Here is a 230686-nt window from a genome sequence, read left to right on the forward strand (position 1 = left end):
GATTCCCGTGCAGTGATCGCGGGTTGCGACAACTAAATGGGATAACAAAAAAATGCACCCGAGTCGCGAAGTCGGGCGGTTTGACAATGGAGAATCTCTCGTCGCGACCGGGTGATTTTAGACGTTACCCGAATGACTGATGGCGTACTGAACGGAGCGTGACACTTGAATGCTGACAAAGCCTGAAATATGTCGCATGATTGTCGGACTCGTCGAGGTCAACGATGCGGATCTGCTTGACCAAGACGCAATCCTTTCTGCTGATGTCTGCACGCATGGTGATCGTTCCGCGTTACGGACAATTCGCGATTTAATCCATCGACTCTATCAGGACTTTAACTATTTGGAGTCGCCACGATTCACTGCCGAAACTGATGGCAAATCCGTCGCGTTCTCCAGAATGCTCAGCAAGCGGTACTCTGACCCTGTCCGACGCACAGAGTTTCGGAGTACATACGCTGTTGCTCTGGCTAAGATATTGGATGACAATGATGCCTACACCCTGACGAAGCCCGCCGATCACAAGTCTCTCGATCGATTGCGTGAAATGCTGAACTCGCTCGAAAATCCCGAGATCGGGTAACAATCGCGTGCACCGGAGTACGCGAATCGGTCGGTTTTGAAGTTGAGAGTCTTTCGCGCGTAACCGGTGACGCGTGACGTTATCGGGCAAGAGCGCAGCTCCCATGACGTTCCGCAAATCGAGCAACCAAACCGACCAGTGGCGGGCGTTCTGCGCCAAACACGATCGCTACGTGTCGCAGTTGCCTCGGCTTGTTTCCGTCTTCGCAACCGCCGATCGTTTCGATCAATTCCTTCAATCCGGTGTCTACGACGACGCCAACTCGATCCTGACGATCATGTCGCTGACCGACGACGAATGGGTGCCGTTCTCTTTGTTTGTCGATCAGTATTCGACTGACTACCAATCGTATTTCACCGACACCATGTACGTGGCGTACCACCGCGAACATGACCAACGCCACTGGCAACCGGCGACTACTCGCTTCAAACGTGACGACCTGCAGTTCCCGAGGACGATTGTCCATTTTTGGGCGAAATGGGACGCACATGACAGAACAATGGACGCGAATCTCCGACCGGCAATCGGACAATTCCTTGGTCGCGTTGAATTCCGATCCCTTGATGTCGACATCCCGCAATTGCACGACGTCTGTCGCGATGCGGGCATTGCCAATGTACCGTCGCTCGTGTTCTATACCGACGGCAACACAGACCGCTTACTTGTTGGCGTCCGTGATTCTGATGCCATCATTAACGAAATCGAAACGTGGCTCACCGAAACAAAGCCCGATAATTAAGCCGTGAACCGGAGCGGCGAAGTCGGGCGGTTTTAAAATGGACAATCTCTCGTCGCCGCCCGGTTACGGCAATCGTTATGCGGCAATAGTTGCACGCTGAATCGTGAATTCAATAAATCGCTTCAACACCGTTGAGAAACACATTCGCGAATTCTTCGCCGATCACCCGATCACGGAGCATCAATGGACACTCGGTCCAGTTCCTGAAGCGATGCCGGAGTTTCGGGTCCTGTGTGCCGCGCCCGGGAATCGGACTGGTTGCTGGACCTATCTCTCTGTCGGCGCTTCGTGCATCGAACACGAAGATTCCGGCCTGCTCGAATTCTTTATCATTTCGCCGGTTGAAGACCTCAGGAACGTCGAACTGGTCACCATGACCGCGTGGTATCATAAAAGCAAAACGCTTGGCTGGGGCCACACGTTTCCAATTGGTGAATCGTGGCTTGGTGATTCACATTGCGATCACATGCTCATCTCCACCCCGTATCCATTCGGCCCCGATCTCGAAATCTGCAACTTTCCGAACGGACACATTCATCTTCTCTGGCTCTTGCCAATCACCGAAGCCGAACGTGACTACAAGCTCGCCAATGACCTTGAATCACTGGAACAATCATTTGAAGATGCTGGACTTGAGTACTGGAATGTCTCTCGGTCATCCGTTGTCTAATCCGCGCATGGCCGCATAACAATCAAATGCACCGGAGTTGCGGGCCGGGCGTTCTCTGAATTCCAAGTCGCTGGCCGCAACCCGGTTATTTGAAGCGTTATGCCATCGGCAATTGACATCGATCTCTGTTCTGCAGAGATGCAAAGTGCTACAATGAGGTTGTCACTCACAAGAGGCCTCGCAATGTCAACTTCTCTTCCTGCACCACAGTCCGACAGGGATGCGGCCGCCGATATTATTGCGCGGCAACCGTCGGACGCTAGCTTTCAGGCGATCCTTCGGGAACTTGCCTACGCGGAAATGGTTCGACGGGGACTGGCCGACAACGACTCAGGACGCACCGTTTCGAACGCTGAAATTCGACAACGAATTAGCACATGGCAGAAATAGAGTGGACTGAAGAGGCTGAACGTAGGTTGCGGTGCGTTCATGACTATATTGCCCAAGACAATCCCACTGCGGCCGCTAAGGTTGTGGTTGAAATCTACGAAAAGATCCAGCTCTTATCATCGCATTCTCGTCTAGGGCAGCGCTATGAGCCGATTGTGGATCGCGAGGTCCGGGAGATTCATTATGGGCATTACCGCATACCCTACCTGGTTGCGTCGGACGATTTAATTCGTGTGTTGGGTGTTTTTCATTCAGCAATGGATCTTGGTCATTACCTCCAGTAGGGCATAACAGTGCCGTGCACCGAAGGACGGGAGTCGGCGGCTTTGAAGTGGTTGGTTTCTTGGCGCGTCCTCGGTGACGGCAACCGTTATCCGAATCAAGAAGAACCTCATGAGTGACCAACTTCCGCCGTCGGCGAACGGTGTCGCGAATCGCAAACGTGTTACCATTTGATAGGGTGCAGCCATTCGCATTTCAGACACTTGCATCCATAACATGGAAATCATTAGCTGGTTCTGGGAAGGTGGCATTTGCTTCATTCGCGTACCCAATGTAAACATTTCAGGTACCAAGCTGGGGCCTTCGGAAATCCATTTGTCTTACTGGGAGCCGTATTACTGGAACCGGCCTTACGGCGAAACTGAGTGGACGGAAATCGACAGCGTCGTGCGATTGCGTCGCATATCATTACTGGAGATTGAAAATCGCACTTGCTTGATTGTAGGGCGTGCGGCTTTCGTGAAGCAATGGATTGGAATTCGCTGTGTTGCAGTCATCAATTCAATCCTTCCGTGCGTGTAAACGCAGCGATTACCAATCAAATTGCGGATGACCAACGGATGCACGACGAGCGGCGGAGTTGTGCTGGTACCGAGGTGGAGTTTATCGCCTCCGCCGCCGCGTGATCCGTGACGTTATCCGCAATAAGAATCCATGGCGTATATGACATTACTGGCGAGCGTCTCGTCTGATGAGATTGCATCGATACGTGCCGATGTCAAAGCCGTGCTAAAGCCCGCAAAAAAGTCGTGCGTTTCACACTACTTCGTATCTGGGCCGAGACCGAATGACGCTGCGAACCTTGTCGCCGAAGTTCTCGACGGTGGTTTCATTCTCAATGAAGCGTTTTGGCATCCGCTCCGACCGCCGATGTTTCGGGATGTGAATGCCACCCAAACACTTTTCCAATCGCTCACATCAGATCAATACGCCTTGGATTTCGATGTGCTTCGTGCCGATGATTGGTTCCGATCGGAACTCGACCGATTGTTTGCGATTGTCGCACACGCTTCGACAAATGGACTATGTCTCGTGTCGGCAATCGAGCCGCCTGCTGACAAAGAACGTGCTGTTCACGTCCGTGTTCCGTGGGAGCAACACTCCAAAACGCATGGTCAGCCAAGCGTTCGGTCATTTTGGCAACGTATACTTGGCGGATAACAATGCCGTGCACCGAAGGACGGGAGTTGACGGTTTTGAAGTGGTTAATTTCTTGGCCCGACCTCGGTGACGCCTACCGTCACCCGATGAAGTATCTGCCATAACTAATCTCGAAATCTTACTTCGACGCTACCAGCGTGAGTCAGCGCACTTGCAACCTTCGATTGCTTCCACATTAGCAGAGGCACCCGACTGGTTCACACGCCTCAGCGAACACGCCGGTATTGTGGAACTCGAAGCTCGACTGAACGCCAGCGTCCCGCTTGAACTACAACTCTTCTACCGATTTCCGGCGTTCGCTTGCTCTCTGCACTCACGCCAAACTGACATATTTCTGAATGAATACTCGGATGGCACCAGACCTCCAGTCGTACGATGGTGCGGGATTGATCACCTTATCATTGCTGAGTTCCCTGACGCGTCCTGTGTTCAAGCCGTCGCTTTGGGATCGGACAATCCAAGAGTCGAATGGGGATACGATGGCGGCGCACAACCCAATATGAACATCGGACCCATATGTTTCGCCGACTGGATCATCAAACTCGCAAACATTAAGCTGGACGAGATGAACGGCATCAGTCGCAACCCAGAATCGAAACCTACCGAACCACGTACTTTTTGGCGTTCATTCTTTTTCCCAAACGACAACAATCTCGGGTAACAATCACGTGCACCGGAGTACGCAAGTTAGGCGGTTTTGAAGTTGTGAATCTTTCGCGCGTACCCGGTGACGCGTGACGTTATGCCTTTGAGAACTGAATGCGTTTACCAGCTATCTGCGGAATCATCGATCGACGCATTCTCGCGAACTATCGCGTGGATCCAAAGTGCATGTCCGCGGCATTGCCTGTGCCATTCCGGCCACAAATCGTCAATGGATACGCCATCGGTGGGATCTGCCTTATTCGTCTCAAGCGGGTTCGACCGAAACTACTCCCAATTCCGTGGGGAATAAGCTCGGAAAATGCGGCGCATCGGATTGCGGTTGAATGGGAGATAGATGGCCAAACCATGCATGGCGTTTACATCCCGCGACGTGATACCAACTCAATGCTCAATTCTCTTGCCGGTGGCAGGATTTTTCCCGGAGTACATCACCATTCAAGATTCACCGTGGCAGAAAAAAACGATCACTATTCCGTAACAATGGCTAGTGACGATGGCGTTGCAAACGTTCTCGTTGCCGGTTCTGTCGCCTCGGAATTTGCGGACTCATCCGTTTTCGATTCTCTCGAATCGGCCTCTGACTTCTTCGCACTGGGATCACTTGGATATTCGGACTCCAAGACCACTGGTCAATTTGATGGCCTTGAATTGCAATGCGAGAATTGGCATGTCGAATCATTGAACATTGATACAATTCGATCCAGCTACTTCGAGGATCAATCACGATTCCCGAGTGGTTCGGTCGAATTTGACTGCGCCCTGCTAATGCGAGAAATTGTTCATGAATGGCACGGTCACCCAGATCTTTGCTGTTCCGCAGAAATGACGGCATAACCATGCGATCAACCGAAGTCGCCGAGCCGGGCGACTTCGCAGTGGATACTCAACTCCCGCGACTCGGTTATCGCGATCGTCGCCAAACGAGGATTCTCTTTGCGCAATTCAGAACTTATCGATGATCTGAAGCTACAATTGCCAGCGGCGATCAAATCGAACTATATCGATCTTACCTCCGAGTATGGTGACATCTGCGGCTATGCGATTTGTACGACGCCGTACATTGAATCGATAATTCCAGCGTATCAGCGTGAATCGGAGTTACAGGCATGTGACGCCAAACGCCTCTCGCTCGCCATTCACTTTCCACCGGAGTGGAATTCGTTTGGCACACTTGAATTTGGCGACGACATCCAAGCATTGTCAACGAAACTCTCGCACCGGCGCTTTGGTATTGACGACGGAGAGGAACTTGATGCCGACACCGTTTTTGACGCAATCCTTGAAGTCTTCGCTGGTCTCGAACGTGATGGAGTGTTCGGCAAACGTTCACCAAACCGCTTCCTAACGATGTGGAGCATAGGCAACGATGAACATTGGATTCTGAAGGCATCCAAGGAACTCAACTCTGACGATGTTCATGCGACTGCATGCCAAGCGTTTGGTCGCAATCCATAGGACTTGGCGACCAATGCGATGCACCCGAGTGGCGGAGTCGACGTCTTTTGCGTTTTAGTTTCATCTCGATCGCCGCCACCAGGAGATCGCTACCGTTTCTGCGACAGACCGAAAAACGAAATGTGGAAAGAGCTTATCGCCAACCTTACCGATGAAGCTGAATTCGCTTCACCTGCAACGCCCGACTCAATTTCATCCGTCGAAACGTTGCTCGGGGTCCGACTACCAGAGGACCTCTCGGCATTACTTGCAGAGTCCAATGGTGTTGTCGGTGAGTACGGTGTCGATCGGATCTGGAACACAGAGCGAATCGAGCGCGAAAATAACGAGCTTCGAACTGAAGGCGATTACAAGTCGCTTTACATGCCTTTCGACCATCTCCTCTTTTTTGCTGATGCAGGGAATGGCGACTTGTTCGGCTATGCAATCCTCGACGGTGAGATTCGTAAAGATGACATATATGCATGGGATCATGAAGACGATTCCAGAAAGTGGGTCGCGGGATCCCTTCGTGGCTACATACAAACTTGGCTCGACGGATCACTGGAAATTTAAACCGATAAAATCGCAGAAGCAGACGATCGCTTTAGGTCAGAAGTCAAGAGGATAGGCGGCAAGCGAGCCGATTCTTCGAGCTCGCGTTAAGCCGCTGCGTTTCGAGCGCACCTTCATCCCAGAATTGATTTTCCCATTTCAGACTCGAACGTTTCAGTTGTGCATGCAAGGACGGGAGTCGCGGTTGTTGGTCTGCTTGCACGTCACTCGCCCGTCCCGCGTGATATTTACCGTTCCTCGATTGTCACAAGAATGGAGTAGAAGTTGAGCTGATGGGCAACTCGGACAACAGCGGGTTAGACATGCGAACATTGTGGTGGGGCCTGGGCGCCTACTTTACGACGCTTCTCGTTACTATGCCGCTCGCGATATCGCTTGGTGGGAATGCCATTCTTCCATTTACGGTTGGGGCCGTGAATGCTGTCCTGGTGTCACGGCCATCAAGTGGTTATCAGTCGCTCAGCAATCTTACGCTAGGACTTGGGGTCACGCTCCTTACGGCCGCTTCAATGATTTCAGTTCCGCTCCATGTTCTATACCCTGAAGTTTGGCCCTGGTGGTGGATTGGGCCCTTCTTCACCATTCTCGCAATGTTCACCGTTGGCTTCGGAATGGCTCTACGTTACCAAATGCATGGCCGTTCGAGTGGTGCGACTATTGCAGATTCAAATGTGCAGCGTCACGAACGAACCCAATGGCTTGCTACCAAAAATGAGGAACAATCCGATGCACCCGAGTCTGCGAGCCGGGGCGATTCGAGAAGTGGAGATCAACTGCGCGGACCGGGTGATCGGTAGCGTTACCCAATCACGGAAGGATGCAAATGAATCCCTACGCATCGGGCGATAGCACGATTGGTGTTGCGTCGAGTCGCCGGGGCATGCCAACCGTGTTGCCGGTGTTCGCTGCTGCTGCATTTATCCTCTATCGTTGGAATCTGAAGACCTATTTACTGGCGATTCCTAAGCCCGGCCAACCGTTCTTCAACTATGCCGAAACCTTGCACTGTTCGTCGTTCCACTGCCAGTGCTTGCGGTCCTGTGTGTTGCCTGGAAACCACTGCTAAAGCGGTGGAGACTGGCCGTATTAACGCTTTCAATTCTTCTTTTGCCATCCGCCTATCTATGGTCAGCAATGTCAATTCGGGCTCTCTGGTCTTGGGGTTTCATATGGCCCTGGACGAAAGGCGTTTGGGTCTGCATCGCCGGGGTAGCGTACGGCGGGTGCTGTCTGCATATCGCAACGGTTGGTTTACGGCGGTACATGGCTTCTAGTTCGTGGTCGAAGACCGGCGGATAACTATGCCGTGCACCGAAGGACGGCTACCGTTCACGCAAAAGCTTAGAACCAAACAGTCATGAAAAACACGGTACAAACATTCGCCAGGATCGGTTTCACTGCAGGCTTCGCACTCAACATCATTCTTAAGCTGACGTTCGCTGCGTGGCGAGAAGCAGAAGGAGTTGAGCATTTTGTCGCGATGCTGATCGTGCCAGGGGTCATTTACGGGATTATCTTCGCATTACTCCTCGTTCCAATTGGCTTTCTCTACGCGTACTTTTCAAAACCAGCCGAAGAACGGGCTGGAATCCTCAGCACAAGGCAGCAGCAGGCATCGCCTGTGCCCATTGCAGTTGCGGGGACGCTGATGACGGGATACCAAGGATTCTTGCTAACGACATCGTCGAGCCGGAGCGATGCGCATCCCGGTTGGCTTGCAGTAGCATTGATCGGCACCGTGCTTGGCACAATAGTCGGATGTCTGGTTGCCAGCCGGCGTCGTGATGAAGTTGTTGATACCGCGGGCGGTGGTGACGCCGGGGATGCATACGAGCTCGACGAACCAAGTGATGAACCGAAGACACGGTAGCTGGACGACTCAGCAATGGACAATCAATCGCCGCGACTCGGTTATCACGGACGTTCGCCGATTAGCCATGACCGAGGCCAGCGTTTGTTCCTTGCGTTCTGAGCGTGATTTTGTTACTCCCAGCCAGGAGTATAGGCAAGGACCACATCGCCTCGGAAGATTTTAAATGGATCACAAAAATAAGACTCCCTCAAATCTTAGTCGTCTCGCGATTGTATCGGCGATTCTTTTGATTGTGGCGATCTGCGGGTTGCTGGGGTTCGTGACGGTGACCTCACGCGTCTCCGGTACGGCCTCACTGCCCAACGGAACAAAAGCAATCATCAATGGTCCGTTTTCGTGTTCCTGCAATAGTCCCACGACAGAAATAGAGGCTGGTGGACACCTTTTTGCCTTCTCTCCAACAACGATTTCTGTTGATGGGAAAGCTATTGGTCCGCTCGATGCGACAGTGACTGATGTGACAATTGATGCGACTTACTGGAATGCAAGCCTGTACGTGAACGGAACGGAAGTGGCATTCTGGCGGTGATCAGTGCTTCCGCGGTACTTTTTAACAGCGGCGAACTAGGTGATGAAAACCGGGTGATGAATGGGAGTTGCGATGCTGTTCGCTATTGAGTTCAAGTTGGTTCGTCGCAACACTTTGCTGTGATGAACGCGAACAATGAAGATGAATGTTGGTCTTACGTGTTCGCACGACTCTCGGTGGTCGCGTTGATTCTTGGCGCAATTTTCGCTGTTGTCCCCGTGTCATACGTCTTTGCTCCGTTCGTCGGATTGATGGTATTCACGGAACCGCGAGTTCGACACTCAATCGGTCGCTTCCGTCTTGCGATGCCCGCTATCGCATTCGCCTTGGCTAACTTTGCGTGTTTTGCGATTCTAACGCTCGCATTTTTCGCACCCGTGAAAACCACGGACGACTATCTAAGGCGAACAATGTCGCTGCCCAAAACCAAAATGACGCTTGGTGAATTGTCCGGATTCGAAGAGCCTCCACATATGCTGTTGCATTTACGAGGTGTTTCCGTTTCCGTGCCGCAGGACGAGATCGATGTTGTGATCGAATTCTCAGCCACTGAACTTACAATGCGCCAATTCGTTGATGCCGTTGAACGGCAATCCACGCTTAGGCATCGGTTTGGTCATTGCGGCAACGGATCGACTATACTTTGGGGCGGTGACTGTAGCTTTGGGCTTCATTTGCGACGCCCTCGCCAATACTGACACCAACAAGCCAAGTAACCATGATATCCCGCGAAAAACGCGAGCCGAGCGCTTTGGCGATGGCGAATCTTTAGCGAGTCCTCGGTGAAGTCCGCCGTTCATCGGTAAAACAAATGAAACATTTGTTCCTCAACATCAGTTTACTGTTCTTTGTTGCATTACTTTGTGCGTGCTCAAGGAAAAACGACGTTGTTCGTTCGCCAGCGAATTCGGAATCGCCAGCGGAGATAACTGAAAAGCGAATTGAATATCGCGAGGCTTTGAAGCAATCAGTAAAATTGCTGGACGATAGATTCAAGGCTGGTATGGATGGATTTGGGCCTCTAATCGAAGCGCGTATCGAGCTGACGGAGATCGAAATTGCACTGGCGGATACGCAAGAGGAGCGATATGCGGCTCTTGAAAACATGCTCAAGCACGCGACCGAACTAGAAGAGTATGTTGACATTCGAATCAAGGCTGGCGCTGGCCGAACCGATGAACTCGAATTGGCAAAAGCGGGAAGGCTTCGCGCGGAACTATTGCTGCTTGAGGAAAAGCACCGAGCAAGTCCCCAACTGTCTGCCACACCCGCAAACTGAGAATGCCACGAACAATGACATCCACCCAAGGACGCGAGTTGAGTCGTTGGGTAGTGGTTGAGTCTTGCGAGCGTCCTTGGTGAAGTTCGCCGTTATCCTGAGTAGTAGAGAATCCGCGTGAGCGATACTAAATCTGAGTGGGCGTTGTCCCAAATGCAAAACGACGCGGAGAAGATTCTGTTTCGTAAAAAGCTCGCTGCAAAAACTGCGGCTAAATGCAATCCCACGACGCACGTCGTTTATCTGACCTTTGGCTGCAAGTCTGAACCCGGCGAGGTCGGATTCTACACCGAGGAGGATCAAATAACGTTGGAGAGGATCGAGGCGAACGAGATCGCAGAGTTAGAATCCAAAACCGGCGCGGAACTGGTAGCCGTAGTTTCCGCTTGGCGGATGTGTGACTACATTTTGTACTGCGAAGACGCTGAACTATTTCTTGATTCGGCGATTTACTTGCGAGATGCATATCCACAATTCCAGATTGGATGCGAGTGTAATCCAGATCCCGAATGGGAAGTTTACGATGACTTGCCGCCTGCCGCCGAGGCAAGGCAACCATGACATCCACCAAAGCAAGCGAGTCCAGTGCTTTGGCGATGGCGGATCTTTAACGAGTCCTCGGTGAAGTCTAGCGTTCCGCAGCAAATGATTGATTATTGACGAATTAAGGAAAGTCTTTGCTGTCGACAGAGCTTGAACGATGGCAATTGGTTCTCGAGCCGTGCATGGCTGGCGGTTGGGTACTGTAAATTTGGAAACACTAATTTTCACTTATACACACTAATCGATTTGTGCTGAGTAGCGGTGATCTGTGTTCCCGCGTGCAGGTGTCATTCGCGTTTCGATTGGCGCATCGACTGGGGATCCATGACTTGATGCGTTTTGGCGGCTGATTCCGGTCGGGATGGAAACGAAGCACGCAATCGCATCCGACGCCCCGGCCGCAAACTGTCCCACGGCAGTTCAAATCGGGTAGGATAGATCGTTGTTGATAAGATTGATTTACCCAGGATGATGTGGAACAAAGTGCTCGACACGAAGTCGCGGAGTCCTTGTTTAACGAATTACTACAAACTCCTTTGCCGCGACTCGGTCATCGCGGTCGCTCTGGCAATAGATTAGCTGTTGTGAAAATCAAACGTTCAATCTTGACAGTAGTTCCGTTTGTTTTCGCCGCTGTGTTTTTCATGTTTGGTTTTCGGTTCGTGCAAACTGAATGTGTGAATCGAGCGGTTAAGCAAGGCGATTTGGCAGAAGTTGACCGTTTGCTCGCTAGTGGCGCAACAGTTAATGGAACGGGTGCCAATGGTATGACTCCGCTGATGACAGCATGTGCAGCCGGAGACATCGCGGCTGTCCGGCACCTGATCTCTTTGGGAGCGGACGTCAATGGTTGCAGCAAATACAGATCTGCATTGATGTTGGCAGCTGAGACTGGCCACGCCGACATCGTGCAACTACTGTTGCTTAACGGAGTTGATACCGATTGGACGAATTTTCGAAGCGAAGACGCATATTCGATCGCTGTGAATCGTAGGTTTACATCCATCGTAGACTTGCTGGACAGGAAATAGATTCCGAATAGGAAAGACCAGCCAGAACAGTGAATTACACCGAAACACTTGACTCGGCGTTGATCGAAGTGGTTAATCCATCGCGCGTTCTCGGCGAATTCCACCCTTTGTCGAATTCTTAGTACACATGCTTGCACCAAAACTACAAGCACTGTTCGACACACTTGATCGCCGCGTGCGGCCCGAAGAAGTTGCGCAGCTTGTTGTTCAGGCGGCTACTCTAAGCGCACAAGAACGGAAGATCATCTCGAAGGCATCTTCACGTTCCAATAAATGGTCGTCGATGACGGCTGACTTTGCTCGCCCTTCCAACATGGCGCGGCAAATTTCCGTTGCCCGCTCTTTGTTTTCGAGCCCGGCCGATGTTGACCCATCCGACATGGATGCAGTGGAGGACTACCTCCGGCAAGTTGATCGTGAAATCGGGAAGAAATTCGGTGACAACGACTTCAAGAAAGACAGGCTGTCCCGGTCTCAGCGTTCTGCCAAAGGAATGGACATCTCGAAACGTCAATACAACAAACGGTTTCGGCTTGCCGCGCGAATGGAACGCAAACGACTGCGTGTGATTCGCGAGCAGCTCAAACGCAGTTTGACACTCGCAAGCAAGAGTCGGCTCGCTAGTCGCTTAGATCCAAGTCATTTCCGGGATGCGAACAGCGCTTGTTTCATCGCATATTACGTCGCACGCTGCAATGTGCGAAGCGTATTCACGAATCAATCGCAGGCACGCCCATTCGACGAAATCTGCGACATGCTTTTGAAGCGTTGCCACGATTCAGAATCTACGGATTGGGTGGCCATTGCCCATGTGTTACCGGATGCAGACGTTCTGAACAATGTATCGGCGGATGATCGCGGCAGATTGTTGGGCGATTACTTCGGCATCATGCAATCAGCAGCGGAACTTCTTCGCGAAGTTTGGGATCAAAGCAACATCAACCGCGAAACAATGGTTGTTCGTCGTGGAAACGACTCGACAACATGGAATGTCACCGCCGGAGCGTGGAATAAACTTCGATCAGGATGGTTTTCCTTGCTGTTCAGTCTTGGACTTGATTTATGGATTGAATCAATGTGCCCCGGAAAAGTTTTACGACTGATGGCTGCAGATGTTGCTGCTTGGCACCGTGCATCGGGAGGTGATCTGCACGCCGATACCGGGCCTTGGTGCGACCTTCCGTTACCATGGGAGGTGCTTCGAGGCCAACCGTGCCCAAAGAACAGGGTGTTAGAGATTTGTACGAAATGGGATGTCGATCCCGTCAAATCAGGTTGGGTTGCACCGCCGCCAGATCGCAAGGTGGCCAGATACGCGCCAACACCTGAACTCGTTCATGGCGTGGAGGTTTCTAGCCCTCAACTGGCCGCGCTACTTCGGTCCCTTGGTGTGTTTTCGGGAAAACCAATTTCAGGCACAATTGAGAATGAAATGCTGGGATAGCTCAGTGGTAGAGCGTCCGGCTCTTGGACCGGATGGACGCAGGTTCGAGCCCTGCTCCCAGCTTTTGCGTACGTCGGCGAATCATCGCATACAGGTGAGCGGCGGTGGCAAGTCGGTTTTGGAATTTTGGTCAACTCCCACCGCACGTGATGCGGGTCGTTACACGAATTGAGTTTTGCGCTGACTGACACCAACGAAACATCGGCCGTCCAACCGGTCTGGTTGATCACCGCCAGCGTTGTCGAGACGCGTCCTTATGGCGAAGGCGGAGTTGAAACCAAGGCTGGAACCAAGCACTTTCGAGCCAAGGCGAAGGTCTACATCATCGATGCTTACTGGGGCACGTGCGAGAACGTAACGGTGGTTGGACATCACCGCGCGTCCGGACGATTCGTCAAGATGGATCTACCGCTACGCTACCTTCAGAACCTGCGAATCTCATTATGTTACAGCCCGACGGTAATTGAATTGACCTCTCACCATTGGGCACAAATGCAGGGGATACCGGATAAAGAGCACTGGGAAGAGAGGCTATTGGTGTTGAAGTCATGGCCAGATTGACTCGGCCCGGTGATGGCATACGTTACCCAAATCAGTTGGTGCTGGAAGGTGAAGCCTGGTGACAGAATCACCATCACTGCGACTGAGGTCGCGGTCTACGGAATCCATTGCACAACAGAACGATCACAGCCGGGGTTGCTGCTGATTCCGTACATATCCTGGATTCCATGTTTCAACTCTTGCCAACAATTCGCCAAACGTGGTGACGTGATTGAAGCTGCCGTCCGATTTGTAGATCCGGGGACCGGCAAGATCGCTCTGACACACTGTGAGATGTTCGATGATCCTTGGGAGTCGGGTGACCTGCGCCCAAAATACTGATTCATTTGAAATGAGAGAAATCGAATAGAATCTGGCCGTCATTCCAAGGAGAAGATGGCCATGAAGAAGTGATTTACGAACGAACAGATTGCCTTTGCGCTCAAACAGGCCGAGACGGGAACGCCTGTCGCGGAGATCTGCCGAAAGATGGGAGTCAGTGAACCGACGTTCTATCGATGGAAGAAGAGGTTTGACGGTCTAGGCGTTGCCGAAGTACGTCGGCTGAGAGAGCTTGAAGACGAGAACAGGCGTCTCAAGGCACTCGTCGCCGATCTCAGTCTCGACAAACAGATTCTTCAGGATGTCCTGTCGAAAACGCTCTAAAGCCTGCCCGTTTGAGGACGGAAGTTGAGCGGGTTCGGGTCGCATACGATGTCAGTCAACGTCGCGATTGTCGCATCCGACTATTGACGATAGTGGATCTCTTTACTCGTGAGAGTCTCGCGATAGTGGTGCGTCAGCGTTTCCCAGCCGGCGATGTTGTCGAGGCACTTGAGCAGCTGCGAAGGATTCACGCACTTCCAAAATCGATTCGAGTCGACAACGGAACCGAATTCACGTCAAAGGGCATGGATCGATGGGCCTACGAACCTGGAGTGACATTGGATTTTAGTCGTCCTGGAAAATCCACCGATAACGCATTCACCGAGTCCTTCAAAGGAAGCGTTCGCACCGAGTGCCTCAATGAAAACTGGTTCTTGTCTGTGGATGATGCCAAGGAGAAGATAGAATCCTGGCGACAGGATTACAACGAACATCGACCCCACAGCGATTTGGACAACCTGGCCCCCAATGAATTCGCTTCATCTGGCCAGGCTAGCCTGGCCAGATGAAGACCTGATTCTCTCATGACCGGTGTATCAGAAAATGGGAGCGGTTCAGAAACACTAATCTTCACTTATACACACTAATCGATTTGTGCTGAGTAACGGCGATCAGTGTTCCCAGCGTGCAAGTGTCATTCGCGTTGCGATTGACGCATCGACTGGGGCTTCATGTCTTGGTGCGTTGTGGCGGCTAATCGATTGGCGACGGTTTGTGTTGCAACGTGGCCGTTGCAACATACCGCCGAACGACGTCAACAGTTTACTGGGCGGCTGATTCAGGTCGGGATTGAAACGAAGCACGCAATCGCATCCGACGCCCCGGCCGCAAACTGTCCCACCGCAGTTTAAGTCGGGTAGGATAGATCGTGGTTGATAAGATTGATTTACCAAGGATGACGCGGAACAAAGTGATAGACACGAAGTCGCGGAGTCGTTGACAAACGAATTACTGCAAAATCCTTCGCCGCGACTCGGTCATCGCGGTCGTTGCCCAATTGAGCCGGAACAAGTTTTTCATCGCACATCTGCCTGAACTCTTACCCGTCGTTTCCCCAATCTGTTTAGAATGGCAATTCCCGTTTATGCCCTTCTGTAAATTCTAGACTTCGTTTGGACTGCACACCGATGAGATTCGCGAACATTGCTTACCTGTTTTCTCTTTTTGCGCTGACCACCGGGACCTGCGCCGATGCAGCAATCATTTCATATGAATTCTCGGGTACGGTTACTAGCGTTTTTGACAATAACTTTTCAGACAGTCAGAATCTGATCTTTGGGACACCAGTGACGGTTGGTGACTCCGTATCAGGAATTTTTACGTATGACGACAACGCACCGCTGATTGGACCGATTGCGGTTCCCTCGGGCAGTGCATCTCAGTTCACACAGATTCAACCACAGTCAATCAGCGTCAGTATCGCTGGATTGCAAATTGGTTCGCTGGGTGATTTCACAACGGTGGTCGCAGACGATGTAGAGTTCGCGCCGGGGGCACCATTGGATCTGTTTTCTATCTGGGATGGGGAGCCTCAAGGTTTTTCGCCATTTACTGGAACCGAGATTATGGCGAACGGCGAAGTGGAGACGGGAGGTATTGGACTGTCATTCCAAGATACAGACGGAACCGCTTTTGGCTCTTCCGGACTTCCAGCCGCATTGAACTTGGGAGAATTTGAAACGGCCTATGGTCGGATAGACGGTAGTGAGCCGTTTCCTGGCGGGGGCGCGCCGTCTCTTTACTCGATTGATTTTTCTATCGATTCTATTTCAGTGACTGCCATTCCTGAGCCGTCCTGTATCCTTCCGCTCGCAGGGCTAGCAGCAATTCTTTGTCATTCTCGACGTAGACGGCGCAGAACTTAGGTTTGACGAGTATCAATGGGGCGACGGGGACCGCAAGTTGATGTTTTGAAGTGGCGAGTCGCTCTCGCGGCCCGGTTGAAACCTTCCATTCCCCGATTTAATTGATGAAACTGACCGCAAGGCTCAATCGAATCTTGAATGAGCATCTGGAGGGCGATCTTTCCGGCGGGTGGCGTAGTGTCTGGAAGGTTTTGGCGGAGGAGATTGATCGGGTTAATTGCCCCGACGACGACATTTTGCAGACGATTCGTAGCAAACGCCTTCCCGATGACTGCACCGAGGATCAATGGCTGATTACAAAGTTCATTCTCCATAGCCCCCTCGATCCCCTGAACGCTATTTCAGACGGCATCTGCAGAAGGATGTGGAAGGATTCCCCTTGCGAACTTGCGTTGCGTCTGTCTTTTTCGTCCCGTCATCATTGGATGGCATCGCATCTAGAAGGACATTTTGATGAGTTGTGGCGTCCAATACTGATGGCATTCGCGGCGCACGACACACAGGGTGTTTTTAAGCTTGTCTCCCTTTGGCGTGGTAGTGCTGAAAAGCCCAACAATTGTGCCTACGCAAATATCTGCAACTGCCTGCAAGCGATTGTTCTAGACAACGACGACCAGCTACGGGACTCAATTGGTAAGCTCATCAAAGGTTCTCGCCCAGGTTACATTAGCTCTGTGTGCCAAATTCTCCGCGCGATTCAATCGCGGGATCCAGATGAGTTCGCTGCCGGCCTAAACCGAATGCTTCGTAGCTATCGAAGCTATATGTTTGGCGATGATATCATGGGACTTTTAGATCCGCACGCCATCGGGATATTTGAGTTAGCAAGACAGTACGCACCAGGCGTCCTTAGTCGCTTTGATGTCGACCGAAAACTCCCTTGGGATGCGGAGTATGTTCGCTGGTTGCACAGCGTTGATGACATTCGGGACATCTATGAACCGTTTGACGCACCGGACTGGATGCAAACTACACTGTTTGATATGGCAGGTACTGAGTGGGCGTTGAATGCCCGCGACAAATGGCGACGCTAACTGCCCTTGGGATAGCAATTGATACACGACCAGCGGCGAAGTCAGGTGTGGTGAAGTGTTTGATCATTCGCCGCCGCCGCGTGATCTGTTCCATTACCCAAACTGGTGCGAAATCACGTTGACGAATCCGTATAGCCCATCAAGTTCCGAGGTCGAGCAAAGCGATGGGCGTCGCTACGTCCATCCAGACTGGAAGTGGATGGCCGCTATCACGTTCGTCATTTGCTGTTTCGCTCTACTTCTGGTCGCCGGTGTGTTTAAGTCGACCTCGACCCGGCCGTCTCTGATCAAATTGCGTTTTGCTCCATCAGGTTTCGCTGCCAGCTACCGGACGTTTCTTCTCCTTGTTCCGGTCTTGTCGTCGATTCCGACAATCGCTGTCTCATCCGCTTTTCGTTTTTACTATACTCGTATCTCCCCGACGACACGCACCACTGAATGGAACTCTCTGTTCTTGATTTGTGGGATATTCGCTTCTGTTATCCTAGCGATCTGCTTCCAGCAGGTTTACGTTTAGTTTCCCGCCGATTGGATCGGGCAACCAGGTGTTGTATACCGAGCTGCCGAGCATGGGGTTTTGAAAAGCTTGATTTCCTCACGCCGGCCGGGTGATCGCTATCGTTCTGTGAACTGAATATCAATTGACTCCAAACCCATACGAATCGTCACAAGCTACCTCGACAAAGAGCGAGGCTGCGTCTCCCTGCGCGAGACGTTTTGACATCGCTGCAATTGCGATAGTGCTCGCCTCTGTTTTCGTCGCTTACCTACTAGCACTCTTTCTGCCGACGCTTCGTCAATGGTTTATGCCACGGTTCGGACCGATAGCTGGACTCTCTCTCTTTCCCCTAAATTTCCTCATTTTGTACCTCTGGCAACCATCACCAAAAACACTTAAAGGAGCGTCGTTCATGCTATTCGCTGTCGCTCTGATTTGTGCCGCGAAGCTCGCTTGGTTGGGCACAGTTCCGGTTGCGTCAAATGCATTCAACGACCGACTTCACTCAGCGTACATCTGGTCCGTTCTCTCAATCGCATGCATGGGTGCATACGTTGGCTGGGTAGCTTGGCTTTTACGTTCCAACGTGGCGATCGATCAGAGTCCGACCCAAATTGGCGGCTAGCGATCAGATCTACCGAAGTCGGGATCTCAAGGTTTCACGAATGGAACATCAACTTTCTTTGCATCGGTGATGTCCGTCGTTTTGCGAAGTCACAGATTGAACATATGAACTCCAAGTCGACATCACGTTGTCTTCTTAAGTTACTCGCGATGATCGTCAACTTTTCCCCTTCGGTATCCTCATGGTATGCAACCTCAACTCAGGCCACCACTGGCGTTTGCTGCAACGCAAACTTCTTACAACATGCCGGAGTGGGGGCGATCCGATGAGGTTTGTCGATGAATGGGTTCGATTAAGGTGATGCGAAATGCCTCGCTTCGAATCGTCGAACCAGATAATGCGCAACGGCGTCGCCGTCGTGTCGCTTGACAGTGGTGGATCTCTCGTCGCCGCCGTGTGACTCGATTCGTTCTGCATCAAAGTACTCATGAACGCAACGATCGAAGCTGGGTTGCCGGGAACTGGTCCGCCACCAGTTCATCTTCATGCTGGTAAGCCGACCCCATGGTCAGAAGGTTGCGTCGTTCGATTTACCTCTAGATCCGGGGTTGGTTGGGTCGGCAATATCCAACGAGGGTTCGGTTACGCCACCAAACTAATCGAATGGCTCGATGCAAAGGCGTTTATCGTGATTGCGAAGGGTGCTGTTTATTTTGTTCGCCCCGACGACCCGAATCACTGGGTGTGCCTTGATCTGCTTGGCATTGATTGTAGGGTCGCGCCGCAACATGACGTGGCCCTCGTATCAACTTATACTGACGTTTTCGCCATCTCCAAGTCGGGAATAGAGTTGTGGCGTCGTACGGTCGCGATTGACGGTGTCGAAATCACCGAGATCGGAAACGCTTTGGTACGCGGTGAGGCTGGAATTGATCCGCCGGACGAGTGGCAGCCTTTCGTACTGGATATTGCAACCGGAAACGATGCAGAGCGATTGATATAACCGAGTTGCGGAATTGCTGCAATTAAAGTGATCCGTCAATCGCCGCAAATTGGTTGCGGCAGCCATTCGCCTTGCATCTACCGCTGAGCCTGAGAATCTTCGGAGTTGTTATACTCACGGCGAAACGCTTTTGAGGAATGCCGTTTTCCGACGCATTTCCTCACCGCAGGTTAATTACAGTCGTGCTTTACCTTTTGTTCATGGATCATACAGATGCCTGATCCGGGGAAAATGCCCAAACGCCCTGCCGCGATTACCGGACTCTGCTGGCTATTAATCAGTGGGGTGTTGGTCAACGTTTACTCGGTCTTGATGCTGTTTCAGAACCGTGAATTTCTTGAGAATGTAACTAGCGGAAACCGCTTCGTTCTCTTGCAACTCGGAGTAGGGTCGGTTGGATTGGTGGTGATGCTTGTATCCTCCATTGCGATGCTGCTCGGTAAGAATTGGGGGAGGTATCTGCTTGCTACATGGACAATCATCGTTGGGGTCGGGGTATTGATCGGACGACAACTCGATTTGATCACACTACTTGCCTTTCTTTTCTCGGCTTTAATCCTTGCGGTGCTTTTTCGAAAGGAATCCAACGAGTACTTCAAAGTTCATCGTGGTAAGGCGGACGTCGACCTATCGGGGGCGAACTAGACGATGGACGTGATTCGCCGAGTTGAGTCGATTGAAGTGGTGAGTCGTTAAATTTGCCACGTGCGCGCTACCGCCAGTTTTACTAATTGATGATTGACTCTCATTGTCCCATCGACCGATTTCCGAACGCTTGTCCGTGTTGTGGATATGCGACGCTCGATGAACGTTGTGGCTGGGAGATTTGTCGCATCTGTTGGTGGGAAGATGACGGGCAGGACAATCACAATGCAACATTGGTTGCTGGTGGGCCAAACTCGCACGTGTCACTTGCCCGTGCCCGCTTGAATTTCATCACTAGCGGCATCTTTCAGCCAAGACGAGATGATTTACGTGAAGCTCAAAATTCGCCGGAGGGCGTCGAGCGACTTCGTATTTTTGCTTTTCTAGCAGATAAGCAAACACTTACGGAGCAAGGAACTGATTGGAGCGTCAGCGTTGCACAGCTTGATGACGACTCCACTGCATCCTATTTCGACTCAGGTAAATGGGTGCGATACAGACGCCGCTATCTTGATTCGGCACTCTTGGATGGCATTATTGACACTGTTGAATGGGACGAGAAGTTGGAGCAATGGACGTACCGAATTCGTGACAGCGAAGGTCGCCCTGTGAACAAAACATTCACGGCGGCAGACTTCGAGCAGGGTGCAAGTGAAAACGTCGAGTAAACTAAAAGTGCACCCGAGTCGCGAAGTCGGGTGTTTGGGCAATGAGGAGTCGTTCGCCGCGAGCCAGTGAACGCGTACCGTACGTTGTAGATAAAACCACTTTGCAAGTTATGGCCGACAGCGACCAATCAGACGTACAGCGGGACTCAGGGTTCGTGTCCGCGTGGCGGATTTGTGGTTGGGTGTGTGTTGGATTCGTGCTGGTTAGTATTGCGTCTTGTGTGGTCTTGTCTGCGTTTCAAAGCGTTGCAGTTACCGAAATAACAGTGACTGCACTCGATCCGGGAACAGAGCCTAGAGATCACAATCTCCCGTTTATTAAGCAACATGATGCATTGCCTGACTATGAACTGCACCTGTTGCTTCAAAGTGGCGAAACCATACGGCTTGGGGCCAAGCCGAATGTATCCGCTGCGGAAGGCCTTACGTGGCATCTTTATAATCCAGTCGGTATACACCGAATTTCAACCATTCGGCTTCAGGAGCAAGACAAGATCATCTCCGATCCTATTGTTGAGATTGCATTCTCCGATCGCTCAGTCACACAAGGCGGGTACAGGTTTGACTTCGCAACGGAACGTTCTTTCTCAACTGGAGTTGCCGCGTTTTTCGAGCTTCCAATTGGAAAAGCGATAGCGGCTGGATTCACGATCGCAATTCTGTTGCTCATCCTTAGCTTCTTCGCCGTCTGATCAGCGTCAAGGAAGCTAATCAATTGGTGCACTGAAGTCCGCGAGTCGATGTTGGTGTAAGGTATACAGCTGTCGCTACCGTACGGCGATTCACGCCCTTAATTGATTCCAAGTTCTGGGGATTTCGACATGAGTTTTATTTCTAGGAATTGTTTGTTCATTCTGGTGTTTCTTGGATTTAGCTTTTTCTTGATGAGCAAGCATGCTAATGCAGACCTTGTTTTGGCGTCATTTTCCGGAGGCAGTTTTGGTGCAACGAATGTGAATCAGACAAATTCGTTCAATATCGTAGTTGGGCCACAAGACGTATTTATATCGCAGCTCGGCTTTTTCGACCACAATGCAGATGGATTACTCGCATCGCATGAGGTTGGTGTCTGGAACTCTAGCGGCACGCTTGTTACATCTGCAATCGTTCCGTCGGGTACCTCTGCACAGCTTGTCGGGCAGTGGCGAATGGTTGAGATTGCCTCGATTCGTCTCAAGTCGGCGGAGACCTATCTAATTGGTGCTCAGGTGTTTGGAGACCGCTATGTCTTCAATGGGGAAAATGGCGTTTACGATGATGCGGTCGGTCCTGTGAGCCCCGGAGGTTCGTTGACCAATGGAAGCGGATTGAACTTCCCGACTAATCCGACGGGTGGAAGGTTCAACGCGAATGCGACGATCTCTGCGGTGCCAGAGCCTTCGTCGTTCGTTCTGCTGGTCGCCACATCGTGTGTTGTCTTTGGAAAACGACGAAGGCGATAATCAATCGGTTGTCGCAGTGCTTGGGTCAGGAAGTATCGAGACGAAGAGGGCGAGGCCCAACTCGCATGATGGCACTGAATTGACGCGGTGGTATGTAATGTTCGCATGGATGGTTGACGTGCTTGGCAACTGCTCACCCTCTTGGACAGCTTTTGTCTTGTTTAATTCGTAGTGGTCTTTCCGGGGGCAATGGTTGCAGATGCCACTGCCAGCTGTAGATCGAAAATGATTTCACGGTTTGATGGTGTTATGCACGCCACCCAGCTGATCTCAAGGTCAACCCTCCAGGGAACCATGCAGCGAATGGTAGAGCGTGTGTAGACTTGTCCGTCTTTTGGCCTTTTCGCATGATGTTAACTGTTAACGGATTGGGATGAAGACACTTGCTTTTCTTATCGTGATCTTTGCTTCTCTTGCATCAGAAATAATGGCGAAGCCATTTCGTATTGCAACGTACAATCTGAACTGGGGGAATCGTCGCGGGGACCAAGTGCTTGACGCCATCTCGAAGGCGAAACCAGATCTTGTATGCTTTCAAGAGTCAACGCAGCAATCAGAGCGATTCTTGCAAGACAAGCTCGCTGAAGACTTTCCACACTTTGCTTCGGTCGGGCACCAAGGCCGCTACGCGGCAGAACGGTTCTCTTTCGCATCAAAGCTCCCGCTCTCGGATGTTAGATTCATTCCTCCCAGTGCCGGCCTATTTGGGTTTTGTACCGCGAACATTGTTGTTGGTGATGTGCCCGTTCAAATCATCAATGTTCATCTGACTCCGGTCGTACTGAAGCGTGGCGACCGTGTTGCCGCGGCAATGCTTGCCTTGTCCGATGCCGAGGCAAAACACGAAGTTGAGATCGCGGCGATCTCGACCGTACTGGACCCGACGCGTCCGTCTATTGTGCTTGGTGACTTCAATAGCATTTCGACATTCGTCGCACCACGTACCCTGACGAACATGGGGCTTGTTGATTCGTTTGCTGCTGTAACCACTGACGCGGATGCCAAGCCGACTTGGACATGGCCCACTCGTCCGCTGCCGATCTCACTGCGAATTGACTACATCTTTCACACGAAGCACTTTTCGACGATCGCATCGTCTATAGTTCAACGTGAAGGTTCGGATCACTCACTTGTTGTTTCCGAACTCTCACTCCGACCCACAGACGGCTGATAGCTAGAATCTGCAACTGAAGACGGATGGATGTTGTCTTCGTCTGTTTGCGAGTCGTTCGTCCGTCGTCCTTAATCAGAATTGCTATGTACCATAATCCATGCATCAATCCACGCATCGCCGTTTGCTTGCTACTGCTCGCTTTGGCACCGAGCGGCTGCGGCAAGTCTTCGCAGCCAAGTGAGCCACAGATGTCTTCTGCGGAATCGGATGACTTCCAAGATCTGCTTGAAGCCAGCATGAAAGAATTGCAGCTCAAGACCGAAGCTCACAAGGCATGGGGATTGGGGACGTTCGACCGATGGAACATCGATCAGGATGTAGGCGACCTCGTGTTCTCGAATGCGGATGGCACAACAGCAGTTGCACCGGCACAGATCATCGGTTCGTTCAGCACCAGCGACAATTCCTGGCTATGGGCTTGGGATAATCCATCGATTGACGATGATCTCAAATTCCATGCTTTGAAATTGAAGGAATACGGCGAAAAGCACGGTATCGAGAAACTGACCACGCAAAAATGGACTGGCACTGAAGACGATGCGTGGGCGATGGCCGCCCTCGCGGTAAAACTATGTGATGCTCAAGGTGCGTATCGCGGTCCTGCTGGTCCGTCGTATGTGTTCCTGACGTTCGGCGAGGTCAAAATTAGCAAGCCTCAAGATGGCTCATAGCAATCGGTTGAACGAGAGCAGCGGGCCAGGGCAACCTGACGCAGTTAAGGCTGACGAGTGTCCATCGAGCTACATGGCGACCGCATCGCGTTTGAATTCATCGGTGTAGGTGTGTAGCTCGGGCATCGCTGAGGGTTGGGGCTTCCGTGGCATCGTAGGCTCTATGAGTTCCTTTCGGTTTAAGGACTCGCGTGGGCCACGAAACCCAGGCCACCTCAGTTGCCCCACCGAAAAGGGCGGCACTTCTTGGGATCCTCGTTCTGATCTCGGTTGCCATGTATACCGTCGTGATGCTCTACACTACTTGGCTGCGATGGAAACGTTCGGCTTTCGTAGATGCGATTCTTTACCCTGCGTTCGTCTGTGCTGTTCCTCTCGTGGCATATATCACAATGGCCGTACAGAAGATCCGATCATCCAGTGGCGAAGGTCCAGGCGATCAACCAAAGTCAGTGAGTCGACGTGTGCAAAGTATTGAGGCATCCGTCGCACCTCGGTTATGTCAATCGTTCGTCGAAGAAGTTCAGTGACTCTACCAATGATTCGACAAGTAAGGCAATTTGCCAATGTGGTTCAGGATGCTTGTGTCTTTCTTGCATTTTTCGCACCTGCTTTCGTTGTGGGAATGCTCGCTGAAAAGAATTTGATGGCGGTAGAGCCACAGGATGCTCAAGAGGTAGCGAGTCCTGACTTTTCGGACTTCGATGAGTTCATTGACCGCGTCTTGCGCGAATGGAAAGTGCCGGGCGTTGCCGTTGGGGTTATCAGTGAAGACCGCGTGATACTGGCGAAGGGATACGGGGCTCGAGACATCGAAAATGACTTGCCGGTGACGAGCAAGACGTTGTTTTCCATTGCTTCGATCACCAAGCCCTTCACAGCAACTGCCGTGGCGATGCTAGTTGATGAAGGAAAGCTGGATTGGAATGACCGAGTCCACGATCATTTGCACGACTTTCAGTTGTCAGATGCAGATGCCACTGTTCAGCTTTCAGTCCGTGACTGTTTGGCTCATCGCACGGGTTTAGCGATGGCAGGTCTTCGTTGGTACGGGGTTAAGGGTTGGCCCGAAGAGCATATCACTCCCGCGCAGTCGTACCGAACACTGCGGTATCTTGAGTTAACTTCGCGGCCGCGATCGACATTTCAGTACTCCAACAGCGGTTACCTGATCGCGGGGCAGTTGATCGAAGGACTGTCAGAGCAATCCTGGGAGGAGTTTATCGAGAGCCGGCTTTTGAAACCTCTTGGGATGACAACTAGCAATTTTTCGATTCAGAATTCGCAGTCCAATTCCGATCACGCTCAGCCCTACGGCATGGTTGGAGATCAAGTGGCGCCCCGGCCGTTTTTCCCCGGAGAAGTTGTGGGACCTGTAGCTGGTATCAACTCCAATGTGGACGACATGATCCGATTCCTGCAATTCAATTTGGCCCAAGGCGAATTCAACGAGACGCAGGTTGTGTCAAAAGCCAGCATGCGAGAGCTATTGACGCCTGAGGTTGCGATGCCGGAATTTAATCGGTTCGATGAAACGACAGGTTTTCATAGTATGGGCTGGCAAATATTCCTTATTCGTGGTGAAAAGTGGGCACGACACACCGGCAGTATTCCCGGCTTCACGGCGGTCGCGGCTTTCTGTCCCAAGCGACAATGTGCCTATGTCGTACTGACGAACCTGGCTTATCGTCCGACGGCCGAACTTATCGAATTGAATATCCGCAGCCGTCTGTTGGGCCGACAGCCCAAAGACGAGTTTGCCTTCTACCGAAACTTAGAGCAAGCGGGAAGTGAGGCCTACGAGCAGGCTAGGTTAGCGCGGCGCCCTGCTCAAGTTCAAGCGACATCGCCAACGTTTCCGCTAGAGCGATACGTTGGGGTTTATTCGCATCCGGCGTTTGGGACCTTTGAAGTTTTGCTCCAGGATCGTCAACTGAGATGGCATCATCACGGTTTTCGTGGGCCGTTAGCCCATTATCACTTTGATAGTTTCGACATGGAGGGCGATCGAACGTACAACGGGATTGTTGATGACGACATTCGGCGTGAACTGGTGAGTTTTCATGCCAACTCGAATGGCGACATCGAGTCTCTGAGTCTAGTTCGTTTTCCAGTGCCCTCGCCGGTCATTTTCACCAAAGCTGATGTGCAGCGACAGTGAACCTTGCAGGAGGCTATCAAGCCTCCGTCGTCTAGCGGGACAAGGCGACAAAGGACGTGCCTGCCTTGTTGGCGCCAACGGGCCGACGAGCCATCTGGTACCAGAGAGCGGTGAAGTTGAGAGTATTGCCGTGCTTAATTTTCCCGCGCTGCTGGTTGATCGGCAATGTATGCATGGATGCTAAAACAATCCAGTATTGTTCATCGTTCACCGGCGAGGCATTTTTAATTTGAATTGTTAGTAACAGGACCCTCTGAGCTCGCGCGATACGCGTTCGCTACAACACGCAATGAAACTTTCACGTTGATCGTTTTGTCTGAGTGGCCTGCATCTGAATTCAAGGGACAGCTGGCTGCAAGTGATCAAATCGGATATCTCATTTGGGTGTTCTGTTGAAAGATTGCTGCTCTAAAATTCTTGGGTGCTGACCACAAGATGGAGGCTGGTTACCTTTGGCGATTCGAATTGGGTAAACTTTTCACAAGCGGAGTGAGGAAGGCTGTCTTCTTTAGCGCCTCACGAACCACGGTATGAACCGAAATTGTGGAGTGAAAGGCTTTGGGGTAGATTGTCAGTCGCCGCAATTTGGTTGTGCCAATCGTCCAGCTAATCCTCGACCATCTCGATTATTGCAAATGTTGCCGTCTACTCATCAGTCATGGTTGGTTTCCGGTGTTTTTGGATTCGTTGTCATTGCAAGCGGATGTTTCAGGTCGGCACCCGAGAACTCCGCTGACATTGAAGCGGTCCAGGAATTGTTTGCCGCGTACAACGCTGCATCGAAAGCAACTGTTGAGATGGCGACAGCATTGCAAAATGCACCGGAGAATGAACGCAATGCCAAGTCTCTTCAAGTCCACTACGCGATACTCGCCCCGGCCTTGGATGAGTTCGTTGCTCAAACAAATGAAATAGATCCAGCATTGGAGGAGGATTTAAAGCAGTGGCATAAGATCGCTACCGAATTGAACGAAATGTTTTCGCAGCTCGTCGATTCGGAGGACTATGATGTGCTAGATGATGAGCGATCACACTTGAATCAATTGCTGGTTTCGGAAGAAGCTTTGAGCGGGCGAATTGCTGAGCATTTCGTTGACTTTTGACACGCTTCGCGAAACGCGGAGCCATGGCCCCGCGATTGCCTGCAGCATTGATTGCTCGCAAGTTTTGCTTCTGAATGGACACAATTGGTTGCCTTGGGATCCCGGGCGTTTCCTTTGTGATAATGAGCGGTTAATCCGGAGGGTTCGAACGTGCTCAGGCGGGCACGGAGACCGCCGCAGTTTTCCACTACTGGCAAGCCCATGCCGCAAATGAATCCTTATAGGCCACCCTCGACGAGTGCTTCAGGTCCCTGTGTGTCGCTGGGCGCGATTGTCATCCTGTGGGCCGGAAACATCGGTCTCGGTTGCTTGGCTGCTGTTCTATGTGGTCTTTCGTGCTACATCGATATCGCTGGAAATGCAAAGGACGATCTTGTGGCGGTCGGGATTATGTTCGGTGTTCCATTTTTGTTCTTCGCCTGTATCGGAATATCTGCGGGCATGACTCAGCTACGTCGGGGATCCAAACTGGATCAGGTTCCCACATCTGTGTACGTGGTTGCACTGACGGCTTTGACGGGGGCATCGCTGTTTGGAAATTCATTACTTCGCTGGTTCTCAATTTTTCTTATCTGCTGTTTTGCAACCATGACGTTGTCCATTCGCTTGGCAATTCGTTACCAGTGCGTCGAAGACGAATGAAAGTGATCTTCAGACCAGGGTGAGAGCCATTCGTGCCCGTCTTCCTGCTCGGGTGTGGTGAACGGCTATTGGTCTGGTGTGGCGTGGGCATTCCGGAACTGAAACGCAATTCAGCATTGGTAACGATCTGTCGGCATTCTTTCCCGACGATCTTGGGCGGCCGATTGATAACTTCGTCCACGAGTGACTCTATTCGATGTCGCTGGTTTTACGTGCGTCGGCTGATGCGTTCTATTCAGCACGTGAGTTTTGCAAAACTTCGAATGTAAAACTTACTCCCCGATGATTTCGTTCGTGCGGATGGTTGTGACTGGTAGCCAACACCAGTTTTCAATGTTGCTGATTGCTGTGCTGGATTTTGCCCATCTGATTTCGAACGAAATTAGTTTCCTGTCAATCGCAATTGAGATTGCGGTTTGATAGATGTTTCTGATCGAAGACGTCCAACGTCTGGTATGTAGAATGCTTACTTGATGCTGATTACCTATGGCACTTCAAATGGGATGGACTTGTCGTCAGCGGTGTACTGCATACTGTCGTCGTGAGTAGCCCGCAAACCAAGGCGTGCACGCGAAGGTAGGGAGCCATTCTTTGCTGAAGTAGTTAGTCCATCGCTGGACCATCGGTGATGGCCGCCGTTCCGCAGTGGACGGTTGATTGCTGACGAATCAAAGCTTGTCTTTGCTACCGACAGAGCTTGGGCAATGGCAACGGGTTATCAAACCGTACATCGACGGCGGTTGGGTGCTTCAAATTCGGAAACACTAATCGTCACTAATACACACTAATCGATTTGTGCTGACCAGCGGTGGTCAGTGTTCCCAGCATGCAGGCGTCATTCGCGTTTCGATTGGCGTATCTACTGGGGCTTCATGTCTTGATGCGAATTTGCGGCCAGTCGATTGGCGACGGTTTAATATTGCAACGCGGCGGTTGCAACGGACTGCTGAGCAACGTCAACAGTTCCTTTTTTTGCTGATGGTTCTGGTCGTGATTGAAACGAAGGAAGCAATCGCGTCCGACGCCCGGATCGCAAATTATCACACTGCAGTTTAAATCGCGTACGATAGACCGTGGTTGATCAAGTTGATCGGCCCAGGATGACGCGGAACAAATTGATGGACGCGAAGTCGCGGGGGCTTTGTCAAACGAATTACTGCAATTTCCTTCGCCGTGCCTCGCTCATCACTGCCGTTATGTCGCAACATGAGAGCAATAGAATGTCAACTTACGATACTAATCCGTACAGAGCAGAGCCGTCGAAGGCGGCTCCACAAAGAGGCGTGCGTGCCATCGCTGCGGCTGCTGGCTTTTCGCTCGTTTTTGTATTCGCGATTTCTATCGCTCGGATCGCTTGTAAAAAATCGCTCATTTGGATTTGCGTTTTCCTACACCCGTGAGACGTTGACTGAGTCAAGTATTGTGCTGGGTTGGGTACTACCGCTGTTCATTGGCTACGCCGCACTCCACACTCAGTACAACTGCTTCCGAAGCACTCCTAAGTCGGATTTCTGGCCAGCAGTCGGTGGAGCGGCAAGTTTCCTGTTTTTCAATTCGGTATGGGACTTCACACAGGGCGTTGCTGATTTGATCAGCGAGTCTTTGGGCGGAATCGTCGATGTTGATTCAGTCCGAATGGTGATGTGCCCTCTCGTGATTGCTATAGCAATCGAAGTGCTCGGAAGCTTCTTCTTGTTTCGGGTCCAGAACGCTCGCTCGCCCGTAACCAAACAGTCGGTATAATAAAGCCGTGGACCAGAGCACTCATTCACGTGGCAATTGGATACAAAAGTCTTTCGTTTGCGCCCGGTTACGGGAGGCGTCCCATAAATGGAAATTCAATCCGTTGATAGGCTATGAACTTGCGATACGTTGATGTTCTCACCGCAGCTGCTACCACTCGAAGCATTGCGTCGTACGAGTCGACTCTTGAACTAAACGTGAGTTCCAGTCGCGGCGGATTGTGCTTCGACTCATCGTTGAAACTTCGTGATCGGGTCATCTCCGCGTTGAGAAACTCGGGGCTGTCTGAATCTGATATCCAAGAAGGCGGTGGGAACGTCGCACTTCAATTTTGGTCATCTGCTAAGTCTGTGTCGCACAGCATCATTGTGCGGAATGCAGATATGGCCAAATTGATGAATAGCATGGCTGCTATCGAGCGGCTGTTTGCATCGAGCAAACGCACATTTTGGTCTCCGATAAAGCAAACCTTCGCTTTCCAATCGCCAAAGCCCATTTACGCACCATCAGAGTCAGCGGAAAACGCGATAGCTGGTGCCATGCAACGGGCGCGAGCGACTGCAGATTCAATTGCATTTGCAAACGGTGAAATGATCGAGTCGTTGGTAAGCGTGCACGAGATTGCAGTGGCATCGCAGAGGAATATCCCCGGGCACGACGAGTTTGACGGGGATGCGGATGTGGCTTTGGACTTTTGCGAAATTGACGATTCGATTGGAGTGATTTCGTATCCATCACTCGGTGACCAGAAGGGGCGCGGGACTCGTCGATTTCGAGTTCGTTTTGCGTTGAAACCAACGACGGCGGATTAACAAAGCGTTGGACGCGGGGGCGCGTGCTGCGAGGTTGGTGACTTCTGAGTTTGTTGGCTGCGGTAAGGTGAGCGCCGGCGATCACACGAGCAAAAGTTTTTGACAGCTACTCTACGGACTAGAGGTCGATATGTATGACTTGATGCTCGCACGAGTTACGTAGGCAAGGTTCGTGATTGCGTTAGTTGCGTTGAGGCTCTTTGGGACCTGGCCTTCCAGTTCCTGTGCTGGCGATAACAACACTGCTCGCTGGGTTCGTTTTGTTTGGAGTCGTACGCGTCTACTAGAGTGGTGGTATTGCCACGCTACTCGGTTGGGCATCGTGCAGAAAGGTTCCTTCGGAGAACCATTTGCAAGATTTGGCGTCTACCCTCGAAGGGTTTAAGGTGTGCAACGATGAGTATGGCGATTGCGGAATCGATTTCATTGACCTGAGAGCTTCTAAAGGAAGGTCGGTGAATTTCGAAAAGGCCGATGCAAACTGCGATGTAGCATTTTCCATTGATGAAGTCGTCGAGATGTTTCAACACGGGAAGTTCACTTCAGGAACTGTCGAAGTCGCATCGCCAACAGAATGAAGCGATAGAACCATCCGGTGGGCCTGAAGTGGGAGTTGCAATTTTGGAGTTGAAGCTCTTTCGTGTTTGCTTGCCGGCGCACTATGTTGAACGCCTAGGTGATTCCTCTGTTACGAATCGGTCAAGGTCATCCTCGATTGTTCAGCCGTTAAGCTTCATGAACACTTCAAGCGTCATGCTAATCTTTACAGAACTTGATTTGAGAAACCTAGAGAATTCGAAGTAGCAGAGCATCGGTTGCAACGTTTTGGAGTCGGACCGAGAGTGTGTGCACCGTTTACTTTGCTGCTGCTGACTACGGACGACCCCGGGGCACAAGTATCTAGTTATTGAAGAGGACCGCGTGGCAATTGACGAACGGATCAATCGGGCTTTCCGGCAAACGCCGCGGCCGAATGGATTGAATGATGCATCAGACCCGACGGAACCTGTGAAGACTCCGGCTACACCCGGTGTCGTTGGGAGCGATGACGAGATAGCTACGAAAGAGAATCAGGAGTTGCAGGCGTCGCTGAAAAAGGTGCAGAAGATGATCGAGGGCGGCCGCGCGGTAGTTTTCGTAAGTGCTGCAAAACACCTCGAACACTGGCGAAACGGCTCGGGGATAAAAACTGATCATGCCGGCATCAGCATTCGAGAACCTGAGATCTGGCTGAAGAAAAAAGTTTGGCCGAAGTTCGTCCCGGGAGCCAACAAGCGTTTTAAAATCTGGCGAATTGAAAGGGGGGGATTCCGTGTCCATGCACTGGATTGACTCATTGTACGCAGATAGTCTAACTGAGCTTTAATTTGCATTGGGTGGATTTACAATCTGGTCTGATGTTATGGTGTCCGCTGAGTCGATTCCCCAATCAGACTGTGTAGGAGTCGTCTGCAAGTTTGAAAGGTGGGAATGTCGTGCATCGGATCGTTACAGCTGGGATTTGCTTAAGAGTACGGTCATTCCAGGTATCGGTCGGGTCGAAGGCGAAGAGCTCCGCATTCTTGAACACTACGGATACGGCAGGATGTTTGATATTGAGTTCGAAGTGTGGCAATTCAAAAATTTCGGTTTGATGAAAGAGTTCTCGTTTTAGTGACTGTTAATCGTTTGTTGATGCGTACACAGATCTTAACCGCAGTTCTGCTTCTTTCGCCCGGATGCAATCGGCATGATCCAAGCAAGCCGATTTCGAACAACCAACTCTTGCTGCGTTCGCGATCGGCAATGCATTTCACGACTGTGCAGATGCCCGAAACTGAAGACGATTCAACCGTTACGGTTTCCCAGGAAAAGATGCAGCAGCTTATAGGATCTCTGCATCCCATTTCTCGTGTCAGTCCAAGCCCCTTGATTGGCGACTGTTACACACTAGCGTATCAAGCAGGTATGGACCCAACCTGGGTCCGCGTTGGGGTGGGTGACAATGCTCTGGTCTTCGAATGGGACGATATCGTCTACATCGGTGGCAACCCCGCCGCATTCCTCGATGCTGTTGAAGCGATTGATCCAGTTCAAGAAACTGACGAATAGCTGTTGCAGGCAATCGTCATTATCAGTTCCCCGTGTTGTCCAGTGTGATGCTTATATGAATGACCAGCTAGAACTTTGTCGCTCAAACTTCTTCGGACGAGCGTCCATTAAAAAGGTTTGGGACAAATTTACTTATTTGCGTGTTCCGAAGCCAGATTGGCTGGGTGAAGATCCGTCGGATAGATTGTCAGTTCTTTTCGATAATCTTGAGATGCTCTACGCGGATGGCACGATCGTTTGGGGACGCATTATTCAAGCAAATGGCCTGTTGTTTGAATCCGGCGAAGATAATTGTCCAGGCGAAGTCGTTTACTCTTTAACGGATCGTGCAGACAACGAACCGGAGTGCCTGACGGACATCGCAGGGAGGCTTTATCAATTGAAAGGGACAACGCCAGCTGACTCAGAACTGCTAAACATAGCACGGTACTTGAGTGATGAGCACGTAAGGGTATTTGGTTTGCCTGTTCCGCATTCGGTAAACGCGTCGCTCCGCTGTAAAATTTCGACTACGTATTTCTACAGAAAGCATCTTCCAGGGGGACGACTGTGCACAATGCTTTTACCGATTGTCGTCTCTCGAAACTCGCCTCATTTCGCGATGCCTTTACCACAAAAGTATTGGCCGAAAGAATTGGTTGCGTGGTGGACACGCTGAATCGAAGTAAAACGGATAATTCGTTGGTTCACTCGTGGTCGTGAATCTGACTGGAATCTGTGGTGTCTGCGGTTATCGGAGCAATATTTAAGAGCAAGGTGATGACAAAGCAAGAAACGCTTTTCTTTTTGATTGTCTATGCGGTAACTTTCTTCCTTCCTGCAGGCGCTTTATCGCAAGATACTCTTTTGACGGATAAAACCAGGACTGCTGTCAAGCCAACCATCCAAGAGATTGAAGCGGTCATGCTTGGTAGGGAACATAAGCCGCTCAAGGATTTCGTTGCAAATGATGCGATCTTTGAAGAGGCTGATTCGCCATTGATCGACTATCTCGAACGTACGATCAGCCGTGAAGCTTCGTCCGAGACGAAGTCATTCCCGGCTAAATCGCGATTGTTTTGGGCTCCAATTTCTGAATCTCCGCTCCTGCCGATGTTCAAAAGGTATAGAAGGCTTGATCCGGATAGATCAATCCTCGTCTTTCGGGAAATCGATCGAAGTAATGGGCGTTTGAAAGCGCTTGGCTTTGATGTCCAGCAGATCGGCGGTCGTTGGAAGGTAGTATTGGCATTTGAGGGTACAGGGCCAGAAGATCAGTTATCCAGGAATGCGTCACTATTCGGATTGGGGCGTTGAACCAGATTTTGTTCGGTTCTGGTTTTCGCCAATATTCGTCGTTCAGAGATCCTCGGTTGTGAAGAAGCGCCGATCCACGTCGCGTACCGAGCAATTAGATCAAGCATTCTACTAATGGAAGATCCGCCTAGGTGATGGCTAAACCAAAGAGGAACCCAAAATGGTAGCTCGAAAACCCTATGGACTGGAAACGCTGGTCAAGGACCCTTCGGTGAAGCGTTCCCTCAAGAAAGCTCTTGATGGGGATGGCCGTTTGACATACGACGAAGTGCAATCGATCATCTATAGTACCTGCGACGGACCAGGGATATCAAAACAAGAAGTCTCTGACTTAAAAGCTATCCTCGACAACTCTCGTTCGATAGACGCCAGAACAAAAAAGCTGATCGATGAATTTGTAAAGGATCCCGCGTCATTTTTTAAGTTTCGTGGATTTCCCACGAGGAAACTTGAGACCATCATAGCGGATTTGCTGTACGCCAAGAGACTGAGTCAGCAGTGTGCGAGCAAGCTGGTGTTGTCACGTACACCGAAGGACAAGCTCGATCAGCTTTTGCGAGATACGTTCTCAATAAGTCTTAGAGAAACGGATAAAGTCCGTCAGATCCAAAGCAAGTTTTTAAGTTTCCGACCAAGGATGGAAAAGACCGTCTTTATTTACAAAGGAAACCAGAGAAAGCAACCAGGGTTCATGAGCGAGGATGCATGGGTGGTGCACGCCGAGCCATTCAATATCTATGTCGCTCAGTCATATTTTAGGAACCAGGCTAGGTACCGCGCGGCGCTGCTGATACATGAGTATATTCATCACGTCAACGACCGAAGCGGCCATCCCGGCGGGGATCAAGTCGCGTTCGGTCGAACCAGTATTGGGTTACCGTTCATTCAGGCTGTAAAAAACCCTTGGTGTTACCAATACTTTGCGATGTGGTCCAACCAGGTGTAGATCGGATGATGATTTCCATCGCTATCCAGGAGAACAATGGAAGCTTCTGAACTTCAGGCAATCGTTTCTGCAATTGTCGAAAAACGCCGGTACAAGGGCCTTCGTACCCACGAACTTGTGGATTCGATCCATCGTAAGCGGTTTCCGGCAGAGTATCTTCCGATTCTAGAACCATTGCTCGACATCAAGGATGGAGCTGTGTTCAAGTACGCCATCGATATCGTTGGCAGATTGAAGAATCCGTCACAGGCAGCGTCGGAGGCAGTCGAATCCGCATGGGAGCGTTCTTGGCAGCACGGTGTGCCACAGGCGTGTACTGAGGCGTTTCGTGCACTGATCCGAATCGGAGGTGAAGACCAGCGTCTGCTTCGAATGGTGGACAAAGCGATGGCCGTTGACAACTATGATGTCCACAAGCAATGTGCGATGACATTGATGAAGGTTGATGGCGGCAACGCGGTCTTGGAGAAATGGTCCGAAACAGTTGCCGGCCAATGTGGTTGTCACTTGCATACAAAGCTTGCGGAAAAGATTGTCTGCCACCTTCAGGCTGGATCGTAGTGTGTTGGAAGCGGAGTTGTGTTTCTAAACTGTGTCTTTGGTGATGAAGTCCTCGTGCGAAAGGGACCAAGCGAAGCGACGAGTCTGGATCGTGGAGTCTGCGTTGTTGGGGATAGCTGATTGTTCGCCGAAGCGAGTCCTATTTTCAGTTTTCAGGTTGTCCGTTCAGTGACGGTGGCTACCTTTGTTCTGATATCGGAGTGATGTATGGCAACAGATGATGAAGTGCGAGCTTTGGCCGCCAAAGGCTGGAGCGACGAGATCGATGCTCTTTTTGAGAATGGACTCCCCGATTCTCAGATGAAGATCCTTCAAGCAGCAGGGCTTTTCGACGACGACGGTGAGGATGATGGTCTGCCGCCACCACTTGACGATGACGTCGATGAGCAAGTGCAAGACGAATTGGAACGTGGCAATGACCTGATGGAAGGCTCTGATTTTCAATCGGCGCTTGAAGCTTTTGGCAACGCACTTGAACGATTGCCAGAGCCGCAGACAGAGTATGACTACGCGTTGCATGCGTACTGCGGTATGGGCGATGCGCATTTTTTACTCGGCAACTTTGCGAAATGCGTCTCTGCTTTCGAAAGTGCCCAAAAGTGTGACGGCGGGATTGGAAATCCGTTCGTCCACCTCCGGCTAGGTCAGGCCTATATGCAGGAGGGAAATTCGTCTCAGGCAGCCGATCATTTGATGCGAGCGTATATGGCGGAGGGACCTGAAATCTTCAGTGACGAAGATCCAATCTATCTCGAATTTCTGAAAACAAAGGCGAAGCTCGATTGATAGTCACGGCAATCGCCGCATCAACCACTGCATCTCTTTTATGATGTCGTGCCAAAGAAGACTTGCGTTTCTCAATTGCAGATTCGCGATTCTGAGGTGATTCAGAATATGGTGGTCGGGCCTAGAGGCTTGCGATGCCCTTGCAGGCCATTTGCCTGACTCGCTGGTGACTATCGTTCTGTGGTGGCGTCATGACGAGGCAGCTCGTCATGGCGATACACCATGTTAGCTTTCATGTCGGTCTGGATTTGAGGTCCCATGGAAGGCTCTCTATCTGACATTCAGTCCGGTGAATGAAATTGTGTGGGGTATATCGAGTTCTGCTATCCTGTGGGGGAAGATCGAATCCCAAAGAAGATAGAAGTCATGATGTCAAAGTTTTGCTCTGCGGCCGTCACCGTGTTATGTGTCGTTTTCTCGTTTCACAATTGTTATGCCGATCTGATTGTGACCGGGCCACCGGGCGATTTTACGACGGCAGGTCCAACGACGAACAACACCTACGGATACACGTTTAGGGTAGGTGCGTCCGACGTTTCACTGACTCAGTTGGGTTACTTCGACGATTTTGGCGATGGCCTCGCTGCAAGCCACGAGGTTGGATTGTGGACAGCGGGTGGAGATTTGCTGCGTAGCTCCACTGTTCCTTCGGGAGCTGTTTCCCCACTTGAAGAGTTTTACCGAATGGTCGATGTCAATCCCATCACGTTGTCAGCGAATGAGACGTACGTCATCGGCGCACAGGTATTTGGGGACCGGTATCTTCAAAATTCCACTGTCCCAATCAATGGGATCTCGTCTTTGGTCTCATCAATTGGCAATGGGATCGGCGGTGGGCTTGGGCGAATCGGATTGGGGGCGGGGCTGAACTTCCCGTCTGGAACCTCTGCATCAAATCGTTATGGACTCAATGCAAACGCCACGATTACTGCAATTCCAGAACCGTCTTCACTTTTCTTGCTTGCTTCTGTTGGTGCGATCGTTGGTGTCAGGCGTTTCCGTGGTGCTAAATGCAATAGATGACAGACGCGTCCGCTTGAACGTCGAAGTTGAAATGGTTGCGGCAAAGCGTTCGTGTTCAATGGTGAAGCTCGGAAGCTTGCCTCCTTTCTTTATCGTGTTGGTTGAATTTGCAGCTAGGTCTGTCGGAGTGATTGATATTGTTTGCAGCCTGTTCAAGGCCGTTCAATATGCGGCCCAACAATTTGCGACGTACAGTATTGAAGATACCGGGCAGTTGCGGGACATTTCACCGAAGCATATAGCGATGCGACTTGCTTCAATGGTCGATCAGCGAATTGTTCCAGGGATATCCCGGGAAATGCCCTAGGTGATTCGTGCTATTCGACCGATCATTGTCGTTGCCAACAGCCACTATATAACGGTCAGAAAAACACCAGACGGTGGTTTCATAATCGCCTGTCGAGCAGAATGGACATCGGTAAAATTTAGTTGCCTCAGCATTGCGGTGTCCGTAATGCTTTGAATTCTCCTGTATCGAAAGAGTCAAGCGGAAGTCACCCAGTGTTCAGACACATTTCTCTTTTTCTTGTTGCAGTTGTTTTCTTGTCTGCTTTGCCACAGATGGGCTTTGCGCAAACGTCTCGAGCACGCGCTGCGATGAAGGAACAGTTTCTTAAGGAGGCTGGATCGATCGAAGGTGCAATTTGGACGTTTTCGCTGACTCCGGTGCATAAAACGCCAGGGAGGGATTCTGTAATCCGTGGCGCTTACCGAGTTTCTGATCTCATTGTCTATCAAGCTGGCAAGCCTGGCGGTGAATGGACCAGTGAAATTGGGAAAAGCCAACCCGATGTGGCGAATAAGACAACGGTAGCGGAGTACACATTGCTTCGTGGGAAAACCGGTCCCAAGCAATGGGCGAAGCCGATCAAAGGCAAGGCGTTGCTATCGGTGGTTGATTTCGGAAAGCTAGAGGGCGAATTCGTCGACAGTGATGGCTACAAATGGAAGATGCGGACCATGCGAATCCGTGAATAGCATCTGTTGCGTAGAGAGGTCGAGTTCGATCGTAGCCGTATTGAGTGCTTGCTGTTTGGCGAATTGAGTGTTGGTGTCAGCTCAGACGCGCTCCATCCCGTTCTTCGACGCTAAGCTAGATGTTGAGTCGCTATCGACAGCCGGCTTATGGTTTGGAGCATGCCGAGCGGTTTCAATCGTTCGGCTATCACTACCGTTCGAAATGGCATCTTTTCAGAGGTGGGGCAAATGAGATTCCTTTTTGCGATGGCAATCGGCGCGTTCGCTTTTGCAACTTCGTTTGCTGAAGAGAGTCCGCTCGATACGCTGACGGTCACTTCGACGCGTCTGAAGTGCTTGTCTGGATTTGCCGAAATCACCTATGGATACAAGCGGGGAGCTTCGAAGGCGGCGGTGACCGAACTGGCGTTTGTTGTGATCGAGTCGGACAAATACAATTCGCGTTTTCGGTCAGTGTTTCGATTGAGCAGCAAGGTGGACGACGTGACGCCGCCGGCCTACCTTGGAATGGAACAGCATACTGAGGATCTACCTGGGAAAAACCAGGTGTATGCAATCATCGGCGGTCGGTATATGCAAGCCGATTCGGATGTCACATTAGCCGAAATCCGTGCATGGATCGATCAACCTGACATGCATGCGACTATCGAATCACTGCTGGACTTCAAGGCTAGAATGCGAGCTAGTCGAAAGGGGAATGAGGGAGAGTAGGTGTGATGGACATAGCCAGCCAGAAATCGGGTTATCAAAGGCGGCCTCGTCTGGAGACAACCCGTTCCACGCTATAGCCATCTATGCAGGGAATGAGTCAGCGACGCTGAATCGGGCCATTTTTGAACTGATCGCTCGGTAAATTGGCCGCGTCGCGTGTGATCGCGGATGCTATTTTGTTTTTCGGAATATTTGATGTCGCAACATTCCTTCAATCCTTACGAGTCATCGAGTTTGGTTCGGGCGACTGAACCTGATTGGAGAGTTCGGTATCTCGGTCTGGCGATCGCGATCTACGTCTTGGCCGCATGGGCAGCTTCATGGGCTGGTACCGCTATGTTCGTTGGTGCCGAGAACGTCTTCATGATATGGAAGATGCAACCGATTTTTGATCATTTGATACAGTGGTCCATTTTCTTGCTGGGAGGCGTTGGGTCGTTCTTTGCGATGCGTTTTCTAGTAAACGTACATCGGCCACAGCAACACATTTGGCTTTCCATGATCAGCGGTGCCGCTTTCGGGGCGATGCCTTATGCGTTTGAGCCGCTAATTGAAAAAGTTCCGACGAGCGTTATCGCGGATGCCGGAAGGTGGTTTGATTCCGTTCCTTTAGCGATCACCTCGACTCTGTTTTTCGTTGTCGCGACGTCGCTTGTTTTGGTAGGTGTTTGGCTGACCAGGTTGATCGGGCGCCGGGCCTTGCGGTGTGGATCTTGATGTCCAGAGATTGCAGTCCGCTTGACAGGCTATTGTCGGCCTTCACTCTGTGGAGGCAGCGTTCTTTCCCGTCGGCTTGCGGAGTCGCAGGAGACTCTGTGAGAGATTAACAGAGGGAGCCACCCGGCGATTTTACGAGCAGAGTCAATTGATGGCAGTTCCCTCGGCAGTTTGGAAGATTGCCTGAGGCCTACGACACATCCACAACTCTTCTATACTGATCCTATGCAAAGCAATAACAACGCCGAGTCGACTAAACTGCAAACCAGTGCCCAGTCTACATTTCCTGAGGTCTGCGTCTCTTGCGGATCTGTGGCCACGCGAACTATCAACCTCCGCTGCTTCAACACAAAGAAGCAAAAGTCAGGATTGATATTGAATTTCCTGAGCCAGCTGTTGGGGAATCTTGGTTTGGGATTACTGGTGAATGAGGTGGCGGACCATCGGCCAGTCGACTTGCGACTTCCGATTTGCGGTGGCCCTTCTTGTAAAAACGGTCGTGGTGTAGCTGGAGAGGTGCTGCATGGGGGCCAAGTTGCCCTTTCCGGCTTGAACCCCGATTTTGTTGAGGCAGTGCAGGAGCAGCTGCAAACTCAATGGGCAAGTTTGTCAGGCTCCCAAAGGGATCCTGAGAACAAGTGGGACGCTCTTGCGAATCAAGTCGACGAAGCAGAAAAAAGAAGAAGCGGTCGATGATAGGAAGTGCCGTCGCCTGATTTGCATCTGTGTCGACTGCATTCGGTGCAGCGGCCAACTAGAAATGTGGGTGTGATGGTTAGTGGATATGCTCAGCTGGTACGTGAGTTGACGACGTGTTTGGTCAAATTGCAGGGAAAGGAGAGAATGGTGTCGAGGGTCTTGCTTGCGATTTTTTTGATCCGAATCCGTTGAGCCCAATCATTGTTGGGTAGCACTATCTTCGATTGCAATTGAACGAGTTATCCTTTCGATGAAGAGCGAAGCTGCGACACTGACCAAGCCTACCATTCATCGTTTACTCGCGACCACCGCTGCCGTTGCCATCGGGTTAGCGTGTGCAACAGCATCAGAGGTTCCGCTTTCGATTCGGCTTTTGGGGATCGCATTTGGTTGTTATTGGGCGGCAACCTGTATTTTTACTTTCAGCGTATCGCTCTCCTCTCCCGCAAAAGAGTTTTGTTTCCTGTTCGGTCTGCCCCTCTACATTTGCTGCATTGTCTGTACGGCCGTTGCTTGTGCTTCCCTGATAGCCTCATTGGTGTCTTCAATCAGGCATCTGAACGCCCTGTAGCGGGCGTTGAATTTAGGGCCGATGGTTGTGGGGCGAGGTATCAAAGTCTTTCATCGTTGGTCGGTTGGCGGCACCGATCGTGAGTACGCCCGCAAGCGTTTTCTTGAGCAGCGTTTTATTACACATGCGGCTTGAAAGAGTGTTCCCTATCTTGTTTACCAGGCAACACACGATAAAACCTCTCGAGCTGAAGCATGTTGAACGATTTAGCTTGTGCGGAAGCATCAACGAAGATTTCTTTGCGACAACTTTTGGTGTGAGAACAAATGGAAAAACGCGTAATCCATTGTCCGAAATGCGAGTTAGAAATGACGGCTGGCTTCATCGCTGACTGGAACGACGCAGATGTTCGAGTTTCAAGATGGCTTGAAGGTGAGGTGTCGTCTGGCTGGTTGCAGGAGGTCAATCCACGCAAAAATCGCCAGTTCAAGATTTCGACTTATCGGTGCCCCGAATGTGGCTTGTTGGAGTCATACGCATTCAAGCCAATTGAATGAGGCTTGAAGTTGATTGATTTGCAACGTCATCAGCTCGCTGGAACGCTATTGATGTACTCGTTTGGCTATTCATTCAAACTTGGGACACACGTGCGTGACCTGAAGAGCCGTTTATGTCAGCCAGTCGCCTTGCGACTGACCAGTTGGGGTAGCTGGTGGAGCGTTTAAAAAACGTGCAGGAATTTTTGCTGGGGCTTCGATGTCGCGACCGAGCATCTTTAAACGCAGTTTACCGACGGCGACGACGATTGATTAGAATCTGCATATCCAAGTCGGCTATTCGTGATTGCATTCAGCTTCGGTTAACCGCGTCGACTCGGTGACCGTTTTCATTTTTCGATCGATGAAATGAGCATACTTGATGAGATTGCACATCCCTTCTGGGGGCGAGTGATTCGCGTGGAGGGATATGAAGGATGGCATTGTCCAATCGAAGAGAGGTTGTCTGATGGGACATTGGTTTCAATCAGAGTGGAATTCGATGACCCAGACAACGAGATCGTACAACAAAACTACACCGCGATTCGCGAACGGTGGGATCAGATTTGGGTTCGTATCCAGGAACGCATCGGTGAGATGAAAGCGGCTTATGGATACGGAGGCATTCCGATTCAAGCTGAATCAGATTGGTTTGAATTGAAGCCACCTGTTGATTCGATCGATGAAGGGGCGGAATGGAGCGTTATGCTACAAGACGATGAAGCCGGATGGCTGATCGACTTTGCTGGCTGGGGCGATGACGGAGGTCAGGGCGTTTTCTGAGATAAAAGCGCCGGATCTCATTGTTGGGAACCAAACGGCTGCATCGCGTGATAGCTTATTTAAGCTTCATCGGCGTTGTTCTGTCGTTGTGTTTCTTGCCATAACGCAGGATGTCGTGATCGAGGTGTCTTGGCCGATGCTAGTCAACAGGGATCTTGCCTGATGCTTGTAAGCGGTGTGCGATCACGTGCACTGAAGTGTGTCCTGTCTATCGGATCGGATGTGAAGGGAGATGAGGTTGGAAGAGACATGTGGCATATGACATGCTCTTCATGAAATCACCATTTCGCTTGAAGGTTTTGTGTCGCCATGCAATTCATGGAGCAACGGAATTGTGGATCGTCAGAGTTGCTAACCGATGAACGATACAAAGTGGCGCCGACTGCTAAGAGCACTTGCCCCAATTTCGCTTCCTGTGTCCTATTGGACGTTTGTGAATGAAGACGTTGAGTATCTTCGTCCGACACCGCAGCCCGATGAGATTGTTAACGGAGTCGCTGTGGGCGATACGAGTATCGTTGGCCCCTTTTACTTTCGGGATGTGAAATCAGTTCGATGGCCGAAGAGATACGAGATAGCTTATGGTCCACATGAACCCCCGAGAGCATTTACTCAGCCGGTAGAACAACTGATTGTTGCGATCAATGCTGCCGGACAATTTGACATCTGTGAAACCGAGGGCGATCTAGTCCTTTATGCCTACAGATGAATCAAGCGATTCGCCAATGTTGTGCAACCGTGAAAACCCATCCTCGACTTGCATGTGTGTCAACGGAGCCAATTTAATTTGGATTTCGCGTCGTAGAGACCAGGATCGTCTGTGTCAAAGCGTGGCATTTGCTTTTCAAGCTCCTGCGCAAGAGGGCTTTCGGAACGGCCTGAATCGAAATCAACCGCGCAAAAGATTATGATCTACTAGGTCATCTGATGCGTCACGACTGTAGATAACGGTTAAGGTCGAGTCTAATATGTCCATTGAAGACAATAGTGGCGAAATCGCAATCAAACTGAGTTCGATGTCGTTCTGTCTGGAAGCTACAGTCACAGTGCTTCTCAAAGTCGGATTGCGAAGGCGGCAGGCTATCTAAAGGGCGAGAGATATCCAACATCGACGATTTTCATCGTCAGAAATTCGTCTTCGGAACGACTCTTGCGTGTTGGTTTATTACGAAGGTTAGTGGTTGAATGCAGCAAAATCGGAACGCACTGACATTGGTAGAGTTGATTGTTGTGATTGGGATTGTCGTTGGTGTGCTGGCACTCGCGTTTCCGGCGATTCAGTATTCGCGCGAAGCGATGCGGAGAAGCCAGTGCCAGAACGGCCTCAAGCAGATTGGCTTGGCGATTCAGAACTATCATTCGATCGGAAAGCAAGTCCCGGATCTCTACAACTATTCACCTTTCCCTATCCAAGAGTTCCATAGTCATTCTTGGCGAACTGCAATTTTGCCTCACCTGGAACGCGGCAACCTATTGCAGACGTTGAATCTGAAACTGGCTTCAACAAGTCCGGAGAATCAAGACGCGATCAATGTCCGTGTTCCGTTGTTTGAATGCCCGTCGACTAGCACACCCAATGAAATCGTTCCCGATCTCAATTTATGGCGAGATGCGAATGGTGTGTTCAGCCAGCCAACAGGTACTGCAGCTCGAACTGACTATGCCGCGATCGTCGGAATGAACACCGAGTCGGGGAATTGGTTGGAGGCTGATTTTGGCGGTTGGGGTGAACCAAAGATTTCGAGCAACGGGCAGATGAGATATTCCAAGCGACGATTTTCCGATATTACCGACGGTTTGTCGAACACTTTACTGGTCGGTGAACGAGCGGGCCGCCCTGATCGTCATGGTGCTGGGAAGCCCGCAATTCCGTTTTCGGTTGCCAACCACTTGTGGGATCATCATCAGGCAGCATGGGCGGTGTCGACGTTGGGACAGCATCTTGTTCTAGCAGCAGACTATGCCGTCAATCAAAACAATGGACACGGCTTATTTTCGTTTCATGCCAATGGCGTGAACATTCTGCTCGCCGACGGGGCGGTCAAGCACCTAAGCAGTTCCACGGATATGCAAACACTCCGTTCACTGATTTCTAGAGCTGGGCATGACTGATGCCGATCCCGAGTGCGATGAACTGGCGGTAGGCTAAACGTGGGAAACGATCCAATAGGTGTGGTCGACGTTGGTCGCGTCAAAATGCATTTCCGTTCCCTTCGGGGAATGACGAATGCGTAGAATTGGTTGTCAGAGCGTCTAGATTACGCTGACTATCGCTATCCTCATTGCAGAATCGGATGTTTGAATTCGAAGGATCAAGGGCAGAGTTCCTGAAGCTGCTTGCGGAGTTTGGGGAGACTCCTGCGTTCGTGACATGTGCTCGCGCAGTTAACGCGGCATTCGATTGTTTCGTGAGGCAATGTCAAACGCATCGCGATGAAGCACTGGTCTGCTCCGTCGGCATTTTGGGCCCCGTCGGCATTTTGAAATGATGCGAAAGCGGTGCGGTGGAAATTGGGAGCGGTTTTCCGAGTACGTGGTTGAGACCAATTGGCCATCCATCTTTGCGAATCTTGATTTGCAGTTGCCATCGATAGAGTTCAGCCAGCCATCGTGGTTCTTGTCGGATCGATCCGCTTTGCGCGCATTTGTCGAATCCGGGAAGCGATTCAATTCGGAGTGGTCGCGATTCGTTGATTCGGGGATCGTTGACCAACTAAACGATCAGCGAATGGCATACAACCGAGATTATCCGATTGAAAAGGCGTGTGCGTTTGGCACGGATGCTGTTTTGGAGGACTTCGAACCGCTGCCTATGCTGACTCGCGAGTGGTTTGAGTCGCAATATCCTTTGCTATCCCTTCCCGCTCTTTACTAGAGATGCGATGTCTAGAGGGATGTCATTTCTTCGCGAGGGGCATTTTAAGGATTGTCCTGCGAGACCCTGGAAAGCTATTCCGCAAAAGCCCTGTCGACGTGGCGGGGATTCTTTTTTGAGCTGTTTTCTGTGAGCCTTTCGTTTGTCGAAGTCGAAAGTCACTTGCGGCGTCTGGGATTGATGATTGCAATCCGAGGAGATTTCACGCCCTGAATTTGTATCTGTCGAGCCTCTTTCTAGTGACAAAGAAACTCACGCTAGGGGAAGGCAATGCTCGAGAATTTACGGGACTTGGTGAAAGGGTTTGTCGCTCTCTATTGGCTGAACTTGATGGGCGTCGCTGTATTCATCTTCTGTTTAGTTCAGCTGTTCTCCATGAGGTCTTTTGAAGACGCTCTAGTTCCTGGTGTTACCGCATTGTTTGGTTTGGTCGCGATGCTTGCCCCGGATGAAGTTTCGGATTGGACCGGTCACCATGGCTGGACGTTCCAGCAATACCGTAGCAAGCCGCCTTCGGTCATTCGTTATTCAGGCATCTCAACTTTGATTCTGACTGCGATCTACTTGCTTTAGTGCGGTTGGTTGTTCAGTGCGAAAGCGAGAGGCGTTTCTTAATTTGGTCGCCTTTGATCGGAGCAACTTGGTCGCTGTTGCTTTGGTGCTTGTTCTCGCTCCTTTAGTTTGCTTTGGGCAAATGCTGTGCAAGTTTTCTGCTCGTGACCTAGGATGGGATTCGTCTCGATCGCGACTGGGTTTGGCGAACTGACGCAATGGGTTGCACAGATTCCACGCCGCAATGCAGCGTGTTTACCTGATTCACATCACTTTGAGTTCTCGAGAGATAAAACGATCGCCATCAACTTCAAAAACGGAAAGATAATTGCGTTACAATTCGGTGGAGCGTGAGTGATATGGCCGAGTTTCTTCGGTCTTCAGATCAATGTCATTACGCGTTTACGAAGCTGAGAGACTGAACTCAGGTTTGGGCAGTGTGTGTGAGTTGAAATGAATAGCATTGTTGCTCACCTCTTGTCGGAAACCGGCATCCTAGATCTGTCTCGTGTTTTGTGGGCCAGTTTCCAACGTCGATATTTCCATTGGGGAATCAATGCAATCCAGAGATCAAGTTGAAGGTGGTGGTCAGAAAGGTGCTCGCGGTTTGTTTCGGGACAAGAAGCGGCTTGTCGTTGACTTGCATGATCATCAATTCGAAAATCTATGTTTAGTCACAGGTGAGACGCCTAATGACGCCTATAAAATTGATCAGACAGTGATTCCCGCGAGTACTCAGACCATTTCGGTTCTCATTGGTGGACTGATGGGTTACTACTTAATGGCCGCGGTTCAGGGTGTGAAGGTCAAGCTAGTGATTCCCTACAAAAATCAAATGCTTGAGCGAGATCCGAAACGTTCTGCTACGAGTAAGATGATCGTTGGTGTCGGGTTCGCGATTCTCATTGTGGCAATCGCCGCGCTGGACCCGAAGGAGACGCTGGGAATGGCGGTCCTGCTGTTTGGTGTCTTCATGATTTTCAGCGGTTTCGTGCACGACGGGGTCGTTGGGTCAAAAACGACTCAGCCGTATTTGCCGTCAGACATTCGTGGAGATTATGTTTGGATTGCCGGGGTCAACGAGGATGTGATTTCTCGGTACCCGGTTTTTAGCCCGAAAGAATAGATGCTGGTAAGGTGACCAATTCGCAAGGCATGAAAGTGCCCAATGAAATGCTACGCCGGCACATGTTTAAATCCATATCGGGCCAGCGACCGATCTGGCCAGCGACCGATCTGGCCAGCGACCGCCGGCTGTTCGATCTAGCTAGTGAGAGAGTGCATTTCATTTTCAATGCGTCAGTTCGTTGTCATCTTGATCGTTGTCGTGCTTCTCGCGATTCTTGGCTACCATGCGATTGGAACCCGCCTTTCCGGTCGCGCGAAGAACGCTGCGGATGTTCCGATTGTCGGGGGTGACCTCTCGGAGCTGCACTTCTTGGTTCCCGCAGAATTTCGAGGCAACGAGCATCCTCATGGCGGCGGTGCTGTGATAATTCAAGGGGCGGTCACGAAGGAATCGATGGTAGAATTCTGTCAGGGCGTTGGGGCAGCAATCGGAGCGGGGCCTGTATTGGCAGGTCAGGATTTTGTCTTTGACCGTCGGATGGTTTTAGAGCAATTGCGCCATTTTAATATGCTTGACGATCCCATTCGCGAGACGGAGGGAACGCTGGTTCTAGCAGCGATCGGTGGTCGGTTTCGAAAGATGTACGGAACCTATGAACCGGCGACGCAGCAATTCCTTCTGTACGTGCAGTTCGATGGCACCAAGTGAGTTGGCTTGGATGTCGCCAACTGAATCCCATGACGCTTCGATCAATCGCGAACAAGCTGTCTTGAGCGATTGCGGCTAGTGCAGCGATCGTACAAAGTCGGTTGCTAAACACTGAAGCTATCATGGATCGGATTTTCAGAAGAGGATCTCAGCGAGAGATCGGGTCGCGGGATAGAATGAAGTCGATTCTTCACCCTCAATTGGATCTGTCTCATGTCTAAGTTCGCCAGGATTCCTCTGCTAGCGATTGTTATCGGTGCCTTGTGCATTTTCGATGGGAATGTATTTGCAGAGGAATCGGCAAAGCAAACGGCGACATTCGGTGGCGGATGCTATTGGTGTGTCGAGGCTGTGTTCCAACGCATCAACGGAGTCGAGAACGTCGTGCCTGGATTTATGGGAGGCCGGACGAAAGACCCGACCTACGCACAGGTGCTCCGCGGACGTACTGGCCATGCGGAAGTGATCAAGATCGAGTTTGATCCAGAGGTCGTGTCGTACGAGCAGTTGCTTCAGGTGTTCTTTAGCACGCATGATCCGACGACAAGAAACCGACAGGGCGTTGATGTCGGAACTCAATACCGAAGCGTTATTTTCTGCCACACGAAAGAGCAAAAGGCGACTGCGAAAGAGTACAAGCGTCTTTTGATTCGTCAGAAGACGTTCCGTTCACCGATCGTCACATTGATCGAGGATGCGGAAACCTTTTATCCGACCGATGTCGAGGAGCATTTTAACTACTTTAACCTGAACAAGAACAAGCCGTACTGTGTCGCAAACATCGTCCCCAAGCTTGGGAAACTACAGAAAGAGTTCGCGGACCAACTCAAGCCCGAAAAGGGTGAATGAGACTTTGCAGCCTGTTGACTGATACGAGAGAAATAAAATGATGCACTTCAGTCTTGGCTACGAGCTGCACGAGCACGGTTGGGCAAGCGCAGTGCTTCGCAATGACGAGGGAGATTTCGAAATGACTGCTTCGTATCTTCGTGACACGCTGCGCGAACTTGCCATTGCGGCCTATCAAATCTCTCGTGGTGAATCGGATCAACTGGTGGTGTTCATGGACGAGCCAGGGGAACATCAGTTGCGAATCACACAACTCGGTCGCGGTGAATGTTCCTATTCGGTTGACTGGTACGAGGACTGGCAGAGCTGGGGAATAAATTCAATCGGAAGTCGCTGCCCGAAACGAATCACGGAAGGTGTCGTTTCGTCACGACGGTTTCGGCAGCAGGTGCACACCATCTTGTGGTCCTTGTACCGTAAATTTGGGATCGATGGCTACAAGTCACGGTGGTGTGAACATGATTTTCCCAAGGCTGAAATGGAACGACTCGCGGCAGCAACGCAATGCTGAATTAGCTAGGCCGATGGCGATGGTTCAAGTGTAAATGACTCGGGATTGACAGTTGATTTTTCGTAATGTGGTAAACTGGGCATGGCAAGGATTCATAGACCAACCAGACGAATGAAAGTGTTGACTGTTTCTGAAATCAATGCGTTTTAGAGAGCGGTGGGGAAACGAGTTAGGTTGTCTTTGTTTGGTTTCATAAGTTGTATCTGACATTCAACGCTGTGGGGAGAGCGAGTAACGGGGGGGTCTTGATCAGGCGGGTTTCCAATAGGTTGAAAGCCAATAGGTTGAAAGTATGAGCGTTACTAAGAAGCGAATACTCATCATTGCGGTGGTGCTATCAGCTTGTCTTTTTACGGTTGGTGGCTGGGCTTCGATCACGATTTTTGCTTGGGTGTCCGATTTGCCCAATCGTGTTGTCGTCGATGGTGATGCAATCGCAAACGCATTTGGGCACGCAGGCATCGAGGCTTATCATCATGCCTTGCGGGAAGGCGATTCAACGGTTCGCGTGCAAATTCTTGAGGAGCAGTTTGCGGCGTTGATCGATGAAAACAGCGATGGGGCGGGTTGGGTTCAGAGCGAATTCGGCGAGGAATTGAAGTCGTTAGTAAAGTCTGACGATGCAAGGGTTGCGTCGGCCGCTGCCGAAGTCCTTTCGAAGCTTGAGGCTGTATCTCTGCAAGCGACCGGTGGGGAATGACCGTGTTTGACCGGGGTGTTAGATCGGGGATTGGTCTATCTTTTTCAACTAGAGATCAGTGATACATTGTCTTCTTTCATGGCTTTCGGAAAGGAGCGTTGTTGGATGACCGAGCGTAACAATCCGTATTCGCCGCCGATTGGTGAAGCAAAACTGACAACGAGTTCAGTTTCTGAGTCTGGCGGTTTGTTTGTGTGTCGTCGCTGCGGATATGAGCTACAGCGTCTAAAACGGCGAAGACATCGCTGGTTGCGGTGGGCGCCCGCGTGGATTGCGTCCATTGCGGTGACTTTGGTTTACATTCGACCACCGGCCAATGTCATTTTTGCTGTGATCATCGTTGTCGCGTGGACCAGAGCCGCGAACAGTCCGATCAAGTGGATCTGTCCGAAGTGTGGCCTGCGTAATTCCGTGCGGGACACGAGTCCATAAAGTATATGCCGATGCTTCTATCGATCATGATAGGGGCTTCCCAAACCGGCGTTGGGGATATGGTTTCGAGAGTTGAATTCGCACCTTGTTGGTGTCGGAATCATGTTTGATGTTGTTCGTCACGCGGGAAGGTTGGACGTGGGGATCGAACCGAATACATACTTCGCTGTCGAGTGCTCATGTGGGCATGAAGCTCTCGTGGCGACATTTCAAGCTGGGACATCGGTAAGTTGCGAGCAGTGTGGAGCAGAGCTTCGCGTTCCGAGCTTACGAGAATTGAAATCGCTTCCTGTTGTTGACGTTTCGCCGATTGGCGAATTAGAGGCTCAGATCGCTGAGCAGGAAGAGGTTTTTGACGGGCGTTGTCAGCTTTGTGATGTCCATCGAGGCGCTTATTGGCTTCCCGTATTGGTCGTGGCCTTCAGGGACAATGACGGGTATTGTCGATCTTTCGTGGTTCCTTGCATTGTCTGTGATTTGTGCTTTGGCGATTTCCGGCGGGGAGTTTGGAGTGGGCGCATCCAGGGATTGTGGAATGCCGGTGTGAAGCTTGTTCTGTTGGTGGTGGCTGTTCTTTTGGCGATCGTGATCGCATTCATTTTGCCTGTGATCGGCATTTTGGGTGTGTTGTTATTCGGCGCCTCTTTGATCTTGTATCTGTCTCGATTTGACATGAATCCTTTCATTCGAAGGCATCTCAATCGCATCTGTCGTCTTGATGAGACATTGAGTTCGGCTGATGGCTATCGAACTCGACTGGGACGATGGCATGACATTGAGTACGAGGATTGATTGAGTACGGGATTGATTGGATGTTTTCGCCTTTCAATCCGTTAATATAGGATGATTGGAATCTGTCGTTTGTTGTCAAAAAGTTAAGCGGTCGTTGGTCAATGGAAAACAGTTCGAAGTTCGTCGCGTTTCGTTTTAGTGTGAAGGTGTTGCTGGTTGTCGTCTTTGTTGCTGCGGCAGGATTTGGTGGATATCGCGAAGGGGTCGAAGCCGGTCGACGCCAGGGGCCCGTCGTACCGAAGGATATTAGCGATACGAAGATTTACTCTCGAGACTACGACGTGTCTGATCTAGCGACCTCGGAAGAGGAGTTGAAGATACTGCGTGATGCCGTCATCGGTACGGCGATGCCCGAGCAATGGGCTAGCAACGGCGGGATGGCAGAACTGAGCTACAAAGTTGATGAATCCCTTTTGCAAGTTTCGCATGTCTGGCCAGGACATATTGCAGTGGTCCGCTTTCTAAGGATCTTTCGTGAGTTTGCTCAGCAAAGCAATTCATTTGAAGAGGCTATCGAGAACACCTGTGGGAATTATTGATTGCTGTGGGGATCTTTAGTGGCTTTGTTGGGGTTCCGCGAACGATGACTCTGGGGATGTACGTACAGTGGAAATGTAGGATGGGTTTAAAACGCAGAGATGCGGAGGACGCAGAGGCGTGGTTATGGTGAGCGTTGGCTTCGGGGGATAGCGGCGCTGTGATTTGTGCACAACCGACTTTGTTTCCAATGTCGTTTGTTCATTGTGAATGCTTGATCTGAAGTTTTCTGTTTGGGATTGCCGTCGTTCCTTTTCAATTGAAACGATCATCACCATGACCGGTGTTATAGCGAAGGGAAAAATCGCGTTGGGTGCCGTCGGCTATGTCTGTGGAACATTTCCACTGGCCGTGGTCTGGCATGTGGTCCTATTTGGCGACACCTACGAATCGCTTGGATACTTTGGCGGGGAGCCTTTGTTCTTGCTGGGACTGACGGCAATCGTCACGCAAGGCATCCTATTATCGATCGGCTATGCATTTGTTTTTCATGGCAAATACACCACCGGGAACGCGTTTGGATTTGCAGCGTTTGTAGGGCTTTTCTTTTGGACTTCGCACGTACTTGCTGCGGCGGCGAAGAACCAATTCACATCAATCACCCAGTTCATTTTGCTAGAGTCGATTTACATGGTGCTGCAGTTCGCGATATTTGGCTGCGTGATCAGCCTGCTTTATCGTGGTCGACATCGGCACTGAAAATGGCGAATCCGTATCAATCACCCAAGCTGGATCGCGACGAACAAGCGACGTCCAGCAGCAATCCGGCAATGCCATTGCTGTGTTTAGTGGGTGGATACCATGTCGTGACTGGGATGCTGGCATTTTTGTCAGGTCTTCAAGCCGGTTTGCACATCATTGGGATTGGGATCGCCATGGTCCTCCTTGGAAGTGCGACCGTCTGGATCGCTCTGCGGCGTTATTCCCAGCCGCTTCGAATCGCAACGATTGTGTGGGGGACCATTCTGGTCGCGGTGTTCAGTTTCGTTGGATGGAAATCGATCAAAGACGCGAGGGACGTTGCCGCGATCTATTTCCTGCTTGAACTCGTTGTCGTCATTCCGATTCCCTTTTTGGCGTATCGAGTCAGGCCGTCCGAGGTTGGGAAATGATTCGCACAAACTGTCTCCTTTGACACAGCGAGAATAATTGAAACTCGCTGATCGAGCGTAAAAGTCCACTCTATTCGATATCGCTCGCCAACCACAAAGCTCGCTAATCGACTCGGCCATCAAGCTGTGAGTTGAATTTGGAGAGCCGACTGCAATAGTTCGCTAGTGCTTTCGTACGGGTTCGAGTTGTCAGCCGACGGGCAGTAGCCGCGGTTGTTGCATTGAAACCGTGGCTAACGCCATGCGGCTGATCCCGAAGTTGCTTGGAGTGAGAACCGTGGCTAATGCCGTGCGGCTGATTGCGAAATCGGTTTGGGGTGAGAACCGTGGCTAACGCCATGCGGCTCATTGCGAAATCGCTTGGAGTGAGAACCGTGGCTAACGCCATGCGGCTAATCCCGAAATCGGTTTGGGATGAGAACCGTGGCTAATGCCGTGCGGCTGATTCCGAAGTCGCTTTGGATTGCCGTTGATGATCTGTACACGTGTGCTGGTCGCGATTTGCGGTTTGTCTTGTTGTCCTTCATCGAAAAGTTGACATGTCGAACTATGACTTGCAAACCATTAATGCGAAGAACCCGATCGCACGGTATTCCCACCGGACCCGAGTTCGTCACTCGATTGAGCTTGCGAAAGGCCGGTTGGCGTCGGGGCGGATTCTGGATTATGGGTGTGGGTCTGGGGTGTTCGTCAATGAAATGAACCAGATCCGTTCCGGCATCGCGTATGGGTACGAGCCTTACTTGAAGGATCGTACCGCTGAAAACCTTCCGATCTATCGCGATTTCGAAGATGTAAAGGCGTTCGGCCCATTTTCGACAATCACCCTGTTCGAAACTCTGGAGCATCTTTCAGCAACCGAGTTGGACGAGTTTCTCGAGCGGTCGTCACAGGTGCTCGATGGCGAGGGCCGGATTTTGATCAGCGCCCCGATTGAGATCGGACCGGCGTTGATTATGAAAGAGCTGAACAGGACGTTCCTTAAGTTCAAAAAGTCAGAGCATCACTTTTCGGAATTTGTCAAAGCAGCCGTGTTCGCGAAGCCTGCCAGACGAGCACCCAACATCAAATACAGTCACCGTGGATTTGACTTCCGTCAAGCGATTCAGGAGATTGAGTCGCGTGGTTGGAAGGTCACTATCCTGTCGTTCAGTCCCCTGCCTGTGATCGGCTGGTACGGGAATTCGCAGGTGTTCATGTCGGTCGCCAAAACCACGTCGCTTGATGATGTTCCTGTGGCAGACGATGCGAACCTTGTGAAGACCGGCGACCGATCAGGTGCAGTGTCGGTTCAATAGAGTTCGCTGACCAAAACTTCGGGACGTTCTACATCCGAAGATGCTGCTGGCGATTCAGTCGAAGGGAGCACGGCGATTCGGTCCTTTGAATCAATCTCGCGGAGGTGATCCAAAAGGATTCGCCGGACTTCAAAGATCGCTTGGCCGGTCATGTGGATTTTGGTGTGTTCGGCATCAACGACAAGCTCGCTTTCCGTGTCGGCCATTGTGGCACTGTCGTAAGCAACGACTCCGTCTCCGCGGCCCACTTTCTTTTGGATCAGAGTTGGATCCGAGAGCACACCGATGATGTTGTGATAATGTACTTCCGGAGAGTACTTCGCTCGCATCATCACCGGGAAGATCGGTGATTCGGGAGCCAGCGAATCGATCGCGTTTGCCATCGTTAGCAATTCGGTGTCACGAAAGAAGTTGGGATTCGTATCCACCAAGGTTTCGCCGGTTGCCGTGTTGATCTTGGGAAGCTTGATTACCTTGCGTGCCAACCAGCGGGTCACATCATTTGCGAATCGGCTGCCGCGATGTGGCGTGCCAATCGTGATGACGCGTTTGACGGATTGATTGGGTTGGAAGTACAGGGTGCTGACAAGCTTGTCACGCTGTTGTTCTTCCCCATGCAGTTTTTCTTTGGGTTGATCACTGACGATTCGCCAAAAGTCATCTCCACTGTCGATGGTCTGCATTCGACTGACCAAGCCACCCATGCTATGTCCGACAAGGACCATCTGGTCGATCGGGGCGTCGCGTTTCATTGGGTCAAACGTTTGCCGCAGGTCTTGCAAATCGCTGCGAAGCTGAGTGGCACTGATCCAAAAAGGCTGACCGGATGGATAGAGATAGAACCAAAATTGGTACCGTTCACGGATCTCTGCAAAGCTGCGAAGGTCGTTGAACATGTCCATCCAAGTTCTTGGACTGGACCAAAGCCCGTGGACCATCAGGACCGGGATTCGATTCGGATCGTAGGGTTCCAGCATATAGACACCACGATTTTTTGTCGCGCCGGCTGGATTGATCAAGCCTTCGGTTTCTTGATTGCGTTCGCGGAACCGTGGTGTATCGAGAAAGAATGCAAGCGGTGTGGTCAGGTCTGTTTCGAGCGGAACCCAGTGATTGGCAAGCTTGACTTGGTTTGCTTTGAGGGGATCGAAGAACTCCAGCACGCATGTGTTCGCGCCGCCTTCACCGTCTTCCGGTTTTGTACAACGCATCATCGCGGTGACAGCATAACTAAGGCCTTCGGGATAATACTTCTCGCGTGGGTCGCGTTCGCTGTCGCTTTTTCGTACGGCGATCATGGGAACGCCGAGTCCGAACGTGGTGTGTTTGCTACGGAGTGTCTGAATTTCGTAGTCGCTCACGAATTCATAGTGATCAAATTCGTCCGGGCTCCACTTGCCACGCATCTGGGTTTGGATGACGAATTCTTGGTCGTTCGCTTTAACGCGATAGCTTTGCCCCGGCTTGATATGGCGTTCTTTGCAAAGCAGGCGAAGGGTGTCTTCAAGCGACTCGTTGTACAGGTCGCATGTTTCACGGAACTGTGGATCGTAGTGGTTGCGGGTCTGACTAAGTTCTTCAGAAAACAGGTAGTCGTAGCTATTCGTTAGCGTGACGCCAAAGTGTGCAAGGGCGTCACTTTCCCGGCCGTCTGATTCGGCTTTCTTGCCTTCGACATACGACAATTCGGCCAATGAGTGGATCAGTTCAGGATCGCGATTTTCTCGAATGGTTTGTTGTATTTTTTGAAGGCAGACGCTGGAGTCGTCCGTGTAGCCTTCACGAAGCCCGTATCGGCGGAGCGTGTTCCAGGTGCGATCGCTGATATGAGGCCCGGATCGGTTCATCAACCGCAGTGATGCAGTCAGCGGATTTTCGCGAACATCGCGGGGCGAAAGATAGCGGACTGTCGAGCAACCGGAGCAGGCGATTTGCAGCAGCAATATGCAAAGCACTAGCGACGCGTGCGGTCGATTGACCGTCGCGTTTAGCGTTGAGTAGACCGGCTGTTTCTGGTCCGTGGCAGGCATCCTAGTCGTCCGTCATGCAGAAATCCTGCGCAATCCTGGCGCAGCGTCGGAGACGGTAGAGTTCATGGCGTGGTCGTGTCAACGTCTTTCAGGTTTCACGGAAACGTGTTTCACGGCAGAGATTTCCGCTCACGAAAAACAGCGCGGGCTATCCGATTACGATAAACTGACCCTTTCGATAACTCTTGGAGAGGTGGGCTCGCCAAGGCGTTGCTGAAGTACCCTGCTCTGCTGCCCGGTGGATAGAAAGTTTGATGGCTCGCTCGACCGCGTCGTTGGTTTTCATGTTGATCGTTCTGGCGCTAGCGATATGGATCGTCCGTGGCAGCGACACTTCATACAACGACACTCCATACAGCGATACGAGAAACATGAACGCCGTTCAGGCGTTGGATTCAGGATCAGAACCGGATTCGTCTGCCACCTTGGTCGGTAAAGAAACTTGTGCGGAATGCCATCGAGAGAATTTTGATTTGCATGCGAAGTCGGGTCACGCACAAACATTTCACAAAGGGAATTCGCCTCGAGTTGTCGAGCACTTTGCCGGCAAGACCGCTGCGGCTGGAGATCCGTTTGGACATTTTACCTACGTTGCTGGTGAAGGCGGACTAAAGGTCCTACGCCATGATGACCCTGACCTTTCCAAACTATCACCAGGCAACGTTGACGAAGAACTATTCCAGTTTGGGCTCGGTTCGGGGCAAAACGCGATCACGTTGATCAACTTGCAGGAAGACAAGGCGGGCGTTCCGAATCTGTTGGAGCACCGCGTTTCGTGGTTTCAATCACACGCCGGTTTCGGGCTGACTCCGGGCCACTTGCATCATCAACCCGACGGGGATCGTGAGTTGTTTGGTGAATTGATCAAGGATCGATCGCTGCAGCAATGTATCTGGTGCCACACGACATCTGGAACGGTGGTCGGTGGCCATATCGAAGACTTGGTTGCCGACGTGAATTGTGAAAAGTGCCATGGTCCAGGAAGCGAACATGTTCGATTGGCACGTATAACGGATAATCCACCGCCGTATTCGGTTGGTAAGTCCGATTGGGATTTTGAATCTGAGCTTCAGCTCTGCGGAAGCTGCCATCGTCTGCCACGCCATGTGGATCCGAAAGACATTCGAGACTACATCCCAATGATGTTGCGATTTCAGCCGATCGGTTTAGTACGCAGTCCTTGCTACCTAAAGGCTGACGGCAAGTTGATGTGTTCGACTTGCCATGATCCGCACGCTCATTTCAAAACGAAGTCGGAGCAGCAGTACATCGACGACTGCATCGGTTGTCATCAACCAGAGAATGATCAGCATACGATCTGTCCAGTTTCTTCAGCCGACGGTTGTATCGAGTGCCACATGCCGGCAACAACAGTTGAACAGGGAATGGTTTTTCATGATCACTGGATTCGGGTTCGAAAGTGAGAGCGATGGCTGCTGAATTCCTGGTTCGCGTCCGATCGGTTCAAGCAATGCAGAGGTCTGTTTTGGTGATGCCTTTTCGGTGCCTCGACGCTGCGTTGCTGATCGCCATCGTTGGTTTTGTTAGTGGATGTTCGCGATCGGATAAAACCGAACAGCCCAAGCCTATTGTGGTTTCGACGCCTGATGTTGCAGGCAACTCAGGCCAGGCAGAAGCACCCAAGTCCGATGATCAGGCGACGGAAACGAGCCATGATGATCCGAAGCCGATCAAAGAAGAACCACCAATTGACCCGATGGTTGCGGCCGAGTTGGCATCGTCGGCGCTGGCAAACGAACAGTTCGAAACGGCGTATCAGCAAGCGAGAATTGCCTATCGCCAAGCACCCGAAGATCCCTCCGTCATGTTTGTGATGGCTCGCGTTCTGGGGCAGAGGCAAAGGTATCCTGAGGCGATTGGCTTGTTGGATAAAGTGGTGTCGAAAGACCCACAAGCAACGTTGCCTGCTTTAGGTCAATCGTCTGAATGGCTCATTCAAGATGGTCAGTGGGGCGAAGCTGAGAAACGGCTACTGAAGATTCTTCAAATGGTACCGTCGGTCGCGATGGTACAACGGGAACTGGGAAAGTTGTACTTGCGTGAAGGTAGGCGTTTTGAAGCCGCGAAGTATCTGCGTTCACTTTGTCAGCAAGGTGAACTGTCAGTGAAGAACCTGCGATCGCTAATTCGGTTAGCTCTGGAGCTGAAGGGCGAGCCTCCTACTGAAGCCTATGAACCGATCGGGCGTTTAGGCGTGGCACGACGTCAAGCGGTTGAGCGAGGTTATCAGGAGGCATTGAAAGTTCTTGATGGTCCCGTTCTGAATCGCTTGGTGCTAGCCGATCGCGAGGCTGGTTTGCGAGGCCGTTTACTGGCCTATCAGAAGGATGCGGAAAGGCTAGAAGCCTGGGCGGCAGAATTTAGCGAATCGATCAATCCGAAAGCGTTTCCGGATGCATTGTTCGCTCGTGGGCACTGGCATTATCAAAATGAGCGTTGGGAGAAGTCGATTGCAGATTTCAAATCGGTTGTGCTTGCGGATCAAACCGATGCTGAGGCTTACTTCATGCTGGCGACATTGTTCGAACAATTGGATGATGAAGCCAAGGCAAACGCATTCAAGCAACGCGCCGAATTGATTGTCGAGACAAGACGTCAGGCTGAAAGCACTGTCGGACCTGAGGGGATTCAGATTGCGGCGATCGATTCGTTAGCTTCCACATTGCGAGAACTTCATCGTGTTGACGAAGCCCTTGCGTGGCAAGCACTGAAAATCGCCTACGATCAGCAGCTTTCCAAGGATGAACGGCAATCCGCGATGGAGTCGGTAAACCAAGCACGTTTACAGTTCCTGAAGACTTCGCAATCCGAGCCGTCTCGTTCGTTCATTTTGTGCGAGATCGAAGACTAGCCGCCCAAAAGCATCAGACGACCGTCCTGGTCCGCTGCGATTCTGAAATGATATAGGTGTTCAAAACGAATCGCGATGCCGCTTGGGCAGTGCACCGATGTAAGTCGTCGGGCAGTCGTGAAATCGCTTATTCCCACGATCTTGTCTGGCTCGTGTAGAATGGGCCGCATGTTCAATCTTTCTGCATCTCAAACCAATGCAGGCATGCGATGGATCGACGCCAATTTTTAAGCTCTGCTTCCGGCGGTGCGAGTCTCTTGGCCCTTTCATTGCTCGACGGTCAGGCCGCCGTTGGTGCGACTCATTCGCCAGCCCCTCATTTCACGCCTCGGGCTAAACGGGTGATTTGGCTGTTCATGCACGGTGGGCCGAGCCATGTCGACTTGTTCGATCCGAAGCCGGATTTGCAGAAGTACGCCGGTAGTGCGTTGCCCGAAAGTTTTGGCAGCGTGATGACACGGCGAAAGGTTGCGAAGAATCCTTTACTTGGGCCGATCCGTCCTTTCCGACCTCGTGGTGAATCGGGGATCGAGATTTCTGATTTCTTGCCCGAGATATCAACCGTTGCTGATGACCTTTGTGTGATTCGATCGCTTCATGGCGACAGTGTGAATCATCCACAGTCGGTCTATCAGATGAATACCGGCAGCATCTTGATGGGGCATCCCAGTTTTGGCAGCTGGCTGTCGTATGGGTTGGGAACCGAAAATGAAAACATGCCAGCGTTCGTTGTGTTGCCGGATCCGGGAGGCGGATTGAAAGGCGGGCCGGCCGCTTGGGGAAATGGATTTTTGCCGGCGTTGTATCAAGGGACAACGATGCGGCCGGGAAAGGCACCGATCCTAAATCTGAATTCACCCCAAGGCATCAGTGATGTGCGGCAACGCTCGACACTTGATTTCTTGAACCAATTCAACCGGCGGCACATCTCTCAGCGGGACTTTGATGACGAGCTTGCTGCGCGAATGGAATCGTATGAACTTGCGTATCGGATGCAGTCAGCAGCTCCGGAAGCGGTAGATCTGTCGCAAGAAACGGCGGAGACGTTAGCTCTTTATGGAATCGATCAGCCGGAAACGAGGGATTACGGTCAGCGGTGTTTACTCGCACGCCGTTTGATTGAACGCGGTGTGCGGATTGTGCAGGTCTATTCCGGTGATACCAACGGTTGGGATGCGCATCAGGATGTTGATAAAAATCATACCGAGTATTGTGCTCGGACAGACAAGCCGGTCGCGGCCCTTATCAAGGACTTGAAGCGATCGGGCTTGCTAGACGACACCTTGGTGATTTGGTGCGGCGAATTCGGACGGATGCCAATGAGCGAACAAGGCAAAGGTCGGGATCACAATCCCTGGGGCTATTGCGGTTGGCTTGCGGGGGCTGGGATTCAGGGTGGGCGAACCTACGGCGCGACTGACGAGATCGGTCTGCGTGCTGCCGAAGACACCGTGCATGTCAATGAATTTCACGCGACGCTACTGCACCTGATGGGACTGAATCCTTTGGAGCTTTCATATTCGCACAACGGTCTGGATGAGCGACTGATCGGCCCTCAAGATGTTGATGTTGTCGAGGGGCTGATTTGATGTTCCAGCGATCAACGATTTACTATGCACGATGGTTTTGGGCGACGTCCTACGCAATCTTCTTTACCGTGGTCGCTCCGGCAGAGGAGACCAGCGAGTCCAGCGTGGTGGTGATCGAAGAGCAAGAGATCACCAAGTACGATCGTGACCACTGGGCTTTCCATTCGATCACGTTGCCTGATATTCCGAAGACGTCGAATCCCAGTTGGTGCAACACAGCGATCGACCGCTTCATTTTGGCAAAGCTGGAATCCGAAGGTATCCGCCCTGCCCCAAACGCTGATCGTTCGACTTTGGTCCGTCGGATTTATTGGGATTTGACAGGTCTGCCTCCGAAAGCAAGCCAGGCTCAGGCTTTTGTTAATGATGATGTCTTGGGTCAACAAGAAGCCTACGAAAAGCTGGTCGATCGGTTGTTGGCTTCGCCCGATTACGCACAACACACAGCCCAGTTCTGGCTGGATTTAGCTCGCTTTGCCGAAACGGATGGTTTCGAGCACGACAAGATTCGCCCGACAGCTTGGAAGTATCGAGACTGGGTGATCAAGGCATTGGGACAGGACCTGCCCTATGATCGTTTTATTCAGTGGCAGATTGCTGGCGATCAATTAGAGCCACAAAATCAGGATGCGCAATTGGCAACCGCATTCTGTGTTGCGGGGCCTGACATGCCCGATATTAATTTGATGGATGAACGTCGGCATGTGTTGCTTAATGAGATGACGTCCACGGTGGGAAGTGTCGTGATGGCATTGCAAGTGGGGTGTGCGCAGTGTCACGATCACATGTACGACTCCATCAGCCAAGCTGACTTTTACCGTTTGCGAGCGTTTTTTGATGACGCCGTCAAGCTTGAAAAAAACAAGTCGGTCACCATGTTGACCAGTGTCTCATCAGATCAGCCCAGCCGTTTGATGACGCGAGGTGACTTTCGTCGCCCGGGACCGGTCGTGCAAGCTTCGTTTCTGCGACTGTTGAATGCTGACGAACGGCAGCCGCAAAATGACGCTGCCAAACGAGCCGCCTTAGCCAAATGGTTAACCGATGGCAGGCATCCTTTGACCGCTCGAGTGATCGTCAATCGGATTTGGCAGATGCACTTTGGGCAAGGATTGGTCGCGACCCCAAATGATTTTGGGGTGCTAAGTGATTCCCCTTCGCATCCCGAATTGTTGGACTACCTTGCTGCACAACTGATGAATAACGGTTGGAGTTTGAAATGGTTGCATCGCGAAATTGTTCGATCAAGTGTTTATCAGATGGCCAGTCGGTTCAGTGACGGCGTTGTATCAAGGCAGGATTGGGACGAATCGCTAGAGGTTGATACGGCGAACCGCTTGCTGTCTCGCTATCCGAGACGAAGGTTAACGGGCGAGGCAATCCGAGATGGCATGTTGCAACAGAGCGGGATGATTAACTCGACAATGGGAGGGCCCGGCTTTCGACCGCCTTTGCCATCGGACATGGTCAAGACGCTATTAAAAGGACAATGGAACGTGACCGAGGAGCCTGCCGAGTTTGGGCGACGCAGTGTCTATCTATTTGCTCGGCGCAACTTGCGATACCCATTTTTCGCGACGTTTGATCGGCCTTCGGCTGACCAGCCATGTGCTTGCCGCAACGAATCGACCACAGCGGTTCAGTCACTCACGCTTTTCAATTCCGATTTGAGCATGTCAGCCGCTCGAAGGCTTGCGGAGGAATTGGGGAACGAGTCTAGCGATATTCAAATGCAGATTGATGATTTGTTTTGGAGACTATTTTCGAGGTCGCCTGAGCGGACAGAACGTCAAATGGCGGCGGAGTTTTTGCAATCTCAGCAGCAGTTGATCGAACAGCAAAGTGACTCGATTGGCGAATCTGAAGCTGCATATTTAGCGATGGTGGACCTTTGTCGAAGCCTGTTCAATTCGAATGGGTTTGTCTACATCGAATAGCTTTTCTAGGCCTCGCGTTTCCGCAATCCGTTCCGCGATCCGACCTTTTTTCGATTGAAATCGTGGCGATTTGGCGATCTGCAGCTTGTTTTGATGCGCAATTCGTGGGGCCAGATGCCTGAAATTGATGGTGGCGTTGCAGGCCAGCTGCGGAGAGGTTGAGTTCGACATGGGAGCCACAAAGGCGGCTATAATGCTGACCCTTCCATCTTCCTACTTCCTCCCTTCCTTTTGGGAACAGCCATGTCTACAACGCGTCGGCAATTTATAAAAACGACCGCAGCAGCTTCCGCGATCGCCACGACCGCACTGTCATCTACAGAATCGGTTCAGGCTCAGGAAGATTCCGGAAAGTTGCGACTTGCATCGATCGGTGTTGGTGGCTCACGTGGACGTTACAACCGCGGCGGCCAGATCGCTCGTGAAGCGGCACGATTCGCGAATATGGTTGCGGTCTGCGACGTCGACAAATTGCATACCGAAGAATTCAACAAGTCTTTCGGTGGCAAGTTGAATGAGTACACCGACTATCGGGAAATGCTGGAAAAGGAAAAGCCACAGGTTGTCACCATCGGCACGCCGGACCACTGGCATGTGCCGATCGCGATCGCTGCCCTGCGAAGTGGCGCCGATGTCTATTGTGAAAAGCCGCTGACGTTGACGATCGACGAAGGCAAACAGATTTGCAAAGTCGTCGAAGAGACCGGGCAAGTTTTTCAGGTGGGAACACAACAGCGAAGCACGAAAGACAAATTCTTGACTGCTATCGCGATGGTCCATTCGGGACGACTGGGTAAGAACGTCAATGCTTATGTCGCGATCGGTGGTGCCCCAGGCGACGGGCCATTTGATTACACAGAGGCTCCCGAAGGTCTCGACTGGAACATGTGGGTTGGGCCGGCACCCGATGCGGATTACTGCGAACAACGGCGTCGCATGTTCCGATGGTATTTCGATTATTCCGGCGGCAAAATGACCGACTGGGGAGCCCACCACATCGATATCGCTCAGTGGGCGCTTGCTCCAGGTGAGACCGGCCCTACGCGAATCAAAGGCACCGGCACGTTTCCGAAGATCGTCCCGAGCGATTTTGACTGGGCGAGTTACTTGGATGGCGAAGCGACGTTGCCAAACGGTTACAACACCGCGACTGAGTTCAGTATCGATCTGAAGTATGACAACGGTTCATTGATCAATGTGAACAACCACTACAAACGCGAAAGCGATAATGTGGACTTCCCCAACGGCATTCTGTTCGAAGGTGACAAAGGTCGGATCTTTGTCAACCGTGGCAAACTAGCTGGGGCTCCGGTGGACGCATTGACTGATGCTGACAAGCAGGAAATCGATGAGTACATCACTGAGCTGTGCAAAGGCAAACGGCCTGGCAATCACATGGGCAACTTCTTCGATTGCATCGAAGATCGAAGCAAACCGATTTCAGATGTGTGGTCACACCATCGCACGATGACCTCCTGTCACCTGTGCAATATCGCTTTGATGACCGGGCGAGAGTTGCAATGGGATCCGAAACAGCAGATGTTCATCGATGATGATGACGCCAACCGATATCTCAGTCGCAAGTCGCGGCAATTCGATACCGTCGCGTAATCTAAACCGCGTCATCCAAACATCGACAGAACGTCAATCGCTAGAAGAGCTTGGGCCGTCCCAAGCTCTTTTTTCAATTTGCAAGTCGTCTGTACTAGTGCGTCTCTGGATCAGAAGGTCGCAAAAGGTTGATGCAGTCTTTTCGAAATCGAAGGTATCCGACTGTGACTGTAACTGCACAAAACGCAGCGATCGAGATTTCGTGTGCGCCGGCATTGATCAGCCGGGCCGTGTCCAACAGTTGGTCGCCGGCAAACCATGCAAGCGTCAAATAGGTGCCGTTGGCAAGGATACAGAAATCGGCGATCAACCACGCGTACCGATTGCGAATCAGACTGGCCAAAACCACTGGCCCGATGACGCCGAAGATCGGTCCCATCCAAAGGGTGATTAGTGGAACCGGATCTGGTTGGTGTAAAGAGTACGGTAGTCGCCAAGGGACGATGTCGTAGCGAACCAATGACGCGCCGGAGAGCCAACCGCCCAGGATGTGTCCAAGCTCGTGCGTGACGACCATGATCGACCAAGCGATTGGCAGAACGATCGCCAGTTCTATGACTCGTCGTCGGCGTGTCCGCATGACATCAAATGTTCAAAGCATTTCGGGCATTGTTCGATGTCGCATTCGGGAACATGAAGTTGCCCCTTTAGGACTCCGCAATCGCCACAATGTTCCATTGTTTCGATGGGCATGTCACGTTCACTGCCAAAGCGAATTCGTTTAAAGACCTCGCCCTCAAGTTCGATCGTTTCGATCGACTGCGCCGCTTCGATTTCGGCAGGCCACTCTTCGTCCATGATGACACCGTTGTAGATCACCTCGCCTTCACCAGGTTCGTGATCATGGTCATCGAAATTGACCGTTTCCCAATCAAATAATGGAGCCAAATCTTCACCATTCAAGAATGCCGCAAAAGCTTGGCAAACGTCCTCGATGGTGGTTGAGTCTGGATCGATTCCGTAGTGTTCGTCTTCGGAACCGTTGCGATATTCCAAGCACCACGCGGATTCATCATCGCGTCTGGTTTGTACATAGACCTCTTCTTTACTTTCGAGGATCGCGTACTCTTCGATACCGAGGTTTTGAAGTGCTTCAAGCACCACTTCTTGACTCGGTGAGCTAATCAACTTGGAATCGTTGACGTTTAGATTCATTTTTGACTCTTGTGAAGAAAAGATAGCCGCCGCGGCTGCAACAGACAGGCCAAGCGGGAGATTTTCGTACACACAAGTCTATTTTGCAATCGACCAATCAGAGGGATTGGATGTATTCGATCAGAGCTTCAATCTGTCGCGGGGCAATTAGGTTTTCAAATCCTTCAGGCATGATGGAAATACCAGAGTTCTTCATCGATTCGATGTTTCCGCGACGAACTTGCAACCTGGTTCCGTCCGCTTGGGCAAGGTTAAGAACGTCTGCGAGTTCGGATTCGATCACACCGGTCAAGACACGTCCGTCCTGCGTCTCTATTAGATAGGATTGGTACTTGGGATCCAGCGCGCGATTCGGATCGAAAATCGCGGGCACAATTGATTTTGCACTGCGGTCAGACAAGCTAGCGAGGTTAGGCCCAATCGCCAGTTGATCGTTCTTGGGTTGGTGGCAGACGGCACAGTGTTGATTGAACAGCTGCTTGCCTACATCGAGCTGGTCGGCTCTTTTTTCCGTCTGCGAGACTTCCTTGAGATACCTTTGCACGACGTCTTTGCGTTTTGCCGAGTCTGGATTTCCGAGCAACCGAGACGCTCGAACTTTCGACGATCTGCTTCCCGATTGGATCAATTGCTGTTGGAACGCCAGCGGGATGTCGTGTACCGAGATGCGTTTGGATTCTAAAGCGTCCAGTAAGAGTGTGGGGCCTTTGCGGTGTTGCAAGACTTGAGCCAAGAAATTGGTGCGCACTTCGAGTGACATTGAATCCAATTGGTCGAACAATAGATCGAGCGACGACGGATCTTGATTTTTGGCGAGTTGACTGATTGCGGCACATTGAACCGAGGAGGGTTCATGTAGCGAGATCAGTTGAAGCAACTTCGCGCGAGTTTGCTTGGATTCATCGAGCAGCCGGATCGCATCACATCGCAAGTTGTCATCACGGCTACGGTCGGTCGCAATCGATTGGGCTTGCGATTGCAGCTTTATTATCGCCTGACTGATCGTCGATCGCTGTGACTGCGACTTGTTGATTAAAGAGTCAGCCAGACGGAATCGCACCTTCAAATCAAGCGTCGATTCGGCAAGGACTTGAGTAATCAAGGTAGCGGAATCTTCACTGATTTCAGATCGCATCTCAATCAGTTGTTCTATGAGACTAAGACGCGGTTGGCTGACGGTGACAATCTTTTGAATGATCGATTGAAGCACGTTTTCCAGTACCGTGGGGGATACATGGTTTGCTGAACTAGCGATCGCGGTCACGAGCCAATCATCCAAGTCGGTGCGTTGGGCGGCGAGTGTAAGAGCGTTCGCCTGGGTGTCTTTATCTTTCAAGTCGCCAATCGCCAGCACCGCTTGCAGGGCAACGTCAAGCGATTCATCTTGAACAAGTTTTGAGAGAGCATCATGGTAAGGAGATGCGGTATTTGGGCTTTTGGCGATCGATGCTCGCAAGACGCGTATGGATGCAGACCTGAGTTGGGGATCGGTGTCAGCTAGTGTGCTTTGAAGGAACCCTTCAGGCAGTGCGTCCAGGTGCAGCAAAATCCAAAGCGAATGAAGTTTGGAATGGGAAGTTGAATTTGGGGCGTCGAAGGATGCTTTGAGCTGTTCGATGCAGCTATCGGCCTGGCGTTTGTTGCTTGCCAATTCAATCAGCTTTTGCTGGGCTAGATCACGTCTAGGTCCAACGGGAGAACGCAAGCACTGGATCAATTCGTCGATGGAGTTTGGGATCTGCCGCGAGGTCGTTATCGAGCGTTTCGAGGAATTCGGTGTTGCCTTCGGAACGATTCGGTAGATTCGGCCGCAGTCGTCACCAGCACGCACGTTCAGGCTCGCTTGCCATGAGTCAGGTATCCATTCGGGATGCTCAATCACGGCGCGGTACATATCCACGACCCACAGCATGCCATCGGGCCCAACGGTGACTCTTACTGGGCGAAACCATGGATCTGTCGATGAAAGGAATTCCGACTGCTGTTCACCAGGCGAACGTCGTGCTTTGAAGGTTGGGCCCTGAACAACGAGTTCGGAACGATGAACCAAATTGTGTACAGGTTCACAGACAAAGATTGATGGGTTGCCGGATGAATCGAAGGCGGGCGACTGTGCGACGATGCTGCTACACGCCGAGGTGAATCGATTCGCCGCAAATAGATCGTTGAAACGTTCTTCGGCTGATGATCGTGGAAAGACTGGCGGTGCAATCGCGGGAGTAAAAAGGGAATGCGTCCCCTGGCCAAATGATGCGTTTAAGTTGCGGCTTAGGTCGGCATCTTCGATCGGATAATGGTACATGGGATTGGAATTATGATTCCCAAACCAATGCCCCCAGTCATCACGGCTTCGGATGTACTGGGTACGTCCGCTGGTCGTTTCGATATTTCCGGTATCGGGAAAAATCTTGATGTCATGCCCTGAGGCGTTGATGGTTTTGCCGGTGATATGACTGGATAGTTCGCCAAGGTTGTCACCTGCCGAGAGGTGGTAGCTGTGATCGAGACCGTAGGAAAATCCACCGACGCGGTGTTGTGGATTGGCGAGGCGAAAATTATCGTAAAGCGTTTCCGTATGGTCTGCTTGACCATCGCCGTTGGTATCGCGAGCGTACAGGATTTGGGGGGCAGCGCAGACCAATGCGCCGTCTTTGTATGGCAGCACACCGGTTGGAAAGCTCAGTCCATCAAGAAAGGTTATGGCGTGATCAAAAATGCCATCACCATCTCGGTCCTCCAAGATACGGATCCGGCCGTCTTCTTCGGTTTCGGGGTAGCCACCCATTTCCACAACCCAGACTCGGCCGGTCGTATCAAAGGCCAAGTTGATTGGATCTTTGACAAGTGGCTCGCTCGCAACCAATTGAACTTCATAGCCTGGGCTGACCTGGATCTTCTGCGCAGAATCGTCAGGGGACAATGCTTCGGCACGGCCGCCATGATTGACCAGCTTCGCGACTTGATTGATCAAAAGGTCTTCGCTACCAGATGCCCAGGGCCCAGGCAGTCCATAGTAAATTCCCGACCGATCGTATTCGTATCCGCCTTCGGCACGCATGCGTTCACTGGCAACGTATCCCATGACGTCATTCGAATAGGCTGAAATCCAGAGGTTATTGGCGTTGATCGTGCTGCGCAATCGATTCGCATAATCGACAACGACTTCCCCACCAAGGAAGACCATGCAGAGCTGGTCGCCAAACTGCCAAGCTTGAATTGGAACTGGGTAAGTTGCCGGCAGTCGACCCTTTTGTTGATAGGTTTTCAACAACTGCTGAGCGTGACGCCGAGCTTGGGGATTACTCTCGCCGAGTCGCAGTTCGAGTTCTTCTTTCGTCGGCAGGTCAAATGACAAGGCGGCATAGTCAAATCCAGTGATCAGCGATTGATCGATCGTCTGCATCATATCTGTGGAAATGACTCGCTGGACTTCACCTGCCAATGTATCACCGTGAGCCTTAGCCAGCTGCACGGTCCCACGAGGGCTGGGATTGGCGTCAGCACCGCAACCGATCGTGCACAAGGCGATCACGCCTTCGTTTGCGTTTTCAATGTTGGTCGTCGCGTAGCCTGCCCAGTCAGCGTTGATTTGGTAATAGTCTCCACCAAGAGTGGTGCAGTGGCAGGCGTAATTGAACACCACGCCACGTAGCTGATTGTCTTGGCCAGTGATTTTCAAAACGGGGACTCGATGATCAACCGGTCCATTGGCTTGAACACCAAACCCGGTCCAGCGTCCGTCTTGCAAAACACGGCGGTTGGCTGCGAAGGTGGCTTGGCCTTGTGCGTACGAAAGCTTGGCCGGTGACAAATCTGCGATCGCTCGGTTGGCCGCTTCGACGACTTTGGCACGCAACGTCGTGACGTATCGAGAAACCACTTCACTTTCCGATTCTGTCAGTGGCGTAGAGAAAATATTCGCCAACTTCTGGTTCAGACTTGGGCCAGCATGCGTATGCGTGCAGGAGATCGCGATTCGATTTCGCGGGATGTTGTGTCGGGCTTTAATTGCTGCGGCGACTTCATCACTAAGTTTTGCCGAGAAACCGATGTTATCGACCGTGATCAGGATCGCCGGCGAGCCAGAGGGATTGTCTTGTTCGGCAATCGCGATCGCGCGTGCAAACAAACGTGTTTGGATGCCTTCGCTGGGATGATCACGGTTGCCGTAGCCAGACATCCGAATGCGTTCGGATGGTGTAATGTCAACTTTAGCCAAACCGACTCGGAACACCGTGTTGGATTGCGTTGCCGATTGCGACCAGACGTGAGAGCCGGTCACAACGAACACGAAAAGTACGCAACCAAAAAGCAGTCGAGGCTGAGGCATGGCCGATCTCCGGTTTGTGATTCAACCGGAAGTGATGCCAGCCTTCCCGAGCGGAGTTACTTGTGGGAGCCGGTCAACCGGTTGGGGAATGCAGGATCCAGTTGCCAATTCGGTGGGGGAACGAAGCCTTTATTGCCTTGGGAATATTCAGGTACGCTTCGTTCGGGTTGCAGGGATCGATATTCTACCAACATCGCGCCTAGTTGGTCGCGAATGTCTGTATGGTCTTTGACCAAGTTGGCTTTTTCGTAGGGATCTTTCTCGAGATGGAATAATTCGGCCCGGTTGGTCCCATCGCTCAGTTGGTCGACGGACTTCAAACGCGGTCCGTTGACCTTCAGTTTCCAGCCGCCGGCGGTAACGGACAGGTGCTCATCGGCCTCGCCTCCTTGACCATGATAAGAGAACCAAGGGCGGTCAAGCGGATCGGGTGTCGCAGTCGAATTTGGATCCTTCATCGCGTGAAGCAAGCTGACGCCGTCGAACGGATGGTTCGACGAGCTACCAACATCTGCTCCGGACACATCCAGCAAGGTTGGCATGATGTCGATGTAGCCGCAGGTTCGGTCGAACTTTTGACCGGCGGCGATTTTTGCAGGCCATTTGATTGCCGCGGGAACACGAATGCCGCCTTCGTAGACGGTTAGTTTGCTTCCACGAAGCGGATCGTTGTTCTCACGGATGTTTCCGACACCGCCGTTATCGCTGAGGAACCAAACGATTGTGTTGTCTTCTTCACCCGATTGGCGAATGGCATCCAGGATTTGACCAATCCCTTTATCCATTTCCCAAATCATTGCGGCATAGATTTGTCGACGGGTCGGTTCTTTTCGATCGGCGGGGACTTTCAGCGAGGCAAATTTCTCGATCGCCTCGTCAGGTGCTTGGAAGGGCGAGTGTGGGGCGTTAAATGGGATGTAACAGAGGTAGGGTTCGTCTTCCGCTGCGACCGTCTTGATCCAGTCAGATGCGTCTTTTGCGATCAAGCTGGTCGCGTAACCTTGTTCATCGGAGGCTTCGTAGTTGTCGTGCCAGTCACGGACGTCTTCGCGCGAGAGTTCGAAATAGTCGATCGCGCCGTTGTAGTGGCCATGGAAATGAGTAAAGCCACGTGCATTGGGATGCCATTTGGCTCGGCGATGACCGAGGTGCCATTTGCCAAAGATGCCGCGATGTTTATAGCCCTCTTTGCCGAGTGCTTCCGGCAAAGTTGTTTCGTCTGTTGCCAAGCCAAAGTCACGATAAGGTGGAATCACCGCGCGAGCCAATCCGTATCGGATCGGGTAGCGACCGGTCATCAGTCCAGCACGTGTCGGCGAACACATCGGGGCGACGTAGAACTGATCCAGTTCCATCCCCGATTGAACAATCGAGTCGATGTTCGGTGTGATGTACTGCGAGTTGTGATAGCCGACGGCATTCCAGCCCAGGTCGTCAGCTAGCAGGATCACGATGTTCGGCTTCGTCTGTTCCGCCATCAGCGCTTTGGTCACGACGTTCGAAACAGTCAGTATTGCTAGGAAGGCAAACGAATAAGAAAAATTCAAACGGGCGGAAGGCATTTTTGTTTTGACCAAGCGGGAGATCATCAAAGTTGGAAGGAGGAAACGTTCGAATTGGCTGCCGAAGCAGGGAAATTTAAACGTCCCCAATGATACCTCGTTCAACTCCTGATTGCTCTTGTGATCGTGCGGAAAGGTTCTTCGCTTGGTGCCGCGAATTCTCAGCAATTCAGGGAAGCGATCGTTTGTTATTGATTCCCGATTTAGCCGTTTGGGTCGGCGCATAAAAAAACCCGATTCCAAAATCTTGGAACCGGGCTTTGTACAAGCGGAATCCTGTCGTGGCGGACTACAGTTCGGGCGTCGTGTAAGGTTCGACGTCGCCAACCATGTGGAAGTGGTTATGGTCGATGTAGACCACTTCAACCGCTTCACGATCATGCAATGTGTGTGGCACGGGATAGCCGATCGTGGTCTTCTCTTCGAAGTAGATCGTGCACTTGTAGTGTGCGTGGTGCAGTTGTGCCGGTCCGATCAAAGGATAGAAACGCGGTGGGTCAATATAGTCGGCGATCTTTTCTTTGATGATGCGGACGTCATTGCGTTGTTTTTCGTACAGCAATGGAACGCCGCCTTGAACGGGACGGGCATCTTCCAGAGCGTGCATGATTTCGTCGTCACTTGGTGGGTCCAGTGCGACAGGAGCTCCGCCAGAAGTCGTTGGCCCTAGGATCGGCACGCGTTCGTAACGCTCATGCTTCCAGAATTCTTCTTCGGCTTTGTGCTGGTAGTAAGGGCTGACAGGAATTGGGAATCCGAGGAATCCCAAGCTGTATCCGCCGCTGACGCCATAGCAACCGGTCGATGTGACGGCGGCAACAGCCATTGTTGCCAATCCGAGTTTACGAATAAGTGCCGTCAGGGCACCGGTTCGTTGACAGTTCGTCTTGATGGTCATCCGAGCAACCTTCCATGGTGTTCGTTAACAGGGCCGTTGTCTCCAGACGGCTCTTTCCGCTTGTAGAGTCAGTTATCGTGTGAACTTATATGGATCTTGCGGGTAATTCAGGACTTTTGCCGATTCGCCGTAGACTTCACGATCACCGCAGCGTGGAACAAAGGATTTCAGGCAAATTCGCGTGATCCCTTCGGTCGGGGCCGGATTGAACTTGAGTCGTTTTATGATTTTTCTTAGCCTCCGCCGCGAATACTTCGACATGTCGGCTCGATGCGACGAAAAACGCGATTCAAGGCGAATCGCAACGCATCAGCAACTTGCTCGCTGTCCCCTCAATCATCTGCTAGCAAAACAGTTGCAGATAACGCGGCACGCCATCGAGACTGGCAGTGTCTGGCGAAGGCGGACCGCGTGCAATCGTCGAAAGACCCACCTTATTACCGAAGATCTCGATAGACAGCGATTCAAAGGAGTGATCGTTATGGTCCAGCCTCTCCGGCCTCTCGCAATCAAGCGGACGCTTGCCATCGTTTTGGGCGCGTTACTGTTTGCTAACACCGCCGGCCAGCGTTTGGCTCACGGCGAAGAATCTAACCCTGTTGTTGCCGTCGTAAACGCGGATCCCATCACGCGGCAAATGTTGGCTGATGCCACTTTGGAGCGGCATGGCGAGCAGGTGTTGGACAATGTCATTATTAATCGCCAGCTGATTTTGGAAGCCTGCAACGAACGCGGCATGCAAGTCAGCCAGGCCGAAGTCAGCGAAGAAATCGGTCGCTTGGCGACCAAATTTGGTTTCAGCGTTCAAGACTACTTGAAGTTGTTGCAAGACGAACGTGAAATCGATCCAGGTCGATATGGCCGTGAAATCATCTGGCCGATGTTGGCTCTGCGAAAGTTGGTGGCCGACCAAGTCGAACCGACTGAAGAAGAGTTCAACCGTGCTTTCGTCGCTCAATATGGTGAAGCGGTGAAGTGCCGAATGATCATGGTCGGCGATCAAAACAAAGCTCAGATGCTGCATCGCGAAGCGAACGCCAATCCGGACAACTTCGCCAACCTTGCCAAGCAAAACAGTGACGATGAAGCCAGCGCCAGCGTCGGAGGATTGATTCATCCGATTCGTCGCTACATGGGTGATTCACGCCTCGAGGAAGCTGCATTCAGTTTGCAGGCCGGCGAGATCTCACCGATCTTGCAAGTCGGCGATCAATGGATGTTCGTCCAAGTTGTTCGACGTATTCCAGCGACCGTTCCAAACGCCCAAGCGATGCCGGCAATTCGTGAGCAAATCAATGATCGCATCCGCGATCAAAAGATGAAAACAGCCGCGACCGAGCTGTTTGCTCAGCTACAGCGAGATGCAAACGTAGTCAAAGTCTTCGGAAACCCCGAGCTTGAGAAACAACATCCGGGTATTGCGGCAATCGTCAACAACGGACGTATCACCATCGCTCAATTGGCTGCCGAGTGCGTTAAGCGACACGGCAAAGATGTTTTGGATGGAGAGATCAATCGTAAGTTGCTGACGCAAGCTTTGTCGAAAGCGAAGAAGCAAGTTTCCGATGCGGACCTCAACTCGGAAATCGAACGCGCCGCCAAAAGCTATGGCTTCATCAAGGCCGATGGTTCAGCGGATCTAAAATCGTGGATCGATTCGGTTACCAGCGATGGCGAAACGACCTACCCGCTGTATGTGAAAGATGCCGTTTGGCCAAGCGTGGCGCTGAAGAAGCTGGTCGAAGATCGCGTACAGATTACCGAACAAGACTTGGAAGTCGGTTTCGAAAGCAACTTTGGACCGCGCGTCGAAGTGCTTGCCTGCGTTTTGGGCGATCAACGCACCGCACAAAAGGTTTGGAAGATGGCACGTGACAATCCTTCCGAAGAATTCTTTGGTCGATTGGCCGAAGACTACAGCGTCGAACCCGTTTCGGCCAGCAACAGCGGAAAGGTGCCTCCGATCCGAAAGTACAGTGGTCAACCGACGATCGAAGATGAAGCGTTTGACCTGAAGCCGGGTGAGTTGAGTGGCGTTATCAGCGTTGGTGACAAGTACATCTTGCTGAAGTGCCAAGGTCGGACTCAGCCATTGGTCAGCGATCGCGAAGCCGTCCGAGGCGAATTGATCCGTGATCTGACCGAGCGAAAGTACTCTGTCGAAATGGCCAAAGCGTTTGACAAGTTGAAAGACACCGCCGAGATCGAAAACTACTTCACCGCGGTCAAGGAAATCGCTTCGGCAGCTCGTGCGAATGCGGCTAAACGCTAGCCGACGGTCGCTGCTAATCAACGGCTACTGGTACCAATCGAAATTAGAACAGCCGCGGGTTTTGACTCGCGGCTGCTTTTGTTGAATGTCTTGTCGCTTCGCTGTGGTGTTTCGCGTTCCGATCCGCGTCAACCAACCATCGCAAAGACAATGATGGGCCGTTCGGTCGCTGGGATTGGTTTACTTCATTTGCGCAACCGCAGCTTTGATTTTGCTGACGATGCCTGAGTCCAAATCGCTGACCAACGGAAGAATCGGGCCAGTGTTCGCGATACCTGCTTCAGCAACAGCGTGATGCAAGACGCGAATGGGGCTGTATTGGTTGCGAAGGTCCTCCAGTGGCAAGAACCATTCGCGGATCTTTTCGGCCTTCTCGAAATCGCCTTCGTGAATCGCGTGCATCATTTCCATACTGCGATTCGGAGCGACACAAACGCATCCACTGGTGAACCCGGTGACGCCGAAGTCACGGAGGTGAACGATGGCGGGTTGTTCCCCGATGCCGCTGACCATTCGGTCGCTCGGGAAGATATCGGTCAGTGATTTTAGGTATGGATCGTCAGACGGGTCGTCCAGCACGACGGCATATTTGATCCACGAAATCACGCCATCTTTTTCAAGAGCTTCGACCAGTGACGGTTCCAGCCAACGATCGAATTTGATGTACAACACCAAAGGTTTACCCAAACGCTCGGCCAATCGTCGAATGCCGGATGCACAGCCTTGTTGATCAATGATGTCGCGGGAAGGCAGCAGCATCGCGGTTGAGTATTCGAACTCGCGCAAGATATCGACCTGATCGCAGGCGAGTCCGTACGCGGGGCCGATCGAAGGGACGACAGTGGTTTCGTCAGCAGACTCTTCGGCCAGCATCGAAAGCGTCGCAGCAAACTCGCTTAGGCGAATGTGATAAAAGAGCGCGTTTCCTCCGTACAGCAACGAACGCACTCCACCGTCTTCGAGGAAGCGGATGATCTTGCGATTTTCTTCTCGACAGACTTCGCCTTCGGCATTGCGAGCCAATGGTGGAACGGCAAAGACACTGGTGCGGAGATGAGCGGGGTCGAATTCGGACTTAAGCATGATTTGAGGTGGGGAGTGATTTGGATACTTGGGATTCGTGACGCCAAGTATTCAAAGGCGGGTGTTTTTATTAGCGGTATCAGACGATCGTGTACTGCGTGGCTTTGTTTCCAGGGGCCAAACGGACACGTCAGGCGTCGAGCCGAGCAGGAGTTAGTGCAGCCCAGCGATCGGCATTTGAACCTTGTACAAGCCGGTGCGTGCGGTGACGAACATGGTTTTCCAGTCTTCACCACCGAAGCAAACGTTGGCTGGCTTTTGTGGGATCGAAACCAATCCAACCAACTTGCCTTCGGGCGAATAGATTTGGATTCCCAAATCGGTTGTGATATAGACGTTGCCTTCGACATCAAGCGTGATCCCGTCTGCTCCTGTACCTGACTTGCCGTCGGGTTGTTTCAGCGAGCAGAACGTTTTCGCCGGACTGAGTTTGCCCGGGCCGAGTACATCGAATACCAACATCTCCGATTGAGCGCTCGGGCACACGTAAAGCTTGTCGCCTTTGGGTGAAAGCCCGATGCCGTTGGGAGCCTTGATGTCAGAGCTGACACGTGAGACTTTGCGTTCTCCCGCGATTTCGGGAGCGATGTAATAAACCGCTTGGATCGTTTGGGGTAGCGGTGTGGGGGCGCTAAACAATGGGTCGGTGAAATAGATGCCGCCTACCGAATCGACGATGAGGTCGTTGGGAGCGTTGAAGCGCCGTCCGCCAAACTTCGATGCCAGCACTGTGGCTTCGGCGGTCTCGTAATCGTACTGAACCACTTGCCCGTCCATTTGACAGGCTCGCAGATTTCCGTCCACCGCGATCAGGATTCCATTGGTATGGGCCGATTGATCGGTGAACTTGTCGATCGTTCCATCGGGACGAAGGCGATGAACGGCGGTGTTGGGAATATCTGAAAAGTACAGCGTTTTCGATTTTGGTTCCCAGGCCGGGCCTTCGGTGAACGTGAAGCCGTCTTGAACCAATTCAACTTCGCCGACCGCTTTGATCGATAGCTCATCGCTTGGTTCTTGAGCAACACAGCAAGCTGACAAAACAATCGCCTGCATCGCCGCCAAGTTCCTCATCCATCGAAACGACAACATGCGTGTACTCTCCAATTGGTTTTAGTTAGACCGCTAAGTCAATAATTCTTCGCGAACGCGTTCAAAGTAGTCCAGGATCGGCCTTGGGAATCCCTCGGCGTTGATTACACCGGAGTGGGCTTGGACGTGTGGTTCGTTGTCTGCCCAGCCATCCCAAACGATTCCATGAACAACTTGCTTGGCCAACAGTGTACGGACTAATGGACCGGCCGTGCGGAGTTGGTTGGCAGCTAATTCTGCTTTATTGTCACCAACAATCAGCGTTGGGGTTTTGACCTTGGCGTTGGTGTCTTCTCCGCAGTCACCTGGGATTGTCAATTGCACCAACATCGGGATGCCAAGTGTTGCCCAGCGATCGATCATTTGGCCAAAGTCCAGTGCCGATCTGGGGAGCGTCGCGTCGCTGCCGTAGTTCAGGCGAACGTCGAGGCCAATCCCTGCCATTCCGAGTCCGCTGCGGGCGATCGCGTCGGCAAAATGCAAGGCCGAGATCCCGTCGCGGTGCTTTGCCAGGTATTCACCAAAAGGTTGATCGAACGAGATGATTGCGGGTGTATTGGGGTCGATGCGACGGACCGTTTGCAAGATCGCCACGGCAAGCCGCATCACTTGTTCGTCGTCCAAGCGGATCGGCCCGGGGGTATTCAATCCGGTGGCGCAATTCCAAAGCTGAACCGAACCACGATATCGGCTGACCACGCGTTCGGTAAATTGCGTGACCGAGGACAGGAACGATTCAAAGTTATCTTCGATCAGATAGAACCAAGGCGGCATCATCTCATCGCGGAAATCCAACAGCGGCCCACAGAGAATTTTCATTCCTTGTTCGGCACACCATTGAATCGTCCGATCGCTCTTATCAAATTCGTAGCGTCCGGCTTCTTCTTCGATCATGCCCCAGTTCAGCCGGACGGCCGCGGTGTTAAATGCTTTTGCAAAACGCGCCGAGTGTTGCGAGCGTGTGGGAGCAGGCGGAACGACACTGCCGGCCAGCAATGTGTTGAGCTGTGGTTCGCGTTGTTTGCGATAGGCAATCGATTGCAATGCGAAGGATTCGCCAAGGTCAGCGATCGCATTTTCCAATGTCGCGATCGCTTGCAGTGCCGATTGTGAGCAGGCACTTAAATCGTCTTGCTGTTGGACCGCGTCGAGAAACTGATCGGTGCCACGTTGAAGCAGTTCACCGAAGCGATCGCCAAGTGAAAGTCCCGCTCGTTGCCAAGTGTCCGATTGCACGCGTGCGCGGTAACAGCTGCCGCGAGCCAGTTCCAGAAACAGCGGATACGGCTCGGACGAAGGCATCAGCGTGCAAGTCGAGAGCGTTCGGTATCCCAAGCCTTTTGTCGGGCAGGTGAGGTACAGCTTGCCCGACGTTTCGACAGGGCGGCTGATTGAGAGAATGCCCTTCGCTTTTTCTTGCCTGCATTCCCAGGGGACACCTTCGATCCCGCAAATATAAGCATCCTTCCACAGCGTCTGCTTTAGCAACAGCGTCGAATCAGGGGGGACGGCGAAGTGAAATTGCCCCATGGGTGCGCTGAACGATCCGAGACTGAAGCAGGTATTGAAAGATCCGAATTCGGGGTGCTCAGTTTACCCCGACTCCGACATCAACGCGACTGGTGGAAAGCGTTCGCGATTAAGCCACGTGAACGTCGCGTCTGCGCTGCTGAACTCATCCGCGAAAACTTGGTCATCGGGCCGGAAATCGTGCATGTATAATTCATCGCTTCTTCTCAAACGACGCTCGCGCTAGGCCCCTGATCGCAACCAATCGCGCTGGCGCGTCGACGGAAATGCGACGCTTGGGATTTCGAGATGAATCACGGTTCGTGTGTAACTCAAAAGAGGGGATCCCAGGTGGGGTCGCCCGTGACTCGGTGTGGTTGTGAAGCTGAGGCAGATCACCAACAATGCCCGAATTGATGTCCGCGGATGAGTGTTTGCAGATCTCTATTCGCCGGGCCTAGCTGGCTTCAAATTGAAGTCACCTGAACGGTCGCCTTTAAACCTGTGGTGAATGATGTCGAGTTCGGCACTTTATAAATTCGACGCCCTTGGTGCGCTGCTGGAAACCGAATTGCCATTGCCCAGGCGTAGTGGCAAAGTGCGGGATGTCTATGAGTTGGGCGATTCGCTGCTAGTTGTCAGCACCGACCGAATTAGTGCTTTCGATTACATCCTGCCGAGCGGAATTCCTGACAAAGGAAAGCTGCTAACTCAGATGAGCGTGTTCTGGTTTGGTTATCTGGATGTCGAGCATCACCTGATCTCCACTGAAGTACCGGCTGAACTGGCCGAGCGGTTTGATGTCCAGCCACTCGTTGGCCGCGTCATGGTTGTTAAAAAAGCGAACGTGGTGCCTTTTGAATGCGTCGCTCGCGGCTACTTGGAAGGCAGTGGCTGGAAGGAATACCAAGACAACCAGCAGGTTTGCGGCAACAAGCTTCCCGAAGGCCTGACGCAATGTTCTGCGCTTCCCGAAGCGATTTTCACTCCGGCGACCAAAGCCGAAGAAGGGCATGACGAGAATGTCACGATCGGTCGAATGATTGCCGATGTCGGAAGCGACCTGGCGTTGCATCTACGTGACGAAACGTTGCGTTTGTATCGTCAGGCAGCCGAGTATGCGAAGTCACGCGGCATCATCATTGCGGACACCAAATTCGAATTCGGACAGGTCGACGGCGACACGCCGATTTTGATCGACGAAGTCCTGACACCCGACTCTTCGCGGTTTTGGGATGCCGCAACCTACGAAGCCGGGCACTCGCAACCATCGTTTGATAAGCAGTTCGTACGTGAGTGGTTGATGGCGTCCGACTGGGATCGCAATTCACCACCCCCGCCATTGCCCGAAGAGATTATTCGGCAAACGGCGGCAAAGTACCAAGAAGCGTTTGATCGCTTGGCAAACTGAGTTGATCCAAGCGGCTCGGCGCTACACGAGGGCGACCGGCACTACACGACTTTGCAGTGGTGCAGGATTTCATTCGCGGTGGCTCGATATCCGACATAAAACGGGCCAAATTCAGCGTACTTGGCACTCGCTTTGTCGAATCGCATCTTGTAGACGATATCCTTCAGATAATCTGGGTTACGTCCCCACAAAGTCACCATCCATTCCCAGTTATCGAGGCCGACGCCAACGGTGATCAGTTGTGAGACTTTGCCAGCGAAGGCGATTCCGCTCTGGGCGTGTTCGGCCATCATCGAGTTGCGATCGCTAAACGATTCCATGAACCAGTTCGCGTCAGGCACGCGAGACTTATTCATCGGATAGAAGCACGCCGCTGGCCAATCGGGAAACTCGGGACGGAGCCGCTGTTCGTTCATCATCGGCAAGCGTCGTTCATAGGCGGCGACTTTTGCGTTCAGTTCATCGCTGCCTTCGGCGGAGCCTTCTTTGATCAGTCGTTCACGGTACTTTTCGATCGAGGGGACGTACTCGCTGACTTCGCTGATCGAAACGAATGACCAGACCGGTGTGATGAATTGTCCCAAAGGCGGCGCGATCAGGGCTTGGTGAACCGCGTCGACTTTTGCAGGGTCTGGGTCCATCACGACGATGGCAAAGTCTGCCTCGTGACCACTGATCCAGTACGCAGCCAGTCGTTCGGGCTTTGTCTCTGGGGAAGGCGAAAGTGCCGAGCGAAAGCTTTCGGCGCAGCCCGGTGACAAAACGTGTGGCATCGCTTCACGACGGAACCGGTACAGAAAGTGGCCGCAGTGCCAGCCTTTCTCTGGAATGGTCGATGGTTCGGGCAGAGGCGTAGCGTGGGGGTTGGGTCGACCGGACATCAGCAATGCAATCCTTGAAGGTAAAGTCTGGCATGGTTGTCGAAACAGAATCCGCGCCAGCGATAAACTCAAATGGTACTGCGTAGCATCCCATTTATCACGGTGCCGCGCAAGGTGTGGTCAGAACGGTGCTGGGCGACCAAAAGGGCATTTCGCGGAAGCCGTCGGTCGGTTTTTTTTGCCGATCCTCTTGAGGAAATTTCGGATCAATCTGGAAAACAGACATTCAGGGGTGCTAAAAGCGGGGTCCATGCGTGTTATTGCAAACACGACGGCGATTCCCTTTCCCTTGGCATGATCCATCTGGCGCGATTGTTGGGTTGATCGGGAAGCAAACGGTTGGTCCGAATGAATGCTCGCGCGTGGAACCACTTATCTTTCCCCGGCAGATGCGGCGATACGAATCCCAGGTCGAATTTCCGGATTCTCGAGCACGCAAGGAAGCAATCGGGATGCAACGACGTCAATTCCTCTCCCTCACGGGATCGTTCGCAGCGGCTGCAGTCGCTAACCAGGCATTTGCGAAGCCTCCGCACTTGGTCGAGCCTGTTCACCGGGTTGCCAATGCCAGTATCACACCCGCAGCGCCGGTCAAGATATCGACCCTGGACGCAGCGATCTCGCAGGCACGGCAGTCATTGGATTTATGCCGCGATAGCGTATCGGATTACACCGCTCTGTTGGTCAAACGCGAGCGTATCGGCGATACGCTGGGGCCGCACGAATACATGTCGGCCAAGATTCGTTGCCGCAAGGTCAACAACGGCCGCGTGGTGCAGCCTTTGAGCGTTTACCTCAGCTTTTTGAAGCCTTCGACTGTCAAAGGTCGTGAGGTGATCTATGTGGAAGGTGCCAACGAAGGCAACATCATCGCTCACGAAGGTGGCTTTAAAGGCCGCTTCTTGCCGACCGTTCAGCTGTCGCCCACCGGTGCATTGGCGATGCGTGGTCAGCGCTATCCGATGACCGAAATCGGTGTCGAGAACTTGCTCGTTAAGTTGATCGAACGTGGCGAGCAGGCTCGCCAGTTGCCCGACGTTCAAGCAGAAATGCGGCGCGGCATTAAGATCAACAATCGACCTTGCATGTTGCTAACCGTGACGCAGCCTTCACGTCGTCCCGACCTGCTGTTTTATCAAGCGAAAGTCTACATGGACGAAGCTTTGAACCTGCCGATTCGCTACATCGCGTACGATTGGCCAAAGCCGGGTCAGACTGATTTAGAGGTGCTTGAGGAGTACAACTACCTCAATCTCAAAGTCAACGTCGGTCTGACCGACAAAGACTTCGATCCGAACAACAGTTCGTACAACTTCTATTAATCTGCAACACCGCTTGGCGGTGGGTTTAGACGGGATTTGCAGCGGCAGCGTTGCTGTGATCCCAATTGTCGCCCTTCACTACGTGAAGGTAACGTACGTGCCCGCTGGTTTTGCAGGTTGTTAGCCCAGGACTGGTGGAACGCGGAAGCATTCTTCGTCGGAGGCTGGGGCATTTCCCAGTGCGGCTTCTCGCTCGAGCCCTTGGACGAGCTCGTCCTCACGCCAGCGATTATCCACGTCCAGGGCCGTTGTCATTGGCTCGACATCTGATGTGTCGAGCTCGGACAATTTGTCGATGAACCCGAGGATGCTTTCCAGCTGTGGTGCCAGCCGCTGAAGTTCCTCCTGTGAAAGCTCAAGTCGAGCTAGGAGGGCGAGCTTCGCGGCATCTTCGGTAGTCAAAGCCATGTGAGAAATCCGATCACGCGGCCAATTTGGCGCTGGAGGAATTTGGCACTTGAGATTTGGCAACGGTTCGCAGTGCAAAGTTGCACAATGCGGACGCGTTGCTTCCCGGCGTCGCTGCTACTTAGCGCCGCTAACATCAAAGGGCTTAGTCTTCACCGTTTTGCGGATCGCGCCACTGCGGATGCACTGGACGCAGACACGCATCGACTTGTTTTCACCTTCAGGGGTGGTGACGTGTACTTTTTGCAGGTTGGGGACAAACTTGCGACGAGTGATACCGGTGATTTTGGTACCGACACCACCGAGGTATTTCGCTTTACCGCGGGTTTCGATGCGGTTGCCCATTTGAACTTTCTTTCCGCAAACTTCACATTGACGTGCCATAGCACCGCTCCCCGTCGAATTCGACGGGTCTCCTCGATTCAATCGTTAATCGTGTCTGTCTGAAGCACCCGGGCAGCATGCTATGCCGGGAAAGCTTGTCACTAAAGTGTTCTGTATAAACAGTTTGCAGCAATTCAAGCGTGGCCGGAAAAGCCCGGATTCGCTATGCCGCCTGAAGGTGGAGAGAATCGGGATTCTCGGATTCGACACCTGGCGGAACACTGCAGAGCGGCAAACTATACAAACCTTGGCCTTTCGGCGAAAGAACCATTCTTGTGACGTATTTGAAGCTTGGGTTTCTTGAGCGAATCGGTAGAGATTCATAAAGAATCCGAAAACACAGGCCGAATAACTTTCCTAGGCCCTCAGCTCGTTTGGAAACGAGTCCACTGCCCGAGATCAACCGGGGCCAGGAGATCGGGCTTCCCCCCTGATGCGAAACATGATGTCGACCTACCGAAATCAGCTTCTCTGCTCGATCGCTTTGCTTGTTGCCTGTTGTAATTTCACTGGCTGCTCCTCGTTGAAGACGCCGGGGGCAAAATCTGTGGATTTGATGTCGCCCAGCACCAGCTTGCTAAATCCCTTCGCAAAGAAAAAGTCAAAGTTTCGGATGGCTGACGGCTCAGAAGCCAATCTCGGCTATGCCGCGAGCGGATCGATGACGATGGAGACCTATCAGAAAATTCGCCAAGCAAAGGCACAGAACGCGGTCGTATTACAGGTGGCAAATGACAGCGAGCCGATTCGCGTCCTGCCGTTGCCACCGGGGGAGAAGTCAGCGTTTGTCAGCGAACTTTTGACTCAAACTGGCTTGCTAAGCAAACTCGATTCCATCGAAGCAACCGTCTACCGTCCGACTCCAGATTCGATCGAAGGGGCGAAGATGGTGGTGCATTTCACCGACGAAGACACGATCGATCCGACGACCGACTACTGCCTGCGTCCGGGAGATCGCATCCAAGTGACTCAGGTATCGACCACGCCTTGGGAAAGCTTGGCCAACACCATCATGCGTCGCTAGCGAGACTCTGCCCCGCGGTCAGTGGGTGACTGAGTTCGGGCCGTCGCGAACAGGCTGTCGCGAACAGGGTTGTCGCAAACAATGCTGCTGCGATCTGTGTTTTGGACGGCAGCGACGACACCGTTTGCAATGCTTTCTGTTTGCAGTGCGTGTTGTTGACGACGCCTGCTGCTTTCGATGCCGGTTGTTATCATAGAAGGGTCGCCGCCGTTGACAGTTTCCGGCGTATTGTTTGATCCGCTCAGTTGTATTGCTCCATGTCGCAAGTTGTGCATTGTCCCAAGTGTCACTCCGCCGTCTCGATCCAAGCGGAGCAGGCCGGAATGCGTGTGCAATGTCCGAGCTGCCAGAAAGCATTTCTGGCTCCGGCGATCTTAGATAGCCATGGTTCCGGTGCACCACGCGCTAGCGAAGAAGACGAGGATTGGCTGAGCCTTGGCGACAGTACTGACAAGGCACCGAAGGCTGAAGAGCCACTGGAAATCGGGCAACAAGACATCGTTTCTGATCCATTGAGCACACCCGCACCGCAGAAGCCTTCAAAAGAACGACCCGATGACATCGAAGTCATGGATGTCGATTCAGACAACCCGTTTGAATCAATCGACACGTCAGGCTTAGGAGCACAACCATCTGCCGATGCCAGCGATGACGATCCATTCGCGATGGCTCCGCTTGTCGATCGCCCGGCGGCTGACAATCCCTTTGATTCGATCCCTGATTTAGAAGCTTTCGAAAAGCAGTTTCCGGCTGCGTCATCATCTCTGGGATCATCATCTCCGGCCGCTCAACAGTCGGCGCCAAAGGTCGAATACGAAAACGAGTTTCGAGTTCGCTGTCCGGTCTGTGAATCGATGATCTCGGTCAATGCCTCGCAAAGCGGCAAAACAGTCAAGTGTGGTGATTGCCATTCGGAGTTCAAGGTCGGCAAGCCACCGCGGAAAAAGAAGGAAGCACCTAGCCTCGAAACCGCAGCGACCTTCCGATTTACTAACAACGATTCGCCGAATCGCCCGGCGGACCCGATGGCACGTAGCGCCGAAGAGCTTTTAGAAAACGCGGCCCGAGAGGAGCCTGACGAAGAGCAAAAGCTGGCGATGGATTTCGACACCATCAGCACGGCAAGTTGGTTGAAAAGCGTGTTTGGGATCTTTCTGGATGTCGGCGTAATCGTTCACCTGTTGGGCCTGTCGGTAATTTTGGCCGTGCCGGCCGCGTTGATTTCGCCCTACCCCAAGCTGTCGATCTTGTTGATGCCGCTGGGGCTATTCGGGATCACGCTGACCGTTTCATGTGGCTTTGCGATCCTGTTTTCGGTGGCGAACGATACCGATCGTGTCGAGGATTGGCCTACCGTCGACCCTACGTCGTGGTTCGAAACACTGGCATTGGTGATAGCGGCGACGGCGATCTCGGTCGGCCCGGCTTACGCGATATCGATGCTCTTCAGCGTTCCGACGATCATGACGTTGTCGCTGGTGATGTTCTGCGTCTACGCAGCATTTCCGATTATCTTGCTTTCGATGCTGGACATGGGCACGGTCACGATGCCCTTTTCGCCTGACGTGTCGAAAAGCTTAATGCGATGCCAAGAGGATTGGGGCATCTTTTACTTCGCGACCGGCGTGCTGTTTGCAACCTTGTACGCCTACTTTGTCTTTTCATCAGGAGGCCCGGTTGCGGTCGGGCTGGGCGTTGTGCTGTCGATCATCGCGGCATTTTTGTACTTCGCGATCTTGGGCAGGTTGGCGATCGCGATCAGCGGCGTTGTTGAATTGACAACCTTAGAAAAACCCGACGCTGAAGAAGAATAGTCCGGCTGAAGTTATCAGCCGACGGGCGTTAGCCCCGGTTATTGCACTGAAACCGTGGCTAATGCCATACGGCGAATCTTAAAAGCGAGTTGGAACGAAGCACTCGTAAGAAGTTATCTTTCAGCCTCGTAAGCTGCCCGCCTGTATTGAGTCCAATGCTGTCCTATTGATAGGGACGTGTGCTGATGACCCCTTCGGTCGGACTTGAAGCGGTGCCGTAAAGTCGCTTGGGAATTCGCCCAGCCAAGTAGGCATGCCGACCTGCGATCGCGGCGTGCTTCATCGCTGTTGCCATTTGGACCGGATCACGGGCGTGTGCGATCGCGGTGTTTAGCAGCACGGCATCACCTCCCAGTTCAAACGCTTCGCTAACGTCACTGGCCGTACCGACACCTGCGTCAATGATGACTGGGTAATCCGGATCGTCCTCTTTGAGGTATTCCAGAATGATGCGAAGGTTGTTTGGGTTCAGTAAGCCCTGTCCGCTGCCGATCGGGCTTCCCGCCGGCATGACACTCGCCGCACCAGCTTGCTTGAGCCGCTGTGCTGTGACGGGGCAGTCGCTGGTGTAGCAAAGCACTTGGAATCCATCTTTGAATAGCTCCGTGCATGCGGCGACGGTTTCGGCCGGGTCGGGAAGCAGCGTTTTACTGTCCCCGAGGACTTCTAGTTTGACCCAGTCGTGGCCAGGATTTCCGAGTGTACGAAGGATTTCCCGGCCCAGACGTGCTGCGCGAATCGCGTCCGCGGCGGTGTAGCAGCCGGCGGTATTAGGCAGCAAGGTAAAGCGATCCAGGTCGATGAAGTCCAGGATGTTCTTGCCGCCACGCTCGTACAGCCGCTCGCGTCGAACCGCGACGGTGACACAATCAGCGCCCGACGCATCCAAGCTGTCGCGCATCTGTTCCATCGTGTCGTATCGCCCCGTTCCCACGATAAGTCTGCTGCTCAATTCGTGGTTGCCGACCCGCAGCACGGATCCTGACGAGGGCGTGTCGTCAGCGGATTGGGAGTGATCGGGTTCGGTTGGCTGTGCGAGCGACACGGAAATCTGGTGATTATTGGGAGTGGATATCTGGCTCAGCCGCCACCGACCAACGTGACGACTTCGACGTCGTCGCCGTCACGCACGGTAACGCTGGAGTAGTTTTCGCGGGGAACAACATCCGCGTTGACTTCGACGGCTAAATAGTTTGGTGGAACGTCGACGGTGTCAAGCAACTGCTCGACACTCATTTCCGATTCCAGCTCCACCGCTGAACCGTTGACAGTAATTTTGATCATGTGAATGCCTGCAGATTCAGAAACACAGTTGCGGCAGCCGGTGCATTTTAAGCCTTTGAATTTAAAACGGCCGTCGCCCAATTGATATCGACTGAATCTGTCGATTTCGACGAGGCGGACAGCCGTTTAAAGTCTTCGAACGCATTTCACATTGACCGTCTCCAGGCAACCGCTTTTGGGGCGGTGGGTACCGGATTAAGGCTATGGGAAAGCGTTTTCAGGTTGTGGCGTCACGTGCCTGCGGGACATGTGTTCGCAGGGCACGCGTGACGACGATCAGTCGTTTGACTCGTCGAATGCCGCATCGAAGGCTCGCGTGCTTGGCGAGAAGTCCAGCTTCTTGGTGAATTGGCAAGCTTCGGTCGCACCGAACTCACGATCCATTCCGCTGTCTTCCCACTCGATCGACAGTGGGCCTTGGTAGCCGACGTCGTTGAGCGCGCGAATGATTTCTTCGAAGTTCACACCACCGCGTCCGGGGCTACGGAAATCCCATCCGCGTCGGGCGTCGCCAAAGTTGATGTGGCTGCAGTTGATACCGCTCATCCCATCGAGTGTGACGATCGCGTCTTTGATATGTACGTGGTAGATGCGGTCGGGGAATCGGCGAATGAATTTGACGGGGTCGACACCTTGCCAGATCAGGTGGCTTGGGTCGAAGTTAAAACCGAATTCGGGACGGTGGTCGAGTGCTTCGAGGGCGCGTTCGGCGGTGTAGATGTCGAACGCGATTTCGGTCGGGTGGACTTCCAAGGCGAAGCGGATTCCACATTCCCCGAAAACGTCCATGATCGGATTGAAGCGTTCGGCTAGCAGGTTAAAACCGTCGTCGATCATGCTGGGGGGAACCGGTGGGAACGAATACAGCAGGTGCCAAATGCTGCTTCCGGTAAATCCGTTGACGACTTCGACGCCGAACTTCTGTGCCGCACGGGCGGTGTTCATCAGTTCTTCACAGGCTCGCTGGTTCACACCCGCTGGGTCACCGTCACCCCAGACGTAGTCCGGCAGGATGGCTTGGTGACGCTCGTCGATCCGGTCCAAGACGGCTTGGCCGACCAAGTGGGCACTGATGGCGTGACATTGAAGTCCGGCATCGTCGAGAGCTTTTCGTTTGTTGTCGCAGTAATCGTCTTCGGCGAGCGCTTTGTCGACTTCGAAGTGATCACCCCAGCAAGCCAATTCGATCCCGTCATAGCCGAAACCCTTGGTCTTCTCCACCATCGTGGTGAACGGAAGGTCTGCCCATTGACCGGTAAAAAGAGTGACGGGACGCGCCATGGAGAACTCCGATGTAATAACGTGAAATCTTGGACGAGGGGAGGAAAACTTGCCGCGTATTGTGCGCTGGATTCAGCTCAGCCTGCAACAACCCTCGCCCATTTGCCGAAATACAGTGAAAACACTCCACCGGTTTTGGGGTATCGTGGGGTGCGGTCCCGGATCAAACTCGCGCTAATCCGCGTAGATTCACGTTCGAGTCGCCAGCGAAATTCGTTGAGTAACGGATCGCTTGGCCTAGAATGGGGATAATGATGCATCCGGACGCCTCCGAAATCGGACCTCGATGCGTTCGGGCTACCGGTGGGACGTCGTCCATCGGCATGAAACCTTTTACTTGACTGACCGCTGAAACTCTTTGAAACGGCTTCGCGGCAATCTTTTCGCTATCAGCAACATAAGACTACATGGCTCACAAGAACGGCAAATCAGCCCCTTCGGCTCCTCGCGTTTCACAACCGACAACGATGGAAGCCGTTAAGGATCGTCTGCGTCAAAGCTTGCTGAAAAAACGCGATGCTTTGGAAGTCGACAAGTTCTTCCGCGCGTTGGTGAAACTCGAGGGCAGTGACTTGCACATGAAAGTCGGCCAGCCTCCGATGGTCCGTGTCGGTGGCGAGCTGAAACCGCTCAATCGGGGACCGATCGACTCCGAAGAAATGGTTGACTTGCTGCTGCCAATGATGGATCAGCGAAACCTGTTGATCTTTGAAGAAGAAGGCGGGGCTGACTTCGCGTACCTGTGCGATGTTGACGGGACACGCTGGCGATTCCGGGTCAATATGCTCAAATCGCTCGGCAATATCGGTTTGGTTGCCCGTCGAATTAACAACTTCATCCCTGACTTTCGCGGCTTATTCCTGCCCGATTCGATCGAGCAGCTGTGCCACTTTGAACAGGGAATGGTGCTGCTCGCCGGGGTGACCGGTAGTGGTAAAAGTACCACGATCGGTTCGATGTTGAACTACATCAACTCGCTGTACCGGAAACACATTCTGACCCTTGAAGACCCGATCGAATTTATCTTTACCGAGGATAAATGCCTGATCAACCAGCGTGAAATGGGGCAGGATGTCAAAGACTTTAACATCGGGATGAAGCACGCCGTTCGTGAAGACCCCGACATCATTCTGGTCGGTGAGCTTCGTGACGAAGAGACATTTATGACCGCGATTCACGCGGCAGAAACCGGACACTTGGTCTTCGGGACGATTCACGCTGCGAGTGCGTCGACCACCATCGGTCGTATTTTGGACTTGTTCCCCGAGGAAATGCACAACGCCATTCGCAGTGCAATCGCCTTCAATATGAAAGGCATCGTCGCTCAGAAATTGCTCAAGAGCATCAAGCCAGGCGTTTCGCGAGTCCCGACCTGCGAAGTGATGACCTTCAATCCGACCATCCGAAAGTTGGTCCTCGAAGGCAAAGACGAAAAGCTGCCCGATGCGATTCGGATCGGTGCCGAAGACGGTATGCAGGACTTCACGATGAGTCTGAAAGGTTTGATCGACGACGAATTGATCGATCGCCCAACAGCTTTCGCCGTCGCGCCAAACAAGGATGCCTTGAAAATGGCCCTCAAAGGCATCGACGTTAAAGCGCCAGGGATTCTGTAACAGCCTGCGCTGGGCTTTTCCAACAGCGATCGCTCGCTGTCCAAGGCAGACGGCTCTGTATCATCCGCCAATTAGGCACAGGCCCGTCGCCAAATCGACGGTGCGTTTCTAGCGAGATGAATTAGAATAGGCGGACATTTTCCGGTTCTTCAATGTTCGGATGTCCGCTTCGATGACGCCGCTCCGGACGGTAGGTTATGGTTTAGAACGCCGACCGTTTCTGCGTGGAAAACCCCCGTTGAGGTCATCGGACCCCATGACGGTCGCTAGATCCATGCTGGTCGCTCGACGCTCGGATTCACCAGCGGTGCTACTCGTTTACTTTCGTTCCCTTTTCATCGATTCTGTCTTTAATGCCACAAGATGTTCAGCCACAGCTCTGGCAATCGGTCGCGCCGGTCGAATTCACCCCAAAGCTGAGTGACAATTCGCAAGCTCAGGCACTTCTCATTGGAGCTCGCCAAGGAGCCGGTTTCGCGATCGCGGCCGGTCAGGTGTCGCACGCGATTCAGTCTCGGGCGACTCAGGTGCTCTTTGACTTTACCGCGGCCGGCAGTTCGATTCGCTACATGATCGATGGTCAGTGGGAACAGTTGCCGCCTCTGGATCGGGAAAGCAGTGACGCGATGCTGATCGCGCTTAAGCAGGTCAGCTTGATGAACCCTGCCGATCGTCGCAGCGCACAATCGGGATCGGTGAAAGCAAAGCTGAAAAAGGAAAAGTTCGACATCCTGTTGCAGTCACAAGGTGTTCCAACTGGCGAACGCGTCTTAATGCGTTTGGAAGCCATGCAGGTGCCATTTGAAACGCTTGGCGATTTGGGCATGCGTGACAAAATGGTCGCGACCCTGAAGCAGCACCTTAACTCCGATGGCGACATCGCCTTAATCACCGCTCCGAAAGGCGAAGGTCTGACGACGACTTGGAATATTGCCATCGGTGCCGCTGACCGTCTGGTGCGTGACTTTCAATCGTTCGAAGAACAGTCTCGTCCCGAGCCAGAGATCATCAACATCAACCCGAACTTCTACGGCGGATCGACCGGGATCACCGCTTCGGAAGCTTTGCGAAAGGCGATCCTGAAAGAGCCTGACGTCTACATGTTCCCCGAGAAGGTTGACTCCGACACCTTCAAGATGGCGCTCGGCCAAGTTGAAAGCTTGGACAAAAAGATCATCACTCGATTGGTCGCCAGCAGCGCTATCGAAGGGTTCGCGCGATTGGTAGCTGCCTATCCGGATCACCGGCAAGACATCGCAACCAAGACGGCATGTGTCTTGAGCCAGCGACTTGTTCGTCGGCTTTGTGACAACTGCAAAATCGGTTTCCAGCCTCCGCCACAGTTGCTGCAGCAATTGGGAATTCCACAGGGTCGGGTCGCGCTGTTGTACCAGCCATTCATCCCGCCTCCACCAGAACAGCAAGTCGACGAAAATGGTCGTCCTGCACCAATCACCCCGTGCCCGATGTGCCAGGGACGCGGCTACTTCGGCCGGATCAGCATCTTTGAACTTTTGGTCCCGGGGCCACAACTGCGTGACGCGATCACCAAAACACAGGACATGGCTCGGCTAGCTGCGATTGCGAAATCCGAAGGGTTTCACAACGTACAGACCGAAGCCGTACTGACGGTTGCCCGAGGCTTGACCAGTCTGGATGAGCTAAAACGGGCGTTCGCACGCAAAGCGAAATAGCCTGCGGCACATTGCTTGATTGCAAGCGTCCTCTGTAGTGACGCTTGCAGATTTGGATCGAGCGAAATGTTTGATCAACGATTCGTCCACTTCGCAACCACCGTCGGTGGTGCCGGTGGAAGCTGCGGTGTGTTGGCATCCAGCAGGATCTCAAAGCCGTGATCACGAAGGCGATCCGCGAGCCAGACCGAGCGGTGGCATTCGTAAGGATTGCCATGAGCCGCCCCCTGCTCCATCGCGTCATCAGGTGTGATTACGATCAGTGATCCGCCTTCATTAACGATTTGCTTCATGCCTTCCAGGACGGCTTCGGCGTCTTGATCGACAAAGTGTTCGATGACATCCCCGATGATCACTAAGTCGTAGGACAAGGTTTCCAGGGCAAGGTGCTCGCGTATGTCACGGACGTAGATGACGTCGTAAAGATCCCATGCGGGATTTCGATAGGTACCCCAAACCTCGACACCCGCCAAGCTGGTTTTCCATGGCATCACGCCAAGGTCAAGCCACTGACGAACCGCGATTCCCATCATTCCAAAGCCCATGCCCAGGTCTAAGACGCTGCTAGGCCGTTGATGTATCAGTTCGGTTGCCAATGTCGGGATCGCCATATAGCTACCGATTGGCATCGCTTGCCGCCTTTCGTTTGAGCCAAAGTTTGGAAAGTAGGTCCTCGTATCCTCGGGCCATCTCGCTGGCGTAGCCATATTTCTCGGCTAGCTCGATACCGCCTTGAATGATCGCGTTTCGGTACGTCGGAAACGATCTAAGTTTTTCGATCGCGGCTGCGATTTCGCCGGCATCCGGTGCGACCACGGCACCGTTGACACCATCGGTGATCAGGTCGGCGACCATGCCGTATGGGGTGCCGATGACCGGAACGCCGGCCATCATGGCTTCCATGGCGACCAACCCATAGCCTTCAAACCGAGACGGCATCACAAAGGTATCCATCGATGCATAGTAGTCGCCCAGGTCGCCATTTCCTTCAGTGATGACGAACCGCCCAGGCAAACGTTTCATGGCCTGTTCGAGCAGGCTATCACGCATCGGCCCATAACCGATCAGAAGGGCTTTGCATTGGCGTGGAAGCCTGGCAAGCGCGCTGAGGACTAGATCGGGATTCTTTTCTTCACTGAACCGACCGACAAAGCCGACGACAAAGTCATCGTCAGAAAAGCCCAAGGCTTCACGCGAAACCGAACGTGGCTGCGTCCGTACCAGTCGGTGTGGATCGACGCCATTGAGGACCACAGAAACCGGCCAGCCTTCGCAGACCTCTTCTCGCACGTGTTCGGTGACCGCAATGATATGGTCGACCGCTTCGCCGACTTTCGATAGGCGGTCGCGGGTGTAGTCGGCATCGCCATGCGCAATGAAGATGGAGATTGGCGGAGGCGACTCTTTGAGCCATTGGCAGACTTCATGCGATCTTGGTCCAGGGTCCGAGATAAGCATGATGTCGCAATCTTTGGCAGCCCGCATCACGCTTTCGCGGCCTCCGATTTCCACCGGCATACCCATTCTTGAGATCTGTCGTGGGTCGACCCAGTTGGTCACGACGACACTTCGCAAAAATTGCAAACGCGCGGGGTTGCTGTAGCGCGCCAGGGACGCCAGCCAGTATTCGATTCCGGCAGGAATCAATGCGGCATTTAGGTGGGCGATCCGCAGCGGTCGACCGATGGGCCAGCTTTCGTCATGATCGGATTGCCCCGGTTTGGTTTTTAAACCTTTCGACTCGATGAGCTTGGGGGAGTAGATGGTTGTTCGTTGGATACCCGCACCTTCCGCCGCGAACGTCTGACCCGAGTACATCGAAGATTGGACATACATTGCCGATCGAAGATACATCGCCGGTTGTGCCAAAATTGGTCCCTGAGCTAGCTCGGTATTCGGGTACGGCGGGTAGCCTTGTTCATGCAGGAAGGGGGCCTCTTGGTAAAAGACATTCGATTCCAGTTGAAATGCCTGAGCCTCCGGATAGAAGACTCTCGAGTCTGGCGAAAAGGCTTGAGCTTCGGGGTAGAAAATGTATGAGTCCGGAGAAAACGCTTGAGCTTCAGGATAGAAAATCCGGGAGTCAGGAGAAAATGATTCTGCTTCCTGGTAGAACACGCGAGCTTCTGGAGCGAGCGGATTTCCTTGAACATTCAAGGCATACATCGATCCTTCTAGGTCTCTTGCGGAGCCATACATTGCCGAGTCCACATAGATGGAATCCGTTGGCCCTGGGGGGCCGTCCTGGACTCTAGGGTCGTCGGATTGCGATAGACCTTCAGCCGGATTACTGTTTGTGATTTGCCAGGACATGTTGATCGTCAATGATGTAGGAAATCGACTCGACAGGCTCCGTGTGAAAGCCAAATCCCGTTAAACAACGGCTGATTTACTCGGGAAAAACATCGGGATGCCGCTCAATTTTTATCTCAATTCGGTGATGGAAATTGTTGGCTCAGGATGTGTCGGCTATGAATTCGTTGGATTGAATTCATTAAGCCAACTTTCGACGTTAAATCAAATGGATTTCAAACGGAGCGTACCCGGACGACGTGTGGCTGAAGAACCACGTTTGCCAGACGAAAGACAGCTCAAGGCTTAATAAGCGAAGCTGATAGGAGTATTTCAAAGGCGAATGTTCAAAAGGCCGGTAGGTGCTCTCGTTCCCAGGAAGCACTTTGCCGACTCGATCGCATTGTCATCACAGAAGCTAAGAACCTTTCTTTCACATCAGAACGGCAAAACTGTGGTTCAAAGCGTGATTGCCTTTTCAAACTCCAGTTAACTATGTCTACATCTGGCAGGTGCCGTTCGGCTACTGCTGCAGCATAGTCTAACGAGCTTGCGCGTAGACGCCCGAAATATTCTTACTTTTAGATTCGATCGGGACTAAATAATCGGGTGAGTCTTTGTCGAGCGACTTAAATTCATCCGGTTTCATGATCGTAAAGTATTCGCGAATCGCCGGTTGCAGAATTGACCGGGTTTCAACCCATTGATTTTCTGCGCACCACTGAAAATACCGGTCCACGTTTCCGCTGATTGTTTGACACGTGGTCGCATCGGCAATCAAGTTGTCATCGAAGCGGACGTCTTGATCGAGCTCAGAGTCGTTTAGAAACATCGCTATGTCAACGTCTGCGAATGTGTTGTATCGGACATTGATTTGTTGGGCGCATTGAGCCACTGGAAATCGGAAGCTAAATCCGGCTTCACCTTGCGACATCCAATTTCGTTCGACGAGCACCGAACGAACCTGGCCTTGGATCACCATCGGAATTCCGTAGTGGCTCTCATCATTGCGAAGATGGTTTTGATGGACGAGAACATGCTGAACGGGAGCTTCTGACACGTCGTGCGATCCGACCACAATTCCGACTGCACCGGCATCAAATTCACAGTGATGAATCTGCATCGGTGATTCGTCGGTACCGGACGCCCCGAAGTCAAACCGTACAAGTTCACAGCCGTGCGATTCGGTGCTCTTGGCTTGCAACTGAGAATTCTGCACGACCAATCCCGGGCAGTTGCCGGAGACGTGAAGTCCCATTTGTACGTCACTCGCTGAGATTGTCAGGCCATCGATGGTCACGTTTGCGACATCGACAACCCTGACGACAGGGCTTGCGAGAGGGCCTTCTAATCGGGCGCCTGAGGAACCGATTAACTTCAATCCTTCAAGTCGCTCCCTATCGGTGATATCGAACGGCCCTTGGTGAGTTCCGGGGCCGATGCGAATCGTCGTCCCCGGGGTCGCCAACGCGATCGCTTCACGCAACGAACTGACTTCTCCGCCGATCAAGTCAACGTTGATGATTCCATCTTCCAACGGATCTTCTGAAAGTGAAATAGGAGACGTCGACGAGGTGTTGCCTGGCGAATCACCTTGGTTCCATTTCCAGCCGGCTAATCCGATTGCCAGACATGCCAATACCAGCAGCACCGCTGAGAACGACCGAAGCCAGCGGTCGGAATGCAAGACCGAGCTGAGTGATCGCCGCGGAAGAGGCACAGGGAGATGGAACGAGGTCAAACGTTGTTGGTGCGAATGAGCGGACCAGCTGAGCAACAAATCGGCGACCTGCTGTGCTGACTTCGGACGTCCCTTGGGATTCTTGGCCAATAGCGTTGTCATCAACTGGTCAAATTCCGGTGGGATCCCATCAATGAATGACGACACCGGTGGCGGTGCGAAGCTGCGAACACGGGCGGCGCTGGCGTACGACGACCCGGCGTGAAAGGGACTTCGTCCATGGAACATTGCGTACAACACACAGCCGAGACTGAATAGGTCGCTCGCTTCGGTCAGCTCTTCGCCTTCGACCTGTTCAGGCGACATGTATGAAGGTGTGCCAACCATGTCACCAAGGCTGGTCAGATCAGAGTTCTCGACAAGCAGACGCGCCAAGCCAAAGTCGGATAATTTGACCCGCTCGATGTTGTCTTCCAGCATGACATTGCCGGGCTTGATGTCACGATGGATGATGCCGTGGCGATGCGCGGCAGCGAGTCCGGAAGCGATTTGCGCCCCGATGCGCAGCACATCCTCATAGCCCATCGGCGAATCTTGCGTGATTCGATCGGTCAGCGTTTGTCCTTCAACAAACTCCATCACCAAATACGGTGCGCCGTCTTTTTCGGCAACGGCGTGAATGGTGACGACGTTTGGGTGATTAACGCTTGCGGCCGCGCGAGCTTCGCGCAGAAAACGTTTTTGGGCTCGTTCGCTTGTGGTCAACCGTTCGGACATGACTTTGATGGCAACATTGCGATGCAATTGCTCATCAAAGGCTCGAGCGACAACACCCATGCCGCCGTAGCCGACAATATTTAGGATCTCGTAGTGCCCTAAACGTCCAATGGAATCTTCTCGCTGAGCCGGTTCCAAGTCGACTGGCATCCGCGTGGGCCGTTTGTACTTGTCCGGTTTGACGACTTTTGTGCGTTCGCTTCCTTCGTCTAGGCCCGATGTTGCGGGAGAGAGGGGGCTGGAATGCTGAGTTGAGTGTGCGCGGGACTGCAAATCAAAGTCGTCACTTTGTTCCAAACGGGAGTTTTCTGATTCGTCGATTGGTTCACTCATGTTCCTACCCTCGACGGGGAAAAGGTCTCGCTGTGCATCAGCGCAAGACGAAGGGGAGGCTTGCTGGGGGTGATTATATCCATCTCCAGAAAGATAGTAGAGGGATAGAAACGCGAACCCGGTGAATGAAAGACGCAACCAGCAGCTGGGTGACATCGCGTTTGGAGCGGAAATACCGGTTTTAGGCCCTGATTCACCGGTAAAACGGCAAAGCACCGGTGGGGCGGTTGACGAACAGGAAAGTTTCTCAGAAACTTCTCCGTCCAGTCAGCACGCGGCCGTGGCGGAACTGGCAGACGCGCTAGGTTGAGGGCCTAGTGGGAGTTAATCCCGTGGAGGTTCGAGTCCTCTCGGCCGCATCGAAGAAACCCCGTGACCAACGGGGTTTTTTCATGCGCGGATCGGATTCGGCAGCGAATGCTGAAACGAATTCCGCCGATCTACCTACCGATCGATCGCGACGTTGATCTGGAAACAGAGCGGTGGCCCTTTATCTGTCCGAGCCCCGTTCCGTTTATCTCTTTGGTTCCCTTCGCCCCGCGTGCGGCGAGAAAGGCTGGGGATGAGGGGCAAAGCCAGGCGTTCATGCAACTGACCCGCTCTGGCCAACAAGACCACGCAATATCGCTACCCTGTGGGAGCATCACGGCGGAGTGTGATGGGTACAGTTGGGACGCATCACGGCGGAGTGTGATGGGTACAGTTGGGACGCATCACGGCGGAGTGTGATGGGCACGATTGGAATGCATCACGGCGGAACGTGATGGGTACGATTGGAATGCATCACGACGCAGCGGGATCAAAGTTCTGCCAAAATTCTTTCCGATTCTCTGTCGGATGATCTGGAAATAGAGCGGTGTCCCTATTGACGCCTCGGCTCAGTTTTTTGAGTGTCACCGAATCAGGCGTTGTTTGCGTTCGTTCAGATTTTGTTTTGCTAGGTTGGTTGGTACACGATGAATCTTCGCCAGAAAAAACTTCCGATTGCCGCGTTGGAGCGGATCGATGATCGCTGTGCCGAATTTGAACGGCTTTGGCAAGCGGATCAGCCGCCGACAATTGAATCCATCCTGTCGGACGACGTCTCGGAATCCGAACACGATGTTTTGTTGGCTGAGCTGGTAGTCTTGGAGATCGACTATCGCCGTCGACGTGGTGATCGGCCAACCAAGCAAGAGTATTTAGAACGTTTTCCTGAGCAAGCGGACGCGTTGGGTGACGCTCTTGAGGAGGACGAAAAGCCTGCTCGTCCATTTGCACCTCCGACGATTGCCCGGATGGCGGACCTGTTTCCGAATCTGGAGATCATTGATCTTCTCGGTGCTGGAGGCATGGGCTCCGTCTACAAGGCACGTCAAAAAGGACTCGACCGGCTCGTCGCATTGAAGGTGCTTCCGGAAGAGTTTTCGCATGATGTTAAGTTTGCGTTGCGGTTCACCCGCGAAGCACGGACCCTAGCCAAGCTGAACCATCCGAATATCGTCTCCGTTTTCGAATTCGGAAAGGTTGAGGATACCTATTACTTTCTGATGGAGTTTGTTGACGGGTCGACGCTGCGCGACATTGTTGCCGGAGGTCAGTTGGCTCCCGAGCAAGCTCTGCAAATCGTTCCGCACTTGTGTGACGCGTTGCAATACGCGCATGACCAAGGCGTCATTCACCGCGACATCAAACCTGAGAACATTTTGATGTCCAAAGAAGGCAGCGTCAAAATTGCCGACTTTGGCTTGTCACGTATTCTTGGGAATGAGAATCAGGTGACGGACTTGACCGCCACACATCAGGTGATGGGTACGCCTCGGTATATGGCTCCGGAACAATTTGAAGGTGCTCACGGCGTTGACCACCGAGCCGACATCTATTCGTTGGGCGTCGTCTTCTATGAAATGTTGACGGGTGAATTACCGATCGGCCGGTTCGCTGCTCCTTCACGAAAGGTGCATATCGATGTTCGGCTCGATGAGGTCGTGCTGCGAACGCTCGAGAAGGAACCACAGCGACGTTATCAACGGGCAAGTCAGATCAAATCTGATATCGAGTCCATTTCGTCGATCGGTGATGTCTCTTTGGCACCAACGATGGATCTTGATGGAGCGGACCTATCATATGACAGTGGCTCCGCGATTCGGTCTTCGGCCGATGACTTGAAACATCAGACGCTTGCGGCGCAGTTGTTTCTGACACGTCGTGAATTGATGGAACGCGTCAAAGCAACTTTGCGTCCGTTGTTCCGCTGGCAATTGGTGCAAATCTTTGTCGGGGTGTTGATCATCGTTCTTGGAGCACAGTGCTGGGCTCGCAACACGCACGTCATGCCACGATTGATTTGCGGCGTAACACTGCATGTCTATGGAATGCTGGTCATCGCGGCCGGAGCTGCGGTATGCACTCGTTTGAATCGGATCGACTATTCCGAGCCCGTCGAGGAAATCGGCAACAAGCTTGGTATCGCCCGCGATATGTATTTGAAAGTCGGCGCGGTCGTCGGGTTTCCATGGTGGTTGATGTGGATTCCCGCGACTGTGGCGCTAGGTTTCGACATCGTATTGGAACCCAATTCATTTATCCCATCTTTGATTCTTGGGGCGATCGGAGTGGTCGTGTCTTATTGGTTGTACCTGCGTGTTCAACGAGACAGCTATCCGACATCCAACGCTTGGCGGAAACGGTTTGCCGGCCAAAGCTTCGCCGATGCTTACTCCCTTCTTGATGAGATTGATCAAGCACAAATTCGTTAGCGTTCTGACGCGATCTGATCTGTGCATCTTCAGCGATTGATATCCCCCGATGGCAAAACCAGATAGCGAAGCCTGACGGGAGCATCGCGTATTTAAGTCCTGCCCCTTTTGAGCAACAGTTGGCGAGCAAAGTCAGCTGAGCGATGAAGGTACGGATTGACCTAACCGCGGATGGATCCGCAATTCCTTTTCTTAGCTACTGCCAACGACCTGGAGAAAACGAATGAGCACTGTTATAGAATCCGACGTACCGATTCAGGGGCGATCCAAAAAGCATGTCTCACAGTTAAAGAAGCCCATGCAGACAACTTCAAACGCATTCCAACGGCGGCATGACTTGGACGCACTTCGGGCGATCGCAATGTTGTTGGGCATTGTGCTGCACGCGGCGCTGTCTTTCTCGCCGATCCCTTGGACGGTCAACGATTCGCGGCAGAGCGATTTTTACTCCGTCATGTTTGCCGCGATTCATGGCTTTCGGATGCCATTGTTTTTCATGGTCAGCGGATTCTTTACCGCGATGCTGTGGCGGAGACGTGACCTTGGCGGATTGATCAAGCAACGTGTCAAGCGAATCTTGCTGCCATTGCTACTTGGCTGTGTCACCATTGTGCCGGCGATGTGGGCGGTCAGCTATCTGGCTCGAATGCCATCGCCTTCGGGAAGCCCCAATGCGTCTGTCTGGGAAGCTGTCGTTGCAGGCGATGTCCAGCGTGTCCACGACGCAATCCACACATCAGAAATCGCGACCGACGCTGTCAGCCAGGATGGAGCGACATTGTTGACCGTTTCGGTTTTCTTGGGCCACACCGAGATGGTAAAGATGCTTTTGGACGAAGGTGCTGACATCAAGCAACGAAACGGTGACCAAGGAACGGCGTTACATAGCGCAGCCTTCATCGGACGTGCAGAAGAGGCCGCATTGTTGCTTCAAGCGGGGGCCGACCCCGATGCTAAAGACGCCAACGGACAGACACCAAAGGATCTGCTGAAGATTGATTTTGGAACGTCGAACTACATCGCATCATCGTTCGGCGTGCCACTCGAAGAAGAGACACTGAAAGCAGGTCGAGCAGGCATCGCAAAACAACTTGGTGTGGACGAGTACCTGGGATCGGGAAACAGCGACGCCTCGGGACTTAGTGCAGACGCGATCAAAGCCCTGTTGTTCCAGATGCCCGTCTTTATGCATCTTTGGTTTTTGTACTTTCTGTGCTGGTTGGTCGCCGCATTCGTTCTGTATGCGGCACTAGCGAATTCAATCGGAGGTGCGATCAAAGGATTGAAAATACCGAAGTGGATTGTTTGCACGCCACTTAGCCTGCTATGGCTCGTCCCGTTAACGATGTTGCCACAGTCATTCATGAGTCCTGGAATCTTTGGTCCGGATTCATCGATCGGATTGTTGCCAATCCCTAGCGTGCTCGCATACTACGCGGTGTTCTTTTTCTTCGGTGCGATCTATTGGGACATGGATGACTCGGGAAATCGGCTCGGTCGCCACTGGGAAATCTGCTTGGTTGTCGCTGCCGTTGTGATCTTTCCGCTCGGATTGGATCTGGTGACAGGAGCCTTTGGGATTGTGACCGCATTTGCCGATCCCACCACTCACTCAACTGTGTCGGGGGGCGCACAGGCATTGTTTACATGGCTGATGATTTTCGGATCGATTGGGGCCTGCCATCGGTTGTTATCCAACGAGAGCAAGTGGATGCGTTACATCTCTGACTCTTCGTACTGGCTGTACCTCGCGCACTTGCCGTTGGTGTTGCTGGCGCAGTGGTTGGTCAAAGACTATGCCGTGCCATCGTTTTTCAAGTTCGTAGGAATTACTGTGCTGGTATCGGTGTTCCTATTGGTGACCTACGAATATGGAGTCCGCTACACATTCATCGGAAGGATGCTCAACGGTCCAAGAAGCAGGAAAGAACCCAGCACTGCTTGATCGGTTGAAGCCGATCTGTCTGGTCTGTTCAATGACGAGCATGCGGAAACGAATCCGCATACTCGGGGTGTGAATGCCGTGGCCTGAATGCTCTGGCCTGAAAACCTTGGCGGCGGACACCCGCGATATTAGTCACGATCGAAGTTGAAATCCAAAGCGATTGGACATGCAACCGTTTGTTAGGTGAGGATGTGATCGCCTTCTAGTTTCCAATGTCGTGTCGCGACGATGCGATTGCTTCTGGCCGTATCAATGATGCGGCCTTGGAACAGAAATTTTTGGCGGATCCGAAGGCCTGGTGGCCGCCCGGTGCGATCAAGCAATCCGACTCCATCGGTGCAGCGATAGGTGTGGCCGTGGGCTTGATTGGGACTGTAGCGATCTTCGGGGGTCGTGTTTGTTTCGATACTTGCTGGACTTGATCGGTATCCATAACGTTCGATAGTACCGTCACGCTTGACAAAGCCGTCTTCTCGGTACGTTGTAGAGGAAAGACCACCGGGGATTTGAAACGCGCTCTTTCGATCGTTCAAAGTACCGGTTGCGACCCAGTTAGACATGCTGGGGGTCGAGCCCGTGAACCGACCTTGTTGAGTCGTCGCGGTACCTTTGATGAACTGACGGTATTCGTATCGCGACGCATCGATTGCTGGATCGAAGCGAATGATCACGCGGAACTTGCCTTTGCAAATCCATCCGCTGCCAAGGCTTTCGAGTGTGATCGGCCGAACCCGTAGCGCACGGAACTCAAGGACGAAGTCGTCTTCGCCAGAGGACGCACCAAAGTCGTGGTAAGGGAATCGCTTTGCCATCGCGACTTCTTCGGTACGTCCAGTGGCTTCAAGGGATTGGATCAGTTTGCCGAGCGACTTGGGGCCGAACATGCCATCGGCATTGATACGAGGCCCGTTCTGATGTTCTTGCCAGTTGTACACTGCCGTCGCTGTGGCGCTGCTCAGGTTTCCGTTTTCTTGTGATCCGACCTCGCGGCGAATGACACGGATGAGTGGTGATGAATAGCCACGACTTCGGTTGTAGCTATTCGCTGCGTTAAGATTGAGGACCATCGCTTTACGTCCAGACAGAGTTGACAAGTGAATGCAACCGTTCTCGTAATCGCAGCCAAAGTGTTACGCCAATTCTCGTCGTTTTTTAAAACAAACTGCCCGCTGGAGAGGCCAAAAATAAAGCGATGTGATCCCCTGTTTTTTGTGCGCGAATCAAGTGAAAAACACGCCTTATGGCATTTTCCGATTTTCGACTTTGCTGCCGCGTTTTGATTCCTGGAAGCAGTGGTTGTAATGGCGGCAAGACCTCAGACGATTGCCTTGCGACCTTCGTCAATTCCAGAGGGAAATCCAATTTTCTGAAGTCGGGCAAAGAAATCGTTGGAGCCGTTTGCTCGATAGAACGAGATCTCGGACGCGTAAAGTGGAAAGATCTGATAGAACGCGAACGTTTGCCCATTGGGAAAGTCACAGCGTGTTAGCTCATTTTCACTACATCCGTACAGCCATCCCGTGAATTCTGTGTCGAACGAGAATCGCTGTGGCGGTTCGCCATTCGGGATGACTCCGGCGTAGTCATTGAACTCAATCTTGCCATCGCCGAGGCGTGATGCGAGTGTGGCAAAGCAATCCTGTGGCCATGAAGTCGCTTGCTCGCCGGAAAGACTCGAAAAAGATCTCGAAGTGTTCCCCAAGTCCAGCAGTAGCTCGAATCCAAGATGGTTTAAACCCATCGTAAACAACATGTCACCGCTGTGATCCGTGCTGTGCTCGTCACTTGCCGGGATCAATCCGATGTGTACGTGATCGCCGCTCGTCTGGCATTCGATTTCTGACAGATCACTGTCCAGCGGAGTGCCAAAGTTTTTTTGGAGGTGGCTCAAGATGTCGGATTCAATTTCGCCCGAGGTGCGGTTTTTGATCCTGGCGTCTGCTTGATGTGGTAGAAGGGCACCGTGGTTTCGAAGCGTCTCGACCACAAGTGGTTGCTCATCCATCATTGCACGCGTCAATGCGTTTCTAGTGGGCATGCCCGGCACTTTTAGCGGCTGATTAACGTCGCCACCAAAGTGAATGAATTGACGCAGGATTTCAGTCGCCTCTTCTGGTTGTGCCTGCGACAAAAAATATAGAGGTGAATGCAAGTTCGGGGCAGCTCCATGTTCTAGCAACCATGTCACATTAGTGACGTTGCCCTTCCGGATAGCCCAAGACAATGGCGTGTCACGATTAGCGTCTGCTTCATTAACATTCGCACCGAGTTCACATAGCACTTCGAGAATTTTGGGACTCGAGTAACTCGCCGCGTGGCAGAAGAGTTTCACCCCCTCCTTTCTTCGCAAGCGTGGGAAGTCAGTTAAGATCTGCCGTGTCTTTGCGACATCATCTTGTTCAACCATCGCTTGGTAGATTGCGACACCTGGTCGGTTGGAATACTCGAAGTCGTTACTACTTGGCAAATTCATCGGTGCGGGACAGTTGATACGAGGGTGATTTGAACGTTGTCGGTTTTCTTAGGAGCGTTATCGTCGGTTCGTCAGCTATATTTGGGGCTCTTCAGAGTGTTCCCAATATTGGTCCAAAACCATCGAGGTTTCAGTTAATGTTGAGTCCTGTTAAGCGGTATTGTTTGCCGTTGTTGATTGTTACCGTTGTCGGCTTGGCGTCTAATGTAGCGAACGGACAAACGGCCGATGTGAAAGCGGATTATCGGTATGCCGCGATCACCTGGCTGCAAAAGTCGGCTGAATATCGTTTGTTGACCGAGCAGATCTATCGGGCCGCTTCATTCCAGTTGCAGATGGGTTTGCAGGATCCCCACTGGTCAGCCGATGAGGTACAGCTAGCGAGCGGACGGTTTCAGAACAAGCCGCCAGCGATCATTCTTGATTGTGATGAGACCGTACTTGATAACTCTTCCTACAACGCTCGAAACATCGTCGACGGCAAAGAGTATTCGACGGATGAGTGGAATGAGTGGTGCGACGAACGAAAAGCGAAGGCGATTCCAGGATCCGTTGACTTTGTAAACGCTGCCGAAAAGCTTGGTGTGAAAGTCTTTTTCATTACCAACAGGCGTGACGTCGTCAAAGTGGCCACGATCGCTAACCTGCGTGCCCTTGGTTTTCCTGCATCGGAAGACACAGTTTTGACCAGAAATGACGATCAGAATCGGGGGAAAGACAAAGTCTCACGCCGCGCGATGGTCGCAAAAGGCCATCGAATTGTTCTCTTGATCGGGGACAATATGTCGGACCTTTGTGGCGGACTTCATGAGAAAAGCGACGACAGTACTGATGCGACCGAAACCAGGAATGCAATCTCGCAAACGAAGCAAGCTTTGCTGGGTAGTCGTTGGGTCATGCTTCCAAACCCAGCTTACGGAGACTGGCAGCAAGCTTTGCCCGAGGGTGACGCGGCGCTCGACCTACAGCGATAAGCATCGCACCGTTTCATGAGTCCCTTTGCATCTTGTCGAGATCGAATGCGGCCGTTCGACTATCGGTGGGCTGAAAACGCATCGATTGCCACTTCAGTTGACCTGGCCGCAAATGAGTTGTTGATTTTCAGGTTCGGTCTTTAGTGATCTATCCGGCTGCGTCACAAAACCGGCGCGAGTGAAAGCGACATTCGTCAATCAACAAGCCGCAATTTCTTTTTCAGAATAATGTCGATCTGTCGATCGGAACTGCGACCACCTAGCAGAACGAGCATCGGATCTCGCCCGCGTGAGATCGCGCGTTTTGGGATGTACGGTTTTGAGATGCACAGTGGTGAAATCACGCAAAGGTGAAATTGAAATGAATGCTTTGGAAATCGTCCGGCTAAATCTTGAAATGAATCAGATGCATGTCGCTTTCTTTGAAGACATGCGAGATGCGGCTATGACACAGCCGACCAGTTCTGGTGGCAACCATCCGCTTTGGGTACTTGGGCATTTGGCTCTTGTCGATGCAAGCTTTCGCTCAATGATCACGGGCGAAGCAAACTCTTTGCAACATTGGTCTTCATTGTTTGGAGCAGGGACGACACCGTCATCCGATCCATCAACCTACCCTGCGTTTGATGACGTGATGGCGGAGTACCATCGGCAGCGGGCACAGTTGATTGCACTGCTTGACGATGTCGACGAATCGTTTTTGGAGCAGCCGCTAAAGTTGCCACCCGATGGCATGTCCGAAGAAATGATTCAGCAGTTCTTTCCAAACGTAGCGAAGACGCTGTTGCTCGTCGCCAACCATCATGCATTTCACTGCGGACAGGTTGCCGATGCACGCCGAGCTGCCGGAAGAGCTCCCATGTTCATGTAGTTCGTCGGGAAAACTAAGCCTGAGCGATGACGAGCGTCTTCTTTAGGAAACGCGTCCTCTTGTAATGACTTTCGAATATCTAAAAAGGAAACCTTGATGGCCGGTTCAAAGATCGCACTCTGCATCTGGTTTGACGGTCAGGCTGAGGAAGCTGCAAACTTTTACACGTCGTTGTTTCCTGATTCGGAAGTTGAGTACGTGATGCGATCGCCGATCGATTGGCCTGGCGGAAAAGTTGGGGATGTTTTGTTAGTTGGGTTTTCGATCGCAGGGCAAAAATATCAGGCACTCAATGGAGGCCCACAGCAGGAGTTCAACGAACGAATCTCCATCTCGGTTTCATGCGAGGATCAAGCAGAAGTCGACCGCTACTGGGATGCATTAACCGCCAACGGCGGCAGTGAGATTATGTGCGGCTGGCTGAAGGACAAGTTTGGCGTCCGTTGGCAGATCGTCCCAGAACCCTTCACCGCGATGCTTTTGGAGGGCGACGATCAATGTCGTAAGCGGGCAATGGACGCGATGGGAGCCATGAAGAAGCTGGATCTAGCCCAACTTCGGTCCGCGTTTGAGGGGTAGCCACAGGAAATTCCGTCGCGGTTTGACGAGCGTTGGTTGGCACGAATTTGCTCAGAGATGGTGTTTCACGGACTTTTCGATGCAGTTTGGTTTTTTCGAAGTTTTTGTTGAGGTGTTTGAGGGGCTTTCGCACAGGTGTTTGTGAATCGAGGAGATCGGCAAAGCGGCCGACAAAGAACAAAACCTTCCAAACCAAGGACCCCAGTCATGTCTCTGCTGAAGAAAATCACCATCGTCGCTCTGGTTGTTGTTTGCTCACAAGTCGCTGCTCCACAGGCGAAGGCTGGAAACCCATTGGAAAAAATGTTCGCCAGTGCGGGAAAGAAAGTCGTCGGTGGTGCGTACAATTCAGTTCAGAAGAATGTCACGCAGAGCACGAAGCTGATCTTGAAAACGGCACCCTACGCGCTGCTTCAAGGATCTCGATCGGGCAGCAGTCGGACCAAAGCGTTCAGTGGTACCAGCAGCAACGCCGTAAAGCAACTCGGCACATCGACCTTCAACAAGGCGAAAACGCAGTGGCGTCCATCTGGAAATACAAGCAGCTTCGGACGCAAAATTTTCTTTAGCCCCGGATTCCGTCGCTAGAAAAGCGACACTCGGCAAGACGGCTATTGGAATGACGTAACCCAGCGACGATTCGTCGCCATCAGGTGATGAACAAGTTCCATGACTTCCTCTTGTTCAACTTCATCGTGTTCCAGTTCATGTTCGAGCAGTTCCAGTTTCTTGCGAATCAGGTAGCCCTGCATCTGTTGATAGGGGCGAAGTGGTCCGCTTCGCAAGAACGTGCCGACTTCCAGTTTGCGGCTCCAATCTTCCCAAACCGGAAGCCAGAACAACGCGTGGTCCACATCACCGCTCATCGAAGCAGAAAGGCATTCGGCGCGAGCCAACGCGATTTCATCGAGACATTCATCAGCCGGCGGATAGTACGCGAAACAGGCAACGATGCTCAGTGAGACAAGGCCAGCGATCAATACCAATCCCAAAACGCCTCGTGGCACGACCATTTCCAGTCGCGAGTGAATTCGATTGGTGGGCGTCGGTTGGATGAAGGATGTTTTCTCGGGCGAAAGATTTAGCCCGCGTGCTATCAGTCCGAACAGTGAGATCATTGCCAATCCGATCCCTGCAGCGATCTCGGGAAAACCAATGTTTTTAGAGAGCACTTCCTTTGACGTTCTCCAAAAGTTTTCGGTATGAGCCGATATCGGATTGGTGTAGATGTCGAATGCGTGAGTATGGCCAGCCGGCTGGATTCCAGGCGGAATGAGCGGCTGATTTATTCCATAAGCGAAACCTAGCACAATCGCCAACATTGCCGCGCTCCACATCGCGGTTGGCTTCCATCCGAAGTGGTATAGAAACCATGCGATGGTCGCAAAGTTGACCCCGGTTCCCAGAATCATCAAGGCGAATGCCGCACCAGGTGAATTACCGTGTTGAAACATCATGCCGAGTTGACTCATCGCAAGCATCGGAGTCGCATAAATGGGGATCGAAACGGCGGTCATCGTTAGCGGTGCCCAAAGATCTCCCTGTTCAACACTGGTTTGCATCGAACCGAAAGGCAACACGGCGGCAAGGAACGCTAAGCCAGACAATGCGATCATGGCAAGCAACAATGTGACGCCAGTAGCTTGGCGCCCGAGATGAATCACGGTTGCACGCAAGCGATGAAGTCCGATGACGTCGCTTGATGGATCGGTATCAATTTCGGAGATCGAATGTGTTGATTCATTCTTGACCGCTGCGTCCCAAATCATGCCAAGGAATGTCACGATGAGAAGTGACCCGACGGCGAACATGATGATCACAAGCGGGCGACTTAGGGTCAGGCCGTACAGGAGCGACAGTGGATTGAACAACGGCGCTGACAGTGCGAACGCAGCCATTGCACCGGGCTTGATCCCGAATCTTCGCATCTCTCGTAGAATCGGCAGGACGCCGATCGAGCAGACGGGAAGTAACATGCCAATGAGCCAAGATTGAGGCAGCCGACGGATCGAATCACCGCCGAATAGTTTTCGCGTGCCCTCACGCCCCAAATAGAAGCGAAGCACAGTCGCGATCAACAGCCCGACGATCAAGGTGGGGGCGGCAGAAAACAAACCTTGCACGAGTCGAAGAAGCCCGCCGACAAAGATCTGATTGAACGTATTCATTTAATTCGTTTCAGCCAATTGCGATTCTTTCGACCGTTTTGCGTTGGTCTTTTCGATCAAGTCACACAGGTGCAATACATCGTTTCGTCGTTGGTTTGATAACTGGTGTTCATCGTCGCCAAGCTGTCTTGAAATACCGTCCGATGTATTTGCGATTGAGATCCACTGTTGCTCGCTTAATTCGCTATCCGCAGCGATTTCGGGTGTCCAGTTGATGATGTCACGTAGCCGGCCAATCGATTTTTCTTGATCGTCACGTTGATCGTCGATGGTTGCGATTTCAGCTCGCAGTTTGGCCACGACATCGTCCAGGTCATCGGGCCAGTGCGCGGCGACGACATGATCGTGATCGAAGTGAGAATCATGATTCGGTTCTTTTGATCGGCATCCTCCCAAATAGCAAATGATGAGCGATGCGATGATCGTTCTGGCGAATCTGATCGGTTCAAGGAAGGTGCGTTGACGCATTACTTGTACTCCGGCGTCGGGACACTTTTTAACACTCGGTCAATGACGTCATCGACAGCTTCGCCGTGTGTTAGCAACCGTACCGATAGGACTGGGCGAGCGACGTTGATGATGTCGGTTGGTGTTACAAAGCGTCGAGCATGTAGCATCGCCCAGCCTTGAGCGATCGCTTGCCAAAGCAGCATTCCTCGTGGGCTCACCCCTAGTTCAATTGCCGGATCTGTCCGAGTCGCTTCCACAAGGTCAATCAAGTAGTCCGCAACACGTGGGTGAACCTCGATCGATTGTGCTTCATCTTGAAGCTGACGCAGTTGATGTAGCGACAGTGGTGACTCGTCCGGCAACGTTAGGTTTTCATCCGTAGTGAGAGTCGAACTAATCTGCCGCCGCAAAATTGCTTGTTGAGCTTGTCGATCTGGATAGCCAAGACGCAATTTGATTGAAAACCTATCCAGTTGAGCTTCTGGTAGTGGATAGGCTCCAAGCGAGTCGATTGGGTTTTGCGTGGCGATGACAAAAAAAGTTGATGAAAGCGTGTGGGCATGGCCATCAATGGAAACCTGGCGTTCGGCCATCGCTTCCAGCAATGCGCTCTGTGTCCGAGGCGTTGTTCGGTTCAGTTCATCGGCGAGCAAAATATCGGAGAAAACCGGCCCCGGATGAAATTCGAACTCGCGAGTTTTTTGATTAAACACGCTGTATCCCGTGATATCCGAGGGCATCAGATCGGGGGTGCATTGCACACGAGACAGTCGCCCGTGCAACGCAGCGGCAATCGCTTTGGCCAGAGTCGTTTTTCCGGTGCCGGGAAGGTCGTCTAGCAACAGGTGGCCGCGAGAGAGCATGCAGGCAACAACCAGATCGATTTGCTCCCGTTTTCCCAATAAGACATTGGATAAGCGACGGCGTAGTTGCTGCAGCACCGCCATCGTTTGTGAGACTGGCCGTGTTTCGGTTTGCAATAGCTGGTTCATAGGGATGGCTGTTGAAGGGTTTTCCATAGTGTTCGACGGTCCAACAGCCGAACGAGGCCGGCGGCTGATTCGGCGTAGTCAACTTCACCAAACCCGAAATAGATCGAGTCTGCGGTTTCACAAAACTGAATCGCAGTGATGCGGACCGATTCATCTGCGGACTGTGTCAGGGTGTCAATCCACTGTCGCTGTGTTTGGCCCTTTGGTCGTTTATGGCCTAGATGTTTAGCCCTGGATTCGATGACAATCGTGGCCAGTCGGATCCTGGTTTTAGTTGACCGCCAGAACGAAGACTTCCAAACAAGAAAGAGAGCAAGATCGATGAAACGAAAACGAAAGATCCAAAACGCGAGGCTGAGACCAAGCGTTGTTGCCGCATAAGGCCAGTTCGCCGCGGCATAGCGTTTTGCTTGAAGCCACCATGATGGTTTGTAGATTGGGGGTGCGTATCCCGGTGTCGACTCAATCTCGATCCAGCGACCATCATCAAGTCGGACCTCGGCCCAGATGTGAACGTCCAACGGATGAATATTACTATGTCCTGCCGAAAAATCGAACGCATTGGGTCGAACATAGAATCCCGTAACTAAACGAGATTTCAACCCAAGTTGCCTTGCCGCTAATGCAGTCGCGGTCGCAAAAAGGTGGTCTCCGCCGCGTCCGGATTTCATGAACTGCTCAACCGGAATTCCATCTTCCTGTGATGCTTCACGATCAAATCTAAATTGAGTTCTAAGATGCTCAACGATTGCGGAGAGTTTGTCGTAGTTGTCCGAATGGGGCTGCGCAACAGTGCTAACGAAGTCTTGTAGAACGCCTGGAACAGTTCCGTTGGTCGGATAGTGGTAAGAAAGGCCAGCGCGAATTTCATCTTCAGTCGCGGTGAAACTGGCCAAATGAAAAACTGTCAGCGGAGGTAGCTTGTCACGTCCAGGCATGAAAAAACAATCGTCGCTACCGATGTCAAAGAAATCGATCCGGTCAACGTCTTTGATATGGACTCCCGCCGTTAACATTGGTGAGGGGATACGATCGGAGTCCAAGCGTAGGACTTTTAGGAGTCCGACTGATGCGGATTGGTCGGTGATCCAACCTTCGAATGTTCGGTCGAAGAACCAGTGGTTGTCGTCGATTTTGCGTTCGATCAGGTGTTTCGAATCAGTTTCTTCGCTGCATCGCCATGTAATCCCATCAAATAGGTCGTAGCGGTGCATGGCCAAGCGGATCCCGGTGGCCCCTTCCCACTGCAGCACGCTATCACTGACTGTATCCCCAAATTCGTGATGTTGTGTTGGAGGCAATCGGTCAGTCGAAAACGACTGGCTTCCTTTTTCACTTCGAGCTGTTCGCTGGTGAGATGGAATCAACGATTGATTCGCAAGAGCTTGCCGTTGTTCATACTTGGTTTTTGTTTGCGGTTCACCCACCATGTCATTGAACATGTCAAACAAGGATGATTCCTTGGACTCAATAAAGACATTGGTGTCGACCGCACCGAAGGAACTGGCATGGTCCTTCGCTGCGATGGCGGCATCACCTGTTCCCACGCCATTTCGAGCCGCCGGGTCGGACCATTTCGATCCACCGCTGGTCGGCATGAAACCAGATGAAAGGGGCTTGGATTGCCAAGTATGGTCCTTGACCATGTAGAACGCTGACAACAGCAAAATTACCGATAGCACGCGAGTCACAAGACGGCTGGTCTGTGTAGGTACAACTGATTCAGCTTGAGCCAGCTCAAGACGCTCCCACCGATTTGCGATCAGGTGCCAGACGCATATCAATAGCCAAGTGATAGGAAAGCCGATCGCCAAAGGGTGATCGCTGATTGAACTGGCAAACAGCACAGAAAAGCCACTGATCACCAGTGATAATGATCGCAGCTTTGTTGACAAACTGTTGCAACCCAGCGCGAGTGCTGTCGTTGCGAAGGCTGTCAAGGCAGATAGCTCGAAAGCCGTTGCATGACCTAACCATCGTGCGATAACGCCTGCTGCGATTGGGATGAATGGCAATGCGCCACGACCTGCCCAACGGATACGCGGTGAACCGACTAAGCCTAGGGATGTCGCGATCACAATGGTTGTGAATTCGATTCCCAAAAGCCATCGGTTCTCGGCGCCAAAGCGTATTTGGGCTACCGCAACCAAGGGGACGAAGGCCAGCGTGATCGTCTCGATTTGTTTACGCGACTTTTGAAACATTCCTTTGCTCCGCCCAAAGGATGGCCAGTTGGCTCGCCAGTTCCAGCTGCCGATCGATCACTTGATGATGATGACCCATTTTTGAACGCGACTGCATTTCGGGGTGAGAGACGCAAACAACAGGATTTCCTTTCGAGTTCGATGAAATGATTACCGTGGCATGGGCGAAGCTTGGCTTCGTTTTTGCGCTCGCTTCCATGCCGGACGCGGGAACCTCGGCGAGCAAATCCAATAATTCAGCTAACCCGACGTCTCCGCGCTTTGAGGTGACAGTTCGTCGTCCGACGTGGACACGCATGGGAACTTTCGATTGATGTAAGTTCGCTAGGATGCTTGCCGCGACGCGCATCCGGTCAGAAAGATCATCTGCGGAATGTGGACAGTCGACATCGATATACATGTCAAGTTGCGGGCATTGCGGAGCATTTCGTTCGGTGACGATCAAACGATCTGTCTTTGCCGTTGCGATCCAGTTGACTTGTTTAATTCCGTCACCGTGCCGATAGTCACGGACACCGATGAAATCCCCGGTTGAGCCTTGGCGATGACCCTCGCCTTGGTTGGTCGATAGGCGTCCCGCGATTTCGCACTGTCCCACGATCGGAAAAACTCTTGGCCATACGGTCACACGTGAGCATTCATGTAAAGGACGACTTGCAGTCCAGATTCCAAACGGGAACGAACAGGTAATCTGTGGTGCGGTAACGGGGTAATGGCCGCGAAGCTGTGGTGTGGATTTGAATCCGTAAATACTTTTCGCCATGCCCGGGACAAACGCAAGCGCAGCACTGGGAAGCGAGTATTCGAGTGATTCGTTTGGGCGATGATCCAGAAACCCTTCGATCGCGATTCCCCAGACTGGGATCGGAAACCGGTTGAGAACCGAAAGACTGAATTTACAGGTATCGCCTTCGTGAATCTTTTTCGTCTCGGGATAAAGCGAGCATTGAACGGAACGTACAGCGAACCAGGGCCACAAAATTCCGATACACACGACTAACAGCAAGCTTGCCGCAATCGTCCAGCCGATCGGTGCAACGAATTGTCCGATTGAGGCGCTAGCGATGGCGGCGGAGATAAACCAGCCAACGGGCTCTTTCAGCCAATAAACAAAACGATTGATGCCAGGGCAAAAGTCGGTGGTTAATAGGCGCATCAACCAACCTTTCCCCTTTGGCGCATCATGGACAATCGCCATGACAACGGACCTCGGGTAATAGACGCAATCAATAAAACCAATCCCACGCAAATGGCTAGACGCGCGGTGGTCCTCGAACAAGATTGCACAGGCGGAGTGATGGTTTCACCACTACATCGCTAGGCCATAGACCTAGGACTGTCGGATTGCGAAATCCGATAAAGGCGAAACTTGGTTGGAAGAATGCCGCCAAGCGAGAAACGTAGAAGTTTTGGCAAATGCTGCACTCATCCGAGTTATGTCCGGACGATTGCGGGGATGCCGCTGAATCCACGGTGGTTTGTGCCGAGGAAGCAGGCACCCTAGATTTATACCGAACGCTGTGCGCATTGCATTTGCAATGGTGATGCGAAGCCTGACCGTCATTCGTTGCGGAACGTTGCGGGAAGGTAAGCGTGCGATTGGGAATCAACTCGTTTGAGTTGTGGACGCAGCAATGCGAAGAAGATTCGCAGCCCACATGAACAAGGCCCATTATGTTGCTCGTGAGCAACACGATGGCTGTCAAGAATGACGTACATGTTCGAGATGCGTTCACAGGTCGAAGCCGAATCGGGAGGTAACAGCAGTTACCCAACGTGGTGTTGAAGAATGAGATTCGGTCCGACCAAGGATTCACATATTCTTACGCCTCGATACGGAGCGTCAACAAGTCCGGTTCGTCGGTTTTGCCTGAAGACTGAAAATTCACCCGTTCTTTATCACCCTCGTGCACCCTTTCTAGATCAGTAGCGATTGTCCTCCATCGATCCAAACAGGTGTGCCTGTGATATGGCTGCTGCAATCGCTGAGGAGGAAGGCGGTCAATTGGGCGACCTGCTCCGGTTTACCGTAATCTCCTCCAGTTAGTGGAATATCACCTTCGGGATAGACCGCCGGGGTTTCGATCTTCTTTAAGTCCTCACGTTCGGTTTTTTGATGGATGCCCGAGACGATCGCCCCCGGACAAACTACGTTGACCCGTATTTTGGATGGGGCAAGTTCAAGTGCGAGCATTTTTCCGAGCGCGAACTGCCCTGCTTTGCTCGATGCATACGCGGAAGCACCTTCGTTGCTAAAGGTGCGCGTTCCGTTGATCGATGACATGATCACGATACTGCCGTGTCCGACCTTTCGCATTTCAGGGACACAGTAGTGAATCGCCAGATAGGTACCTGTCAGGTTGATGTCGATGGTGCTCCGCCACTCGTCGGGTGTCATTTCATCGATAGGTGTCCAAGTTCCATTGGTTCCAGCGTTGGCAACCAGAGCATCAATTCGGCCGTACTGATTGACGACCTTTGCGACTGCCGCTTGCATCTGATCTTCTTTTGTAACGTCAGCAACAGCGAGCATCGCATCGCCACCGTTTTGCTTGATTGAGTCGACAACGTCTTGCAGTTCGTCTTGGTCCCGAGCAAGTACCGCGACTTTTGCACCGCAGCTTGCACACAACTCGGCAATGCCTTTCCCAATTCCTTCGCTGCCACCGGTGATCAGCACAACTTTATCTTTCAAATCAACCTGCATGAATTCTTCTCACTTCATTGTCGTGGGTCTATTTCAGAGCAGCCAAGTACTACCGGTCGTGCTACCAGGTGTTGCGAAAGTCAACCCTGCATGACGAGCATCCGCTGTGGAAGATTCATGCGGATGCCCGATTTCCGTTTCTCATTCGCTTCGGCGAAACCTAGCAGTTGCAGGACGATTCGAACTCTTTGACCTGTCGCTCTGCTTCGTCCTTTGCGATTCCATAGCGCTCTTGGACTTTGCCGACAAGTTCTTCGCGGCGACCATCGACACGGTCAAGATCGTCGTTGGTCAGGTCACCCCACTTTTGTTGTGCTTGACCTTTGACTTGCTTCCACTTGCCTTCGATTTGATCCCAATTCATAGCCTTACCCTCCGGTACGTGGTAAACGAAACTTACGGGGCTTCGAATCGACTTCTCCGTTCGGACCCCGGTACGTCGTCAGGAAGGTTGCATTTCGCGGACCGTTGCGGCACGACAAGAAGGACTCGCATGCGAAACCGAAGCAAAACGCATCAATTACCGCTGGAAAAGTTCAGTCGCTCTTTTCGCGACATTGGATAGCACATGTTGCGATCCATTTAACTCCACGCACAACGGCCAAAAATCAAACAGGTTGTTGTCGCTACGGCCATTGTTTGAGTCGCCTTGAAGCCGGACGGGGAACCGCTTCACCGCGAAACGATCGCCCGTTTGTCTTGTGTGAGGGTGTTCCGTCACCGAACTAGGAAATCACATTTGCCCGAACTAATCTTCCATTCGTCAGCTGGGGAGTTCGGTTCGCCGTGACTGCCCCACTTCGGCGGGCCTCCCAGCTGGCATCTTTTTTCTCTACGCCTGGTGCTTCGTTCGATATGAAAATACGGGTTCGGGTCATCAGCCGACGCGCGTTAGCCCCGGTGATTGCGCTGAAACCGTGGCTAACGCCATACGGCTAATTCTAGAATCGAGCGGGGGCGGGTCATCAGCCGACGGGCGTTAGCCCCGGTTATTGCACTGAAACCGTAGCTAACTCCATACGGCTAATCCTAATATCGAGTTGGAACGAAGGACTAGCGACCCAATGGCTTCAGTCTCTAGTACCTGACTGCGATGTCCTGTCTGGCATCGAAGCAGCGGCGAAAAGGAATTTGCCGAACTGGAAAATCTCTTCCGCTGCGAAGGCGGGCTAGGCCGATTGATGAATCGCGGATTTCTAATTCGGTCGCTATTTTCCGCCGATTTTTGCGTTACTCGCAGAACTTAGGTTGGGATTCAAGATTTAAGCATCATCTGGCACAAAGTGTGCCTTCGCGAATGACGTTCGTCTCCCTTGACTGGATTGGTGTGCCCAATCGGTCTGGGCAATCAGGCTTTGCGTCAGCTGGCTGGTGTTTTCATTCTTGACCTTCAAAACCTAACTCTGCACGAGTCTCACTTGAAACTGGAACTTCGTTGGCGTCGCCTTGTGATGGCGTTGCCAGTGACGATTGCGGTGTCCGTCCCTGTCAGTCTTGACGCCGCAGATTGGCCTTCGTGGCGTGGGCCAAACCAAAACAGCCATTCCAGTGAAGTCGGACTGGTCGAACGATTCAATCCACAAGGCGGTATCGAAGACGGCGTGCTTTGGAAAAGCGAAGTCGCCTCGGGGATTTCGACCCCGGTGGTTATGCACGGTCGACTGTTCACGATTGTGCGACACCAACCTGGAACCCCTGCCGAATCGGAAAAGATTGTTGCCCTCGACGCATCGACAGGGCAGCAACTTTGGGAGAACAACTACAACGTCTTCTTGACAGACTTTCCGGCTGAACGGATCGGTTGGTCAAACGTAGCGGGAGATCCATCGACCGATCGAATTTATGCTCTCGGGTCATGTAGTCTGCTTCAGTGTATCGACGCGGTTGATGGCCAAACCCAATGGTCACGATCGTTGTCGGAAGAATTTGGCATGCTTAGCACATACGGCGGCCGAACCAACACTCCTGTGATCTATGACGATCTGGTGATCATCTCTGGTGTAACAACCGGCTGGGATACAACGGCACGTCCTACCCATCGTTTCTTCGCCTTCGACAAGTCTGATGGCCGTTTGGTTTGGATCTCAGAAACCCGGCCTCTTCCCGAAGACACCACCTACAGCACACCCATCGTCCGCGATTTCAATGGCCAAGTGCTGCTGGTTGGCGGCGCTGGGGACGGTGATATCTATGGGATTCAAGTTCGAACGGGTAAGACCGTCTGGCATCAGCCGATTTCGCGGCGAGGGATCAATACGTCACCAACGGTATCTACAGAGGGCACGATTTTTATTGGTCACGGTGAAGAGAACCCTCAAGGGACTGCAATGGGAGCGGTCGTTGCGATCGACGGCAATGCGGCTGCCGCAGGTTCTGAAAATGTCGAACTTTGGCGGACGCCTGAGATCATGAATGGCAAGAGTTCACCGTTGCTTGTCGAAGACGCTGAATTGGGGAGTCGGCTGTATGTGGTCGAGGACTCTTCGAGATTTCATATCTTGGACGCTGCTACGGGTGAAGAGATCGGGCGTCCGATCAAACTCGGAACCGCGATGAGAGGAACTTTGCTTTATGCCGATGGCAAGATCTACGCGGCAACTTCAACCGGCCAAGTTCATGTGCTTAAACCCACTGTTGATGGCGTCGAAACCGTTTTCAAAACGCGATTGCAAACGGGGACCGAGGTAGGCGGTTCGATGGTCGCAGCCGGCGGTCTGGTTTACCTTCCGACGACCAAGGGTTTGTATTGTCTTGGTCAGAAAACAAATCTGAATTCAAGCCAGGGTTCATTGCCAATCGATGGGAGCAGAGCTCCTGTTGCTGCCGAGGCTGACAATGAGGTTGCTCAACTGCAAATCGTTCCCGCAGAAGCGATCGTTCATCCCGGCAAACAAATCATTCTCGAAGTCCGTGCGTTCAACAGCCAAGGCGAGCGAGTTGCTGCACCAAACGATGTGACATTTCGCGTGCAGGGATCCGCTCAAATTGTGGACGGTGTATTGGTAGCCGATGAGGACGCGGGGCATCAATCGATCTCGGTTGTTGCGACGTATGCATCCGTCGAAGGCCGGTCACGCTATCGATGCGTTCCCTCACTGCCTTGGTCATTTGGTTTCGACGACCATGAGGTCCCCGTGACGTGGATCGGCGCTCGATATCGTCATGAGGCTCGCGAGGTGGGCGGAGAACCCGTGATCGTCAAGATATCCACCATCCCCAAAGGGACGCGAAGTCAGACTTGGTTTGGGTCAACAGAGTTGCATGACTACACCATCACGGCTGACTTGTTCGCAGCATCGGGAGGCGATGGGTTGCCGGATATGGGAATCATCGGGCAACGCTACGTGCTTGACCTGATGGGGCAATCTCAACAGTTGCAGATTCGGACATGGGCAGCACAGTTGCGGATGGCACAAAGCGTGCCGGTGCAATGGAAGGCAGGCGTTTGGTACCGATTGAAGCTGCAGTCTGAAACCGACTTGGAAAAACAGTCAGTCACTTTACGAGGCAAAGTCTGGCCTCGCGATGAATCGGAGCCCAACGAATGGACCGTCACCGCGACAGACTCTTCACCTAACCTTTCTGGCAGTCCCGGCCTGTTCGGCAACGCGACTCGTTCTGAAATTCTGATCGACAATGTGAGCGTGCAATACTGATGATTTCAACAAGAACGAAGTGGATTGTTTGTTTCATCGCGGCGCTGGGATTCGCGTTTGACATCTATGAACTGCTGATGCTGCCGTTGATTCTGCGTCCGGCATTGGCTGAACTGGGTGGCATCGCACCGGGGACGCCTGAATTTGAGTATTGGCGCGGGATGATGTTTTTTGTCCCTGCAATGATCGGAGGCATCGTCGGCTTGGGCGGCGGATACCTGACCGATACGCTCGGTCGTCGCCGCGTATTGACGTTCAGCATCTTGCTTTATGCACTGTCAGCAATGGCATGTGGTTTCGTAACGACGTTACCAATGTTGCTGCTTTTTCGTTGCTTGGTTTTCATTGGGGTTTGTGTCGAATTTGTTGCCGCGGTCGCTTGGCTTGCCGAATTGTTTGATGACCCGAAACAACGCGAGGCGGCGCTCGGCTACACCCAGGCATTCAGTTCGATCGGAGGATTGTTGGTTACCGCAGCAAACCTATTGGCGATCCGATATGCGATGTCATTGCCCGAGATTGCGGGCGGTCACGAAGCTTGGCGGTACACGGTGATTTCTGGTGTCATACCGGCACTACCATTGATTTTGGTTCGTCCGTTTTTGCCCGAATCGCCTAAATGGCAAGAGAAGAAGGCTGCCGGGCAACTTCGCCGGCCAAGTTTGAAAGAGCTGTTTTCGCCAGGATTGCGGAAGACAACTATCGTGACAACGTTGATGTTCGCTTGCAGCTACGGTGCTGCGTTTGGTGCACTACAGCAAACGCCTTCGATCGTTCCAGGATTGCAGGACGTGAAAGATCAAACGGAGTCTTTGCCGGTTCCAAAACGCAAACAATTGGAACAGCAAATCGCGGCGACCGTGAATGGATACCAAGAAATCGGTGGATTGATTGGCCGATTCGTTTTCGCGAGCCTGGCGATCTTTGTTGTCAGTCGGAGATCCCTACTGCGGATGTTTCAGTGGCCTGGCTTGATCGTCGTGCCATTGGTCTATTTCTTTGCCGTTGGCCAAGGATTGGACGCGCTCAAGATGGGGATTTTCGTTGCCGGATTGTTGACTGTCGCTCAGTTCAGCTTCTGGGGCAACTACCTGCCGCAGGCTTTTCCGCTTCATTTGCGAGGGACCGGCGAAAGTTTTGCAGCGAATATTGGTGGTCGAATGATCGGAACATCCTTCGCCGCCGTGACGGCTTGGTTGATCACGGTGATACCATCGCATCATCCCGCAACGGCTGCAGGCATCGTTGCACTGCTGACCTATCTCGTGGGCAGTCTGCTTTCGTTCTTTTTGGATGAACCAAAAGACGTCGAGACAGAGTAGCCAAAGGCTATTGATGTGTATCGTTGTCGCGAGGTGGCAAATACCGAATTAGGTTCGGCCACTTCGCGATCTTTGGAATGCGCAGTTAGAGCCGATAAGCTGCTTTATGCTTCGCTAATCACCGCGTACTGGCGGCGACCGGCTTTGCCGATCCAAAGTGTGATGGGATGTTCGCCGCAGGTTCGGTATCGACGTTCCAGAGCGTTCGCATCGCTCGATGAAGATCGTGTTTTCACCCGTTGCGGAAAGCTGTTCATCTGACGCAAGGTCTTTCTGAGTTTCCGGTCGTCACTGCTGCCGGTCCAAAGCACTTGTTTACTGATAACTGCAGGGTTTTCTAAATCAGTGTCCGATGTCAGAAAACCTGTGGGGCCCCCGAGCATGCTTAGATCATGCTGCTGCGCAAAGCTCTCTGTTAGGGTCGCGGCGCGAATGGCGGCGTCGGGGTCGATGATGAATGACTTGGGTGTTTGAACGACTTCGGCAGTCGCGGTTTGAAAAATGTCAGCGGTAATATGGAATACGGAAATTGAATCACTGCGCAAGCTGATCGCGCTGCGTCCGCCAGGTTTTATTAAAGCAGCTGGTGACTTTTGATCCGGTGACTTGGCAGCCAGTAACTTTGCGGCAAGCGTCTTCTCGGCCAGCGAGATAGCTTCGCCTGACAAGATTGTTTGTTCACGAACGCTGCCGTTGAGCGAGATCCAAGCCCGGTGCCTTTCGGGATGCTCGTCTACGATTGAAGCTGGCGCGATTTTGACAAGCGCCGCTGTCGACTGATCGAAGCACCTTTCGGCGAATGACCAAGGCGGTGAATAGCAATCGACCTGAGTGGTGCGTCGATTATCGCTGCGGCGGTCTGGATCTAAGTGCAACGCCGCGTTTGCAATCACGATGTCTTCGACGTTCTGTGCTCGAACGATCGCAGTGCTTGCTGAAGACCCATGGTTATCCAGATTGCGCCTCGCCATTGCCGCAATGGTTGGGTCCAAGTCAACGAGCTGCAATGTGGAATCGTGTGCTTGGGAATTTGAGAATGCGATCCCATCTGCGCCGATACCACAACAGAGATCGAAACTGTCGCCGCTGGGTAGCCAAGAGGACTTCAGTTCGGCCACTGCAGATGGTGTTGACTGCGCCAATGACCTTTCGTCACACCACCAAAACCCGTCACCCAGTTTACGCCTCGCTTTCGTCTGAAGCTGAAGAACATGGGCGACAAACATGACTTCATCAGAAGGCACGGTTTGTCGAAGGATGCGTTCGACGTCAATCGCGGATCCTGCCAAGTCATCGTCGAGCTGCTCCAGCGAGTGTTCCAGCTGTTGAAGCTGATCAACGCGTCGACGGAATTGATCTTGGGGCGGTATTGTCACGACGAACGCCTAGGGGAAGACAAGCAGCAACGTCGAATTTTGCGAAGCAGCCAAAGAAAAACGCCACCCTGCCAGCTGTCGAGTCCATAAGGAGTGACAGCCAAGTGAGGCGGCGTTGCGACGGTCATCTAGTTAGACCAATGCAAATTCGGCCGAAGGGGAACTAACCTTCGACTTCGATGCCCATGCTGCGAGCGGTGCCTTCGATCATGCGAATGGCTTGGTCCATGCTGCGTGCGTTAAGGTCAGCCATCTTTTTGGTGGCGATTTCTTCGCACTGTGCGCGAGTGACTTTGGCAACCTTTTCGATGTGCGGCACGCCGCTTCCCTTCGCAATACCAGCAGCTTGCTTCAGCAGCGAAGCAGCTGGAGGGCTTTTGGTGATGAATTCGAAGCTACGGTCGTTGTAAACGGTCACGATCACGGGGATCGGAGTTCCGTTGTACTCTTTGGTGCGATCGTTGAACGCTTGGACGAATTGTCCGAGGTTAACACCGAACTTACCTAGCGAGGTACCTACAGGAGGTGCTGGAGTTGCTTGGCCGCCAGGAACTTGGAATTTTGCTTGGCCGGTGACTTGCTTTGCCATGACTGCTTATCTGTCTTCTAGACGTTGTGTTTATTTTGGAGGGGCCGATAGGTTAACTACAGTGGCTCAACTTGCCAGTGGTGTAATTCCATCGGAACGCTCCGACCAAAGATATTGATGATCACGGTGATGCGACCGTTTGCTTCGTCGACGGAATCGACATCGCCTTCTTGATTCTCGAAATTGCCTTCCTTGACACGGACGCGATCGCCCACTTTGAAGGGGATGCCGACCTTGATTGGCGCGTCCTCTTCATCCTCGGTTTCGGGACGGTTGATAAAGCGATCGACATCAGCTGGGTCCATTGGCATCGGTTTGCCGGCGGATCCGGTGAAATCGCTGATCCCGCCCGTTTCACGAACGAGGAACCATGTGTCGTCGTTGATTGCCATCCGAGCCATGATATAGCCCGGCAGCAATTTGCGTTTGGTAATCCGTTTCTTGCCGTCGCGAGTGAACGTGGCAACGTCTTCACTGGGAACGACGACGTCTCCGAAGAATTCTTCCATGCCTTCCATGCGGATGCGTTTTCGCAATGCATCGGCGATGGAATCTTCGCGGTTGAACGCAACCTTCAGGATGTACCAATCCATGTCGACTTCGGGCGACGAACCTTGATCGCCATCGGACGATTCGACTTCGGCTTCTTCGGCCGCCGCGGATTGATCGGCGTCCGATGAAAGTTCGGGGTCATCGGATTCGATGGGTTGCGGTTCTTCCGACATGTGATGGATGCGTGTGCGTTGTGCGAATTAGCGGGTGGCGAATATTAAATCGCCTAAGTTCTTGATTGGCAAGCGTCTAGGCAGTTGCCCAGAGCAGATTGAAGAAGGCTTGCCAAAAGATGTCAAACAGGAATAGCGAGACCGCGAGAATGACGATGGTCAAGATCACGACGATGGACGCTCGCTTGACTTCATCACGAGCGGGCCAGGTGACCTTCTTCATCTCGGCTTCGACCGCAATGAGAAAGTCCGCGAACACGGGCCAGTTGACGAGTCGAAAGGCGAACCAGAAGCCAACCAAGACCAGTGCAAGCGGCACACCAACGACCAGCACGTTGTTGCTGGAGGTGCCGTTGAGGGTCGAGTAAAGTGACCACGCACCGAGTGCGACGATCAGCCAGATCGACAAAGCGGTCAACTGGCGAACGATGCGACCCTGGTTTGGCTTGAAGACGGTCGCGTGGAACAGTTCACTGACAAGCGAACTGCCGCTGGCAGTCGAATTCGCGTTGTTCCCGGCGATATCTCGAGACACGGTATGTCCTTGTGTTGGTAGTGGCCGCTTCTTGGCCGACGGAATAATTGCCGACAAGTCTTGACCGCGATGACAAAAACCGGGGCGTCCGAGGGGGGGCGTTTCCTGGGTGGCCGTCAATCGGCGGCGAAAACTGACGCGCCAATGGCGCTAACAGGCTCATCGTACTGGCAACCCAAGTCTTGGCACCAGACCAGCACGAAGGCTGTTAAAAAGCAGGAGTGGAGGGACTCGAACCCCCAGCCGCTGGTTTTGGAAACCAGAGCTCTGCCAATTGAGCTACACTCCTTTGCCAAAGCGGTAGCAGATGCACACCACTTCGGTGAAATATTCTAACGCAGAGAACCAACGACCCGACAGACGGTTCGTTGGCTCTCCGGTGGATTTCTTCAAGATTTGACCGGTGGGCACCGGCCCCATCGGTCAGCCGAGATTACTCGACGATCTTGGTGACGACGCCCGAACCGACGGTTCGGCCACCTTCGCGAATCGCGAAACGAACACCGTCGTCCATCGCGATTGGCTTGTGCAGTTCGACGGTCACTTTGACGTTATCGCCTGGCATGCACATTTCAGCGCCTTCCAAGTTTGCAGTTCCGGTCACGTCAGTGGTACGGAAGTAAAACTGTGGGCGGTAGCCGCTGAAGAATGGGGTGTGACGTCCACCTTCGTCTTTGCTCAAGCAGTAAACTTCAGCTTCGAACTTGGTGTGAGGGGTGATCGATCCTGGCTTCGCCAAAACCTGACCACGTTGGATTTCTTCACGCTTGACACCACGCAGAAGGCAACCGACGTTGTCACCAGCGCGACCTTCGTTCATTTCCTTGCGGAACATTTCAACGCCGGTACAGGTGGTTTTTGCCGAGTCGCTCTTCAGGCCGACGATTTCGACTTCTTCGCCGACTTTGATGACACCACGCTCGATACGACCGGTCGCAACAGTACCACGACCTTCGATCGAGAAGACGTCTTCGATCGCCATCAAGAATGGCTTGTCGTCTTCACGGACAGGCTCAGGAATGTACTCGTCCAGTGCGTCCATCAGTTCGCTGATGCACTTGCTGGCGTCTGGGTCTGCTGGGTTGTTGTATGCAGGCAGTGACGAACCTTGGATGACAGGAACGTCATCACCTGGGAAGTCGTACTTGCTAAGCAGTTCGCGAGCTTCCAGTTCGACCAATTCCAGAAGTTCTGGATCGTCGACCAAGTCGCACTTGTTCAAGTAAACAACGATGTAAGGAACACCAACCTGACGAGCGAGCAGAACGTGCTCTTTCGTTTGAGGCATAGGTCCGTCAGCAGCCGAAACGACGAGGATCGCTCCGTCCATCTGAGCAGCACCGGTGATCATGTTCTTGACGAAGTCAGCGTGACCGGGGCAGTCGATGTGTGCGTAGTGACGGTTGTCGCTTTCGTACTCGACGTGAGCAACGGCGATCGTGACGGTCTTGGTCGCGTCACGAACGGTACCGCCTTTAGCGATATCCGAATAACCCTTCGCTTGAGCCAGTCCCTTTGCTGCTTGGACGGCTAGGATAGCGCCAGTGGTTGTTGTTTTACCGTGGTCAATGTGTCCAATGGTGCCGACGTTAACGTGGGGCTTGGTCCGTTCAAATTGTGCCTTGGCCATTTCTTACTCACCTGTGTTCGGCGATCTGCTACCAGCCCGAGGATACGCCCCAGGCGAGCCCATCAATACGGCGGCCGCGTTCACACCCACGGAAATTCGCCCTACCGACGGTCGCAACGACCGAACGTTTTCTTCTAAACAGACAGAAAATCGTATCCACGAACGTCCACCACGGACGCTGTGGTAATTGCTTTGCATGGGCCGGATAGTGGATCATTCTTGACCACCACCGGCGAGGGTGCGTAGTTGTTGCGAAAAGTCTTGATTCTTGCAATTGCTGATTGCAAAAAATCAGAAAGATCGATAGGAACTTTCTGGATTTCACATTCCGGAAAGTTGACCTAAGTCTTGCCCAGACGACAAGCTGCTGATGGGACTTGAACCCATGACCTCTTCCTTACCAAGGAAGTGCTCTACCACTGAGCTACAGCAGCGACAATCGTTTTGTTGGCAAGTGCCAGCCGTACCCTTTGAGCCGCTGTGCTATCAGCGGCAATTGAAGAGCGGGTGAAGGGAATCGAACCCTCGTATTCAGCTTGGAAGGCTGCTGCACTACCATTGTGCTACACCCGCTTTCCGGAAGGCTTTCTCGCGATCGATGAAGTCAGAGATCAGCTCTCCTGCCTTCCAGCTCATCGACCGCAAATGGGGGCTACTGGATTCGAACCAGTGTAGACATAGTCAGCGGATTTACAGTCCGCCCCCTTTAACCACTCGGGCAAACCCCCTTCCGTTTTCCTCTCGGCGATACTCTTGGCTGTCGTCTTCTTCGATGCTTCCGTTAGGAAATCAAATCCGTCTTCGTCAGGTCTGCCGTTTGGGCCCAGCTTTGTTCCCCGCTTCGCGGTTCCCGCCACCGAGTTCGATCAGCTTGTTCAATTAAGCCAAGCTGGTCAAGCTAGCGGAGGGACTCGAACCCACGGCCGGCTGATTACAAATCAGCTGCTCTACCAACTGAGCTACGCTAGCAATGGTTCGTCGCCAAAGCCGACATTCCCGATCACAGCCAGTGCGATCGCTTGGGAGAGGCAGAGTTTAGCAATCGATCGTTTTGGGGCAAGCCGGAATTAGGCCCAACTGTCCGCAATTGCGATCACCTTTTTTTCTCTGCACTATTCTCCCTAACCGACAGCCTGTTAATGCTTGTGGTTCGGTAGGTACGCAATCATTCGGCAGGATCCCTCACACGCATGAGAATTCTTGTGGCGTTTTTGTTCCAAACGTGTGCCGACCGCAGGCCCTGAACCCACCTTCGCTTCTCTTTGCGAATCAGCGGCAAACCCGTGTTTTTAGGGGTTTTCTGTTCATCTTCGGTGCCATTGAACGCTGGGCCAAAACCAAATTGCCACACCGAAAAAAAGTGATCGTACAGTGACCGTGCTATGGCCCCAGGGAGTGTTCCACGCGTTGGAATCGTTGTTCGTCCCGCATCGAAGGGCATCGACTCCCACCTGTGGCGGGCAAATCACGTTAGGCGTCCACGGCGGATATTTTCTCAGCGGCCGCCGATTTTTTGAAGTTCTGCATTCGCACACGCACCACAGGACATTGCCCATTCCACTCAAGTCGCCAAGTTGCGTTTCATTCGCTTGTGGCGGTGATAGTAGGCTGCCACTAGTGCTTCGATCCGACTCGCTTTTGGGATTAGCCGCATGGCGTTAGCCACGGTTTCAGCGCAATAACCGGGGCTAACGCCCGTCGGCTGATGACCCGAACCCGTTTTTTCATATGGAACGAAGCACTGGGAAATTAGTTGCCAAAGTGAACTAGCATCCGGTCTTCAGCAAGCGAGGACTGGATCGAGGTTGATCGCAATCCTGCTATGACGTCGTCCAGCATCGCCGATGGATTCGGATCGATCGGATTGACGTGAGTCAGCAAAAGCTTTTTGGGGTTGGCGAGTTTCGCAATTTCGGCCAATCGCGAGCAGTAAGTGTGACCTGTCTTTTCAGCTTGGTCTGCCAAGTGATCCTGAAAATAGCACTCGTGCATCAACAGGTCCGCATCCGCATTGAACTGCTTTGCCCGGTCATCGATCTGCCCTGTCGTGTCTGTTAAGTAGACCAGCGTCGGTCCCGATTTCCATTCAAGGCGGTATCCCAAGCTATTGCCGGGATGCGGCTGCGTACGCCAAGTGATCTCGCAATCGCCGATCGATATCGATTCTTGGTCTTCGATGTCGCACCACTGGGCATCGAGTTCGACCGGAAAGATCAGAGACGAGAAGAGATGCTTGCGAATTGCCGCGATTTTCTCTCGCTCACCCCAGATTCGTACGCGTTGAACGTTCTTTTGGTAAAGCACGTCAAGCAAAAAGGTCAGTCCGGCGATGTGGTCCAGATGAGCATGACTGAGCAGGATGTCCAACGTTGGCGTTTCAATTAGCTCTCTGATCCGAAACAGGCCTGTTCCCGCATCCAGGATGATGCCTTGCTGCGGTAAGAAGTAACAGCTTGTCTGTCGATCTTCGTTGGGGTGGTAACCGGCGGTACCAAGGCAATGCAGCAGCATGAGGTCGGACGGTTGGAGTAATAAAAAGCCGCGGTTAATACGCGAAGATGCAGCGGAGAGTATGGTGATACGGCTGGGCAGACATTGCCAGGAGTCGTCTTATTCGCGTTCTAGTAGAAACGTTTAAATCTTGCCGGGCCGTTTGGGTGAGTCGGATTGCGCGATCGCCGATGGTTCGGCCACTGTTGTCGGGGGAACTGTTTCCCAAGGTTTCGACAGGCCATGCATCAGGATGGCGGCGGCAACGGACACGTTCAGGCTATCGAGCAATGGCTGGCCTTGATGCGTCGGTCTCATCGAGATCCTGACGCGATGGCTGCAGGCATGCTGGACGTCTACTGGTAGCCCGTCGCCTTCGTTGCCGAGCACCAAAACGCAAGGCGGACGCTGCTGATTGTACCGCGTCACGTACTCGTCCATCGAGACTGAATCGTCGGCCAGTGTCGCGGCCAGGCAGTGGAAGTTCCGGCTGCTGAGCATTGCTAGATCGCTGACGATGTCGCTGGACTGGAAAACCGTCATCGTCAGGGCCGCTCCCATGCTGACACGCAGGCAGCGGCGAGAGTATGGGTCGACCGAACGTGTGTCGATTAACACCTGCCGAATTCCAAATGCGGCGGCAGATCGCAACATACTGCCAACGTTTTCCTGGTCGCTGATACCGACGAAAGCGAGCGACAGTTCGTCGGGGGCGAATTGGTCGATTGGTTGAAAGTTTGGCCGATCGGCGCTGGCGAGAACGCCTCGATGGAAATTAAACCCGGCGAGCTGACTGATCTGATCGCTGCTGAGTTCGTAGATCGGAAAATCGGTTTCTTCAAGCGGCAAGCATGCCAAGTCAAAACCTTGTTCGACGACCAATGAACGGATGCGGCAGCCGCTCTGAATCATTCTCGCACATAGTTTTCGGCCTTCGGCAACGATAAATGGTTGCCCGCGATGCCGACCTTGGGGATGTCTCGCCCGCTGGCCGGCTTCAATGCTCTCCGAGTGACTGCTCTGCAGGTTTGGCTTAGAAAACTTGAGGTTGCGGAAATCGGCAAGTTCTGGAGCTTCGGTCGCAGAGCCAAGTAGGGTCGTTCGAGCGATCTGGGTCATCGGATACGCTGGATCATTGCGGGTTGGCCTTCGGTGGAAACCCAGATCCTGCCGGAGTCGTCCACCGCGATTGCCTCGATTTGCTTTAACTTTGGAAGTTCCACAATCGTTGGCATTTGACCAAGTCGCGTAAAGAGGTCCGCCCCAGAACTCTTTTTGACTTGGTAACCATTAAGGTAGCTGCAAATCCAAAGGTCGCCCGTCGTTGGATTAAGTGCCATCCCGGTGGCCATTGGGATCGGGATGTTGCGGATCGCTTTGGTTTCCAAGCGGATGGTTGGCAGCCCATCACCGTCTGCTTCGGTATTGAGTTTGGGTTCGGGTAGTGGGATCTCGTGAAAGGTTGCCACAAACGCGGACTTGCCAAGCAGATAGATTTTTCGATTTGAGACGTCAACGGTTATCGATTCACAGTTCTGCGAGCCATTGGCGTAGCTAACTTTAATACGCAGATATGGTGTGACCTTTGAGTCCGACTGGGGATCGGGTTCATCCAAAAGGTAAAGCGACACGGAGTCACGTCGGTTGTCATTGTCACCGACATCGGCGATCAAAAGTTTAGGCCCATCGTCATCGAAGGCCGCCATGTCTTCCCAGTCTTGGGCACCGGCATGTTTTAGTGTCGCACGACCACAGGCCTTTCCCTTTTCATCGAAAGCGAAAAGACGCGCCGAGTCACCGGAGTCATTGTGCGTCCAAACACAGTGGGGATTTCGCAGGGAAAACGCTAAGCCGCTGCTTTCGTTGACCTGGTTGTCATGCAGCTGCAGCGGGGCGCTTCCGCTGGTGATCGCTTCAGCCGGTTCCCATGCGAACGCGCGAGCGCCAATCGACGACAATGCAAAACCGACAAGCAGAATACTTTTGAAAAGAATCGATCGCTGCCAGAAAGCGAAGCGGGTGTTCATAAAGATGACGTGTAAACGCGTTTCGGCGGAGGAGGTGCTTGGAAACCATGTAAATGGCAAGCCAGAGTCAGCAAGCTCTGAACGAAAAAGATCAGAGTATTGGCATGGTTCTGAGCATAGCCTACCCGCCGCGTCAATCGGCGCGAGAACTTTTCGCGTTCAGCCCGCTTCGCGTCCGATTGTTTCCGGCACTACTGTGTCCAACACTACTGCACACGAAGCTGTGACAGCACTTGAGCGACAATCGTTTCGACTTTGCCCGCATCAAAAGCGGCTTTGGGAGATTCAACATAGTCGCCTAGTAACGCATCGATTTGGCGCTGGGCACTGGCGACGGCATCTTTTTGTTGTTCCGAAAGGGGCACCCGGCCCGGACCCAAGTCCCAGCCTCGGCTTCGTGCTCCGGCGCGGAAACCTTCGGGGAATTCTCCGATCGAAATCATCGCGTCGAACAACGGCAGTAACTGGTATTGCAACTTCATTGCTTGTTTGATGTCGCCGGCGACGACGGTGCGATGGATCGCTCGGGTCAGCTCGGGGACCACGCCACTGGTCGCATTGGTGCCTCCGTTTGCACCCGCGACAAGCATCGGTACCAACGCGGCATCCCAGCCGGTCAGGAAGCAAAAGTCATCTCGCATCGGGCGAATCTGCGAGATCATCCGCATCATGTTCGGCAAATCGCCGGAGCTGTCTTTGATCCCGACAACGCGTGGGCATTCCGATGCCAAGCGGACAACGGTGTCGACAGAGATGGGCGAGGCGAATAACGGGATGTTGTACAGCGTCACATCCACCGAAACCGTGTCTGCAATCTCGCGAAAGTACGCGTACACGCCTTGGTCGCTCAGTCGGTAATAAAACGGCGCGACGATCGCGACCGCTCGCACTCCCATCGCCCCGTATGCTTCACAGGCTTCGATGGTTTCTTTCGTGTTTGCTTCGGCCGCACCCGCCAAGATGGGAACCCGTCCAGCCGTCTGTTCGGTGACGACTTGAACGATGCGCCGGCGTTCTTCAGGAGTGAAGCGAACAAATTCTCCCGTGCTGCCGTTAGGGTACAGCCCGTCGACTCCCTTTTCAATCAACCAGTCAACGTACGCTCGCAGGGTGTCTTCATCAACGCGACCCTGCTTATCCACTGGAGTGATGTTGGGCGTCAAAATCCCTGAAATCGGTGCGCTCATAAGTCGGTTGATCGAGTTGAATTGAATAAGACGGCCAAAAAGATCGGATGGTGACTGAATCGTAGTTCGCCGTTTGGTGAGATGTATCTACCCACCTTGGCGATCACAGAAAAGTCGCCGATCTGGAAGAGTCGATAATCACTACAGCAGATTCGGCGATTGGTTTTAAGCCAGTATTCCACGGACGACATGCGCCGGTTCGACACCGGTGAGTCGCTGATCAAGTCCCTGGAACTTGTAGCTCAATCGCCGATGATCAAACCCCATTTGGTTCAGGATCGTCGCATGGAGGTCTCGGACGTGGACCGCATTGTCGGTGACGTTAAAACCGAAATCATCACTTTCGCCGTAGGTAACTCCCGGTTTCATTCCTCCGCCTGCCATCCACATGGTGAATGCGTTGGGGTGATGATCTCGACCGTCGTTTCCGCCGCCTTGGACCATTGGGGTTCGTCCGAATTCACCTCCCCAAATGACCAGCGTGTTTTCCAGGAGCCCGCGTTGTTTCAGGTCTTTGATTAACGCCGCACAGGCTTGATCGGTGTCTTGGCAATTCTTTTTCAGGCCGTTGACCAAATTGCCATGCTGGTCCCAAGCCTCGTGGAACAGTTGCACAAACCGAACACCACGCTCCACCAGTCGTCTGGCAAGCAGGCAATTCTTGGCGAACGATGGCTGATCCGGATCGACGCCGTAAAGGTCAAGCGTTGACTGAGTTTCGCTGCGAATGTCCATCAGTTCCGGAGCCGAAGACTGCATCCGGTAAGCCATTTCAAACGAGCTGATTCGCGTCGCGATTTCAGGGTCACCGGTCTCTGAGAGGTGCCGTCGATTCAGCTGCCCGATCGCATTGAGCGCGTCTCGCTGAGCCTTGGCGTCAATGCCAGGCGGATTGGAAAGGTACAAAACCGGATCACCAACGCTGCGGAGCTGAACGCCAGAGTAAACCGTTGGTAGATAGCCGCTGCCCCAATTGCTGTTGCCGCCACTAGGGCCTTTACTGCCGCTGCTAAAGACAACAAATCCGGGTAGGTTTTTCGATTCGCTGCCCAGCCCATAAAGCGACCATGAACCCAAGCTGGGTTTGCCAAAAAGTTGACTGCCCGTATTCATCATGATCTGAGCAGGAGCATGGTTGAATGCGTCGGTCTTCATCGACTTGATAATCGTCAAGTCGTCAGCCATCCTTGCGGTATGCGGAAGGATTTCGCTGATCTCCGCACCGCATTGACCATGCTTGGCAAATTTAAATTTAGGTCCGAGCAACTTGGAGTTGGGATTGATAAACGCAGCTCGGTAACCGTTCAGCAGGTCAGCTGGCGGAAGGGTTCCGTCAAACTTAGCCAACTGCGGTTTGTTGTCGAAAAGTTCAAGATGGCTGGGAGCACCGGCCATGAACAAGTAGATGACGTTTTTTACTTTGGCCGGGAAATGCGGTTGCCGGACATCCAAAGGGTCCGATGGGCTGTTGCTGTTGTCAGGCAAAGTGGCTGCTGGTCGTGCAACTGCCGGTTGGCCAGCAGTGGCACGTTCATCCGCCATCAACTGCGCAGCGGCGATTGCGCCCAGTCCGACGCCACAATCTCGCATGAACCAACGACGGGAAACCGAGCGCGCGATCTGTTGTTGCTGCTTTTGAAGATTAGTACTGTGCATCGCTGTTTACTCTCGCGTGATGGTTTCGTCGAGGTTCAAGATCACTCGGCATAGCAACGTCCACGTCGCCAATTCGTTGCGATCGAGTCCTTCCAGGTCTAGCAGTTTCCCTGCGGTCAGGATGTCGTCCGCGGACAACTGTTCTGCGTCGACACGCTCGCGTTGTTGTTGCAGAAACTCAGTCAGCAACGTTTGCTCATGTTCCGATGGAGCACGCCCAAGACATCGCAATGCAGCCGTTTGAATCCGCGTGGCGTCGACATTGGACGCATCGTTGACTTGCCGTAGCAACTTTGCCGCTAACGCAATCGAGCACTCCATAAACAAAGGCTCGTTCAGTGACGTCAGTGCTTGCATCGGCGTATTGCTGACGCTGCGGCGAACGCATGAAAGATTCCCCGGAACCGCATCGAAGTTTTCCAACATCGGATAGGGGACGCTACGAAAACGGAACGTGTATAACGCTCTTCGATAGCGATTGTCGTCGGTGTCTACATTCCAGACTTTGGGGCCATAGCTGACTGGTGGAACAAACAGGAAATCTGGCGCGGGCGGATGAACACTAGGCCCACCGACATGGTCATTCAGTAGCCCGCTTGCAGCCAGAGTGATGTCGCGTACCGTTTCGGCGGGAACGCGGAAGCGGGCGCCTCTGGCGAGTAACCGATTGTTCGGGTCTTGGGTCAGTAGCTCTTCGGTAACGTCTGATGACTGGCGATAGGTTGCGCTGGTGACAATTAATCGATGGATCGCTTTTAGGCTCCAATCTTGCTGGACCAATTCGGTTGCCAAGTAATCCAGCAGTTCAGGGTGCGTTGGCGGAGATCCCTGCGTGCCAAGGTCATCGCTGGTTTCGACGATGCCGGTTCCGAAATAACGTTGCCAAATACGATTGACGATCGAGCGTGCCGTTGTGGGAGATTCATCCGAAGCGAGCCATCGTGCCAATTGCAGGCGTGCCGGTTCGTCGGAAGGTTGCAGCGGATGCAAGAATTCCGGCACGTGAGGCTGGACTTCTTGTTGAGGATTTAAGAAATCACCACGGGCAAGCAGATGTGTTTTGCGGTGATCGGTGCGACTGGCCAGCGTCAATTGGGTTGTCGATTGCGGATGATCTTCCCAAGCCGCTTGAATTTGCTGGTACCACGCGTTTCCTTCTGGTTCGATCGATAGCCAGTGGGTGAAGACGATGTCACGCTGAAGGTCGTTCCATTTTTCAGATGGTTGTTGTAAGACTTCTTGTACCGCAATGGGCAGCGGATCTGACTTTGGCAGCGGCTCACTGGTTGCCGATACTCGGAACCGCCCGATGTTAAAGGTCTGGTTGTCGTCGCTATTCCAGCCACCATGTCGTTGGGCTAAGTGGACAATGATCGTCGCATGTTGGCCCTCGGGAATTTCGATCGGTTCGGCAAGTTCGAACCATGCCGTTTGAGGAATGTTGCTTTGCGGCGAGTCGACTTCATTGGTCCATGCCGTTTTGGAATCTCCGTCGATGGCGAATTCGATTCCTCCGGTGACTCGTTTGTCTTTGCCGCGATTGTCGTAATGCGGTTTAAGGTCAGCGGTAGCCGGAGATCGGTCCGCAGCAGCTCGGCTGAATTTTAGAGGGATGGTTTTGTCCGGCGTTCCCGACAGAATCGCTTCGGCCGTGAATTCGCTTAACGCCCAAGTCCCTTCGATGCTGCGTCCCGGGCCACCTTTGGGGAGATTCGGATGCTTTAAAAGTTCAAGTCGCAGCGCCGTGATCCGCTCGCCGGAGTAAACGCCAGTTCCTTGAGGATTGAAGTTTGTTGGCGCGTAGCTTTGGCAAAGGAATGAACCGTCGGGTTGAAGAAGAAACTTGGATCCGCCGATTGTTCTGTCCAAAAAATCGAGTTGCAGTGTTTGCCAAGTCGATTCGGGAAGTACGACTGCCTGCTTTGCCCACAGGTCTAATCGTGTTTGCCAGCCATCGATCGAATTTTTGGCGTCTTGGCGAATGTTTTCGATCCGCTGCAAAACTTGGTCACGTTGGTGTTGCTGTTCGTCGGTGTAGACGGGGATGATCGCGTCGTGGGTATCATTTAAATATGCGAATAGCCCGTAGTACTCTTCGTGCGTTAGCGGGTCATACTTGTGCGAATGGCATTGGCCGCACTGAATTGTCAGTCCCAGAATTGCTTTTCCAACAGCGTCCATTCGATCGAACATCGCTTCCATTCGGAACTGTTCTGGATCGGCGCCGCCTTCTTCATTGACCATCGAATTGCGTAGAAAGCCGGTCGCGACAAAATCATCTTGGGTCGCTTCGGGAAGCAGGTCGCCAGCGATTTGCCGGATCAGAAAGTCATCATAAGGGCGGTCTTGATTTAACGAGTTAATGACCCAGTCGCGATAGAACCAGGCTTCACGCGGTTTGTCTTTCTCATATCCGTCGGAATCGGCATAGCGAGCGGCGTCGAGCCACATACGTCCCCAATGCTCGCCGTAATGTTGGCTGCCAAGTAGATGTTCAACCAATTCGAGGTAAGCATCGTTGCCACGAGTTTTCAATTGACCGGTCCAGTGCCGAACGAATTCCGGTTCCGGTGGCAATCCTGTTAAGTCCAGCGATAAACGCCGAACCAATGTGGTCGGTGAAGCAGTTGGCGATGGATGGAGACCTTCTAATTCCAGTTTTCGTAAGACGAAGGCATCGATCCCATTGCGTCCCCATTGTTTGTTTTCGACTTCAGGCAGCGTGGGACGAGTGGGGTTGCTGAATGCCCAGTGCGATTGAAACGTGGCACCCTGCCGCAACCATTGACGGATGATTTCGGTCTGCTGGGCGGTCAGTTGTTTCCCTGAGTCCGGAGGTGGCATCTTTAGATCCGGATCCGGCTCTAAGATTCGCAGCAACAGTTCGCTTTGATCGGGAGCGTCGTGGTCGATTACTGCGGCGGCGTCATCAGCAACATCAAGACGCAACCCGGCTTTGCGGCCTTCTTCGTCCGGGCCGTGGCAATGGAAACAGGCATCGGCCAAAATTGGCCGGACATCGCTCGCATAGTCCAACTCTTGTACGTTCGGTTGGTCGTCCGAAAATGCCGGTGTCGTGATGAAGCAGATGCCCAGCAATCCGATTGAAAACTGTGACATTGAAAACGGCGACACTGAAAGCCGAATCATTGATTGAGCCGGTTTAAGCCATGCTGGCATGGAATCGGCGAATGCAAGTGTCAAACGCTTCATCAGCAGTCGATAAGTTTGAAGGGGGAAGGACTTCGGTCGCTGTCTGAAATCTTGCTGCGGATAGTTTTGGCGATCAGCGGCCCAGTAAAAGCAGCATTGATCGCGATCAAGCGTTCACGACCAATCGCCTTGTGCTGGCAAGTATCAGTGAATCGTTTCAGACGGCACCTGAGGTGGGACCTGTATTGTAACAGAATCAAACTCAATGCCGGATGTTGCTGCCGACATTCGTCCCTATTCGTTTGTCTGTTTCCTTGTCCGTTTATCTGTCGAATCGACAAAGCAGTAGGGTGCGATCGTTTTCACCGTCTTCTCGCCGATCCCTCGGATTCGTGTTAGCGAGTCCAGGTTGTCGAAGTCCCCGTTTTTTTGGCGATCAAGAATAATGCTCTTCGCCGTCGATGTGCCGATCTGCGGCAGAAGCAAAAGTTCCCGTTCGGTGGCACGGTTTAGATTCAACGAAAGCTGAGGTGCCGGCAACGTTGATCGCGGCGGTTCTTCGTTGGTGATTAACCAATAGCAATAAATCGCTGCGATCAATATCACGCAGGCCACCGGAACGATGCGGTGCAAATCGGGGCTGAGAATCGGCGGCGTCGGTTGTGGAGGCAGCGGGGACATGGTGTAGCTGCGGCGATCCGATGTGAAACGTGTGTAAAATCCAATTCATCACCAGAGGGGGCTTTAATGATTCGGCTTCACGACAGACTCTGCAAGCGGCCCGCTCGTCAGTCCGAGCTTTTTTGGGCAAAATGAAAACACAGCTGACTGTTCAATGCCCGTCCCCGTGCGAACCCCAACGACTTTTGATGCAAGACTATGTGACCGTGACCGCTGACGACGCACTCGAAAATGATGTTCGTTTGTTGGTCCGTTTAGCGATCGCCGAAGACTTGGCCGGATCGATCGATTGGACAACCGTTTGCATGGTGGATGCGGACCAGAAAGGTGGATGCCAGATTGTTCCCCGTGGCGATGGCGTCTGTGCCGGGATGGCAATCCTGCCTTGGATCGTTGATGAATTTGATGCCGATCTTGAATTCGAAACGCTGTTGGCTGACGGACAGCGATTCACGCCAGGGCAACCGATTGCAAAGTTGCGTGGAAACGTTCGTGACTTGCTAACCAGCGAGCGTACGATTTTAAATTTGATTTCGCGAGCGAGCGGTGTTGCGACATTGGTCCGCCAATATGTCGATGCGATCGAAGGTCTCAAAGCGAATGTTTACGACACTCGCAAGACGACGCCGGGGTGGCGATTGTTAGAGAAGTACTCTGTCGCGTGTGGCGGAGGACGCAACCATCGACGCGGTCTGTACGATGGTTTTTTGATCAAGGACAATCATCTTCAGTTGGCTGGCAAAGATGGTTGCCCGGTTTCGCCTAGTGAGGCTGCAAAGAAAGCATTGCAGTGGCGGGGCGGGCAGGTCGAGCATTTGACGGCTCCGTCAATCGTCGAAATCGAAGTCGACTCGCTGGAGCAACTTCGCGATGTGCTTCCCGTTTCGCCGGATATTGTCTTGATCGATAACTTCGCGATCGAAGACATCCATGCAGCAGTCAAATTGCGAGACGAACTGAATCCCCAAGTGGAACTGGAAGTTTCAGGAAACGTCAAGCTCGATACGATCGTCGAGATCGCTAAAACCGGTGTGGAACGGATTAGCAGCGGTGCCCTGACCCACCAAGCGACTTGGTTGGACTTGGGACTCGACTGGTTGGACACACGTGGGTAGTCGAACGTCGCTGTGACTTGTCCTGGTCGCTTTGACTGGGTGCTCCGACTGGGCGATTCTGATCGAGCCGTTATTTGCGGGCTTATCAGCTTCAATCGCTGGCCTCAGCAGGCTTGTGGATCAAGCACTTTGGCAATTTCAAGCACGTGTCTTTGAAAACGTGCGACTTTGCGCCAATCCCAAAGCCGCTCAGTTAAACACTGAGCTAGGGTTCCCTGACGAATGCTATTCGACGCAAACAAAACTCAGGGGGGCAATTGGCTGCCGATCATACGGCGGTTCAGGCCGAAGGTGTCTCTCAAACGCGGTCGACTAGATCCCCGAATGTGCACCACGGTTTCGATTATTAAGTCATGCCAGTTCGACAGTTTGATGGCCGCTCTCCTATTACCGGCGAGCGTCGGTCGTTAGATCTTCTACAGCCCACGATGGATTCCGCAGCCATTGTCGGTTCTTTGTACGCGGTCAAGTATGTCGCTCGAGGCGGAATCGACGATGCCGGCGTGATGCTGGGGCTGATCGCGGCAATTGCGTTTTTGATTCTTTCAAAAGTATCTGGGCTTTCACGAAGCAACAATCGCGGCAACGCCAATCACGAAGTCACCGCGATTTTCTTGACTTGGCTTACCACCATCATGGCGCTGGCTATGATCGGATTTGCCACTCGCTACGGTCAAGTGTTCGCACGTAGCATCATGTTCGTTTGGGCCGTGATCGCACCAATGATGATCGCGCTATCGCGAATGATCATCCGGATCGTTATGCAGTCTGCGCTACAGCGAGGCTACGGTGTCCGCCGTGTGGCAATTGCGGGAATGAACGAACTCGGGCGGCAAACCGCTTCGAACATTCTGGATGAACCCGGACTGGGGTACAGCTTCGTCGGTTTTTACGATGACCGTTCGACCGATCGTCCAACGAAATCCGTTTCAGACAGCAAAGACGACTTCGATGAAAGCGGCCGCCACATGCATCGGCACACGCTTGAAGGCAACTTGGCGGAGATGATCTCTCGCTGTCGCGAGGGAAAAATCGATACCGTGATGATCACTCTGCCAATGCGTGCGGAGGATCGGATTCGGTTTCTTTTGGACCAGTTGAGTGATTCGACGTGCTCGGTCTATATCGTTCCTGACTTCTTCGTTTTTGAACTGCTGCACTCCCGCTGGACCAATATGGGTGGACTGCCCGCGGTCAGCGTTTTCGAAAACCCATTGTTTGGCGTCGATGGAGCGGTCAAGCGAGTCACGGACGTTCTGTTGGCGACAGCAGGATTGGTCGTCGCCGCGATTCCGATGTCGTTGATTGCGATGGGAATTAAGCTTACCAGCAAAGGTCCGGTCTTTTTCCGACAGAAACGCTACGGTTTGGACGGCAAAGAGATTTTGGTTTGGAAGTTCAGGTCGATGCGGACGTGTGATAACGGTTCGGTCGTAAAGCAAGCCACCAAAGATGATCCGCGAGTGACGCCTTTGGGGCGGGTTTTGCGAAAGACCAGTCTGGATGAACTTCCCCAGTTGTTCAATGTGATCGAAGGCACCATGTCATTGGTTGGGCCACGTCCACATGCCAGTGCACACAACGAACAGTACCGTGGTTTGATCCGTGGCTACATGTTGCGTCACAAAGTGAAACCTGGCATCACCGGACTAGCGCAGGTAAACGGTTGCCGTGGTGAAACCGAGACCATCGACAAGATGGAAGAACGGGTCCAGTGGGACCACCAATACATTCGCCGCTGGTCGATCTGGTTGGATCTGAAAATTCTGTTCAAGACCGTGATGGTCGTGTTGAAACAAGACGCCGCCTACTAATTTCACTTCGCAGTGTTCTCTGAAGCACTGCTTTGTGAAGCAGTGTGAGAGACATCTGTCGGTTGTGGTATTGGTTTCTCACCGAGGCACTAAGGCACGGAGGTTAGTTCGTAGTGAGTTCTGCGAAGAATGCTAATCGTGCTCTGGCCAAGCAAAATCGGTGTGGGTGCCACCGACCCACATCGAATAGCCCTCCGCTAAAGGCAGTTTTGCGAAGTCGCCTTTTTCTCGCATTTCGATCATTAGGTCGCGAAGCATTCGACCGATATGAATATCCAAGTCGTTGTCGTCTGCTTCTGGATCGATCGACATCTTTGATCCGTCATGCAAAGTCAGTTGAAGCGTATCGCCATCCTCATTCATCCGTTCGATGGCGTCGTACCAAGCGTCGATGTGAAAGATGTGTTCGGTGCCTTCGATAAAGTCTCTCTTTCGAAGCGACTCGGGACGGGTGTCGAAAATTAAATCGACGTAGCCTTCGTATTCGATATCGAACAACATCGAGATCGCCGTGATCGAGTCATCGGCGTTACCCGCATCTGGTTGCGGCGACTTTCGGTAGCTCTTGATTCGCTGGCGGACGTAGCGGGCAATCTTTCCCATATCGGTTTTTAGGCTCACGCGAAGCGTCTTCGATCGCGTGAAGTCACGTAGTGTCAGGTCCAAGCAGTCTTCTTCGCCCTGATTGCGATAGTACTTGAAACGCTGATGTGCCTCGTGCCGTTTGGCTTCGTCCCAGCGATTGAAGGCGGATTGAAAGGTCTTCAGGCGTTTCCCGTCAAGTTCCTTGAACGCTTTTTCAAACTCGTTCTCGGGTTCTTTCGTCAGGATCATGACGGCAAGATCCTTCTGCTCGGCTTGTTGGCTACAGCGTGTCAGTTCCGTTAACACATTCAAGGCTGAAGCTTTATCCGACGGTGTCGCGCCGTCTGCAGCCAACCATGGATCGACGATGCCTTCAAAGGCGTCTGCGTCAATTCCGGCGAGTTCCTCTTGGAAGGGTTTTGGGATCATCGCCAGGGTTCTTGCAGCGATCGTTTTGTGCTCCGAAAAGTTCGCATAAACTTCCCGCCGGACTTTCCACCAAGCTTTGCGATCATCCAAGATGTCACGATGGGCCGAAATGATGATGACAACATCATCAATCGTGATCTCAAGATCCGGTGTCCTAATCAGCTTGAGCTTGCCTTTGGTATCTTTCAGGATCTTGTCGAACTGGTCTGCAGACGCGAGAAGCAAATCGTTGCTTGCGGACATAGGGTGCGTGCAAAAGAGAAAAGGAGCGACGGTGTTGAGAGGCTGTGCTTGATGATGGCAAGCCAGGCATCAACGAAGTCGGTGAAGTGCGATGTATTCTCGTGAGATACCAAACCATCGTCATTAACGAGAGCGTTCGGCGTCGACGATCAACGCGAGTTCCTGTCGAAGTTCGGCGAGGACTTCGGTTTCTTGGTCGATCAAGTTCTTCGTTTCACCCAGGTCGGTATCCAGGTTGTAGAGCTGACCTTTGTACGGAGCGTTGCGATCAAGCTTCTTGCCTCGATCGCTAAATCCACCTGAACCATCGCCTTCGATCAGCTTCCAAGGGCCTCGCCGATACGTCATCAAACCTCGACCGCTTTGCAGTGCGAGCGATTGGCGTTTGGGGCGATCGGACTTCGTGCCTGTCAGTTCGCTCAGGAAACTGAAACTGTCTGGTCCTGCTTCAGAGTCATCACCGACGCAACGTTTTGAACCAACAAGCTCATCCATCGTCGAAACGAAATCGACAAAGCTGATCGTCGCATCGGATTGTGAACCTGGTTTCACCACACCTGGCCAGCGTACAACCATTGGCATACGGTGCCCCGCTTCCCAGGCATCAGCCTTCATGCCACGCAGGCCGGCGGCGCTATCGTGATTGAATTTGTCAACGTCTTTGTCGTACCAGGTCGGTCCGTTGTCGCTGGTAAAGATCACCATGGTGTTTTCTTTCATGCCGGCCGATTCCAGTTCGTCGAGCACACGCCCGATCATCGAGTCGACCATCACCATAAAATCGCCATAGAGACCCGCGCCCGACTTGCCCTCGAATTCGGGTAAAGGGAGCCACGGTGTGTGTGGCGAAGGGTATGCCAAGTAGAGCATCAATGGTTCTTTGTGGTCTTGATGCGAGCGGATGACTTCACAAGCCTCTTCAGTGAATTTGGGAGTGACGTCCACCAGGTTCAATCCTGGGGCGATTCCACCTGCCCGCCAAAACGCCCCTTGGATTTCATTCCAATGCCCTCCGCTTTGGTTTGCTTCGATGGACTCTGTTGGTGGGGCAATCGCTTGGCGGTCTCGGATGTAAAAGTATGGCGGGATATCAGTCGAGGCTCGGATGCCGAAGAAAGAATCAAATCCACGATCTGCAGGTCCACCACGGAGGGGGCGGTCGTAACCTTTTTCTTCAAATCCGACATGCCACTTTCCGACCATGCAAGTGCGATAGCCGGCATCCTGAAGGACGGATGGCAATGTGACTTCGCCCTCATTGATCAGCGGCTGCTTGGGCCATTTGCCGACGTTGATCCGGAACGGATATCGCCCCGTCATCAGACCGTATCGCGACATGTGACAGAGCGGACCGGACGCATGGGCGTCTGTGAATCGCATTCCTTCGCTAGCCAGGCGATCGATATTTGGGGTCGGGATTTTGCTTTGGGGATTAAAGCAACCCGGATCGCCATAGCCCATGTCGTCCACCAAAACGATCAAAATGTTGGGCAATTTTTCGTCAGCGAGCGCGGGGGCTGTGCCGATGGAAGTGAACGCTACGGCAAAAACAACAAGCAAAGGCAAAACGATCGAAATTCGCATAGATCTATTTCTTGGGATTCGTCCCATCGGGTCAGCCGGATAACGCAGAATTAAGCCAGAATTGTACGCCGAAGGGGTTCATGGCGTTTGCCCACCTTCAACCAGGTAAGGAAAAGACGTTAAACTTTTCGGTTCGACAACATTTCAACCTAAAACCCAAGGATGCTCATCATGTCCGCCGAAGAAACTCTGATGGATGCCGAAGAACGCATGGAAAAGGCGATTGCCGTGTTGGGAAACCAGCTTTCTGGCATTCGTACCGGTCGTGCGACCCCCGGGTTGGTTGATTCGCTAAAAGTCGAAGCTTACGGTTCGACTTCACCGCTGAAGCAGTTGGCTTCGATTGGGGTTCCCGAGCCTCAACAGATCCTGATTCGTCCTTACGACGCCGGGACAATTAAAGACATCGAGAAAGCGATTGTCGGAAGCGATCTCGGTTTGAATCCGCAAAACGATGGTCGCGTGATTCGCCTGAATGTTCCCGCCTTGTCGACCGACGTTCGAAAGAAAATGGTCTCGCGAATCAAAGAGCTGGCCGAAGACGCTAAAATCTCGATTCGAAACATTCGACGCGATGCCAACAAGCATGCCGATCAACTGGAAAAAGACAAAGAACTGTCTGAAGATGATCGTGACAAGCTGAAAGACGACATCCAAGAGTTGACCAAGAAATACGAGGAACAGGTCAACGAGATGGCGAAGGCTCGCGAATCAGAAGTCATGGAAAGCTAGTTCCGATTACTTATTGATCGGACGGAACCTCGAGAAAGGCCAAAGGCACGGTGACGGCGGATCAAAGTAACGGCTCCAGCAATCGAAGTACTCCGAAAACGCGTATCAATCCGTTGGCGGTGATCGCCGGGCCCGCTGGGGCCGCCGCAGTCGCCGCTTTGGTGACTTACTACGGGCATGAAGCGCCCGTTGCGATCACATCCGCCATCGTGGTTTGGTGCGCCATTTGGTGGATCACCGAACCGATCCCGATCGCGGTAACTTCACTGCTGCCCTTGGCGATATTTCCCGCGACCGGTGTGCTCAGTTCAGACCAAGTCGCCGGCGCGATGGGGCACCAGCTCGTCTTGCTTTTCATGGGCGGGCTGATGTTGTCGATGGCAATGGAACGCAGCGGCGCTCACCGGCGTCTCGCGTTGGTGATGGTCCGATTCTTTGGTGGGCGTGATCAAGCCGGCGCGAATCCGCGTCGTGTCGTGTTCGGTTTTATGGCTGCCGCTGCCGTCCTCAGTATGTGGATCTCTAATGGCGCCACGGCTCTGATGATGCTGCCAATCGCTTTGGCAGTGATCGAGCGTTCGGACAGCAACAAACTCGGCTCCTGCCTATTGATGGGCATCGCCTTCGCGGCCAGCGTTGGCGGGACTGGGACGCCGATCGGGACACCGCCAAACCTGATCTTTATCGACAACTACAAAGATATCGGTGGCGAACCATCGTTTATCCAATGGGCCGCTTGGACATGGCCAATCATCGCGCTGATGTTGCCCGTCCAGGCATTGTGGCTAACGCGGCGATTGAAAAGCAGCGAACGCTTGACGATGCCCGAAGTCGGTGCCTGGCGACCGGAAGAAAAGAGAACTCTGATCGTCTTCGGTATTACAGCCATGCTTTGGGTGACGCGCACTGCTCCGTTTGGCGGTTGGGCTCAGTGGGTTGGGTTGCCCTCGGCTCACGATTCCGCGGTTGCGCTGCTGGCGGTGATCGCGATGCATTTGATTCCCAATGGCAAAGGCGAAACGCTACTGACGTGGAATGATGCTGTTCGGATTCCTTGGGGCATCCTGCTGCTCTGTGCTGGCGGATTTGCGATCGCCGAAGCGTTTCGTTCGACCGGAATCAGTTTGATGATCGGACAGCAACTGACCGGGCTAGGCGATTTACATCCGTTCTGGATCGTCGCGGTGGTTTGCTTGGCGGTTACGTTTTTGACCGAAGTCACCAGCAACACGGCGACTGCGAATCTGCTGCTGCCAATCTTGGCGTTGGTACCGGCTGAAGATCCTAAGTTGATCATGATCCCGGCGACGATCAGCGCAAGCTTCGCCTTTATGATGCCGGCGGCAACGTTCCCCAACGCAATTGTGTTTTCCAGCGGCAAGATCCGCGTAAGCGAGATGATGCGAGAAGGCTTTGTGCTGAACTTAGTCGGTGTCGTTATCGTGACGGCAGTTTGCTTCCTAATCCTCTAACCCGAGCTAGCAATCTTGTCGCCGCCGGGTGTCCGGCAGGTTACACTTGGACCCGTCTGCTGATCTGCGGACCGCGTTTTACATTGGTAATGTCGTTGGTTGGGGCATCGCGGATTGGTATCGTTTCGTGCGGCATTTACCAATGCGACGCCTCGTGAGTGTATCATCAGTCTTGAAGTGGACCTCGATCAAAGGCCTGTGCCTTGAACCCTTCATTTGAATTTCAGCAGTCAAATCCTTTTGCGACGCGATTTGTCTCGCCGTCGAACGTGCGTTACCGATTTACGCACGGCGTCAGCGGAGCCAATCCGCAGACGATCGATATGTACCTGGAAGGGTTGCTGACTACTCTTCGCCAGACTCGGCGCGGGATTATCCTGGGGCCACATGGGACAGGTAAGTCGACACTGCTGCACACGTTTTTGCCAAAGCTACAGCGAAGCTTTCCGCGAGTCGCGTTTGAGCAAATCAACAACGATCCTTCATTGGGAATGATCGGCCGACTAAAAGAACGGCTCCGGGCCAGCAAGCGGATTCGCAAAGAGTTGCGTAGTCTGCCGCGTGAAGGGTTGCTGATCGTCGATGGGCTCGAGCAGCTCTTTCGCCTTTCAAGAATGCGCATCTTGAAAACGGCTGCCACGAAGAAGATTACTCTGCTGGCAACCTCGCACCAGCGAATGGCAGGTTGGAATGTGATTCATGAAACCAAGCCCACGCAAAAGTTGATTCAGTCACTCGCCGGTGATCTGCTTCAGGAGACTTCGTTCGAAATTCGGAAGATGGTTGACAGTCGTTTGAAGGACTGTAGGGTGACGCCGAAAACCAACGTTCGCGATTTGTGGTTCGAGATGTACGACTTGGTCGAGGATGCTCAATCCGCCGGTCCAAAGTATTCCGTCTGAATTTCCGGCAAGCCAAACGGCCTTCAATCAATGCGTCTCCCTGTCATTCTTGTGCAAAATCCACCTGCCGCTGGCAGTGCTGTCGCCGAAGCGCTGGTCGCGAGTCTCATTGGTTATCCCGGTCTGGATCTAACGCTGGTCGATCGTTTCGATTCGCTCGGTCCTGAATCGACCGACCGCATGACGCTGGCTGGGATTACGGTCCCCGCCGCGGTGCTGGATTGGCGCTTGCCAGAGGAATTGATTGAGACCCTTCGATCAATCGATTTTGATGGCTATCGGTGTGCTCATCGTTTGGACCCGGAAGCAAACGATCAGTCGATAACGCATCGGCGAAGGCTGTTTCTTTTTGATCTGCAACAACACCGTGATGCCGAAGTGATCGTGAATGAACTAGACCGATTGCGGCAATCACTGAGCGTCAAAACGGTATCACTGGGGGGGATTGGTGGGCCTGGTCGTCGAACTGAAACTTCCTCAGAGGTGTCGTCTGCCGTCGCGACTGAGTCGACTTCTGTTGGGGCTGTCGAGCGTCGTCCGGATTCGGAGAGCTCGACTGCACACCCGCGTATCAATCTGGGCAGCGATCCCAGTGACGACACTCTTGATGAACTGCTCGATCAACTCGACGATCTGGATGTCTAGCGAAGAAGCTTGACTAGACGTAGTGAAAGTCGATCGGGGCGTCGATATCTGGATGGATGCTTTGATGAACCGGGCAGTGACGCGCTGCCGTCTCCAATCGAGTTCGCATCGCTTGATCATCGATCACGTTGGCCGGAATTGTGACGACGCAGCGCAGTGCCCCGATCCGCCGAACCGGCTTCTGGATCATTTCTTTAGTGACCTGGACGTTGACTCCAGCTAAGTCCAGTTCGTGACGTTCACCAACGAGCGCAAGGATGGTCAAAATGCAGGTCCCAAGTGCGGTCGCGACCAAATCGGTCGGCGAGAAGGACTCACCTTTGCCTCCATTGTCGACGGGAGCGTCCGTCACGAGCTGTTTTCCACTAGGACCATGAGTGGCTTCGCATCCGAGTGTGCCGGTATAGACCGCTTTGATTTCCACTGCCATGACGAGGACTCTCCTTGCTGAGGTACGGTGACGGACATCGTTTTTCTAGCGATCTGGCAATGATCGCATTGACGGGGCCAGGCCGAAAGGTGCTGCCATTGAGCTGTCCGAAGACCCCTGCGTTCAAAAGCAGAAAAACTGGACCCAATCGGAACGGAAACTGCTAGTTACGACAAAAACATTATTTTTCTGGTGGATTTTCCGAACATCTGATTAGCGTTAAGTGACGATTACGGTTGTTGTTGGCGCATTAAGTGTTTTTCGATAACTGGAACTTGGATTGTCGATTCATCTCGACGCTTGCGATTGCTCCTGTTATCACTCCGCCCCAACTTAGTCCCGTTTATCCAGAAACATCCTTCGGCCCGATTCGCTGAGCTAAAGCGTCAGGAACTGAATCTCGCCGACCTGGAGAAAGGCCGATGGCTACTACAATCACACGCGATGGGCGTACTGCCCAAATGATCTGTCGAATTGATTCGGTGTTGTCCAACCACCGTGATCTTGCACAGTATCGGATGGGGTTAGACATTACCCTGGAAGGTTCCCGGATCGTCGTCCGAGGACACTTACCATCGGTTGCATTAAAGCAAGCGTTGCTACCAGCGATTCGGCAAGCCGGCGTTTTAGGCCAGGTTTGCAATTGCGTCGAAGTCAGCTGACTCGCGAGCCGCGTCGCTGCTCCTGGTCGCAAGAGGGCTTGGGCCGGTGAGGTTCTGTGGGGCGTCGAGTACGAGTCCGGCGGCGTCTTTTCCGAATCGTACTCGTACTCAGGCTTCAGCCGGTGCTCGTTTCATCGTACTCGAATTGCCGCTGTCTGCTCGGTTCTTCCGGCGTGGTTTTATGGGGGCGTCGAGTACGAGTAGGAGTCCCGCTTCGCTGAGTACGAGTAGGACGGTGTTTTTTTAAAATCGTACTCGTACTCAGGCTTCAGCCGGTACTCGTTTCTTCGTACTCGAGATTTCCGCTGTCTGCTCGGTTTTCTTCGGCGTGGATTTTTAATGAGCGTCGGAGTATGAGTAGGACGGGATTTAGGTCTGGGGCCACCACCGGGGCGCACTCAACGACTAAAATCGACTACAGTACAACAGTCAATTCAATTTTCTTTGCTTGGCAGCCGTCGCAATCTTCTTTCAATTCGGACGAAGCGATGATGAAGCAGCCGATCTTTGATCATGACCGTCTGGATGTCTATCGCCTCGCGATCGACTACGTTGCATCATCATTTTCAATTGCGAAAGAATTGAATGGCTGCCATCGACATGCTCGTGACCAATGGCTTCGTGCGGCGCAATCGATTCCGCTGAATATTGCCGAAGGGAATGGGAAGCGGAGCCTCAAGGATCGGAGTCGGTTTCTTGATATCGCACGAGGTTCCGCATTAGAGTGCGTTGCGATTCAAGATGTTCTGGCTGTCACGGAAGGAATGTCGGCTGAAGATCATCTTCATTTGAAACGAATGCTTCATCGTCTCGTTTCGATGATCACAAGATTGATTGCAAGGTCGGAGACCGTTTCGGAAAGCTCGGCGGAATATGAAGTTGTGACTGCTTAGAATCGAGCAAAATTGGCCTGGATTCCCAGGGCGTCTTTTCCAAATCGTACTCAGGCTTCGGCCGGTACTCGTTTCTTCGTACTCGAGATTTCCGCCGTTGGCTCGGTTCTTACCGGCGTGGTTCTATGGGGCGTCGAGTACGAGTAGGAGTACCGCTTCGCCGAGTACGAGTCGGACGGCGTCTTTTCCGAATCGTACTCGTACTCAGGCTTTTGCCGGTACTCGTTTCTTCGTACTCGAATTTCCGTAGTTGGCTCGGTTCTTTCGCATGGTTTTGGTGAGCGTCCATGAGCAAATTGCAAATGGAACCAAACCGACCCCGTTCTCAGCGTCAACGATCGAGAAGACTGACAATCGGTCATTCACTTCTTTTTCTCGCCGAGTTTAGATCGATCGCCGCAGAGCTTTGATCGTGCATATGGAATTTATTGTTGCTCTGGGGTTCATCTTTCGAGACCCAGGTTGGAAAACTTTGGATGTCGATCGTTGCAGAAATGGTTGCGTTTTGGACCTGCGGTGACGTGCATTTCTATATGTATGGAACGGGTGGTTCGCATTGGTTTACTATTTATTATACTGACGTTTTTTCTAGGGCGACTACGTCGCGTTCGTCGATCACCATTGTAAGGATCACAACTGGGGCTCCATGAATTCTTTGTCCATTGATTGTGCTTGTGGCAAACGTCTGTCGGTGAGGAAAGATTTAGCTGGGAAGCGAGTGCGTTGCCCGAACTGCAGTTCTGTTGTCACGGTACATGCCAACGCACCGACACAATCCAAAGCAACGGCGCAGGCAACCGTTATCACTTGTCGATGCGGACAGCGGATGAGCGTTCCAGATAACCTGCAAGGCCAACAGGTTCGCTGCCCGAAATGTTCCCAGGTGGTGACGCGACGCACCAATGTTCCGTCTCCGGAAGTCGCCGATCCATTTGCTAACTTGGAAACGTCCATTGGTACGCCATCACCATTTATGGCACCGGCTTCGACGCCTACTGCAAAGAAAACTAGTCCTTCACGAACTTCATCGTATTACCGAAGCTATGCCGAAGTTCCTTGGTTACGGAAGTCCGGCACCCATACGGTCTTCTTCGTTCTGCATTTGCTTTCGTTTGGCATCTTGCCATTTTTGCTGATCACGTGTGTTGTTCTGGTGACCGGTCCCGTTTTCTACAATCAGCAAGAAGCCAACGGGACTCTCAAGACATGGAGCTCAGCGAACACGATCGTTGCATTCTTGTTATTAATACCGTCATTGCTTGTGATAGGGCTCTTCGGAGTCGCTTTTGTCGGTGGCGTCATGAGAGCTTTTGCAAGTTAAATGCAAAGCCGTCGATTGTCGTTTCCATGAGCTGACGTTTATGCTGCGGCACGGGATTCGATCGGATCCACTTCATCTTAATGAAACGGCAGTGGCTTCGACGTCATTCGTGCATTCATTCACTCAGGGTGCCTCATTATCGATCTTTTGCCGGCAAGGTTTTTTGGTTGTCGAGTATGGGGCGGAGTCCCGCTTCGCTGAGTATGAGTAGTACGGTGTTTTTTTCCAATTCGTACTCGTACTCAGGCTTCGGCCGATACTCGTTTCGTCGTACTCGAATTTCCGCAGTGGCTCGGTTTTCTTCGGCGCGGTTTTATGGGAGTGTCGAGTACGAGTAGGAGAACCGCTTCGCTGAGTACGAGTAGGACGGCGTCTTTTCCGGATCGTACTCGTACTCAGGCTTCAGCCGGTACTCGTTTCTTCGTACTCGAATTTCCGCAGTGGCTCGGTTTTCTTCGACGCGGTTTTATGGGGCGTCGAGTACGAGTAGGAGTCCCGCTTTGCTGAGTACGAGTCGGGCGGCGTCTTTTCCAAATCGTACTCGTACTCAGGCTTTTGCCGGTACTCGTTTCTTCGTACTCGAATCGCCGCAGTTGGCTCGGTACATCGGGTTTGAAAACACTTCGGCGGCGAGCTATTGCAGCATCCTGCCGACTCCGGCGGTGCGGTCTTTTCGTTTGGGTTCTCGTGGAGGATTCATTCCTTCGAAAAGCTTCTCGAAGCGAAGGCCGACGTTCTCCAACGCTTTTCGTTGAATACTGGGATCATTGACCGGGCCACTGACTTCGACAGTCCACAGTGTGTATCGATCAGCTGCAAGCGGCCGAAGGATTCTGGTAAACGTGTTACGCGGCGAGACCCGGGTATTGAACGTCAGATCAATATTCTTTCGGCGGTCCATCGTACCGCTGCCGTGAAGAGCGATCAGGCTTCCCCAGATCTTCAAGTTATTGAACTCGACTTGATCTTCGATCAGTGTGTAGTCGATTTCAGCATTCGTGAACGCAGACTCTTCGTTCGGGGTGATCGATAGGACGTTCAGTAGCTGTACCAGAACCGGCAGCTGATAAAGATTGGCACCTTCAATTGTGGCTTTACCTCGGCCACGAAGAAGGTCACGAGTTCCCAGGAGACCTTCCAAGTTCATGTTCGCGTTCAATGTGCCGGTCAGTTCTTGCTCTCCCTGACCAATGTCGGAAAGGACAACGGGAACCGAAGCACCGTCCAATGCAAGCCGGACATTGAAACTAGCGTCCGAGAGCGTCATGTTGCCATCAAGCTGAAGCACACCGTCAAACAACTGTCCTTCGATCGGCCTCGCATCGAGTTCGCCATTTTGCCGAACCCCAAGTCGCAATCGTTCATCGCGAATTTGAAACGGACCTCGGATTTGCGTGATCTGCAAATCGTTGACATGCATCGAATCGATTTGCACTTCGCCCTGTGCCGAGATCCCGGTGGAGTCTTTGCGGCCACGTATATCGAGTTCACCTCGTAATGAGTGAACCGGTCCGACGTCACCGATGCGGTTGCCTTCGAGTTGTAGCTTCAAGTCCCATCCGAAGATCGGTTCGGGATGAGTCGCGTCGGACAACAGGGTTTCCGTCAGACCGCTAAGTCCGACAGGGCCACGCAAATTCAGCTCTCGAACGGCAGCTCGCATTTGTTCGGGCAAGGCCGCTGCAAACTCGGCATCCGGGACAAGTCGGCTTCCGTTGTGAACATCGATCGCGAGTAACCATCGGCCGTCGGCGATCCGCTTGCAGCTTCCGTCGGCCGAAACGTTCGAACCGCCATGTTCGGCTTGGACCGATTCGATGTAGACGCTGTCCTTTTCATAGCGAACGGATCCTTGAGTAATATCCAGTCGATAAGGCAGCGACTTCGGTTGTAGCCGCAGCGTTTCCGAGCCGATTTGGTGTTGGTCGTACTGCCTAGCGATCACACTTAAATCGAGTGGAGTCGTGTAGCCATCGCGTTTGACAGCGATCTTCAGATGATCAAGAACACCACTGGGGGCCAAGTTATCCCAGGTCTCTTGAGAGGGTTTGGGCAATGCTCGTCGAAGCGCTTCATCCAACGCGACGTTCATGGCATCAAAGTTAAGTACCATGATGTCGGTCTGCGGGACGATTCGATCTTCAGCAAGCGAATCCGGCGGGGGCGGAAGCACATAGTTCCCGTTGCACTGAATGACGCCACCGTTGGAATTGGCTGCGTTGAATTCGCGAAGGGTCACTAGGTCGTCGTTGATCTGAACTTTGCCAGTCAGATTGTGCAGCGGATAAGGAAACAGGTCAAAACGAAGCGTCCCATCACTGATCGCCAATTCAACATCCCGATGTTTGCTTCCATCTGCATCGGTTCGCAGCGTTCCACGGACGAGATGCACGCCGCCGAGTGGATTGAGAGAGCGAATGAACTGTTCTAACTTTGTCGTCGATTCACCACGTGGGGTGAGCGCATTGAGCAGGTCATTGTTAATCGCAATCGGGCCATCCATCGCGACCGAAAAGACCTTGGGAGAATCCGGCAAAGGTTTGGTTGGAACATCAAACAAACACTGCATCAAACGGCCGCCAACCCGCCCGCTCATCAAGGAGCTTTTAAGCCGTCCGTCGCTGACCGTCACGGCACCACTAAGTTGCTGCACCGGGTAAGGAAACTTGTCAAAGTTCACGTCGACGCCTTTGCAGCGAATTTCTGCATCGGTTTCGACTTTGCCGTTCACCAAGTCAAACCTGGCTCGCGGAATGTCAACAATTCCGCTCGGTTCAAGTTTCTTCCAGCCTTCTTTCAGTTTTTCAGGGATGACCGCAGCGAATCTTTGGTCGAGCACGAGGTCATAGACCGAAAGGTCCAGTCCACCTTCCAACATCACCAGGGACTGATCGCTGTTGCTAGTCGGTGAAATCGCTGCGGGAACGGACGGTGAAGTCTTTGGTGAAAGGCTTTGTTGAACAATCAGGCCAGGAATCTTGATTGGCGTTTTGGTCTTCACATTTCCGCTGAAAACCATGCGGGCTTCGCCCCAATATCCTTGGCAGGCTTCGAGCCTGACTTCGGGAATGCCGCTTGAATCAATCGATGCGGTCACCATGCCTCGGATGCCTTGGACCGGCATGACAGACGATGGATGCTGGAATGAGCCTTCGTGGATTTTGCTTTGCGAAGTCAACTGCGCGAGCTGTCCAGCTCGCAGCGTTGCTGAGATTTTTGTATCGGAAAGTAGGTGAAGGCCGCGGAGATGATCCAGTTGCTTAAGACGTTCGCGGTAGGGAGCGGGAACTTGGTCGATCAAGTTTCCGTCGACGCGAGCGCCATCAATATCACAGGTCAGTGTTCCGCTACTACCGACCAGTGACATTTGAAGCAAAAAGCTATCTGCCAACGTGGAAGATCCGACGGCTTGAAACGCGGTCGAGCAGGCTGCTCTGTCGGACGTCGGTTCAGCAGCGTTGGCTTGTACGGCATGCTTCAACATGACCGCTTTGGAGATTTCAAGTTGCAGTGGCCTAGCGCCTTCTTGCTGCGACTCAAATGTCACCTGAGCATTGCGAAGTTCCATTCGTGGACAGATCCCATCACCAAATTTTGGTGCCGGCAACAATCGCTCAAGCGAGATCTTTCCCGATGGATCAACCCAAGCGTGTCCACGAAGTCCGCTGACCAGAACACGTTTGGTGACGATCGGATTTTGCTTGTCCATCAATTTGGCAAAGTCCGCTTTCGCGAACACGACAATACGATCGATCCGCAGCAACTCGCGCGAGGGGCCATTGGAAAGGCCAAGTTTCTCGATCGCCCTTTCGATCGCCGGTGCCGCCGATGGTCGATCCGGCGGAACGCCAAATCGGACGTCTTCCAGGATCAAACCGATATTGGGCTCAACACGGCCATGCCCGATCGTGACGTCCAGGTCTGGATACTGTTCACTGAGCAATTGTTGAACGTGTCGGCGGACTTGGTTGCCGACCGTTTGTGGACCGATGAAGCGCACGACGAAGACGATCGCGGCGATCAGCAAGACACCCACCATCCATCGAGAGATCTTTCCCGGTGGCGCAGGCTTCTTCGTTTCGGCTTCCTTGCCGTTCACGTGATGACGTCGATACCAGCTGAATGACGAGAGATGTGGTGAGCCGAATGACCGTCGTCATCCGGTTGCCGGTGACACGATTTTTCGCGCACCATCAAACACGGATACTAGTTTTCTCATCCGGTCACAATCCAGCCCAAAAACGTCCAGAAGCGGTATAGCCAGGGAGACTGCCAGGGACTGTTGAGTGCTGTCGACATCGAAATGATGCTTGATGCTAGCAATGCGAGGCCCAGTGCCCTTCCCCAAGTTCGCTCGGCTAGCCAGTTTGCCGGCTGGGAACAGGCAAACAACCACAGCGGGGCGAACCACAGCATCCAGCGGAAGCAAACACTGACACCGCCGTAGTTTCGATCGATCTCTGGTCGCATGACATAAAACGCCAAGCAGACGACTGTCGCAGTGGTGATCGCTGCTAGCAATAGCATGTGTTCGCGTTTCCCAGCCGAGAACGCACCGGCGAATCCGATTGGGACCAGAAACCAAATCGGGGTCAGTGAAAATAGGCCGTAGTGACCGATCGTCATGTTCGCAAAGTAAGTCAATCGCGACGGTTCACCTCGGTCAACGCCTTGTCGCCTTCCGTCGACCCAGTAGCTACCGGGGTAGTCATACCAGTCGTCCCATGCCCGGATTTCTCGCGAGCCGTTTTCGTTTTCGATCAGCCCTAGCTGTGTTTTTCCGTCGACAAGGACTCGCTCCCGATTTTCCACACGTGAAGGGAAGCGTTGAACTGTTGAAGTATCCGTTGCCAAACCCTGCTCCACCAGCAGAGCTTTTAGCCTATCGGTTTCATCACCGATCTCGCCGATGTCGGCGACAAGCAATTCGCCATCCCCGCGGTGTGTGTAGGGTGGTCGAAGACTTTGGTGCGCGATCCAATTCGTCGAAAAGAACGCTATGGCGATGATCGCGACGCCTAGCGAGTAACCGAGGATGCCTTCGCGGCGAACCAGCAATAACAGCCCACCGAAGAAGACCGTCATCGAAAGTGCGGGCAGTTCGTTAGCTGCCAATAATCCTCCCGCGAGGCCGGCGAGTAGCCACCAGCCAAAGCCCTGTTTGTGATCGAACGATCGGACAAACACGTATAGAGCGGTAGCCGCGCAAGCTGCGGCCGGCAAGTGATTGTTCAGCGCGATCGTGAAAGGAACTAACATCGTTCCCAAGCAAGTTGCGGCGGCCAGAAAGCACTTGGCCCAAGCGTTCGGCGTGACTCGATCGATTGAAGCGATTGTCGCCAATAGAAAGATCAGCAGCGTCGGTACATTCACCAACCAAAGGATGATGCGAGCGATGTAGATCGGTTGATCGCTGAGCCACATCCCCATGGTATTGGCAACGCAGTAGTAAACACCGGCGTAGATGGTTGGCAACAAAGGCGGCTTGCTGCTGTAGTAATGAAGTTTTCCGTCTCTGCCTTTGTGACGTACCAGATCGATCGTTGACCAAGGACGGCGGTTGCGTTTCGCACCACGTCGATTCAGGTATCCGTCGATTTCATAGCTGCCGTGTTCGACAAGGGCCGCGATGGTGCACCAGCGAGACCGATCGTTCGCACTTAAAAAAGCAGTGTCGCCTTCGCGGCTGATCACGACCGCAATCCGACCGGAGACGATCGAGAGCGTCGCGACAATCAACAGGGCGTAAACGCTTCGCGTCCAAGTGGCATCGGAACGGAAATCGCTCATTCGGCCGACTCCGTTTCTTCGGCGATGCTGTAGGGCGATTTTGTTTGTTCGGACAAGGAGACAATCAATTCAGACAACAAGCCAGCTAAGAACAATTGTGATCCCAACAGTAACGCGGTGATGCAGTAGTAAAAAAGAGGTGACCGATGGAGGTGAAAGTCTTCCATCGCTTCGATCTGCCAAGACAGAACACGGTGAATCGAAAGGTAGATCATGCCGAGACCACCGGTAATGAAAAACAGCATGCCTATCGCACCGATGAAGTGGAATGGGCGTTTTCCAAATGTGGTTAGGAAAAAGATCGAAAGCAAATCCAAGAAGCCTTTCGCCAACCGCGACACGCCATATTTGCTCTGACCGAATTGCCGGGCGTGGTGAACCACCGAAACTTCGCCAATCTTCCAGCCACGCGCGGCCGCCAGAACCGGAACAAATCGGTGGCGTTCGCCATAAAGCGTGACGTCTTTGGTAACCGGCTGGCGGTAGGCTTTGAAACCACAATTGTGATCGTTTAGCTTGACCCCGGTTAAACGGCTAACCAATCGATTGAACACCTTGCTGGGCATTGTCTTGTCTAGCGGGTCATGCCGCTTTTGTTTCCAGCCACTAACGACGTCGTATCCTTCGTCCAGCTTGGCCAGGAACTTGGGGATCTCAACAGGGTCATCTTGCAGGTCGGCATCCATCGTGAAAACGATATCGCCTTGGGCACGGGCGAACCCGGCGGCCAGAGCGGCTGCTTTGCCAAAGTTTCGGCGAAAGCGAAGTCCAACGACATGGGATTTCTCCCGCGACAGCGAGACGATTCGAGGCCATGTCTGATCGGTCGACCCATCATCAATGAACAGGATATCGTGCGTCAGCCCCAAGCCATGACAGACTTCGTCGATCTTTTCGACCAGGGTTGCGACCGTGTCCTCTTCGTTCATCGTGGGGATCACGAAAGTCGCCGATCCCGGTGTAGCATTCATTGGTTCTATCTGTCCCGCCTGAGCAATATGAAGTGCTCATCTTATCTTGGCGGCGAGACCACGGAAACAATGCTTTCAGGTGCAAAGACAAACAGGTAGGTGTTTCGGCCATCGACAATTTCGACCGATTGGCGATGCGGGGCGGAAAACGCACCCCCGTCGGGGCCTAAGCCAGAAAGATCAACACTGTGCTCACCGATAGGCAATTCGGCACGGAGAACTTGAAATTCACGTGGCAGCATGGACCAACAGCGGGTGTCGGCATGTTCGGTCGCTGCCCACGCGTTGACGGCGGCAAACTGAAAGACCGAAGCCGCGTTGCCATTGAGCCCGAGTGCTCCTGAAGCTGTCGAAACACTGGCTTCTTTGATCGCCCGTCGAGCTACTGCCCGGCCGATGATCCACGGCATCTCTGCTTCCAAGCGTTCGCTCGCGAGGTTCGCCACATCCGTCAACGGCTGAGTCGCCCCTAGGAAAGGGCCGCCGCCGAGCGAAACGCCGACGGCCGCGATGGGGCTCGGTGGGACGTAGACCTGTGGGACCTTGACCTCGGCGATCGTGGGTAGAACGATTGTGTCGTCATCCTCGTCGTCTTTCTTATTCACACTCGCATGGCGTACCAAGGTGGATGCGATTTGCAATGATTGCGTCGTCGTTGGGGCAACCGATTCGATCAGTTGGGGGCCCACCCCGACAAATGCGATGACGTAAAGCACGCCGTGCCCGGGCCGACTGTGAACGCCTTCGCCGACTCGCTGAATGTCTTCTGCGGCGGGAAGAAAGCTTGGCTGGATCGCACTGACCAACTGAAATGAACGCAGCGCGTCGTCGTAGTTCTGATGAGTCGCTTCGCGGAGTGTTCCGTGCAGGTACGGTGCTAACGCGACTGCCAAGGTGTTCGCTTCTTGATCAGATTTCGCAACATCGACGAGGTCTCTTGATCGCGTTTGGGCCTGCAAGCAGTACGCGGAAGCATCACCGCTGCCTGAGGCCAGTGACGTGACGGCAAGCATCGAACGCAGGAGGACTTGCTCATAACCGGCGAGCTGAAAATCTCGCTTGGTATCATCGGTTGCAAGCGACGCGGCGTCGTCCAGGCCAACTCCGCCAACCGTGTCAAAGTGATCGCGGAGCTTTCGCAAACGCGACTCGGCTTGCCCGCTATCACCTTGAGCCAGATTGACGATCGCCAAATCAAGCTCACTGACAGACCGTGCTTTCTTCCTTCCGTCACTCAATTTTTCAAGTGTCGTCGCTGCAGCGGCTAAGTTGCCTGTCCGAAAAGCCGCATGCGCGTCGGCAAGCTTGGGGCCGTTAGTGCGACAGCCTACCAGCAGCGCGCAGACACACGCGGTCGACCAAGCGATTGTCGGTCGATGCAGCGATAATCTTCGCGTCGATCGCTGAAGCAAGTTGTGTGTGCCTTCTTTCGCGTGTATCCAACAGGTTCAACTTTGGTCGGACCGGGGTGCGCCTAGGATTTGCCGCATGGCGGTAGCCACGGTTTCGGTTCAATAAACCGGGGCTAACGCCCGTCGGCTGATAACTCGAACCCATCTTTTCATGTCGAACGAAGCACTAATGCCTCGTTCCAACTCGATTTTAGGATTAGCCGCATGGCGTTAGCCACGATTTCGGTTCAATAACCGGGGCTAACGCCCGTCGGCTGATAACTCGAACCCATCTTTTCATGTCGAACGAAGCACTAGGCGTGATCTGACACCGGGGGCCGCGTTAAACCTGCTTGGACGATCTATCCCGACCTGCGGATATAACCTGTTTGCGGTTCGATCAACCATCTGCTTGGTCGAAAAAGCCGTAGTTCCACCATTTGCCGGCGCGGGACTTGGAATAGCCTTTGCGGATCTTGGCCGATTCCTTCAAGAAGTCGCCGGTGTGAACATTGACCATTTCCAGGGTCAGCAGGTAGTCACGTTGGCTTGACTTATTGCGGTCGGTGGTGCCTGTCGTGATGGTCGCGAACAACAGGTAGTCCACAGGCGAACCACTGCGGCCAAGCGTCGCGGTGAACGCGTCACGGTTGGCGGGCAAGAACAGCGAATCTGGACGGAGCCGGCATTCACGCAGTGCCGTTTCGACAACTCGTCGGCTGATCGCGCGATACGAACCGGAATTAATCTGGCTATCGATTTGTTCGTACAACTGGTCTTTGAAGTCGCCCAATTCTTCGGCGCTCTTGTTTTCGATGCCAACGAAACAGATCGTCGAAGGTCCGCCGGAGGCAAGTGCCGCATTGATCGCTTGGGGATCCATTGGCATATCGTCAGAAACTTCGAAAGCCACCGGTTGGACATTGGGTGGGCAGCGGGACAGCAGCTGTGCGACCGACTGTTCGACAAGGGGGTTCCAGGTCGCCGCACCAGCGGCATGACTGCCGACCAGATCCTTGTCTTCATTGGCCAGCAAATGACCGTACTGTCGACCTGCGCACCCTGTGATTGCTGTCATAATCATCGCAATCGCAAAGTAGGTGCAGGCATGGGCCGATACCGGCCGGAAAAGCATGGCCGCGAGCGGCTTATTCGGCGATACGAGGCGGGACAGCCGTTTGATTCGTCGATCCATGACGTGTGCTTCCTAACGAAGGTGGCTAAAACACTCCGATTTTGACCCAATAGGCTGGCGTGACAGCGTTGTGAACGCGATCAAAAGCCGCCAAAATCTCGTAACGGGATGAAATTTCGGTAGGGTCACTTGCCGGAACCGGCTTAGGTATCAAAATGTGCGTCCATTGGACTAGGCTGATCTGCGTCATGGGTAGCCGGCACCTGGGCCATGACAGATCGGACGTCAGTCCGTACCCGTAACGGACTATCGGCATCGTGGCCAGTCTTTATCCACAAGTTACGGCGGCGAATATCAGTCGCCCGTGCTTGCCTGCACACCCCTGAGATGACGGATCGGTGCCGCGGCATTTCGACCCGTCGGCCGATCCACTTGCGGCTTTCGAACGGTCAACTGGTTCCTTCTGGTCCCGGGACAACTAAATTACCCGCTTCCATTCCCCACAATTATTTGTAACTCCGGTTTTTTGATGAGTGTTGCCCTAGCCGATTCCGTAGCTGAACAGCTGAACCCACTGACGTCCGTCAGCCCGACCGTGGGCAATGTTCCACATTGGCAAACAGGTGGGATCGTCAAAAATCCAGCCGTCTCTGGGGATATGGACGACGACGATGACGACGACATGGACGATGACGACGACGGCGATGGCTTCGACGACGACATGGGCGGCGAGGAAGTCGATGACGAGTTCAACGACGGGCTGGACGACGACGACGATTTAGATGACTTCGACGACATCGACGAAGATGACTTCGATGACGACTTCGACGATGACTTCGAAGAAGAACTCAACGACGACTACGAAATCGAAATTGACGACGAAATCAGTGACGAATTCGGCCTCAGCACCGGCAAGGACGACGAGGAACAAGAAGACGTCGAACTGGATGATTTCGAAGACTTCGACAACGTCTAGATCCGCTTCCCCCACCAACGGCGATCGAACGAATCTTCAGCACCGATCGAGTGCCCCGGTTCGTTCCATCTAAAATCTAAAGCCTCATACGCCGTTGTTTTTTAGCCGATTCGCGGTGTGTTTCGATCTACTTTAGGTCGCGATACGCCGCGAATATCTGAGCCGATCTGGGGCGATTCTCTAGACGCCCCCTAGGGAAATGCTCTGCACCGAGGGCGAAAACGATGTCCTCGGGAAAAAGTTTTTCTTTTCGCGTAACAGTTTCGTTGCAGCTCCGCTTGTCTGTTCGAGACGCCAAAGCGTCTTTCTTTTCTACGACAACTGGATTTACACAACATGCGAAAACACAGCTGCTACCGAATCGGAACCGGACTTCAAAACTTGGAATCACGCCGACTGCTGGCTGCCGATGCGTTCGACTTCGAAGACCTGAAAGATTCGGTGAAACCTGAAGCCGCGGAAGTTTCGAAAGTCGAAGTCTCGACAGAAATCGATCTGAAAAATGGTCTCGACGCATCGAAAATCGTCGAAGACCTAGCCGGAAAAATCGCTGGTGAAAACGTTGACAATTTTGGAAGCGGGAAGCTGGGCGGGATCAGCGATACGTTCGAAATTTCGCCCGATGATTTGGGGCTAAACAAAGGTCAGGACAATCTTAATTCGGAAGCCCTAACCGGGGCCAAAGCCGGGACGTTGACGACCGAAATGGCAGAACGACAGGGGCGAGCGCAGGAGGAGCAAGCCGATCAGGAAAATGTCGGACGCTACCACGGTAATCATGGTTCGAATGTCGCTTTGCATGATGCGAACAATGCAGCAGATAGGGCCGCGCAGACCGAATCGAAGCAGCATGAGGACGAAACGGACAATGCGTCGAACAATGCCGAAGTCTTTCTGTATCTGACCAGCGACGAATACGATGAAGATGGCAACCCAATCGATGATGGTAGCGAGGGCGACACAGGTGACGAGGGCGATGCCGGTGATGATGTTGACTCCGGAACCGAAATGCCCAACCCCGACAATGATCGCGGAGATGGGAACGAACCTTTTGGGGCTCCGACTGGCGGAAAGGCCAGCGGTGGCGAGGCATCACCTGACAATGATCCGCTAACGCGTAACGATCTGACTCGTGATCCCGTTGGTGAAGAAAGCAATTCGAAAGAGCCTGCCCCAGAGGTCGGTTCCAACAACGGTGGTCTTGTCACCAACCCATCACCTGACGGAAAGGATGAAGGAGGCGTCATCGTTGGAGCACTCGCCGGTGAACGGGCTGTTGATATTGTCTTCCACAACTACAACGGCACCTACGATCCACTACCCGGCGACCTGATCTAAGAAGTCAAGCCAAAGCTTGCAACGCCAACGCAAAACGACTGCCGCACGATCACGTGTGGCAGTCGTTTATGTGTTATGCCGACGTGTCTCGTAACGCTTGGCAAACTTCATGGGATGCACTTGCATGGAATTCAGCCGCTACTTTTCATCCGACAAGTTGTCGCAATCGCTCGTCGATTTCTGCGGTTGTCTGGGGGTTTGTTAGGTGTTGGATTCTTGTTTGGCAGGTGGCCGAATAGGTTGTGCGTTTTTCGGGGGCATGAAGTGATTCGATGAGGTTGGCGGCTTCGTTGATCGTTTGGAAACGCAGGGGATCGGGGACGTATTCGGGATATGCCAGCCCGTTGGGCACGACGGGAACGGCACCGGCCCAAATCGCTTCGCACATCGCGATCCCAAAGAACTCGTGGTCAGCGGTCGACACGACTACGTCGATCTCTTGTAGCTTTGCGTGGTAATCGTCTTGGCTGTCAGCATAGCCATCGAAAAGAATCTGATCTTTGAAACGTGAAGCGATTTGGTCATGCGATTCGACTTCGCGGCCACGTTCTCCTAAAAGAATCAGTTCAAACTCAAAGGACCTTTTCTGTAGCTCAACAAGGAGATCGAAAAAGCGATCGGGCCTCTTGTCCGCTTCAAATCGACCGACCCAGCCCAGTCTCAGGCCGCGGGGACGCTGCTCATCAGTGCGGTTTGTTTCGAAGGTCGTAAACCCAGGGTAGAAAACGCGACAACGTTGCTCGATGTAATCCAGATCGATCGCGTCGCGATCGTCCGGCATACGCCTCAGAAAGCGACGAGAATGCTGCAGAAAGGTTTCTCTGTTGTAGCGAGAGTTAAACCAACATTCCGTGCTTAGTGCTGCGGTCAGCAGGTTTGTAAAACCGTAGTGATAGTCTGGCTGGGACCTCGGAGCTGTCGGATAGGCCCATTGGTTTTCGTGATAATAAGTCACGATCGGAACCGCCGAGATCCATTCGTGAAAATACTGCAAACGCGCAACCGATCCAAGGAAGACTGGCAGGTCCAGCATGTCGCTACAGAATATTACATTCGGGGGCGACTGGTCCGACAACTTGTCCCGAAGTTGTTTCGCCAACACCATCGGTGCCGAACGCATACGCCATTTCCAGTGTCTAGCTGGCAGCGTTGCGAGAGTCCATTGGTGGATTGAATTTCCAGCGACTGAATCAATGAAGACGCGATGGCTGCCACCGTAGTACGGTTCAATCGCTAGGACGTTCAGGCACATCGGTGAGATTGGCGGACTAGTTAGGATTTAAGTTCCACTCGGGATGTTTACGCCGAAGTTTCGCAAGCCCGCTGGCGGAAACCGATGTTCCACGCACGTCAATCGTTTCGATACGAGGTAGCCCGGCGAGGTCAACAAGTACGGCGTCAGTCACCACCGTGTTGGTCAGCCATAGTGTTTGAAGTGACTTTAGCTTGTTCAAAGCTTGGACGAGGGGGTCACCGCAAGCGGTATTGGTGACATCAAGCTCTTCAAGCGAGGTTGCTTTGGCAATCCAGCCAGCAACTTGATTGTCGATTTTGCATCCTTCCAAAGAGAGTTGTTCAAGCTTCGAAGGCTCTGGAACGAACGACAACAATTGGTCAGACTCGATCGGCAAACCGGAAAGGTCCAGCCAGCGGAGCTGCGTTGACTGTCCGATCGACTGGAGGCCTTTGGGCCCGACCATTGTGCCGCGAAGGCATAGTTCTTCTAAATTGCGATCAACCGGGTTGGACACGAGATGTGAATCGTCAACTCGCAACAGACCGACCAATCCACGTTCGGGGCTGCCTGAATCAAACCCTGGCGAGTCGACTGTGATCCCATCGGCAAGAGGGACTTCCGTTCGGATGCGATACAGACTGGCCAGTCGAGCATATAGCCATCGCCGTGCCGAATCATTTTCGCCGTCCATCATCCAGTGCGTGTAACCGATCGCAAAGGCATAAAACTGAGCGAGATCACCACGCTGTTGGACGGCGTCGCGTCCATCAGGCCGCAGTTCATCCAAGGGAACGATTTGCTGGTTCGCGAATATTCGATACCTCGCAAACTGGATTCGTGGACTGTCCCAGCCACCGACGGTCGCATAGCCCTTTGAAAAGTGAAGCGATTCAAAATAGCCCGCAATGCCTTCGATCAACCAAAAATCAGCCGACTCGCCCGCGATATCTCCGCTTAGCGAATTCCGTGTCGCTTCACGAAATAGCTGGTGCACCAGTTCATGTCTTCGTGAAGCGATCCCATCGCTCTTGTCGGTTGGGTAAAAGAAAGATGTCCTTCGTTCGGAGCTATAGAAACCTGTTGACTGCGACAATGATTTGACAGAGCCGCCGGTCAGACGTGCCAACGTTCGGCCGTAGTCATCAGCGTCACGCAACAAGACGACTCGCATTTTCTTTCGCGACGAAAGTCGACCTCGGGCCTCTTGCAGTAGCGATTCGATCGGCTTGTTCGTGTCATCGCCCAGATGCAGAGCCACTTGGGCGTTGCTATCCCAGAGCGGAAAAAACAACTGCGTCCACACCCAATAGCAGCGTTCAAGATCTTCGGCGACTTCCGTTGTGCGTTCTCGGTCGGACCGTGAAAAGATTTGAAAGTGTGGCGTGTCTACTTGAGCGTAGCTACCCGGTTTCCAACCAATCCACGATGGTGCACTACGTCCACGGGACGCTTTGATTGCAGCCAATGAAAGCTTCGCTTCGTCACCAATTGGCAAACTGAGGAACTGCCGTATGGACTGATTGTCAGGATCCGCAGCCAAAGTGGACCACAGCCGCATGTAGTTTACCCAGCCTGGAACATCCCATGCGGGAAGATCACTTTGCGGTTGCGCGGCGCAGGCACGTGCGGCCGGGTCGACAAAGTGATCGGGCACAACAGGATCGGGATCGATCGAGTACGCGAATGTACGATCGGCTGCTGAAGCAAACCTTGGTGCAATTGCGATCAGACACAACATCGCGAACACCGCGATCATGCCTGATGATCCGGCCAGGCCAGCGCTGTTCGTTCGGTTCGGTAGCTCGATGAATCTGCCCATGAAGTCAGTCTAGCTGACGGGTTCGCCGAGTTGGGGCACTGCGAAAAAGAAACTCAAACGCTCGTCCCGGCTGGGTCAGTAAGCTCCTCGAAATAGCGGGTTCGAAGAGCTTACTCCGGGACGAGCATTTGAAAAAAGGTATCTCGCAATACTGCTCTAGCAGTGATGAGGTTTGCGAGACAGCGGTGGTCGCTTCGGACCAACCGGGGGCAGTTCGATTGCCCCACCTAGAGATTCATCGGTGATCGACGAAGGTCAATCAGTGACGTTGGTTTTGGTCACGAGCGGCCAGTTGGAAGTGGCCGTAGAGCGTTTGTTCTCGTCGAACGATGTAGAACTTTGCTCGAGGGCCTTTCTTGATATCGGGATGATCCAAGATGCCGGCCAAGTCAGACAAGCTTGCGGTCTGCCAGTTGTGAATGCCCAGCAGTACGTCGCCAACTTGGATACCCTGCTCGGCCGCTTCCGATCCACTGCGTACCGCGGTGATCATCAGTCCGCCGCGATACGGGGTTCGCATCCGAGCATTCAGCCGGTTCATAGCTGATTGACTAATCGGCTTCGCTCGAACTCCGATGACTGCCCAAGCGGAGTCATTGGGGCCTTGAGTGTTGTGACCGGACGAGGAAGTGGCGAGAGCGAGTTGCAGAGCTTCGCCGTTCCGTTCGACTTCGATCGAAAGATCCTGTCCTGGGTTTGCATGAAGCATCGCCAGTGAATAATCCAATCGGTCGTCTACCGTTCGAGTCCCAACGCGGACCACGCGGTCACCCGGCTTCAATCCGTCCCGTGCGGCTGAACTGCTAGCGGAGACATGGGAAATGGTCACTCCATCGCCATCGCGTGGGCCACCCTGGGTACTCAATCCGGTATTGAATCGATTCGAGTTATGCTCCTCGATCATCGATGTAACAATACTTACAACTTGATCGATGGGAATTGCAAAGGCAATTTGTTGAGCACCGACGCGAACGGCGACGTTCACACCGATAATTTCGCCTTCGATATTCAGCAGCGGACCGCCCGAGTTGCCCGGATTGATACCGGCACTGATTTGGATCAGGTCTTGATAGTCTTGAGTGTCGTTCACCGGAACGTCGCGATGCAACGCACTGATGATCCCTTGCGTGCAGGTATGGACATAGCCATAGGCATTGCCGATCGCGATCACGCTTTCACCGACCATCAGATCACTGCTGGTGCCACGCGGAATCGTTGGCAACGGTTGATCGGTGTTGATCTTGACCAACGCCAAATCGTTTCGTGGTCGCGATGCGATCAGTTGAGCGGTCGTGACCGATCCGTCTTGCAGCGTGACGCGGATGTTATCAACGTCTTCGACAACGTGGTAATTCGTGATGACGTACCCATCGGGGTCGATGATCACGCCGGTTCCCATGCCGTTGACATGTTTGAAACCACCGTCGCCTGATCCGCCAGCCATTCCGGCTGCGGTCGAACGAACAGTTTTTTGACCATGAAGGTTCACGACGGCTGGGCTAGCGCGGCGAACGGCCAAGACGGTGGGAGTCTCACGATTGGAATCGGTGACTCGCCCGACAGCAACCGATGGTTCGAATGATGTCAGCCGTGATTCTTGTGCCGACGCGTCGGCAACACAAATCGCGGAAGCTATCGAGAACGTCAGTCCGTACTTGGTGAGTCGCTCGAACCATCGTTGGGTCTTCCGTCGTCGACGGCCGATGGCCGGGGAAAGTTGGATCGGTCGCATTGGTCCCCGTACCCGGTGGAGCAAAACTGGATGCGTCCGTCACTTAACCAAACTCTGCGGGATGTTCGGTGTTGACGGCAAAGCCGGAGTGCCCGGCACGAGAGTGTGAATCGGAACAACCGCTACGATCCCTTGACGGCTGAATATCGACGCCGCAAGGTTTACCAGCCTTAACAATCGCCCTACCCCTCAGGCCGGCCGAGCTGGAAAACCCGGGGGTTTCCGGTGCTGCGGAAATTCGACTTGGACTTGCGAGCGTGAAAATGATGTGTGGCCACGCAAAAAATTTCCTAAAATCGCGCGCCCATTACCAAGGATCTCCAGCTGCCGGCGAAAATGTTGGCAGCTAGCATTTTCGAATTCCAACAGACAACCTCTGTTTCACAGTGATTGTTATTCAGATTTCGGATCACACTTGCCAAAATCGGCACTCGCAGCAGACTCACCACTGCCTTCGCAGCTTGCCCAAAGTTGTGGACTTAAACAGGTTTTGTCGCTGTGAGCGAGAGGCTTCAATCCGCGGTTTCCTTTTCTCCAGTCATGGGCGTTGGTCGTGAACGAATCATCCATCCACGCTGCCAGCTTGATAGGGCCAATACAGTACGACACTGAAGCTCGACAAAGCAAAACGAACAGGGCTCAAATCGCTGATGCCGCCCCAGCCAGTGCGGCCGCAGGCAGTATCACTGCTGATAGTATCACTGCCGATAGTCATGCAGCAGAGCGTTCGTCTGATGAGCTGCCGAAACGTGGGGTTATCCGCCGGGGAATTGGCTTTCTGACCTGGGGGATTTCTGGAAGCTTTGCCATCGTTTCGATGATCGTATGTCTCGCGTTTATCGCCGCGGTGCCGATCCTTCAATTGGTCACATTTGGGTATTTGCTTGATGTGGCTGGCGGTTTAGCCGGTGGGCGAAAATTGCGTGATAGCCTGCCCAAGTTGGAATCCTTCAAGCGAATTGGGATCGTTGCCGGTGCCGTTGTCATCGGGGCGATTCCGGTGCAAGTCCTTGTGCATCTTGAAAGTGTGGCGGCATTGGTCGATCCGGGATCCAATCAAGCCGGTCGCTTGAGAACATTTGCGATGATCGCTGCCATCGCCGCGATGTTTTATCTGCTTTGGGCACTGGCCCGAGGGGCGCGACTGATCGATTTTCTATGGCCACAACCGATCGGAATGATTCGACGAGGATGGCGTCCGAGCACCTATCGAGAGTTGCCTGACCGACTGTGGAGTTTCACGCGATCACTACAGCTTCCGAAGTACTTTTGGTTGGGACTGCGAGGTGCGATCGGGACCCTGATTTGGCTTGTGCCCGCGATGATCATCATCGCGACTAACCGTAATGGCGAAACCGGTCTGGCCGGTCTGGTGGGGATTCTAGCTGGCGTCGCTCTAGGGATCGTGCTGATGTATCTGCCAATGCTGCAAGCACATTTCGCCGCAGAAAATCGGTTTCGAGCATTGTTTGAAGTCCGCAGGATTCGCCGCTTGTTCTGTTACGCACCTTGGGCATGGTTCGGTGCGATGTTGCTTAGCTTAGTGCTGTTTCCGATCCCGCTGTATCTGTTGAAGATTGAGGCCCTTCCTCGTGAAGTCGCTTGGTTGCCGACCTTGGTCTTCGTTGCGTTCATCCTACCGGCGCGACTATCGGCTGGTCTGGCACTTCGTCGAGCTAAACAGATTGCGGCGAATTTCGAAGACGGTGCGTTGAAGCCACAAACATGGACCAACTTTTGGTCACGTTGGACCGTGCGTTTGCTCATGCCAGTGATTGTGGGCATTTACCTCGCGTTTGTCACATTAAGCCAATACACGAGTTGGGATGGATTGCAGACCTGGGTTCAGCAGCACGCCGTTTTGGTCCCGATCCCGTTTATCAACGGCGTGTAGCTCAAGCAACCGTCGCTAGCGCGAACACGGTTCAGTTGGAGCAATCGCCTGAGCCGCTTTGGCGTCAGCCGCGGTTGAGTGTTTAGCAGACCCTTTTCGTCATGGTAACCACGAGCTACGGTCATCGCCTGGTTGAAACAGTGATGATCCGTCAGCCGCAATCGCGCCAGCGTGCGGTTCTCTTGCGGTTCTGCTCTACCTTCTTTCCCGACTGCTTGCACCCTCACCCCCAGCCCCTCTCCCTCAAAACCTTCGCGGGGAGATCCATTGGGATTGCAGCGTCCCTACCGCGAAGGTTTTGAAGGAGAGGGGAGCCAGAATGGTTTAGGGTAAAGCGGTAGTGGACGAAGCGATGAATCCATACCCCTGGCTTTTGAGCACACCCTCTGAGCCGCGTCGCATACGATGTCTTGCGGGCTCTGCCCGCCGAAGAAGTTCGAAGTTCAAGAAACCGGATCACAGCTCAGTTGGAGCAATCACCTGAGCCGCTTTGGCGTTAGCCGCGGTTGATGCACGCCATGACCTCAACCGATGCCTTATCACGCGGCCATCGTTGGTGGTTCTTCTTCCGATCGGATCACACCTAAACTTCGACGCCGAGGCTCCGATTCGGGCTGCATCTTGTCAAAAAGATTTCCCAACAGTTTCGGGTGATAGCAAATGAACGCCCAGAAAACACCGAACGAGGCACCGCCGAAAATATCGCTGGGAAAGTGTGCTCCACAAGCGAGTCGCTGAAGCACCGTCCCAAAACAAATCAGCCCAAATAGGATGCGGCCACTTGGCAATGCCATCCACAAACCGATTGTCAACGCGGTTGCCGTTGCCATGTTTCCGCTGGGAAAGGCACGTGTGCTGGCGTCGAAAGTCGCGACTTGGGAAAGCGTCCAGTCAAACGCCCAAAGCCAAGCCGAGTCGATCGACGCGACATCAAGGTTTAGCCCGGTGGGTCTTGGGCGAAGTACAAAAATTCGACCGAGGGTTGCAAACGCTCCCGCGCCAACCGCCAATGTGACAAGCCGTGGGAGCTGCCAACGGCACTGCGGGGCCATCAAAAAGATTCCAAACAGAACAAGGAAGACTCCACTGCCATGCGAGAATACTCGCATCAGTTCAACAGCGTTGTAGACCTCACGCGGCAACGGATCGCTAGCAAACCATCGTGCGATTGGCACGTCGATCAGTGTCACGATGGGGACACAAAGCAGCAGCATCAATCCGATTCCGAAGAGCGTTGACAATCGGAATCGATAGTTCAGCAGCGAAGGCTTGCATGCTGCCGAGCCGGTGCTAGAGACAGAAAGTCCGACAACGTCTTCTGTCTCGCACGCATCCTGAGTTGACTCGTTCATCGGAATCGTTGCTCTCATTGCATCCATGCAGTTATTTCGCAAGCAAGTTCTTTGCAGACCTGCTTTGTCGCAGGCAGAGCTCGCCCGTGGGCGAGAGGTCCATTCCATTACCGCGGAGCGTATCGAATTTTGACAGGGCGGCGAAAGCGCATTTCCCATGAGAAGATTGTCACCGAATCGCTTTGCCCAAAATTAGTCAACTTTGACGATTAGGTTGACGATGACAGTTACCGGTGAGGTTACGGACGTCACATGGATCGCCCTTTGTCGATGGGCAAGACGAGTTTCACGGAATCGAACGATATGTCACGCGGTATAGGATTGTTGTTGCTCGGGTGCGTCGCATTCAGCCTTTGTGGATGTGTTGGCCCCATGGGCATGAACTGTCAACTACAAGGATGCGGAGACGCATGCGACTCATGCACCGGGTGCGGAGAACTCTATGTCGATCCGTGGGTCAATCACCCCGCCGATTGCACCGACCCCTGCGATTCCTGTGGGAACTTCAACGGCCAGAGCTGCGGGAAGTGCCGACCGACGCTTTCGGGCGTGCGTAGCTTGTGGGGATATTATTGCGGATGCAAAACCGGTCCAGGTGGTCATACCAATCGAGGATTTGCCCCGACACGTGGTCCTGTTTGCGGCGGATGCGATGGCGGTTGTGACGGATGCATGGTCGAACCGGCTTGCGGATGTGAAGGTCCTTGCAGTTGCGATTCGTATGTCGAACCTGGGTGCGGAATGGAACCAGCTTGCGGGTTCGAACCGGCATGTGGCTGCGAAGGTGTTTGCAGTTGCGAACCGGCATGCGGTTGCGAAGGCGGGTGCAGCTGCGGAAGTTCGTCCAGCTATGGACCCGTTTATGACGGCACCGTTATCGAAGGTGACGTGATCGAATCGGAGCAAGTCCTGATGCCACCAGTGATGCACGATGACATCACCTATGGACGACCGATTGAAAAAGCTTATCAACCCCAACGTGAACGCAAGATCTTCAATCCGCGTTCCGCGTCTAATCGCGGCTTCTTAAACGAATACCATCGATAGAAGATTGGTGCTTGAAGCCGAGTCCGACTCTGCGATGAAGTCGGACTCGATTGAAAACACGGCAACCAAGTGACGATCGCGAACTAGTGGATGCCCGGTTCTTGGCCGGGAGTTCGTCCGGTTAAAAAGTCAAAATCGCAACCCAAGTCGGCTTGGGTCACATGTTTGGCATACATATGCCCGTAGCCACGCGGCGGGACTACATCCGGCCTTTCAATATTGGCGGCTCGGCGAGTGATCTCGTCTTCTTCGACGTGCCAATGGATACGGCGATTGGGAACATCAATTTCCACGATGTCGCCGGTCTTTACCAATGCCAGTGGGCCACCGGCCGCACTTTCTGGTGCGATGTGCAAGACACATGTGCCATAGCTTGTCCCACTCATTCTTGCATCGCTGATTCGCACCATGTCGCGGATGCCTTCTTGCAAAAGCTTCTTTGGAATTGGCAACATGCCCCATTCGGGAAATCCTGGTGCGCCCAGAGGTCCAGCACTGCGCAAAATGATGACGCTGTCCGATGTGACATCCAGTTCTGGATCGTGAATTCGAGCTTTCATGTCAGGATAGTTCTCAAACACAACGGCAGGGCCTTTGTGTGATAGCAGATTTGGATCCGCAGCGAGCGCCTTAATAACGCATCCCGACGGTGCCAAGTTGCCTCGCAAGACGCAGGTGCCGCCTGCGTGGGAAACCGGATTCTCACGAGTGCGAATGACCTCATCATCGATGACTTCGCATCCGGCGATTTGATCACCAAGAGTGCCACCGAGGACTGTCTTCGCATCAACGTTTAGCAGGTCACGCAGCCTTTCGAGCATCGCAGGAAGACCACCGGCATCGAAAAAGTCTTCCATCAAGAATCGCCCGCCGGGACGAATATCGGCAAGCACCGGAGTGATTTGAGAAAGTTCGTCAAACCGTTCCAGTGTTAACGTGTGATCTAAACGCCCCGCGATTGCGATCAAGTGGACGATCGCATTGGTGCTGCCGCCGATTGCCAACGCGGTCATGACACCGTTATCGATCGACTTTTCGTCCAAGATGTCCGATGGCTTCCAGTTCGCCCAAGCCATCTGAACGGCATGTCGACCCGTTTGCGTCGCAAGCCGGCTGTGGTCAGCAACGACCGAAGGGGTGCAGGCGGCACCTGGCAGCGACATGCCCATCGCTTCGGTGACACTTGCCATCGTGCTGGCCGTTCCCATGGTCATACAAGTTCCGGCCGAACGACCGATGCAGTTCTCGATCCCTTTCCAATCCTTGTCGCAGAGATTGCCGGCAAGTCTTTCGTCCCAATACTTCCACGCATCGCTGCCGCTTCCCAATGTCACGTTTTTCCAACGAGCCTTCAGCATCGGGCCGGCGGGCAAAAAGATGGACGGGATGTCGGCACTGATCGCACCCATCAACATCGCCGGAACGGTTTTGTCGCATCCGCCCATCAGGACAGCGGCATCGATCGGGTGACACCGCAAGACTTCTTCGACTTCCATCGCCAACAGATTGCGATACAGCATGGTCGTTGGCTTCATCAACATTTCACCAAGCGACATCACAGGGACTTCGACCGGGAAGCCGCCGGCTTGCAAGATTCCACGCCGAACCTCGTCAGCACGATTCCTGAAATGTGAATGACAAGTATTCAGTTCACTCCAGGTGTTCAGGATCGCCACGACCGGTCGATTCTGAAAGTCGACGTCATCAAATCCCATTCCTTTCAGTCGTGACCGGTGACCGAATGAACGCATGTCATCGGGGCCGAACCAGCGATGCGATCTTAGTGATGTGGGGTCTTGGTTCTGCTGAGACAACTGAGAAGTGAATTCAAGATTCATGGTGGGGCTATCGGCGGGAGAGGCGGCAGGTCGGTTGGCTGGACAATCGGTGGAGATAAGTTGCCGCGTAGTTTAACGACTCGCACAATGCGGCGGTACGTCCGCCCAGACAGTTCATTAAAGAGGCATCGCCGCGCAGGGATGTATTTGAGTTGAGCCGCAGTTGGATAGAGCGGCTCGCCCATCGAGCAAGCACCAGATTGATTGACCTTCGCAGATCGTTGTTATTCCGAGGCGAATAGCCGGTCAAAGATCTTTCGAGTCGACTGCTTTGCTTCGTTTAAAGTCATTTGAATTTCTTGCGGGTCGTGCTTATGCATCAAGTAAGCCAAGTCACGCAGTCGCGATTCGGATTCAGGAAGCTCGTGCCTGGCTTCATTTTTCATCAGACACAAGTTCGCTTCGATACCACGCAAAGTGCGGTAGTTTTCCGACAAGATTTTACAGTCGTCGGTCGACAACAAACCAGCGGACGCCAGCTTTTGCAAGGATTCCAGCACACCGACACCAAGGATTTCACGCCCGTGTTCGCGAATATGTGCCAAGGTCAACATCTGGGTAATGAATTCGATGTCGACTGTACCGCCGATACCACTTTTGGTGTTTTCGTCGCTCGCCGTTTCTTGAATACGCAATCGCAATTCTTTTAGCTCCGACAACATCGACGGTCGCCACTGAGTGGATTCAAGAATCGATTGCAGCAATTCATTCGCCATCGCACGTTTACGGCGTCCTCCGGAAATCGCACGTGCTTTGCAGAGCGCGATCTGTTGCCAAAGCGGTGAAATGCCGCGACGGAATCGAGTCGCGAATTGATCAAGCGACACCGCCAAGACACCTTCTTCGCCAGCGGGGCGAAGCCGCCGATCAAGTTCGTAAAGTTGGCCGAAGTCACTGGGATCATTCACACGGCGGATTAATGCTTTGGTCAGCATATTAAAGAACTGAGCATTGCTAACGGTCTTGCGCGGGCCGCCCACTCGACGCTGGGTTTCTCCCTCGTCGGTATACAAGAACACGACATCGAGATCACTTCGATAGTTGGGTTCGCGGCCGCCAAATTTTCCGATCGCGACTGCGATCAGATCTGCAGGTTCGCCTTCGGGATCGACGGGGTCACCGAACCGTGCCGCCAGTTGTTCGTGCTCATGTTCGATCGCACGCCGCAAGCAAGCTTCGGCAGTATCGCTAAGAGCACCGTGAAGGGCTTCCAGCGATTCTTTGCCCAAGATGTCGTGAACTCCGATCATCAGATGCGCGCTACTTTTGAAACCATGTAGTACGACATCGATATCGTTCGCACGCCGGCATAGGTCGATGGACTTCGCATCCAGCCGTTCCGGTGACGGCAGTCGATTCATTAGCAGCGAGTCGATCAGTTCATCAATCATCCCCGGCATTTCGACCAATAGATCGCTCAAATATGGCGTTGCGGCACAAAGCCGAACCATTAGTTCCAGCGTCGCACGGTTGGTATTGAGCAATTCCCAAAGGCTAGATTTCCCGCCCAGTGAATCGGCAACTTCCGCAAGGGTCTGAAGCGTCCGATCGGGTGCCGGTGTCTTGGCAACTTCAGACAACAACTTGGGCGCGAGCGAGGCAAAGAAATGGTGGCAACGTCGTCGCGAGAGGAAACGAACCGATTCGGTCGACAACGCGCGAATGTTAACCATCGCTTGATCGATGTCGGTCAGCGAATGCCGGAGCAGGGTTTGGCGAACGAGTTCTTCATCCGGTGACGGGTCGAGCACCAGTTCCGTTTCGGCGGCGAAGTCTTTTAAGTCATCGACGTCGTCCCCTTTCGGAGCATCGACCATCAAGTGGTTGAGCACCTTGCGGTTCAGTTCGAACGTTTCTTGCAACTGCGATTGGAATCGCGAAAGGTCACCGACGGTGCCGTCATCAGCACGAACACCCAGATGCCAAGCCAGCCGGCGCCGCATCGATTCGTCGTGCGGGAGGCAACTGGTGTACCGCCCAGTCATAACCGACAATAGATGTTGCAGTCGGCATAACCGCGCGTACCCGCGGGTCAGCAAGCTTGATTCCTGGTGCGTCAAGCAACCTTCACGTTCCAGGTTCGCGATCGCTTCGTAAGTGTTTTCGGCGCGAACGGTTTGGATTTCGCCACCGTGAAGCAGTTGTAGAAACCGCATCATCAGTTCGACATCGCGGCGACCGCCAGGAGCCAGATAGACGTCTTCACCTTCGATGCTTTTGGATTCAAAGCGTCGTTGAAGCTTTCGCCGCAATGCTCGAATGTCGGCGAAATCACGACGACTCATGAAGCGACGATAGATCCAAGGTTGCAGTCGAGTGATCAGTTCATTGCCGAGGTCTTCGTCACCAGCAACGACGCGGGCTTTGATCATCTCAATTCGTTGCCACGTCCGTCCGTCCGATTCCAGACGCTTGGCGACCAAGTCGCCGCTGCCGATAACCGTTTCAACGCCGAGCGGGCGAAATGATGTGTCGACGTGAATGCTAAGAGCGGCAGATTCTTCAGAGTCGGTTAGTGCGATCACGTCGGAGACGACTTGATTGACAAAGTCACGATGTGAATCGCTCTTCTCTTCAATCGCGTCGTACAGAAACATGATCTCCAATGGGCTGCCGTAACCCATTTCGGTTCCTCCGAGTTGTCCGAGCCCGATGACGGAAAACTTGATCGGTTTGCCGTCGCTTCGGATCGGCGAGCGACCTTGGGAACGCAAGTTTTGCAGCGTGAACGACAATGCCGCTTCAAGGATCGCGTCGGCAACGAAGGCCAACTGTTGTCCGACATGATCCGGACTCATATCGCTGACGAATTCGCCGTAAGCGATTCGCGCGGTTTCGCGGCTGGAAAACTTTCTAATTGCAAGCGCGGCACGGCTGCGGCTATCGATTGTGCTCAGTTCGGCGACCAATTCGTCGACCAGGTATTCACGTTCGGCAGGTTGACCGTCGCTAGCGCGCAATAGGTCAAAGCTTTCCGGATCGGCGATCAACCGGTTGGCGAGCGTTTGACTTGTGGAGAAAACCTGCAGCAGCGTCGAAAGTGCCTTTTCATCTCGCTCAAAAAGAGACAGCAGCGATGTTGGCGAGCGGCTTGCCGCGATGAATCGATCCAGGTTGGAAACCGTCGCGTCAAAATCGACAAGGTCCGGCAACTGTTGCAGCAGTCGCTCGCGCAGCATGTCCAGTAGGTCTGCGGGTGCACCACACCGCCAGATTGATTCCAGGTGATGTCGGGCGGTCGACCAATTCGAGAATCGGCTCGGATTAATCCAAGCGAACTCGTCTTCAGATGAGTGGCCGTTGGAATTGGCGGATGAACGTGGGGGCGACTGCACGGACGCCTCGGCGTAGCGAGTAGAGCGGACGGTAATTGATGATTTCAGTTTAGCTGTCTGCGCCACGACCCATAGGTGGCCGAAAACAAACGCATGATCTCGATCGGCTAAAGCCAATCGTGCTCACACGCACGTCTCCTCGAAGACAACGATTGATTCAATAACGGGCCAAAACCTACCGCCCAACCGAATTGATCTCCGCCGCGGTTTTCCAGTCGATGCCCGTAAGCACAGAAAACATTTGCAGGGGAACTCTAATCCGGACTTCTAGTCTAAATCGTTGAGGGTTTTCCGTTAAGTCCGTGTCCGATGACCTACGTTTCACTGCCACCGACTTGAACTGAGTGAATGACGCAATCGCGTCAAAGGTGATCTAGCTCGACCGTCGATTGTTCCCCACACCGACGAGTTGTCGCCTCTCAGGTTGAGTAATTGCAACAACGGAACGTGGACTTTTCGAAACATCTTGCGTTCCTGCCAGTGGCGTTTTTCTCGCCTAAACCATTTACCCACAACAGGTTGCGATGATTGTTGCCAGCCCCAGCAACAGTGTCGGCATTGCGGATGCTGAAACCCTCCCGGACCAAATCGAGTGTTCTAGTCCGGCATCAGAGGAAATGTTCATGGGTAACAGGATCAGCGGCCGCAGCTTGCAAGATGACGCTTTCGCAGCAGAAGAATCGGTCGATCGCCGATCTCGCGTCATGGGTGAAGAATTCGCAGACCAACACGCCGAAGAAAATTCCGTGGATACACGCGGAATGGGCGACGAGTTGGACATGGATGCTGACCCCACCGAAGACCCGGTTCGAATGTACCTCATGCAGATGGGCCAAATCCCATTGCTGACGCGTGACCAAGAAGTGTCCGCGGCAAAGCAGATTGAGCACACTCGTGAAAAGTATCGCCACTGCATGTTGGCGACGGATTTTATGTTGCAGGGTTCGTTGAAGCTTTTGCAGCAGGTTCGCGATAAGCAACTTCGCTTGGACCGCACGATCGAAGTCAGCGTAACCAACGCAGCGGAAAAGAAAGCGATCATGCAGCGAATCGTTCCAAACGTTCGCACCTTGGAAAACCTGCTCAAGCAAAACAAGGCAGATTACTTCACCGCGATCAACAAGCGATTGCCACTGCGTCAACGCCGTGCGGCTTGGAAAAACCTGGTCGTCCGCCGCAACAAAGCGGTCCGCTTGGTTGAAGAAATGAACTTGCGAACCGGCAAACTGCAGCCGATGTTCGACAAGTTGAAGAAAACGACACGCCGCATGGTCGAAATCCATACGCAACTGAAAGGCAACGCCGCTGAAGTTCTTGGTGGATCCAGCGAAGCGGAATTGAAAAGTGAACTGCACTACCTGATGCGAATGACTTACGAGTCGCCGCAAACGTTGCATCGCCGTGTCAACAAGTGCGTCGCACTGCGTGACGACTACGAAGCCGCAAAACGTGTTTTGTCAGCTGGAAACTTGCGATTGGTCGTTTCGATCGCCAAGAAGTATCGCAACCGTGGTCTGTCGTTCTTGGACTTGATTCAAGAAGGCAACACCGGACTGATGCGTGCGGTTGATAAATTCGAGCACGCTCGTGGTTACAAGTTCAGCACCTATGCGACATGGTGGATTCGTCAAGCGATCACCCGCGCTATCGCTGACCAAAGCCGAACCATTCGCGTTCCGGTTCACATGATCGACACCATGAACAAGATTCGCCAAATCACGCGTGATCTGGTTCAAGAAAACGGTCGCGAACCCACCGCCGAAGAAGTTTGTGCACGCAGCGGATTGAGCTTGGAAGACACTCGTGTGATCTTGAAGATGAGCCGCCAGCCATTGTCGCTTGATCAACCGGTCGGTGATCACGAAGACAGCGTATTCGGTGAATTCCTACAGGACCATCGTGACGACGATCCATTGTTGGAAACCAACCGCCAAGCGTTGAAAGCACAAATCAACCAAGCGATGGAAACACTGAACTATCGCGAACGTGAAATCTTGCGTCTGCGTTATGGCTTGGCCGACGGCTATACCTACACCCTCGAAGAGGTCGGGCGTATCTTCCAAGTCACCCGTGAACGCGTTCGTCAAATCGAAAGCAAGGCCGTTCGCAAGCTTCAGCAGCCTTATCGTTCGAAGTCGCTTGCGAGCTTCTTGGACGGTGTTGACTACGCAATGATCGAAGGTGGCGAAACCGTCTAGGTAGAATTTAGGAAGCTGCCCAGAGGCTTCACACTCGATTTGGCAATCTAGCTTTTGGGCTTCTTCCTGAAGGCACTGATCACGGTCGAAATCGTGATCAGTGCTCCTACCATTGGGATCGCAGGGATCAGCAATCGCGGCTGAGCGGCGATCACAATCAACGCACAAACGCCGATCACCGGCACACTGGCAGGCAACCATGTCGCCGGTTTCTTTAGCGATGGCCAGGCCAGCCACAATGCGGCAAGTACCAAGCCGACTCTTCCCAAGGCCGCACTGAAAAACGTTCCCGAGCTGGATTCTCCAAACAGGTACGCAGTGAGAGCCACCGCCAATAGGACGATTGACGCAATCAGGGTCATCATCCTTCGCACATCGATCTGATCGAGCCGCTTAGCCATGACCTTCAACAGGATCGGGAAGCGTATCGGTATCAATCATTTTGTCCCACAGCAGGAAGAGTGCACCGACGACTGCATAGCCGGCGGCAAATTCAAAAACACGTGTTCGGAATGCTTCTGCCAGTACCAAGTCACCCCAGCTGTCCGGTCCAAACGGAACGAACAAGCGGTTGCCTTGAAGTGGCGAATGCATCAGCCCGACCAGTGTAAACAAAGCACAGACCCAAAACACGATTCCTGCGATTCGCAGTTTGCGATCGATTACCGCGGCGAGTCCCCAAGCCCACAAAAGACTGGTCAGGATGAATCCGCTCGCCAGCATCGTTACCACTCCGTACGCATCCTGAAACGGTGGGCTAAGATCCGCCAAGGAAATTGAAGCTTTATTCAGTGCCGAGTCCGTCAGGATTCGATCGCAGAAATTGAACACCAAGGCAGCCAGTGCCGGTAAGCAGGCAATTGCGACCGCGGCGTAATGTTTCTTTGGCGTCGCAGCAAAGCTTTGTGCGGTGATTTCTAGCCCGATAAATACGAGGATCGGTAAGACCGCAGGCTTGGGAATCACATCGTTCAGAAACGTGAAATAACCCAGCAGACCGGCACTGCCAATCACCAATGCCGTGCCAAGCGTATAACCTGCTCGACCTCCCATCGCCTTGTAGGCGGGATGACCGATGTAGGGTGTCGTTTGAATGACGCCACCACACAGACCCGCGATCAAGGTCGCCACGGCTTCGACGCCCACAACCGTTGGCGTGTGATAGTCATCGCCGGCCGCCGCGGCGCTTTCGGTGCAGTCGATACCGCCGACCACAGTTGCGATGGCAAATGGCAATGCGATTGGTAGGTACGGCAACGCATCGGCAAACGAACCGAGCCAGCTGCCGGTGGTCGCATCAAGCCAGCGGGTCGGTAGCCATTCGATCGGGCTGATAGCCGGGAACTGATAGCCTTCGACACCAAGGCCACACATCACATAGAAAACGATCCCTGCCGCGATCAAGGCTCCCAAGGTGCCGGGGACATTTTTAGGTAGCGGAATGCCGGCGATCAGCGTGGTCAGGACGATCGATAACGCCAAAATCCCTGGCAAGGGCTGAGCGAAAATTTCAGTCAGCGGAAAGAAACTGATCAGCGCCAGTGCGATCGCGGCAAGAGAACCCAACAAGCCGGCTCTGGGTACAACCCGTCGAACCCAATTGGTCGCCGGAGCCATCGCCAGTTTCAGCACGCCGCTCATCACGATACACCAAATGCCGATGTGCCAGGTACGGACCGCCGCATCCTCAGGCGACAGACCCAGTGATTCAACACCTTGCAAAAACGATGGCCCAAGGATCAGCAACGAAACGCCAAAAACGCTTGGCGTATCGAGCCCCAGCGGCATGGCGGTGACATCACTCGAGCGTTTTTGTTTTGCCAGTCGAAAGGCAAAATAGACGAATGCCAAATCGCCAATTAGCACACCCAGGGCAGTGCCTGGGACCAGTGCCGAGATCGCAAAGTCGGTCGGGAATCCAAAGCCAGCCAGTAGAATGACCACCAAAAAAAGGCCGGTCAGGTTGTCGAGCATCAGTCCAAAGAATGCGTTGACATCACCCGCCGTCAGCCACTGGTAACCATCCCAATCGCCACTGGGGGCAGAGGCGTCGTTGTTATTGGGGGGGCTCTCGTTCCCGGAATTCATTTCGGGTTTCGAATCGCTCGACAAATCCAAGGTTCAATCTCTTTGTCTGGTGCCACGTTGACCGAGCTTCTTTGTTGGCGTCCGTTGGATGCAAATGGCAAATGAAACCAGCCGCCACCGATTTTGCCTTTCGTATTCGTTCACGCCTTGTGCACGGGCGAAATTTGTTTTGCTATCGCGTTGTATCTTCGATCTCGCCATTCAACTAGGCTTGCCCTCCCAAGAGTCTGACTAAATCCGAAAAAATCGTTTTGACGATCGAGCCATTCGACGAGATAATGCGTAGCAAAGGGAACCAGAAATCCGTGTTGATAATGGCGGTCTCTAAGAACACAAAACGCGTTCTGTGGAGCACTGGTTTCCCTTGCTGAAGGTTTTCTTATCAAAACACGGCGATTTTAGGCTTTACGCACCTAGGCGATTCAATGTCAGCTTCATCAGCTTTGCACCATTCGACGACCGCAACGGAATCGGCGTTGGATAAGCAACCCGCACAGCCACAAGAAGAACTGTGCGACGAAGCGCTGCTGGCGGCTTATCGAGAGACTGGTAACCGAGCCTTTTTTAACCAGCTGATGCAGCGATATCAGCGGGAAATCTATAGCTACTTGCGCCGTTACATCGGTAGCGTCGAAATGGCTGAAGACGCTTTTCAGGGCACTTTTTTGCAGGTGCATCTGAAGTCACACCAATTTGACAGCTCGCGACGATTCCGGCCTTGGCTGTACGCAATCGCCACCAACCAAGCCATCGATGTCCAACGTCGAAACAAGCGTCACCGGATGGTTAGCTTGGATCGGACCCCCAACGATTCCGAACAGCGAAATGCCAGTTGGGCCGAAAAGTTGGTCGGCGGAACGCCTGATCCCCTCGCGGCCGCTTCGAATCAAGAGAACGGCAATTGGATGAAGGAGTCGATTAGGACACTGGGCGAGCCAATGCAGCAAGTGATTCAGCTCGTCTATTACCAAGGGTTGAAGTACCGCGAAGCGGCCGATGTGCTGGGAATCCCGGTCGGAACAGTCAAAAGTCGACTTCACGCCGCCGTTCAACGCTTGGGCGTGATGTGGGAAGACACTCACGAAGCCAACGCTGACTCATAAACGTTCGCTCCCATAGACCGGCGATTCGGTTCATCGCCGCAAATTTCGCTCTCTCTAAAACATTCCGAGACGACCTGATCGCCATCGGTCGTTTTTGACTTTTCGGGCCCCGTCAACTCCGGGGTGACTCGATCGCGCGCAAGTCGATTTCACTGATGCATTTCACTGCGCAAGTGAACTCGCAAACGTGTAAAATTCAGTGACAGGCGTCAGACGCAGGTTGATCAGCGTGTGTTCGCTGGAAATCCGTTCCGCCGCCTGGTGGTTAATGCAAAGCATCCGATTGGTCGAAAATGGTTCCTAGAACTGTTTGATTTGCAGATCTGTATGCTGCCTTAATCTCACAGGATTCGTTTTCAAGCCGGGGAAATCCCTTTGCTTGCGAACCATTCACTTTAGCAACACGTAACACCATCCAACCCTTAGTTTCCGTAATTCTGCTACGTCAACGCCTGAGGAATCAATCGATTGGTCTTTCGCAGTTTGTCGGCAATCCGGCGTAGACTGCGGAATTCGATCTTGAGATTGCCAGGTTAGCCTACCTTCGTATCCCACCATTTCGTTCGATGCACGAAGACCTGATCGGTTACCTTCTCGGTGCTCTTGAACCCGAAGAGATGCAACGCATTTCAGAGTGGCTCAAAGACAATCCGGAAGGACAAGCTGAATTGGCTCGGTTGGAGAAGAGTTTGCGTCCGTTAGAAGACGGCTTTGAAGCAATCGAAGCACCTAGCGATGATCTGCTGGCTAGAACTTTGGCGGCGATTCCCGACGGAATTCCTCCTTCATCGGAAAGTCCAAAAAGCGACGATCACAAAGTGTCGCTAAGTGATGTCGAGTTGTCTCGAGAGTCGATGCGGCCGCCAAGTCGGTGGAGCGTGATGGATTCGATCGGCGGTTTGCTTTCCGTGGCAATCTTGTTGGCTCTTCTGCTGCCCACTGTCGCGGCGGGACGATTCGAAGCTCGGAAGACCGCTTGCCAAGATAATTTGCGGTTGCTCGGTACAGCTTTGATGCAGTACGTCACGCGTGATCATCAAGGGCGGTTGCCACAGGTCAGGCCGAGTGGCCCGGAAGCTTTTGCGGGCGTCTATGCGATTCGCCTAAACGATGCTGGGCTTTTGCCAGAAGGTCAGCCTCAGTGGTGTCCTTCAATGACGCCGCTCAAATTGGAAAAGAACGATCCGCATCACTTGTTGGAAGACGCTTCCTACCAATTGCCCGCAGCGAATCAATTGCGCGAACTATCGGTCAATGAGCTGCAGTGGCTGCAACGTTATGCCGGTGGTCACTACGCATATACGTTGGGAGTGATCGGTGACCACGGCTATTCATCGCCTCAGTATGAAGGACGCGATTCGTTTGCTGTGATGGCCGATGCTCCCATTACCAGCCTTGATGCCGATGGCACAACTGTGACTCGATACGCACATGGGGGTAAAGGCATCAACGTTCTGTACGAGAACGGTGCTGTGCGTTTCGTTTCTCTCGATGCGATCGACTCCATGCGTGACAACCCATTCTTGAATCACGCTGGCGCCGCCGAAGCAGGTGTCAACATCGATGATGCAAGCCTCGCACCGAGTTATCTGCCACCGTTCAAGATTTCGGTTCAACGATAGCCGCTGCCGTTCTTCTTACCGCCTTCGCTTCTTTCCCGGTTTCGCAATGCATGTCCCGGATGGCAATGCAATGCAGTGCGTTATTCGGTAAGTGTCCAACGGTGTGAAATAAAAAGTCGGGTGTAGAGACACTCGATCAAACTGGCCCTTCGTTTTGCTTGGCATTGCACCCGCGGGGGCAATTGCTTGAACAGCAAACCGTTGCCAGAAGGCGAACTCAAACCCCTGGCATCGAAGCGCTTGCTCGACAAGCCACGATGCAACGCAAAGGTCGACTTAGGAACCAATTTTCACACCCAAATGCCTTCGCCATCGATTTCCTGCGCAGGTCATTCTAGGAATCGATGGCGGAAAGCGAAGCATCTCTACACCCGGAAAATGGTTTGTTAGGCGGGTTGTGCATGTGGGATTTGCATCGACTGAAGTGCTTTGTAAGCCGCAATCGGAGTTGATAAAGTCGGTTCGAATCCTTCAATCGCTTGGATAACCGGGCGGACAACTTCTCGCTGCAGGCCGTTCTTCTCCATGTCTCGAAGCGCGTGATGAGCAGCACGACAGAAGACCGATGATGGGGCTTGGCGCGTGAGCCCACTTAGCAGTGCCATCAATCCTGATTCGCCAAGTTGTGCGACTCCCTCAGATGCGATCCACCGGATGTTTTCGTCTTCATCATCCATCGCATGGACCAAGGGGATCGCGGCAATCGGGTCTGCGATCGACAGCAAGCACTTGGCTGCTTCCCAGCGTACCTGTGATCTTGGGCTGAGAAGCTTACCGATCAGAGCACGCGTAACATCCGGGCCTGCCAAAGAGATCAGCTTTTCGCGTGCACGGGTTCGCTGGACCCCGTCCTGTGATTCCAGTTGATGCAAAAGCGAAGAGGTGTTGTGATGATTCATTGGACTAATCCTTTATGTTGTTGTTGAAGGTGAATCATGTTTGGCGTCCGGACTCAAACGCATGTCATGTGCCGATCGGCTGCGGAGGCCTCGCGAAATTGATCGCGGTACCCATCCGACGCAGCAGATGTAGTCATTCAAGGCGACCGTTCTTTGCTTGATTGCCATGGAATTTGGGGGCGCGTCTGCGTGAAACGTCACCGCGAAAACACATCCAAAATTTTGGTGCCGTTGACTGCGCCCACCCACTCAGTCGCCGGCAGACCATCGGTACAAGGGAGTCGGCGCGCGCAATCCTTGCTCGGGGTGAACAAAATATTGGTCAGTCATTGCTGATCACTGAGGTCGATCGCGTTCATTCACGTTGATCAGCGTCGAGGCTTGTAATCGGTAGCCAGATTTGAAGAGCGAATCCGTTCGAAAACGCCTCTCTGGCATCGTCACTAGAGCTGCCGATGGCAATCACGAGGCCAGACGCAAGTTCAGAATTGGCGTGGGAAGCCGTTTAGGAAGTCATCAAGAAACGGTTTGGTACGCAATTCGCTTTCTATAGTGAGGGGGGCGTTGCGGTTCGAATTCGCCGCCAGATCTTGATCGTGTTCTTAGTAGATTGGCGACAATGAGCATTTGCGCCACCTTGTCATGAGGGGCTAGCGACGAACCGACGATTCAGTGGGTCGCTCCTCTCGCCTACAGTGCAAGGTTTTGCACGAGCAATTATGTAAGCGTCGGCCGACATCCGGCGGGCATAGATAAAACTTTACGAACGACAATTTTATGAAAACAATCATCGCTGCTAGCGAGCCAAAAAGCTTGTCAGGGTCCCTCGCGAGCGTGCTCGGATGAACGACGATCGGAATAGCTATTGGCTACCTGCCGCGATTGCTTTGGCGTTTGTCGCCATCGCAATCTTTGGCGTGGTGACGTTCCATAACACCATTGCGGTGCGTGAGGGCGAGCAAGAGATCGCCCGGTCCTACATCATTCGCGAGACAACACGCGAGTTGCTCTCGTCGATGAAAGATATGGAGACCGGGCAGCGAGGTTTCTTGATCACTGGCAACGAACTCTACTTGGATGCCTATTTTCGCGGGTTAGAAAATGTTGAGCTCAACTTCACGCAACTGAAAGATCTGATTCACGAGAACAAAGTACAGCGCCAGCACCTCGAGCAAGTCAAACATCTCAACGAGGATCGAAAGGCATACTTGGCGGAAACAATTCAGCTCAGACGTGATTCGCCCGGTCCGACGATCCCCACGGCTGTGCTTGAACTTCTTTCTTCAGGACGCGGCAAAGAGAAGCTTGACGAGATCCGTGTGATCGTCGAGCAAATCTTGAGCGAGCAGCAACGTCAGCTCGTTCAGCAAGAAGCCGTGTCAGAAGAACGCGCGGTTGCTTCAGAGTTTTTGATCGTCGCAGGAAATTCGCTGGCTCTGGGGCTATTGGTCGGTGCGGGGGCGATCGCACATCTGGACCGGAAACGACGTGATGACGCTGAATCACAGATGTTGGCGAAGCAGGCCGAACTGGTGTCGATCATCAACTCGTCTCATGATGGGATCATTACGTTTGGGCATGACATGCAAATACGTTTGATGAATCCGACGGCGGCTTCGATCTATCGAGTTGATCCCGAACGGCTTGTCGGCATGAACGTGCTGGCGCTCTGTCCGTCGGCACGCAGGTCCGAAGCGGAAGCAAAGATACGCCACTTTTTGTCTTCAGATGATTCGATGGCATTTATCGCCGAAGCGATCGGACTTCGTTCTGATGGGCATGAATTTCCATACAAAGGCACGATGACGAAGACCATCGCGGGTGATGAATTTGTCACTTGGATGGTTCATGATTTAAGTGAATCGAAAGCCAACGAAGCGAAAATTCGCGAGCAGGCATCAATCTTAGATCAGGTTCGCGACGCGATTCTTGTCTGTGACATGGAAGGGCGAATTCTGTTTTGGAACCGCGGTTCTGAACAGCTCTTCGGTTACTCATCTGAAGAAGCTTCGGACCGCAACGTTGTCGATCTGCTGTTCAAAGAGATCGCCGATTTTTGGACTCGCGGACAAGAAACTCTTGCAGACACCGGCGTCTATCAGACCGAAATCAATCATCAAAACCAGGACGGAAGCCTAATCGCGATCGCTCACCGTCGGACATTGATCCGCAATGAGCAAGGCATTCCCTACGCTCAGCTGTGCTTAAATTTTGATGTGACCGAACGTAAACGGGAGGAGTCTCGTTCCCGGCGTTCACAGCGTTTGATCAGTATCGGCACTCTGGCCGGAGGTATCGCACACGACCTCAATAACTTGCTGACGCCGATCTTGATGGGGGCCAAGTTGTTGATGCGGGAAGGCAGTGACCACCAGCGGTTGGCCAAAACAATTCTGACGAGTGCAGAACGTGGTGGTCAGATGATTAAAAAGTTGTTGGCGTTCGCAGGCGGCGAGGACGGTCCGCGAGCAAAGATCGATATCGCAGACGTGCTCAACGAGGCTCACGGCATTCTGCAACACACCTTGCCCAAGTCGATTGATCTGACGGTTGCTGGCGACGAACACCTTTTGTCGGTGAACGGCAACGCGACCGAAATTTCGCAAATCATTATGAACTTGGTCATCAATGCGCGTGACGCGTTGCCAGACGGCGGCCGGATCGAAATTACTGCCGAGAACGCGTTTGTCGATTCTGTGAGGGCAAAACAAAGTGACGACTTAAAGAAAGGCCCCTACGTGTTGATTCGTGTTCGTGACAACGGTGAAGGTATCGAAAAGCATCATATCGATCACATCTTCGATCCATTCTTTACAACCAAAGAGCAAGGAAAAGGCACCGGTTTGGGGCTTTCGACGTCGCTCGGGATTGTGCGATCTCATGGCGGAGACATTTACGTCAACAGCGATCCGGGCAAGGGAACGACCTTCTCTATCTATCTGCCCTGTGACGATGCGGATGTCGAAGCAGGCCCCGAAATGATCCTTGTGAAAACGCCAACGGGAAATGGCGAGTCAATTCTGATTGTCGACGACGAATCCCTGATCTTGGAAACCGCCGCAGAAACTCTCCGTACCAATGGCTACGAAGTGACCACGGCGACGAGCGGACGCAAGGCTATCGAAACCTTGTCCGAACGTCAGGACGGCTTCGATCTTGTTATCGTAGACATGATGATGCCAGGGATGGATGGGATGGCCACAAAAAACAAACTGAGACAGATTCAACCCGAAATTCAAGTTGTAGCCAGTAGCGGATTGCGACGCCCAAGCAGCGATGGTGTCCATCTGAGTGACTTCGATGCGTTTTTATCTAAGCCCTACTCCGACGAAAACTTGCTACAAACCGTTCACCGAGTCTTGCAAAAATAAAGGTTTGCGATGCGACTGCTTGTCATAGACGATGAACCCTTGATTCTTGAAGCGATCAGCATGACGTTTCCTGATGACGAAGTGGTTACTTGCGAAAATGCAAACGAAGGCATCGAAGCCTTTGTCGAACAGACTCCCGATGTTGTGCTCTGTGATATCCGAATGCCCGAAATCACTGGCATGGAGATATTCGAAAAGCTGCACCGTATCGAGTCCAGGGTGCCGATCATTTTGATGACCGGACAAGGCACCGCGGGAACTGCGATCGAAGCGATGCAGCGTGGCGCGTTTGAATATGTACTGAAGCCGCTTGACCCGGATACGTTGATTCCACTGATCGAAAACGCGACCGAGACCAGCCGCATGGCGCGAGTTCCGGCGGTTGTTCCCAACAACGACGAGCACTCTGTCAGCTCCGACGATTCGGATCTGTTGATCGGGTCATGTCCACAGATGCAAGAGGTTTATCGATCGATCGGGCGAGTGACTGCGCAAGACGTAACGGTGCTGATCCTAGGTGAAAGTGGTACGGGGAAAGAGGTCATCGCCCGGGCGATTTATCAATACAGCTCACGTGCTAGCGAGCGGTTCCTTCCAATCAATTGTGCCGCGATTCCAGAAAACCTTCTCGAAAGTGAACTTTTTGGGCACGAGAAAGGTTCGTTCACCGGAGCGGATCGAAAACGAGTTGGCAAGTTTGAACTCTGCAACAACGGTACGCTGTTTCTTGATGAAATCGGCGACATGACCCCGCTGATGCAGACAAAGATCCTACGAGTGTTGCAAGACCAAACGTTTGAGCGTGTGGGTGGCGCAGATACGATCCACACCAATGCAAGATTGATCGCGGCGACGAACGTTGATCTTGAACAAGCGATGGAAGAAAAGAAGTTTCGCAGTGACTTGTTCTACCGCCTAAACGTCTACACCATACGCTTGCCACCACTAAGAGACCGTGGCGATGACATCCTGGAACTGGCAAACTACTTTGCGACGCGGTTTTCCAAATCGATCGGGAAAGAGTTTGGTGGTTTCGCCAGCGAGGCTGTCGACCTGTTGATGGGCTATGCGTGGCCTGGCAACGTTCGCGAATTGCAAAGTGCAGTGAAACATGCGTTGCTGCAAGCGACAGCGCCGGTGATCGTTCCTGCCTTTCTTCCCGAATCGATTCGAAAGGTTCATGGTGGTCCCGTCGCCAGTCGAGCAAATCCGAGTGAAAATGCGATCGATTTCGCAGCGTTAACACGTTCGCGATTGAAGGCCGGGGCCAGTGATATTCATCGCGAATTGATCAGCATGGTGGAGCGGCAAATCTTTGCCGAGGCACTCGAATACTTCGATGGAAACCTGACTCAAGCGGCCAAGCGTTTAGGCATCACGCGAACGACATTGCGTTCTCGGTTGGAATCTCTGCAAATGTCGGTAGAGCGGCAGACCTCGATCCAGTCGAAGTAGGCTGGTGCTGAGTCACAATCGAGATCTCGCTCACGCTCAGGCGACGCTGCAATCCCGCGTCCGCGATCACCGATCAGTTTGGAGCAATCACCTGAGCCGCTTCGGCGGTAGCCGCGGTTGAGTGTCTGGCAACGTTCAGTTCAAGCAACCGTCGCTAGCGCGATGACGGCTCAGTTTGGTGCAACGACCTGAGCCGCTTTGGCGTTAGCCGCGGTTGAGCGTTTAGCAACGTCGGATTCAAGCAACCGTCGCTAGCGATTACGGCTCAGGTTGGAGCAATCGCCCTGAACCGCTTTGGCGTTAGCCGCGGTTGAGTGTTTAGCAACGTTCAGTTCAAGAAACCGTCGCTAGCGCGATGACGGATCAGTTTGGTGCAATCACCTGAATCGCTTTGGCACTTGCCGCCTGTTGATCTCCATTGTCGCCCATCACTCCGTGATGGCAGCGTTCATACCTGCGTGGCTTGCGCAATGGACCGCGACGTTTAGAAGGACTAAATCTGGAAAACAACACGTCGCCAACAGTCACTCTATCGGCACTCAACTGTCGCACGAGCTTAGGGCAAATACGGGAACATCATGGCGATTTATATCACATGAATACGTCGTTCCAGAATGCGTTCCCAAGGTCAGTGATTCGTGGCTTTCGGAGATTTCTCTGCAGAATTTTGTAGCCCTGTCTGCAAACCTTTGCAGATGCCACCCGGCCAAATCGTGCACGCCCGAATAGATCTTGCTCGGGACGGATAAATCTTGATCGGAGCTCGCCTAGATTTGCCTGGAATACACGAAATAACGTGTTTTTGCAGGTTCAGATTGTTTAGTGGTGCCGACAACTCGATGCAGGCGGCAAACGGAAACTTTCAGGACCATAGCCGATCGAAGTCACTTTGCCAGGTCGCGCAGCTGGCTGGTGTAAGCTTGGAAAGTGAACGGCACAGGTGAGATTGGCGCGACATTTGCCTAGAGGTGTATCGACTGAGATTTTTCGGAGGGATCACCGAACCTTAGCCGCTTGCCGAGAAGGCCATGAATTGTCCTACGGCAGGAAAATGTCTGCGGATGACAAAGGTGTGTGCCGGCCAGCTACTTAAAGCGAAGTGCGTTCAATACGGGCGCTCTGCCGGATTGGATCCCATCGATAACTTCCCGATTGAATCAACGATACCGAGTCAATACATCCCTATTGGATCCAGCCCGCAAGTAGCGACACGATGAAAGCATCACCCATTCCGATCCTTCTTCTGATTTCCTCTGCCCTCTGCCTTCCCGCCTGCACCCGACTTGAAGCTCAGCACGCCGAAGGCCATCACGAGCACACCCACAAAATTGTCGTCACCCGTCCTGAAGTGAAGGACGTCGTCAACACGAAACAGTATGTCTGTCAGATCCATTCTTGCCGACACATCGAAGTGCGAGCCCTTGAAGGCGGTTACCTGGAACAGATCGCGATTCGCGAAGGCCAAGTTGTCAAGAAAGGCGATACACTCTTTGACATCGTTCCGACGTTGTACGAAGCACGCTTGGATTCGGAAATCGCTGAAGCACAGTTGGCACAAATTGAGTTGAGCAACACCCAAAACCTGTTCAACCAAAACGTCGTCTCAAAACAGGAAGTCGCACTTGCTCAGGCGAAGCTTGCCAAAGCACAAGCGAAAGTCAACTTGGCCAAAGCCGAACTGAACTTCACTAACGTCAAAGCTCCCTTTGATGGGATCGTTGACCGGTTGCACGAACAACAGGGAAGCTTGATTGAAGAAGGTGCGATGCTGACAACGCTGTCGGACAACAGCGTGATGTGGGTGTATTTCAATGTTCCTGAAGCTCAGTATCTGGAATACATGGAAGAAATGCAGCAGCATCAAGAAGAGCTGCAGGTGGAGCTGATGTTGGCCAACGGTCAAAAGTTCTCACAGACGGGCAAGATTGGTGCTATTGAAGCTGACTTCAATAACGAAACCGGCAACATCGCATTTCGTGCAGATTTCTCGAACCCGAATGGTTTGTTGCGGCACGGTCAGACCGGAACGATTCTGATCAGCCGTGTCGAAAAGAACGCGGTGGTAATTCCCCAGCGTGCAACTTATGACGTGCTGGCGAAGAAGTATGTGTACGTCGTTGAGGATTCCGACGGTTCGTCGCTAAAGTCCGCCCACGGTGGCGAGCATGGCGAAGAAGGCCACGCAGCAGATAGCCACGCTACTCACGAATCGGCTACTGCAGAACATGCAACTGCCGAGCACGCTGTAGCGGAACATCACGCGGACGAAGCTCATCATGACGGTCACGAAGCTGCCGAGCACTCGACATCACATGAAGCAAAGCCCGGACATTACGGGATCGTTCATCAACGCGAAATCGAGATTCTGAATGAACAAGAGGATGTCTTCCTGATCAAAGGCGGATTGGGCGAAAACGACAAGATCATCTTGGAAGGCGTTCAACAAGTTCATGATGGCGAAGAGGTGGAGTTCGAGTATCGGAGCCCCGAAGACGTCCTCAGCAACCTTAAGTTTAAGGCTGAGTAGGGAGCGTTTTCATGTTTGCGAAGTTTCTTCATCGCCCCGCGTTGGCGATCGTGATCTCCCTGCTCATCGTGTTTATGGGCGGGCTAGCGATTAATACGCTACCGATTTCACAGTTTCCGACAGTCGCCCCACCTAGCGTTGTCGTTTCCATTTCGTTTCCCGGTGCGAGCGCGAAGGTGCTCGTGGAATCGACAATGGTGATTTTGGAACAATCCATCAATGGTGTTCCAAACATGCGTTACATGACTTCCGACGCGACTAGCGCTGGCGAAGCGACGATTCAGGTTATTTTTGAACCGGGAACTGACCCCAACGTTGCCGTTCTAAACGTCAACAACCGAGTTCAGGCGGTAAAAAACAACCTTCCGCCAATTGTCGAACGCGAAGGCATCATCGTCATGCAGAACATGTCCAGCATGTTGATGTATGTGAATGTTTTCAGTAAAGACAAGAACGTCGATCAGAACTTTCTGTACAACTACGCCAACGTCAACATCTTGCCCGAAATCAAGCGGATCCAAGGTGTCGGACGGGCATCGATCCTTGGCAACCGCGCGTACGCAATGCGGGTCGAGATGAACATGGAGAGGCTTCGCGCCTACAACATGTCTGCCGAAGACGTGATGGAGGCGCTTGCCGAGCAGAGCATGATCGGGTCGCCAGGTCGTCTCGGTCAAGCGACCGGTCGAACATCGCAAACGATCGAATACGTTTTGACTTGGGTCGGGCGATACAACAAACCAGAGCAATATGAAAATATCATTCTGAAGTCGAATTCCGAAGGCGAGATTCTGCGGATCAAAGATGTCGCGACGGTATCACTGGGGTCGTCTTTCTACGATTTGTATTCCGATATCGATGGAGACCCCTCGGCGGCGATCGTCTTGAAGCAGACTCCCGGTTCGAATGCTGCGGTTGTCATCGAGAATGTAAAAAAGAAGCTCGAAGAGATCAAAGAGGCTTCGTTCCCGCCTGGGATGGACTTCGAAATCAGCTATGACGTTTCTAACTTTTTGGACGCGTCGATCGAAAAGGTACTGCACACCCTTGTCGAAGCTTTCGTGTTGGTCGCCTTAGTTGTATACCTGTTTCTCGGCGATTTTCGTTCGACGTTGATTCCGACACTTGCGGTGCCGGTTTCGTTGATCGGGACGTTCTTCTTTATGTTGATCTTCGGAATGTCGATCAACTTGATCACCCTGTTCGCCTTGGTGTTAGCCATCGGGGTCGTTGTCGACGATGCGATCGTTGTCGTCGAAGCGGTCCACGAAAAGATGCATAGCAAGCACCTGTCACCCTACGCGGCGACAAAAGAGGTGATGCATGAAATCAGCGGCGCCATTATCGCAATCACGATGGTGATGACCGCGGTATTCATTCCGGTGACATTCATCCCCGGTCCGGTCGGCGTGTTTTATCGTCAGTTCGGGTTGACGATGGCGATGTCCATCGTGCTCTCAGGTGTCGTCGCGTTGACATTGACACCTGTGCTATGCGCGATGTTGTTGAAGCCGCACGATCCAAACAAGAAACCGAGTATGAGTCCGCTGGCAATCTTTTTGCGGATTGTTGACCGCGGGATCGTCAAGCTGACTGGAGGATATGGCTGGGTTCTTAATGGACTGGTCACGCAGCGATTGCTTTCGGTCGCCGTGATTGTCTTGTTCAGTTTCGGAATTTTGGTCGTCAACAAAGTCTTGCCATCGGGGTTCATCCCGCTGGAAGATCAAGGGATTATCTATGGGATCATCCAGACGCCACCAGGTTCGACGCTGGAATACACCAACTCAAAATCGCACGAGCTGCAAGCGATTTGCGAAGAGCTCGATGAAGTCACATCGGTTTCGTCGCTAGCCGGTTACGAAGTGTTAACCGAGGGACGTGGATCGAACGCGGGCACCTGCATCATCAACCTCAAGCCATGGGCTGACCGGAAGCGGACTTCGAAACAGATCATCGAACTGTTGGAGGAACGCGGCCAAAAAATCGCCAACGTCAAGCTTGAGTTTTACGAACCGCCAGCGGTGCCCGGATTTGGTGCTGCGGGGGGCTTTTCGTTAAACCTTCTCGATCAGACAAACTCTGGCGATTACGAAAGGCTTGACAAAGTTACCACCGATTTCATGAATGCTCTTTCGGAGCGTAAGGAACTGAAGGGGTTATTCACGTTCTTCAACAACAAATACCCTCAGTACGAAATTGTCATCGACAATGATGTTGCAATGCAGAAAGGGGTGTCGATTGCAGATGCGATGGACAACCTTTCCATCGTCGTGGGAAGTACCTGGGAGCAGGGCTTCGTTCGATTCGGACAGTTTTACAAAGTCTACGTTCAGGCCGCTCCGGAGTTCCGGCGCTACCCTTCTGACTTAGACAACATGTTCGTCAAGAACGAAGCCGGTGAGATGGTTCCGTACTCCGCCTTTATGAAGCTGAATAAGCGACAAGGCATGAACGAGATTACTCGATACAACCTCTATCCGACTGCTTCGATTCAGGGTGCACCTGCCTCTGGATACAGCACCGGTCAAGCCATCGCAGCGATCAAGGAAGTCGCCGCGGAGACTTTACCACGCGGGTTCGATATCGGTTGGCAAGGGCTCTCCTATGACGAAGCACAGAAAGGAAACACAGCGACCTTTATCTTCCTGATCGTCGTCATGTTTGTTTACCTCGTGTTGGTCGGGCAATACGAAAGCTTCCTACTTCCGTTGGCAGTCATTGTGTCGCTGCCGATCGGATTGTTTGGATCGTTTGCCTTCCTTAACGCGATGGGACTTTCCAATGACGTTTACGCCCAGATCGGGCTGGTCATGCTTGTTGGTTTGCTGGGCAAGAACGCGATTCTGATTATCGAGTTCGCTGTCCAGCGACGGCAAGAAGGCTTGTCCCTGAAGGACGCCGGTCTCGAAGGTGGGAAGTTAAGATTCCGGCCGATTTTGATGACATCATTTGCCTTCATCGTCGGTCTGATTCCGTTGGTTCGGGCAACTGGGCCCGGTGCTATCGGAAACCGAACCATTGGTACCACCGCAGTCGGTGGGATGCTGGTCGGTACGTTAATTGGGGTGCTGGTTATTCCAGGACTTTATTACCTGTTCGGCAGGATGGCCGACGGGCGTCAACTAATCAGGGATGAACATGATGAACCGCTCAGCGAGCTCTTCGAAAGACAGGGACACGCATAGGCATCGATCACGCGCCGACGCAAAGCGTCGCGTTTTCGCCGCTGCCATTACATCTGGCTTGATGCTGGTCATACCAGCTTGTGGGATTCCACAGCTCTGCTGTCCACAGCCGGGGCCAGTCATGCCGGAGATGTATAGCGACGTTTACAACTCGCCTAACCAGCCTTCGGATCCGACCGTGGAGCCTGTTCAACAGGTTTCCACGTCGGAGTCGGATGATGCCACTACCTTCGCAAGCTTTATCGAAGCTGCCGATACACAAGAACTGAACGAAGTTCCTGCGTCGCCGGTTTCGGAGGTTGATCAAGCTGTCAGCACCGAATCCTCAGCCGACAGTGCTTATGAAGAGTTGCTTGAATTTGAAGACGATGGCGTTGTTGATTTCGATGACGAAGTCGTTAGCTGGGAAAATTCCGCACGAGTTTCGTGGTGGGAATTTTTCAACGATCCAAATCTGAGCGGGTTGATCAATCAAGCCTTTGCGGGCAACCAAGAATTGAAAATTTTGGCGCAGGAAATTCGCAAGGCCTGCTTGGAAGTTCAAGCTCGCCAAGGTGAATACCTTCCGTTCGTCACCGCCGGAATGGGCGCGGGGCTGGAAAAATCAAGCCGCTTTACTCGCGAAGGCGCCGTCGAGGATCAGCTTACCGCTGCTCCTGGACGAGGCTTTCCCGAGCCGCTGCCGGACTTCTTGCTCGGTGCCAGCGTGACTTGGGAAATTGACATTTGGAAGCGTTTGCGAAACGCCAAGAATGCGGCCGCCTATCGTTACCTTGCGACTCGCGAAGGTCGAACCTTCGTGATGACACGTTTGGTTGCCGAGGTCGCGGAAAACTACTACGAACTGCTTGCGCTTGATAACCGGTTGCAAACGATCGATAAGACGATCGAGATCCAGCAGCAGAGTTTGAAGATTGCCGAAGCGAAAAAGGAAGCCGGACGCGGTACCGAATTGGCTGTCCAGCGATTCGTCGCCGAAGTCAGCAAGAACGAAAGCGAAAAACTGATCATTCAGCAGGAAATCATCGAAGTCGAAAACCGGATCAACTTCCTGCTGGGACGCTATCCACAACCTGTGGAACGTCATGCAGAAGATTACGTCAACTTGTCGATGCACGCATTGAGTGTTGGGGTTCCGTCGCAACTGCTTCGCAACCGCGCCGATATTCGTCAGGCCGAACGAGAGCTTGCTGCGGCAGGTTTGGACGTGAAGTCCGCGCGAGCAAGATTTTATCCGTCGTTGGCTTTAACAGCCGGTGTTGGATATCAAGCGTTCAACACGAAGTACCTTTTCTCCAGTCCTGAATCGTTGATCTACAACGTCGCCGGAGATTTGGTCGCGCCATTGATCAACAAGAAAGCCATTCGCGCTGATTATCTTTCTGCAAACGCGACCCAGTTGCAGAAGGTTTACGATTACCAGCGAACGGTGTTGAATGCTTTCACCGAAGTGATCAACTTGATGGCCAAAGTGGATAACTATGGCAAGAGTATCGAGATCAAGAAGCAACAGCTCGCTTCGCTCGAATCATCCGTCGATAACGCGACCAAGTTGTTCCAGAATGCTCGTGCCGAGTATATGGAAGTTTTGTTGGCGCAACGTGATTTGATGGAGGCCAAGTTGGTCTTGATCGAAACGAAGCAAGAACAGTTGTCCGCGGTCGTCAATGCGTACCAAGCATTAGGTGGCGGACAGTTCTAGGCTGAGTGAATGTTGATTCGTGTTAACCGCGGCTAGCGCCAAAGCGGCTCAGGGTTGCGGATGACTCTGAGCCGTAATCGCGCTAGCGACGGTTGCATGAATCGAATTTGATTGATGCATTAACCGCGGCTAACGCCAAAGCGGCTCATGGTTGCGGATGACTTTGAGCCGTACTCGCGTTAGCGACGGTTGCATGAATCGAATTTGATTGATGCATTAACCGCGGCTAGCGCCGAAGCGGCTCATGGTTGCGAATGACTCTGAGCCGTAATCGCGCTAGCGACGGTTGCATGAATCGAATTTGATTGATGCATTAACCGCGGCTAACGCCAAAGCGGCTCATGGTTGCGAATGACTCTGAGCCGTAATCGCGCTAGCGACGGTTGCGTGAATTGAACTTCTTCGGCGGGCAGAGCCCGCAAGACACTACATGTGAGGCGGGAGCCTTGCACGAGCTGGCTTGAACGGCTCCTGTCTTGTGACGCACTGATTTGAGACCTCTGGCTGCGAAAAATCGCGGGTATCGTATAGCGGTTCAGGGGTATGGACTCATCGCTTCGTCCACTACCGCTTTGCCCAAAATCATACTGGCTCCCCTCGCCTTCAAAACCTTCGCGGTAGGGACGCTGCTATTCCAATGGATCTTCCCGCGAAGGTTTTGAGGGAGAGGGGCCGGGGGTGAGGGTGCAAGCGTCCGGGAAAGAAGGTAGGGCTGATCCGCGAGAGAACCGCACGCTGGCGCGATAGCGGCTGATGGGGCATCACCGTTTCGCCACTGGTCTGGACATGAAACCGCGGCTAGCGCCAAAGCGGCTCAGGGACGCGGATGACTCTGAGCCGTGATCGCGCTAGCGACGGTTGTGTGATTCAAATCGCTAACCCAATAACGCTCTTGCCGAATCGCACAACTCTTGTGCGGCTGCTTCCGATTCTGCTTCGGCGATCAGCCGAACAATGGGTTCGGTATTGCTTCCGCGCACTAACAACCAACGACCGGGCCAAGCCAAACGCAACCCATCGCCTTCATCACAAGTCGCTTCGGGATATTGTGTTTTCAATTTGGCGAACAAGTCTGGCAACCCATCGGCGGACACAGACGCTTTGTCCTTAACGATCGCAAACTTTGGAATCTCGGCCGCCAGTTCCGCGATCGATTTTCCGGTCGAGGTCATCAGGTCCAGGATCTGCGCCATACCGACAAAACTGTCTCGCACGTATCCGACTCGTGGATCGATCGGGCCGCCGTTGCCTTCACCACCGTAGGTTGCCTTTTCAGCGATCATTTTATCGGCAACGTTTGCCTCACCGACAGCGGAGCGGAATGTTGGTTGTCCTGCCTTGGCCGCGAGATGTTCGCTCATCGAACTTGTCGCACCATTGATCACGATCGGTCCGCGAGTCCCGTCGTGAGACATCGCTCGCTGAACGCACAACGCCAGGGTGTATTCTTCGCCCACGTACTTTCCATCGCCATCGATCAAAGCGAGTCGATCGGCATCGGGGTCTTGGCAGAATCCGACGGCACATTTCGATTGCAGCACCAGATCGGAGATGCAGGCCAAGTTCTCTTCGGTCGGTTCGGGGACGTGTTCAAAGTTACCGTCTGGGGTATCGCCGAATGCGACAACTTCGCAGCCAAGAGCGTTTAGCAGGCGAAGTCCGAGCAGCGATCCTGCGCCGTGGTTGCTGTCCAGCAGCACGCGGTGCTTTGCTGCACGGATGGCATCGACGTCGACCGTTTCTAAAACCGCTTTGAGGTGATCCGCATGTGGATCGTCGTGGACTGTCGACGAGCCGATCTTGTCAAATTCACACCAAGCCGCTGTTTCTTCATGGTAGGCATCGCGAATCTTCGCGCCCGTGACCGCATCGAGAACGCGGCCGTCGCTGCCGAATAACTTGATCCCGTTGTAGGGAGGCGGGTTATGGCTGGCCGAAATCTGGACCGCACCGGCCGCTCCGCTGGATTGGACCAGCACACCAATCGTTGGCGTCGCCGCGACATCGGCATCAATGACTTCCCTGCCACAGGCTCGTAGTGCCGCGACAATGGTGTCACGCAGCATCGGTCCGCTGCTGCGTCCATCCCGACCGACGATGATCGGACCGTCTGGTAGGTGGGCCGCGAAGGCGGCAACGAATCTCGCTGCCACAACGGGGGTCAGTGACTCGCCGATGATGCCGCGAAGTCCGCTGACACTGATGATTAGCTTGCTCATGGTGACTCTGTCGATCAGAACGGTGTGATACGAGGGAAAGGTCGGGGCTGCCCTCGTTGCAGGATCAGGTTGCCACACAATAGAATCCCGTACCGATGTTCCTGGCAACCAGACCACTATTTTCTCCTGCGAACACAATCGTTTATGAACGCCACCGAGTCACTTGCTGCCGTTTCCCAAGCTGCCGAAGACGGGAAAATCACCTCCACTGCTGTTGAAAACATCCAGCGTTGGCTGACAGAAGACCGCTATGCGGACTACCGAGACCAGGTGGCAGCAGAAATTGAGTCGGGCAACTGGCAAGCCCTCGACGATGCTTTCTGGACCATCATTCCCTTCGGCACCGGTGGCCGCCGCGGACGGATGTACCCAATCGGTTCCAATGCGATCAACGACCGCACGATCGGTGAAAGCGCCCAAGGACTGGCGGACTATGTCACTGAATACCACAAGGGTGCAAAAGAACTCTCGTGCGTCATTGCCTATGACACTCGCCACAAGTCGCGCCACTTCGCCGAGCTATGCGCCGGAATTATGGTGGCGGCGGGATTCAAGGTTTACTTCCTGGACGACTATCGCGCAACGCCACAGCTTTCTTTCGCCGTGCGGCACAAGGCATGCGACTGCGGAATCATGGTGACAGCCAGCCACAACCCGCCGAGTGACAACGCGGTCAAAGTTTATTGGTCCAGCGGCGCACAAGTTTTGCCGCCGCACGACAAAGCAATTATTGATCGCGTGATGAATTGCCAGGAAATCAACCAAGTCCCATTCGAGGACGCACTTCGCGACGGGCGAGTCGAAATCGTTACCTCCGAAATCGACGAAGAGTTCCTGAAAGTCACCAAAGCACAGGCTTTCGAAGGTTCACGTGACGTCAAGATTCTCTACACCCCGCTGCACGGTGTCGGTGCCGAAGCCGTTATTCCTTTGCTAAAGGCTGACGGGTTCAAATCTTGTGAAGTCTACGGGCCGCACGAAGAAAAAAGCGGTGATTTCCCCAACGTTCCTGGGCACGTTTCCAACCCCGAGAATACCGCGGTTTTTGAAAAGCCGATCGAATACGCCAAAGCCAACGGGTTCGACGTTATTTTGGCAACCGATCCCGACTGCGACCGCCTGGGTGTCGCCGCACCGGTAACGACCGATCCGTCTGGCGAGTGGGCGACTTTTAATGGCAACCAAATCGGTGCATTGCTGGCGAACTTTATCCTGGACAAACGCAATCAAGCTGAAACCTTGTCTCAGGACCATTACATCGTCAAAACGCTTGTCACGACCGAGTTGATTCGCAGTATTGCGAATTCGTACAACGTCAAAACGGTTGGCGATTTGCTGGTCGGTTTCAAGCACATCGCGGCCGCGATGGACGCCAACGGTCCAGAAAAATTCGTGTTCGGTACCGAAGAATCGCACGGTTATCTCGTCGGCCAATACTGCCGCGACAAAGACGGCGCGGTCGCATGCATGTTGCTTAGCGAATTGGCCGCGGACCTGAAGCAGCAAGGGGTTTCGATGCACGAATACCTCGCATCGTTGTACCGCAAACATGGTTATCACAAGGAATACTTGATCAACCTGGTGATGGAAGGCAGCGAAGGAATGGCCGCGATGCAGCGACTGATGAAGGCGTTTCGCGAAACGCCTCCGGCATCGCTTGCCGGTCTTCGTGTGAGCCAAATTCGTGATTATCTCAATAGCACGAAAACCGATACCGCGAGCGGTGATTCACAGCCATTGGGTGATCCCGTCGGCAACTTGATCATCATGGATTTGGAAGAGGACGGGAACTACGTCGCGGCCCGCCCCAGCGGCACCGAGCCCAAGATCAAGCTTTATGTGTTCACAAAGCTTCCCGAAAATGAATCGCAAGATTTGTCCGATGCCGAAGCAAAGCTGGGTGAACGATTGAAGTCGCTCGAAGCGGATATGCGAGCGTTCGCTAAAGCCAATAGCTAGAACAATTGCGAATGAATCCAATGCGGTGAATTCAGCCGCATTGGGATTGGTCATTTGGTGTAGTTGATTTGACCGCAGCTATCGGGATGTTGGTTTTCTATTGTCGCCCTTCACTCCGTGAAGGTAGCGTTCATTGCCTCTGGTATTGCGGAGTCGAACGCGACTACGTCTAGCGACGGTTCCCTGAAGGATGGCTAGTTTTTCAACCGCGGCTAACGCCGAAGCGGCTCAGGGATGTGGCTTGGGCTGCGCCGCTATCGCGCTAGCGACGGTTGCTTGAATCGAATTTGATTGTTGCATTAACCGCGGCTAGCGCCAAAGCGGCTCAGGGTTGGCGGATGACTCTGAGCCGTTATCGCGCTAGCGACGGTTGCATGATCATCGAACTTCTTCGGCGGGCAGAGCCCGCAAGACATTGCATGCGAGGCGGGAGCCTCGCACGAGCTGGCTTGAACGGCTCCTGCCTTGTGACGCACTGATTTGAAGCCTCTGGCTGCGAAAAATCGCGGGTATCGTATAGCGGTTCAGGGGGATGGACTCATCGCTTCGTCCACTACCGCTTTGCCCAAAATCATACTGGCTCCCCTCGCCTTCAAAACCTTCGCGGTAGGGACGCTGCTATTCCAATGGATCTTCCCGCGAAGGTTTTGAGGGAGAGGGGCCGGGGGTGAGGGTGCAAGCGTCCGGGAAAGAAGGTAGGGCTGATCCGCGAGAGAACCGCACGCTGGCGCGATAGCGGCTGATGGGGCAAAACCATTTCAGTAATTGTCTGGACACGAAACCGCGGCTAGCGCCGAAGCGGCTCATGGTTGTGAATGACTCTGAGCCGTGATCGCATTCGCGAGGGTTTCTTCAATCGCTATGGCGGCAACACGTTCGGCTTACCGAGGTGCTTTCTGTTGTCACCCTAGCAAAAAACGCCGCAAGCAAAGCTTGCGGCGTTGTCTGTTCTTTCAATCGGGCGATTCGGGTTTAGAAACCTTCGGGCTGATAACGATTGAAGCCTGTTTCTTCATCAATCGTATCGTAGAAGCCTCGCTGGATTTCTGTGGCTTCTGGGTTTGGCATGAACATCGCCATGATTCGTTGGCCCGGTTGCTTGAAGATTGCTCGCAGGTCAGAACTTGCTGGCAACAAGTTCTGACGTCGGATGACGTAGTAAACTCGTTCAGCTTGGTTTGGAGCGACAACAGCTTCGTCGTCTTCCGATGTAAAGACTGCTTCCATGAATCGAGGACCGATGGAGTCTAATTCACGAACGTTTCCGAGTGCGAACTGCCCAAAACCGGCCATGTTGTACCAGCTGAACGGTCCCAGTTCGGTGTAGTAATTGTCTTTGCGGTCTTCTGGAATCAGCTCTTCGAGTGATTTGCCATCGTTGACTTGCTTGGCGATCGAATCGGCTTCTTGCTGAGCAAGCTTGCGTGCTTCGACGACTCGAATGGCTTGGACAACCTCGTCGCGGATCTCTTCAAGTTCCGGGACAAAGCCTTCCTTTTCCTCGGTTTTCCAGGTCAGGTAGTGCCGCTCGGCACCCAGGTCGACGGTGTCGATTGGGCGGAAGAGAGGCTGCTTGATAACCTGTTCACCCAAGCCAAACATCATGATTCCAAACGGGATCGCTTGGCGAGTCAACGCGGTCGATTCGTCGACCGAGTCGTTAATGGGCTCATTTCGCAGCGAAACAATCGTGTGAGGGCCAATCTTGCGATAGGTGAGTCCGAGTTCGGCTGCGAGTGATTCCAGGTTTGGGCGAGCGGGCGGTTCGCGAGTGGTGTCGCCGTCGTTCAATGCTCGTTCGTTGAAGTATTTCTTCATGACGCCACGTGCTTTGGCCAGAGCCGCATCCCGTGCGATTCGGGCTGGTTCCTCGACCATCGATTCGACGAGCTGCTCACGAACGTCTTCGAGTGGTTGGTAGCGTGGTTCTTCAGTCGCAGCTTCTTCCGCCGGTGCACCATCGCCTTCGGCGGGTGTGTTTTCAGCGGACTCGGTTGCGGTGGTTTCTTCGGAAGTGGATTCCGTCGAAGCGTCTGCTTGCATCGCAACGAGGCGAACGGCTCGATCGCTTGCGTTTTGGGATTGGTCTTCCTCAGCAGGCTCTTCAGTTGATTCTTCCGCTGGCGGGTCTGATGCAGGTTCTGGTTCGGTGCTTGGCTCCGCAGTTTCCCCCGGCTCCGCTGTTTCCTCGCCGGATTGAGCCGGATCGGCGTCAAGCTTTTCTGCTGACTGAAGCTCTTTCTGGAACGACTCGATCTGGTTCATTCGCTGTTCCAGCTCGGCGTCGTTCTCTTCCGTAGCAGGTTCGTCGGTTTCCTCGGTCATTGCCGGCTCTGTTGCTGCTGCTGGTTCAGCTGCAGGAGGCGTTGCTGGTTCTGTTGTCGAGGTCGATTCTGATGCTTCTTCGGTCGCTGGCTTCGACTCCATTGGCGCTTCGGCGGCGTTTTCCGCAGCCGGCTCGTCGACAGTGGGTTCCAAAATCACATCGGGAGGCAACACGAATGCGCCGCCAGCTTTGCGACGTTCGTATTCCGCTGCGATCTCTTCGTCGGTCAGCTTTTTCGCTTCCGAATCGCGGAACGACTGCAGTTCAGCGAGTAGGTATTCGAAACTAGCTGATTCGCGGCGGCGGAAGCCTGGTTCGGGCGACAGGTCGTTCGGGAAGACGTCTTTGCCGGCTTCGTAGACCGCTTGAATGTCGGTTTCAGATGGGTTTTCATCGGTTTTTTCGATGAAGTCATTCACCAACACGCCGTAGGTGTTGATGGTCGCCTGTTGGTTCAGTTTCAGGAAATTGGTCCAGTGATCCAGAGGCGAAAGGATTGGCATCCCGCCAGCACTAACCGACGCGTTGGCCGCTTGGAAATAAAGCTGAGCAAGAAGTTGCTTGCGAAGCATATCCAGCAGCTGGTACTCACCCATTTGGTTGTTGGTTTCGCGGCGAAGCAATGCATATCGCTCACGTTCGGTAACCAATCCGCTGGTGAATTGATCCAGCCAGGAACGGATCGAGGTGTCGTCTAGTTCCAGCCCTTTTTCTTGGGCGAGTGACGAAAACTGCAGTGTCCGGATCGAAAAGTCCTCGCTGGGGCTCTGTTCAATTCCGACCGATTGAATTTGTTGGCTTTGTGGATCGACGGAAAAGATCGTTGGTGTTCCACCGCGTGCGAGCGTCAATTGTGCCAGTTTTCGCAGGAACTGGATTGTCGCGTAGTGATTCCGAGTGAAAGTTGCTACTCGGCTGGACGTTAGCGAGATCCCTTCGAACTCGGCGACAACCGGATCGGTCATGCCGGGGCCAGAGCTGCGCATGTACTGAGAAACTGCCGGCAGCACGACGAAGGCAAACATGGCCAGCAGGATCAAGCCGGTCATCATGACCTTCTGATTGCGTCGAAACAGCTCCAGGGGATTCATAGCGGGACTTTTCAAGGGTGAAATGGAAGCGGACGAATTCAATCGAAGCGGAAAGCGTATCGCCGCCTGTTTTCGAGGGTCAAGCGGGAATTGGGCCAAAGTCGCCCTTATCGGCACAGATCCACCGGTTTCGTAAGTGTTCCAACTTCACTAGTCGTGGACAGTTTGTGATACTTGCCGACTTTCCAAACTTTTTCCAAGTCGTGGGCCATAATTGCCGACGAGTCGAAAAAACGCCGGTGTTTCTCCGAGAAACGGCTGTGTTTAACGAAACCTCTCTGGCCGAAAGCGGTCCGTCTGGAGAATCTTATTCGGAAATAGCGGATTGACGAATCGATGTTTGTCTCGCTACCACTAAACCGACCGGGTCCGTTCTACCGTATCTGAGCAGAGCATCTTTTTAATGGCCAAGAGCAGCGGCAAGAGTCTGGTGATCGTCGAATCGCCAGCAAAAGCACGAACGATTTCCAAATTTTTGGGCAGCGCTTACCAGGTCGAAGCCAGCATTGGACATGTTCGGGACTTGCCCGAAGGTAAAAAAGACGTCCCCGAAAAATTCAAGGACAAGCCTTGGGCCTACTTGGGCGTGAACGTTGACGAGGGCTTCGAGCCGCTTTACATCGTTCCGACGGACAAGAAAAAACAGGTCAGCAAGCTTCGTGCGGCTTTGAAAGAAGCCGAAAACCTTTATCTCGCGACCGATGAAGACCGCGAAGGAGAGGCGATCAGCTGGCACTTACACGAGTTGCTCAAGCCGAAAGTCCCGGTCCACCGCTTGGTATTCCACGAGATTACCAAGGAAGCGATCAGCGACGCGCTCGAACATACTCGTCAGATCGACGAAGGATTGGTTCGTGCACAGGAAGCCCGTCGGATCTTGGATCGTCTTTATGGCTACGACATGTCACAGCTGCTGTGGCGCAAGGTCGGCAGCGGCACATCAGCCGGACGCGTGCAGAGCGTTGCCGTTCGATTGATTGTCGAACGCGAACGCGAGCGAATGGTGTTCGTTCGCGCGACCTACTGGGATATTGACGCGACGTTCAATACCGAAGCGGGCGAGTCGATGTCCGCCACTTTGTCGCGGTACCAAGGCAAGCGTGTCCCGAGCGGTAAAGACTTTGACAGCACCACCGGAAAGCCGAACCGAGATGACATGCTGTTGCTTTCCGAGCAGGAAACCAACGAGCTTGCCGAGAAACTTCGCGAAACAGATTTCGCCGTCACCAAGGTCGAGGTCAAGCCTTTTTCGGAGCGTCCACGTGCTCCGTTTACCACCAGTACGCTGCAGCAGGAGGCCAACCGAAAGTTGGGCTTCGGTGCAAAACGCACCATGAATGCGGCTCAAAAACTGTACGAAAACGGTTACATCACCTACATGCGTACCGACAGTACGACGCTCAGCAAAGAGGCGATCTCTGCGGCGCGTTCACTGGTGCGCAGCGAGTACGGCGAAGACTATCTGCACCCCGACGTTCGGGTTTACAAAGGCAAAGTCAAAAACGCTCAGGAAGCTCACGAAGCGATCCGGCCTGCGGGAACATCGTTCCGCACACCAGAATCGGTTCGCAGCAAGCTCGATAGCGACCAATTTCGTCTGTACGATCTGATCTGGAAGCGAACGGTGGCTTGCCAGATGGCAGACGCCAAAAAGCAGCGGATCAGCGTGGTCATTGAAGGTGGGCAGGCCGTCTTCACCGCCACGGGAACCAGCATTCTATTCGAAGGTTTCTTGCGGGCTTACGTCGAAGGCAGCGATAATCCCGAAGCGGAATTGGCTGATAAAGAACGGTTGCTGCCGAACGTTAGCGAGAACGATTCCTTGGCTCCGAAGGAAATGGAGCCCAAGAGCCACACCACTCAGCCGCCCGCACGCTACACCGAAGCTTCGCTAACGCGGACGCTTGAAGAGAAAGGCATCGGCCGTCCCAGTACGTTCGCGTCGATTATCGGCACGATTACGGACGAGCGACGAAACTATATCTACAAGAAGGGCAACGCGTTGGTGCCCAGTTGGCGTGCCTTCAGCGTCACCCGATTGATGGAAGAGCATTTCGGCACTTTGGTGGACTATCAGTTTACCGCCGACATGGAAGACTTCTTGGATTCGATCAGCCGCAGCGAAGGCGTCGCCGAAGCCTACTTGCGTCGCTTTTACTTTGGTGATGACAGTGCGCCACCGCCAGAAATTGCGAATCTGAAGGTTGATCACAACGTGGCTTTGAAGCCGCGTTTGGAGAAGAAGCTAGAGGAAATCGACCCGCGCAAGACGGCGAAATTTTTGATCGGGATTCCCGACGAAGGTGAGTTCCGCGAAGAGGTTTTCGTTCGAGTTGGCAAGTACGGTCCGTTTCTTGAACAAGGTGAACGCAAGGCACCAATTCCAGACGGTATGCCGCCGGATGAATTGGACTTGGCCAAGGCACTTGAGCTTCTCGAGGCCGGGCAGGTTGAAGACGAGCCATTGGGCACGCATCCCGAAACCGGTAAGCCGATCTACGTCAAAATCGGGCGTTTTGGGCCTTACGTGCAACTTGGTGAACCCGACGATCCGGACAAGAAAAACCAGTCATTGCTGAAGGGGATGACGGCCGAAGATCTGACGCTGGAAACGGCGTGCAAGCTTTTGGAGCTGCCGCGGACGTTGGGGAATTTCCCGGACAACGACCAGCCCATCCAGGCATTCGACGGTCGCTATGGGCCCTACGTGAAGTGCGAAAAGGAAACCCGTTCGCTGCCCGATGGCATGTCCCCGCTTGAGGTCACGCTTGAAGAAGCGATCAAATTGCTCAAGGAGCCTAAGCGACGAGGTCGTGCCGCACCAAAGGAGCCACTGAAGATCTTCGAAGAGAAATCGCCAGTTACCGAAGGCGAAGTCAAGGTTCTTGACGGGCGGTATGGTCCCTACGTGACCGACGGTGAAACCAACGCTTCGTTGCCGAAGGGGACCGAGCCGAAGGACCTGACGATCGAAACGGCGCTGGATCTGTTGGCGGAGCGGGCCGCCAAGGGGGGCTCGAAAAAGAAGAAAAAGAAGAAAGCCACCAAGAAGAAGGCGACGAAGAAGAAAGCGACCAAGAAAAAGGCTGCCAAGAAGAAAAAAGCAGCTAAGAAGAAGTCGACGAAGAAAAAAGGGGCCAAGAAGAAGGCTTGATCCGCGGATACCGAGTTCCGTCGGAGCCGAAAACTGTCTAAACTTCGCGGCCCGAACAGAAATACATCATTACGAACCCAATTTTATTGGAGCCATCCTATGCCAAGTGGCATCGAACGACGCCGTGAGATCCGCCGCCTACGAACACGCCGCAAGAAAGTTGCCAAACTGTTGGCTCGAGCCAAGACCGGCAGCATGGAAAAAGGCGAAGTTGCACGAAAGTTGCGTGCGTTGACCCCCGGCGCTGATGTCATCATCGAGCGTGAAGGCCTGAACGCCTAATTTCCTTTCCGTGTTACCTGATGGGCGACACGGTTGGATGGCCGATCGGTTCTGCAGCCCGCAGGTGGTTTGAATCGCCGTAAACGCCTCGGTTCAGCGAACCTGATTGCTTGCGAGTGATTGGTATCGCGATAAAGCGACTGAACAACCCGGTCGGTCAGATCTGTGGATCCGATCGACCGGTTTTTTTGTGCCCTGCGTTCTTACTTCAGAAACTCAGTCCTTGGTTTTTGGAAACACTGTCCTCTGTGAAATCACAGTGGCCTGCCGGGCCAGGGTGAAAAGTGGGACGCGTTTCATGAACGCTGCGTTCGCTTTTGCGATGATCCGCTGTTCGGCATGCTGAAAATGGCATCGTTGGGTAGGTGGATTGGTTTTGCGAATTGCGGTTCGCGTGAAATTGCCGGCGATGTTCATCCGATGCCCTGCTCAGTTTGGACACCCTTCTCTGCTGGGGGATTGGCTTCTTTGGGTGAGTCTGATGTCCGATTGCAGATTCGTCGAAACTCTCTAGCTTTACAGCCAGAAAATCTTTCTTGCTTTGGCTGAACCTTCGTTAGTCGTCGGGCGTACGTGTCGCCTAACGTCTGAATCTAATTCCACACTATAGGACGATCATGTCAGAGAACGATCAGCGGCGTCCAATGATCGAGGCCGATGGACTGAGTAAGTTCTATGGCCCGTTTGCTGCCGCACGCGAAGTGACGTTTTCCGTGATGCAAGGCGAGCTGGTTGCCTTCTTGGGCCCCAACGGGGCTGGGAAGAGCACGACGATGAAGATGCTGACCGGCTATATCGCCCCAAGCGAAGGCGAAGCACGCATCGCGGGCAACAACATGATGCGTCATCGCATCGAAGGCAGTCGCCACTTGGGATACCTTCCCGAGAGCGGCCCGCTGTACATGGAAATGACGCCATCGGGGATGTTGGATTTCTTTGCCGAAGCTCGTGGCTTGACCGGCGCACGAAAGCGTGACCGGATCGAAGCGGTGATCGAGATCTGCGATCTTTCGTCGGTGGTCTACAAGCCGATCAGCAAGCTTTCCAAAGGTTTCAAACAACGGGTTGGGATGAGCCAAGCGTTGCTTCATGACCCTGACGTTCTGATCCTTGATGAGCCGACTGCGGGCTTGGATCCGAACCAGATCCGTGGCGTGCGTAAGACGATGCGGAAGCTCGCCGAGACAAAAACGATCCTTCTGTCGACGCACATTTTGCAGGAAGTCGAAGCGATGGCGAATCGCGTCGTCATGATCAACGAAGGACGACTCGTGTACAACGGAGACGTCGAAGGCTTGCGCGTGCGTGGTGACAATGACCTCGACGAAGCATTCTACCGTTTGACACACAGTGCCGATCATGCGGCTGCCGAAGCGACTTGATCCATTGCCAAGAAACGATCGTGACGCTTTGGCACCGAATGCGTGCGATACGCTGATCAACATGCAATCGACCGAACGACGCCATCGTCTTGTTTAGTCGTCAATCAACCTGAACCACTGCCCTTCCCCAATCATTCTCTGCTCGATTCGACATGAACGACAGTCTTTTTGCGTTGCTGAATCTGGTCATTATGGATGCCATCTTTATGTGCATCGTGTTGGCCATCTTTGGATTGTTAGCAGGAACCAAGCGTGCCGCGTTCGCGGTGATGAAACGTAACTTTATCGGGTACTTCAGTAATCCGACCGGTTATGTGTTTCTGTGCATCTTTGTGTTTCTCACGTCTGTCGCGGCGTTTTGGCCGGACGAGTTTTTTAATCAGAACTTGGCGACACTCGATCAGCTGAACTATTGGTATCCGTTGATCATGTTGGTGTTCATCCCCGCCATCACGATGAGCATCTGGGCTGAAGAGAAACGTGCCGGAACTGATGAATTGTTGCTGACACTTCCCGCCGACGACTTTGACATCGTGATCGGTAAGTACATGGCGGCGGCAGCCATTTTCACGGCATCGCTGTTGTTCAGCCAATTAAGCACCTTCGTAACGCTGACGGTCCTGACCGAAGGCAGCTTGGATACAGGGCTGATCTTTTCAACCTACATCGGATATTGGTTCGTCGGAATCACGATGATCGCGATCGGGATGGTCGCTTCATTCTTGACCGGCAACCTGACGGTCGGCTTCATTCTCGGTTCGCTTTTCAACGCGCCATTGGCATTCGCGTCGTTGGCAAAGTCAATCATGACCGAACGCGAAGTGTTTGGTTTAAATTTGTCAGATCTTGTTCAGGCGAGTGGCATTGCACGTCCGTTTGATGATTTTGGGCGCGGCGTGATCAGCGTTTCTTCGGTCGCCTACTTCGTTCTGGTGACAGTTGTTGCGCTTTATGCCTGCATGGTGTTGATCGGACGCCGGCACTGGACCGGCGGCAAAGACGGCAACACGATGGCCTATCACTATCTGGCTCGCATCATCGCGCTGTTGGTGATCACGACCAGCGCTGTCGCGTTGTTCCGCCAACGTGACCCGAAGCGTTTTGACATGACCGAAGGCAAGGTCAGTTCGCTTGCCCCGGCAACAAGTAAACTGATTCGCAACTTGGAATCCGATCGGCCGATCAAGATCGATGCGTTTATCAGTAAAGAAGTCCCCGAGATGTACGCGCGGACTCGTTACGAATTGATCAACCTGCTGAAGGAATTTCGCAGCGAAGCAGCTGCGAATGGTCGAACGATCGAAGTCAACTTGCATGACGGTATCGATCTGTTTAGCGAAGACGCGGCGCTCGCATCGGAGCGGTTTGGCATCGAGCCAGTCACTCGAATGGTGCGTGAACAAGGATCGTTCCAACAGAAACCGTTAATCATGGGGGCCGCGTTCCGGGCCGGTTTGGAAAAGGTCGTGGTACCGATTTTTGAATACGGTATCCCTGTCGAATACGAATTGGTTCGTTCGATCAACACCGTCGCTCGCGGTGATCGAAAGCGTCTTGGTGTCGTCCGAACCGATGCCCAGTTGATGGGCGGTATGACGATGTCAGGAATGCAGATGCGTCGCATCGAAAAGCACCCATTGATCGAAGAACTGAGCAAGCAATACGAAGTCGAAGAGATCAATCTGGATGCACCAGTGGATCCCGAGATTTACGATGCCCTTTTGGTCGTGCAGCCTTCTTCGCTGGCGCCTCCGCAATTTGAGCGTTTAACCGATGCGGTCAAAGCAGGTGTACCGACAGCAATCTTTGAAGATCCGTTCCCCGCGTTTCGTCCCGAGATCACTGCGACCGGCGATCCGAAGCAATCCGGGGGCGGTATGTTCGGCGGCGGTGGCCAGCAGCCCAAAGGTGACATTCGAGAGCTTTGGGAAGTCCTGCAGCTGCAAAGCAAAGGAAAAGCCGGTGTGCCTTATTACAACTGCGACATCGTTTGGCAGGATTTCAATCCCTACCCAAACTTGGAGATGAACGCAGACCTGTTCTGGACTTTCATCGACGAAAATGCTCCCGGCGTTGAAGCTGGTAAGGCATTAAGCTCCGAGAGTCCGATCACCGATGGACTTCGCCAGGTGCTCGCTCTGTATGGCGGAACAATCAGCCCGACCGAGAATGCGACTCTCAAGCACACGCCGTTGCTTAGTACCGGTGCGATCAGTGGAACGCTGAATGTCGACAAGCTGAAGCAGTTGCTGGGCTCGGGAATGAACGGCTTGGCAAATGCCATTGACGGTGCCGATCCAAACCAAGTGATGGCGATGACGATCGAAGGCGAGGCATCTGCCGCAGCCGGTGAATCTGCTGGTGAAGACTCGCCGGCAAAAGAAAAGCCGATCAAGGCGGCATACGTCGCTGACACCGACCTGATGCTGGATATTTTCTTGCGGATTCGTGCCGACCCCAACCAGGCGGCCGAAATGCGATTCCAGTTTCAGAACGTGACCTTCCTGTTGAACATTATCGACTGGTTGACCGGCGAAACAGATTTCATCGAAGTGCGGAAGCACGAGCCACACTTCGCCAGCTTGCGAATGATTGACGCCGAAAAGGAAGAAGCCAGCGGCGAAGTTCGCAAGAAACGCAAGGAGTTCCAAGAAGAGAGCAAGGCTGCCGTTCGCGAAGCACAGGAAGCGATGGATCGCGAGATACAAGATCTGAGAGAAGAATCACGCGAGATCGAGAGGAAAAGTAAGGACGGCACGATTCCTCAGTCTGTCTCGAAAGCGAAAATGATTGAGTTCCAAACGATTCAAAGTCAGTTGAATCGTGCTTTGGACGTCAAGCGTGCGAAGGCCGAGCGTCAAGCGGAGCAAAACATTGCCAGAATTCAGCGGGAATCGGACCAAAAGGTCAAAGCGATTCAAAACCAGGTGAAGTTCTACGCGGTGCTTTTGCCATGTATTCCACCACTGGCGGTTGGGATCTGTGTCTTTGCCTCGCGACGACTTCGAGAACGTGAGCACATCAGCAAGGCTCGACTGAAGTAGTTTTTATCCGGCTGCTGCGAGAACCCCGGCGATGCATTGGTGCTGTGTCGCAGCCGGGTTACCAGTTGCCGGAATTAATCGAGACATCCACTACAGATTCGCTGGCGTTTGGTCGGCGAATCGTTCAAGCAAAACAAAAGTTAAACGATTCAATCAAGAGAATTGACGGTGAACGAAACCAAGAAAACTGGGATCTTCTGGGCCGTTGCTTGCGTGACCGCCATTGTCGCCGCGGCAGTTGTATGGCCCACGAGAGACGCCGATAGCGAACGTGGCAATGACGCTCTTATCGGTGAATTGTTGTGCCCCGAGTTCAAAGACGCACTCGCCGCGTCCAGCTTAAAGATCGTGACGTTCAACGAAACGCTGGGCGAGATGAAGAATTTTGAAGTCCGTAAGGATTCCGAATCTGGTATTTGGACGATTCCGTCCAGGGGTGGCTACCCTGCCGACGCGGTCGAGCAGATGAAGAATGCCGCCAATGCGTTCGTCGGACTGAAGATCCTGGACGTCCCGACTGACAATCCCGAAGATCACAGTGGAATGGGCGTTGTCGAACCAAAGCTAGAAACGCTGGACGTTGGTGACGAAGGTGTCGGTCGTTTGGTGACCTTCAAAGACAAGACACAGAAGGAATTGGCATCGATCATCATCGGCAAAGAGGTCAAAGACCAAGAGGGACAGATCTACGTTCGTAAGCCCGGGCAAGATCCTGTTTATGTCGTCTCCCTAAACGATGCTCCATTGACCACTAAGTTCCAAGATTGGATCGAAGAAGACCTGTTGCAGTTGTCCAGCATCGATGTCCAAAACATCGAAGTCAACGACTACAGCACCAACATCGCTTTGGAAGGCGTGACGTTTGTCGGCAACTACAAAGCCGAGTTAGAAAAAGACGGTACCGATTGGACGTTGGCTTCGATCAAGGAATACACAAAAAAGAATTCGTTGACCGATTTCAAAACGGTTGAGGTCGAACCGGGAAAAACACTGAATGCCCAAAAGCTAAAAGACCTGGAAAACGCCTTGGACGATTTAAAGTTCGTCGACGTTGTTCGTAAGCCCGAAGGTATCAGTGCCAATCTAAAAGCTGACAAAGATTTTGCCTCGGACCGTGAATCGTCCGCGCAGTTGATTTCACGGGGATTCCTTCCTGTTCCGATTGGCGAGAATGGGGAAATCGAGCTTCTGTCTGCCAACGGAGAATTGACCGCGACGACAAAAGGTGGTGTGCAGTACATCCTTCGGTTCGGGAACATCAGCGGCACCGCGGATAGCTCCGACGAAGAAGATCCGGAAGCCACGGTTGGTGGCGTCAACCGTTACCTGATGGTCAGCACTGTTGTGAATGAATCGATGTTCCCCGTTCCCGACTTGAAGCCGATTCCGCAGACCTTAGAAGATCTCGATGCGATGGATCAAAAGGAAGCGGAAGAGGCAATCAAGAACGCTCCGCCGGAGTTGAACACGCCTGAAATGAATTCGCCTGAAACACCTTCAGATGCAGAGCAGCCCTCCAATACAGAAGAGCAGCCTGAGGCAGATGCTGCAGAAAAAAGTGCCGAGGCTGAAGAGATGCAAGAGGAAGCTGCAGCGGAAACGAGCGAAGCGGTAACCGAAACATCCGGCGAAGATGCCTCATCCGAGGGCGAGCAAAGCGGTGATGCGGAACCGACCGGCGAAGCGGGTGAAACCGAAGCCAGTGGTGAAGGTGAGTCGACAACCATCGGTGAAGGTCAAGAACCGTCGGACGATACGAACGCCGATTCGGAAGCTCCTGTCGCCGACGATGCAGAAGCTCAAACGCCGGCAGCTGGTTCAACCGAGGCACCTGCAACTGATCAGCCGATTGCTGAAACGGAAGAAGAAAAGCTTGAACGGCTTGCCGCGATTCAAGAGAAAATCACCAAGGAGAACGAACGCAAGCTGGAAGAGCGTAAGGAGAACTTGCAAGAAGCTCAGCTGCAAAGCAAGTCGCTCAACGAGCGGTTTGCAGATTGGTACTACGTGATCCCCGAAGAAACCTACTCGAAACTGCGGGTCGAGCGGGATGACCTTTTCCAATCGGAAGCGGCTCCAGGCATGCCTCCATTCAATCCGGCAGCAGCACCGCCTGGGCTTCAGATCCCACCAGGATTTGGGAACTAAGGCGATCCGTTCGATCGGACAATTTGCGAGATAGCGAGTTGTTGCCCCTAGGTTGCAACTCGCCGCAGAGTTGCTGGCTGCAAGCTGTTTCGGCGATAGGGCATCGCCCTGCTCTGTCTTGCAAAGTCGAAACAAAAAAACCGATGAGCCATGAAGGCGCATCGGTTTTTTATATTGAACATTGCCAATGTTTCCGTGCTGCCAAATCAGCGACTTAGCAGTTCGGAAAAGGATCAGGCCGTTTTGGTCTTACTTGGCAGCTGCGAAACGTGTCGCAACGGCGTCCCAATCGACGACGTTCCAGAACGCCGAAATGTAGTCAGGACGGCGGTTTTGGTAGTTCAGGTAGTAAGCGTGCTCCCATACGTCCAAGCCCAAGATTGGAGTTCCGCTGATGCCAGCCACGTCAGCACCCATCAAAGGGCTGTCTTGGTTGGCTGTGCTGCCGACCTTCAAGCTTCCGCCTTCGACATAGAGCCATGCCCAACCGCTTCCGAAGCGGGTCGCTGCAGCGGCTTCGAATGCTTCTTTGAATGCATCGAAGCTACCGAATGCGCTATCGATCGCTGCGGCCAAATCGCCCGATGGCGCGCCGCCTTTTCCTGGACCCATCACGCTCCAGAAAAGCGAGTGGTTAGCGTGTCCACCGCCGTTATTACGGACAGCGCCAACCTTATCAGCTGGGACTGCCGAAAGGTCTGATACCAGTTCTTCGACCGATTTCGAGCCTAGGTCGGTGCCTTCGATTGCCGCGTTCAGCTTGGTGACATAGCCGTTGTGGTGTTTGCCATGGTGGATTTCCATGGTTTTGGCGTCGATATGAGGCTCCAAGGCGTCCTTGGCGTATGGCAGTTCGGGCAATGTGTAAGCCATCGAAGCTTCTCCACTGTTGATTCGGGGAAATTGCTAAATTTGTTTTTTGGGGCCCGACTAAATCGGGGACCGTGCTTCATGAAACGATAGCGACAGTGGCAAGTCCGCGCAAGGTGGCTGATTCGAACCCAGCCTCCAGACGTGGTAGAATGAGTGGGCCGTTGTTCCATTGGCCCCGCCTACAGTGCCGGTTAACGGCGTCAAACTTCCCGCCTCGACACCTTGTCAACCAAAGTCAATTCGTGCAAATCGGCTCGACCCTAGCCCGGTCGCCGTGCGCACCTAGCCCAGCCGCCGTGCGCAATTTGCAAGTTCCCGATTTCGTTGACCACACTTCTCCTATCGAAACGTTTGTAAATCTTATGGTCAAACATTCGATCGCGATCAGTCACTTCACCAAAGTTTTCGTCTCCGCCTCGGCGATTGTTGGGTTATTTCTAAGCAGTATGGTGGTCGCTGCCGATGAAGCGGCCTTAAAGCCAAGCGGCAATACCGTGGATTCACCCATCGGCGAGTCGGAGGCTATCTTTGTCCGCCGAATCGAAACGCTGATCCGAGATAAATGTCTCGGTTGCCACGGCGCAGATCAAGACGCGATCGAAGGCGAACTCGATCTGCGCAACCAGCAGACGGCGTTTGCAGGGGGCGAGAGCGGTGAAGCTGCTGTCATTGCGGGACATCCTGAGAAGAGTCCCTTGTACCTCGTGATGACACGGACCAGTGATGATTGGTCCGCGATGCCTCCTAAGGACGCCGAGGCGGTCACCGAGGAGCAACTCGGCTATGTGCACCGCTGGATCGAAACGGGGGCAGTTTGGCCCAGCAAAGATAGGATCGCGGAAATTCAGCGAGTCAACGATTCACGTTGGTCCGTCGAAGATGGTGTCACTGTGAAGACTTCAGGTGGGCTCGATCAAGCATGGACGAACCGTCGCTACCAACCCGAATCACTCTGGGCCTATCAACCGTTGCAGAAACCGGACATCGCTGACGGACCGATCAACCCGATTGATCAGCTGATCAATCACGCGATGCCAGACGGGCTGTCACCTGCCGGAACAGCGGATCGCCGAGTCTTCATCCGTCGTGCGACCTACGATTTAACTGGATTGCCGCCGACGCCAGAAGAAGTTCAAAGCTTTCTTGACGATTCTCGATCGGATGATCTCGTTGTTGCTGATCTTGTTGATCGTCTGTTGCGATCGAAACACTATGGCGAACGGATGGCTCAGCATTGGTTGGACGTCGTCCGCTACGCGGATTCGTCAGGTTTCGCGAATGACTTTCATCGTGGTGGTGCGTGGCGATACCGGGATTATGTGATTCGATCATTCAACCAAGACAAGGCATATGACCGTTTTGTCATGGAACAAATCGCTGGCGACGAATTGGACCCGAACGATCCAGAAATGCGCATCGCAGTTGGTTTTCTACGGATGGGGCCATGGGAACTGACCGGGATGGAAGTCGCCAAGGTCGCTCGTCAACGATTTTTGGATGACGTAACCAATAGCGTCGGCGAAACCTTCCTTGCTCATTCACTGCAGTGTGCCAAATGTCATGATCATAAGTTTGATCCGGTACCCACACGTGACTACTACAGTATCCAAGCGGTCTTTCAGACAACTCAGTTGGCCGACCGACGAGCGGAGCGTTTGCAAAATGAGAACGTTCACGGCTTCGATCAAAAACGATATCTCGATTTGCGTCGAGCTGACTATCAACAAGCCGCGGCGCAGTTGGACGAAGCGTTACTCGCCAATGCGATTGAATGGTACAAGGAAAACGACCTCGACGATTCGCAGTGGCGGCAGATCGTTTCGGAGTTGAAGGACCAAAGGAAGTCTTCGATCTTCAATTCGGCTAGGAATCAAATCAAAAAAGGTTTGCGTGAAGATGAGTATCCGCCAAAGTTGGTCGGGTTTACTCCGCAGCAGTTCGGGCTGGAGCGAGTCGCACGCAAAGGGCTGCAAGCGTTGGCGTTTGAAGAGGACACTTTTAAACCGTTCGCACTGTCGGTTTACAACGGCCATACGCCCGATGTCAAATCCATCAGCTCTCCCTTTCGAGTACCCAGCGATACTTTGAAAGGTGAGTTAGAAAAAGGGCATATCCTGACTGGAGGTGATCCGTTTTCGCCTGGCCAGGCCGTTTCGCCAGGAGTGCTCAGTGTGCTTGGCGACTTGCTAGACGAGCCGATCGAGGATTCCGTAGGCGGACGACGGCTCGGATTTGCCAAGTGGGTTGCGAATCCGAAAAATCCATTGACCACACGTGCAATCGCGAATCGAATTTGGATGTGGCACTTCGGTCAGCCGATCGCCGGTAACCCAAACAACTTTGGCTCAACCGGAAAGCTGCCCACCCATCCAGAACTGCTCGACTACCTAGCGGTAAAGCTGGTGGAAGATGGCTGGTCGATCAAGACGCTGCATCGATTGATTATGAACAGTCAGGCCTACCGCCGTTCGAGTGCTCATCCTGACACCGAACGCTTAGTAAAGTTGGATCCCAATTTAAATCACTATGCAGTTTTTCAGCCGAGACGTCTGACGGCTGAAGAGATTCGAGATTCAATGCTGGCGATGACTAATGAGCTGAATCCCGAGATGGGTGGCGTACCTTGTCGCCCGGAAATCAACCTCGAAGTCGCTCTACAGCCTCGTCAGATCATGGGGACGTTCGCGGCAGCTTGGCAACCCAATCCATTACCCGCAGATCGGCACCGTCGTTCCATTTACGCATGTCGACTTCGTGGGCTAGCCGATCCGGCGCACGAGGTTTTCAACATGCCTGGTCCTGACTTTTCCAGTGAGAAGCGAGACCAGTCGAACGTGACACCACAGGTGTTTGCGTTACTCAACAGTGAACGTTCACACAAACGGGCGTTGGCGCTCGCACATCGTTGTTTGAAGGAAACTGAATCAGACGGAGAGGCAATTGATCGCTGCTATCAGCTTGTGTATGGACGTTTGCCAAATGATCGAGAACGTCGTTTACTGCTGGAACATATGCAGACGGTCGAACAAATGCTTCCTGACAAGCCAGTACCATTCAAACAGCAACCGACCGAGATTCGTCGTGAAGCCGTTGAAGAAAACACCGGCGAACAATTCAGTTTTGTCGAAGTCCTCCATTCCAATGAAGACTTCGTGCCAGACCTTCAGCCCACCGATGTCGATCGACATACCCGCGCATTCGCTGATCTTTGTTTGGCGATATTAAATTCGAACGAGTTCATCTACATCTACTAGAGAACGCCAAAATCCGTTGTTGCGCAAGCAAGCGATTGGAGCCGGATCCATGCAATTACGATGGACGAGTGAACGATGAAACGAATCAAGCAAGCAAGCTCTGTCATGCGACGTGATTTTTTGTATGGACTGGGCGCCAGTCTTGGGTCTGTCGCATTTACTGCAATGATGGCCGATGAATTGGCAGCCGGGAATTCGGTTGGGCCAATGAAACCGAAACCACAGCAAGTTCCCGCACGGGCAAAACGTTGTATCTTCCTGATGATGGAAGGTGGGCCATCGCATATCGACACCTTCGATCCAAAGCCGAAGTTATCTGAACTACATCTAAAAGAATTCAATCGAAGCGGTAAGCAAAAGTCCGCGATGGAAAGCGGCAAAAGGTACTTCGTGCAAAGCCCGTTTAAGTTCATTCGAGCGGGACAGTCCGGCGCTGACATGGCAGAAAACTGGCGGCACCTTGCGGGAGTCGCTGATGACTTGTGTTTTTATCGTGGATGCCAAGTCGATAGCGTGAATCATCCGACTGCGATGTATCAGATGAATTGTGGGAATCGTTTCGGCGGTGATCCGGCAATGGGAGCGTGGGTGACCTATGGACTCGGTTCGATCAACCAGGATCTTCCGGGATTCGTGGTGTTGCCGGCTGTTTCGTATCCCCAAGGTGGATCGGCCAATTGGAGCAACGGATATTTGCCAGCCCATTTTCAGGGGACTGCTTTGCGGCCTAGCGGATCACCGATTTTGGATCTCGATCCGCCCGAGGGAGTCAGTCGGCAGCAACAGCGGTTGAACCTGGACTTGATCGCCGAACTGAATCGTCGACATGCGGCCAAGCATCCCACGCATCAAGACTTGTCTGCAAGGATGTCCAACTACGAGTTGGCATATCGGATGCAAATGCAGGTACCCGATGTTTTAGATATGGCGGATGAAGATGAGCGGACGCTGCAGTTGTATGGGGTGAACCGCGAGCCCACACACACGTTTGGTCGGAAATGCCTGCTGGCCCGAAAGTTAATCGAAAGTGGAGTTCGGTTTGTGCAGCTATACCATGGCAGTTGGGACAGCCATGACTACATCGAACGTGCCCACGGCAGCTTGGTCAATGCGGTTGATCAACCCATCGCAGGTTTGATCCGCGATTTAAAAGATCGTGGGCTTCTGGATTCGACCTTGGTTGTCTGGTGCGGCGAATTTGGCCGTTCGCCTGACAACGGAGTTCGTGGTGGAACCGCCTATGGTCGGGACCACAATCCGAACGCGATGTCGATTTGGCTTGCAGGCGGTGGTGTTAATGCAGGGAACACAATCGGTGCTACCGACGAGACCGGTGCCGAAGCTGTTGAAGGCGTTCATCACGTGCGTGATTTGCATGTGACGCTGCTAAGATTGCTTGGCCTTGATGACAACAAGCTGACGTTTTACCACGCGGGACGATTCAAGCAGCTTAGCCAATTCGGTGGCAAGGTAATCGACGAACTGATTGCTTGACCAGGGATCGATTCGCACTAGGTCAGACGAGCGACATCGCAAGGACGAGCATTCGTTAGTCAAATTTCATTCGACGTTGTTGTTTCTTTTGGCTCTTTTGAATTTTGGCTTCTTTGCGGCGCCGTTTGCTTCCCAAAGTCGGACGCGTGGCTTTGCGTTTTTTGGGTGGCCGACGCGTTTCGGTAAGCATCTGCACTAGCCGTGCGCGTACCTCAGCCAAATTTTGCATTTGGTCACGATGTTGGTCACTTTGTAGAACGAGTTGGCCATCGCGATTGATTCGATTGGAATAGGAACGTCGGAAACGATCTTTCCATTCGTCTGAAATCGATTCCGATTGTTCGAACGCCCAATGCAAAATGACCTTTGAATTAACTTTGTTGACGTTTTGGCCTCCAGGGCCACTGCTGCGTGCATTGGTGATGGTGAATTCAGAAGCCGGTAGCGTCAGGTGTGAACTGACGATCAAATCGTTCATGCGAATCGAAGTAAAATTGACAATGTCGAGTGGTTTCGTTTCCAAATGATACGCCAACAGCAACCCATCGTCATCAATGGCGTGAATTCATCTCACGGGCGTTTTCAAACGTCAGCGTTATTTGGGGGAATCGCCGATCTGAGAAGAAGGCTGACAGTCTCTGGTAGAGCAACGAAACACGAGCAAATTCGCATTTCCCAATGACGCACGCCACTCTTTCGATAGTCGCGAAGTTCAGCCAAAGCATATGAATGCAGAAAAATCCACAGCGAATTCATTGGCAGAAAGCAAACGTGCCCGCAAACGTTGGCGTCGCTGGATTTTGTTTTCGGTCGCACTGATCGTCATCCCTGGTACGTTTGCCTATATCGAATTTGTACTCTCACGCCCCATCGGCGAAGGTCCAGCAGGTCCCCACGTCGATGTGTCTGCATTTGACCAAGTCTGGACTCAGGAACCTGTTCGAGTAATCGGCGTGGGCGACAGCGTTACCGCCGGACTCGGTGCCCGTGGGCCAAGTCATACATTCTTCAATCGCGTTTTGAAAAATCCTGCTGATGAATTTCCGGCAATGAAAGGAGCGTGTTTGGAACAGGTTTTGCCAAATCTAGAGCATGAGATCTTTGCGATTTCTGGATCTGAATCGAATACACATCTTGAGGTTATTCGCCAATCGATTCCAGCTTATGAAGCGGAGTACGGAATCGTTTTGATGACTTCCGGTGGCAACGACTTGATCCATAGCTATGGGCGAAGCGATCCACGTGAATGTGCGATGTACGGGGCCACCGTTGAACAGGCTCGTCCTTGGATCAGCCGGTTTGCCGTTCGGCTGGGGACAATGTTCAGCGAGTTGCAACAGCGGTTTCCAGCCGGATGCGAGATCTATATTGGCGATATCTATGATCCGACAGATGGCGTTGGCGATGCGCCGAGCATCTTCTTGCCGGACTGGCCCGATGGATTGGCGATCCACGCGCTATACAACGAAGCGATCCGATCGGTTGCGGCAAGTCATTCAAACGTCCATGTCGTACCGCTTTATGAAACCTTTCTCGGCCATGGATCGCACTGTCGGCAGTTTTGGCGGTCAAGTTATGACGCTGATGATCCCCATTATTGGTTCTTTACCAATATCGAAGATCCGAATGATCGTGGCTATGACGCGATTCGCAGAGTGTTTCTCAATAGCATCGTTGAGAATACGAAGTTGATTTCTCGTTGAGCAAAGCGGTTCATGGGGGCTTAATCTGAGCCGACAACGCGCTAGCGTCGGTTGATGGACGCTGGGTCGTTAGTCACTTAACCGCGGCTAACGCCGAAGCGGCTCATGGGGGATGGGGCTGAGCCGTTAACGCGCTAGCGTCGGTTGTTGGAATGTTGGGTTGTTGATCACTTAACCGCGGCTAGCGCCAAAGCGGCTCATGGGTACTGAATCTGAGCCGATAACGTGCTAGCGTCGGTTGATGGACGCTGGGTTGTTGATCACTTAACCGCGGCTAGCGCCAAAGCGGCTCATGGGTGCTGAGTCTGAGCCGTTGACACGCTAGCGTCGGTTGTTGGAATGTTGGGCTGTTGTTCACTTAACCGCGGCTAGAGCCGAAGCGGTTCATGGGGGCTTAATCTGAGCCGTCAACGCGCTAGCGTCGGTTGATGGAACGTTGGGTTGCTAGTCACTTAACCGCGGCTAACGCCAAAGCGGCTCATGGGTGATGCGTCTGAGCCGATAACGCGCTAGCGTCGGTTGATGGGACGCTGGGTTGTTAGTCACTTAACCGCGGCTAACGCCGAAGCGGCTCATGGGTGATGCGTCTGAGCCGTTAACGCGCTAGCGTCGGTTGATGGAACGTTGGGTTGCTAGTCACTTAACCGCGGCTAGCGCCAATGCGGCTCAGAGTATTTGGCAATCGACCGACTATGGTCGATCGCGAAAGCTCCACTCGGGTGTTCCCTTGGGATCAGGATAATGCGGTGCTTTTCCGATCGCGAAATCTTCAGGCTGGATGCCTAGATTCTTCCAATATCCTTTTTCACGAATGAACCCGTAAAAGGTTGGATAGTAGGCATCAACAAAGGCAACGCTAGCTTTCTCGGGAACGTCTCGGTCGGTTAAAAAGTAAACCGAATTCACGATCAGTCGACGTAGGTCTTCATCGACGAAATCGACGCTGGCACCACCGGTGGTGCAAAAGGCTTGGCCAGTCGCGCCGCTGGGTGATTGATATTGATGCACCCATGCAAAGGGCTGCATTGGTGAGTTCTTTTCGCCATCAATGTTTTCGGACGAAGGATCGAGCGATTCCGTCACGGCAGCACGTAACAGGATTTGATCTTGGTCTGTTAGGTGGACGACGCCATAGACGTCCGATGGTGTAAACACCTCTCCGACCGATCGCAAAATTGGGTGATCGGCACCTGCGTCCACGACGACACTGCGGCCACCTTGTTGCTTGTGTTTGCCGTGGTGATTGACCCATTGTTCGCCGAGGATTTTTAGTCCGAATGCACCATAGGAAAGTTCTTTACCAAACTGGCCGTTGCCGTTGAATGCATGCGTCGATGTACGGAACCCGATGATCGGTTTGCCCGCATCAAGAAACTTGGTGACATGAACGGCGTCATCCCGGGACGGTTGCCGGAACCTTGTGCCGATGATCATCAGGTCCGCATCATCAAGCTCATTCCAGCCAACGACACCCTGTGAATTGTTTGGGTCGACGTACGAAAGGTCTTCGCTCATCGAGAACAAAACAACACAGTCATAGCCATGGTGAACCGAAAGTATTTTGGCAAGCATCGGCATCGATTCTTCGGTGCGATACTCTTCATCACCCGAAACAAGGACGACCTTGCCATGGGATTCACCCTTGGCAGGGAACTTCAAAATTCCAGATTCGGCGTGACCATTGGCAGAGCCAACCGTCATCAATCCAATCGTGGCCAGAAAACAGAGAAGAGACTGGGATAGGGAACGCAGAGGATTCGCGGGCGAGCAATTCATACCGGCAGCAGAAATTGGGAGGGCGGGATCTATTAAGACTGCTGCCAGTTTATCTTAAATCGTTTGCAGCAATCGTGCCCAACGCAATAAATCGTCGATTCCCAATTCTCCCCCGAGTGTGATTGGGTAGCCGGATTTAGAAAGTGGCGATAACCATGTCGGTCCGTCGTCCAGCGATTTTATAGGCATCAGGATTTGAAGTGAGCGATCCGGTTCGTTTTCGCGCAGACGAACTGCTGGGGGCCGAGCCTGATCGGACACCGCAATGCCATCGAAGTTTTTGCGGTCCGAAAGTGCCATCGCGATAACCATGGAATCCGCTGCCGTCGGTTTGCCATCCGCCGTGGCGGCTGTGGATGCGATCGCTGTCGCTGCAACCGGGACTCGTTGGCCCATCATCGTTGTCATTCGCGAAACGACATCGATTTCCGTTGGCTGCCAGCGTTGTTCGTCCTCGCTGCAGATCGCAAGCACAACGACTCCATTTTGAGTTGCTGACTTTCGATAGGCTTCCAATGCCGTTTTGGGATCGCGCTGATCCGGTGGAAGTAGCAGTACCAACAGGGCGAGACCGTCGATGTTTTCGTCCGGTTCAGGTGCGGCATAGGCGCCTAGGTTTGGAACATCAGGCAGACGCAGTTCCTTCGTGTCCCAGGGATCCGTTTCACCGGATGCTTCGCTCCACTCGAGAAGGTTTGCATCGGTCAGGTCGCCAGCGATAGACGTTGGTGTGACGGTTACTTGTTGTGATTCGCCATTGCGAGAAATCTGAAAAGCGATGTCCGTATCGGGCTCGGCAGTCACAAGTTTTCGTCGCAGCGTCGCGAGTGAATCAATTTCCGCATCGTTCATACGTTCGATCACGTCGCCTGATGTTAGTTTGCCATCGCTAGGCGATTCCGGGAGGACTCCGGCAACGGCGACGCTGGTACTCGCTTCGTCGCCTTCGCCAGTTTCGCGTTCGATCGCCCAAACACCGATGTACTGGGGGCTGAGCGGCGGAATCGTTTCTGCAAGTGTTACACGTACCGATTTGGTTTCGTCGCCCCGCCTGTATTGGATTTCGATTTCATCACCGGCATCGTAGGGGCCCAGTGCCTGCTTGACTTGTTGAAACATCGAAACGGGTTGTTTGGCGACTGACAGAATGGTGTCGCCCGCTTTCAAGCCAGCCTTTTCGGCCGGCGATCGTGTCCGGACCGCAGCCAGTTCGGTGTCCTGTTCCAATGGATCTTTGGAACGTGGAACAATGCCGATCAATCCTTTCTTGATGTCGGATCCATTTCGCAGACGTTTTAACTTTTCGGCAACGACCGGCGTCGGAACGGCGAAAGCGATTCCGCTGTCATACCAACTGGTGTCGTCTGGGGCGCCACCCGGTGCGACGGCAGGCACAACCAAGCCGATCGCATTGCCATACAGGTCGACCAACGGGCCGCCATAGTAAGTCGGTGATACACGGGCGTCGGTTTGCAGCATGGTGCCTTCGAGGCGACCGCTGGCACTGAGGATTCCGCTGCTGACCATTGGCGATTGATCGGTACCATAGCGACCGACGGCGACAACGGTTGAACCGACCGGTGTCGATACTTCGCTCGGCAGTTCGATTGCGGGCAGTTTTTGGTCTGTGTTGACTTGTAAAAGCACCAGCCCACGATGCTGATCACGCGCAACAACTTTTGACGCAAGACGTGTTTGGTCGGGTAGTACGACAAGCAGACTTGCCGAAGGTCGCCGCAAGATGATGTCCGACGCGATGACGAATCCCGAAGAGTCCACGATGAGGCCGCATGATGGCGCGTCGTTGGAAACTTCGCTCGATTCGGACCTTCCTGTCGTTTCCGCAACGCCGATGACTTCGATCGAAACAACCGATGGCAAGACTTGCTGTGCGGCGTTGCGGATAGCCATCGCCATCTGTTGCCGCTGTTGTGGTGTTTGACCGTGTGCAGGCGTCGCGACGATCGCCAAGCAAGTAGCGATTGCCAGCTGTATGAATCGTGAGATGCAAAGTTGTTTCACAGAATATGCTCTATTAGGGAACAAGCCGGACGGGCAGTACTTCGCTCTCACGTTGGATCGTCAGTGAGATCGCATCACGCCGATCGATTCGTCGAAGCAGTTCGGTAAAAGATTTTTGATCGCCAACACGGATGCCATTCAACAACAGGATCAGATCGTCGGGGCGTAATTCGGCTTTTTCGGCGGCGCTGCCTTTGGTCACTGTGTCGACATACACCGGCGTGTTTTCGAGAACATCGGGGACCAGTACCAATCCCAATGTCGCCAAGTTGTGTGAACGCTCGCGCGGTAGCACCGGGGTTTCCTCCGGTGGAGTCGTTGTGGCACGTCCCGCGATGATATCGCCAATGGCTTTGCGAAGCGCATCGATTGGGATCGCATAGTTCAGCCACACGCCCGTATTGGCATCGCGAAGTTCCTTTCCTAGCATGCCAAGCAGTTTCCCACTATCGTCAACGACAGCGCCACCTGCCGCACCGGGATTGTTGGCAATGAGGTCCAAGACAAGAATCTTGCCACGATAAGGCGTCTTAAAAACGCCTCGCCTAGCATCCAGATTGGTGATGCCGGAAATGACTCCTTGCATCAGGCTCGCCGGTTCATTCCCAGAAGCGATATTGAATAGGTTGCTTGCCGCTAAGATCGGATCGCCCCATTCGGCGTTTAGCTCTTTACCGACTTCAAAATAAGGCAAGTCCGATGCCTCGATCTTTAAAACGGCGAGTTCGAGAGATGGTTCGATCCCGATAATTTTGGACTCAAACCGTCGTCCGTCATCCAGAACCACGATGGGTTCCACATCCAAGACATAGCTCCAGACGGTCGCGATGTGTCCTTCCGGCGAAACGACAAAGCCACTTTGATAGGCTTCCAAGCCGCGGACACCGCCGGCACCATAAATCTTGGCGATCTTCTGTTGAATCTCGCGTGTCGCAGATGTTTGTTGGGCACTGCAAACGCCAACGAGGACTTGGGCTGTGAAAGCGATCGATAATAAAAATCGCATCATTGCGCTGATACCTCCTCACGCTCCCAACGGTTGACTTGAACGGTCAATTTTGTGTCCAAGCCGTACTTCAATTCAAGGCTTTCGATTTGATCGCCTTTGTGGTTGATCCATAGCTCGGCAGGATCGGAATCACGATCGGCAAAGACTTCGACGCATTCCACCATGCCGGAATCTGGATGCATCAACCAGCGAATTTCCATTTCGCCATAGATGCCGACCGTGCAGTCTCGCAGGGGACGTTTGCCACCGAGCGGCATTGTGCCGTGGAAATAGGCTTCGCCAAATTTGGTCGGCCCAACTTCGATCATCTTTCTCCAGCCATCCAACGCCGCCAAAATACCACCGACCGCGTCTCGATCGACCGCTTCGAATAGATCCGAAGGGTTCTCTGCGGTTAGCCGTGTTCCGCCCACGGTCATGGCCAAGCTTGCGTCGCTGACTTCCAATAAGATAGCGTCGCCGTCAGCATTCTTGCCTTCAATCGTCCACCGATAGCCTTGGTTGGGCTCGTCCTCGCTGGCGTTGGCCGGGAACTGTTGCCGCAGTCGATTGATAAATCGATCTTGCTGCTGTTGGTTGAAGTAGTAGTTAGCGAAACCTTTGCGATCGATGATCAGTTTCGATGCGGCATCGGGAATGCCGCTGCCGGCGTGAGCGGTTCGCTTCTCTTTCGATGGTGTGTCTTCGGATGGGGCGGCATCTTCATTGGGATTCGATTCGTCACCTTCCGATTCATCACCCTCAGACGGTTCAGATTTTTTTGGTTCGTCTGGAACTGGTGGTGGCGGTGGAAGCGCGGACTGCATCTTCGCGAGCAGTTCATCGCGACGATGAACGCCCATCAAACGGACCGGCACACGAAAAGTTTTGCCGGCTTCGCGGAACGCTATTTCGACTCGCCAACCGTTTGGCAGCGTCCCCAGGACGTTCTGAACATCATTAGCGGTTGTCACGACCCGGCCGTCGATCTCCAGTATTTCCGAGTTGAATCGCATGCCGCGCCGAAATGCGTCGCTGGATTCAAGAATGTTACTGACAACGACTCCGCCATCTGGATCCGTTGAAACGGTGGCCCCTAGTGTCGCGTGATCGACAATTCGACCACTGCGAAGATACCCTAGAAAATTCTTGGCTTGATTGATCGAGATCGCATACCCAACCCCAACATTGACTCGGCCACGCTTTTCGAATGAGCACCGACCGACAATACCCAGCAACTGCCCTTCACTGTTGTAAATTGGCCCGCCGGAATTACCAGGATTGATCGAGGCATCGGTTTGTAGGCAGTCTGCATATTCCAGCAGCGTTCCCGACGGGTATTGGTAGCGACCAACTCCACTAAGCATTCCCCACGTCACCGTCGGTTGTAGGTTTGTCGCCAGCAAGAAAGGGTTGCCAATCACCATGCACCAATCGCCGGCTTGTGCTTTAAGACTGTCAGCCATCTCGGCGACGGGGAAATCGTCGCGACCGAGTAACTTGATCATTGCCAAGTCACCGACCGGATCAAGTCCGACCAGCACCGCATCGTAAACACGGCCATCGCTAAGCCCGCAACGCATGTACGATCCGGCGGGACTCGTCACGTGAAAGTTCGTCAGCGCGTAGCCTTCGGGTGAAATCAAAACGCCGCTTCCGCCGCCTCCGCCGCCAGGAACGAAGACGCAAACAGCACTTGGTTTAGCCTTTTCGATTGCCGCGATCCGCGTTTGTTCTAGCGATACCAAGTCTGGTGGAAGCGACAAAGGTTCCGCTGCCTTCGCCAATCCCGTTGTGGACGCCAGTGCGATAACAGCGATTGTCACTAACGCGAGGGATGGGACCCATGTGCCAGTTCTAAAAAAGGAGACCGTGCCTGCGAGAACGCTTGTAGGACCGATGAACGCTTTGACCAATTGATAATTCACCATTACTTCAGCAGTCTCGGTTTAAAGAATCGAACAAGGTCACCGATATCGCCATCGTTCGTAGGCTGGACCGATAGTTTGATGCGACGAGCGCCCGCGACCGAAATTTGAAACCCGGCTAACTCGCTGTCTTGGACGTCTTGTTCCCAGCGGACCTCATCATCGACAACGATTTGAATTTTGATTTTACCTTTGCCTTCTGATTCGGACGCGCGGGAGACGCTGCCGGTGAAGTTTTCAAAACCCGATTCGATGCGGTATTCGATTTCGCCACCCGCGGCAGCGAGGATGTCGTCCTTATCCGACGATGGCGCGAACCATGCGTCAAACAATGATTCAGAGATTCCGGTCTTTAGGTATGGTTGCATGCGTTTGGATGCAGGTGGCTGACTGGCAAGCATCTGACGCGCACTGGCGAATTGGATTCGTTTGATCTGATTGACTGGGACGTCATGCTGGACACCCGCTTGAAGAGTCAACTGAACATCTTGGCCGTCATTGGCGAGTCGGATTCGGCTGGCCACCATACTGGATCCAAATACCGTTTCGACGCGCGTGCCGGAACTAGAGTTTTCGAGGATGTTGCGAAACAGGACGCCTTCGAGACGTTCAACCGGGGCTTCGATTTCGTCGCCATCAAGTTCGAAGTTGACGGTCTGTGCGCTGATCGACAAGATCACTCCTTCGACGGGATCAAGTTGATCGTTGGCGCGGCGAATGACCAGAAGGTCGGATCGCAATTCCTTTTCAAACAGTCCCAGCCACTGTGCGTCCGTCGCTGCGGCCGATGGCCGAAAGCGGATCGACCGAACGGCTTCCAAGGGGAACCCGATAGGCATTCGCTTGACCGGTGTCGCCGTCACATCGGACTCGTCTGAAATCACCGACGTTATTCGCAGATTTGATCCGTCGACCAGCGTTAGATTGATTGCCGGTGGGATCGCATCGCTTTGATTTGCCAAAGGACGCAGGCTGATGACCTGTGACAATTCATGGGGCTGAACCGGATCACCAATTGAAATCGACTCACCATTAATCGAGGTCCACTGACCTTGAACCTTTTCTCCAGAGCTGAGTTCGACTTCAACATCTGCAGCAAGTGCCGCATTAAACGTCAAAGCAACGGTGATGTTGACCACCGCTAGAAGTACCGTTGTCAGCGGGAACAATCTCTCTTGAGATAACTTCTCGAAGAACAACGGCCGGCAACGGTTTCGGCGCATGGCGTAAAGGATCTTGGGTGCGAAGCGAAATGGTTTGCCGCAGTTTACCATAGCTGACAAGTTACTATAGCTGGCAAAGAAATCCGGCTTGTCGAAGACGCCTCAGTTCGGCGAGACATTGTTCGGCGAATTGCTGTTCAGCAAATTACTGACCGCCCGCAAAATTACTGACCACCCGCATCGCGAAAAACGCATCCTAAAGCTCTCCGCGAAGTGCGAGAGATGGCACCCAGAAGGGGTGGCTTAGGCAGTTTGCGGCTTGCCCGGGATCGCTCGTCGACTTCTTCAGGTCACCCAGGATTTCTTCAGGTTGACGAGCGAAACGTCGCGGACCTGTTGGAATTGCTAGTATTCCACGTGAAAGAAAGCGTGGATCGGCGAATGCAATAAAGCGGACGGGGGTTGTCTGGCGGCTGGCATCACCCAGGAGAAAGCTTTGTTTTCTCGATTCTCGCCGTCTTATCGCGTCATGCTAGAAAGGAGTTGAAAGGATTTCGCTAGTCGTCCAAAGCAGAAGAAAGGGCGACATCATGGCGTGGAAAACCTGATTTCGCTGCCGGAACCCGCGATGAGGGACATGCGATCCGGCTGGCGAAACCAAATTGATTGACCAAGCTTACTCAGCAGCTTCTTCAGCTTCTGGAGTTTCAACAGCTGGGGTTTCTGCCGCTGCAGTGGTGTTTGCAGTGGTGTTGTCGCTAGCGACTTCTTCGGTCTCTGGCGCTGGTGGCTTTGGAGGTTGGCAGCCGGTTGAAACGAGTGCCAAAGCGACGGTCGAGATACCGAGCAGGTTGCAAAGAACTTTCTTCATTTGCCTTGTTTTGTAGGTTGGTGGGAAAAACAGAAACCTGATTTGCACTTTCGATTGTTGGCACGAACGGGCAATTGCACCATACCCGGCAGCCAGAAATCTCTGTTCAGAGGCCTTAATGGGGATCTAAACACCCTCATTGCGAAAAAACCGGTATGACCGGTCCTCGCCAGGCCGGAATTCCCCGTGGATGTGTGAAAACCATCAGCGCGAAGGTTGAACAGTGCCGATAGGCACGTTGGCCATCCCTCCATCTCACAAATCCGCACCTACCATGAAGATTACCTCAATTGATTGCTTTCGACGCATCGCCATCGTCGCAGCCGCCACTGTCTGTGTGACAAGCGTCGCCTCGGCTCAATATCCAAAGCCGGGAACATACGAATCCAATGAGGCGGCACCACGACTGTTTAATTCGTCGCTGTACGAAGGCAGCGAAAATGTTTTCGAAGACGAGTTTCCTGTCTTCGCTGACGATGCACAGTCAGCAACAGAGATTGCCGAAGCGAACGCGTTGATGAATAGCGATCAGCCCGAGACGAAGTCGGTGGCGGCCGCTTCGATCGCGCGAAACTCAATCAAACAGGCCCCGGAAAAGGTTCTGCAGAAGCCACAAAGTGCGCCAATGGGTGTGCTCGTTGACGATGTGTCGAGTTCATCGGACCGTTCGTTCGATAAGCCAACGGTTTCAGAACTACGTCAGGCACGAGCACAACTACGCGAGAAACAGCGTCTGCAGCGGATGGAACGCAACTTGTGGTACGGTTACGAGCCGCTGCGTCCCAACTGGAATGCTGTTCCAATGACGCACAGCCGATACAACTATCGATCGACCATTGTCGTTCCCGTCTACTACGGTGTTCGCTAGTCGCCGCGACAGGTGACTGAATCGATCTGTCAGGAATTTCGATCTGACAGTTGATACAGGAACACAAGAACGGAACGCTCATCCTGCGATTCAGCTGGCCCGGAAATCACAGTGGATGAGCGATCGATAGGGAAAACGCACAAAGCAACGTCCGTGAACCGGGCGTTGCTTTTCTTTTTTGGGGGTACCCTTGAACCGGTCACCGTTTGATATCGAAGCTTCGACAAGCGGCATAAGTGATCTCTTGTCGTTGACTTGATCGATTGTGACGAATGTTGTGATTCCGGAATCCCTATCTTTCGTAGCGAACAGACCTGGGGAGGTTGAGCCTCGTGCAGTGATGCACACAACGGTTCTTATCGCGGGCGGGTCGCTCTGCCGATAGCGTTTGTATCGGGATCAACGCGGTTCGCGAAATGCATTGGCACGACGCAACCTTAGTACTGATCCTGTGGCGAACTTTACCGATTGTCGTCTTGCCTCTGGCGATACTTTTCATGGACAAAGAAATCAACGTTCTGGCTCTAGTCAAAGGGGAAGAAAAATTCATCTTCCTATTTGATGACGCTAATCGCGATCAAACCCTTCGACAGTTGGCTCGCTATGCGGCCAACCCAGAATTGGATTTTTCTTGGTACGACGCCGCAATGCTAAGCCGCAAAATTCGTGATGCGGTCCCAACCGATGATGATCTGATGATCGACAACGAGTTGGATAATCTATCGCTCGAAGATTTCAAATAATCGAGGCGCGCAAGCTCTTTTCCGACGACAGGTTCGCATAGAAAGGATTCGATGAACTCGGCCATTGCACAGTTCTTGCGTTATTTGGTCAACGAACGCAACGCGAGTGAGTTGACGATCAAATCCTATCGCGAAGATCTCTTTTCGTTCGTCGAATGGCTTGAAGCGACACACGGTCGTGTTCCCCACCCTGCTCAATTAACCCCGCAGGATTTGCGAGCCTTTCAGTCGGCACTACAACAAGCCGAATACGCTCGCACAAGCATCGCTCGAAAGTTGGCCGCATTAAGAAGCTTCTATAAGTTTGCGATGCGAGAGGGTATCGCGAACAGTAATCCGGCAAAACCACTTCGCAATCCACGTCGACAACGGAAGTTGCCTCACGTGCTGACTGACGATGAGATCGGTCGTCTGCTGCTGGCGCCGCCTGCTGATAAGGCCGACGGGCTACGCGATCGAGCGATCTTGGAAACGATGTATTCCGCAGGGCTTCGGGTAAGCGAGCTTGTCGGGCTGCAAGACGGCGATCTGGATATGGCCGAAGGGATCGTGCGTGTACGTGGTAAAGGGCGCAAAGAGCGAATTTGCCCTCTAGGGTCGTTCGCGATCAAAGCGATTCAGGCGTATTCAGGCAAACGCGAACGCAGTCCAGAAGCGAACGCCTTGGGACGCAAAGCACCGGTCTTTGTCAATCGGTTCGGCAACGGACTGACAACACGAAGCATCGGTCGGATGTTGGAAAAGCACCTTGCGATCGCCGGGCTGGATTCAAGAACGAGCCCTCACACGCTCCGTCATTCCTTTGCGACACATCTGCTGGACCGAGGGGCTGACATTCGCAGCGTTCAAGAGTTGCTCGGTCACAAAAGCTTGGCAACAACGCAAATCTACACGCACGTTAGCGCTGCGAGCCTGCTGCAGGTCTATGAAAAGGCTCACCCGAGGGCAGTCTAAAAAGAGGGCGGAATAAAAACACGCCTGTGATCACGCGAAGATGCCCTAGCCTTCGCCTATTGCTTCGTTCCATATGAGAATACGGGTTCGGGTCATCAGCCAAAGGACGTTAGCCCGGTTATCGCACTGAAACCGTGGCTAACGCCATACGGCTAATCCTAAAATCGAGTTGGAACGAAACACTAAACCCCTGTTTCCATTTCGTCGTTCGGCGGAATGATTTCCGAAATCGTCGATCGTAGCTCTCCATTGCTCAAGACGGTTCGGATCGTGTCACCGATAGCCAGTTTGGACGCGTCCTGCACCGCTTGGCTTTCGTCATCCAATGTCACGCTATAACCCCGTGCCAGTGTTGACAAAGGCGACAAAGCGGAAAGGGTTGCGGCTAACTGGCCAACAGCAGCTTTTGACTTGTCGACTTTTCTGCCGATGGCATTTTTGGCACGCTGATCAAGTTCGTCTAGCATCCGAGATCGCAAGTGAACCATTTCCATCGGCTTGGCCAAAGCCGGGTGGCGTTGCAAGTTGGTGAGCATTAACCGTTTGTGTTGCAACTGCTGTGCGATCGCGCGATGCATTCTCGTTTCGAGCTCTTGGACTCGACCGACCGTCGCGGATCGGTCTGGGAAGACACGAGTGGCCGCATCGGTTGGGGTCAACGCACGCATGTCCGCGGCCAAGTCTGCCAGGGTGACGTCGACTTCGTGACCGACAGCAGAGACCGTTGGGATCGGACATTCGGCGATCGCACGTACAACACGCTCTTCGTTAAACGTCCAAAGGTCTTCTAAGCTGCCGCCACCGCGGGTGACGACGACAACTTCCAGTTTCGG

At 53.0% G+C, this 230686-nt stretch carries 184 protein-coding genes, 7 tRNA genes and 1 pseudogene (1 of these 192 cut by a window edge); 119 read left to right on the plus strand and 73 right to left on the minus strand.

The window, feature by feature from the left end; translation table 11 throughout:
• The first annotated feature begins 196 nt into the window (after positions 1-196).
• From LOC67_RS16980 to LOC67_RS17140, 33 genes and pseudogenes are all read left to right on the plus strand, one after another.
• Positions 197-583 carry a hypothetical protein gene (locus LOC67_RS16980; RefSeq protein WP_230263835.1) on the plus strand — a complete coding sequence of 129 codons (387 nt, stop codon included), beginning with the start codon at positions 197-199 and terminating at the stop codon, positions 581-583.
• Between the two features lie 103 nt (positions 584-686).
• A complete protein-coding gene (locus LOC67_RS16985) occupies positions 687-1322 on the plus strand; it encodes a thioredoxin family protein (RefSeq protein WP_230263837.1) in 636 nt (211 codons plus the stop codon).
• Between the two features lie 103 nt (positions 1323-1425).
• On the plus strand, positions 1426-1992 hold the full coding sequence (locus LOC67_RS16990; RefSeq protein ID WP_230263838.1) for a suppressor of fused domain protein: 567 nt from the start codon (positions 1426-1428) through the stop codon (positions 1990-1992).
• Positions 1993-2175: 183 nt separating this feature from the next.
• Positions 2176-2382, plus strand: coding sequence for a hypothetical protein (locus LOC67_RS16995; RefSeq protein WP_230263839.1), 207 nt, complete (start codon positions 2176-2178; stop codon positions 2380-2382).
• The gene (locus LOC67_RS17000; RefSeq protein ID WP_230263840.1) at positions 2370-2666 is read left to right on the plus strand and encodes a type II toxin-antitoxin system RelE/ParE family toxin; all 297 of its coding nucleotides are present in this window, start codon (positions 2370-2372) and stop codon (positions 2664-2666) included. Before LOC67_RS16995 ends, LOC67_RS17000 begins: the two co-directional genes overlap by 13 nt.
• Before the next feature lie 661 nt (positions 2667-3327).
• Positions 3328-3825 (plus strand): hypothetical protein, encoded by a 498-nt coding sequence (locus LOC67_RS17005; RefSeq protein WP_230263841.1) that lies wholly within the window; start codon positions 3328-3330, stop codon positions 3823-3825.
• Positions 3826-4584: 759 nt separating this feature from the next.
• Positions 4585-5325, plus strand: coding sequence for a DUF2071 domain-containing protein (locus LOC67_RS17010; protein WP_230263842.1), 741 nt, complete (start codon positions 4585-4587; stop codon positions 5323-5325).
• A 99-nt stretch (positions 5326-5424) separates the two neighbouring features.
• The gene (locus LOC67_RS17015; protein WP_230263844.1) at positions 5425-5946 is read left to right on the plus strand and encodes a DUF4303 domain-containing protein; all 522 of its coding nucleotides are present in this window, start codon (positions 5425-5427) and stop codon (positions 5944-5946) included.
• A 120-nt stretch (positions 5947-6066) separates the two neighbouring features.
• The gene (locus LOC67_RS17020) at positions 6067-6501 is read left to right on the plus strand and encodes an SMI1/KNR4 family protein (RefSeq protein WP_230263845.1); all 435 of its coding nucleotides are present in this window, start codon (positions 6067-6069) and stop codon (positions 6499-6501) included.
• An 823-nt stretch (positions 6502-7324) separates the two neighbouring features.
• Positions 7325-7567, plus strand: coding sequence for a hypothetical protein (locus LOC67_RS17025; RefSeq protein WP_230263846.1), 243 nt, complete (start codon positions 7325-7327; stop codon positions 7565-7567).
• Between the two features lie 291 nt (positions 7568-7858).
• Entirely contained in the window at positions 7859-8371 is a 513-nt protein-coding gene (locus LOC67_RS17030) for a hypothetical protein (RefSeq protein ID WP_230263847.1), read from the plus strand.
• Positions 8372-8537: 166 nt separating this feature from the next.
• On the plus strand, positions 8538-8903 hold the full coding sequence (locus LOC67_RS17035; RefSeq protein ID WP_230263848.1) for a hypothetical protein: 366 nt from the start codon (positions 8538-8540) through the stop codon (positions 8901-8903).
• A 122-nt stretch (positions 8904-9025) separates the two neighbouring features.
• Entirely contained in the window at positions 9026-9601 is a 576-nt protein-coding gene (locus LOC67_RS17040; RefSeq protein ID WP_230263849.1) for a hypothetical protein, read from the plus strand.
• 113 nt (positions 9602-9714) lie between these two features.
• A complete protein-coding gene (locus LOC67_RS17045) occupies positions 9715-10182 on the plus strand; it encodes a hypothetical protein (protein ID WP_230263850.1) in 468 nt (155 codons plus the stop codon).
• 117 nt (positions 10183-10299) lie between these two features.
• Entirely contained in the window at positions 10300-10743 is a 444-nt protein-coding gene (locus LOC67_RS17050) for a DUF695 domain-containing protein (RefSeq protein WP_230263851.1), read from the plus strand.
• Between the two features lie 659 nt (positions 10744-11402).
• The gene (locus LOC67_RS17055) at positions 11403-11756 is read left to right on the plus strand and encodes an ankyrin repeat domain-containing protein (RefSeq protein WP_230263852.1); all 354 of its coding nucleotides are present in this window, start codon (positions 11403-11405) and stop codon (positions 11754-11756) included.
• A gap of 127 nt (positions 11757-11883) precedes the next feature.
• Positions 11884-13200: a hypothetical protein gene (locus LOC67_RS17060; protein WP_230263853.1), complete on the plus strand. Its 1317-nt coding sequence runs from the start codon at positions 11884-11886 to the stop codon at positions 13198-13200.
• A tRNA-Lys gene (locus tag LOC67_RS17065) sits at positions 13191-13263 on the plus strand. The genes LOC67_RS17060 and LOC67_RS17065 overlap by 10 nt, the downstream gene beginning before the upstream one ends.
• A gap of 105 nt (positions 13264-13368) precedes the next feature.
• Positions 13369-13761, plus strand: coding sequence for a hypothetical protein (locus LOC67_RS17070; protein WP_230263854.1), 393 nt, complete (start codon positions 13369-13371; stop codon positions 13759-13761).
• A 12-nt stretch (positions 13762-13773) separates the two neighbouring features.
• Positions 13774-14082: a hypothetical protein gene (locus tag LOC67_RS17075; RefSeq protein WP_230263855.1), complete on the plus strand. Its 309-nt coding sequence runs from the start codon at positions 13774-13776 to the stop codon at positions 14080-14082.
• 87 nt (positions 14083-14169) lie between these two features.
• Positions 14170-14915, plus strand: a pseudogene (locus LOC67_RS17080) (integrase core domain-containing protein).
• 618 nt (positions 14916-15533) lie between these two features.
• Entirely contained in the window at positions 15534-16271 is a 738-nt protein-coding gene (locus tag LOC67_RS17085) for a hypothetical protein (protein ID WP_230263856.1), read from the plus strand.
• 104 nt (positions 16272-16375) lie between these two features.
• Positions 16376-17305, plus strand: a complete 930-nt coding sequence (locus LOC67_RS17090) for a hypothetical protein (RefSeq protein ID WP_230263857.1) — start codon at positions 16376-16378, stop codon at positions 17303-17305.
• Positions 17306-18856: 1551 nt separating this feature from the next.
• Positions 18857-19372 (plus strand): hypothetical protein, encoded by a 516-nt coding sequence (locus tag LOC67_RS17095; RefSeq protein ID WP_230263858.1) that lies wholly within the window; start codon positions 18857-18859, stop codon positions 19370-19372.
• A 213-nt stretch (positions 19373-19585) separates the two neighbouring features.
• Positions 19586-20017 carry a hypothetical protein gene (locus tag LOC67_RS17100; RefSeq protein ID WP_230263859.1) on the plus strand — a complete coding sequence of 144 codons (432 nt, stop codon included), beginning with the start codon at positions 19586-19588 and terminating at the stop codon, positions 20015-20017.
• Positions 20018-20106: 89 nt separating this feature from the next.
• On the plus strand, positions 20107-20685 hold the full coding sequence (locus tag LOC67_RS17105; RefSeq protein WP_230263860.1) for a CPCC family cysteine-rich protein: 579 nt from the start codon (positions 20107-20109) through the stop codon (positions 20683-20685).
• 266 nt (positions 20686-20951) lie between these two features.
• Positions 20952-21377 carry a hypothetical protein gene (locus tag LOC67_RS17110; protein ID WP_230263861.1) on the plus strand — a complete coding sequence of 142 codons (426 nt, stop codon included), beginning with the start codon at positions 20952-20954 and terminating at the stop codon, positions 21375-21377.
• 192 nt (positions 21378-21569) lie between these two features.
• The gene (locus LOC67_RS17115) at positions 21570-22127 is read left to right on the plus strand and encodes a PEP-CTERM sorting domain-containing protein (RefSeq protein ID WP_230263862.1); all 558 of its coding nucleotides are present in this window, start codon (positions 21570-21572) and stop codon (positions 22125-22127) included.
• Between the two features lie 373 nt (positions 22128-22500).
• A complete protein-coding gene (locus LOC67_RS17120; protein ID WP_230263863.1) occupies positions 22501-23298 on the plus strand; it encodes an endonuclease/exonuclease/phosphatase family protein in 798 nt (265 codons plus the stop codon).
• Positions 23299-23384: 86 nt separating this feature from the next.
• A complete protein-coding gene (locus LOC67_RS17125; protein WP_230263865.1) occupies positions 23385-23972 on the plus strand; it encodes a DUF6882 domain-containing protein in 588 nt (195 codons plus the stop codon).
• 538 nt (positions 23973-24510) lie between these two features.
• Positions 24511-26133, plus strand: a complete 1623-nt coding sequence (locus tag LOC67_RS17130; RefSeq protein ID WP_230263867.1) for a serine hydrolase — start codon at positions 24511-24513, stop codon at positions 26131-26133.
• 635 nt (positions 26134-26768) lie between these two features.
• Positions 26769-27236, plus strand: a complete 468-nt coding sequence (locus LOC67_RS17135) for a hypothetical protein (RefSeq protein ID WP_230263869.1) — start codon at positions 26769-26771, stop codon at positions 27234-27236.
• Positions 27237-27446: 210 nt separating this feature from the next.
• Entirely contained in the window at positions 27447-27878 is a 432-nt protein-coding gene (locus LOC67_RS17140; protein ID WP_230263870.1) for a hypothetical protein, read from the plus strand.
• A gap of 1228 nt (positions 27879-29106) precedes the next feature.
• Here the strand turns inward: LOC67_RS17140 and LOC67_RS17145 are convergent.
• Positions 29107-29250 carry a hypothetical protein gene (locus LOC67_RS17145; RefSeq protein ID WP_230263871.1) on the minus strand — a complete coding sequence of 48 codons (144 nt, stop codon included), beginning with the start codon at positions 29248-29250 and terminating at the stop codon, positions 29107-29109.
• Between the two features lie 32 nt (positions 29251-29282).
• Here LOC67_RS17145 and LOC67_RS17150 point away from each other — a divergent pair, with 32 nt between their 5' ends.
• The 31 genes from LOC67_RS17150 (at position 29283) to LOC67_RS17295 (ending at position 53506) form a co-directional block, all read left to right on the plus strand.
• A complete protein-coding gene (locus tag LOC67_RS17150) occupies positions 29283-29621 on the plus strand; it encodes a hypothetical protein (protein ID WP_230263872.1) in 339 nt (112 codons plus the stop codon).
• Positions 29622-29818: 197 nt separating this feature from the next.
• Complete coding sequence (locus tag LOC67_RS17155; protein ID WP_230263873.1) at positions 29819-30433, plus strand: hypothetical protein; 615 nt, start codon at positions 29819-29821, stop codon at positions 30431-30433.
• A 921-nt stretch (positions 30434-31354) separates the two neighbouring features.
• Positions 31355-31765: a hypothetical protein gene (locus tag LOC67_RS17160; RefSeq protein ID WP_230263874.1), complete on the plus strand. Its 411-nt coding sequence runs from the start codon at positions 31355-31357 to the stop codon at positions 31763-31765.
• Positions 31766-32107: 342 nt separating this feature from the next.
• The gene (locus LOC67_RS17165; protein ID WP_230263875.1) at positions 32108-32524 is read left to right on the plus strand and encodes a hypothetical protein; all 417 of its coding nucleotides are present in this window, start codon (positions 32108-32110) and stop codon (positions 32522-32524) included.
• Positions 32525-32579: 55 nt separating this feature from the next.
• On the plus strand, positions 32580-33182 hold the full coding sequence (locus LOC67_RS17170) for a hypothetical protein (RefSeq protein ID WP_230263876.1): 603 nt from the start codon (positions 32580-32582) through the stop codon (positions 33180-33182).
• Between the two features lie 101 nt (positions 33183-33283).
• Positions 33284-33820, plus strand: coding sequence for a hypothetical protein (locus LOC67_RS17175; RefSeq protein ID WP_230263877.1), 537 nt, complete (start codon positions 33284-33286; stop codon positions 33818-33820).
• A gap of 160 nt (positions 33821-33980) precedes the next feature.
• Positions 33981-34766, plus strand: a complete 786-nt coding sequence (locus LOC67_RS17180) for a hypothetical protein (protein WP_230263878.1) — start codon at positions 33981-33983, stop codon at positions 34764-34766.
• 36 nt (positions 34767-34802) lie between these two features.
• Complete coding sequence (locus LOC67_RS17185; RefSeq protein ID WP_230263879.1) at positions 34803-35327, plus strand: hypothetical protein; 525 nt, start codon at positions 34803-34805, stop codon at positions 35325-35327.
• Between the two features lie 207 nt (positions 35328-35534).
• The gene (locus tag LOC67_RS17190) at positions 35535-36113 is read left to right on the plus strand and encodes a hypothetical protein (protein WP_230263880.1); all 579 of its coding nucleotides are present in this window, start codon (positions 35535-35537) and stop codon (positions 36111-36113) included.
• Between the two features lie 366 nt (positions 36114-36479).
• The gene (locus tag LOC67_RS17195) at positions 36480-37136 is read left to right on the plus strand and encodes a DUF4082 domain-containing protein (RefSeq protein ID WP_230263881.1); all 657 of its coding nucleotides are present in this window, start codon (positions 36480-36482) and stop codon (positions 37134-37136) included.
• Between the two features lie 13 nt (positions 37137-37149).
• Positions 37150-37443, plus strand: coding sequence for a hypothetical protein (locus LOC67_RS17200; protein ID WP_230263882.1), 294 nt, complete (start codon positions 37150-37152; stop codon positions 37441-37443).
• A gap of 290 nt (positions 37444-37733) precedes the next feature.
• Positions 37734-38114 (plus strand): hypothetical protein, encoded by a 381-nt coding sequence (locus LOC67_RS17205; RefSeq protein WP_230263883.1) that lies wholly within the window; start codon positions 37734-37736, stop codon positions 38112-38114.
• A 228-nt stretch (positions 38115-38342) separates the two neighbouring features.
• Positions 38343-38825, plus strand: coding sequence for a hypothetical protein (locus LOC67_RS17210; RefSeq protein ID WP_230263884.1), 483 nt, complete (start codon positions 38343-38345; stop codon positions 38823-38825).
• A 195-nt stretch (positions 38826-39020) separates the two neighbouring features.
• On the plus strand, positions 39021-39542 hold the full coding sequence (locus tag LOC67_RS17215) for a hypothetical protein (protein WP_230263885.1): 522 nt from the start codon (positions 39021-39023) through the stop codon (positions 39540-39542).
• Between the two features lie 1536 nt (positions 39543-41078).
• Complete coding sequence (locus LOC67_RS27765; RefSeq protein WP_410001153.1) at positions 41079-41309, plus strand: PF20097 family protein; 231 nt, start codon at positions 41079-41081, stop codon at positions 41307-41309.
• Between the two features lie 3 nt (positions 41310-41312).
• Positions 41313-41477 carry a hypothetical protein gene (locus LOC67_RS17220; protein WP_230263886.1) on the plus strand — a complete coding sequence of 55 codons (165 nt, stop codon included), beginning with the start codon at positions 41313-41315 and terminating at the stop codon, positions 41475-41477.
• A 180-nt stretch (positions 41478-41657) separates the two neighbouring features.
• Entirely contained in the window at positions 41658-42071 is a 414-nt protein-coding gene (locus LOC67_RS17225) for a hypothetical protein (protein ID WP_230263887.1), read from the plus strand.
• 358 nt (positions 42072-42429) lie between these two features.
• Positions 42430-42780, plus strand: coding sequence for a hypothetical protein (locus LOC67_RS17230; protein ID WP_230263888.1), 351 nt, complete (start codon positions 42430-42432; stop codon positions 42778-42780).
• A 476-nt stretch (positions 42781-43256) separates the two neighbouring features.
• Entirely contained in the window at positions 43257-44183 is a 927-nt protein-coding gene (locus tag LOC67_RS17235) for a DUF1559 domain-containing protein (protein ID WP_230263889.1), read from the plus strand.
• A gap of 373 nt (positions 44184-44556) precedes the next feature.
• Positions 44557-44946: a hypothetical protein gene (locus LOC67_RS17240; RefSeq protein ID WP_230263890.1), complete on the plus strand. Its 390-nt coding sequence runs from the start codon at positions 44557-44559 to the stop codon at positions 44944-44946.
• Between the two features lie 270 nt (positions 44947-45216).
• Entirely contained in the window at positions 45217-45519 is a 303-nt protein-coding gene (locus tag LOC67_RS17245) for a hypothetical protein (RefSeq protein ID WP_230263892.1), read from the plus strand.
• A gap of 535 nt (positions 45520-46054) precedes the next feature.
• The gene (locus LOC67_RS17250) at positions 46055-46624 is read left to right on the plus strand and encodes a hypothetical protein (RefSeq protein WP_230263893.1); all 570 of its coding nucleotides are present in this window, start codon (positions 46055-46057) and stop codon (positions 46622-46624) included.
• A gap of 168 nt (positions 46625-46792) precedes the next feature.
• Positions 46793-47275, plus strand: a complete 483-nt coding sequence (locus LOC67_RS17255) for a hypothetical protein (RefSeq protein WP_230263894.1) — start codon at positions 46793-46795, stop codon at positions 47273-47275.
• A gap of 213 nt (positions 47276-47488) precedes the next feature.
• Positions 47489-48124 carry a peptide-methionine (S)-S-oxide reductase MsrA gene (msrA, locus tag LOC67_RS17260; protein WP_230263895.1) on the plus strand — a complete coding sequence of 212 codons (636 nt, stop codon included), beginning with the start codon at positions 47489-47491 and terminating at the stop codon, positions 48122-48124.
• Between the two features lie 37 nt (positions 48125-48161).
• Complete coding sequence (locus tag LOC67_RS17265) at positions 48162-48635, plus strand: hypothetical protein (RefSeq protein ID WP_230263896.1); 474 nt, start codon at positions 48162-48164, stop codon at positions 48633-48635.
• Between the two features lie 292 nt (positions 48636-48927).
• Positions 48928-49335, plus strand: a complete 408-nt coding sequence (locus tag LOC67_RS17270) for a hypothetical protein (protein ID WP_230263897.1) — start codon at positions 48928-48930, stop codon at positions 49333-49335.
• Positions 49336-49869: 534 nt separating this feature from the next.
• The gene (locus LOC67_RS17275; protein WP_230263898.1) at positions 49870-50559 is read left to right on the plus strand and encodes a hypothetical protein; all 690 of its coding nucleotides are present in this window, start codon (positions 49870-49872) and stop codon (positions 50557-50559) included.
• Between the two features lie 101 nt (positions 50560-50660).
• The gene (locus LOC67_RS17280) at positions 50661-51098 is read left to right on the plus strand and encodes a hypothetical protein (protein WP_230263899.1); all 438 of its coding nucleotides are present in this window, start codon (positions 50661-50663) and stop codon (positions 51096-51098) included.
• Positions 51099-51372: 274 nt separating this feature from the next.
• Positions 51373-51795: a hypothetical protein gene (locus LOC67_RS17285; RefSeq protein WP_230263901.1), complete on the plus strand. Its 423-nt coding sequence runs from the start codon at positions 51373-51375 to the stop codon at positions 51793-51795.
• Between the two features lie 2 nt (positions 51796-51797).
• A complete protein-coding gene (locus LOC67_RS17290; protein WP_230263903.1) occupies positions 51798-52208 on the plus strand; it encodes a hypothetical protein in 411 nt (136 codons plus the stop codon).
• A 539-nt stretch (positions 52209-52747) separates the two neighbouring features.
• Entirely contained in the window at positions 52748-53506 is a 759-nt protein-coding gene (locus tag LOC67_RS17295) for a class I SAM-dependent methyltransferase (RefSeq protein ID WP_230263904.1), read from the plus strand.
• Here LOC67_RS17295 and LOC67_RS17300 read toward each other — a convergent pair.
• On the minus strand, positions 53500-55536 hold the full coding sequence (locus LOC67_RS17300) for an esterase/lipase family protein (protein ID WP_230263905.1): 2037 nt from the start codon (positions 55534-55536) through the stop codon (positions 53500-53502). The genes LOC67_RS17295 and LOC67_RS17300 overlap by 7 nt on opposite strands.
• Before the next feature lie 254 nt (positions 55537-55790).
• Here LOC67_RS17300 and LOC67_RS17305 point away from each other — a divergent pair, with 254 nt between their 5' ends.
• From LOC67_RS17305 to LOC67_RS17325, 5 genes are all read left to right on the plus strand, one after another.
• Positions 55791-56960 (plus strand): multiheme c-type cytochrome, encoded by a 1170-nt coding sequence (locus LOC67_RS17305; protein WP_230263906.1) that lies wholly within the window; start codon positions 55791-55793, stop codon positions 56958-56960.
• 5 nt (positions 56961-56965) lie between these two features.
• Positions 56966-58408, plus strand: a complete 1443-nt coding sequence (locus tag LOC67_RS17310) for a heme biosynthesis protein HemY (RefSeq protein ID WP_230263907.1) — start codon at positions 56966-56968, stop codon at positions 58406-58408.
• Between the two features lie 209 nt (positions 58409-58617).
• Positions 58618-59997, plus strand: a complete 1380-nt coding sequence (locus LOC67_RS17315; protein WP_230263908.1) for a DUF1501 domain-containing protein — start codon at positions 58618-58620, stop codon at positions 59995-59997.
• Positions 59997-61934 carry a DUF1549 and DUF1553 domain-containing protein gene (locus LOC67_RS17320; protein WP_230263909.1) on the plus strand — a complete coding sequence of 646 codons (1938 nt, stop codon included), beginning with the start codon at positions 59997-59999 and terminating at the stop codon, positions 61932-61934. Before LOC67_RS17315 ends, LOC67_RS17320 begins: the two co-directional genes overlap by 1 nt.
• A 243-nt stretch (positions 61935-62177) precedes the next feature.
• A complete protein-coding gene (locus LOC67_RS17325) occupies positions 62178-63545 on the plus strand; it encodes a Gfo/Idh/MocA family protein (protein WP_230263910.1) in 1368 nt (455 codons plus the stop codon).
• Between the two features lie 94 nt (positions 63546-63639).
• Here the strand turns inward: LOC67_RS17325 and LOC67_RS17330 are convergent, their stop codons facing one another.
• From LOC67_RS17330 to LOC67_RS17350, 5 genes are all read right to left on the minus strand, one after another.
• Positions 63640-64125 (minus strand): hypothetical protein, encoded by a 486-nt coding sequence (locus LOC67_RS17330; RefSeq protein ID WP_230263911.1) that lies wholly within the window; start codon positions 64123-64125, stop codon positions 63640-63642.
• Positions 64098-64700 carry a hypothetical protein gene (locus LOC67_RS17335; RefSeq protein WP_230263912.1) on the minus strand — a complete coding sequence of 201 codons (603 nt, stop codon included), beginning with the start codon at positions 64698-64700 and terminating at the stop codon, positions 64098-64100. The genes LOC67_RS17330 and LOC67_RS17335 overlap by 28 nt, the downstream gene beginning before the upstream one ends.
• A 97-nt stretch (positions 64701-64797) precedes the next feature.
• Positions 64798-69030, minus strand: a complete 4233-nt coding sequence (locus LOC67_RS17340; protein ID WP_230263913.1) for a neutral/alkaline non-lysosomal ceramidase N-terminal domain-containing protein — start codon at positions 69028-69030, stop codon at positions 64798-64800.
• Between the two features lie 56 nt (positions 69031-69086).
• Entirely contained in the window at positions 69087-70523 is a 1437-nt protein-coding gene (locus LOC67_RS17345) for a sulfatase-like hydrolase/transferase (protein ID WP_230263914.1), read from the minus strand.
• 358 nt (positions 70524-70881) lie between these two features.
• Positions 70882-71418 carry a hypothetical protein gene (locus tag LOC67_RS17350; RefSeq protein WP_315861078.1) on the minus strand — a complete coding sequence of 179 codons (537 nt, stop codon included), beginning with the start codon at positions 71416-71418 and terminating at the stop codon, positions 70882-70884.
• A 553-nt stretch (positions 71419-71971) separates the two neighbouring features.
• Between LOC67_RS17350 and LOC67_RS17355 the strand changes: the two genes are divergently transcribed.
• Complete coding sequence (locus tag LOC67_RS17355; RefSeq protein ID WP_230263916.1) at positions 71972-73762, plus strand: peptidylprolyl isomerase; 1791 nt, start codon at positions 71972-71974, stop codon at positions 73760-73762.
• Positions 73763-73942: 180 nt separating this feature from the next.
• Here the strand turns inward: LOC67_RS17355 and LOC67_RS17360 are convergent, their stop codons facing one another.
• The 3 genes from LOC67_RS17360 to LOC67_RS17370 form a co-directional block, all read right to left on the minus strand.
• Complete coding sequence (locus tag LOC67_RS17360; protein ID WP_230263917.1) at positions 73943-74845, minus strand: dihydrodipicolinate synthase family protein; 903 nt, start codon at positions 74843-74845, stop codon at positions 73943-73945.
• A gap of 153 nt (positions 74846-74998) precedes the next feature.
• Positions 74999-75937 (minus strand): SMP-30/gluconolactonase/LRE family protein, encoded by a 939-nt coding sequence (locus LOC67_RS17365; protein WP_230263918.1) that lies wholly within the window; start codon positions 75935-75937, stop codon positions 74999-75001.
• Positions 75938-75970: 33 nt separating this feature from the next.
• Positions 75971-77467: an endo-1,4-beta-xylanase gene (locus LOC67_RS17370; RefSeq protein WP_230263919.1), complete on the minus strand. Its 1497-nt coding sequence runs from the start codon at positions 77465-77467 to the stop codon at positions 75971-75973.
• A 490-nt stretch (positions 77468-77957) separates the two neighbouring features.
• Between LOC67_RS17370 and LOC67_RS17375 the strand changes: the two genes are divergently transcribed.
• Positions 77958-78857: a phosphoribosylaminoimidazolesuccinocarboxamide synthase gene (locus tag LOC67_RS17375; protein ID WP_230263920.1), complete on the plus strand. Its 900-nt coding sequence runs from the start codon at positions 77958-77960 to the stop codon at positions 78855-78857.
• 41 nt (positions 78858-78898) lie between these two features.
• Here the strand turns inward: LOC67_RS17375 and hemQ are convergent, their stop codons facing one another.
• Entirely contained in the window at positions 78899-79738 is an 840-nt protein-coding gene (gene hemQ, locus LOC67_RS17380) for a hydrogen peroxide-dependent heme synthase (RefSeq protein WP_230263922.1), read from the minus strand.
• 452 nt (positions 79739-80190) lie between these two features.
• Between hemQ and LOC67_RS17385 the strand changes: the two genes are divergently transcribed.
• Positions 80191-81060: a DUF1571 domain-containing protein gene (locus tag LOC67_RS17385; protein WP_230263923.1), complete on the plus strand. Its 870-nt coding sequence runs from the start codon at positions 80191-80193 to the stop codon at positions 81058-81060.
• A gap of 120 nt (positions 81061-81180) precedes the next feature.
• Here the strand turns inward: LOC67_RS17385 and gatC are convergent, their stop codons facing one another.
• Both gatC and rpmB read right to left on the minus strand, forming a co-directional pair.
• The gene (gatC, locus tag LOC67_RS17390) at positions 81181-81468 is read right to left on the minus strand and encodes an Asp-tRNA(Asn)/Glu-tRNA(Gln) amidotransferase subunit GatC (RefSeq protein ID WP_230263924.1); all 288 of its coding nucleotides are present in this window, start codon (positions 81466-81468) and stop codon (positions 81181-81183) included.
• Positions 81469-81585: 117 nt separating this feature from the next.
• Complete coding sequence (rpmB, locus tag LOC67_RS17395) at positions 81586-81852, minus strand: 50S ribosomal protein L28 (RefSeq protein ID WP_094411023.1); 267 nt, start codon at positions 81850-81852, stop codon at positions 81586-81588.
• A 556-nt stretch (positions 81853-82408) separates the two neighbouring features.
• On the opposite strand from rpmB, the gene LOC67_RS17400 reads away from it, so the two are divergent.
• Together LOC67_RS17400 and LOC67_RS17405 are read left to right on the plus strand one after the other, a co-directional pair.
• Positions 82409-82876, plus strand: coding sequence for a hypothetical protein (locus LOC67_RS17400; RefSeq protein WP_230263925.1), 468 nt, complete (start codon positions 82409-82411; stop codon positions 82874-82876).
• A gap of 257 nt (positions 82877-83133) precedes the next feature.
• A complete protein-coding gene (locus LOC67_RS17405; RefSeq protein ID WP_230263926.1) occupies positions 83134-84690 on the plus strand; it encodes an MJ0042-type zinc finger domain-containing protein in 1557 nt (518 codons plus the stop codon).
• Between the two features lie 163 nt (positions 84691-84853).
• Here LOC67_RS17405 and LOC67_RS17410 read toward each other — a convergent pair whose 3' ends face one another.
• The 3 genes from LOC67_RS17410 to LOC67_RS17420 form a co-directional block, all read right to left on the minus strand.
• Positions 84854-85666 carry a thiazole synthase gene (locus LOC67_RS17410; RefSeq protein WP_230265072.1) on the minus strand — a complete coding sequence of 271 codons (813 nt, stop codon included), beginning with the start codon at positions 85664-85666 and terminating at the stop codon, positions 84854-84856.
• A gap of 104 nt (positions 85667-85770) precedes the next feature.
• Positions 85771-85974 (minus strand): sulfur carrier protein ThiS, encoded by a 204-nt coding sequence (gene thiS, locus LOC67_RS17415; protein WP_230263927.1) that lies wholly within the window; start codon positions 85972-85974, stop codon positions 85771-85773.
• A 276-nt stretch (positions 85975-86250) separates the two neighbouring features.
• A complete protein-coding gene (locus LOC67_RS17420; RefSeq protein WP_230263928.1) occupies positions 86251-87255 on the minus strand; it encodes a sugar phosphate isomerase/epimerase family protein in 1005 nt (334 codons plus the stop codon).
• A 407-nt stretch (positions 87256-87662) separates the two neighbouring features.
• Between LOC67_RS17420 and LOC67_RS17425 the strand changes: the two genes are divergently transcribed.
• Positions 87663-88871, plus strand: coding sequence for a type IV pilus twitching motility protein PilT (locus LOC67_RS17425; RefSeq protein WP_230263930.1), 1209 nt, complete (start codon positions 87663-87665; stop codon positions 88869-88871).
• Between the two features lie 353 nt (positions 88872-89224).
• Positions 89225-90565 (plus strand): ATPase, T2SS/T4P/T4SS family, encoded by a 1341-nt coding sequence (locus LOC67_RS17430; RefSeq protein WP_230263931.1) that lies wholly within the window; start codon positions 89225-89227, stop codon positions 90563-90565.
• A 74-nt stretch (positions 90566-90639) separates the two neighbouring features.
• Here LOC67_RS17430 and LOC67_RS17435 read toward each other — a convergent pair whose 3' ends face one another.
• The 3 genes from LOC67_RS17435 to LOC67_RS17445 form a co-directional block, all read right to left on the minus strand.
• Positions 90640-91176: a methyltransferase domain-containing protein gene (locus LOC67_RS17435; protein ID WP_230263932.1), complete on the minus strand. Its 537-nt coding sequence runs from the start codon at positions 91174-91176 to the stop codon at positions 90640-90642.
• Between the two features lie 4 nt (positions 91177-91180).
• Positions 91181-92878, minus strand: coding sequence for a glycosyltransferase family 4 protein (locus LOC67_RS17440; RefSeq protein ID WP_230263933.1), 1698 nt, complete (start codon positions 92876-92878; stop codon positions 91181-91183).
• Positions 92879-93398: 520 nt separating this feature from the next.
• A complete protein-coding gene (locus LOC67_RS17445) occupies positions 93399-95648 on the minus strand; it encodes a serine/threonine-protein kinase (RefSeq protein ID WP_230263934.1) in 2250 nt (749 codons plus the stop codon).
• Positions 95649-95922: 274 nt separating this feature from the next.
• On the opposite strand from LOC67_RS17445, the gene LOC67_RS17450 reads away from it, so the two are divergent.
• From LOC67_RS17450 to LOC67_RS17465, 4 genes are all read left to right on the plus strand, one after another.
• Positions 95923-96007, plus strand: a tRNA-Leu gene (locus LOC67_RS17450).
• A gap of 58 nt (positions 96008-96065) precedes the next feature.
• Entirely contained in the window at positions 96066-96377 is a 312-nt protein-coding gene (locus LOC67_RS17455) for a hypothetical protein (RefSeq protein ID WP_230263935.1), read from the plus strand.
• A 227-nt stretch (positions 96378-96604) separates the two neighbouring features.
• Positions 96605-98386, plus strand: coding sequence for a serine/threonine-protein kinase (locus LOC67_RS17460; protein ID WP_230263936.1), 1782 nt, complete (start codon positions 96605-96607; stop codon positions 98384-98386).
• A gap of 223 nt (positions 98387-98609) precedes the next feature.
• Complete coding sequence (locus LOC67_RS17465) at positions 98610-100331, plus strand: acyltransferase family protein (protein WP_230263938.1); 1722 nt, start codon at positions 98610-98612, stop codon at positions 100329-100331.
• Between the two features lie 179 nt (positions 100332-100510).
• Here the strand turns inward: LOC67_RS17465 and LOC67_RS17470 are convergent, their stop codons facing one another.
• Both LOC67_RS17470 and LOC67_RS17475 read right to left on the minus strand, forming a co-directional pair.
• A complete protein-coding gene (locus LOC67_RS17470) occupies positions 100511-101425 on the minus strand; it encodes a hypothetical protein (RefSeq protein WP_230263939.1) in 915 nt (304 codons plus the stop codon).
• 221 nt (positions 101426-101646) lie between these two features.
• Positions 101647-102804, minus strand: a complete 1158-nt coding sequence (locus LOC67_RS17475; RefSeq protein ID WP_230263940.1) for a suppressor of fused domain protein — start codon at positions 102802-102804, stop codon at positions 101647-101649.
• Between the two features lie 137 nt (positions 102805-102941).
• Here LOC67_RS17475 and LOC67_RS17480 point away from each other — a divergent pair, with 137 nt between their 5' ends.
• The 4 genes from LOC67_RS17480 to LOC67_RS17495 all read left to right on the plus strand — a co-directional run bounded on the left by LOC67_RS17480 (position 102942) and on the right by LOC67_RS17495 (position 105816).
• Positions 102942-103778 carry a 5'-nucleotidase, lipoprotein e(P4) family gene (locus LOC67_RS17480; RefSeq protein WP_230263941.1) on the plus strand — a complete coding sequence of 279 codons (837 nt, stop codon included), beginning with the start codon at positions 102942-102944 and terminating at the stop codon, positions 103776-103778.
• A 334-nt stretch (positions 103779-104112) separates the two neighbouring features.
• Positions 104113-104649, plus strand: coding sequence for a DinB family protein (locus tag LOC67_RS17485; RefSeq protein ID WP_230263942.1), 537 nt, complete (start codon positions 104113-104115; stop codon positions 104647-104649).
• A gap of 96 nt (positions 104650-104745) precedes the next feature.
• Positions 104746-105228, plus strand: coding sequence for a VOC family protein (locus tag LOC67_RS17490; RefSeq protein ID WP_230263943.1), 483 nt, complete (start codon positions 104746-104748; stop codon positions 105226-105228).
• A 207-nt stretch (positions 105229-105435) separates the two neighbouring features.
• Complete coding sequence (locus tag LOC67_RS17495; RefSeq protein ID WP_230263944.1) at positions 105436-105816, plus strand: hypothetical protein; 381 nt, start codon at positions 105436-105438, stop codon at positions 105814-105816.
• A 23-nt stretch (positions 105817-105839) separates the two neighbouring features.
• On the opposite strand, the gene LOC67_RS17500 is transcribed toward LOC67_RS17495, so the two are convergent.
• The 7 genes from LOC67_RS17500 to LOC67_RS17530 all read right to left on the minus strand — a co-directional run bounded on the left by LOC67_RS17500 (position 105840) and on the right by LOC67_RS17530 (position 114113).
• Complete coding sequence (locus LOC67_RS17500) at positions 105840-107396, minus strand: permease (protein WP_230263946.1); 1557 nt, start codon at positions 107394-107396, stop codon at positions 105840-105842.
• On the minus strand, positions 107397-107864 hold the full coding sequence (locus tag LOC67_RS17505) for a hypothetical protein (protein ID WP_230263947.1): 468 nt from the start codon (positions 107862-107864) through the stop codon (positions 107397-107399).
• Complete coding sequence (locus LOC67_RS17510; protein ID WP_230263948.1) at positions 107864-108838, minus strand: AAA family ATPase; 975 nt, start codon at positions 108836-108838, stop codon at positions 107864-107866. The genes LOC67_RS17505 and LOC67_RS17510 overlap by 1 nt, the downstream gene beginning before the upstream one ends.
• Positions 108835-111042, minus strand: a complete 2208-nt coding sequence (locus LOC67_RS17515) for a transglutaminase-like domain-containing protein (RefSeq protein WP_230263949.1) — start codon at positions 111040-111042, stop codon at positions 108835-108837. The genes LOC67_RS17510 and LOC67_RS17515 overlap by 4 nt, the downstream gene beginning before the upstream one ends.
• Entirely contained in the window at positions 111023-112240 is a 1218-nt protein-coding gene (locus LOC67_RS17520) for a DUF58 domain-containing protein (RefSeq protein ID WP_230263950.1), read from the minus strand. Before LOC67_RS17520 ends, LOC67_RS17515 begins: the two co-directional genes overlap by 20 nt.
• Positions 112241-112960: 720 nt before the next feature.
• Positions 112961-113749, minus strand: a complete 789-nt coding sequence (locus tag LOC67_RS17525) for an SDR family oxidoreductase (protein ID WP_230263951.1) — start codon at positions 113747-113749, stop codon at positions 112961-112963.
• Positions 113750-113909: 160 nt separating this feature from the next.
• The gene (locus LOC67_RS17530) at positions 113910-114113 is read right to left on the minus strand and encodes a CsbD family protein (RefSeq protein WP_230263952.1); all 204 of its coding nucleotides are present in this window, start codon (positions 114111-114113) and stop codon (positions 113910-113912) included.
• A 961-nt stretch (positions 114114-115074) separates the two neighbouring features.
• Here LOC67_RS17530 and LOC67_RS17535 point away from each other — a divergent pair.
• Both LOC67_RS17535 and LOC67_RS17540 read left to right on the plus strand, forming a co-directional pair.
• Positions 115075-117405: a PQQ-binding-like beta-propeller repeat protein gene (locus tag LOC67_RS17535; RefSeq protein WP_315861066.1), complete on the plus strand. Its 2331-nt coding sequence runs from the start codon at positions 115075-115077 to the stop codon at positions 117403-117405.
• Complete coding sequence (locus LOC67_RS17540) at positions 117405-118727, plus strand: MFS transporter (RefSeq protein ID WP_230263954.1); 1323 nt, start codon at positions 117405-117407, stop codon at positions 118725-118727. Before LOC67_RS17535 ends, LOC67_RS17540 begins: the two co-directional genes overlap by 1 nt.
• 104 nt (positions 118728-118831) lie before the next feature.
• On the opposite strand, the gene LOC67_RS17545 is transcribed toward LOC67_RS17540, so the two are convergent.
• From LOC67_RS17545 to LOC67_RS17625, 17 genes are all read right to left on the minus strand, one after another.
• Entirely contained in the window at positions 118832-120103 is a 1272-nt protein-coding gene (locus LOC67_RS17545; protein ID WP_230263955.1) for a class I SAM-dependent methyltransferase, read from the minus strand.
• Positions 120104-120266: 163 nt separating this feature from the next.
• Entirely contained in the window at positions 120267-120692 is a 426-nt protein-coding gene (rplK, locus tag LOC67_RS17550; RefSeq protein ID WP_230263956.1) for a 50S ribosomal protein L11, read from the minus strand.
• Positions 120693-120748: 56 nt separating this feature from the next.
• Positions 120749-121417 carry a transcription termination/antitermination protein NusG gene (nusG, locus tag LOC67_RS17555; RefSeq protein WP_230263957.1) on the minus strand — a complete coding sequence of 223 codons (669 nt, stop codon included), beginning with the start codon at positions 121415-121417 and terminating at the stop codon, positions 120749-120751.
• Between the two features lie 76 nt (positions 121418-121493).
• Positions 121494-121952 (minus strand): preprotein translocase subunit SecE, encoded by a 459-nt coding sequence (gene secE, locus LOC67_RS17560; protein ID WP_230263958.1) that lies wholly within the window; start codon positions 121950-121952, stop codon positions 121494-121496.
• Positions 121953-122168: 216 nt separating this feature from the next.
• Positions 122169-122241: transfer RNA gene (locus LOC67_RS17565), tRNA-Trp, on the minus strand.
• Between the two features lie 144 nt (positions 122242-122385).
• Complete coding sequence (gene tuf, locus LOC67_RS17570) at positions 122386-123582, minus strand: elongation factor Tu (protein WP_230263959.1); 1197 nt, start codon at positions 123580-123582, stop codon at positions 122386-122388.
• A gap of 362 nt (positions 123583-123944) precedes the next feature.
• A tRNA-Thr gene (locus LOC67_RS17575) sits at positions 123945-124016 on the minus strand.
• A 68-nt stretch (positions 124017-124084) separates the two neighbouring features.
• Positions 124085-124155 (minus strand) — tRNA-Gly (locus tag LOC67_RS17580).
• A 73-nt stretch (positions 124156-124228) separates the two neighbouring features.
• Positions 124229-124310 (minus strand) — tRNA-Tyr (locus LOC67_RS17585).
• 168 nt (positions 124311-124478) lie between these two features.
• A tRNA-Thr gene (locus LOC67_RS17590) sits at positions 124479-124551 on the minus strand.
• Positions 124552-125331: 780 nt separating this feature from the next.
• The gene (locus tag LOC67_RS17595) at positions 125332-126093 is read right to left on the minus strand and encodes an MBL fold metallo-hydrolase (protein WP_230263961.1); all 762 of its coding nucleotides are present in this window, start codon (positions 126091-126093) and stop codon (positions 125332-125334) included.
• Between the two features lie 123 nt (positions 126094-126216).
• A complete protein-coding gene (locus LOC67_RS17600) occupies positions 126217-127191 on the minus strand; it encodes a TrmH family RNA methyltransferase (RefSeq protein ID WP_230263963.1) in 975 nt (324 codons plus the stop codon).
• On the minus strand, positions 127188-128099 hold the full coding sequence (locus LOC67_RS17605; RefSeq protein WP_230263965.1) for a hypothetical protein: 912 nt from the start codon (positions 128097-128099) through the stop codon (positions 127188-127190). Before LOC67_RS17605 ends, LOC67_RS17600 begins: the two co-directional genes overlap by 4 nt.
• A gap of 206 nt (positions 128100-128305) precedes the next feature.
• Entirely contained in the window at positions 128306-129286 is a 981-nt protein-coding gene (locus LOC67_RS17610; RefSeq protein WP_230263967.1) for a dihydrodipicolinate synthase family protein, read from the minus strand.
• A 165-nt stretch (positions 129287-129451) separates the two neighbouring features.
• Entirely contained in the window at positions 129452-130942 is a 1491-nt protein-coding gene (locus LOC67_RS17615; protein WP_230263969.1) for a DUF1501 domain-containing protein, read from the minus strand.
• 6 nt (positions 130943-130948) lie between these two features.
• Positions 130949-134155: a PSD1 and planctomycete cytochrome C domain-containing protein gene (locus LOC67_RS17620; protein WP_230263971.1), complete on the minus strand. Its 3207-nt coding sequence runs from the start codon at positions 134153-134155 to the stop codon at positions 130949-130951.
• A 234-nt stretch (positions 134156-134389) separates the two neighbouring features.
• Entirely contained in the window at positions 134390-134776 is a 387-nt protein-coding gene (locus LOC67_RS17625; RefSeq protein ID WP_230263973.1) for a ComEA family DNA-binding protein, read from the minus strand.
• Positions 134777-134964: 188 nt separating this feature from the next.
• On the opposite strand from LOC67_RS17625, the gene nadC reads away from it, so the two are divergent.
• Both nadC and LOC67_RS17635 read left to right on the plus strand, forming a co-directional pair.
• Positions 134965-135891 carry a carboxylating nicotinate-nucleotide diphosphorylase gene (nadC, locus tag LOC67_RS17630; RefSeq protein ID WP_230263975.1) on the plus strand — a complete coding sequence of 309 codons (927 nt, stop codon included), beginning with the start codon at positions 134965-134967 and terminating at the stop codon, positions 135889-135891.
• Positions 135892-136244: 353 nt separating this feature from the next.
• Entirely contained in the window at positions 136245-137705 is a 1461-nt protein-coding gene (locus tag LOC67_RS17635) for an undecaprenyl-phosphate glucose phosphotransferase (RefSeq protein WP_230263976.1), read from the plus strand.
• A gap of 132 nt (positions 137706-137837) precedes the next feature.
• Here the strand turns inward: LOC67_RS17635 and LOC67_RS17640 are convergent, their stop codons facing one another.
• Positions 137838-138962 (minus strand): hypothetical protein, encoded by a 1125-nt coding sequence (locus LOC67_RS17640; RefSeq protein WP_230263978.1) that lies wholly within the window; start codon positions 138960-138962, stop codon positions 137838-137840.
• Positions 138963-139085: 123 nt separating this feature from the next.
• On the minus strand, positions 139086-140546 hold the full coding sequence (locus tag LOC67_RS17645; protein ID WP_230263979.1) for a sulfatase family protein: 1461 nt from the start codon (positions 140544-140546) through the stop codon (positions 139086-139088).
• 171 nt (positions 140547-140717) lie between these two features.
• On the opposite strand from LOC67_RS17645, the gene frr reads away from it, so the two are divergent.
• The 4 genes from frr to LOC67_RS17665 all read left to right on the plus strand — a co-directional run bounded on the left by frr (position 140718) and on the right by LOC67_RS17665 (position 144297).
• Positions 140718-141278, plus strand: coding sequence for a ribosome recycling factor (gene frr, locus LOC67_RS17650; RefSeq protein WP_230263980.1), 561 nt, complete (start codon positions 140718-140720; stop codon positions 141276-141278).
• 50 nt (positions 141279-141328) lie between these two features.
• Positions 141329-142750, plus strand: a complete 1422-nt coding sequence (locus tag LOC67_RS17655) for an SLC13 family permease (protein WP_230263981.1) — start codon at positions 141329-141331, stop codon at positions 142748-142750.
• A gap of 203 nt (positions 142751-142953) precedes the next feature.
• Positions 142954-143652: an ATP-binding protein gene (locus LOC67_RS17660; protein WP_230263982.1), complete on the plus strand. Its 699-nt coding sequence runs from the start codon at positions 142954-142956 to the stop codon at positions 143650-143652.
• A 30-nt stretch (positions 143653-143682) separates the two neighbouring features.
• Complete coding sequence (locus tag LOC67_RS17665; protein WP_230263983.1) at positions 143683-144297, plus strand: hypothetical protein; 615 nt, start codon at positions 143683-143685, stop codon at positions 144295-144297.
• Between the two features lie 13 nt (positions 144298-144310).
• On the opposite strand, the gene LOC67_RS17670 is transcribed toward LOC67_RS17665, so the two are convergent.
• Positions 144311-144727: an OsmC family protein gene (locus LOC67_RS17670; RefSeq protein WP_230263984.1), complete on the minus strand. Its 417-nt coding sequence runs from the start codon at positions 144725-144727 to the stop codon at positions 144311-144313.
• Between the two features lie 422 nt (positions 144728-145149).
• Between LOC67_RS17670 and LOC67_RS17675 the strand changes: the two genes are divergently transcribed.
• From LOC67_RS17675 to LOC67_RS17685, 3 genes are all read left to right on the plus strand, one after another.
• The gene (locus tag LOC67_RS17675; protein ID WP_230263985.1) at positions 145150-145389 is read left to right on the plus strand and encodes a hypothetical protein; all 240 of its coding nucleotides are present in this window, start codon (positions 145150-145152) and stop codon (positions 145387-145389) included.
• 488 nt (positions 145390-145877) lie between these two features.
• Entirely contained in the window at positions 145878-146282 is a 405-nt protein-coding gene (locus LOC67_RS17680) for a four helix bundle protein (protein WP_230263987.1), read from the plus strand.
• A gap of 826 nt (positions 146283-147108) precedes the next feature.
• Positions 147109-147603: a hypothetical protein gene (locus tag LOC67_RS17685; RefSeq protein ID WP_230263988.1), complete on the plus strand. Its 495-nt coding sequence runs from the start codon at positions 147109-147111 to the stop codon at positions 147601-147603.
• Positions 147604-148237: 634 nt separating this feature from the next.
• Here LOC67_RS17685 and LOC67_RS27620 read toward each other — a convergent pair.
• The 5 genes from LOC67_RS27620 to LOC67_RS17710 all read right to left on the minus strand — a co-directional run bounded on the left by LOC67_RS27620 (position 148238) and on the right by LOC67_RS17710 (position 156950).
• A complete protein-coding gene (locus LOC67_RS27620; protein WP_230263989.1) occupies positions 148238-151702 on the minus strand; it encodes an AsmA-like C-terminal region-containing protein in 3465 nt (1154 codons plus the stop codon).
• 116 nt (positions 151703-151818) lie between these two features.
• On the minus strand, positions 151819-153393 hold the full coding sequence (locus tag LOC67_RS17695; protein ID WP_230263990.1) for a hypothetical protein: 1575 nt from the start codon (positions 153391-153393) through the stop codon (positions 151819-151821).
• Positions 153390-154364, minus strand: a complete 975-nt coding sequence (locus tag LOC67_RS17700; protein WP_230263991.1) for a glycosyltransferase family 2 protein — start codon at positions 154362-154364, stop codon at positions 153390-153392. Before LOC67_RS17700 ends, LOC67_RS17695 begins: the two co-directional genes overlap by 4 nt.
• A gap of 41 nt (positions 154365-154405) precedes the next feature.
• Positions 154406-155602: a hypothetical protein gene (locus tag LOC67_RS17705; protein WP_230263992.1), complete on the minus strand. Its 1197-nt coding sequence runs from the start codon at positions 155600-155602 to the stop codon at positions 154406-154408.
• Positions 155603-156155: 553 nt separating this feature from the next.
• Positions 156156-156950, minus strand: a complete 795-nt coding sequence (locus LOC67_RS17710) for a penicillin-binding protein activator LpoB (protein WP_230263993.1) — start codon at positions 156948-156950, stop codon at positions 156156-156158.
• 469 nt (positions 156951-157419) lie between these two features.
• Between LOC67_RS17710 and LOC67_RS17715 the strand changes: the two genes are divergently transcribed.
• Both LOC67_RS17715 and LOC67_RS17720 read left to right on the plus strand, forming a co-directional pair.
• Positions 157420-157866: a hypothetical protein gene (locus LOC67_RS17715; RefSeq protein ID WP_230263994.1), complete on the plus strand. Its 447-nt coding sequence runs from the start codon at positions 157420-157422 to the stop codon at positions 157864-157866.
• 336 nt (positions 157867-158202) lie between these two features.
• Positions 158203-159204 (plus strand): hypothetical protein, encoded by a 1002-nt coding sequence (locus LOC67_RS17720; RefSeq protein WP_230263995.1) that lies wholly within the window; start codon positions 158203-158205, stop codon positions 159202-159204.
• Positions 159205-159349: 145 nt separating this feature from the next.
• Here LOC67_RS17720 and LOC67_RS17725 read toward each other — a convergent pair whose 3' ends face one another.
• The 3 genes from LOC67_RS17725 to LOC67_RS17735 form a co-directional block, all read right to left on the minus strand.
• On the minus strand, positions 159350-160456 hold the full coding sequence (locus LOC67_RS17725) for a DUF3524 domain-containing protein (protein ID WP_230263996.1): 1107 nt from the start codon (positions 160454-160456) through the stop codon (positions 159350-159352).
• 16 nt (positions 160457-160472) lie between these two features.
• A complete protein-coding gene (locus LOC67_RS17730; RefSeq protein ID WP_230263997.1) occupies positions 160473-162260 on the minus strand; it encodes a leucine-rich repeat domain-containing protein in 1788 nt (595 codons plus the stop codon).
• Between the two features lie 259 nt (positions 162261-162519).
• Entirely contained in the window at positions 162520-163992 is a 1473-nt protein-coding gene (locus LOC67_RS17735; RefSeq protein ID WP_230263998.1) for a trypsin-like peptidase domain-containing protein, read from the minus strand.
• Positions 163993-164545: 553 nt separating this feature from the next.
• On the opposite strand from LOC67_RS17735, the gene LOC67_RS17740 reads away from it, so the two are divergent.
• Positions 164546-165886 carry a DUF4013 domain-containing protein gene (locus LOC67_RS17740; protein WP_230263999.1) on the plus strand — a complete coding sequence of 447 codons (1341 nt, stop codon included), beginning with the start codon at positions 164546-164548 and terminating at the stop codon, positions 165884-165886.
• Between the two features lie 539 nt (positions 165887-166425).
• Here the strand turns inward: LOC67_RS17740 and LOC67_RS17745 are convergent.
• The gene (locus tag LOC67_RS17745) at positions 166426-167238 is read right to left on the minus strand and encodes a phosphatase PAP2 family protein (RefSeq protein WP_230264000.1); all 813 of its coding nucleotides are present in this window, start codon (positions 167236-167238) and stop codon (positions 166426-166428) included.
• Positions 167239-167979: 741 nt separating this feature from the next.
• Between LOC67_RS17745 and LOC67_RS17750 the strand changes: the two genes are divergently transcribed.
• Positions 167980-168285, plus strand: a complete 306-nt coding sequence (locus LOC67_RS17750; protein WP_230264001.1) for a hypothetical protein — start codon at positions 167980-167982, stop codon at positions 168283-168285.
• 83 nt (positions 168286-168368) lie between these two features.
• Here LOC67_RS17750 and araD read toward each other — a convergent pair whose 3' ends face one another.
• Both araD and LOC67_RS17760 read right to left on the minus strand, forming a co-directional pair.
• A complete protein-coding gene (gene araD / locus LOC67_RS17755; RefSeq protein ID WP_230264002.1) occupies positions 168369-170123 on the minus strand; it encodes an L-arabinonate dehydratase in 1755 nt (584 codons plus the stop codon).
• 224 nt (positions 170124-170347) lie between these two features.
• Positions 170348-173458, minus strand: a complete 3111-nt coding sequence (locus LOC67_RS17760) for a glutamate-ammonia-ligase adenylyltransferase (RefSeq protein ID WP_230264003.1) — start codon at positions 173456-173458, stop codon at positions 170348-170350.
• A gap of 524 nt (positions 173459-173982) precedes the next feature.
• Here LOC67_RS17760 and LOC67_RS17765 point away from each other — a divergent pair.
• Positions 173983-175656, plus strand: a complete 1674-nt coding sequence (locus LOC67_RS17765; RefSeq protein WP_230264004.1) for a sigma-70 family RNA polymerase sigma factor — start codon at positions 173983-173985, stop codon at positions 175654-175656.
• 47 nt (positions 175657-175703) lie between these two features.
• Here LOC67_RS17765 and LOC67_RS17770 read toward each other — a convergent pair whose 3' ends face one another.
• Positions 175704-176021: a hypothetical protein gene (locus tag LOC67_RS17770; protein ID WP_230264005.1), complete on the minus strand. Its 318-nt coding sequence runs from the start codon at positions 176019-176021 to the stop codon at positions 175704-175706.
• Positions 176022-176049: 28 nt separating this feature from the next.
• The gene (locus LOC67_RS17775) at positions 176050-177744 is read right to left on the minus strand and encodes a permease (protein ID WP_410001154.1); all 1695 of its coding nucleotides are present in this window, start codon (positions 177742-177744) and stop codon (positions 176050-176052) included.
• A 425-nt stretch (positions 177745-178169) separates the two neighbouring features.
• On the opposite strand from LOC67_RS17775, the gene LOC67_RS17780 reads away from it, so the two are divergent.
• Both LOC67_RS17780 and LOC67_RS17785 read left to right on the plus strand, forming a co-directional pair.
• Entirely contained in the window at positions 178170-178847 is a 678-nt protein-coding gene (locus LOC67_RS17780; RefSeq protein ID WP_410001155.1) for an RNA polymerase sigma factor, read from the plus strand.
• 566 nt (positions 178848-179413) lie between these two features.
• Positions 179414-180469: an anti-sigma factor family protein gene (locus LOC67_RS17785; protein ID WP_230264006.1), complete on the plus strand. Its 1056-nt coding sequence runs from the start codon at positions 179414-179416 to the stop codon at positions 180467-180469.
• Between the two features lie 386 nt (positions 180470-180855).
• Here LOC67_RS17785 and LOC67_RS17790 read toward each other — a convergent pair whose 3' ends face one another.
• Entirely contained in the window at positions 180856-181368 is a 513-nt protein-coding gene (locus LOC67_RS17790; protein WP_230264008.1) for a HEAT repeat domain-containing protein, read from the minus strand.
• A gap of 842 nt (positions 181369-182210) precedes the next feature.
• On the opposite strand from LOC67_RS17790, the gene LOC67_RS17795 reads away from it, so the two are divergent.
• The 5 genes from LOC67_RS17795 to LOC67_RS17815 all read left to right on the plus strand — a co-directional run bounded on the left by LOC67_RS17795 (position 182211) and on the right by LOC67_RS17815 (position 193611).
• Complete coding sequence (locus LOC67_RS17795; RefSeq protein ID WP_230264010.1) at positions 182211-184739, plus strand: CHASE3 domain-containing protein; 2529 nt, start codon at positions 182211-182213, stop codon at positions 184737-184739.
• Between the two features lie 9 nt (positions 184740-184748).
• On the plus strand, positions 184749-186194 hold the full coding sequence (locus tag LOC67_RS17800; RefSeq protein ID WP_230264011.1) for a sigma-54-dependent transcriptional regulator: 1446 nt from the start codon (positions 184749-184751) through the stop codon (positions 186192-186194).
• 1213 nt (positions 186195-187407) lie between these two features.
• Positions 187408-188721, plus strand: coding sequence for an efflux RND transporter periplasmic adaptor subunit (locus tag LOC67_RS17805; RefSeq protein ID WP_230264012.1), 1314 nt, complete (start codon positions 187408-187410; stop codon positions 188719-188721).
• Positions 188722-188732: 11 nt separating this feature from the next.
• Positions 188733-191909, plus strand: a complete 3177-nt coding sequence (locus LOC67_RS17810; protein WP_230264013.1) for an efflux RND transporter permease subunit — start codon at positions 188733-188735, stop codon at positions 191907-191909.
• Between the two features lie 61 nt (positions 191910-191970).
• Positions 191971-193611: a TolC family protein gene (locus tag LOC67_RS17815; protein WP_230264014.1), complete on the plus strand. Its 1641-nt coding sequence runs from the start codon at positions 191971-191973 to the stop codon at positions 193609-193611.
• Between the two features lie 875 nt (positions 193612-194486).
• On the opposite strand, the gene glmM is transcribed toward LOC67_RS17815, so the two are convergent.
• Complete coding sequence (gene glmM / locus LOC67_RS17820) at positions 194487-195830, minus strand: phosphoglucosamine mutase (RefSeq protein WP_230264015.1); 1344 nt, start codon at positions 195828-195830, stop codon at positions 194487-194489.
• Between the two features lie 144 nt (positions 195831-195974).
• Here glmM and LOC67_RS17825 point away from each other — a divergent pair, with 144 nt between their 5' ends.
• Positions 195975-197789 (plus strand): phospho-sugar mutase, encoded by a 1815-nt coding sequence (locus LOC67_RS17825; RefSeq protein ID WP_410001156.1) that lies wholly within the window; start codon positions 195975-195977, stop codon positions 197787-197789.
• 972 nt (positions 197790-198761) lie between these two features.
• Here LOC67_RS17825 and LOC67_RS17830 read toward each other — a convergent pair.
• Positions 198762-201206, minus strand: coding sequence for a hypothetical protein (locus LOC67_RS17830; RefSeq protein ID WP_230264016.1), 2445 nt, complete (start codon positions 201204-201206; stop codon positions 198762-198764).
• A 403-nt stretch (positions 201207-201609) separates the two neighbouring features.
• Between LOC67_RS17830 and topA the strand changes: the two genes are divergently transcribed.
• From topA to LOC67_RS17855, 5 genes are all read left to right on the plus strand, one after another.
• Positions 201610-204360, plus strand: a complete 2751-nt coding sequence (gene topA, locus LOC67_RS17835) for a type I DNA topoisomerase (protein ID WP_230264018.1) — start codon at positions 201610-201612, stop codon at positions 204358-204360.
• A 99-nt stretch (positions 204361-204459) separates the two neighbouring features.
• Positions 204460-204642, plus strand: a complete 183-nt coding sequence (locus tag LOC67_RS17840) for a DUF6800 family protein (protein WP_094415516.1) — start codon at positions 204460-204462, stop codon at positions 204640-204642.
• 617 nt (positions 204643-205259) lie between these two features.
• The gene (locus LOC67_RS17845) at positions 205260-206024 is read left to right on the plus strand and encodes an ABC transporter ATP-binding protein (protein ID WP_230264020.1); all 765 of its coding nucleotides are present in this window, start codon (positions 205260-205262) and stop codon (positions 206022-206024) included.
• A 152-nt stretch (positions 206025-206176) separates the two neighbouring features.
• On the plus strand, positions 206177-209068 hold the full coding sequence (locus tag LOC67_RS17850; RefSeq protein ID WP_230264022.1) for a Gldg family protein: 2892 nt from the start codon (positions 206177-206179) through the stop codon (positions 209066-209068).
• A 168-nt stretch (positions 209069-209236) separates the two neighbouring features.
• Entirely contained in the window at positions 209237-211216 is a 1980-nt protein-coding gene (locus tag LOC67_RS17855; RefSeq protein WP_230264023.1) for a DUF4340 domain-containing protein, read from the plus strand.
• A gap of 249 nt (positions 211217-211465) precedes the next feature.
• On the opposite strand, the gene LOC67_RS17860 is transcribed toward LOC67_RS17855, so the two are convergent.
• Complete coding sequence (locus tag LOC67_RS17860; RefSeq protein WP_230264024.1) at positions 211466-212089, minus strand: superoxide dismutase; 624 nt, start codon at positions 212087-212089, stop codon at positions 211466-211468.
• 362 nt (positions 212090-212451) lie between these two features.
• Between LOC67_RS17860 and LOC67_RS17865 the strand changes: the two genes are divergently transcribed.
• Positions 212452-215343: a PSD1 and planctomycete cytochrome C domain-containing protein gene (locus tag LOC67_RS17865; protein ID WP_230264025.1), complete on the plus strand. Its 2892-nt coding sequence runs from the start codon at positions 212452-212454 to the stop codon at positions 215341-215343.
• Between the two features lie 75 nt (positions 215344-215418).
• Positions 215419-216837 carry a DUF1501 domain-containing protein gene (locus LOC67_RS17870; protein WP_230264026.1) on the plus strand — a complete coding sequence of 473 codons (1419 nt, stop codon included), beginning with the start codon at positions 215419-215421 and terminating at the stop codon, positions 216835-216837.
• A 55-nt stretch (positions 216838-216892) separates the two neighbouring features.
• Here the strand turns inward: LOC67_RS17870 and arfB are convergent, their stop codons facing one another.
• Complete coding sequence (gene arfB, locus LOC67_RS17875) at positions 216893-217315, minus strand: alternative ribosome rescue aminoacyl-tRNA hydrolase ArfB (RefSeq protein WP_230264027.1); 423 nt, start codon at positions 217313-217315, stop codon at positions 216893-216895.
• A gap of 247 nt (positions 217316-217562) precedes the next feature.
• On the opposite strand from arfB, the gene LOC67_RS17880 reads away from it, so the two are divergent.
• Complete coding sequence (locus tag LOC67_RS17880; RefSeq protein WP_230264028.1) at positions 217563-218540, plus strand: SGNH/GDSL hydrolase family protein; 978 nt, start codon at positions 217563-217565, stop codon at positions 218538-218540.
• A gap of 690 nt (positions 218541-219230) precedes the next feature.
• Here LOC67_RS17880 and LOC67_RS17885 read toward each other — a convergent pair.
• The 6 genes from LOC67_RS17885 to LOC67_RS17910 form a co-directional block, all read right to left on the minus strand.
• The gene (locus LOC67_RS17885) at positions 219231-220241 is read right to left on the minus strand and encodes a hypothetical protein (RefSeq protein WP_230264030.1); all 1011 of its coding nucleotides are present in this window, start codon (positions 220239-220241) and stop codon (positions 219231-219233) included.
• Between the two features lie 129 nt (positions 220242-220370).
• Positions 220371-222338: a PDZ domain-containing protein gene (locus LOC67_RS17890; RefSeq protein ID WP_230264031.1), complete on the minus strand. Its 1968-nt coding sequence runs from the start codon at positions 222336-222338 to the stop codon at positions 220371-220373.
• 13 nt (positions 222339-222351) lie between these two features.
• Positions 222352-223347 carry a S1C family serine protease gene (locus tag LOC67_RS17895; protein ID WP_230264032.1) on the minus strand — a complete coding sequence of 332 codons (996 nt, stop codon included), beginning with the start codon at positions 223345-223347 and terminating at the stop codon, positions 222352-222354.
• Entirely contained in the window at positions 223344-225257 is a 1914-nt protein-coding gene (locus LOC67_RS17900; protein ID WP_230264033.1) for a S1C family serine protease, read from the minus strand. The genes LOC67_RS17895 and LOC67_RS17900 overlap by 4 nt, the downstream gene beginning before the upstream one ends.
• Positions 225257-226477 carry an NPCBM/NEW2 domain-containing protein gene (locus LOC67_RS17905; RefSeq protein ID WP_230264034.1) on the minus strand — a complete coding sequence of 407 codons (1221 nt, stop codon included), beginning with the start codon at positions 226475-226477 and terminating at the stop codon, positions 225257-225259. The genes LOC67_RS17900 and LOC67_RS17905 overlap by 1 nt, the downstream gene beginning before the upstream one ends.
• 616 nt (positions 226478-227093) lie before the next feature.
• Positions 227094-227288, minus strand: coding sequence for a hypothetical protein (locus LOC67_RS17910; RefSeq protein ID WP_230264035.1), 195 nt, complete (start codon positions 227286-227288; stop codon positions 227094-227096).
• A gap of 274 nt (positions 227289-227562) precedes the next feature.
• Here LOC67_RS17910 and LOC67_RS17915 point away from each other — a divergent pair, with 274 nt between their 5' ends.
• From LOC67_RS17915 to xerC, 3 genes are all read left to right on the plus strand, one after another.
• A complete protein-coding gene (locus LOC67_RS17915) occupies positions 227563-228156 on the plus strand; it encodes a hypothetical protein (RefSeq protein ID WP_230264036.1) in 594 nt (197 codons plus the stop codon).
• Between the two features lie 416 nt (positions 228157-228572).
• The gene (locus tag LOC67_RS17920) at positions 228573-228899 is read left to right on the plus strand and encodes a hypothetical protein (protein ID WP_230264037.1); all 327 of its coding nucleotides are present in this window, start codon (positions 228573-228575) and stop codon (positions 228897-228899) included.
• A 51-nt stretch (positions 228900-228950) separates the two neighbouring features.
• Entirely contained in the window at positions 228951-229853 is a 903-nt protein-coding gene (xerC, locus tag LOC67_RS17925; protein WP_230264039.1) for a tyrosine recombinase XerC, read from the plus strand.
• A gap of 182 nt (positions 229854-230035) precedes the next feature.
• Here the strand turns inward: xerC and xseA are convergent, their stop codons facing one another.
• Positions 230036-230686: the 3' portion of an exodeoxyribonuclease VII large subunit gene (xseA, locus tag LOC67_RS17930; protein WP_230264041.1), read on the minus strand. 606 nt of this gene lie beyond the right edge of the window; the window shows 651 of its 1257 coding nt (coding positions 607-1257); its start codon lies beyond the right edge, outside the window; its stop codon occupies positions 230036-230038.

It is taken from the genome of Stieleria sp. JC731, assembly GCF_020966635.1.
GTDB lineage: Bacteria > Planctomycetota > Planctomycetia > Pirellulales > Pirellulaceae > Stieleria.

Bases quoted from the DNA above. Each gene is read 5' to 3' on its own strand.
- LOC67_RS17365 (WP_230263918.1), bottom strand. From the start codon at position 75,937: ATGTTGTCGTTTCGATGGATGAGGAACTTGGCGGCGATGCAGGCGATT.
- LOC67_RS17725 (WP_230263996.1), bottom strand. From the start codon at position 160,456: ATGTGCCTGAACGTCCTAGCGATTGAACCGTACTACGGTGGCAGCCAT.
- LOC67_RS17905 (WP_230264034.1), bottom strand. From the start codon at position 226,477: ATGCGCCGAAACCGTTGCCGGCCGTTGTTCTTCGAGAAGTTATCTCAA.
- tuf (WP_230263959.1), bottom strand. From the start codon at position 123,582: ATGGCCAAGGCACAATTTGAACGGACCAAGCCCCACGTTAACGTCGGC.
- LOC67_RS17250 (WP_230263893.1), top strand. From the start codon at position 46,055: ATGCAATCCAGAGATCAAGTTGAAGGTGGTGGTCAGAAAGGTGCTCGC.
- LOC67_RS17780 (WP_410001155.1), top strand. From the start codon at position 178,170: ATGTCAGCTTCATCAGCTTTGCACCATTCGACGACCGCAACGGAATCG.
- LOC67_RS17215 (WP_230263885.1), top strand. From the start codon at position 39,021: ATGTCGCAACATTCCTTCAATCCTTACGAGTCATCGAGTTTGGTTCGG.
- LOC67_RS17305 (WP_230263906.1), top strand. From the start codon at position 55,791: ATGGCTCGCTCGACCGCGTCGTTGGTTTTCATGTTGATCGTTCTGGCG.
- LOC67_RS17355 (WP_230263916.1), top strand. From the start codon at position 71,972: ATGGTCCAGCCTCTCCGGCCTCTCGCAATCAAGCGGACGCTTGCCATC.
- LOC67_RS16985 (WP_230263837.1), top strand. From the start codon at position 687: ATGACGTTCCGCAAATCGAGCAACCAAACCGACCAGTGGCGGGCGTTC.
- LOC67_RS16980 (WP_230263835.1), top strand. From the start codon at position 197: ATGATTGTCGGACTCGTCGAGGTCAACGATGCGGATCTGCTTGACCAA.
- LOC67_RS17190 (WP_230263880.1), top strand. From the start codon at position 35,535: ATGGCAACAGATGATGAAGTGCGAGCTTTGGCCGCCAAAGGCTGGAGC.
- LOC67_RS17180 (WP_230263878.1), top strand. From the start codon at position 33,981: ATGGTAGCTCGAAAACCCTATGGACTGGAAACGCTGGTCAAGGACCCT.
- LOC67_RS17500 (WP_230263946.1), bottom strand. From the start codon at position 107,396: ATGAATACGTTCAATCAGATCTTTGTCGGCGGGCTTCTTCGACTCGTG.
- LOC67_RS17605 (WP_230263965.1), bottom strand. From the start codon at position 128,099: ATGAACACCCGCTTCGCTTTCTGGCAGCGATCGATTCTTTTCAAAAGT.
- arfB (WP_230264027.1), bottom strand. From the start codon at position 217,315: ATGAACGATTTGATCGTCAGTTCACACCTGACGCTACCGGCTTCTGAA.
- LOC67_RS17335 (WP_230263912.1), bottom strand. From the start codon at position 64,700: ATGAATCTAAACGTCAACGATTCCAAGTTGATTAGCTCACCGAGTCAA.
- LOC67_RS17490 (WP_230263943.1), top strand. From the start codon at position 104,746: ATGGCCGGTTCAAAGATCGCACTCTGCATCTGGTTTGACGGTCAGGCT.
- LOC67_RS17735 (WP_230263998.1), bottom strand. From the start codon at position 163,992: ATGCGACCGATCCAACTTTCCCCGGCCATCGGCCGTCGACGACGGAAG.
- LOC67_RS17520 (WP_230263950.1), bottom strand. From the start codon at position 112,240: ATGGCGATTGTCCATGATGCGCCAAAGGGGAAAGGTTGGTTGATGCGC.
- LOC67_RS17695 (WP_230263990.1), bottom strand. From the start codon at position 153,393: ATGAGCGATTTCCGTTCCGATGCCACTTGGACGCGAAGCGTTTACGCC.
- LOC67_RS17120 (WP_230263863.1), top strand. From the start codon at position 22,501: ATGAAGACACTTGCTTTTCTTATCGTGATCTTTGCTTCTCTTGCATCA.
- LOC67_RS17310 (WP_230263907.1), top strand. From the start codon at position 56,966: ATGGCTGCTGAATTCCTGGTTCGCGTCCGATCGGTTCAAGCAATGCAG.
- LOC67_RS17730 (WP_230263997.1), bottom strand. From the start codon at position 162,260: ATGGGCAGATTCATCGAGCTACCGAACCGAACGAACAGCGCTGGCCTG.
- LOC67_RS17445 (WP_230263934.1), bottom strand. From the start codon at position 95,648: ATGAGTGAACCAATCGACGAATCAGAAAACTCCCGTTTGGAACAAAGT.
- rplK (WP_230263956.1), bottom strand. From the start codon at position 120,692: ATGGCAAAGCAAGTCACCGGCCAAGCAAAATTCCAAGTTCCTGGCGGC.
- LOC67_RS17320 (WP_230263909.1), top strand. From the start codon at position 59,997: ATGTTCCAGCGATCAACGATTTACTATGCACGATGGTTTTGGGCGACG.
- msrA (WP_230263895.1), top strand. From the start codon at position 47,489: ATGTCTAAGTTCGCCAGGATTCCTCTGCTAGCGATTGTTATCGGTGCC.
- LOC67_RS17885 (WP_230264030.1), bottom strand. From the start codon at position 220,241: ATGACGGTTGGCTCTGCCAATGGTCACGCCGAATCTGGAATTTTGAAG.
- LOC67_RS17090 (WP_230263857.1), top strand. From the start codon at position 16,376: ATGAAACTGACCGCAAGGCTCAATCGAATCTTGAATGAGCATCTGGAG.
- LOC67_RS17610 (WP_230263967.1), bottom strand. From the start codon at position 129,286: ATGAGCGCACCGATTTCAGGGATTTTGACGCCCAACATCACTCCAGTG.
- LOC67_RS17510 (WP_230263948.1), bottom strand. From the start codon at position 108,838: ATGAACCAGCTATTGCAAACCGAAACACGGCCAGTCTCACAAACGATG.
- LOC67_RS17745 (WP_230264000.1), bottom strand. From the start codon at position 167,238: ATGAACGAGTCAACTCAGGATGCGTGCGAGACAGAAGACGTTGTCGGA.
- LOC67_RS17400 (WP_230263925.1), top strand. From the start codon at position 82,409: ATGTCGCCCAGCACCAGCTTGCTAAATCCCTTCGCAAAGAAAAAGTCA.
- LOC67_RS17675 (WP_230263985.1), top strand. From the start codon at position 145,150: ATGGCTACTACAATCACACGCGATGGGCGTACTGCCCAAATGATCTGT.
- LOC67_RS17505 (WP_230263947.1), bottom strand. From the start codon at position 107,864: ATGCGTCAACGCACCTTCCTTGAACCGATCAGATTCGCCAGAACGATC.
- LOC67_RS17175 (WP_230263877.1), top strand. From the start codon at position 33,284: ATGACAAAGCAAGAAACGCTTTTCTTTTTGATTGTCTATGCGGTAACT.
- LOC67_RS17295 (WP_230263904.1), top strand. From the start codon at position 52,748: ATGTCGAACTATGACTTGCAAACCATTAATGCGAAGAACCCGATCGCA.
- LOC67_RS17825 (WP_410001156.1), top strand. From the start codon at position 195,975: ATGAACGCCACCGAGTCACTTGCTGCCGTTTCCCAAGCTGCCGAAGAC.
- LOC67_RS17795 (WP_230264010.1), top strand. From the start codon at position 182,211: ATGAACGACGATCGGAATAGCTATTGGCTACCTGCCGCGATTGCTTTG.
- LOC67_RS17075 (WP_230263855.1), top strand. From the start codon at position 13,774: ATGGCATACGTTACCCAAATCAGTTGGTGCTGGAAGGTGAAGCCTGGT.
- LOC67_RS17710 (WP_230263993.1), bottom strand. From the start codon at position 156,950: ATGGATCGACGAATCAAACGGCTGTCCCGCCTCGTATCGCCGAATAAG.
- LOC67_RS17775 (WP_410001154.1), bottom strand. From the start codon at position 177,744: ATGAATTCCGGGAACGAGAGCCCCCCCAATAACAACGACGCCTCTGCC.
- LOC67_RS17100 (WP_230263859.1), top strand. From the start codon at position 19,586: ATGCCTGATCCGGGGAAAATGCCCAAACGCCCTGCCGCGATTACCGGA.
- LOC67_RS17025 (WP_230263846.1), top strand. From the start codon at position 7,325: ATGAATCCCTACGCATCGGGCGATAGCACGATTGGTGTTGCGTCGAGT.
- LOC67_RS17165 (WP_230263875.1), top strand. From the start codon at position 32,108: ATGCGTACACAGATCTTAACCGCAGTTCTGCTTCTTTCGCCCGGATGC.
- LOC67_RS17420 (WP_230263928.1), bottom strand. From the start codon at position 87,255: ATGGCGCGTCCCGTCACTCTTTTTACCGGTCAATGGGCAGACCTTCCG.
- gatC (WP_230263924.1), bottom strand. From the start codon at position 81,468: ATGGCTTTGACTACCGAAGATGCCGCGAAGCTCGCCCTCCTAGCTCGA.
- LOC67_RS17125 (WP_230263865.1), top strand. From the start codon at position 23,385: ATGTACCATAATCCATGCATCAATCCACGCATCGCCGTTTGCTTGCTA.
- LOC67_RS17350 (WP_315861078.1), bottom strand. From the start codon at position 71,418: ATGGCTGTTGCCGCCGTCACATCGACCGGTTGCTATGGCGTCAGCGGC.
- LOC67_RS17270 (WP_230263897.1), top strand. From the start codon at position 48,928: ATGAGCGTTACTAAGAAGCGAATACTCATCATTGCGGTGGTGCTATCA.
- LOC67_RS17790 (WP_230264008.1), bottom strand. From the start codon at position 181,368: ATGAATCATCACAACACCTCTTCGCTTTTGCATCAACTGGAATCACAG.
- LOC67_RS17880 (WP_230264028.1), top strand. From the start codon at position 217,563: ATGAATGCAGAAAAATCCACAGCGAATTCATTGGCAGAAAGCAAACGT.
- LOC67_RS17765 (WP_230264004.1), top strand. From the start codon at position 173,983: ATGATTGTTGCCAGCCCCAGCAACAGTGTCGGCATTGCGGATGCTGAA.
- LOC67_RS17915 (WP_230264036.1), top strand. From the start codon at position 227,563: ATGAAGATTACCTCAATTGATTGCTTTCGACGCATCGCCATCGTCGCA.
- LOC67_RS17225 (WP_230263887.1), top strand. From the start codon at position 41,658: ATGAGCATACTTGATGAGATTGCACATCCCTTCTGGGGGCGAGTGATT.
- LOC67_RS17540 (WP_230263954.1), top strand. From the start codon at position 117,405: ATGATTTCAACAAGAACGAAGTGGATTGTTTGTTTCATCGCGGCGCTG.
- LOC67_RS17515 (WP_230263949.1), bottom strand. From the start codon at position 111,042: ATGTTTCAAAAGTCGCGTAAACAAATCGAGACGATCACGCTGGCCTTC.
- LOC67_RS17105 (WP_230263860.1), top strand. From the start codon at position 20,107: ATGATTGACTCTCATTGTCCCATCGACCGATTTCCGAACGCTTGTCCG.
- LOC67_RS17465 (WP_230263938.1), top strand. From the start codon at position 98,610: ATGAGCACTGTTATAGAATCCGACGTACCGATTCAGGGGCGATCCAAA.
- LOC67_RS17140 (WP_230263870.1), top strand. From the start codon at position 27,447: ATGAATCCTTATAGGCCACCCTCGACGAGTGCTTCAGGTCCCTGTGTG.
- LOC67_RS17330 (WP_230263911.1), bottom strand. From the start codon at position 64,125: ATGCGGACACGCCGACGACGAGTCATAGAACTGGCGATCGTTCTGCCA.
- LOC67_RS16995 (WP_230263839.1), top strand. From the start codon at position 2,176: ATGTCAACTTCTCTTCCTGCACCACAGTCCGACAGGGATGCGGCCGCC.
- LOC67_RS17460 (WP_230263936.1), top strand. From the start codon at position 96,605: ATGAATCTTCGCCAGAAAAAACTTCCGATTGCCGCGTTGGAGCGGATC.
- LOC67_RS17255 (WP_230263894.1), top strand. From the start codon at position 46,793: ATGCGTCAGTTCGTTGTCATCTTGATCGTTGTCGTGCTTCTCGCGATT.
- LOC67_RS17900 (WP_230264033.1), bottom strand. From the start codon at position 225,257: ATGGTGAATTATCAATTGGTCAAAGCGTTCATCGGTCCTACAAGCGTT.
- LOC67_RS17205 (WP_230263883.1), top strand. From the start codon at position 37,734: ATGAAGGAACAGTTTCTTAAGGAGGCTGGATCGATCGAAGGTGCAATT.
- LOC67_RS17865 (WP_230264025.1), top strand. From the start codon at position 212,452: ATGGTCAAACATTCGATCGCGATCAGTCACTTCACCAAAGTTTTCGTC.
- LOC67_RS17430 (WP_230263931.1), top strand. From the start codon at position 89,225: ATGCCACAAGATGTTCAGCCACAGCTCTGGCAATCGGTCGCGCCGGTC.
- LOC67_RS17135 (WP_230263869.1), top strand. From the start codon at position 26,769: ATGTTGCCGTCTACTCATCAGTCATGGTTGGTTTCCGGTGTTTTTGGA.
- LOC67_RS17455 (WP_230263935.1), top strand. From the start codon at position 96,066: ATGCTGAAACGAATTCCGCCGATCTACCTACCGATCGATCGCGACGTT.
- LOC67_RS17240 (WP_230263890.1), top strand. From the start codon at position 44,557: ATGATGCGAAAGCGGTGCGGTGGAAATTGGGAGCGGTTTTCCGAGTAC.
- LOC67_RS17920 (WP_230264037.1), top strand. From the start codon at position 228,573: ATGCATTGGCACGACGCAACCTTAGTACTGATCCTGTGGCGAACTTTA.
- LOC67_RS17680 (WP_230263987.1), top strand. From the start codon at position 145,878: ATGATGAAGCAGCCGATCTTTGATCATGACCGTCTGGATGTCTATCGC.
- LOC67_RS17085 (WP_230263856.1), top strand. From the start codon at position 15,534: ATGAGATTCGCGAACATTGCTTACCTGTTTTCTCTTTTTGCGCTGACC.
- araD (WP_230264002.1), bottom strand. From the start codon at position 170,123: ATGAATCTTGAATTCACTTCTCAGTTGTCTCAGCAGAACCAAGACCCC.
- rpmB (WP_094411023.1), bottom strand. From the start codon at position 81,852: ATGGCACGTCAATGTGAAGTTTGCGGAAAGAAAGTTCAAATGGGCAAC.
- hemQ (WP_230263922.1), bottom strand. From the start codon at position 79,738: ATGTCCGGTCGACCCAACCCCCACGCTACGCCTCTGCCCGAACCATCG.
- LOC67_RS17830 (WP_230264016.1), bottom strand. From the start codon at position 201,206: ATGAATCCCCTGGAGCTGTTTCGACGCAATCAGAAGGTCATGATGACC.
- LOC67_RS17035 (WP_230263848.1), top strand. From the start codon at position 8,538: ATGGATCACAAAAATAAGACTCCCTCAAATCTTAGTCGTCTCGCGATT.
- LOC67_RS17195 (WP_230263881.1), top strand. From the start codon at position 36,480: ATGATGTCAAAGTTTTGCTCTGCGGCCGTCACCGTGTTATGTGTCGTT.
- LOC67_RS17615 (WP_230263969.1), bottom strand. From the start codon at position 130,942: ATGCACAGTACTAATCTTCAAAAGCAGCAACAACAGATCGCGCGCTCG.
- LOC67_RS17800 (WP_230264011.1), top strand. From the start codon at position 184,749: ATGCGACTGCTTGTCATAGACGATGAACCCTTGATTCTTGAAGCGATC.
- LOC67_RS17315 (WP_230263908.1), top strand. From the start codon at position 58,618: ATGGATCGACGCCAATTTTTAAGCTCTGCTTCCGGCGGTGCGAGTCTC.
- LOC67_RS17600 (WP_230263963.1), bottom strand. From the start codon at position 127,191: ATGACCCAGATCGCTCGAACGACCCTACTTGGCTCTGCGACCGAAGCT.
- LOC67_RS17005 (WP_230263841.1), top strand. From the start codon at position 3,328: ATGACATTACTGGCGAGCGTCTCGTCTGATGAGATTGCATCGATACGT.
- LOC67_RS17870 (WP_230264026.1), top strand. From the start codon at position 215,419: ATGAAACGAATCAAGCAAGCAAGCTCTGTCATGCGACGTGATTTTTTG.
- LOC67_RS17020 (WP_230263845.1), top strand. From the start codon at position 6,067: ATGTGGAAAGAGCTTATCGCCAACCTTACCGATGAAGCTGAATTCGCT.
- LOC67_RS17010 (WP_230263842.1), top strand. From the start codon at position 4,585: ATGCGTTTACCAGCTATCTGCGGAATCATCGATCGACGCATTCTCGCG.
- LOC67_RS17040 (WP_230263849.1), top strand. From the start codon at position 9,026: ATGAACGCGAACAATGAAGATGAATGTTGGTCTTACGTGTTCGCACGA.
- LOC67_RS17625 (WP_230263973.1), bottom strand. From the start codon at position 134,776: ATGTCCCCGCTGCCTCCACAACCGACGCCGCCGATTCTCAGCCCCGAT.
- xerC (WP_230264039.1), top strand. From the start codon at position 228,951: ATGAACTCGGCCATTGCACAGTTCTTGCGTTATTTGGTCAACGAACGC.
- LOC67_RS17845 (WP_230264020.1), top strand. From the start codon at position 205,260: ATGTCAGAGAACGATCAGCGGCGTCCAATGATCGAGGCCGATGGACTG.
- LOC67_RS17030 (WP_230263847.1), top strand. From the start codon at position 7,859: ATGAAAAACACGGTACAAACATTCGCCAGGATCGGTTTCACTGCAGGC.
- LOC67_RS17145 (WP_230263871.1), bottom strand. From the start codon at position 29,250: ATGAGCGATTTTTTACAAGCGATCCGAGCGATAGAAATCGCGAATACA.
- LOC67_RS17525 (WP_230263951.1), bottom strand. From the start codon at position 113,749: ATGCAGGTTGATTTGAAAGATAAAGTTGTGCTGATCACCGGTGGCAGC.
- LOC67_RS17385 (WP_230263923.1), top strand. From the start codon at position 80,191: ATGCAACGACGTCAATTCCTCTCCCTCACGGGATCGTTCGCAGCGGCT.
- LOC67_RS17895 (WP_230264032.1), bottom strand. From the start codon at position 223,347: ATGATGCGATTTTTATTATCGATCGCTTTCACAGCCCAAGTCCTCGTT.
- LOC67_RS17475 (WP_230263940.1), bottom strand. From the start codon at position 102,804: ATGAATTTGCCAAGTAGTAACGACTTCGAGTATTCCAACCGACCAGGT.
- LOC67_RS17060 (WP_230263853.1), top strand. From the start codon at position 11,884: ATGCTTGCACCAAAACTACAAGCACTGTTCGACACACTTGATCGCCGC.
- LOC67_RS17685 (WP_230263988.1), top strand. From the start codon at position 147,109: ATGAGCGTTCCAGATAACCTGCAAGGCCAACAGGTTCGCTGCCCGAAA.
- LOC67_RS17340 (WP_230263913.1), bottom strand. From the start codon at position 69,030: ATGCCTCAGCCTCGACTGCTTTTTGGTTGCGTACTTTTCGTGTTCGTT.
- LOC67_RS17850 (WP_230264022.1), top strand. From the start codon at position 206,177: ATGAACGACAGTCTTTTTGCGTTGCTGAATCTGGTCATTATGGATGCC.
- LOC67_RS17130 (WP_230263867.1), top strand. From the start codon at position 24,511: ATGATTCGACAAGTAAGGCAATTTGCCAATGTGGTTCAGGATGCTTGT.
- LOC67_RS17860 (WP_230264024.1), bottom strand. From the start codon at position 212,089: ATGGCTTACACATTGCCCGAACTGCCATACGCCAAGGACGCCTTGGAG.
- LOC67_RS17275 (WP_230263898.1), top strand. From the start codon at position 49,870: ATGTTTGATGTTGTTCGTCACGCGGGAAGGTTGGACGTGGGGATCGAA.
- LOC67_RS17700 (WP_230263991.1), bottom strand. From the start codon at position 154,364: ATGAATGCTACACCGGGATCGGCGACTTTCGTGATCCCCACGATGAAC.
- LOC67_RS17000 (WP_230263840.1), top strand. From the start codon at position 2,370: ATGGCAGAAATAGAGTGGACTGAAGAGGCTGAACGTAGGTTGCGGTGC.
- LOC67_RS17210 (WP_230263884.1), top strand. From the start codon at position 38,343: ATGAGATTCCTTTTTGCGATGGCAATCGGCGCGTTCGCTTTTGCAACT.
- LOC67_RS17425 (WP_230263930.1), top strand. From the start codon at position 87,663: ATGGCTCACAAGAACGGCAAATCAGCCCCTTCGGCTCCTCGCGTTTCA.
- LOC67_RS17640 (WP_230263978.1), bottom strand. From the start codon at position 138,962: ATGTCCGCAAGCAACGATTTGCTTCTCGCGTCTGCAGACCAGTTCGAC.
- LOC67_RS17095 (WP_230263858.1), top strand. From the start codon at position 18,857: ATGAACGCAACGATCGAAGCTGGGTTGCCGGGAACTGGTCCGCCACCA.
- LOC67_RS27765 (WP_410001153.1), top strand. From the start codon at position 41,079: ATGGAAAAACGCGTAATCCATTGTCCGAAATGCGAGTTAGAAATGACG.
- LOC67_RS17840 (WP_094415516.1), top strand. From the start codon at position 204,460: ATGCCAAGTGGCATCGAACGACGCCGTGAGATCCGCCGCCTACGAACA.
- LOC67_RS17815 (WP_230264014.1), top strand. From the start codon at position 191,971: ATGCTGGTCATACCAGCTTGTGGGATTCCACAGCTCTGCTGTCCACAG.
- LOC67_RS17720 (WP_230263995.1), top strand. From the start codon at position 158,203: ATGCGAAAACACAGCTGCTACCGAATCGGAACCGGACTTCAAAACTTG.
- LOC67_RS17635 (WP_230263976.1), top strand. From the start codon at position 136,245: ATGCCAGTTCGACAGTTTGATGGCCGCTCTCCTATTACCGGCGAGCGT.
- LOC67_RS17405 (WP_230263926.1), top strand. From the start codon at position 83,134: ATGTCGCAAGTTGTGCATTGTCCCAAGTGTCACTCCGCCGTCTCGATC.
- glmM (WP_230264015.1), bottom strand. From the start codon at position 195,830: ATGAGCAAGCTAATCATCAGTGTCAGCGGACTTCGCGGCATCATCGGC.
- LOC67_RS17325 (WP_230263910.1), top strand. From the start codon at position 62,178: ATGTCTACAACGCGTCGGCAATTTATAAAAACGACCGCAGCAGCTTCC.
- LOC67_RS17620 (WP_230263971.1), bottom strand. From the start codon at position 134,155: ATGAAGCGTTTGACACTTGCATTCGCCGATTCCATGCCAGCATGGCTT.
- LOC67_RS17715 (WP_230263994.1), top strand. From the start codon at position 157,420: ATGAGTGTTGCCCTAGCCGATTCCGTAGCTGAACAGCTGAACCCACTG.
- LOC67_RS17480 (WP_230263941.1), top strand. From the start codon at position 102,942: ATGTTGAGTCCTGTTAAGCGGTATTGTTTGCCGTTGTTGATTGTTACC.
- LOC67_RS17115 (WP_230263862.1), top strand. From the start codon at position 21,570: ATGAGCAAGCATGCTAATGCAGACCTTGTTTTGGCGTCATTTTCCGGA.
- LOC67_RS17375 (WP_230263920.1), top strand. From the start codon at position 77,958: ATGATGTCGAGTTCGGCACTTTATAAATTCGACGCCCTTGGTGCGCTG.
- LOC67_RS17245 (WP_230263892.1), top strand. From the start codon at position 45,217: ATGCTCGAGAATTTACGGGACTTGGTGAAAGGGTTTGTCGCTCTCTAT.
- LOC67_RS17810 (WP_230264013.1), top strand. From the start codon at position 188,733: ATGTTTGCGAAGTTTCTTCATCGCCCCGCGTTGGCGATCGTGATCTCC.
- LOC67_RS17285 (WP_230263901.1), top strand. From the start codon at position 51,373: ATGACCGGTGTTATAGCGAAGGGAAAAATCGCGTTGGGTGCCGTCGGC.
- LOC67_RS17495 (WP_230263944.1), top strand. From the start codon at position 105,436: ATGTCTCTGCTGAAGAAAATCACCATCGTCGCTCTGGTTGTTGTTTGC.
- LOC67_RS17235 (WP_230263889.1), top strand. From the start codon at position 43,257: ATGCAGCAAAATCGGAACGCACTGACATTGGTAGAGTTGATTGTTGTG.
- LOC67_RS17785 (WP_230264006.1), top strand. From the start codon at position 179,414: ATGCACGAAGACCTGATCGGTTACCTTCTCGGTGCTCTTGAACCCGAA.
- LOC67_RS17370 (WP_230263919.1), bottom strand. From the start codon at position 77,467: ATGGGGCAATTTCACTTCGCCGTCCCCCCTGATTCGACGCTGTTGCTA.
- LOC67_RS17770 (WP_230264005.1), bottom strand. From the start codon at position 176,021: ATGATGACCCTGATTGCGTCAATCGTCCTATTGGCGGTGGCTCTCACT.
- LOC67_RS17670 (WP_230263984.1), bottom strand. From the start codon at position 144,727: ATGGCAGTGGAAATCAAAGCGGTCTATACCGGCACACTCGGATGCGAA.
- LOC67_RS17230 (WP_230263888.1), top strand. From the start codon at position 42,430: ATGAACGATACAAAGTGGCGCCGACTGCTAAGAGCACTTGCCCCAATT.
- LOC67_RS17360 (WP_230263917.1), bottom strand. From the start codon at position 74,845: ATGCTTAAGTCCGAATTCGACCCCGCTCATCTCCGCACCAGTGTCTTT.
- frr (WP_230263980.1), top strand. From the start codon at position 140,718: ATGTCCGCCGAAGAAACTCTGATGGATGCCGAAGAACGCATGGAAAAG.
- LOC67_RS17595 (WP_230263961.1), bottom strand. From the start codon at position 126,093: ATGCTGCTGCATTGCCTTGGTACCGCCGGTTACCACCCCAACGAAGAT.
- LOC67_RS17665 (WP_230263983.1), top strand. From the start codon at position 143,683: ATGCGTCTCCCTGTCATTCTTGTGCAAAATCCACCTGCCGCTGGCAGT.
- LOC67_RS17265 (WP_230263896.1), top strand. From the start codon at position 48,162: ATGATGCACTTCAGTCTTGGCTACGAGCTGCACGAGCACGGTTGGGCA.
- LOC67_RS17805 (WP_230264012.1), top strand. From the start codon at position 187,408: ATGAAAGCATCACCCATTCCGATCCTTCTTCTGATTTCCTCTGCCCTC.
- topA (WP_230264018.1), top strand. From the start codon at position 201,610: ATGGCCAAGAGCAGCGGCAAGAGTCTGGTGATCGTCGAATCGCCAGCA.
- LOC67_RS17185 (WP_230263879.1), top strand. From the start codon at position 34,803: ATGGAAGCTTCTGAACTTCAGGCAATCGTTTCTGCAATTGTCGAAAAA.
- nusG (WP_230263957.1), bottom strand. From the start codon at position 121,417: ATGTCGGAAGAACCGCAACCCATCGAATCCGATGACCCCGAACTTTCA.
- LOC67_RS17170 (WP_230263876.1), top strand. From the start codon at position 32,580: ATGAATGACCAGCTAGAACTTTGTCGCTCAAACTTCTTCGGACGAGCG.
- LOC67_RS17440 (WP_230263933.1), bottom strand. From the start codon at position 92,878: ATGTCCTGGCAAATCACAAACAGTAATCCGGCTGAAGGTCTATCGCAA.
- LOC67_RS17750 (WP_230264001.1), top strand. From the start codon at position 167,980: ATGGAACCAGCTTGCGGGTTCGAACCGGCATGTGGCTGCGAAGGTGTT.
- LOC67_RS17280 (WP_230263899.1), top strand. From the start codon at position 50,661: ATGGAAAACAGTTCGAAGTTCGTCGCGTTTCGTTTTAGTGTGAAGGTG.
- LOC67_RS17435 (WP_230263932.1), bottom strand. From the start codon at position 91,176: ATGGCGATCCCGACATTGGCAACCGAACTGATACATCAACGGCCTAGC.
- LOC67_RS17530 (WP_230263952.1), bottom strand. From the start codon at position 114,113: ATGAATTGGGATCAAATCGAAGGCAAGTGGAAGCAAGTCAAAGGTCAA.
- LOC67_RS17300 (WP_230263905.1), bottom strand. From the start codon at position 55,536: ATGCCTGCCACGGACCAGAAACAGCCGGTCTACTCAACGCTAAACGCG.
- thiS (WP_230263927.1), bottom strand. From the start codon at position 85,974: ATGATCAAAATTACTGTCAACGGTTCAGCGGTGGAGCTGGAATCGGAA.
- LOC67_RS17645 (WP_230263979.1), bottom strand. From the start codon at position 140,546: ATGCGAATTTCGATCGTTTTGCCTTTGCTTGTTGTTTTTGCCGTAGCG.
- LOC67_RS17045 (WP_230263850.1), top strand. From the start codon at position 9,715: ATGAAACATTTGTTCCTCAACATCAGTTTACTGTTCTTTGTTGCATTA.
- LOC67_RS17290 (WP_230263903.1), top strand. From the start codon at position 51,798: ATGGCGAATCCGTATCAATCACCCAAGCTGGATCGCGACGAACAAGCG.
- LOC67_RS17910 (WP_230264035.1), bottom strand. From the start codon at position 227,288: ATGAAGAAAGTTCTTTGCAACCTGCTCGGTATCTCGACCGTCGCTTTG.
- nadC (WP_230263975.1), top strand. From the start codon at position 134,965: ATGCAAGACTATGTGACCGTGACCGCTGACGACGCACTCGAAAATGAT.